This window comes from Rhizobium mongolense USDA 1844 (assembly GCF_000419765.1).
Lineage (GTDB): Bacteria > Pseudomonadota > Alphaproteobacteria > Rhizobiales > Rhizobiaceae > Rhizobium > Rhizobium mongolense.
The window spans coordinates 112767-341041 of sequence record NZ_ATTQ01000006.1; the positions used below are offsets into that span (position 1 = coordinate 112767).

Genomic DNA, 228275 nt, shown 5'->3' on the forward strand with positions numbered 1-228275 from the left:
AGGGAGGCGGCGTATTGAAGGAAACGGCCGCTCAGCCTGCGAACTGTGCGCTGCCGAACTGATCGGCGTCCTTCCAGACTTGCCGTTTTTCCCGGAGAGTGCCACAACACCGGTCCAAAATGACTCATCGGAGGTGTATCGTGGAAAAGGCAGAAATCGGGCTGATCGGTCTTGCCGTCATGGGTTCCAACCTGGCGCTCAACATTGCGGAAAAAGGCAATAAGATTGCAGTCTTCAACCGCACTCCCGAAAAGACGGACGAATTCTACGAAAGCGCCGGTGATCTCAAGAAGCAGATCGTCCCCTGCAAGACCATCGAGGAATTCGTCGAGGCCATCCGCCCGCCGCGTCCGATTATCATCATGATTAAGGCGGGCGAGGCTGTCGACCAGCAGATGGAAGCGCTGCGGTCGCACCTTTCCAAAGGCGACATCATGATCGATGCCGGCAACGCCAATTTCCGTGACACGATTGCCCGTTTCGACCGCCTGAAGGATACTGACCTGACCTTCATCGGCATGGGGGTATCCGGCGGTGAAGAAGGCGCCCGCCACGGCCCGTCGATCATGGTCGGCGGTACCGAAGACTCCTGGAAGCGCGTCGAGAAGGTTCTGACCTCGATTGCCGCCAAGTACAACGGCGATCCCTGCGTCGCCTGGCTCGGCAACGATGGTGCCGGTCACTTCGTCAAGACGATCCACAATGGCATCGAATATGCCGATATGCAGATGATCGCCGAAATCTACGGCATCCTGCGCGACGGCCTCGGCAAGAGCGCTGGCGAGATCAGCAAGATCTTCGGCGAATGGAACAAGGGCCGCCTGAATTCCTACCTCATCGAAATCTCCGAAAAGGTGCTGACGGCGAGCGATCCCGTGTCCGGCGGCCCGATGGTTGACATGATCCTCGATAAGGCCGGCCAGAAAGGCACCGGCAAGTGGTCGGCGATCGAAGCGCAGAACATGGGCATTCCGGCGACCGCTATCGAAGCTGCCGTTGCGGCCCGCAGCATTTCCTCGATGAAGGACCAGCGCGAAGCTGCCGAGAGGATCTTCGGCAAGCCGAAATACGAGTACCCGATCGCCTACGGCCAGGACCTCGACAATGATCTGGAACTGGCATTGTTTGCTGCCAAGATCGGCGCCTATGCGCAGGGCTTTGCCGTGATGGCTGAAGCTTCCCGCGAGTTCAACTGGTCCCTGCCGATGCCGGTGATCGCCAAGATCTGGCGGGCCGGCTGCATCATCCGCTCGCAGTTCCTGGACGAAATCACCAGCGCTTTCACCAAGGCGCCGGATGCGTCAAACCTCATCGTCACGCCGGCCTTCTCGGAAATGGTCAAGGAATCGATCCCGTCGCTTCGCCGCGTCGTTGTGGCAGCGCTTGCCGCCGGCCTGCCGGTTCCGGCGCTCACCTCGGCGCTCACCTATTTCGACGCCTACCGCCAGGGCCGCGGCACCGCGAACCTCATCCAGGCCCAGCGCGACTTCTTCGGCGCCCACGGCTTCGACCGCCTAGACGGCAAGGATTTCCACCATGGCCCATGGGGCAGCGGCGCTTCGACGTTCTGAGGTATCAATCGAACAAGAAAAAAGCCCGGTTTCGAACGGGCTTATTTTATTTCGAACATACCGAAGCCGGATCAGGGAGCCTGCGCACTGGCTTGCCCGCTTCCCATGGTCTCTTCCACATTTGCTTTCCTGCGGCCTCATCAAGTCTTGCGGTGAGGAGCGAGAAAAAACGACATGCCATCACCCTTGAGGGCTGCGCCGTGCGATCTTGCGCCTTAGGTGAGCTTGATCGCCAGAGTGTTGGCACCGTCTCAACACACTCCAAGTCGCCGCGAGCAGCGTTCACCCTTAACCACCGAGGGGGAGAGGGACTGCCCAGCCAGGGTAGCCGCATCGGATAACTTTGGAAAAGCGCGAGCCAGCTTTTCCGCTGCGAACTGCGGCGAAGCAGGATAGTGCAGCCCTCTGCACATGAAACGTGACCGCCTATTTGCGATCGTCCGGCCAGACCGGCTTGCTGATGCTCTGCAGCAGTTCCGGCTCAATGCCATCGATGCGGGCGATGACGGCCTTGGCCAGTTCGCGACCGGCGTGGCGGACGTCTTCATTGGCGGTGATGATCTCCGGCCTGATCCAGTTCAGGATCGGCGCGGACTGCTTGGAAACCATGTCGATATCGTAGCCGACGCGCTTACGTGTCGCCTCGATGCCGGCGTTGACGGCAATGGCGGCACTTCCGGCCGAACAGACGATGCCGTCGGGCGCGTTCGGCATGCGCATCATGGCTTCGACCGCGGTCTTGACCTCCTCCAGTGGCGTATCGGTGTTGACGCGCAGGGGGACCTCCTCGGCGCCATAGTCGTGAAGGCCGGTTTGGAAGCCGATCCTCGTATGGGCATAGTAAGTGAGCTTGCTCGCCGGCTGGAGCAGAGCGATGCGCCTGCGGCCGCGCTCGACGAGCCTCTTTACCGCGTCGTGCGCGAAGGATTCGTTGTCGAAATCGTGATAGGGGTGGACCAGTCCCGCATCGGTCCGGCCATGCGTCGCGAAGGGCATGTTCTGCTCAGCGAGCAGCCGCACGCGCGGATCGTCGGGCTCGATGCGGGAAATAATGACGCCGTCGGCAGAGCCGGTGTCCAGGATGTAGCGCACCGGCAGCATCGGGTCCTTGCTGTGCGAGTGCGGTGTCACGACGATGTGGTACGGCGTGCCGGTTAGCACCTCGGAAATGCCGAAGACCATCTGGCTCGAGAACCCCATGATCTCTTCGTCGATGGAAAGAACGAGCGCGATGACATTGGTCTTGCCGGTCCGGAGGCGTACGCCGGCGCGGTTCGGCTGGTAGCCGAGCTGGCGGGCGACCATGCGCACGCGCTCCTTGGTCTCTGCGCCGATATCCGGTGCGTCCTTGAGTGCGCGCGAAACCGTGGTAATGCCCAGGCCCGTCATGAAGGCAATTGTCTTCAGCGTCGGCCGCTCGCGCTGGATGGCCGCTGCCGCTCCCCCGGAATTTCCCTTGTTTTCCATCCCTTTATGTCACCTTCGCGCGATTTCGGTCCGCTTATAGAATGTTTTTCGCAAAGCTGTAAGCACATCCCCGCTGAACAACGCTCCCCCCTGAGCCATTAAATCTGTAACGATACAGTGGAAATGTCGAGCACTTTTTCTGATGTTCGCAGCATCCCTAGACGCTTGGGTTGTATTGTGGTTTCAAGCTCGGATCTTTTGCACTTGCGAAGGCGATTTCGTCAGACGACATGCGCCAAGATAGAAATTATTATTTAATATCAATTAATTACTTTGCTCATCATCATGCAATCTTGAATGCTCAACTCAACGCCATATGTCGCGAAGTTGTGGAGCCAGGACAGGCACAGGTAGCAATGGCGAGTTTCACATAAAATTTTGACAGCGGACTGTTGCGCCAAAATGTCGATTGCACTAAGTTTTTCCGGCAACGTTTCAGTGAGGGAGGAGAACTCATGAATTTTCGTTCGATGGCGGCTGTCCTTGCCGCTTCCGTCGTGCTGCCGCTTGGCGCGGCCAATGCGACCGATCTCGAAGTCACCCATTGGTGGACATCCGGCGGTGAAGCTGCCGCCGTCAAGGTCCTTGCCGACAGCTTCAATGCGAGTGGCAGCAACAAGTGGGTCGACGGCGCTATTGCCGGTTCCGGCTCCACCGCCAACCCGATCATCATTAGCCGAATTCTCGGCGGCAACCCGATGGGCGCTACGCAGATGAACACCGGCCGCGACGCCGAGGAACTCATCAAGGCAGGCCTCATGACGGATCTGACGCCACTTGCCGAGGAGGAACATTGGAAGGACGTCATCCGTCCGGCCAAGCTGCTCGATGCCTGCGTCTATGAGGGCAAGATTTATTGCGTGCCGATCAACATCCACTCCTGGCAATGGATGTGGCTCAACCGTCACGTCTTCGAAGACAACGGCATGGCCGTTCCAAAAAACTGGGACGAGCTCGCAGCCGACGCGCCGAAGCTGAAGGAGAAGGGCATCACGCCGCTCGCCACCGGTGCCCCGTGGCAGGTCGAAGGCATCCGCAACGTCATGCAGGCCGGCATCGGCGGCAAAGATCTCTACTTGCAGATCAACGACAAGAAGAGCGAAGAGGCCGTTCGCAGCGATCAGAACAAGAAGGTCTGGACCGCATTCGCCCAGGCCCGCGATATGGTCGATCCGGCTTATTCCGGCCGCGACTGGAACGTTGCCACCAACATGGTGATCGAGGGAAAGGCTGCCGCTCAGATCATGGGCGATTGGGCGCAGGGTGAATTCGGCGTCGCGAAGAAGGTTGCCGGCACCGACTACGATTGCCTGCCCGGTCTCGGCTTCAATCCGCAGCTCGATACGGGCGGAGACGCCTTCTATTTCCCGAAGAACAGCAATCCGGAAATCACCAAGGCGCAACTTGAACTCGCCAAGATGCTTCTCTCGAAGGAAGTTCAGGTCAAGTTCAATCTGGTCAAGGGTTCGCTGCCGGTTCGCGGCGACGTCGATCTCGAAGCCGCAAATGCCTGCATGAAGAAGGGCATCGAAATCCTGTCGGACCTCAACAACGTTCTGCCTTCGACCGAGCAGATGCTCGATTCCGATACGCAGGGCCAGTTGCAGGATCTCGCGCTCGAATTCTTCAGCTCCAAGATGTCTGTGGACGATGCAATCGATCGTCAGGCCGACATCATCTCGCAGGCCCAGTAAGGCCACAGACGCTCTCATAACTTGAGACGGTCTTATGGGGCGCGAGCGGACAGCTTTTAGTCTGGTTGCGCCCCCGACCGCCAACAGGAGGTATTGATGGCTCATGCCGGCCGGCCGTTTGGCCTATTGCGCAACCTCAATGCGAAGGTCGCAGCAATCCCTATGATGCTGACCGTCATTGTGATTTTCATCGGTTGCACGCTTTGGACCGTTTTTTACTCGTTCACGTCGTCGCGGCTGCTACCGACGAGCGATTTCGTGGGCTTTGACCAGTACAGCCGCCTTTTCGGCAATTCGCGCTGGAACCAGTCGGTTCTCAATCTTGCCACCTACGGCGTCTGCGTGCTGACATTCGTCTTCATCATCGGCTTCCTGCTGGCTGTTCTCATTGATCAGAAAATCAGGTTCGAAAACACATTCCGCACGATCTTTCTCTACCCGTTCGCCCTGTCGTTCATCGTGACGGGGCTCGTCTGGCAGTGGATTCTCGATCCCGGCCTCGGCGTGCCGAAGGTTTTGAACGATCTTGGCCTTCCGGGGGGCAGCCTCGCGCTGCTCGGCGACAAGAATACCGTCATCTATGCGCTCGTCATCGCCGGCCTCTGGCAGGGGACGGGGCTGGTCATGGTGTTGATGCTTGCCGGTCTTCGCGGCATCGATTCCGAAATCTGGAAGGCGGCGCGCGTCGACGGCATTCCGGCGTGGCGCACATACCTCTTCATCATCATTCCGATGATGCGCGGGGTCTTCGTCACCACGCTGGTGATCGTCGCTTCCGGCATCGTACGCGTCTATGACCTCGTCGTCGCAATGACGCAGGGCGGACCCGGCTTCGCATCGGAAGTGCCCGCCAAATACGTCTATTCGTTCATGTTCGAGCGCGCCAATCTCGGGCAGGGCCTTGCGGCGTCGACCGTGATGCTCGTCACCGTCTTCATCATCCTGGTTCCGTGGGCTCTCGCCGAGTTCCGCCAGAAGCGATCCTGAGGGAGCACGATCATGGCCATAGCCACCACCACCAACAACATCGCCAGCATCGTCGAGCCGGCAGGCGCAAGGCCGCGTCGCATGTTCGCGCCCTCGACCATCATCCTCTACAGCATCCTGACAGTCGCCGCGCTTTATTATCTTTTGCCGCTCTATGTGATGGTCGTGACCTCCCTCAAGGACATGACAGAAATCCGCATGGGGAACATCTTCGCTCCTCCGGTGCAGATCACCTTCGAGCCCTGGGTCAAGGCATGGAGCCAGGCCTGTACAGGCCTTGATTGCTCCGGCATCAGCGTCGGCTTCTGGAAGTCGGTCAAGATCACCATTCCGAGCGTCATTATTTCCGTGGCGATCGCCTCGGTGAATGGCTACGGCCTGTCCTACTGGCGCTTCAAGGGGTCGGAAGTCTTCTTTACGATCCTGCTTTTCGGCGCTTTCATCCCCTATCAGGTGATGCTCTATCCGCTCGTCATCATCATGCGCGAGCTCGGCATCTTCTCGACCATCTGGGCCGTCGTCCTGGTGCACACGATCTTCGGCATGCCGATCAACACGCTGCTCTTCCGAAATTATTTCGCATCTCTGCCTCCCGAACTCTTCAAGGCTGCGCGTGTGGATGGGGCAGGGTTCTGGCAGGTGTTCTTCCGCATCATGCTGCCAATGTCGCTGCCGATCTTCGTCGTGTCGATGATCATCCAGATCACCGGTATCTGGAACGACTTCCTGTTCGGCGTGATCTTTGCCGGCAACCAGAATTTCCCGATGACGGTGCAGCTCAACAACATCGTCAACGCCGTCCAGGGCGTGAAGGAATATAACGTCAACATGGCCGCGACGCTGCTTACCGGCGCGGTGCCGCTTATCGTCTACTTCGTGTCCGGACGTCTCTTCGTCCGCGGTATCGCCGCTGGCGCAGTGAAAGGTTGATCATGAACACAAGCGTTTCCATCAAAGATCTGTCGCTGAATTTCGGCGCGGTCAGCGTCCTCAAGGACCTGAACCTCGACATTAACGACGGCGAATTCCTGGTCCTGCTCGGCTCGTCCGGCTGCGGCAAGTCCACGCTGCTCAACTGCATCGCCGGGTTGCTTGATGCATCCGCGGGACAAATCTTCATCAAGGGCAAGAACGTCACCTGGGAAGAGCCCAAGGACCGCGGCATTGGCATGGTGTTCCAGTCCTATGCGCTCTATCCGCAGATGAGTGTCGAGAAGAACCTGTCCTTCGGACTTCGCGTTGCAAAGGTGCCGCAGCCCGAGATCGACAAACGCGTGGCGCGCGCCTCCGAAATCCTGCAGATCCAACCGCTTTTGAAGCGCAAGCCCGCCGAACTGTCTGGCGGCCAGCGCCAGCGCGTGGCGATCGGCCGCGCGCTCGTGCGCGATGTCGATGTGTTTCTATTCGACGAGCCGCTGTCCAACCTCGATGCCAAGCTGCGTTCTGAACTGCGCGTCGAGATCAAGCGCCTGCACCAGTCGCTGAAAAACACGATGATCTACGTCACCCACGACCAGATCGAGGCGCTGACGCTGGCAGACCGCATCGCGATCATGAAAAGCGGCATCATTCAGCAGCTCGACGATCCGACGACCATCTACAACAGGCCGCGCAATCTTTTTGTCGCAGGCTTCATCGGCTCGCCGTCAATGAACTTCCTGCACGGCGAGTTGACCAAGAACAGCGACAAGACGGTGTTCAGATCAAACGGCGTCAGCTTCTCGCTCGACGGCTATGATGCGGCTCAACCGCTGCAATCGGGCCGCAAGGTGGTGCTCGGCGTGCGCCCGGAGCACATCAAGGTCGACGAAAATCTCGGCCCCGAAGTGCATGATGCCACCGTCGACATCGAGGAGCCGATGGGCGCCGACAACCTCCTCTGGCTGAAGCACGCCGGTCACACGATGTCGGTGCGCATCAACGGGGCGCGCCGCTTCAAGGTGGGAACACCGGTGAAGCTCAGCTTCGACATGTCGCTGGCATCGCTCTTCGATGCTGAGACGGAGGAGAGAATCTAGGAGGGGCGAGGGTGCGGTGGGCGAGGGTGGTAACCGGCCCCTCATTCGCCTGCCTGGCACTTTCTTCCCGCAGACGGGGAGAAGGAGATATGCCGCAGCGCCTTCCCCGATCGCAATACTGCGTTCGGCAAGTTCCCTCTCCCCGCAGGCGGGGAGAGGGCTAGGGTGGGGGCAGTCACGTGCTCCTGGGCGAGCGAGGGCATCCCCTCGTTCCAATGTTCGAGATCAGATAATGACCACGTCCAACACTTCGTCCATCGATCTTTCCGGTTCCTGGCAACTCGCCTCCGCTGAAGGCGAAGTCACCACATCGATCTCGCTTCCGGGCGACGTCCATACAGCGCTGCACGCGGCAGAGCTCATTCCGGATCCCTATTTCGGCCGCAACGAAGAGCAGGTGCAGTGGGTCGCGCATCGGGATTGGGTGCTTGAGCGACGCTTCCAGCTCGATGATGCCGAAGGCGACTGGTATCTCGATATCGATTACCTCGACACCGTTGCCTCGATCTTTATCAACGGCTTCGTCGTGCTCGCGGCCGACAATTGCTTTCGCCGCTACCGGCCGGATGTTTCGAGCATGTTGAAGGCAGGCGAAAACACGATCCGAGTCGTGCTGCATTCGAGTATTGCCGCCGGCGCAGAACGGCAGGGCAGGCAGCCTTTCTACGTACCCTATCACCCGGGAAACTCGCCGATCGCCAACGGCAATATGCTACGCAAGCCGCAATGCCATTTCGGCTGGGACTGGAACATCGCGATCGCGCCGCTCGGGCTTTATGGCACGATCGCACTGAAGAAGCTCGAGACGGCGCGCATCGAGCACGTCACGACGCGCCAGACGCATAGCCTCGACGGCAGCGTCGAACTGCAGGTCACGGCAACGCTCTTCGCGAAGGACCCGGGCATTGTGCCGGTGCATTTCGCGCTCGACGGCGAACGTGTCCGACTCGACGTCGGTGTCAATGCCGGCGAGACGGTGGTCAATCATATCTTCTATGTCGAGAAACCGCGCCTCTGGTGGCCCTCCGGCAGCGGCGAGCAGGCGCTTTATGCGCTGACCGTCGATCTGCCGTCAGATGTGGTGACGAAGCAGATCGGCCTTCGCACCGTCGAACTCATCACTACGCCGGATGCGGCAGGCAGCCGCTTCGCTTTCAAGGTCAACGGCCGCGAGATCTTCTGCCGAGGTGCGAACTGGATTCCGGCGGATGCGCTGTTTTCTCTGTCGTCGGCGGAGAAGACGGAGAACCTGCTGCAGTCGGCAAAAGCTGCGAACATGAACATGATCCGCGTCTGGGGTGGCGGCTTTTACGAGCACGACTGGTTCTATGACCTGTGCGACCGGCTTGGCCTCATGGTCTGGCAGGATTTCATGTTTGCCTGCAACCTCTATCCCTCGACAGAAGACTTCCTCGACAACGTCACGCTCGAAGTCGACTATCAGGTCAAACGCCTCGCCTCACATCCCTCGATCGCGCTCTGGTGCGGCGATAACGAACTCGTCGGTGCGCTTACCTGGTTCGACGAGCCGAAGAGGGACCGCGACCGCTATCTCGTCTCCTATGATCGGCTGAACCGCACGATCGAGCAGGCGATGAAGAAGGCGGCGCCAGGTGCGATCTGGTGGCCGTCGAGCCCGGCCTCCGGCTATCTGGATTTCGGCGACGCCTGGCACGCCGATGGCTCCGGCGACATGCACTACTGGTCGGTCTGGCACGAAAACAAGTCGTTCGACAATTACCGCTCGGTGCGGCCGCGTTTCTGCTCCGAGTTCGGTTTCCAGTCCTATACCTCGCTGCCGGTCATCAAGACTTATGCCGACAAGACGGACATGAACGTCGCGTCGCCGGTGATGGAGTTGCATCAGAAGAATGCCGGCGGCAATGAGCGGATCGCCGGCACGATGTTCCGCTACTTCCGCTTCCCCAAGGACTTTCCGAACTTCGTCTATCTCAGCCAGATCCAGCAGGGGCTGGCAATTAAGACGGCGGTGGAATATTGGCGGTCGCTCAAACCCCATTGCATGGGCACGATCTACTGGCAGCTCAACGACACCTGGCCGGTCGCGTCCTGGTCGAGCCTCGACTACGGCGGGCGCTGGAAGGCGATGCACTATCTCGTCAAGCGATTCTTCCAGCCGGTCGCCGTGGCCGCCATTCCATCGGAGGACGGCAAAACGATCCGATTCTCGCTGGTCAACGACACGCTTTCGGAGGTCAGCGCCGATCTATCGATTTCCATTCTGACGTTGAAGGGCGAGCGTAGGCACCTGAGGGATATCCAAGCCGTCTGCACGCCGGATGCTGCCGTGACGGCAACGGCGATCAATGTCTCGGATATCCCCGAGAGCACGCTGCTTGGCTGGCGCTTCACGGCGTCGAACGGCATGGGCGGTGAGGGGCACTACGTCCACGGCACCTACAAGGCACTCGAATTGGAGCCTGCCGGTCTCCAGGTGACCCGAGAATATGTCGAGGAAGACGGCTCGGTCTGCCTCAATGTCACCGCCAAGGGACTGGCACTGTTCGTGATGATCGAGACCGAGACCGACGGCAAATATTCCGACAATGCCTTCGATCTGGCAGCCGGCGAGACCCGCCGCATTCTTTTTACCCCGGCAAAGCCGCTCCAAGACGGCGAGCTTCCGGACTTCCGTTTCTACGACCTGCATTCCTGCCAGTCGGCAGATTGATTTTGAGAAAGGGCACGAGGCCCAAGGAGAAAATGATGACGAGACTGAGTTTCCAGCTCTATAGCGCCCGCAATTTCCAGCCTTATTCGGCAATCTTCGAAAAGCTCGGCAAGGCCGGTTATTCGGAGGTCGAAGGCTTCGGCGGCATCTATGCCGATCTCGACGACGCTGATTTGAAGGGCCTGCGCGCCGATCTCGACAAGAATGGTCTTACGATGGCAACCGGCCATTTCAGCCCGGATTTCCTCGACGGCGAAGTCAAGAAATCGCTGAATATCGCAAAGACGCTCGGCATGGATTCGATCTACGCGCCGCATCTTGCCGCCGACCAACGTCCGGCTGACGGCGCCGGCTGGCTTGCGTTTGGCAAGCGCCTGCAGGAAATGGCCAAGCCCTATAAGGACGCCGGCTACGAATTCGGCTGGCACAATCACGACTTCGAATTCGTGAAGCTTGCCGACGGCTCGCTGCCGATCGAGCGCGTCTTCGAAGGCGCGCCCGACATTTCGTGGGAAGCGGATATTGCCTGGGTCGTCCGCGGCGGGGCAGACCCGTTCGCCTGGATCGAGAAGCTCGGCTCGCGCATCACAGCCGTACACGTCAAGGACATCGCGCCGGTCGGCGAGAACAAGGACGAGGACGGCTGGGCCGATATCGGTCACGGTACACTTGCCTGGCCGAAGCTGATCGCCGCGCTCAATGGCACCAGGGTGAAGCACTACGTCGTCGAGCACGACAATCCGAGCGACATCGATCGCTTGATCACCCGCTCGATCGCATCCTTCAAGACCTACTGAGGGCAAACCATGACCAAGGAACTTGGCGTCGGCATCATCGGATGCGGCAACATCTCCACCACTTACCTTTCGCTCGCGCCCCTCTTCAAGGGGTTGAAAATTCTGGCCTGCGCGGACATCAATGTGCAGGCGGCCGAACTTCGCGCCGAGGAATACGGCGTCACCGCTCAGACCATCGAGCAGCTTCTTGCCAATGACGAGATCGACGTCGTCGTGAACCTCACCATCCCCGATGCGCATTATCCGGTCTCGAAGGCGGCGCTTGAGGCCGGCAAGCACGTCTTTTCTGAAAAGCCGCTCGTGCTGACGCTGGAACAGGGTGAGGATCTGCGCCGCATCGCCAAGGAGAAGAAGCTCTCAGTCGGCTGCGCGCCAGACACCTTCCTCGGCGGTGCGCACCAGCTTGCGCGCAAATATGTCGACGAGGGCGGCATCGGGCGCATCACCTCCGGGGCCTGCTATGTCATGGGGCCGGGCATGGAGATGTGGCATCCGAACCCGGACTTCTTCTTCCTGCCGGGCGGTGGTCCCATCCTCGACATGGGTCCGTATTACATCGCCAACCTCATCAATTTCATCGGCCCGGTGAAGCGCGTCGGCGCGATCACCTCGATGGCGTCGGAGACACGCACAATCACCAGCCAGCCACGCCACGGTGAGACGATTCCGGTCAGGACGCCGACGACGGTCCAGGCACTGCTGGAATTCGTCAGTGGTGCGACGGTGACGCTGACGGCGAGCTGGGATGTCTGGTCGCATCGCCATGCCAACATGGAGCTCTACGGCACCGATGGCACCCTTTTTGTTCCGGACCCAAACTTCTTCGGCGGCGTCGTCGAGGCCAGCGGCCGCGACAAGGACATCAAGCCGCTTGAAGCCTGGGAGCATCCCTTCGGCAGGTTCAACCAGGAAAGCCCGCAAGGTCCGCGCGCCAACTACCGCACGGCAGGTCTTGCTGACATGGTCGCGGCGCTGATCGACGGCCGCGATGCCCGCTGCTCGCTGGAGCGCACGCTGCATGGCGTCGACGTCATGACCTCGATCCTGAAATCGGGGGAGGAGGGCAGGTTCGTGGAGCTCACGACGACCTGCACGCAGCCCGCCGCGCTTGGCATCGAAGAGGCTCAGGCGCTCTTGAAGTAGGCCTCCAAAGGGCTATTTTCCGCGCGGGCTTTTCCGGCCCGCGCGCACTTTTTCCAAAGGATCAGGACCATGAGCTGGCAACCGGCTTCCGACCGCTATTCGAAGATGAAGTATAACCGCACGGGCCGCTCCGGCCTGAAGCTTCCTGCCGTTTCCCTCGGTCTCTGGCACAATTTCGGCGGCGACACGCCGCATGAACGCAAGATCGACATGTGCCGCACTGCCTTCGATCTCGGCATCACCCATTTCGACCTTGCCAACAATTACGGCCCGCCTCCAGGTTCGGCCGAAACCGCCTTCGGCGAAATCCTTCGTACCGAATTCGCGGGCCTGCGCGATGAACTCATCATCTCGTCGAAGGCCGGCTACGAAATGTGGCCGGGCCCCTATGGCGAGTGGGGCAGCCGCAAATATCTGATCGCTTCCTGCGACCAGAGCCTGAAGCGCATAGGCCTCGACTACGTCGATATCTTCTATTCGCACCGTTTCGATCCGGATACGCCTCTCGAAGAGACCTGCGGCGCGCTCGACTACATCGTCCGCTCCGGCCGCGCGCTCTATGTCGGCATTTCCTCTTATAATTCGCAGCGCACGCGGGAAGCAGCCGCGATCCTCAAGGATCTCGGCACGCCATGCCTCATCCACCAGCCGAGCTATTCCATGCTCAACCGCTGGGTTGAGGACGACAAGCTGCTCGATACGCTGGACGAGGTCGGCATGGGCTCGATTGTCTTTTCACCGCTGGCGCAGGGCATGCTCACGACCAAATATCTCGCCGGCATACCGGAAGACAGCCGTGCGGCTCAGAACCACTTCCTGAAGCGTGATTTCATCCGCCCGTCGATCATCGACAACATCCGCAAACTGAATAGCATTGCCGAACGCCGCGGCCAGACGCTGGCGCAGATGGCGATCGCCTGGGTATTGCGCGGCGGCCGGGTGACGTCGGCGCTGATCGGCGCCAGCCGTTCGTCGCAGATCGTCGATTGCGTCAAGGCTCTCGACGATCTTGAGTTCACGGTGGAAGAGCTGAGGGAGATCGATGTCTACGCCCGCGAGGCCGACGTCAATCTCTGGGCGAAATCTGCAGAGCGAGAGTAGGCGTAAGCAAGGCCCGGCTCTGCCGGGCGTTTCTCATTCAGTCTGATGTACGTGCCGCAGTTTGTGGCTATCCGGAGGAGCAGCCGTCATGATCCGCAACCCCGTTCTGCCGGGTTTCAATCCCGATCCGTCTATCTGCCGTGTCGGCGACGACTATTACATCGCGACCTCGACCTTCGAATGGTATCCGGGTGTGCAGATCCACCATTCGCGCGATCTGGTGAACTGGACACTGGTGCGCCGTCCGCTGGAGCGCAAATCGCAGCTCGACATGCGCGGCAATCCCGATAGCTGCGGCGTATGGGCGCCGTGTCTTTCCTACGCCGATGGGAAGTTCTGGCTGGTCTATACCGACGTCAAGCGCTTCGACGGCAACTTCAAGGACGCACACAACTACATCGTCACCTCGCCGACTATCGAGGGCGAGTGGTCTAACCCGGACTATGTTAACTCCTCGGGTTTTGACCCGTCGCTCTTCCATGACGACGACGGCCGCAAGTGGTTCGTCAACATGCAGTGGAACCACCGCACGGAAAGCTATGGCGGCGCACCCAAGCATCCGGCCTTCGATGGCATCCTGCTGCAGGAATGGGATCCGGTCACGAAGGCGCTGAAAGGTCCGATCAGGAACATCTTCGCCGGCAGCCCGCTCGGCCTTGTCGAAGGCCCGCATCTCTTCAAGCGCAACGGCTACTATTATCTAACGACCGCCGAAGGCGGCACGGGCTACGATCACGCGGTCACCATGGCGCGTTCGCGCAGCATCGACGGTTCCTACGAGATGCATCCGAACCTCCATCTCATCACCTCCAAGGACAATCCGGAAGCCGTTCTACAGCGGGCAGGGCACGGGCAGTATGTCGAGACGCCCGACGGGCAAGTCTATCACACGCATCTCTGCGGGCGGCCGCTGCCGCCAAAGCGCCGCTGCACGCTTGGCCGCGAAACCAGCCTGCAGAAATGCATCTGGAAGACGGACGGCTGGCTCTACCTCGAAAACGGCACGACGGTGCCGGATGTCGAAGTCCCGGGTCTCAAGGGCGCGGTTCGCGCCGAAAAACCGGTTCGCACCGAATATAGCTTCGATGGCGGCAAGTTGCCTGCGGATTTCCAGTGGCTGCGCACGCCGCAGCCGGAGCGCATCTTCGATCTGACCGGACGCCCCGGCCATCTGCGCCTCATCGCCCGCGAAAGCATCGGCTCGTGGTTCGAGCAGGCGCTGGTCGCCCGCCGCCAGGAGCATCACAGTTTCCGCGCCGAGACTGTCGTAGAGTTCGACCCGGACACCTACCAGCAGGTCGCCGGCCTGACGCATTACTACAATCGCCACAAGTTTCACGCCGTAGCCGTGACGCTGCACGAGAAGCTCGGCCGCTGCGTCACCATCCTTTCCTGCAATGGGGATTATCCGAACGGTCGGCTCAGCTTCCCGGCTGGCAGCGGCGTCGCCCTTCCGGCGGAAGGCCGCGTCCAGCTATCGATGGAAATCCGCGACAACGACCTGCAGTTCTTCTGGCAGACGGAAGGAAAGGGCGCCTGGGAGCCGATCGGCCCGGTTCTCGATGCCGGCGTCGTCTCCGACGAGGGTGGCCGCGGCGAGCACGGCTCCTTCACCGGCGCCTTCGCCGGCGTCTTCGCCTTCGACTCATCGGGCCGCGCCAAGACAGCCGATTTCGACTGGTTCAATTACGAAGAGCTGTGAAAATGGCACCCGATACGTCATCGAACCGATCGCCGTCCGGCACATCGAGAGCTATCACCAGGCTCTCGACGTCGTTGCGCGTGAACGCAGGTATCTCACCTTCCTTGTGTGCCCCGCGCTCGAAGACATACGGAAATTCGTTCTCGACATGATCGAGAACAGACATCCGCAATTTGTCGCCGTGAAGGACGGTGAAGTGGTGGGGTGGTGCGATATCCGCCGGCATTTCTTTCCGTCGCATGCGCACCGGGGATCGCTCGGCATGGGGATCATCCCTGCCCACCGCGGACTGGGCCTCGGCTTGCGCCCTCGCTGACGAAGCCCGCTTTCTCGTAAAGGCGGATTGTGCGGGCATTGTCGGCATGGACACTGAGCTCGACCCGTATGATGTCGCATTCCCTTGCCTCCTTCAGCGTCGTCTCCATGAGACGTGAGCAAGGACGCCGTTCATATCGATGGCCGCTATCTCGACGTCGTCAACATGGCTTTGATCTTCAGCCGGACGTGAATGCGGCCGCTTTAAAAGGTGAAACTAAAATATAAGATTTTGCTTATAAGTATTCGTTTATATTACAGATCTTTAATTTAATTTTCAGATTCGGTTCACCTTCGCGGACGTAGTTTCGGTGCGTGTTCAACATGAGGATCCCCCGATGAGAAAAATAATCACAACCCTGCTTTCCGTTTCCTTCCTGATTACGCCGATTGCTTTCGCATCAGAGGCAAGTGCTGCCGAGCACCGCCGTCCGATCGTTGTCGAAAAGAAGGTCGTGGTCCACAAATACCGCTGGACGAAGGGTCATCGCATGACAGCTGCCGAACGCCGCCACATGGCCGAAGTTCGCGACTACCACCGCTACCGCCTGTCGGCGCCGCCGCGCGGCTACCGCTGGGTCAGGGTCGACAACGAGTTCCTGCTGATCGGTGTTACGAGCGGGATTGTCTCGAGCATCATCGCTGCGCGCTGATCGGGCGTTTTTAAAAAGCCACCTTTGGGCTCTAAAGTCGCTCGCAGCAAGACGCTGCGGGCGGCCCTGTTGCGGCAGTTCGCGGGTGTTGTGCGGCTGGTCTATAATCTGGCGCTGGAGAGCGCAGGGACGGGTGGCGGCATTACCGGCGGCAGTCTGGCGCGGCGCAAGCGCGGGTCGAGCCGCCACGCGAAGGCCCGCCGCCGCGTTGCAGCCTTGCAGGCCCGCGCTGCCCGCATCGGGCAGGATTGGCGGCACAAGGCCAGTCTTGATNTCGCCCGTCGCTTCGCAACGGTCGNGCTGGAAGACCTCGCCACGCGCAACATGACGCGCAGCGCCAGGAAAACCGTGGACGCGCCCGCAACCCACGTCTGCCAGAAGGCGGGCCTGAACCGGGCGATCCTCGAACAAGGCTGGTACGGCTTTGAAACCGTGTTGNCCTACAAGCTCGAAGAACGGGGCGGATACCTGTGCAAGGTCGATCCCCGCCACACCTCGCAGAGCTGTTCGGCCTGCGGAGCCGTGGACAGGCAAAGCCGCGAAAGCCAAGCGCCTTTGCGCTGTTGCCAATGCGGCTTGCGCGCCCATGCGTCGGAACACGGCGTCTATGATCGTGGAGGAAGGGCAGCCGCTCTCCGTTGAAGCGATACCTATCGGCGGAGCTTCGCGCCCCCTCGGAAATCCCCCGCTTGCAAGCAGGGGAAGATGTTAAACAGTAAGCTTGAGTCCGACAATGCCGGCGATGATGAGTGCGATGCAGCCAAGGCGGGCGACTGTGACGGGGTCGCCGAGCAGCCAGATGCCGAGCAGCACCGTTCCGACGGTGCCGATTCCGGTCCAGACCGCATAGGCCGTGCCGATCGGCAGCGTCTTGACGGCCAGACCGAGCAGAACGATGCTGATCACCATGGAAATGACGGTCAGGACCGTCGGCATGGGCCGCGTGAAGCCATCGGTGTATTTCAAGCCGATTGCCCAGCCGCATTCAAACAGACCTGCAAGAAACAGCAGACACCAAGCCATCTTACTCTCCTTTTTAAAGAGCGAGGCCGTCCCCGCGACCTTTGCGCCCGCAGGGGAGCGGGCGCCGCAGTCGTCTGCATTGGTGTTCATATGCGCGGTTTGACGGCCGTTGCAAGGTAGGAATTGGCATAGCTGCCATGCCACCGTTTCTTGCGTGCCTTATCCAAGCCGCTCGGCGTGCCACGTCAGGTGATTATCCATGAAGGTGGAGATGAAATAGTAAGAGTGGTCGTAGCGCTCATGCATCCGCAGCGTGAGCTTGATATCCGTGTCCTTGATCGCCTCATCGAAAAGCCACGGCCTCAGGCCATTGTCGAGGAAGCCGTCAGCCTTACCCTGATCGATCAGAAATTCCGGGAAGCGTGCGCCGTCGCTTACCAAGGCGCATGCGTCATACTTGCGCCAGGCCGCACGATCGGAACCGAGATACTTTTCGAATGCCGGCGCCGACCAATCGGCAGTCGACGGCTCGACGATCGGCGCGAAGGCCGAGCAGCTCCTGAAGCGGTCCGGGTTCCTCAATGCGATCGTCAGTGCCCCATGGCCGCCCATTGAATGGCCGAAGATGCCCTGGCGGCTTTTGTCGATACGAAATTGCTTGGCGACGAGGGCCGGCAGCTCCTCGGTGATGTAGGTGTACATCCGATAGTTTTCTGCCCAGGGCTCTTCGGTGGCATCAAGATAGAATCCCGCGCCTTTGCCCATCTGCCAGTTGGTAAGCTCGTCGGGGATATCATTGCCGCGTGGGCTCGTGTCCGGGCAGACGATGATCAGGCCGAGCTCGGCCGCCATGCGCCGGTACTCGCCTTTTTCCATGACGTTGGCGTGCGTGCAGGTGAGCCCGGAAAGATACCAAAGAACCGGGCAGGGCTCGTTGATGGCCTTCGGCGGCGCAAAGACTGCGAAGGTCATCTCGCATTTGCAGGCTTCGGATTCGTGCGAATACACGCCCTGCATGCCTCCGAAGGCGGTTGCCTGGGAAATGATGTTCATTTTTGATCTCCCGTTCCTGCGGCTGCCGCCTTGGCGCGACGGCAAAGCCGGTCGAAGGTTTCGAGGAACCGCGAGCGGTCCTTCGGGCTGAAGGCGGCATTGTAGCCCTTGCTTTCGCCGGTTTCCCGCAGGTGTGCGCCGAGATCGCGCATGGCGCTCGCCATGCCGATATTTGTGTCGTCGAAAACGCGCCCCGTGGGGCCGCAAACCAGTGAACCACCCGCAACGCACCGCACCGCGAGCGGCACGTCCGCAGTCACCACAACGTCGCTGTTGGTTGCGTGTTTTGCAATCCAGTTGTCGGCGGCATCGAAGGCATTGGAGACGATGACGTTACGCACCATAGGATCACGTGAGGGCCGCAGGCCGGAATTGGCGACGAAGGTCACTTCGATGCCGTGGCGTTCGGCAACCTTCAGGATTTCCGGCTTCACGGGGCAGGCGTCTGCATCGACATATATTTGCGGCATCTGTCGTCCGTTTCTAATCGTCGAAATAGCGATAGTCTCGGGCCGCATTGAGAAGCGGATCAGTTCCACGCCTGCGCCGTCCGGCAACGGATCGTAGATGATGACGTAGTTCCGACACGGGAACATCCTGATGCTTGGATATTTCGGAAAGCGCGGTACGCTGAGAAGCGGGTTTCAGCAAAGATTTGATATCGCCTTTCCAATTCGAGAATGAATGCATCTGCGCTCCTCAAGCGCTGGAATGCAGCCGTATCTATCAATCGGCCGGCTGCAATGCCAGATCGATTTTACAATACCGATACGAGATCAATACAGCACCACGCCGCGGATGCTTTGACCGGAATGCATGAGTTCGAATCCCTTGTTGATGTCTTCGAGCGGCATCGTATGGGTGATCATCGGATCGATCTGGATCNTNCCTTCCATGTACCAGTCGACGATCTTCGGCACGTCGGTGCGGCCACGCGCGCCGCCAAAGGCGGTGCCCATCCAGCTGCGGCCGGTGACCAGCTGGAACGGGCGGGTGGAGATTTCCTGGCCGGCACCGGCCACCCCGATGACCACCGACTTGCCCCAGCCGCGNCCCCGCCACACCTCGCAGAGCTGTTCGGCCTGCGGAGCCGTGGACAGGCAAAGCCGCGAAAGCCAAGCGTCTTTCCGCTGTTGCCAATGCGGCTTGCGCGCCCATGCCGACCACAATGCTGCAATCAACATCCTGCGTCGGAACACGGCGTCTATGATCGTGGAGCAAGGGCAGCCGCTCTCCGTTGAAGCGATAACTATCGGCGGAGCTTCGCGCCCCCTCGGAAATCCCCCGCTTGCAAGCAGGGGAAGATGTTAACGTCTATTTTTGAAGATTTTCCGGCCTGGATGTGCGAAAATCGCGAAACGGCACGCAAACAGGGCGGCGGCAAGATGTCGTTTTCTCAATCCAGGATTTGCAAGGGCTGCTGGCAGCAGATGCGCCTCCCGGTGCCTCTGCGCGGACCGGCTTCCATTCCCTTCCGCGCCTTCGGCATCCGCCCGAGCCGGATGAATCCGAACACCTGCACGATTTGCGAACTCATGTTCACACGCGTGATGAAAGCCCGCAAGATCACTGTTGATGTATCCGTGCTATTTGCGGATCTGAGAGGCTATACGACGCTTTCGCAGTCGCTTTCGGCAGATACTGTCTCGTCGCTGCTGGATGATTTCTACGATGAGTGTGCCACAGCCATTTGGGAATACGACGGCCTTCTCAACAAGACCGTCGGGGACGCCATCATGGCAATATTCAACTTTCCGATCCACCACCATGACCACGCCGAACGTGCTGTGCTCGCTGCACGGGAGATTCAGCGCCGCTGCCAGTTGCGTCGTGAACGTCACATGGCTGAGGGTGCCGGGCTGGACGGAAGTGAACTCGGCATTGGTATCGGGATCGACACCGGCGAGGCCAGCTTCGGAGAGTTCGGCCGATCGCATCGCGACCTGACTGCGATTGGAACGGTTGTGAATACTGCCGCTCGAGCGCAGTCAGTTGCTGACGCAGGGCGGATTCTCGTCACCAAGGCCGTTTGCGAGCGGGCGCAGAGCCAAACGGCCGACAGCAAAGGTCGGGCATACCGCCTGAAGGGCTTTGAGAAGCCGATTGAGCTTTACTCGATCTGAGCACCGTTGAATGCCGGGTCGCTTGAATACCGCACACTTAGGGCCGGGCCGCGCTTTCGTTTACTTGGGCGCCGTATCGATTTCACCTCGCTTATGTCATTGACAATTACGGCATCGCGCGGGCCTTCGCGGTTGCCGAGCACATGGTTGAGCAGCGTCGTCTTTCCTGCCCGACGAAGCCGGACAACACGGGGACGGGAAGTCTCCTATCCACGGTCTTTTTCACATTGTGGTTATATCATTACAAGCTGGCATCTGAAAAAGGCGAGCGCAAGCGCTCGTCTTTCTGGTCAGCTTTCGCGCGAAAGGCAATCCTTCATGCTATTGGCGATGCCGCGCATCAGTGTGAAATAGAGATCGGGACCTGCCTCCAGCGTTGCCGCCTCCGGGTCGAGTACGCCGGCTTTCGCATCGGTGCCTTCGAGGACGACATTGACCAGGCGCGGCTCGAACTGCGGCTCGGCGAAGACGCAGGTGGCGCCGAGGTCGGCAACCTTCTTGTGGATCTCCGACACGCGCTCGGCGCCGGGCATGTTTTCCGGGCTCACCGTGATGGAGCCAGCGACGCGCACGGCATAGCGGTGCTCGAAATACTGGTAGGCGTCATGGAAGACAATGAAAGGCTTGTCTTTTACCGGGGCGACGATGCCGGTGATTTCCTTGTCGAGCGCATCGATCTTTTCGTCGAGCGCCTTGGCATTGGCCTGGTAGGTCAGCGCGTTGGCGGGATCGGCGGCCACCAGCGTCGTGGTGATTTCCGCAGCCATGGCCTTGGCATTCATCGGGTCGAGCCACAGATGCGTGTCGAACTCGCCGTGATCGTGATCGCCTTCCGCATGCGCGTCATGATCGTGCCCGGCCTCTTCGTGCTCATGTCCGGTTTCGCCGTCATCGTGCGGTTCGAAGGCGCCGCCTTCGCGAAACTTCAGCTTCACGAGCCCCGGCGCATCCTCCAGCTCGGCAATGCTGGCGCCGGAGCCTAGCGATTCCAGCGGCTTTTCGAGGAATGCTTCGAGGCCGGGACCCACCCAGAAGATCACCTTGGCGCTCTGTAGCGCGCTCGCATCCGACGGCTTGAGATTGTAGGTATGCGGGGAGGCGGCGCCATCGACGATCAGTTCCGGTGTGCCGACGCCCTGCATGATCGCCGAAACCAGCGAATGGATCGGCTTAATGGAAGTAGCGACTGCCGGCGCATCCGCCGCCTTGGATGCCCCGGCCAGCAGGATCGCCGGGATCGCGAGGGAAAGGCCCACAGCCAGTTTCATGTCCACGCTCCGCTTGAATAGCAGTTGTAATGTTATTACATCAATTGCGTAATGCTATAACGTGTGCGATAGCATGACGCAACAGCACTGTCGGAAAAATGATGTTATCTTCCGCAACCCCTGCCTCGAAGCCGCTGGTTTCCCTCCACAATGTGGGTGTCCGGCGGGATGCCCGCTGGCTCGTCCGGGGCGTGGATTTTACGATTTCACGCGGCGAGATCGTGACCCTGATCGGTCCAAACGGCTCCGGAAAATCGACAAGCGCCAAGGCGGCGATCGGCGTTTTGAAGCCCGATGAGGGCAGGGTGGAACGGGCAAGCGGCCTCAAGGTCGGCTACGTGCCGCAGAAGCTTGCGATCGACTGGACGCTGCCGCTCACCGTCCGGCGCCTCATGACGCTGACCGGCCCGCTTCCCGAACGCGAGATGATGGCCGCGCTCGAGGCCGCCGGCATGGCTCATATGCTGAATGCCGAGGTGCAGCACCTTTCCGGCGGCGAGTTCCAACGGGCGCTGATGGCGCGTGCCATTGCTCGCAAGCCCGATCTGCTCGTGCTGGATGAACCGGTGCAGGGCGTCGATTTCTCCGGCGAGATCGCGCTTTACGATCTCATCAAGCAGATCCGTAATTCCACCGGCTGCGGCATCCTCTTGATCTCGCATGATCTCCATGTCGTCATGGCGGAGACCGATACGGTGATCTGCCTCAACGGCCATGTCTGCTGCCGTGGCACCCCGGAGACGGTCAGCCAGAGCCCGGAATATGTGCGCCTCTTCGGCAGCCGCGCGGCAAAGACGCTCGCCGTCTACAGCCACCACCACGACCACACGCATCTGCCGGACGGCCGCGTGCTGCATTCGGATGGTTCGGTGACGGATCATTGCCATCCGGACGACGGTCATCACCACGATCACGACCACTCGGATCATGACCACCATCATCATGCGGGAGAGCGCCATGCTTGACGATTTCTTCGTCCGCGCGATCCTTGCCGGTGTCGGTCTGGCGCTCACCACCGGGCCGCTCGGCTGTTTCATCATCTGGCGGCGCATGGCCTATTTCGGCGATACGATCGCCCATTCCGCGCTGCTCGGCGTCGCGCTGTCGCTGCTCTTTGAATTCAACATGACGCTTGCCGTCTTCGCCGTTGCGACGACGGTTTCGATCCTGCTGCTCTTCCTGCAAAAGCGGCAGGCGCTGTCGGCCGATGCGCTGCTCGGCATCTTGTCGCACGCGACGCTGGCGATTGGGCTCGTCATGGTCGCCTTCATGAGCTGGGTACGCATCGACCTCATCGCCTTCCTTTTCGGCGATATCCTCGCCGTCTCGAAAACCGACATCGCGTTGATCTGGGGGGGCGGGCTCTTTGTCGTTGCTGCGATCGCCTGGCTCTGGCGTCCGCTGCTGGCATCGACCGTCAACCCCGAGCTTGCCGAGGCCGAGGGGCTGCAGCCGGAGCGGGCGCGACTCTTTTTCATGCTTCTGATGGCGGTCGTCATCGCCATCGCCATGAAGATCGTCGGCATCATGCTGATCACGTCGCTGCTGATCATTCCGGCGGCCGCGGCCCGCCGCTTCTCGTCGACACCGGAGGTCATGGCCGTTCTCGCATCGCTGATCGGTGCTGCCGCCGTCGTCGGCGGCCTATTCGGATCGCTCACCTACGACACGCCGTCAGGCCCGTCGATCGTGGTTGCCGCACTCATTCTCTTCATCCTTAGCCTGTTGCCGCGGCTGGGACGCAAGGAACCGCAAGGACAAGGCTCATGAATGCACCGCAACTGACCAAGAACCAGGCGCTGGTCTTCGAAGTGCTGGAAAAGGCCGACGGCCCGCTCAGCGCCTATACGATCCTCGACAAGCTGCGCGATCACGGGTTCCGCGCGCCTCTGCAGGTCTATCGCGCGTTGGAGAAGCTGCTCGAATATGGCGTCGTGCATCGGCTGGAGAGTATCAATTCCTTCGTCGTCTGCGCCCATCCGAACGAGAATTGCCACAGCCACGGCACCGTTGCCTTCGCGATTTGCGAAAGCTGCGGCCATGTCATGGAATTCCACGATCACGAGGTCGATCACCGGCTGATGGACTGGACGCGCGGCAAGAAGTTCAAGGCGGAGAAGACGACGATCGAAATCCGCGGTCTTTGCGAGACCTGCGCCGCTTAGCGCAATTCCGGAGAGGCTAGTCGATACGCTTCAAGTCGCGGGCGAAACGCTGCCAGTTGGCGACATATTTTTCCGCCGAGCGCCTAAGCCCCTCGATCGCCTTTTCATCCAGCGTCCGTATGGCGCGGGCAGGCGAACCGACGATCAGTGAAGCGTCCGGAAATTCCTTGCCTTCCGTCACCAGGGCATTGGCACCGACAAGGCAGTTGTTGCCGATCTTTGCGCCGTTCAAGACGGTTGCGCCCATGCCGATCAGCGAATTGTCGCCGATCGTGCAGCCGTGGACGATCGCGTGATGGCCGATGGTGCAGCCTTCGCCGATCGTCACCGGAAAGCCCGGATCGGTGTGCAGCATCGCGCCTTCCTGGATATTGGTGTTGTTGCCGACGGTGACCGGCTCGTTGTCGCCGCGAAGCACGGCGCCGAACCAGATGCCGACGCCTTCGCCAAGCTCCGTCTGCCCGATGACATGGGCGTCCGGCGCAATCCAGTAGAGCCCGCTCGGCGGCAGTTTCGGCAACAATCCCCCAAGCGCGTAAACGGGCATGGCAATCTCCTCAGGCGACGGTTACGGAAAGCGTCGCGATACCGTCGATGCCGCATTCGACGCGATCGCCTTTTTTTACGGCGCCGACACCGGCCGGCGTGCCGGTCATGATGACATCACCCGGCGCCAGGACGAAGAGCTTGGAGAGCTCAGCGATGATTTCCGGCATCTTCCAGATCATCTGCTTCAGATCGTCGTCCTGAACGCGCTTGCCGTTATGATCGAGCCAGATGCGGCCCGCGTCCGGATGGCCGATGCGGCTTGCGGGCACGATTGCCGAAACCGGTGCCGAATATTCGAACGCTTTCGCAACTTCCCATGGACGGCCGAGCTTCTTTGCCTCGGCCTGCAGATCGCGGCGGGTGAAATCGATACCGACGGCGTAGCCGTAGATGCAGTCAAGCGCGTTGCCGAGGGGAATGTTCCCGCCGCCGGATTTCAGCGCAATCACGCATTCTGCCTCGTAATGCACGTCAGTCGAAAGGGGCGGATAGGGAAACGGCTTACCGGGAGGCAGCAGGTTGTCGGCGTTCTTCTGGAAGAAGAAGGGCGGCTCGCGGCTCGGGTCGTGCCCCATCTCGATCGCGTGATCCGCATAGTTGCGCCCGACGCAATAGACGCGGCGCACCGGAAAGACGTCGCTGCTGCCTTCGATGGCAAGCAGAACCGGCTGCGGAAGCGGGATGACGGTAGCGGAGCTTGTTGCGGACATTGAGATGCTCTTGCTGTTATCGAGTCCGGCGATCTTAAACGGAAAATCGCGAGCGGGGAAAGCACAACGGGACGATTATCCTTCCGTGCCCGAGACGTCGCTGCGAACGATCGCATAATAGGCCGCAAGTTCGGGGATCATCTGCGGCAGCGTCTCGAATACGGGATCGTCCGGCGAAAGCTTGCCGGCATATTTCATTTCCACGAAGGCCTGGTGCGCTGCCAGCGCCGCAGCATCCGCGTGATGCAGCACCGTGAAAACCGGGGTGGGGAGCGTCTTGCCTTTGACCAGGACACGGTCGAGCTCGGCGACTGTATAGGTGCCCGCCACAAGCTTCGCAGTCTGCTCGCCGAGAAGCAGAGCGACGCCATAATTCTTCGAGGCTCCCTCCAGGCGCGAGGCGAGATTGACCGCGTCCCCGAGACAGGAATAGTCGAAACGCCTGTTCGAGCCCATGTTGCCCACAACGCACTCGCCGGTATTGATGCCGACGCCCATTTTCAGCGCATGCAGCGGCGTTCCGTTTATCCTGGCCTCTTTCTCGAGCTGCCTGTTCAGGCTCGCGATCGCTTCCTGCATCGCGAGCGAGGCGGCAACGGCATGCAGCGCATGATCTGCATCGTCGAGCGGTGCGTTCCAGAACGCCATGATGCAGTCGCCCATATATTTGTCGATCGTCCCGGCGTGATCCATCACGACATCGGAAAGCGGCGTCAGCAGGCGGTTGATGAGGCCGGTGAGCTGCTCCGGATCGTCCTTCAGCGTTTCGGCAATCGTCGTGAAGCCCCGCACATCCGAAAACAGGACCGAGAGCGTCCGCCGCTCGCCGCCGAGCTTGAGCTGTGATGGATCCTCGGAAAGCCGTTTGACGAGATCGGGCGATATATATTGCGAGAAGGCGAGGGTGACCTGCTTCTTCTTTCGCCGCTCTTCGGCAAAATCGAATGCCGCCTGGCCGAAGGTGACGGACACATAAGCCACGGCCGGCCCCAGCGGCGAGACGAACAGATTGCCGAAGCGGATGCCGGCATAGCTCAGCGCCGCCGCCACGCCGATGAAGACAACCGTGGCGGCGAATGTCCGCCAGCCCGTGGATTTCCAGACGGTCGCAGCAGCGAGAATGGCGGCAATCAGGATGGCGAAGGCAACCACTGGAAGGCGCGCCAGCTCGATCGAATAGCGGTGCACGATATTGTCGTAGATCGTCGCCTGGATTTCGACGCCGGCGACCAGTCTGCCCGTATGGACCGTGTAAGGCGTCGCAAAGGCATCGGCACCGCCTTTGTCGATTTCCGGCGCATTCTGCAGGCTGAGTCCGACGAACACCACGCGGTCCTTGAAGAAATCCTTCGGCAGAAAGTTCTCTGGGTCCAGCGCCTGATAATAGGAAACCGTCGGATAACTTCGTGATGGTCCGAAGGACTGAATGAGCGCGTTGGCCGGCAGGCGGCCCGGTGCCTTCCCGGCTGCCTGCGCAAGGGTGATGGCAAAGCCGTCCTGATAGGACGGGATGTTGCGGAAGACGCCGTCGCCGCCGAGATCGATCGAGGCGATGCCGGTTCTCGCGCCGGCTTCTGTCAGTTGCGGCATCGGCGTGGCGCGGATCAACTGGTCGGCCTGCGGCGTCTGGATCAGCGTCTCGTCGCCGGCAAGCACAATGTCCGGCCCGATGGCCGCCGTTATTGCCGCATCGTCCTCTCGCGAAGACTGTTCGGCCATGATGATATCGAGGCCGATCGCTTTGGCGCCCGCTGCGCGCAGCCGCCGGATCAGCCGGGCATGCAGGCTGCGCGGCCAGGGCCATTGCTCATTCATCTCCGCCAGCGACGGCTCGTCGATCGCCACGATCACCGGCGCATCGGCAGGCGGCAGCGGGTCGTCGACGGTCGAAAGATAGTCGAAGCTCCGCAGTTCCAGCAGCGACCAGGCGGGCAGACGCGAGAGCAGCGAAATGGTAATCAGCGTCAAAAGCACCAGTACCGCCAGCCGCACCGGCCGGCTGCTGAACGGCCAGCCTGGCATACGCATTTTATGCCTGGCGTCCGCGACCGCGATCATCAGAAGCGGATTTCAAGCGTGCCTTTGAACACGCGGCCCCAGCCGTTGAACCCTGAGGCGACCTCAAAATCCTCATCAAGCAGATTGTAAGCTGCGGCTTCGAGTGCGAACCGTTTATCAAGTGGCTCCCAGACAAGATTTGCATCGAGCGTCCAGTAATCGTCGAGGATCTCATCGGATTGATCACTGTGCCGTTCACCGACATAGTTGGCCGCAAGCGTAGCTTTCACATTGGCTTCGTTCACCCACGTGAGGGCGATTTGTCCGGAATGCTTTGGAAGGAACGGCAATTCTTGGCCATAACCGTCGCTTGACGGGTCGTTATCTTCGGAATCGCTGAGGGCGTATGTCGCGGCCAAGCCAAACCCATATCCCAAAGCAATGTTTGCTGTAAACGAAGCGCGATCCGCGCGCGCTTTGCGGGTGTCGAAGCTCTCCAGCGCAATGATGTTGTCGATTGAGAGTTCGCGAAGTTCCTGATGCTGGACGTCAACAGCCGTAAACAACCAGTCATTCCATTCAGCATCCCACCGAACAGTGAACGTGTCCGCATAGCCTGAAAGATCGATGCCGAATGTGTTAGGCTGCAGGCCAACGATGCCGACCGGGGCAAGGGTTGGCGTGGTGCCATTCGTTCCTTGTCGCAAATAACCGGCTCGCAGCCAATGGCCTTCCGCCGGCGACCACGCGACTCCTATACGGGGCTCGAGACGTTGAATGTCTACCTCGTCGCCTTGGTAAAAGGTACCGAAGAGCCCGTACTCCGCCTTCAAATCGGGCGTTATCTCATGAAGGAGATCGATGTACACCTTGCCATAGCGTGTACCGGTATGTTCCTCGATCTCACCGAGAGGAATCCCAACCAATGAAACGCCCGTGGTCGTTTCTGTGTCGATCCATCCTCCTTCGACACCATAGCGCCAGGTCAGGTCATCCACTCCGTAGGTGTGATTTATCGCGCCAATGTAATTTTCCTGCTTAGTGTGTATCAGGCTTGAGAACAGACCGGGAATTAGTGGCGGAACGAGAATGTTTTGATCCATCGAAGAATCAATCGATGAATAGAAGAAAGCTGAATTCAATACGTTTCGATATCCGAACGTGTGGCTCAAGCCGACTCCGGCAATGGTAAATTTGTTATCAAGCCCATAGTAGAGGCCCGGCACCAGCGGCAGAAATGCTCTGGATGGAATGTCGAGATCGTATTTCGAATCTGAATGATTGACGAAAGCGACGAAACGATCGTCCGGAGTCATCGAGGCCGTCACGTAGCCATTGCCGGCGACCAGCTTGGTGTCGGTGTTTAAATCAAGTGTGCCACTATTGTATTCGCGGGTCGTGTCCGAAGTCTTTTCCCATTGAAAATTTGCGAAAAAGCTGATGGGCCGGGGTTCGTTGGAAAAGCCCTGAATTTCAGCCTCACCCAACGATCCCGCATTTTCTTGCGTCAGCGTTGCTCCGGCGCCAATCGAGCCTTCCAGGAAGGGCATGCGCGCGAGGTTTGCCGACCGCGAACGACCTGAAAGCATATGGGGATCAAACAATAATCCTTGAATAAAGGACGAATAGGATGACGCGTTTGCGGTGTTGGTGACCACGTTCCCGCCATAAAGGAATGAATTGGCGAGCGGGTTCACGCTTCCACGAAATGTCTGGTCGAAATAGCTACTGCCCGAAAACGGATCGAAGACCGCATCCCCGTAATATTGGCCCCAGGCGTCCAAACCTTGGAGGCGGAAAGCTGCATTGAGCGTCGAGCCGCCGTTTTGATTGGCTCCAAGCGAGGCGTAATATCCGCCCCGCGCGCGCGATCGCTTGAGGTATTCACGGGCACTCTTCATCGCGCCATCAGAGTCATAGTCGTCAATTGCGACGGCTGCGCGGAATGCCGCGACAGAAGGATCGTTCTTGTCGAGCCGGTCGGCATTGTCGAGCGACTGGCTGGAGGCTTCGCGGTTGCCATTCTCGTAGTGGCCGGCGGCGAGCATCAGCTGGGCCTGCGAATAGCCCGGGTTGGCAGTTGAAGAGGCGAGCAGGTCATCGACCGCCTTCTCCCTCTCGCCCATCTGCAGATAGTAGCGGCCGCGTGCCAAAATGGCGATGTTGAAGGCCGGGTCGGCGGCGAGCGCCAAATCGATCTCGCGCTTGGCCTCTCTCATGCGCGACTGGTCGAGATAGAGGATCGCGAGATTTGCATGGCCAACAGGATCGTCTGGATCGAGCTCGATGGACTTCTTGAGTGCTGCTTCCGCTTCACGCGTCGCACCCCGGGCATCTTGGAGCAGGCCGAGGTCGTTCCAGGCCGTGGACGAGCCGGGCGCGACCTTGATCGCATTGTTCAGGTCCTCCAGCGCGCCATCGAGATTGCCTTCATAGTCGGCGCGCATGCGCGCGCGGGCCTGCAGCGCATTGGGGTCGGCGGGGTCGATCGAGAGCGATCGATCGATCGCCTCCTTCATCTGGATGCGGTCGTTGATCAGCATCGCGAGCTGCGCGCGTAAGGCGGGCAGGGTGGAATCGTCCGGATATCGCGCTTCCGCCTGCTTCATCGTCGCTATCGCGGCCGGGATATCCTCAAGGAACCCTGCCGTATAGGCCTTTATCGCGGCCGCATAGGGTCCCGTGACGTTTGCCGGCGGCTTTTCGGCATGACTCGGATCGCGCAGCGAACGCGAATAATAGCTGCCATAGGCCGCGATGCTCCTGCGCTGCGGATCGAGCGCCCGTTCGGCCCGCGAGAACAATTTTGCTGCCTCGTCGTATCGCTTCTCGGCGCCGGCAATCAGGGCGTCGATCAGGTCGGCACGGGCGCGCTGGGCGGCAGAAAGCTTGAGCGTGCGCGCATTCGCAAGCGATTCCAGCGCCTTCTGCCGGCCGTCGAGCGACAGTTGCACCTCGGCTAGCGTCAGCCAGTCCTCCGCACTTCTTGCCTCAGGTGCCCTGCCTTCGATGCGGCTGCGTTCGTTGCGCATCTTCTGCACCGGAAGCGGCGAGGCCGGCATGAAGGTGAAGCCGCCGCGCAGCGTCAGGTAGAACAGCATCTGCTCGCGGTCGTCCGGCGTAACGATGACGAGCTTGCGCGGCGCCTGGCCGATGGTGGCGACGGCCGCTTCGCCCTGCTCAACCTCGACACTGCCGTGCTCGTTCTTCAGCTCCACGCGGCCTTCCAGCACGATCAGCGAGGTCTGGTCGCCCTTGACCGTCAACGTCCAGTCGGTGCCGCGGATGGCGGCTGCCGCGGCCGGTGTCTGAACGGTCAGGCCCGAGCCGCCGCGCTGGGCGCGGGCCCACATCGTGCCGGATTGGAGGTTGAGGATCGTATCGCCCGCCGGCGCCATCTGCTTGACCTGCAGCGACGAATTCCTGCCGAGGCGTACCTGCGTGCGGTCCGCGAATAGGACCGCGAGCTGGCCGGTGGCATTGGTACGCAGCACGTCGCCGCCCAGCAGTTCCTGGTGCAGGTCGACATTCTGCCAGTTCGACAAGTCGACGAAGCGGACTTCCTCGCCCACCTTGCGGTCGACGACGGAGCCTGCGGCCGGTGCCGCGCGCTGCACGGGTTCAGCGGCTGCCGGCCGCGCAAGACAGCACGCCGCCACGCTCAACGCCGTAACGGCGGACATGGAACTGATGAATTTACCCCTCATGTCTAAAGCGTTTGTCTATATGAAGTTGAAAAGTCAAGATGCGCTGCATCCGCGCTCTTGCTTTGGCTGTGAAGTGTAATATCACGGAAACACTTTTGAGCTGGAGTTGAGAACGTGACGGATTTTGAAAGTGCGGCTGAGCTTATGAGGAGTGGGCCTTCGACGGAGGATATCGGTGCGGAGTATTTTGACCACATAAAGAAAATCAACGATATCTTTTACGACCAGATTAAGATTTCAGACCAGAAAGCTGCGTATATCTTTACTTTTATGCTCGCATTTTTGGTGAGTTCGAGCGATGTACGCAGCGTATTTACCTTGGAGCGCTATGTGAACGGTTATCAGCAAAGCATGTTTTTCTCCGGATTGCTTGCTGCGGCCTCGGTCTTTTCAATCATATCGGCCATCCTCGTAGTGCTGCCGCGCCACGTGAACAAGTCGACCTCCCTGTTCTGGGGCTCCTGGGGGAAGCACCGCCATCGGTTCTGGGATGCGGCGCAGCGCCGTGACGAGGTCTATCTTTTCAACGAGTACCTGAACAATGCCGATATTCTCTCGGCCATCGCGCGTGGAAAATACCGCTGCGTGACCCTTGCCTTCCGCGGGCTGATGGTGACCGTCATAGCCTATGTGCTCCTGCTCATCGCGGCTTAAGCGATGCAGCTGCGGCGCAAGCTGGCCTTGACCTATAGCCCTCGTCCCGCGTGAGCTAAGGTCACCATGCTCCGGTTCGGAGCAGCGGGACGAGATCGAGCTTATCATGACGCAAGGTGGCGGACCGGACTGCTGTCGAGACCTACAATTCGACACGCATCGCGAAGAATTGCTTAAACGCAGGATGCCGGGGGCGGAGATGGCAGCACTCGGTTCAGTCGTGAGCCGATCGCTGCTTATCAAGCACGCTTTAGGGGCGCTCGACGCCCTTTGCCGCCAAGATGTCATCCACGGCTGTCGACATCAGAAATTCCGACAGCTGCGTGGCAGCTTCTGCGTCCGTTGCATTGGCGCTGATCCCAATGGCGAAGTCAACGTAACTTTGGAGTTCTGCCGGAAACCGCCCGACAAGAATGACCTCGGGAGCGGCTGCAAGAATCGAAGTCACGGGAACGACCCCCAACTCGGCTTCCCCACGGCCTACAGCCGGCGCTGTCTGCCCTCCTGGTACGGCCACCAGCTTGGGCTTCACCTCATCCGCTATTCCCAAGCGTTCCAGCAAACCGGAGAAGTAGCCACCGCTGGTTCCTTCACTGGCGTAGGCGATTGATCTGGCGCTCTTCAGCGCATGTTCGAATGCTCCCACGGATCCAATGTTGAGTGGGCGACTGCCTGCCTTGGCCGCCACCCCCATTGCTATCCGGCCGAACGCTACCTGGCTGCCCGCCTTGACTTTTCCCAAGACCGTCAGATCCTGAAGCAGGTTCGGATTGATGATGACGAGGTCAAAAGCTTCCCCGGCTTCAATCTGCTTCTTTACTGTCGGATTGAGCTCCCACTTGACCGCAACTGTGCTTCCTGTGGCCGTTTCGAACTGGGATATGAGAGCAAGGACGGCGGGTCGGACCGCAATAGCGCCAAAAAGCCGGATTTCCTGATTCATGGCCTAACCTGAAATCGGTCGAAACGACCTTCCTTACAATACGTATCCAGTCTGCATTCCACGGCTGCTTGGTCAATCAATTCAGCGTCCATCCTGTCGGCCTCCGAAACAAACCGACACCCAATGAATCCATACCAGAGTCATGTTGAAAATGCTCTTCTCAAGCACGCTCTAAGAGAGGGCAAAGGCGAGCCCAAGCCACCATATTGGTGGGGCATTTGATCGAACCTTGACCGGGCGACGACCGAGCATTCAGTACCGAACGCAGTTCCAGATGATCTCTCGAACTTATATCCAATATCGATTGGATGAATGCAAAGCCAAATGTGACGATGGAGATCCAACGGAGATCTCTCACTTTGCGACGATTAGCTTTTCTCACCACCCCGGCTTTCCCGCTCCTCGCGTCTCTCGCCTTGGCGCAAACACCACCGCAAGACCGCCTTTTTGTTTTGTCTGATACCGACATAGTGCCCACGGTCTACGAGACGGGACACCTCGGCCCGGTCGATCCTTACCACACGGATACGCTTGGGATTATCGCATCGCCGTCTGGCTCGGCGACTCCTGGCCTGACGCGAGTTTCCATTCAACGGTCCGCCAGGAGCCCTCGACGTCTCCGCTGACGGACGATTTGTCTTTGTGGCGGAGACCTTCGAGAAACGCCCTGAAGGCGCGACCCGTCTTGACCAGCTTCCTCACGGCAACACCGTGCGTTTGCTGCGGGTCGAAGGTGTGCAGGCTACCGAGATCGATAGCGTGAGCATCGGCAAGCAGCCTCAAGCGATCCATCTCAACCCGGCCGGCGATCTCATCGTCGCGATCACGGTCGATGCCGAGAAGGAATTGGCATTCGTACCGGTGAGGGACGGGCAGTTCGGCGAAGTTGCCAGGATCGGTCTCGGTCTGGAGCCATCGACCGGCTTCATTCCACTGAAATCGACTTGGCTGCAGTGGCATCCGAGCGGACGCTACGTTGCTGTGAACCTTGTTGACCGGGGGCAGGTCGCCTTCTACGAGATCGTCCGTGCCGCCAATGGTTCCGTGGCCGCGGTCAGACCGTGGGGAAATCTCGTTCAGACGAACAAATTTCCCTTCGTTGACGTCCAGTGGGGCATCGATACAGCCGGCTTCTATGGTGTTCAGGAAGGCGTTCTGACGACCATTCGCCTGGCCGATGTAGGCGCCGCGGGCGATGACGCACGCCATACGGTGCCGCAAATCGCGCTGGGAGGGTGGGGTGGCGAGACGATCGCTTTTTCTCCGGACGGACGTTTCCTCGCCAGTTCGAATCTTCGCGGCACCGGCAAGCCAGACGGGTCCTCCGACTGGACCGAGGCAGCCTCGATAAGTCTATACGAACGGGACGCAGAGACGGGCCGGCTGACCAAGCGAGGCGAGTGGCCGATTGCTGGTGTACTACCGCAAGGTCTCGCTTTTGACAGGACCGGACGCGTGTTGTTCATTGGCGTGAATCGCTATCGAAACGAGGACACACAACTCGGCGGCGCTGTTGAAATTTGGCGGGTTCAAACCGAAGGCGCCCCGACTCTCGCTGATTCAGGAGAAAGGATCGGCCTCCCGGCAGGCGTTCATACCGTGGTTACAAGATAACTCGCCAATACACGCGGCCTGGTAACAGCCCGGATCGGCTGTTCGCGAGGAGATGTTCTGTTCTTGAGCTTCCTGGTTTGCTGCCGGCCGTTAGTCGACGGTCTGGGCTTCGCTGTGCACGAGGGCGCCGCCTCGCTTAATCCGAATCTGTGCGGTATAAGCCCTCGTCCCATTTTTGCGCGTTCGCTCTGATATCGTAGCCATTCAGTGCTACAAAACCTTCTGCAAGTGCTACGCAGTAGGATCGGCATCTCAAAAAACGGGCGCAAAAGGCAGAAAACGAGATCGAACGAGACATGACGGAACTCACCAGAAGGCCCGCAACACAAGGAAAATCCCACTATTCCAATGGGCTCGTGCTCGCGGTTGCACCCATGATCGACTGGACCGATCGCCATTGCCGGTACTTCCACCGGCAGATCAGCCGGAATGCTTTGCTCTATACCGAAATGGTCGTGGCGGACGCGATCATTCACGGGCCGCGGGAGAGGCTGCTGTCGTTTGATTGCGACGAGCATCCGGTGGCGCTGCAGCTCGGCGGATCGGATCCGGTGAAACTTGCCGAGGCGCTGCGGATCGCCGGGCCCTACGGCTACGACGAGATCAACCTCAATGTCGGCTGTCCTTCGGACCGGGTGCAGTCGGGAACCTTCGGGGCCTGCCTGATGCTGACGCCGGAGGTGGTGGCGGATTGCGTTAAGGCCATGAAGGCAGTCTCCAAAGTACCGGTCACGGTAAAGTGCCGGATCGGCGTGGACGAGCAGGAGCCGGTAGAGGCGCTGCCGGAACTGCTGGCGCGGGTGCTGGACGTAGGCGCCGATGCCGTGTGGATTCATGCGCGCAAGGCCTGGCTCAAGGGGCTGAGCCCGAAGGAGAATCGCGAGATCCCGCCGCTCGACTACGGCATCGTCTACCGCATGAAGGAGCGGTGGCCGGAGGTCTTTATCGGTATCAACGGCGGCATCCAGACGCTGGACGAGGCAGCGGCGCATCTGGAGCATGTCGACGGAGTGATGCTGGGGCGGGCGGCCTATCAGAATGCGGGGATCCTGGCGGATCTCGATCACCGCTTCTACGGCGCGCCGGCGGCGGAGCCGGACTGGGACGGGCTGCGCGACCGCATGATGGCCTATGCCGCGCGGCATATCGAAAGCGGCGGGCGGCTGCAGCATGTGGCGCGGCATATGGTCGGGCTCTTCGCCGGGCTGCCGGGCGCGAGGCGCTACCGGCAGATTCTGTCGAGCGATGCGGCAAAGGCAGGCGCCGGGCCGGAGGTGATCGCAGCGGCCTTTGCGGCGGTGGATTTTTCCGGTGCCAAGGAGGCGCTGAGCGCCTGACGCCCCAAAGCAAAAACGGCGCCCGGGAGGCGCCGTTCTCATTCCTGCCGTGGCAGAAATTAAAATCAGTTGGCCGAGATGTTGACGGCCTTCGGGCCCTTGCCCATGCGGTCCGGCTCGGTGTCGAAGGTGACCTGCTGGCCTTCGCGCAGCGACTGGATGCCGGATGCCTGGAGAGCGGAGATGTGGACGAATACGTCCTTTGCACCGCCGTCAGGAGTGATGAAACCAAAACCCTTGTCCTGGTTGAAGAATTTTACGACGCCTTTGGTGGCCATGTGGGATAGTCCTTTTCCCTTAGTCTGTCTGGTATCCGCGCCCCCGAGAGGAAGCGGACGGCTTTAGCTTTCGTCCCGTTAGACCGGAACGAAGGGTCAGTCGGAGAAGTCACGTACGGGGAAAGAACGTCTACGCAGGCGGGGGTTACCCGCGCCGCCTTCCGCAACGGAAGGCTTTACCACATCTGTCCAGTCACCGGCATGCTAATGCCCGAGTGCTGCAATTGGTGACAGCATTTCGGCAAAAAAGCAAGCGGCAATATTGTGGCATGCGCTGATACGAGCCCGGAAACGCCAAAGATTCAAACACTTGACGAAATGTTACCTTTCACAGTGCTGCCTGTGTCATTTGCGGATTCCGTACCGAAACGGGACCGCGCCACCCGTCCTCTACAGCGATCTCGACCGCGGCCTTGCGCCCTTCGGTTCCTTCCCCGCCGCCATTTGCCCAGCGCCTCATTCCTGTGTTTTTCACGGGGAATCCAACCACGCTACGTTGGCGCCGTGTCGGTGCCGTGCATGCTCTCTTACAGTGTTGAATAGCCTCCCGCGCCATGGACATGGCGCTGCTGGATCCCTGTGACAAGCATAGAGATGGGGGATGGCCGCCGAAGTCGGTTCATCGAAGCGCTCGCGCCCAAGCGAATTCACATGCCGCTCCACAATTTCGTCCCGACTGGAACCGAATATGGCGGGCGCGGGTGCTTCGGGCTTGATGCCGGAGGGCCGAGGGGTTAGGTCACGGGGAGTGGGGACAGGTGAATGCTAAAGGACAGGTGGGCGGTTTGATCGATCCCTATATTTTGCTCGGACTTGACCGCGACGCCGGCGAGCAGGCGATCCGCAGCGCCTGGCGCAAGGCCGCCAAGACCGCGCATCCCGACTCGGGCGGCGATGCGGAGCATTTCGGCCGGCTGCAAACCGCCTACGAACTCTTGAAGGATCCGGTGCGCCGCCGCGTCTACGACGACACCGGCTACGATCCGCAGCTTGCAGACCCCAAGGATCTCGAAGGCGTGCTGATGCTGGAAAAGCTCGTCAACGACGTCATCCTCGACGAGCGCGAGCCCGGCAGCTTCGACGCGGTGGCGGCCATGCGCAGAAAACTCTCCGACGACATCGTCAAGAACCGCTTCCACATCCTGGAGCTGGAGCGCCACCGCAACCGCGTGCGCCAGCACATTGACCGCCTCGGCCGTCGCCCGGAAACCGACGTGCTCGGCTCCATGCTGCGTGCCCGCAGCCAGTCGATCACCGACGCCATCCGCAAGGCGGAAGGCCAGATCGAGGCGATCGAGCATGCCTATCAGATGCTCGAGGGGTATTCCTATGAGGTGGAAATGGTGGCGATGGTGACCGTGACGGAGCGGCGGGGGGAGGCTGCGGAGTAAAGGGCGCTCCACGGCTCTCGGTCATCCCCGGGCGTGACCTGAGGATTCCATGCTAACGTCGAATTCTGGATATCGATCCTCGCAGGCGCATCGCAGGCATGAGGATACGCATCATATTGTGCGCATTATGGGCCGTCGGTCCGACGCGGCGTTCGCATGTCGTGATCGACAACGTGATTTCCGACCAGGTGCTGCACATTGATCAGCGGTTTGACCGGAGGCGGGACAACGGCAGGGGAATATCCATCATCCGCTTTGTGGCCGGTATCGACCGACGCCCGCAGTAAGATAGGAACAAGCCTCGGACGCACAATCGGGAATGCGGTAGCCAATCCGCGCATCAGAGCTTGATCATCGACGTCCTTGAGTTCCGCCTCCACCCATGCGCGATCATCATGACAGGCGGCCCGTTCGCGAGAACGGTAGCATCCTCGTGCCCCAAAAGCATTGACAACGGACATCAGAGCGGTGTGCCGCTCGCACCTTGTCAGTAAATCTCAGATTCGATGGCGAGGTAGCGCAGCCTTGAAGGGCACGAAACTATGCACGATCTGCAGAATGAAGTCATTCAGGCGCGAGTCTTTGGTGGATACTTGGAGCCCCTTGACGTCGCTCAGCGGGGAGGTCGCTGAGGGAGCGAGACATGAATACTGGGGGGTGGCGGCGCATAGCGTTGGCTGCCGATCTGTCGACTCCGACCCTAACCCCGGCCCTGACGGCGAGCTTCTCGACTATGCCAAAGGCGGTCACGAATGCCCCAGGATGTGTCCGACAAGACGAGGTGCTTCCTCGGCGATCGCCAATATGATGCCTGACTTGCGTGTGGAAGCGAAATCCAGTCCGGCGAAGTAGAGGCCCGGCAGGACGCCAACGCCATCCGTGTGAACGGGCTGTCCGGCAGCGTCGAGCGCATCAGAAAGTCTCACATAGCTGAAATCGCCCTTGAAACCTGTGCACCACACTACGCTCGTGATGCCGGACGGCCTTGAACCGCCCGCCGGTAAAAGCGACGTCGGCGCCGAGGATCACACTCGAGTAAATTGATCGAAAAGGGCAGTCCCCATATCGAGAGAGCCCCCATTAACTTATCGGCCTCGGCCTCGAAGGAGATAAGCGCTTGGTATGCGGCTTTTTGTAAGTTTTCGGGCATTGCGACAATCTCGGTTCCGGCACTGGTGGCATTCGGCAGTTGCCGTGATCTATGGCGTCGCCCGACCCTATTGGCAACCATGACAGGGGAACAATTGGACGTTGGCGCGGTGAAGTCATAGTTGCGTGACACAGGTGTGATCAGCAGGCGGGTAGGTGTTGGCGATTAGGAGGTGTTGGGGAGCAGCGGCGCATAGGCGGTTGTCGATCGAAAACGGTTCGAAGGCGGACTCCATATAGATGCCGGCCTCAAGTTCGGCTCGGTTTATACTAGCCTCGCCGCCCTCCCGCTTCGTCGAGTCGCATTGTTGTAATAGCTCGATGCCTGCTGCACTGACCGGTGGCGTGACTGCTCCATGGCCTCCGGGAGGGGGATTCCCCGGTTGGCGGCTTCGGTGAGATATCCGGATCTCAATCCGTGCGCCGAAAACTCCCCAGCCTCCAAACCAGCCATCTCCGCTCGCTGCTTGAGGATCGCATTGACCGACTGCGGATCGATCGCCCGCCGCGACACATTCCCCCATCGCCCGATCGCCCGAAACACGCTGCCGCTGTCGATTTTGGCCGCCGCCATCCAGGCATTGAGCGCCTCCGCCGGCCGGCCAGTCAGATAGACGACGTCGTCCTGTTCGCCGGAGGTGGTCTTGGTGCGACCGAGATGGATGGCGAGAGAGGGGAGGGGGGCGCCATTCTCGACCGGGATCGGCGGCTCGACGGTCAGTTGCTCGCGTCGCAGTCCGGCGATCTCGCTGCGCCGGCGGCCGCCGGAGGCAAAGGCGACCATCAGGATCGCCCGGTCACGCAGATCGCGGAGACTGTCGGTCGCGCAGGTCGCCAGCAGCTTTGCCAGGACATCGCCGGTGACCGCCTTGGCGCTCTTGCGAAGACGTTGTCTTGGCGTGGCTCGGATCGCCAGCCGAATGGCGGATTTGAGGGCAGGGGAGGCGAAGGCGCCGTCAAAACCGCGCCACTTGGTGAGCGTCGACCAGTTCGCCAGCCGCCGGCGGACAGTCGATGGCGCGTGTGGACCGACGGATTTGAGAAACCCTTGGCTCCTGAGGCTTTCGTCGACGTCGGCTGGCATCCCGTGATCCGGATCGGTCTCGCGGCGCTGCGGGTCCCAGAGGTGATGGGCGACGAATTTCAACAGCAGCGCTTCGGGCGCCGGCCATGGCAGCGATTTTTTGGTGGCAGCCATGCCCCAGGCTTCCAGATAGGCGAGATCCGAGGTCAGCGCCCGCAGGGTGTTGTCGCCCATGCCCTGGTTGACGAGATGGCGCAGCGTCTCGACATCCTGGTCGGTGAGCAACTCGGCGAGTTCGTCGCGGCGCTCCATCGGCAGCACCGCGGCGATGGTATCGAGCTCTTCGGCGCGGCGCTCGACGGCGGTCAGTGATTTTTTGGCCTTGGCCACGGGCGCTCCAGAAGGACGGTTTCAGCGGCCGCTCGGACCGTGATTTGCCCCGATTCTTGCTGATTTGCGGCTCCAGATCAACAACCATCGATAAGCTATACTTATCGATGGTTAGATGTGCGGCCTGACATAGTCAGCAGCAGCGGAAGCAAGTGCCGACTTCCTTTCTGGTGAATGGCGTGTTTACAATAGGTTCAATACGTTACGAGCTGCCGGTGACGGTATTCTCGATCACAGCTTAGCCCGCTTTGGTCGTACCATAAGCCCTCAACGAGCATGGACCCGTTTGGCCACTGACAAGCGTGGCACGTTGCGTCGAAGGCTCCGGCGCTGTATTTCGTCGATCTAACGACGAGCTGCTCAAGATTGTAGCAAAGTTAATATCGGTACACTTGGGACAAACTGGGCGTACTGGACGATTGCCCCCGCGTCGCGGCTCTCGCTTCTATTCTTGTCCGGTTGCATATCACCGTAATTGACAGAGACGCATAAATTTCACCAATACCATTTTGAGACAACTGGGAGAGGACATGTACTCACGAGGATCTGAATGGCGCCAATGGGATTTGCATATCCACTCGCCGGCGTCGTTCCACTGGGAAGGGGAGCGCTTTGGTCCTGACGCCGTGCGAAACGCTCAGCTCGTCGACGACATGGTCGACGCCTTGAACGAGGCAGCGCCTGCCGCTTTTTGCCTTATGGATTACTGGACTTTCGATGGCTGGTTTGCCTTAAAGAAACGGCGAAGTGAGCAGGCAGCTACAGAACTCGTGAAGACCGTGTTTCCCGGGATCGAGCTCAGATTGGCCGCGCCAATGGAAAGTCGGCTCAATGCCCATGTTCTGTTTTCCGATGAGATCAGCGATCAGCATCTCAGAGATTTTTTGTCCCGCCTCAAACTTGAACTGATCCATCAGCCTCTGTCCCGCGATGCGTTGATTGACTACGCCCGCTATGTGGGAGCGGATAAACTGGAAAAACACGGCTTCACCAAAGCCGCGGTCACGTCTAATGAGGCGGTGGCTTATCAGGCAGGCTGCAACATTGCCGAGATCACCGTCGAATCCTACAAGGATGCAATCCGTCTCGTCCCCAGCGGGCGTGCCGTTGGCTTCATGCCCTTCTCGACCAACGATGGCCTCGATTCGATCAAATGGTCCGAACATTACGCCTACGCGCTGGGACTGTTCGAATCCTCGCCGATATTCGAGACGAGAAGCCCCGACCTTTGGGCAGCCTTTTGTGGCACCGAAACGGAGCGCAACAGAAAGTGGCTTGCCAGTTTCCAAGCTGCGCTGAGAGGGGTCCCGCGCCTGGCGGTTTCCGGAAGCGATGCTCACTGCTTCCGTGGGGATGGCACCAACGACCGACGCGGTTATGGCGATTTCCCGTCCGGTAAACGCACTTGGATTAAGGCGGATCCGACATGGAAGGGCTTGCTTCAGGCTTTGAAGGAGCCCGCGAAGCGGTCGTTTCTCGGCGAGCGTCCCACCAAGCTCGACCGCATCAATCAGAACAAGACATTCTATATCGACAGGATCCGTGTCAACAAGACCGACGGCAGCACCCTGCAAGATGGATGGCTTCACGGAACGGAGATCCCGGTAAACCCGGATCTCGTTGCGATCATCGGCAACAAGGGAAGCGGAAAAAGCGCTCTGGCTGATATCGTGGCTCTGCTCGGCAATTCCCAGCAAAGCGCCCATTTCTCCTTTCTGAAGCGAGACCGCTTCCGTGGGAAGTCCGGCGAACCAGCTCGCCAATTCAAAGGCGAGCTGTTGTGGCTGGCAGGGGATCCATGTGTGATGGGGCTGGCCGACGATCCTTCAGCTGACCGCGTGGAGTTGGTGCGATACATTCCTCAGGGCCGCTTCGAGGCTCTCTGCAACGATCACGTATCCGGCAAGACCGACGAGTTCGAGAAAGAACTCAGGGCGGTGATCTTCTCGCATGTGCCCACCGATATTCGCCTGGATGCTCTGGATTTCGATCAACTGATCGAAAAGCAGGAGAGCATCTTTCGGGCTCAGGTCAACGAACTCAGAAAATCACTGCGCGCACTCAACCAGCAGATCGTTGATATCGAAGATCAGCTTCATCCGAATTTTCGAAAAAATCTTGATGAAATGATCAAGCTGAAGGCGAAGCAGATCGAAGAGCATACTGCTATCAAGCCGATCGCGGTCGCACCGCCAACAGAGGAACTCAGTACCGAACAACGAGAAGCAAGCGCGCGTCTGGCGGAAATCGCCACCGCGCTTGAGGCGCTCGTGGCGGAGAACCGAACGGCCGGTGAGGATCGACAACTGATCGGCAGAAAGCAGCGCTCGCTCCGCAACATCGACGAGCGCATCAGCTTGTTTGAAAAACAGTTCGCCGCGTTCCTCGGGGAAATCGCCGAAGACATTGCGCTTGTCGGTCTGAAGGCTGAGGATCTGATAAGTTTGAGCGTGAAGCGCCCGGTTCTGAAGGAGCAGCAGACCTCGCTCGCCGGCAGTGACGCAGAGATCACCACGAGGATCGAAGGCGCGGTGACGAAACAGGCTGCACTCGTCCACGAGCAGAAGCGTCTCTCGGAGACGCTGAATGAGCCGCAACAGCGATATCAGGCCTATGTCCTTGCTATGAAGGAGTGGCAGACAGCGCTCGAGGCCATCGAAGGGTCCGACACCGAACCCGAAAGCCTCAAGGGCCTTCAACGCCGCGTCAGTCAGATCAATGCGTTGCCGGATCTCCTCGAAGAGCGAAAAGCATCAAGGCGCGGGATTACCAGCCAGATTTTTGCTGTACTCGGAGAACAGCGTGCCGCGCGTGAGGCGCTGTTTATGCCCTTGCAGCAGGTCATTCAAAGCAACGCATTGATCCGCGAGGAATATCACCTGCAGTTCCAGGCGAAGCTGCTGGGCTCCCCCGAGGCAATCGCTACAAACCTGTTCAGCGAGATTAAGCAGAGCAGGGGGGAGCTTCGGGGGGAAGACGAGAGCCACGCGCCTGTTCGCACCCGGTTCGAGAAGTATCATTTCGACCACCCCGATGATGCGGCCGCTTTCGCCGAGGATGTCGCCAAGCTGCTGGCGGAAAGCGCGGAATCGTCGAATGACATTCCCGGCATTCGTTCGCTGATGCGTAAGGACAAGGATCCGGCTGACGTTTACAGCTATATTTTCGGGCTCCAGTATCTCGAGCCGAAATACACTCTGCTCTTCCAAGACACGCAGATCGAACAACTGTCTCCGGGGCAACGCGGGGCATTGCTTCTGATCTTCTACCTGCTGGTCGACAAAGGAAGGAACCCAATTGTTCTAGACCAGCCCGAAGAGAACCTCGACAATGAGACGGTCGTGAGCCTACTCGTTCCCGTGCTAAATGATGCAAAGAAATCGCGGCAGATCATCATGGTTACCCATAACCCCAATCTCGCGGTCGTATGCGACGCCGAGCAGATCATTCATGCAACTTTCGACCGAAAGAATGGCGCGCGAATCACCTATCATTCGGGATTCGATCGAGGACGGAACCATCAATCGGGCCGTGGTCGACGTTCTGGAGGGAACGAAGATCGCCTTCGACAATCGCAGCCAGAAATATCACTGAGATTCGACCATCCTATCGACCATTGCACCATCGAGCGGCGAGCCGGCAAAGGATATTGCTGTCTCGCCCGTCCAGCGGCGATGATCCGCCGTTTGGATCGCCTGCCGCCCATCAAGGCAGGCGGTGGATAATGACGGACGGTACGACACGCTGCGCGATTTCGCAAAGATGCCAATGGTGCGTTAGATAGCTGACCTGGCCGACCTTCGCCATGTCGCCGAGCAGACGGAAGACCTCCTCCGAACGGGGATTGTCGAAGCTCTCCATGATGTCGTCGGCGATAAAGGGAACAGGCGGGCGGAGGGCGGCGAACTCCTCGTAACCTGCAAGCCTCAATGCGAGATAGAGCTGGAACTGGCTCCCCGTCGACATGTCGTCGGCGAGTTTTGAACCACCCTCCCGCGGGACGCCGATCGGAACCTATCCGGGCCTGTATGACCCCGGCCTTTGCTCCTTTGCCCGCACAAGAGTAGCGACAGCACCGTGGCACAAATCGCCAAGGAGGTCCTCTCGATGACGAAGATCAATTGGAATTCCCGAATTCGACGCGACCGAAGCATTGCATATGGATCTTGCCGCGGCAGCGCTTCATGCCGCCGCGGTTGCAGCGCGCGTTGAGTTGCCCGAAACGGCGTACTTCACCACAAAACGAGGATTGATACGCGACGCTTTGGTTGCCGACGGCGTTTCGGAAACGATCGAGCGCTTGGTCGACGCATTGCTTCCTGTCTGACCTGCGTTCCAGCAGGTCGGCGACGGAACCGTTTCACCGATCACAGAGGTGGCTCGGAAGTTTTGCGCAGCGGGGATAGGCGGCGTTTCCGCCTGACTTCGGCTTAGACGCCGGAAACTGGAGAGCCCATGACTAGGCGACAACGCTGGAACCACCGCCCGGATTCCAGGTAGACGGATAGCGAGGAGGGATAGCTAAGCCAGCAGCAAGTTGATTCGTTCCCATGACAGCTCCCACTGAATTCTGCCCGAGACCAGACTGACAGCTTGCGGCCCCAAACCAGTCATCGCAATCAGGACAGCCACTTGGTTTGCCGAACAAATTTAGTTTTCAGATGGAGGTCGGAATAGCAGGGTCGTCGGTTCTAATCCCTTCAACTGCCCCAGACGACGACTTGCCATTGATCGTGAATTGCCGCTACCCGGATGCCTTCGCCGCCGCGCTTATGAACTCCCTGCCGATAGGATTTTACGTCCCGGTCCAGATTATCATCGGCGACGGGGATAATTGCGCCACGAGCAATAAAATAGAAACTGTTGATGCAATTATGACCAGCGCGTTCTGAGGCATTATCCAACCCGTCAGACGAACTCAGCGTCGCCTGAGCTATCAAAAACGAAGTTCGCTGGATGCGAAATGACCAAACCCCTTTCTTCCATGACCCGCAGAAATCATCCCACGCTAGAGCAGTGCTGCTATGGATCGAGGTTGTGATTGCGCGGGCAGTATTCAATTCCGCGGATCATCCTCCAATATCGCTCGGATCCACTATGCCGCGGTATAATGTGCGTCACGTGTGATGTGCTGATAGAGTTCAAGCTTCAACTTGTATTTGCCACGAGGATCCCGTGAAGGAAAAGCGACCAGAAGGCATCGAGCGCTACGACCGTCCGGCCGGCGGCTGGGATGCGCTAAAAGCCGTAGCAAAGACCCTTGCCCATCAACAAATCATCGCGCAGGGCACACGAACGCTGCTAAAGGCCAACCAACCGGAGGGTTTCGATTGTCCAGGTTGTGCCTGGCCGGATCCCAAACACACCTCGTCGTTCGAATTTTGCGAAAACGGGGCCAAGGCAATCACCGGGGAGTCGACCGCCAAAAGGACGGATGCCTCTTTCTTCGAACAACATAGTGTGGCGGCGCTGTGGGAATGGACAGATCATAAGTTAGAAGACGCTGGAAGGCTAACGCTTCCCTTGCACTATAATCGTGAGACCGATCACTACGAACCGATTGCTTGGGAGACCGCGTTCGAATTGATCGCGAGTGAACTTAATCAGCTGGACAGCCCTCATCAGGCGGAGTTCTACACGTCCGGCAGAGCCTCGAATGAATCTGCCTTTCTCTATCAGCTTTTCGTCCGCGCATTCGGGACAAACAACTTCCCTGATTGCTCTAACATGTGCCATGAGGCTACGAGCGTTGGCCTGCCGATGTCGATCGGTGTCGGCAAAGGTACTGTGACGCTGGAGGATTTCGACCACGCCGACGCGATCTTCAGTTTCGGACATAATCCCGGTACCAATCATCCCCGGATGATGTCGACACTGCATGAAGCGTCGCGTCGAGGTGTGCCAATCATAGTGTTCAACCCGCTCAAGGAACGTGCACTCGAGCGTTTCGCCGCACCTCAAGATCCGCTTGAGATGGCTACAATGTCATCGACGCGTATAGCCTCCGCTTATCATCAGGTCCGGGTCGGAGGTGACTTGGCAGCGTTGAAGGGGATCATGAAGGCGATTTTCGTTCGCGACGCCGAGGCGATTGCGGGCGGAGGCGAGGGGGTCTTGGATCGTGCCTTCATCGCGGAGCACACGGTTGGATTCGACGCACTCCGGGCGGACATAGAGTCGACGAGCTGGGCTGATATCGAATCAGTTAGCGGGCTCACCCCCGAAGCAATCGAAAGCGCAGCCGATGTCTACGTGAAGGCGGAAAACGTAATCGTCTGCTATGGGATGGGGCTGACTCAGCATGCCCACGGAACCGAAAACGTACAGCAGGTTGCCAACCTGCTCATGTTACGCGGCAACATCGGTCGGGAAGGCGCTGGGATCGCCCCGATCCGCGGCCACTCCAATGTTCAGGGTGACCGCACCGTTGGGATTACAGAGATCCCGACTGAGGCGCTGCTGGAGGGAATGGAGAAGGCTTTCGGCTTTAGGCCTAACGGCGAAAAGGGACACAACGCCATTGAGGCTGTTCATGCGATCGCGGAAGGGCGTTCGAAAGCGCTGATCTGCCTCGGTGGGAACCTGGCCGTCGCCATGTCGGACCAACTTGCGACGTTTCAGGCGATGCGTAAGCTTGATCTCGCAGTGCATATTTCTACTAAGCTGAACCGATCGCATTTGCTTACAGCGCGAACGTCGTTGATACTTCCCTGCTTGGGTCGAACGGATCTCGATACGCAAGACTCGGGTCCCCAGGCCGTTACCGTGGAAGATTCGATGTCGATGGTTCACGCGTCGAGGGGCTTTCTAAAGCCGCCGGCGGAGATGTTGAAGTCGGAGCCGGCAATCATTGCCGGCATCGCCAAGGCCACACTTGGTGGGCGGTATTGGATCGACTGGGATGGGCTGATCGCGGATTACAGCCGGATCCGAGATAAAATTGAAGCTGTATTCCCGGAGTTTTTCAATTTTAACAAGCGAGTCCGAGTTCCGGGAGGGTTTCGTCTGGATGTGGCCGCATCATTCCGTCGGTGGAACACCGGCACCGGGAAAGCAAACTTCCTGGTCGCTCGGGGCCTCCTTGAGGATCCCTTATTGACACGGCCAGACGCTCTCCTTCTGACGACGATCCGAAGCCACGATCAATATAACACCACCGTTTACGGAATGGACGACCGGTATCGTGGGGTATTTGGCCGACGGGACGTTCTTTTCATGAATCCGGTCGATTTGGCCGCGCTACAACTCAGTGACGGCGACCTCGTCGATATAAGGTGCCTCGTTGACGCGGAGGAACGAGATCGTAAAGTGCAGCGGCTTACCGCGGTTGCCTACGACATTCCATCGGGTTCTGTCGCCGGATATTATCCCGAGTTGAATGCTTTGGTGCCTTTGAAGCACTTCGACCGCACCTCCGGAACGCCCTCCTACAAAGGAGTTCCGGTCGCCGTCGCCAGGGCGTGCTAAACATCAGGCGGATGACTCCAGCGGTATTGTGCGGTATTGGTGCGAGGGGGCAGTCTCTTGCACATCAGGCCTTTGCGGTCTTCCCGTGAGACGTGTCCAATCGCTGCTTTCGCAAGCAGCTCTCCGTATTGCAGGAGAATTTGATGGCATCACGGCAACCGCCTGAGATGGTCGCGTTCGGGCCCTTTCGCCTGCATCTCAAGCTCCGCCGTTTGTTCCACGACGAGGAAGAGGTGCGCCTTGGCAACCGAGCAATGGAATTGCTCATCGCACTGGCGCGTAAGAAAGGAGAGGTCGTAACAAAACGAGACCTGTTCGACGCGGCATGGCCAGGCATCTTCATTGAGGACGGCAATCTCAAGGTCACAATCGCCTCGCTGCGGCGAACCCTTCGAAAATACTCGGCGACAGGCAACTATATTAGGACATTTTCAAACCGGGGTTATTGGCTTAGCGACGAAGCCGAGAGCGTTGCGTCTGATGAGGGTAACCCACAGAGCATCGCGAGCACACAGATTCCTCACTTAGGTAACGTCATTGGCCGAGCTGACGAAATCGCCGAGCTGTGCAAGACCGTCGGGGTCGGCCGGCTAACCAACATCGTCGGGGCAGGAGGCATAGGCAAAACAACGGTGGCTATTGCTGTCGCCCGGCTTGTCGAAGAAGAGGTTTCTGTGACGTTTGTAGATCTGTCGCGGATTACCGATGAAGAATATGTCATACCTTCACTTGCGGCCGTCCTGGGCATCAATTCAGGTAGTCAAGACCGACTTGATGCCATTTCCTCAACCCTCGCCAAACGTGCAACCCTGCTGGTGTTAGATACCTGCGAGCATGTGAGCAATGCCGTGGCGCATCTATGCGACGTGGTACTCAGAAGAACCGAGAGCGTGAGGATCCTTTGCACAAGTCGACAAGCTCTGCGCGCCAAGCACGAGAAAGTCGTATGGCTAGCGCCCCTGGGGGTGCCACCGGCAGACGTAGCTCCCGCCGCGGAGAAAGTCCTGGCATATCCCGCTCCAAAGCTGCTAGTTGAACGGGCTTCGGAGGCGGGCGATTACAAACTAACGGACGGGGACGCAGGAACAGTCGCAGAGATCTGCCGGAGGCTTGACGGTCTGCCGCTTGCGATCGAACTTATCGCGCCCCGCCTGTTGGTCGAAGCGGCGGCCGATGTTCTCAGAGAACTAGACAACCGATTTGCTGGACTTACAGGCCGCGAGCTTGAGACCCCGCCGCGGCAGCGGACTCTTCTCGCCACGCTGGAGTGGAGTTATGCAATGCTCACCGAAACCGAGGCGGCCGTCCTCCGCGCCGCCTCGATATTCGCGCAACCATTCGAACCCGGTGCACTTCTCCGTGTGATACATCACCACCAGTTTGATCCCGCCCTTGTCTTCGACGCCCTTGCGGGCCTTCGCTCGAAATCGATGTTGAGCATCGAGCACGCATCCGACGAGATGCGCTATCGCCTTCTGGACAGCACACGAGCATTTGCTGCCAGCCTGCTCGAGACTTCAGGGGAAGTTGAACAAGTTTCGGCGGCATACGCTCGCTATGTTCTAGAGGTGTTTGAGAAGTCCATAACCGAGAGGGCACGACTCCCGGCTCAAAAGTGGTACGCGACCTATGCAACCCGCGCAGAAGAATTGCGCAAGGCCATTACCTGGGCTCTCTATCAGAATGGTGACACGTTGCTCGGGCTGAGGCTCGTGGCGATCGGCCTTCCCCTTTGGCATGAACTTTCCATGATCGAAAACGCAAGAAGGAACTGCGAAGAGGCTCTTGCAGCGTATGACCGGATATCTTGCTCAGAGCGCGCGCTCCAGCTGAAGCTCCTCCTGGGGCTGGCCGCGGTCACCAGATTTATCTCGACTGATACCGATAAGGCCATTGCCACCTTCGAGAAAGCTATAAAGCTGTCGCGTGATGTCGGGGACAAAGACGCTGAGTGCCAGGGACTTGTGGCGCTGGCTAGCTATCGACTTTTGCCAGGATACCGAACGGCAGCGCAGGAGACACTTGCGCAGCTGAAGAACGCCGCGATGCAAAGCGGTAACCGCCCGGCTCTGTGGGAGCACGAGACCCTTCTCGCCGAGATGGATGTTATCCAGAGCGACTACCCGGCAGTTATCGCTCGACTTGAACGGCTCCGTGAGCAAATACGGAACGCTTCGGATGGGACCGCATCTCGTTTTGACGCCGACATTCGGATCAGGACCGAAAACACCTTGGGTGCGGCTCAATGGCTTGGTTCTCAGAGGCCGGGAACCGGATTACGTCGGGTCCAGACCGCAGCCCATTGGGCATTGGAGGCACATCATGGTTGGACGCTGATATACTGCTTCACTCGCGGTATTCTCTTCATACTCAGCGAATGCCGCGACTACGCACTCGGCGGGCACTGTCTCGCCAAATTGAGGGAAGCCATCGACAGGTATGACATGCCAACCTGGACTCCAGTTGCCGTCTGTTATGCGGAAGCGTTCGACGCACTTTCCGGGTCAAGAAGAGATCCTGATGCGATCATGCGGGCGTTCGATCAACTCCGCACTGGCCTCCCTCAGCACGGCAGGCATGTCTACTACGCGCTTCTGACGAGAGCGCTTCACGCGATCGGATGCGTGGATGAAGCGGCTCGCATCCTGAATTACGTCTTCGAGATCGGCCCGCAACGCTCAATGCTTCCCGAATTGCTTCGTCTCAAGGCAATCGAAGAACGGTCGAAAGGTCGCGATGACGATGCACATTCAACTCTGTCGCGGGCTCTGGCGATTGCGGAAGACCATGGTTCTTGGGCTTGGCGGCTACGGGCCGCGACGGACCTCGCCTCGCTTCTCCTGGAAAAGTTTCAGGTTAATGATGCGAAAACAGTGCTCGAGCCGGTATATGGCCAATTCCTTGACGGTTTTGTCACGCCCGATCTGCAGCGTGCAAACAAAGTGCTTGATGATCTCAACAGCTCAGATCTCATGAGTACTGTGGGAGTCGCGGCTTCTCGATAACCGTTGATTACGGCTGCTCGAAAATGGCGACCAGCAGGAGCCTCAACGAAGACTTTCCCTTTAGCTTTCCGTTATCCGCCTTTCTTTCTCGGACTCGGCCGCCAGCTGCTGCCAGTCCAGGTCCTCTTGCAATTCCAGATATTGCGTCGCGCCAATGAGATCGGCGTCTCTAAGTTCATCGAGGCGCTGGCGCTGAGCTAGGGTCGCAGCGCGCAATAGCCCGCGACGTCGATCGTCCGACAGGCCGCCGGGGTCCGCTGCGGTCTTGGCATACTGAGCAATGAGTGCTGCTGCTTCGGGTCCTTCTTCTGAGGCCAACCTTGCGACCGCAGCTTCAGCAAGGCCCGCTCTAGCCACATCCGTCTCCTTTCGGACTGCCGTCTGGCGGCCCAGCTGGAGAAGGTGGATCATCGGAGCCAGCGTCCCCCCTTGGATGACAAGCGTCGCAAGCACAACGGCAAACGCCGCGAGTACTACCAAGTTGCGCTCGGGGAAATCTGGTGGGAGAGCGAAGGCAGTCGCAAGAGTGACGAGGCCACGCATCCCGGCCCACCCCACAAGCATAGTCTCGCCATGTCGGAATGGTGCGAGGTAACCCCCTCTTTTGTGTCGGTACGCGACTACCGCATGAAAGAGAAAAGCAATCGCCATTCTGCAAACGATCACGCTGATGACGACAATCGTGGCGAAGCCGACCGCGCGGGCTAGCTCATCAGGAGACATTGTCTGAACGATGCTTTTCGCCTGCAGGCCCATCAGCAAGAACGCTACCACATTCAGTAGAAAAACCACGGTCGTCCATACGGCAAACGAATGGACGCGCATCCGGGGGGAGTCGTTGACAGTCGCCAGTGTGGCAATCGTCATGGCACTGGCCACGGTGGCCAAGACCGCCGACAGATGCAGTCTCTCGGCGATTATCCAGGTTGCGAACGCGTAAACGAACTGGAGAAGCGTCCCGCCTACCGTGTTTTCCGTGAGTGGCCTGAGTCTGGAAAGAAGATAACCGAATGCGATGCCGAAAAGTATCCCACCCGGTGCCGCGATAGCAATCTTGATAACGGTCGCCGACCCTAGCCCGCCACTGGCATGGACGTTCAGAGCCGCGCTGAACAGCAAAAGGGCGGTCGCGTCGTTGAACAGGCTCTCGCCCTTGAGCAGCGTATCCACTCTGCGGTCGACCGGTAGCCCTGACAGAACTGCGGTTGCCGCCGCAGCGTCCGGAGGAGCGACGATCGCGCCTAGAGTAAGAGCGACGACTATAGGCAGGCCAACGGTCAAAGTGCTGACGAGAACGACGACCCCAGTTGTAGCGAGGACGGCGACTACTGCGTAAACAAAGATCGGCAGGAGCATGCGCCGTGCAGCGCCGATAGGAAAGTCATAGGCGGAGTCGACGAGGACAGGCGCGATAAAAAGCGCCAACGCTGTATGGGGATCAATCGGGATGTTAGGTGCTCCGGGAACCATCGCGACCGCTACGCCAGCCGCGGCAAGGATGCCTGGATAGGGCAGGTGGACTCGCCTTGTGATCTGCAACAGAAACACGGCGACTGCCAGAAGCGCCACTAGGGTTTCGAAAAAGCTCATGATGTACCATAACAAAGATCTGTAGGCGTTATAGTCTCGGTAGCCCGAATCATGAGCATCCGGCGGCCAATTTCACCAAAATTAACGGAGCGCGTTATGGACTTCGAGGTGGCAATAATCGGCGCTGGGGCAGCTGGTATTTCCGCGGCCCGTATGCTGACCTCGCTGGGTCGCAAGGTAGTTGTCATTGAAGCAAGCAGCCGCGTCGGCGGCCGAGCTTGGACCAACGAGATCTATGGTCTCCCACTCGACATGGGTTGTGGCTGGTTACATTCTGGTGAACGCAATCCGCTGGTCGATCTGGCAAGGGCTGAAGGCTTCGATGTCGTAGAAGGTCGCACCGCTTGGCAGGATCAATGGCGGGACCTCGGATTCACTCCCGATGATCGAAAAGCTGCCCTTGAGGCTTGGGCGGGAATGTCTAAACAGATGGAAAGAGCCCCACCGGCCTCTGACCGAGCTTCGGATGCCCTTGACCCAGCTGGGAAGTGGAACGCTTACTGTCAGTCTCTAAGCGGGTATCTCAACGGTGCGCCGCTCGATAGCCTCTCAGTCGAGGATTTCCTTGCCTACGACAAGGCCGCGACCCAGTCAAACTGGCGGGTGCGTGAAGGATATGGAACGTTGTTGGTAAGGAGTATGCCGCCTGTTCCTCTCTATTTATCTTGCGCTGCCAGGAAGGTGCGGCAAACCCGAACCGGCGTTAGGATTGAGACCGATCGCGGAACAGTTGATTCCCGGGCGGTAATCGTGACTGTCTCGACAGCCGTGCTTGCCAGAGCCCTTATCGAATTCGATGCGGAAATGGACGACCACCTGCATGCGGCTGGGAACCTGCCGCTTGGCCTGGCGGACAAACTTTTCTTCCACCTTGAAGGCAATCATGGTCTGGAGGCGGAAACTCATCTTCTGGGCAATCCCGCAAACGACAAAACGGGCAGTTACTACATCCGACCGCTTGGTCGCCCGATCGTTGAGGGATTTTTCGGCGGCCCTGGCGCGATCGCGATCGAAGACGCTGGAGTTCTCGAAGCTTTCGCCTTTGCCATCGAGGAGTTGACGGCGCTGCTCGGTGGTAAAATTGAAAAATACCTCAAGCCAATTTCGTCCTCTTCATGGTGCAACGTTGAATGGATCCACGGCTCATACAGCCATGCATTGCCCGGCTGCGCTCGAGACCGCGAGACATTGGCAAAACCAGTGAGCGAGCGACTGTTTTTTGCAGGCGAGGCGACAAGTCGTTTCGACTTCTCTACAGCTCACGGTGCATGGGAGAGTGGCATCAGGGCAGTTCAAGAATTCGCGGCGTGCTATCCTAAAGCAGTCGCTCCCTAGTGGGCAGGACTGACCGCATAGCGAATAAGGTTGGCTTTCAAGATTTCGACATTTTCTTCTAAACCCGAACCCCGATCCGCTCCGAGGCTTCGCTAATTTGCGGCCACGCGGCTAGCGGCGTGCTCAGCGTCGACGGACGCAGCGGCCATCGACCTTTGGAGACCTACGCCTTCTGCGAAGACGAAGCCCGGCTGACGATGCCAAATGCCGTTTTCAAGATCACCAACAGAAATGGCGTCCATGCGCCCGCCGACCATTGCCAATCACTCCTCAACAAGAACGGCTTGGGTCTCTGACTTGGCCTGATCTATAAAATGGAGCCTTCCCGGACAGCTCCGAGTGGGATGCACCCCGTGAGTGTTAGCTTTCATTCGTCCGAGAATATGTCCCCGCGCCATTTGCTGCATAATCCCGGAATCTGAAATGACGGGGCATCCTGAGATCCTTTCTGCGTTGATGTTACCGTGGAGCTGCGTGTTATTCCGTCTCAAAAAGACCGCGATACCGATTGGGCTGCGAGCGAAGGTATTGGTTTGGTACACGAATTTTACCACCCAGCTCCGCTGCAGCGTGCCACGGCCAGTTCGGATCGAATAGGATAGTTCTTGCCAAGGCTACCATGTCGGCGTCACCAGTCCCGACGATCGCTTCGGCTTGATCGTAGCCGGTGATCAAGCCAACCGCGACCACGGGAACGTGGACGACCTTCCGCACCTCTCGAGCCAACGGGACCTGGTAGCTAGGCCCTACTGCGATCTTCTGGGCGGGATGGAGGCCTCCACTGGACACATGTATCGCGCCAGCGCCATGCTTTTCGAGTTCTTGTGCGAAAACAAGCGACTCTTCAAGCGTCAGGCCACCCTGAACCCAATCCGTCGCAGAGATACGCACTGAAACCGGCTTCTCACGGAATGCTGCGCTGACCGTATCGAAAACTTCTAAGGGAAAGCGCATTCGGTTCTCGAGGCTCCCGCCATATTCGTCCGTGCGTTGGTTGGCTAACGGTGACAAAAACTGATGGAGTAGATAACCGTGCGCGGCGTGAAGTTGTACGATGTCGATACCGAGTTTGTCGGCTCGCGCCGCGGCAGTTCCAAATGCATCGCGAACGCGTTTCAGTCGCTCTTTATCCAAAGCGACGGGCGGTTGTTGATCAGCGTTGTAGGAGATCGCCGACGGGCCGTATGTTTGCCAACCGAGTCCGTCAGTTGGAGCAAACTGGCCGCCACCTTTCCAGGGAACTTCGGTCGACGCCTTCCTGCCGGCGTGACTGAGCTGAATCGCGATAGGCATGTCCGACCACCGCCGGATGCTCTCAAGCGTCAAGCTCATAGCCGCGTAATTCTGATCGCTGTAGAGGCCGAGATCTCCATAGGTAATCCGTCCTTCCGGGAGAACTGCAGTTGCCTCGATCGTCAAGAGCGCTGCGCCTGAGAGGGAAAGCTTGCCAAGATGTATCAAGTGCCATTCGTTCATGTTCCCTTCTTCGGCTGAGTACTGACACATCGGCGCAATGACGATCCGATTGGCCAATGTGAGGCCCTTGATTTCAATGGGCGTGAAAAGCTTTGGCTTGGACATTGTTGCTGCTCCCAACACGGCTTCCTGTTGCCGTACGTTTGTCCTTATGCGCTAAGGTACCACGATGTGTGACGGTCTAGGCGGCTGCCAGATTAGGACGGCGAGTGAGCGTCATGGTGAAGATGACGAGACCGGTGAGCGTGAGGCAAAACCCCGCCCAAGCGGAGGAGAGAATGCCAAAGCCGCTCGCAATCGCGAGGCCACCCGACCATGCCCCGATCGCATTGGACAGGTTGAGTGCCGCCAAATTCATCGCGCCTACAAGGGTGGGCGCCTCGGGAGCGAATTTAGTCAGTCTGACCTGGATAGTCGGTATCGCGGTGAACATTGTTGCGCCGACCAGGAAGAAACCGGCGAATAGGACGGGAAGCTTGAACCCGAAAGTGGCCAGTGCTGCGAGCACGACGACTGCTACGCCAAATCCGAGCAGGAGACCACGTGCCGGATACGTGTCGGCGAGACGACCGCCAAGAAAATTGCCTGCAGTCATCCCGAGTCCGAAAACTGTAAGTGCAATCGGGATCCATCCTGCTTCCAGCATGGCGACATCCGTGATTAACGGTCCTACGAAAGTGTAGATCGCAAATATGCTCGCAACGCCGAGAGCGGCGACGAGCATGGTCATCCATACTGCTCCTTTACGCAGAGCGCTAAGCTCCTGTATGACGGAGCTACCGTTCAGAGCGTGGGTTTTCGGCACGAACGCCATTAGCGCCAGGAACGATAGCGAGCCGAGGCCCGACACCGCAAAGTAGGTGTTTCGCCAGCCGATGGTCTGGCCGAGGAACGTCGCGAGTGGGGAGCCGACGATGGTCGCCACGGTCAGTCCCATCATCACCAGAGCAAAGGCCTTGCCCGTATGGCCAGGGCCGTAGACGTAGGTGGCTACAACGGCTCCTGCCCCGAAATATGCACCTTGGGGCATGCCGCTGATGAAACGAGCGAGTACGAACATCTCCAAGTTGACCGCCAGCGCGGACAGGATATTCCCCAATACGAACTGCGCCATGAGCATGAGAAGCAGGGTGCGACGGTTTAATCGTGCAGCCGCTAGCGTGACAAGTGGTGCGCCGATGACCACTCCGAAAGCGTAGGCAGTCACGGCGTTCGTCGCAGTAGGAATGCTTATCCCCAGGCTTTCGGAAAACAGTTGGAGGATACCCATGCTGGCGAATTCGGAGGTGCCAATGCAGAAACTGCCCAAAGCCAGCGACAGCAGTGTCAGGCGGCATCGCGCGCGCTCCACGGGATCGGAGGAATGAACGTTAACCGCGGCGCATTGAGCGTGATAGGCTTTGTCGAGCATCGGTCGCATCCTTAATGGGGTGGGAAAAGTGTTTCTGACCCGTCCCTGTAACTGGATGCGTTATCTTCACGCCGGATATCGATCGAGTGTAATTAAGCGTTGTAAAATGCAGTGAATCTCATGCTCATACGTCAATCACGTCGACGGCTGTCACGGTATAAACGGATCGATCCGCGAGTTCGCCGATCTTGCCCACGTAGTTTTGAAAATGAGGTGTTTCACGATGAGAGGAGTTGGCCTCCGCGTCGATGTACATCTCGTCAAGGATGAAACGGCTCGGCTCCGCGGCGTCTCGCCAAAGATCATAGCGCAAGTTACCTTTCTCTCCCCGCGAAGGCGCAGCCATGCCTCTTAGCAAGTTTTCCAATTCTACTTCTTTCCCGGATTTTGCCGTAAGAACCGCGTAAACTTTGACGTTTGTCATATGGTGTCCTTTGATCCGACCGCCCACCGATCACGGATGGGACGACAACCGACAGACACACTATCCGGTCGGCTTGAGAGGCGTGCGTAAAACACGGTAAAAGAGCGTTAAACGATACCGGCTTCAAGAGTTACGTCGGTAGAAGCCGCTGGGCCAAACCCCGGCCTAACGTCTCCTTCGGCGAGACGACGATGGCAGCGTACGACGCGAGCTGCTGAAGCCGACCGCAGTCGAAGAACTGGAGACGGGGCCTTACAATAACAGGGCCGTCGTTTCTAATCCGTTCAACCGCAAAAAGAATGACATGGGTTCAGGTTTCGGCTCTTATTCAAGACCTTTGGAAACCGTCGGCTGCCAGTGCGGGCAACATCCAAAAGTCACGGATCCGCCTCTTCTCGGTTGTTGCGCTTGGCGCGGAACAGCGGCTGTCTCCTCGATAGGATTGCACTACGCAGCTCACGCAATTGACTGCTCCGACCGCTTTTCATTCCGTTTGCAACGCAATCAGAAGGGTGATCGCTGCGGTCCTCGACGACGAAGGATTCTGGCCGGTCACCAGAAGGCCATCGCGAATGACATAGCTGTTGAAGTCCTCCGCAGCCGAAAACTTCGCTCCTTGGCTCTTGAGCAGATCCTCCAAAAGGAAAGACACCACCTCCCTGAACTGCATCACGGACTCCTCGGAGTTCGTGAAGCCGGTCACCTCGAGTCCCATGGTTATTGGTCGGTCATCCGGGGTCCTGACGTTGGTGAGAATGCCTGGAGCATGAGACACCAGCGCAACCGGCTTGCTCGTCGCCAGCATCGTTTCGATCAAGGACAGCGCGTCGGGATCATTCGTCAGGTCCCAGAGCGCACCGTAGCCGCCTGAGAAAAACACTGCGTCAAACTCCGCTGCGGCGATCAACGACAGTCGACGCGTGGCTTTCAGCGACGCCATGGCGGACGCATCGCTTTCGAATCGCCTCGTATCATCCGTCTGATAGGCGCTTCGCAACTCCTGGGGTCGAGCGACGGAAAACCGCCCTTCGGTGAGGCTAACGTGATATCGACGCCGGCTTCTCGGAACAGGAGGTACGGTGCAGCAAGCTCTTCCAACCAGAAGCCCGTTTTCTTGCCCGTGTCGCCAAGTTGGTCGTGCGATGTCAAAACGATCGCAATCTTCACAGTGCCACCTCCTGCTCGGCTGCGGCACCATTCTATCTTGCTGGACTAGCTTCGCACGGTCACTGCGTGCTGCACATTATTCCGTCTGTGCGCAGTTGAGGTCCTTTGCGGCACACGCCGTGATAACCGGTCGATCAGTAGTGCATCACTGGCGGGACATGCGCCTGAACTCGCCCGGTGTCATCCCGCCGACGCGTTTGAAGGACCGGACGAAATTTGACTCAGACGAGAAGCCGCAATCGAATGCGATCTGGGCGATCGAAAGGCCGGCCGCGAGTCGTACCTTGGCCATTTCCAGCCGACGGTGACCGACGAAGGTGCTGGGCGACTGCCCGGTTGCAATCTTGAACATGCGCGAGAAATGGAAGCGGCTCAGCGAGGCCACAGCCGCCAGATCGTCCAAAGTAATCGGTTCTGCGAGATTAGCATCGATATAGTCGATCACGCGTTGGAGGCGCCTTGAGTCGAGACCTGGTGATGCGATTGCGCTGCGCGCAGGGTCAATCCCAAAACCCGCGTGACTATTCAGGAGCCTCAGAGCTAACGCGTCCGAGAGGGCTTCGATGAGCAAACTCCCGCCCCAGGTCTCGCAAGTTAGTTCCCTGACGAATTCCGTCGCGATGCACTCGATGAGCGGGTCACGAAAGCCGGCATGATAGTCGATAGAAGGCGATGACGCATCGCTGCGGAGCGTTCCGGCGAGATTTGATAAAAATGGTGCAGGCAGATAGATGTGTACCATCTCGTCTATGGTACGAGAGATCGATTTAAAGTCCTCTCGTATCCCGGAGGGGCTTAATCCGATCGTTCCCGGCGCCCCTACGATCCGTTCACGCACACCCTCGGCCTGACGGGTTACCACCGTCGTTCCGCGCATGACGACACAGATCTCGTTTACGTCGATTGTACCAGGTGGCCTCTCGCCCGCGGGATGGAAGCGAAGTTCGGCCTGGACACCCTGCCAGCGCCTACCGGAGGAACTCAGGATCACGCGTCCTCTGGCATAAGAGGCAGGCAGCTTATTCATGCTTCGCACCCTCATCATCCGGTAGCGCATACGATCACATTCGTTTACTTGGCGCAATTGGGAAGCGACTTGGGAGCGACCGAGGCAATGCGTTACCTCACCAACCAGGGACTCAGTAGAATTCTTCGCAGCATTTACCTTGGGGAGGCAAGTAGTAGTCTATCCGCCGTGAGGTCAGTGAGCGTCCGAGCCGACGTGAAAGGCAGGTTGAACGGACATGAGTGATAAAACTGTTATCGGCATCGATATCGGCACCACCGCCATTAAGGCGGTGCTGGTGACCGGGGCGGGCACTCAACTGGGGCACTATGTCGAGTCGTATCCCACCGCGCGTCCCGCTCCAGGGATCGTCGAGCAGGAACCTGATGACTGGATCAGGGTGGCCATTCAGGCTCTTGCCGGCTTCGAGCGCGATTTTGACCTCGGGGGGCTACAGGCTATCGGCATATGCTCCCAGGCAAATACTCACGTCTTCATTGACCGCAACGCAACGCCACTCGCTCCGGCGATTGTCTGGCAGGACCTGCGATGCGCCGACATCGCCGCCGAACTGGATGGGCAAGTGGGCGCTGAGAGTCGGATTGCATGGTGGGGTGCTCCATTGCCTATCGACGCCAGTCATTGTCTCAGCCGTATGGAATGGATGCGACGCAACAGGCCGGACATCTGGGGCCGCTCGCGAGCCGTCATCCTGCCGAAGGACTACTGCATCGCACGATTGACGGGAGAGGTTGCGGCGGACGCGATAGCATCTATTGGTCTGGTTGACGGACAACTTAATTACATTAAGGCGCTTCTTGATCTCGTGCCGGATGCAGTGCAACGCCTGCCTCCACTGCGTGATTTCACACATGTCGTGGGACGCGTCTTGCCGGGGTTGCCCTGTGCGGGTACGCCCGTCATTGTCGGGACTATGGACGCATGGAGTGGCATGTTTGGCGTCGATGTCGGGAAAGTTGGAAGCGCAATGTATCTCAGCGGTACGAGTGACGTGCTGGGGATCGTATCGCCAAAGCGCGTTCCGACGCCGGGAGTTGCAGCATTTCCTACCTATCAGGAAATCACACTGCATGCCGCGCCGATACAATCCGGAGGCGCGTCGCTAGCGTGGCTCAGCCGTCTCCTGGGTAGAAGCATCGACGAACTCTGTGTTCTGGCAGCCGCCATGAGTGGACAGGAACGCATTCCGCTTTTCATCCCCCATCTGGATGGCGAGCGGGCGCCGCTCTGGGACCCATTCGCGCGAGGTATATTCCTTGGACTCGACTCCTCCATGGGTCCCGCCCACTTGGTGCGATCGGTTATGGAAGGCGTTGCATATTCGGCGCAATGGGCGCTGGAGACGCTTGAGCGCTCCGCCGACAGCTCTCCGTCGATCCTGAACTGCGGCGGCGGCGGATTTGCTTCGGACGTTTGGAACCAGATTCGCGCTGACGTGCTCGGTCGCACGCTTCGATGTGTACGAAGCGCGGATGCGGCGGCGACCGGGGCTGCGGCCATGGCCCTTGCAGGAATAGGTGCAGCGGGCTCGATCGCCGATGCCGCCAGCCGCATTGTCCAATTCGAAAGAGAGTTCCGGCCTGATCCGGCTCGCAGAGGTTATCACGAGGTCCGCATGGCGCTTTTTAAGGACTCGTACGCGGCCACCCAGGACATCAGCCGACGCCACGTAACATCCGTCCTCTGACTAGCGACCGACGGAAGATCGGGTGCGCCGTTGCGTCAGGTGGCGGTCCGCTGCCCGCAGCATGCGATGTAGACCAGTCCCCCGCCGGACGCTGCGCAACTGCGTGGCGACCCGTCAACGTTCCCGGCGCGCGTTTCCCATCCCATCGCGCCGAAGCAAAAGAGCAATATCTGAGAATCCTTCCGCAATAGCGGAGCATGCGCCATCGCCGCCCTTGCGATAGCGTCCGAGTGCCGTTGGTATGACGTGCTCGATCGGTTTATGCCCAAACCGCAAAACAGGATTGCTCGCTGTCATGATCACAACCGCTTCACCATCGTCGGCCATCCAGCCGACAAGTCCGTCGTTTCCACGAATGGAGAGTTACTTCCCAACGGTCGGCATTTCGTGCTCGCTGGGGTAGCAGCCGCTACTATTTACCGGTTTTAACCCCCGGCTTTTCTTACATCGTATAGACTACTGATAGTGATAAATGTGCAAAGCCTCGGTCGCCACACAGTTGCGGTCACCAACGGGGGTGCGTGACGTGAACGCTGTTTTCAAATTTGGCCCTTTCAGCCTTAATCCGGTCTCGCGGAAACTCATGCGGGACGGGCGTGAGCTGCCGATCGGCAGCCGTGCTTTTGATATGTTGGTAGCACTCGTTAATAAACAAGGTGAGATCCTTTCGAGACGCGAACTGATGGCTTGCGCTTGGTCCGGCCTGAGTGTTGAGGACTCCAATATACGTGTTCAGATGGCCCACCTTCGCCGTAAGTTGGGTTGCGGCGTCAACGGCGACCGATATATTGCCAGCATCGCGGGCAGGGGCTACAGCTTCGTGATGCCTGTCAAAACGCAACAGGACGTATCCTCTGCGCATTCCCACAGCATCTCCGACGAAGCAGTTTTCGACGATCCCGTCATCATTCAACGCGAGATCAAGATTCCGATCGCGTCTCGCTCGGACAAGTTTTTGGGTCGGGCTTCCAATCTTGAAGAACTGGAGCGTGCCGTCCAAGAGCGCCGGTTAATCACGGTGGTGGGACCAGGTGGGGTTGGTAAAACCACTCTTGTCACAGCCTTGGCGCGTAGCCTCCGGAACTTCGATGAGATCAGGTTCGTGGATCTCAGTGTTGTCACGGATGACGCTCTAGTCGAGGCCGCCGTCGCATCATCGGTCAATTCAAGTGTCCGAAGCAGCGATCCGCTTCGTGACGCGGTTACATGGCTTTCTAAAAGGCGGAGCCTGTTGATCGTCGACAACTGTGAGCATGTCATCAATGGGGTTGCCGATGCGGTTTCGTTCGTCCTGAAACATTCACTTTCTACGCATGTGCTTGCGACGAGCATCGAGGCACTACGGGTCACGGGGGAGGCGGTGTATCTCTTGCGGCCCTTGGGAACCCCCCCCAATACGGGACGGATGACTGCGAACCACGCTCTGGCATGGCCATCGGTTGAGCTTTTCATGAGCCGAGCCGTTGACGGTGGCCACAAAGGTGCCCTCGCTGACGAGGAGGCCGCCATAGTCGCTGCTATCTGCCGGCGGTTGGACGGGAATCCCCTCGCGATAGAATTGGTGGCCAGCCGCGTTGGCATGTATGGATTGGACGGAGTATTGGAGCTGCTGGATAATCAGTTAACGCTCCGTTGGCGCGGCGACAGGGACGCGACACCTCGGCACCAGACTGTTCAATCGCTGCTCGACTGGAGCTACGTTCTTCTGTCGAAGAACACCCAAACGGTCTTGAACAGGCTATCTGTGTTCGCCAGCGAATTCACGATAGGTGCGGCGACGGATGTCGTTGCTGGATCCGGCATAAGTGACGCCGATGTTTCGATGGCGATAAGTGAGTTGGTCGACAAATCCATGGTGTCGTCGGGAGGGGTGGATGAGACAACCGGCGCGTTGAAACTCCGGGAGATCGTCAGAACATACGCGGCCTTCAGGCTGACGCGCGAACCCGGGCGGCACGAAACTCAACGAAGACATGCCCTTTTGTACCTAAGAAGAATGCGCGCCCGCGAGGGCAGATCGGGCAAAAACACCTCGCTGCACGATTTCGACATTGGAAACGTGCGCACTGCGCTTGAGTGGGCGTTCTCTGAAGGCGGAGACGCCGAGATCGGAGTTGAGACATGTTGTCTCCTGCTCGAAACCTTCCAAGATTTGATGCAGTTCGATGAGTGTAGAAGATGGTGCCAACGCGCGTTAGAGTTTTTGCCGCCCAAACATCAAAACACGGAGCTGCACCTCAAGCTTTTGGAGAGTCTCACGATCGCAACGCTCTTTGGGCATGGCGGCGATACGGGGGTTGCGAACTTATTCGATGTCGGACTGCCGCTCAGCCGTCGCCTCAAAAACCATCGCATAGAATCTCACCTGTTGGCGGGATTGGGAATGTATCATCTGAAGCAGGGCGATTTCCGTTCGGGCCTCAACGTTGCAGAAGCTTACGCGAACAAGGTCGATCACCACAGTAGCTCGAATGACAATTTTGTGGCGGGCTGGATGCTGGGAACGATGTACCACATGCTCGGAGAGCAATTGGAGGCTGCGGCCACTTACGATTATAGTCTCGCGCGAGCCACCGGATTTTCTCCGTCGAGATTGGGGTACTTCGAGCAGGCCCACCTTGCGCTAGCGAAGATCGCCCAAGCGCGCGTCACGTGGCTCCGAGGCTCGCCGGAAACAGCGTTGCAGATGGCCGAGAGTGCCATCGAGGAGGCAAGAAGCCAACCAGCCGCTTTATGTTTGAGCCTCCTAATGGGCATAACCGTTTTTCTGGACAGCGGCGAGCTAGATCGAGCGGATATCCTGACCGATGAACTGGCTGAACTAACGGCGACAAATGGCAATCTGTCCGGATACCGTGAAGCTGGCATGGCGGTGCGCGGCCAGCTTCTGGTCCTTCGTGGCGAAGCGGAACAGAGCATAGATTTGTTGCGCGGGAAATTACGATCGGTGAGTTCGATCGGCTTTCAGAGTTTGATATTCGGAACCCTTCGTGCCCTTGCAGAGGGACTTGCCATCGCTGGCGAGCATACCGAAGCGGTTTCGGCCGTCGATACTGCATTGGGTCTGTGCGAACGCGCTGGTGGGACCTACCTTCTGCCGGAGCTTTTACGAACGAAGGCCATGATCCTCCTGTCGTCGCCACACTCGAACTTCAATGTGGTACATCGTCTTTTAAACGATGGTACCGCAATTGCGCGCAGAACGTCGGCGCTAGGGTGGGAGCTTCGATTACACCTCGCCCGCATAAAAGCCGACAGATCGATGGGTCTTAATACGACGGAAGAAGGCTTCAGCAAGCTTGCGGAAATCGTCCGAAGTTTTCAGGACGGTTCCGAAACCGCCGACCTACGAACAGCCAACTCGCTTCTACGACAGCGCCTAGACACGGCGCTCGCAAGCTGAACGTGATTTCCCGCGAAATAACCAGGCTCAACTCGCGGGCGCTCGAAGCAGCCGCTAGCGTATGCGCCAAGGCCATTCGCTGCCGCCGGATCACCTGCCTCAGCTGTGGTGCCGATGGGCCGCCACCTCTACCGGAAGAGCACACAACAAATGCGCCTAACTTCGAGGCTCGTGTCATTTGTTTCGCGACCTTGTGGTCTGAAGGACAGGTCTATGCTGTCGTCCCTGAACAGTTGGACATTCTCGATGGGGTTCGAGCGGCAATTTCGATCGCTTTTTTGCTAGCCGGTGCAATCCGCCTTGATATACCAGACTTGGCATTCAGCGTTGTCGCCGCATTTTGGACCTCCCTTTGCGACCCGTTCGGCGGAGCCCGGTCTCGCTTCCGTGTCATGGCGAAATTTGCGATCCTAGGCGCGATCGCGTTTGCCCTCTCATCCTTCGGTGCTCACTTCGGCACCGTGGCTGCTACCGCAACGCTCTTCACTCTCGTCGCATTGTGCTGTCTAGGTCGATCCTACGCGCCCGCGTTCGGACCCGGACCCGCCCAAGGTAGCTTCATCTCCGCAATTGCAGTTGTGATCGGTGTGTCGACACCGCGTCCATTCGAGGGAGCGCTCCAACTTGGCGGTTGCTTCCTGCTCGGATCGACGGCGACAATCCTCATATCGACCTTGATATGGCCGAACCACACCAATGCCCCGGGCAGATTGTTGCTCGTGACGATCTACAGCCGGTTGCGGACGATGCTGAGCGCGCTGATCGATCTCGACCGATCTCCAGTTGCCGACAGCGCGGCCTGGCTGCAATATGAGACGCTGACCCGTAGGGCCGTGAGGATCGCTATTGAGCGAGGTCGCCAAATCGTTGCGCGACGTCTTTTGGGGAGCAAGCCGCACGGTCACGCGGTTGACGTAGCCTCGAGGTTACTAGGTAATCTGATCGCTCTCGGGCACCTACGCAGGTCAGGCGGGGTGTTCAGCGAAGATAATGTCACATTACTTCGCGATTTAGACGAGCTGTTGCGGGAAGTGATCGATTGCTTGGACTCAGGAGCCATGACCTCGGCTCGAATCAACGAAGACGCAAGGTCTCTCCACCGCGCGGCCGAAGACCAAAACAGGGCTTTCGGCAGGTGCATAGAGGGCGCGGCCATCGCACTGATGTCTCTGGGCGGAACAACAAGCCCGGAACAACGGCAAGATGTTTTATCCACGGGCCTATTAGCGACGATCTTCGAGAGGCCTGCGATGCCGTCTGTTGTGTGGCATCAAGCGTTGCGGGTGGCCACAGCTGTGACCGCTTGCCATCTCGTGGAGGGGTGGCTTGGAGTGACCTTGTCATACTGGGGAACGATTGCGACTTTGGTCGTGATGCAGCCGGCTTTGGGGAACACCTGGGCCCGGGTGTTGGAGCGAGCAACAGGCACTCTCCTCGGCGGGTTGGTCGCCGCGGGGTTGCTCATGAACAGCCCTGGCGACGTTGCGATGGCTCTAACGATCGTTCCGCTCGCGGCCGCGGTCATTGCCTTACGCACGGTGAATTACGCGCTATTCACGATCTTCCTGACGCCGATGTTCATGTTGCTCTCTGACCTCATCAGACCCGCAGACGATCTGATCTTTTTAAGAGCGGTGAACGAGAGTCTTGGTGCTCTCTTCGGTGTGGTTGCGAGCATATTGATATTCCCGACCAACGATCGTGTCGCGATTTCCGATACTCTCCGGACAGCCGTATCCGCAAACCTGTCATTTGCGTCCAGCGTGCGAAGGTCGCGCCACGGGCCGCATTCGGCGGAGATTGCGAAGCACAGGCGGACGCGGGTGTCGGCAGCTCCAGGGCTGAGGTTGCGGCGATGGGACTAAGTCTCGGCAACGGTGCCATAGCCAGCTCAGATGCTCTGAATAGTGTTCTCCTGGCGCTGAGAAATGTATGCGGAGCGTCTACAGTCTTCGAAACTCTCGGAGACCACGATCCTCAGGTCGATACACAGCGAGCCGACTACTACGAAGCCATGTCATCGGTTCTCGAGATGCAGCTCAGGACTTGGACATTGGGGGATCTACCCATGCCGTTCCCAAAGTCCGGCGACGAATTGGACCAGGCCGTTGCTGATCTTGCATTGACGGTGCAAGCCTTCATCAGGGCATACGGCCGTGGTGGGAGGGGCTACGGCGGGCAATAGTGAGAGGAGCGGGTTTCCCTCGGCTTTCTCGCCGTTTGACACCATTTCACTGACTTCAACGGTTTGTCATGAGGAAACACGCGTAAAGTTAACGTGTCGAAACGCGAGAGGAAATGTCAATGATGATTTCTACATCAAGGCGAGCAACGAGTTGCGCTCGGGATGACGATCTTCATAATGTGGGGTGCGTTGCAGTCATCGAGGATGATCCCGACACTCGCATGCTGGTATCGAGCCTGATCGAGAACGTTGGGTTTCCGGTCGTGACTTTCGTCGGAGCCTCCGAGTTTCTCTCATCTCCACTTACCGTCGAACCCAGCTGTATTTTGCTGGACGTAAGGCTGCAGGGGATGAGTGGCCTTGATCTTCAGCAGCGCCTGTCGCATCGAGGCTCGCAGTCCCAGATCGTGTTCATGACCGGCTTCGCAGATGTGAACATGAGCGTGCGCGCGATGAAGGCCGGCGCATTCGACTTTATCCAGAAACCTTTCCGGGAGCAGGAAGTCCTCGACGCCGTTTGCGCCGCTGATCTGGCGTATAGGCAGCGTGCCAGCATCAATCGTTCCAAGGCTGCGATTGACCGGCGTTTTCATTCCTTGACGTCACGAGAGCGCGAGGTCTTGGAAGGCGTTGTCGACGGACTGTTGAACAAGCAGATCGCCGCCCTCCTTGGAATCACCGAAATCACCGTGAAAGTGCATCGTGCAAAATTGATGAAAAAGATGCAGGCGAGGACCTTGGCAGAGTTGGTAAAGGACGTCTCGCTGCACCTTTCCTTCGAACGGTCCCAAACTCTTGCGAACGCGGACGACAGCGCCTTCAAGGACACCCGGGAGCGAACAACCGACGCTCGGAGCCTCTTGATGCCGATCTTTGCCTGAATGCGGCATTGTCGCGATAGAACGCCTCCCAAACCAGCTGATCCGATGTCGTTTCAATCAGGGCCGGTTGCATGAGGTCATCGTTACTGCGCGTCCGCGCGGTTGGGCCAAGCCATGACTATACCCCGGTATAAGGCCTGCAAGCCTCTCGTTGCACTCGAGTATAGTGTATTTAAACCATCGAAAGTTTCTCTGCGGGCGTTCCAGCGGGTAAACTTGCGCTGGTTCTCTTGAGCTTCCTCCCCATCAAAGGATAACGCCATGGACAGAAAAGTAGCGCATCAACACCGAAGCCTTCCGCTTTCAAGGCCGACGGACCTGGGGGAGGACGCAACCCGTGATATCGCGGCAGCGCTCACGGCTCTGTTGGCGGACGTTTTCGCACTCTACCTCAAGACCAAGAACTTTCATTGGCACGTGTCCGGACCGCATTTTCGCGACTATCACTTGATGCTTGATGAGCAAGGAGCCCAGATTTTCGCGATGACGGATGATATCGCCGAGCGTGCTCGAAAGGTTGGCGGGCCGACGCTGAAATCGATAGGTCATATCTCGCGACTTCAAAGGATCCTCGATAACGACGCGGATTTCGTGACGCCAAGAGACATGTTGTCCGAGCTTCGTGACGACAACAAGCTGCTTGTCGGTACCTTACGTCAGCTACATGAGCTGACCTCTTCACATGATGACCATGCGACAACGAGCCTCACCGAGAACTGGATCGACGAGGCGGAAGGCAGGCTGTGGTTCCTGTTCGAGGCAACGCGTCTCGAGCGGTAGCTCCTCGAGAGAGGTGGCTGGATCCGTTGCGATGAACTAGAAAGGCGAGCCGCCCCGGCGGGGGGCGGCTCTCTTGGACCGTATCGCAGGCGGCGGAGGAGGGGAGACCAGCAAGCCTTGGTCCTCGGTCGCCTCGGGAGGAGGTGGTGACGGACATGATGCAACCCCAATATTAGAAAGAACATAATTGAGCCGAGGTATAGGTTTGGTTACCCGGTCGGCTGACCTGCGCAGTGCTCTCCTCTGGCGTTCCGCGAGGACGGAAACGCATTTCTTGGCATCGAACTGACGGCAGCGTCACTTCCGCTTTGGTTTGAATCTTCGCTGGTCGCGGTGGCCAGAACCAGGGTCGAGTCCGTCTTGGCGGTCTCGGAGACAAACGGATGCGAACCGCTATCCACAGATGCCGAGGGCGATGGCGGCAAAGGCGAACGTAGGAAACATTAGCATGCAATTTCTCCATCGTTGAAGTACTCATCGATGATCGCGCATCCTCGCAAAATTCGAAATTCTCCGAGTTCGCACGCTAAGCTTCACGTCTGGAGGGTGCGAGCGTTGAAGCCAGCCAAAAATTGGCCGATCAGGGACGCGACCTGAGGGAGGCATTCCTCGAGCGCGAAGTGTCCAGTCTCGAGAAATTGTAGGTGAGCATTGGGGAGATCGTCCAGGTATGCCTGTGCTCCTGCCGGTGTGAAGAAGGGGTCGTTCTTACCCCAGACGATCAGTGCGGGCGGCACGTTGGCTCTCAGCCATTCCTGCCATTGCGGGTAAAGGGGCAGGTTGCTCTTGTAGTCGAGAAGCAGGTCAAGTTGTGGCTGCTTGCGACCCGGCTGCTCGATGTAGTGCAAATCGAGATCGTAATTGTCCGGCATTATACGTTCCGGCCGCGATGTTCCCGTGAGGTACTGGAAGCGAACTCCCTCTGCTGTGAGCAGCCCTGATAGTTCGGCGGTGACTGCGGGATCCTCTGGTCGAGCCGACATTAGCCTCTTTGCTGCCTCCGACAATCCGGCGTCGTAACAGTTTCCGTTTTGAATGATCAGGCCGGCTATGAGTTCCGGCCTTCTGGTTGCGATCCTCATCCCCACTGGGGCACCAAAGTCGAAAATGTAGAGGATCACCCTGGTTAGGCCAAGGGTATCTATAAAAGCCTCGATGGCACGTGAAAGGTTGTCGAATGAATATTCAAATGTTCCTCCCTCCTTATTGCTGACAGGAGCGGTACTTTGACCGAACCCGGGATAATCGGGAGCGATCATGCGGAAGCTTCCTCCAAGTCGCTCCATAAGTGCTCTGTATTGATGCGACGTTGAAGGAAACCCGTGCAGTAGCAAAATGGGAGGAGAAGTCGATGCCGCATCTTTCGGATGCGTCTCGCGATAGAAGATCTCCGTGTCTTCGACGGCGAGCCGGCGGTAGGTCATTTCGTAATAGCTCGTCATCGCGCCTTCTCCCATCCACTTTACTTTGCCGCCTGAATTATCAGATCCGATACTTCCTCGGCATGCGATAGCATCGCGACATGGCTTGAAGGTATTTCGATCGCCTTGGCGTTGGCCGCCTTAGCCTGATCCTTCTCGAGCTGTGGCGGGATGATCTGGTCTTTGGTTGCCACTACCATGAAAGTCGGTTTCTCGCGCCACGCCGCTTCCGAGACCTTTGCGCTAAGGCATCTGACGTGGAACGGACCCTGCGTCGCAGCTACAACCGCTTTAGATTCAGGGTCGAGATCAGCTGCGAAGTACTTCTTGATGCCTTGGTCGCTGATCCTCAAGAAGCCGTCGTCGTCCTTCACGTATTCCTTGCGGCTTTCCAGCTGGGGATATTTTGACGTAACGTCCTCTAACGACTGCCCTTTATCGGGCGCGTAGGCCGCCACATAGACTAGAGACTTCACCTTCGGATCAGTTCCAGCTTCCGTTATGACAACGCCTGCCCACGAGTGGCCGACGAGAACTACAGGGCCTTCGGCGTTCTTGATCGCGCGCTTGGTAGCGATGACATCGTTTTCAAGCGAGTCCAGAGAATTTTGTACGGCTATTACTTTGAGGCCAGCCTTCTCCAGGCGCGGAATTACCTTTTGCCACGATGTCCCGTCGGCGAAAGCGCCGTGGACAAGTACGACTGTTTTTGCAGCCCCATCCGCGGACCAGGCCGCGGTCGATAACGCCAAACTTGAAAGCAGAAGTGCTGCGGTCGACAAAATCGTCATCATCTGAAGTCTCCTTTTTGCCGATTTTCGGCGTGAAAACTCGATCGATTGTTTGACTTTCCCGTTGCATCCGGGCGGCGTCGATGAGAGGCCGCCTAGTGGGAAAGTGGCAGCATTGGCCGTCGATCGTTATTTTTGCGTGGGATGCTCTCCCACGACATCCAGGCTAGAACACACGAGGTCACGCATCTCGTTAAATCCTGCTAAAGCACGGGAATTCCTAGAGATGGAAGAGCCTAAGGATCCGCATCCTCAGGTCGGGGGCTGTCGTGGAAGCGCGGTCACTGCAGGCTTGGTGAAGCGCGTCCTCCGCCTTTGTGCGCGTAAGCAGCAAAGCTGCGAGGTCCTCAGCGATGGCGGGGCGTTCTCTAAGTATCTCTGCAATCTTGCCTTTGCTTATCTGATATAGCGTCACATCCGTAAGGCATATGGTATCGGCCACTTCCTTACTACCCAGCAAAACGCCTCTTTCTCCAAGAACGTCTCCAGGCGAGAGCCTTGCGAACTCAATCCTTCCGTCATCAACACCGTCTTCGACAATCGCGACGCCACGTGCCAACATCATAAGTGCGCTAGTCGTCGAGTCTTTCCTAGCGATTACCGCTCCTTGCTTCATCACCACGCGCTCGGCGGAAGAGGCCAGTGCGTTCGCTTCGTCGTTCGTGAGATTGGCGAAAATCGGTGCCAAGCTGATGAGGCTCTTAACAAAATCAGGTTTTCCAGCACCCGCCGCCGTTTTTTCCGCGGGAGGATCTGAAGCAAGTGGCAAGCTGGCAGCGAAGGTGTGGCGATAAATCAGGTCGAATATTTCGTTCCTCGCCTTCGCAACAGATAACAAGGTGGGTACACGGAATGAAAGTTCCACTTCGATGCAGTCTCGACTCATACCCGTTATCGAGACCGATGGGCTTGGCGATCTCAATATCTCCCTGCTACCAAGCAGCACCTGATGCATCGTGTCTTCGATGGCTTTGGGTGGCACACTCGCTTGCATCTTAACAGTCAGGCTGGCTCCATGTGAGATGTCTGGCACACTCAGATTTGTTATGCGGCTCTTCGCTAAGATGCTGTTGGGGACAACAACGAGGTCGCCAGTTTTGTTGAGAAACTGTGTGGACCGCCAGTTGGTCTCCACGACCTTGCCCTGAACGTCATCGTCCAGAACGACCCAGTCCCCCACAGAAAGGAGCCTGTTGAGGTTGAGCGCGATGCCCGAGAACACGTCGTTTAAAGTGCTTTGAAGGGCAAGGCCGAGTACGATGGCGAAGACGCCGGATGTCGCAATTATTGTTCCGACCGGCAGGCTGAACACATAGGCTATGATGCATAACGCTGCGCTTACGTAGATAATTGCTACGACGAGATCTTGAAGAAGTCTGCCTTCGCGAGGCTTGTGTTCAAGAATTAGAAAGACGCGCGCGCAATTCGCTAAAACCATTGCACCCGCCAGCCACCATATGGTCTTGAGGCTCCCGTGCACGAAGCGCAACGTTACCGCAGACCCCAGGTCTTCCACAGAGTAGGGCGGTATGCCGTTCCAAAGCAGTAAGGCAGTCAGTGCCAAGAAAAACACGCAGTCGATGATCAATCGACGGGTTCCAGGAGCAGGAGACACTATATGGGCGGCTGCTCTGGCTCCGAACAGTATAGCGAACTGTATCCACAAATCGGTCAGAACGGATGGCATTCGCGTCTCCCGGCCGTTGCTTGGCGGCACGTTCCGCCATCGCGGGCTTTCGACTTAATCGAGCAATACGACAGAAGTGGCCGCAACGCAGGTGAAATGATGTAAACATGCGTGAAACGCGGCGGCTGCGCGCGAGTGGGGATAGCAACATTCTCACGATTTGACGGTGTTCAACACCCCGTTTTTGGCCCGCCCTGTTACTTGGCTAGCTCAACGTCGCTGTAACTGCGGTTTGACTGTCGCAGTCCAGTTGCCGCGCCTGGGCGTCTTCGCCGGACCAACGCTCCATCCAGCGCCAGCGATGTTACGCCCTAGGTCAATCGCGATGCTCGTTTCCCTGGGATTTACGACGATTAACTCGTTCGGGGTTCTGCGGTCAGGCAATATCCAGCAACGAAATGAGCACTGTCCGATCGTAAGAAGGGAGAACGTGCATGCGCCGTTTTGTCTTAGCCTTGCTGCTAGCTATCGTCTCCGCGGCACCTATTGCGCGGACTGCGAATGCCAGTGCGCCGACCGCCCCAGAGATGCACGCTACGGTCGTCACCGTGCACTATCGGTCAGCCAAGATCCAGGGCTTGAACGTCTTCTATCGGGAGGCTGGACCGGCGGACGCTCCCGTCGTGCTCTTGCTTCACGGGTTCCCAACCTCTTCACACATGTTCCGAAATCTCATTCCCCAACTGGCGGATCGATACCACGTTATCGCCCCCGATTTTCCCGGTTTTGGGCATTCCGACGCTCCGGATCACAAGGATTTCAAATACGGCTTTGGGGCGTATGCAGACATCGTCGACGAGCTGGTGTCCGGTATCGGTGTCCAGAGCTACGCGATGTACGTGATGGATTACGGCGCACCTGTCGGTTACAGGCTTGCACTGAAACACCCCGATCGTGTCACCGCGTTGATTATCCAAAATGGAAACGCCTACGATGAGGGTCTGCGAGAACTCTGGGAGCCGATAAAGGCTTATTGGGCGGACGGATCGAGCATACACCGGGACGCGCTATCTGGCCTGGTGACCCTCGAGGCGACCAAGTTCCTATATACCGACGGAGTGTCGGACGTCAGCCGCATAAGTCCTGACAACTGGGTCCAGGACCAAGCGCTCCTGGATCGGCCCGGTAACAAAGATATACAAATGGATCTCTTCTATGACCACCGTACCAACGTGCCGCTCTATCCAGCATTCCAGAAATACTTCCGCGACCATCAGCCGCCGACGCTAATCGTCTGGGGAAAGAACGATAAGGTTTTCCCTGAGGAAGGAGCGCGTGCCTACCTTCGGGATCTGCCACAGGCCGAAATCCACTTGCTCGATTCCGGACACTTCGCGCTCGAAGACAAGTTGGATGAAATGGTTCCGTTAATTCGCGGCTTCCTGGATCGTAAATTGGCCAAACTCTAGACGCCGCTCCACCGAGCCGGCCGTGACACTTTAAGTACGCGGGTGGCGTCCGCCAACGAGCAAGATTCCCGTATGCCAAGTATAAACAAACGGAGAAGCAAATGACAAAGCACGTTCTATTCATCGTCACAAATGCAGCAGTGATCGGTCCGCACAATCGTCCCACCGGTTTCTTCTTCGCGGAGGTTGCTCATCCGTTTGACGTCCTCGACAAGGCGGGCGTCGCCGTCGAGTTCGCGTCACCTGCTGGCGGATGGACTCCGTTTGACGCCTATGACGAGAAAGACGCCGCGCAGAAAGAGTTTCGTGGGAGCAAGGCTTTCCGCCGACTGAACCGCAGTCGTCGGCTGTGCGAAGTGAACGCCGCGGATTATGATGCGATCCTCATTCCCGGAGGCCTGGGGCCGATGGTCGACATCCAACGCAATCGTGAGGTCCAGAGTGCGATCGTGCGCGCCTGGACGACGAGCAAGATCGTCAGCGCGGTCTGCCATGGACCGTGCTCGTTACTTGGCGTTGATCTTGGCGACGGAACACCGTTCGTACGCGGCAAAAAGGTGACGGGCTTCTCGAAAAAGGAGGAATACGACTACGCCCGCGAGGATGTGCCGTTCGAGCTTGAAGATGCCTTGACGGGCGAGGGTGCTATCTATTCGTCTGCGGCGAACTGGGAGCCTCATGTCGTCGTCGATGGTCGCCTCATCACTGGTCAAAATCCGGCTTCCGCTGGACCTCTGGCGCAGGAGTTGCTTGCGGCCCTCAGAAAGCAGGGGTGATCATCGCTCCTATTGCTCGCCTGCCAGCGCATACTGCAGGCGAGCAACCCGTCGTTTGCGTTCAGCGTTTTATTTCCTTGCTATGCTGGCCATCGGATCGTCGACGTTGGTAAGCTCCTTCGCCACTACACTCTACGCGTCGTCCGCCGGGAGTGCCGACCTCAGATATGACAGTGGGATGTCGTTACTCGCGAACTTCGAGACGGTCTCCGTATTTGAGAGCGAGCCACCTGCAATCTTCGCAATCAAGCTCAATGCCATCGAGTGTGACTGTCGCAGCCGCCGTGCTGCGAACAGACTGATCCAACCTGGCGACACGAAGAATGGCGTTGCCAAGCAGCATCTCACATGGAGCCTGATCTACTTCAGGGCCGCCGACGCTGTGCGTCAATATCCCGCACCGGGGCAAGCCATTTGCGCATTCGGATGATATTTCTGTCCTCGACCATGAGCGTGCCTCTACCGGAAACCCGGTCAGTTCACCTCGAACTGACCGAGTCACTGCTAGGAAAACCCGTTTGAGAAATCCTTTGGCAGATAATTTAAGACTCCTGGCGAGGGGAATCTCAAATTAAGTGCAACAGCTCATGCTTTGCTATCGGCTTCTTTGATCCGCGATGTTGCACAAGGAAAATCGTAATATCAGGGTCGTGGGTTCGGGTCCCTTCAAGGCGACGGGAGCGGGCATGGAACGCGGCATCTGCAACCCGGTTCCAGCTGACGCGGAGGCTATCAAGATCGGCGGGCAACGTCGATCGCCCGCTACGATCTGACCGATGGCCAGTCGCCAAATTTTCGAAAGAATGCGCGCGAGAATGCGGCCGCACTGCCAAATCCGACCTGACGCGCGACTGCCTTCACCTTCGCTCCTCTGGCGAGCTTCCGCCGAGCGAGAATCAGACGCCATCCGGTCAGATAAGCCTGCGGCGTGGTGCCGACCACGTCGCGAAACATTGCCATGAAATGGCTTCGTGACATCCCCGCAGCGGTAGCAAGGTCATCACTGTTCCATCTTGAAACGGCGAATTCAAGCTGGTGCAGGAATCGCTGGTCGAGCGGGATCGGCTGTTGCGCAACGCGCCCCATTATATAGCGCCGCTGCCGACGACGGTGCCGATATTCGATATTTTTCCGGCCTCGGCAACGGTATCGTCCGCTTCCTGGGTCTCAGCCATCGGCCGAGCCGCCGCGGCGCTGTCGCCGTCAAAGCCGGGCTCAGCATCTATGATTTCTTGACGCGCAAGCGGACATTGATGCCGCGCCACCAGTTTCGCGGCCGGCGAGCGACGCTCGGCAAGTGGCCTGCGGTTAACCCCGGTATCAAGAGTTCCGCCACGTACTTCGACGCCTGGGTCAGCCATCCGGAGCGATTGGGCATCGAGCTTCTGCAGGACGGTCTTGCAGCAGAGTCCGGGTCAGTGGCGCTGAACTACGCCGAACTGCGGCGGGCGGAAGACGGCCGGTGTCGCCTCGCGGACCGTATAGGCGGCGCATCCTTTGCCCTCGAACCAGCGCTGATCGTCAATGCCACCGGCGGCTGGATCGACATCGTCAATCAAACCCTGCTTTCACCGGAAGCGCGGCCGGCGCCGCTGATCGGAGGCACCAAGGGCTCGCATCTCATCATCGACAATGCGGACCTGCGCGACGCTCTTGCCGGTCACATGATCTACTACGAGAACGAGGACGGGCGGATCTGTATTGCGTTTCCCTATCTGGACAAGGTTCTCGTCGGCTCCACCGATATCCGCGTCGATAATCCGGCAACAGTGCGCTGCGAGGCGGATGAGCTTGAATATATCCTGCAATCGCTCGCCTTCGTGCTGCCGGGCATTGCCATCCGGCGGGAGCAAATCGTTTTCCAGTTTTCCGGCGTACGACCGTTGCCGGCCAGTAGCGACAGTTTTACGGGACGCATCCCGCGCGATCACTTCTGCACTGTGCTGGAGCAGGCCGAGGATGATCCGCCTGTGCTCTGCATGATCGGCGGCAAGTGGACGACATTCCGGTCATTCGGCGAGCTTGCCGCCGACATGACACTGGAGCGGCTCGGCAGAAAACGCCGCATCGAGACGTCGGAGCGACCGATCGGCGGCGGCCGGCAGTATCCATCCGACAAGACCGTGTGGTCGGTGACGCTGGCCCGAAGAACCGGAATTTCCAGCGAACGGGCCGCCGAGCTTTTTGACCGCTATGGTACGGAGGCCGAAAAGATCGCGGTGTTCATTGCGGCGGGGCTGGACATGGTGATGCCGAAGTCCGGATATCTGACCAAGATCAGCGATATCCGGAAACGTGAACTCAGACGGGCGGCGTTCGAGGTCCTGCAGCGCGAAGGCATGGCGGGGGCGACGCTGGAGAAGGTGGCCGTTCAAGCAGGCGCATCGAAAGGTATCGTGCTGCACTACTTCGCTAACAAGCAGGAACTGTTCGAGCATGCGATGCGCGAGGCGAACGCGGCTTTGAGGGATGCTGTGGTGGCGCGCCTTAACCGAGCCACCACCCCGTTCGAGAGACTGGAAGCGATCATTGAAGGCAACTTCGAGGATCGCTTCTTCCAGCCGTCGATTTGCCGCGCCTGGCTCGCGCTCTGCGCCGAGGTGCCGCGGGAGCCGCAGCTGGCGCGTATCCAAAAGGTAATTCATGCGCGGATGCGATCAAACCTGATGTCGGCGCTGGTCCACATCCTGCCGGAGGACGAATGCGAGTCAGTCGTTCTTGGCGTCACCGCGCTGATCGACGGGCTTTGGTTGCGTCTCGCTCTGCAGTCGGCGGGCCCGACGCGGGAAGATGCGCTTCGCCAGATGCGCGACTATCTCTCTCATCGGCTGCCCGCCGCCGGCCAACTATCTGTCGCCAACCGTTGAGCCTGCATGAGGAAGCGGAATGAGGCTCAGGCCGTGCCTGCGTCTCTTCTCTGCAGCGCCGCTAACGTAAAGAATCGAGATCAAGGCAATTCTGCATCGCGCTAAACGCCCGCGGCCGGGCGTCTCGAGTATCAGGGCAAAGCTGCAGCTCGAACGGTGTCGAGTGCCGTCGATATGGTCCTCGGGACTTCATGAGCCTGCTCCGAGTGAAGCCCTCAGAGCCTATCAGCTTTCCTGGGTTCACCCCAAGGCCGTGTGCAAGATGTTGAGCGAATTTGATCTGCTTAACCCCAAACACGTTTGATTGCATCAAAAGCGGCCACAACAGTGGGGTCATCCCTACGAGCTTCCATGCATATGAAGCTTAATGTCGTCGAAATTTTCACCGCATCGGCGATGAAGAGCCCGTGGGCTTGTTGTTCATGGAGAGCGATCGACTCACGGCAGAGGCTCAAGCCAACGCCCGTGCGGACCATGGCGACCATCGACGCTTCCTGATCAACCTGGGAGACGATGTTTTGGCGCAGGCCAAGATCGGTGAACAGGCGTGCCAACAGTCGGTTGTGCACCGAAGCGGGTGGTGTACCGATCCAGGGCAGGGATGCTAGCTGTACCCAATCCGCGCCACGCACGAAGCTGGCAAGCGACGGCGGGGCGACGACGCGATAGGTCAGTTGTGCCAGTTCTCTGACATAAAACAGTTTCGTGGTAGTTTCATCCGAAAGCTCGGCTGCAGGATCGTAGTCCCTTGGATCTCCGAGAAAAAATCCAGCATCCAGCTCATTCCGTCGAAGCCCTTCTGGTACATCTCCACTCATGCCATGGCGCAACGTCGTCTCGATGCCTGGTCCGCTTTCGATCAGCGCCTTCAGAAATGCACCCAAACGTGTGAACTCCGGGTCGATGATGGTGCCGATCCGAAGTTTCCCCCGCACGCGCGTTGCCAGGTGCCCGGCCGTCTGCCCAAAATCCGTAAGTGTCGCCAACACCTGCTCCGCCTTGGCGGCAAGAAGAGCTCCCTCCTGCGTCAGTTCCAGACCCGTGGACGTCCGCCGGAACAAGGTGAGGCCCGTATCGGCGGCAAGGCGCTTCAATTGCAGCGTGACGGCAGGTTGGGTGATATGCAGTTGCTCCGCGGCGCGCGTGACGTTGCCTTCGCGCGCGACAGTAGCGAATGCCCTCAACGTTCTCAGGTCAACTGATTGGAACATATTAACTTCACTTATAATGCCTTGTGCTATTTGTCATTGGATTTCTGCGCCGCTCCTCCGCTATTCATAAAAATTGAGATGAGGAGGAGGCTAAAATGCCAGGGCGAATCGTCGATTCTTATGATTGCGCGGTGTTGTATCGCAGCAGGCGGGCAAGCCTATGACCAGCCGCGCTTCTTACCTCGCCGACGATAGCTTTGATTATATCATCGTCGGCGGAGGCTCCGCAGGCTGCCTGCTTGCCAATCGCCTTAGCCGCGATCCGGCGATGCGCGTGCTGCTGCTGGAAGCTGGCCGCAAGGACGACTATCCCTGGATTCATGTTCCCGTCGGCTATCTCTATTGCATCGGTAATCCCCGCACCGACTGGCTGTTCAAGACCGAGCCGGATGCCGGGCTGAATGGCCGGTCGTTGCGCTATCCACGCGGCAAGACTCTCGGTGGCTGCTCCTCGATCAACGGCATGATCTATATGCGCGGCCAGGCGCGCGACTTCGACGGCTGGGCGACGGCAACCGGCGACGACGCCTGGTCCTGGCAGAACTGCCTGCCTGATTTCAAGGCGCATGAGGATCATTACCGGCTGGACAACGGCGCGGACCCGAAGACTGGCGGCAACAGCCGTTTCTCCGACATGCACGGCCACGGCGGCGAATGGCGGATCGAGAAGCAGCGTCTCAAATGGGACATCCTCGAATCCTTCGCCGAGGCCGCCGTCGAGGCCGGCATTCCGCGCTCGGACGATTTCAACAGCGGCGACAACCAGGGTGTCGGCTATTTCGAGGTCAACCAGCGCTCCGGCTGGCGCTGGAATACATCAAAGGCTTTCTTGCGCCCGGCAAAGAACCGCCCGAACCTGACGGTCTGGACGCAATCCCATGTCGAACGGCTAATCGTTGAAACCGAGGGTTCCGGCCGCAAACGTTGCGTTGGCGTTATGCTTCAGCGGCAGGGGCGGAGTCTGCAGGTCCGGGCGCACAGGGAAGTCATCCTTTCCGCCGGCGCGATCGGTTCTCCGCAAATCCTGCAATTGTCGGGTATCGGGCCGGGCGGCCTCCTGAAGCGTCATGGCGTCGAGGTCGCTCATGCCCTGCCTGGCGTTGGGGAGAATCTTCAGGACCATCTGCAAATCCGCGCGGTATTCAAGATCACCAACGCGAAGACGCTGAACACGCTTGCCAACAGCCTGTTCGGCAAGACGATGATCGGGCTGGAATATGTGCTGAAGCGCAGCGGCCCGATGAGCATGTCGCCCTCTCAGCTCGGTGCCTTCACCCGTTCGGATGACAGCCAGGCCCACGCCAACCTGGAGTATCACGTCCAGCCGCTCAGCCTCGACGCTTTTGGCGAGCCGTTGCACAGCATACCCGCCTTCACCGCGAGCGTTTGCAACCTCAACCCGACGAGTGTCGGAAGCGTGCGCATTCGCTCCGATAAGACGTCGGACGCGCCGGTTATCGCGCCGAACTATCTGAGCACAGAAGAGGATCGCCGTATTGCCGCCGAGAGCCTTCGGCAGGTGCGCAAGATCGTGTCACAGCCAGCGCTGGCGAGATACCAGCCGCAGGAGTGGAACCCCGGCATGCAGTTCCAGAGCGACGAGGAGCTGACACGGCTCGCGGGCGATATCGCCAACACCATCTTTCATCCCGTCGGGACGACGAAGATGGGCCGTGACGACGATCCGATGGCGGTGGTGGACAGCCATCTCAGAGTGCGGGGCATCGAGGGCCTGCGCGTTGTCGACGCGGGTATCATGCCGAAGATCACCAGCGGCAACACCAACGCACCGACGCTGATGATCGCCGAAAAAGCAGCCGGCTGGATCGTCGCCGATGCTCGGACATAAATGATTTCTGGGAGGACAGGTAGCAATGACATCGATCGCGCGTTCCGCGCTTCCGCTTTCAGGCGTCCGGGTGATTGATTTTGGGCAGTATATTGCTGGCCCGGCGGTCGCCATGATTCTTGGCGATCTTGGCGCGACCGTCGTGCATGTCGATCCGCCCAGCGGTCCGCTGTGGGACAATCCCGCCAATGCCATCCTCAATCGCAACAAGCTGATCGTCAACCTCGACCTCAAGACGGAGGAGGGGGTGGAGCAGGCAAAGGCACTGGTCGCCGAGGCCGATATTGTTGTTGAGAATTTCCGCCCCGGCGTGCTCGCCCGGCTCGGGATCGATTTTGCGGCTCTCCGCAAGGCGCGGCCGGAGCTGATCACCCTGTCGATCCCCGGCTTTGCTTCCGACGACGAGCTTCGCCGCGATTGGCGGGCCTTTGAGACGGTGATCGCGGCCTCCTCCGGCGTCTTCACGGATATGGGTCTCAATCGCGTCCTGATGGGCATCAACCCCTCTTTCTCGCCGCTGCCGCTCTCGTCCGCCTACGGCACGATGCTTGCGGCGTCAGCAACGGTGCTGGCGCTTCAGGCGCGCGAGCGCACCGGGCACGGCGATCATATCGAGGTGCCGCTGGCAAGCGCCGTCATGGAGGGCCTGTCCTACAACTCGATCCTGATCGACGACTATCCGGTGCGCTACCAGACCCAGCGCGAGCGGGAGATCGAACGGCGGCGCAGGGAAGGTCTGGCGATGGATATGTCCTATGAAGACCTTCAGGAGTTCCTCGATCCCTTCTATCGCAGCTATATGTGCGCCGATGGGCGGATGTTCTACGTCGTCTGCCCCAGCCACAAAAACCATGCAAAGCGCTGCCTGCAAACGCTCGGTCTATATGACGAACTGGTCGCTGAAGGGCTGCGTGAGGAGGAAGACACCTATCTGCCGGTCTCGCAATGGTCGTCCGACGTTTCCCTTGGCGTCTATCCACTCCCGAAATTCTGGGCCGACAAGATCGCGGCCCGCATGAAGGAAGTTTTCCTCACGAAGACGGCGGCCGAATGGGAACGTATCTTCGGGGATGGCCTGTTTCCGGGCGCACCGCAGCGCTGGCTGAAGGAATGGATCGCCGACGATCACGCCAGGGCTGCCGGCCTGATGATCCAGGTGGACGATCCGGTCCTCGGCCGTATGACCCAGCCGGGGCCGATGGCCTGGCTGCAAGAGAGCGCCGAAGCCATGTTGATGCCGCGCCCACGGCGTTGGGGAACGGCCAAGGATGCCTTGGCGATGCTTGCGGACATGGAGCGCCCTTCCTTACCAGTTCCCGCGACTGACGCCCCCGGTGGCTGGTTGGACGGGGTCAGGGTGCTCGATCTCTGCAATGTGATCGCCGGCCCGCACTCGGTCGCCTATCTCGCCCGCTTCGGTGCGCAGGTGATCAAGATCGATCCTGCCAAGCCGCTCTACGACTGCTGGAACACCGTGATCTTCGGCATGTCGCACATGCGCGGCAAGCAGTCCGTGCTGCTGAATATCGGTTCGCCCGATGGCCGTGTCGTGTTCGAGGAACTGGTGCGCTCTGTGGACGTCGTGGTCTGGAACGCCACCGACCGCCAGGTCAAGACGATGGGACTCGATGCCGAAAGCCTTAAGACGCTCAATCCGAAGGTGATCTTCTGCCAGCTCGATTGCTTCGGCGGCGTGCGCACCGGCCCGCGCACCGACTATCTCGGCTATGACGACCTGGTGCAATCGGCAACCGGCATCATGCTGCGGTTCGGCGGATCGATGGAAACGCCGGAGGAGCATGCCCATGTGGGCACCATCGATGTCATGTGCGGCTTCGGCGCGGCGCTCGGCATTGCCACGGCACTCTACCAGAAATCGAGAACAGGGATCGCGGGCCGTCCGCGCACGTCGCTTTCGGCGCTGACCGGGCTCGCGCAGATACCGTTCTGCTACGACTATGCCGGGCGCGGCCCCTTCGACGAGCCGTCTGGCCGCGAAACCAAGGGGTATGATGCCTTGTCGCGGCTCTACGAAACGTCCTCAGGCGATCATCTGTTGCTATGCGCTTCAGAAACCGACCTGCCGCGCTTCGACAAGGTCGAGGGTATGAGGGGAATACTAGAGATGGCAGGATCGGATCGCGAGGCCCATCTCGCACGGGTTTTCATGACCGCGTCCGCGGAGACCTGGCGGCAACGGCTACACGAAGCGGATATCGGCGTATCGATCTGCGAGAATATCGAAACGATCCGGAGCCGGAGTGCCCGCATTGCCGACGGTACGCCAGGAATTGATCGTGGCAGCTATTCCTTCTCGATCTTCCCCAACCATCCGAGCGGGCACACCGTCACCCAGCTCGATCCCTTTGCCATTCGTACGACGGTCGGCAAGGTCACGGCCGTCGCGCCGGCCGAGAAGTACGGAGCGTCCACACGCACCGTCCTGAAATCCCTAAACCATAGCGAGGCTGAGATCGAAAGGCTGATTGCTTGCGGGACGGTCAGCGAGACATGGAGCGCGGAATATCTGCCGAGCTAGCAAGCAATGGCGGCTTTGGACTCTGAGGAGAATACCGGAGGCGCCGAGGCGCCCGCCTGAGGCAATCAATTGCGCGCGGTTTGACAAATTCGACGCAATCGCCCACCAGCTACGACATCTGTGGCGGGGCCAGCCTTTCTCGAAACCATTGGAAGTGCCCACTTTGGCAGCTTTAAAGCTACCCGCCCGTGTCCCAAAAGGTTCGGCTCCCGGCGAAACGCTTCGCGTCGGCCAAGAGGATAATGTCCATTATTTAGGCAATCGCGGTGGCTAGAGCGACACCGTCTTTCATGCTCGATTATCCTACAGCTTAGCATTAAAGACGTGGAGAATTTTTATGGTTGAACCAGCTCTCTCGCAACTGGAGACCGATGCCCTCCGTAACGACCGGTTTCATCTGATTCAGGCCGCCCCGGTAGCCGGAAGTATCGGTGCTGAAGCCCGCGAGCTCATCACTTCTTCCGAAGATGTCTTCGTCTTTGACCAGAGCGGCAGAAAACTGATCGACGGACCGGCAGGTATGTGGTGCATCAATGTCGGGCATCGCAACCAGGCCCTGGCCGATACATTGCACGACCAAGCGATGTCCCTGACCTACTCGACACCATGGTATACAAGTAACGCGCCCGCGGAGAAGCTTGCGCAGATGCTTGCGGAGCGGGCACCGAGCGATCTCAACCATGTGTTTCTTACAACAGGCGGTTCTTCCGCGGTCGAAACAGCCATACGGCTCGTGCAGTTCTACAACAACGTACGCGGACAGCCGCAGAAGAAATTGCTGGTCTCCCGTCAAGGAAGCTACCATGGCTCGACCTACCTGACCGCATCGCTGAACGGCCGCCCACGGGATCACGACTGGATGGATGGCGCAAGCGAACTCGTAAGAAAGTTGACTTGCCCCAATCCCTTCCACCGACCGGCCAACCTGTCAGTGGAGACCTTTGAAGATTTCCTCGTCGATGAGTTTCGCTCGCTCATTGCGCATGAGGGGGCTGGGCGAATCGCCGCTTTTGTTGCCGAACCGATTCAGGCAAGCGGCGGAGTCTTGATGTCGCCACCGAACTATCTCAAGCGCATGCGCGCGCTCTGCGCAGAAAATGACATCCTCTTTATCGCGGATGAGGTCGTCACCGCCTTCGGACGGCTCGGCCACATTTTCGCATCGGGGCCAAGCTTGTGCGCCACGAGATTGAGCGGGCGGGAGAGATCGAGCGAACCGATGGCGGGATCCGGCTGACTCCACGCGACCGTCTCCGCCGGGTCGGGGTCCGAAACGGGTGCGTCGATCCCGGCTCGGTCGATATAATCGTCGATATGGCGTTTGGCATTGTCGGAGGCTTCATCCCCAAAGCGAACATTTGCTTCGACATCGTCGGCGAACGAGAGGCGGCCGCCATCCGCAACGCCGGACAATCGCCCGAGAAGCACAATACCCTGGGCGCCGAGCGCCTGAAGGCTTATCGTGTGCTCCGACCCGAACACACCACGCGGCGGGATGCGTCCCGCAAGCCGAATGACCTCCTCTCGCCGCACGTCGAGAAGTCCGCTTTCCTCGAGCCAGATCATGACGTCGCGCCCCCGGTAGCGCCGTGGGAGCCGCCCCGACGCGACGGGTCGCAAGGAAGACCGTCCGGCCCGCTTCCGCCAGTTCCTCCGCGATCTGGGCGCCTGATTGACCGCTTCCGACCACCAACACCGCTCCGCCGGGCAGATGGGCAGCGCTGCGATAGCCAGAAGCGTCGATCTGGCAAATGTCAGGCGGCAACGCATCTGATGAGATCGGGCGCACAGGACAATTCAGGTTGCCGCTTGCGACGATCACGTTTCGCGCTCGAAGCGTGCCGTGCGAGGTGGTCAGCCGATAGGCGCCATTCTCCTGCGCGAGTTCGCTCACCGCAGTATCCGCTTCGATCGGCAGCCCATTTCTCCCGGCGAAGTCCTCAAGGAGAGCGACGAACTGGTCGCGCGTGTGGACACCATACGGATCCGGACCCTCGTAGCGGTCGCCGGGCATGACGGTCTGCACGTTGGGCGTATTCATACGAAAGGAATCCCACCGCTGCGTGCGCCAGGTCTGTCCTATGCGACCCCGCTCTAGGACGCTATGGTGCAGGCCCCTTCGTGCCAGCCGATAGCTGACGCCGAGGCCCGCCCAGCCGGCCCGACGACGACAGCATCGAGAACATCGGCACTACCATTCAGTTGCCGCGATGATCTCATGATCGGCATCCCCCAGCCATCCCCGCGCGGCATTAAGCCTTGTTCATGGCAACGAGTCCAGCGTCGCGGATATCCGTCCGACTGGCGGATACAGCCGTTCCCCACCTGGTGGCCACATGTCCGCATTCGGCCGACTCATCATGGAAAGCCGCTCACAGATCAGGCCGCGACGGACAACGTGGGAGCAGAACACCGGTTACACTGAAGGCTGCATAGAAAAGGGTCATTCACCGCGCCGACGCCCGATGGCAGCATCCCGGACCGAAGCCGGGATGGGGAGGAAGTTCAGTGGCCCGGACGCCCGGTCTTGCCCTTCGTCCGGCCCTTGCGCTTCTGATCCGCAGGGTCCTCGTAGGAGCCGGCGCCCGTCTTGCCGCGGACAAGGGGGCGGGGGTCGTCGCTGGATCCTCGGGTCAAGCCCGAAGATGACGGAGAGGATGGCGCGTCGGCGCGTTCGGGCTGGCCTTCTTGCAGCGGTGAGAAGGGCTTCGTGCTCTTCGCGGCATCCGGCTTTACCGGCAGCTTGCCGGTGACCGGTTTTTCGGTGCGGCCGACGGTCATTTCGTCGAGGGTATTTTTGCGGAAGAGGGGCTTCCTCGCGGGTTCGGCGACGTCGCGACCCATTTCATCCAGATCGGGCTTGCGGAAAAGCGGTATTGCGGTATCGGTGCCGGGTCCCATGTCGTCGAGGCTGGGTTTGGCGAAGGAGGAGGTTCCACGCCCGCCCTCTTGGTTCGAGACGGTCCTTTGAGCCTCCTCCCCATGAGGGCTCCTGCTGGCGCCGGTTGCGGCACGGCTTGCTCCACCCCCTTGCTGAGGCGCGGAGGTCGAAGACCGGAGCCTCGAAGGATCCTTGCGTCCGCCCTCCATCGCCCTCGACTCCTCGCGGGCCATCGGGTCGTCCATGACCGCCAGCTCGGCGGCCTTGAGGCGTTTGATTTCGTCGCGGAGGCGGGCGGCTTTTTCGAAATCGAGGTCGGCGGCAGCGTCGCGCATCTGTTTTTCCAGCGCGCTGAGATGAGCAGCCAAGTTGTTGCCGACGAGGTTGCCGCCGTCGGCAAAACCCTTGCCGGAGACGCCGGAGATGTCGGCGCGGACGTGGTCGCGTTCGTAGACCGAATCGAGGATATCGGAGATGCGGGCCTTCACCGATTCCGGGGTGATGCCGTGTTCCTCGTTGTAGGCCACCTGCTTTTCGCGGCGGCGGCTGGTTTCCTCCATGGCGCGCTTCATCGAGCCGGTGACGGTGTCGGCATAGAGGATGACCTTGCCGTCAACGTTGCGCGCGGCGCGGCCGATCGTCTGGATCAGCGAGGTTTCGGAGCGCAGGAAGCCCTCCTTGTCGGCGTCGAGGATGGCGACGAAGCCGCATTCGGGGATATCGAGGCCCTCGCGCAAAAGGTTGATGCCGACCAGCACGTCGAAGGCGCCGAGGCGCAGGTCGCGGATGATCTCGATGCGCTCAAGCGTGTCGATGTCGGAATGCATGTAGCGGACGCGCACGCCCTGCTCATGCAGGTATTCAGTGAGGTCCTCGGCCATGCGCTTGGTGAGCACGGTAACGAGGGTGCGGTAGCCCTTGGCGGCAGTCTCACGGATTTCGCCGAGCACGTCGTCGACCTGGGAGCGGGCGGAGCGGACTTCCACCGGTGGGTCGATGAGGCCGGTCGGGCGGATGACCTGTTCGGCGAAGACGCCGCCGGCCTGCTCCATCTCCCATCCGCCCGGCGTGGCGGAGACAGCGACGGTGTCCGGGCGCATCGCATCCCATTCCTCGAAGCGCAGCGGGCGGTTGTCCATGCAGGACGGCAGGCGGAAGCCGTATTCGGCGAGCGTCGCCTTGCGGCGGAAGTCGCCGCGGTACATGCCGCCGATCTGCGGCACGGTGACGTGGCTCTCGTCGATGAAGAGCAGGGCGTTGTCGGGGATGTATTCGAAGAGCGTGGGCGGCGGCTCGCCGGGGGCGCGGCCGGTCAGGTAACGCGAATAGTTCTCGATGCCGGCGCAGGAGCCGGTGGCCTCCAGCATCTCGATGTCGTAGCGGGTGCGCTGCTCCAGGCGCTGGGCCTCCAGCAGGCGGCCGGCCTTTTCCAACTCGGCGAGGCGGAGCCTCAGCTCCTCCTTGATCGCCTTGATGGCGCCGTTGAGGGTGGGGCGTGGTGTGACATAGTGCGAATTGGCGTAGATCTTGACCGATTTCAGGTCGCCGGTCTTCTGGCCGGTCAGCGGGTCGAACTCGGTGATGGCGTCGATCTCGTCGCCGAACATGCTTATGCGCCAGGCGGCATCTTCGAGGTGCGCCGGGAAGAGCTCGATCGTGTCGCCGCGGACGCGGAACGAGCCGCGCTGGAAATCCATGTCGCGGCGCTTGTATTGCTGGGCGACGAGATCGGCGAGCAGCTGGCGCTGGTCGAGGCGGTCGCCCACCGACATCTGGAAGGTCATGGCGGTGTAGGTCTCGACCGAGCCGATACCGTAGATGCAGGAGACGGAGGCGACGATGATGCAGTCGTCGCGTTCCAGCAGCGAGCGCGTCGCCGAGTGGCGCATGCGGTCGATCTGCTCGTTGATCGAGGATTCCTTCTCGATATAGGTGTCGGAGCGCGGGACGTAGGCTTCCGGCTGGTAGTAGTCGTAGTAGGAGACGAAATATTCGACGGCGTTGTCCGGGAAGAAATTCTTGAACTCGGAATAGAGCTGGGCGGCGAGCGTCTTGTTCGGCGCCAGGATGACGGCGGGGCGCTGCGTCGCCTCGATTACCTTGGCCATGGTGAATGTCTTGCCCGAGCCGGTGACGCCGAGCAACACCTGCGAGCGATCGCCGTTTAGCAGGCCCTCGACGAGGTCCTTGATGGCGGCCGGCTGGTCGCCGGCGGGCTGGTAGTCCGAAGCCATGCGGATAGTGATTCCGCCTTCGGATTTCTCCGGCCGGGCCGGGCGGTGCGGCGTCCAGATCTTGCCGTTCTTGTGCAGCGGATTGCCGGACTCGATGAGCGCCGAAAGCGCCTCGACCGTGGCCGTGACGGCGGTGCCGGCCGAAAGCTGCGAGGCCTCCTCCAGCGTCGTATCCATGCCGGAGACCGGATTGAGGCCGGCGGCGGCGCGAGTCTTCGGATCGGTCGAGCCGCCCATCGAGGTGCCGCGCGCAGATTTCGAGGCGGCGATCTCCACCTTCTTGCGGTGCTTGCCGGCCTTGGAGGCTATCTCGCGCTGCGTCTCGACGCTCGACGCCTCGGCATCGGCCTCGAGTTGCTTCACCCAGTCGGCGACGGAGCCCTCCAATGGAGCGCCTTCAAAGGACGACTGCGGGGCTTCCTCGAAGCCGTTCGGGGCGGGGGATTTCTTCGTCGATTTGGCCATGCGCGGAATATGGAGAGAGTCAGCGCTAAAGGGAAGAGGCAAAGAGTACAAAAGGGAAACGAATGAATTGTTCGGATTTGGTGAATAGTGCCGATCAATTTTTTCCGGGCCATTTTTTTCCGGCCGTTGTCGGCGCGCACGGCTGCGCCACGTCCTTGCGTTGTAACGGGGGCATGTAACGGGCCTCCGGGGCGCCACGAAGGAGAGCAGATATGAGAAAGATCATCACCGGTGCATTTGTCAGTCTCGACGGCGTCATGCAGGCCCCGGGCGGCCCGGACGAAGATCCCGTCGGGGGCTTCAAGTACGGCGGCTGGGTTGCCCCTTATTTCGACGAGGCGATGGGAAAGTCCGTGGGCGAGATGTTCGCCCGGCCGTTCGATCTTCTGCTCGGACGCAAGACCTACGATATTTTCGCCGCGCATTGGCCCTATGTCGCTGCCGACGACCCGATCGGCCCGCTGTTCGACCGCATCACCAAATATGTCGCGACCCGCAATCCAGACTTCAAGCTCAACTGGCAGAACAGCCAGGTGCTCGGCGCCGACGTGGTCGGCGCACTCACGACGCTGAAAAGCGGGGAGGGGCCGGATTTGCTGACTCAGGGCTCGACCGACCTTCTGCAGACCCTGTTCAGAAACGACCTGATCGATGAAATCAATGTTTTCTTCTTTCCGGTCGTGCTCGGGAAGGGCAAGAAATTGTTCGGCGACGGTACCTTTGCGGGCGCCCTGAAACTCGTCGGATCGAAGGTCTCCGGATCCGGTGTCATGATCAACAAATACGTCCGCGACGGCGACGTCGTCACCGGCTCATTCGAATTCGAACAGCCGACCGCGGCGGAGCTTGAGCGGCGCAGGAACCTGAGCTGAGGCGAACGGGCGCGGCCGGCCAGGCCGGTGCTTTGTGGCGGTCAAACTGTCGCAGGCGCGGAACAAGGGCAGGAGTGCTGCCATTGTCCGGCGTTGCCATCCGGCAACCCCGGTTCCGGGCCAACCTCTCTTCGACGGCACCGGGACATTGCCCGCCTCGCCGCCGCTTTCGGACGGAGGAAGCATAATGTCCGCATTGGAAAGCCTGCGGGCGCTCAGCCAGCAGCAGCGCAACACCGTCATTGCCAGCTATCTCGGCTGGACGCTCGATGCCTTCGATTTCTTCATTCTCGTGTTCGTTCTCAAGCATATCGCCGAGGAGTTCCACACCGACGTCCCGGCTGTTTCGGTGGCGATCTTCCTGACGCTTGCGATGCGGGTGGTGGGGGCGCTGATTTTCGGGCTTGCGGCCGACAGGTTCGGGCGGCGCGTGACGCTGATGGCCGACGTGCTGCTCTATTCGCTGTTCGAATTCCTGACCGGATTCTCGACGGGCCTGACCATGTTCCTCGTGCTGCGCGCATTCTACGGCATCGCCATGGGCGGGGAATGGGGCGTCGGCGCCTCGCTGGTGATGGAGACCGTGCCGGAGGAGAGCCGCGGCATCGTCTCCGGCATCCTGCAGGCGGGCTATCCCTCCGGCTATCTCGTCGCCTCGATCGTCTTCTTCCTGCTCTTCCCGGTGATCGGTTGGCGCGGCATGTTCTTCGTCGGCGCGCTGCCGGCGCTTCTCGTGCTCTATATCCGCCGCAATGTCGCCGAAAGCCCGGTCTTCCTGAAGCGGCAGGCGCAGGGACGGCGGCCGTTCCTCACCATCCTCACGAAAAACATTCCGCTGTTCGTCTGGTCGGTACTGCTGATGACGGCATTCAACTTTTTGAGCCACGGCACGCAGGACATCTACCCGACCTTCCTGGAAACGCAGCGCAACTACGACAGCTACACGACGGGCGCGATCGCCATCGTCTACAATATCGGCGCGATCTGCGGCGGGCTGTTCTTCGGCCAGCTATCCCAGCGGATCGGACGGAAGCGGGCGATCGTCATCGCCGCGCTGCTTGCCGTGGCCGTTGCGCCGATCTGGGTCCATGCGCCGGGGCCGGTGCTGCTCGCCGTCGGCGCCTTCGTGATGCAGTTCTTCGTGCAGGGCGCCTGGGGCATCGTGCCGGTGCATCTCAACGAGCTGTCGCCCGACGAGGTGCGCGGCACCTTCCCCGGTTTCGCCTACCAGCTCGGCAACCTGCTTGCCTCCGGCAATGCCACGATGCAGGCGGAGCTCGCGGCGCGCTGGAACGGCGACTATGCGACGGCGCTGCTGATCGTCGCCAGCACGGTGGCGGTAGCCGTGGCACTTCTTTCCGGCTTCGGTTACGAGAAGAAGGACGTGCGTTTCGGCACGGAGGAGGCCGAAACGCCGCAGGGCGTTTTGCACAGCTGAACGGCGAGGACCTGGCGCGATGTGCGCCGGGTTCCTCATCGTCTTGCCACAGGCCCTTCTTAACCGCCCGACGCTAATGTTTTTCGCCCGGGAGGTCAGGTACTGCGTCCCGCCGCGAGGGTTTGATGGCTTCCACCGACAATTTCGCTTTTCTGCTGCCGGTCATGATGCTGACGTTCGGCTGCACGTTCCTGCTCGTCGCCCGGTTCGGATCGCGCGAAGCGCACCACGGCACGGCCGAAAATCTGGTCATTGTCTTCTCCTTCAAGCAGGCATGCCAATCCATATCTCACGGCGATTTGGAATATATCGATCGCAACCTGTTAGTGTATTATGATGTATTGTTGGGTGGCTTGCGATGGGACGGGTTTTTGCGCCACAGGACCGCAGTATTTTAATCGGGCGAACTTGCTCGCCAGGTATCAATCCTATGTAATCAACGCATGCTTTCAGTTGGTTTCAGTTGTATCCGCTTGGACTGTGAGGATTGTGTGCGATGACGTTCGAGTGGCGGAAAATGACGCACAAGGAGGGACATTCCATGCTTTACGCCATCCTGGCCTATCACGAAGAGAAAGTGGTCGAATCCTGGACCAAAGAGGAGGATGCAGCGCTGATGAGCGAACTGCTCCAGGTCAATGATCGCCTCGTCGAGGAGAAGCATTTGGGACCGGCTGCGCGGCTTGGCCCGACGGGGCGCGCCGTGACCTTGCGGGGGACGGGTGCCGGCATGATCACCGACGGCCCCTTTGCTGAAACCAAGGAGCAATTGCTCGGCTTCTACGTCGTGGATTATCCAACGCTTGAGGCAGCCGTCGCCGCAGCGCGCGACCTGCGCCGTGCCAATCCCTCCGCAGTCTATGAAATCCGGCCGATCTCGCTTTATCTCCCTGGTGCGCCACTGGCATCGCGGGACGAAGGTTAGCGCCCGAGCTGTCGGCGGTGGCATTCGCACCGCTATACCGGCGTCTTCGGTGGGGAAGGGCTGCGGCATGTCGCCATGGCCCCTTGAGCCCTGGCCATTTGGAGATACAAGCTGGCGCCAGTTTTCTCCCATCGGATTCGCCCATGTATTTTTCGCTAAGCCCCGCCGCCATCTGGCCTGTCGTCATGCTTTTCGCCTCCAACATCTTCATGACCTTTGCCTGGTATGGGCACCTGAAGCACAAGGGCAGTGCGATCGCCCTTGCCATCGTCGCGAGTTGGGGGATTGCCTTCTTCGAATACTGCCTGGCGGTGCCAGCGAACCGTATCGGCTCGGCGGTCTATACGACGGCGCAGTTGAAGACGATGCAGGAGGTGATCACGCTGATGGTCTTCTCCGGTTTTTCGGTTTTCTGGCTTGGCGAGAACCTGACCTGGAATCACGCCATCGGCTTTGCGCTGATCGCCGTCGGCGCCTCCTTCATCTTCCGCGCATGAACGCTACCTTTCTAATGGATTACAAATAGTCCATGTCGGGAAATTTACCGAATTGCTGACGCATTTGGCTCGGAGGCTGTCACCATTCAGTGATCGGGAGGTGACCGGTCATGAGCCTCTCTTTCCAGACGATGGCGGCGATCCGGTTTGGCTATGGATTCCGACCGGGCGAGGCGCCGCCGCAGAACAAGGACCAGCTGTTTGGTCAGGTGAAGGACGCCGCGCTTCGCGCGCCGTCCTTTCCGGCCGGCGGCATCGATGGACGCCATCAGCAGATTGTCGATCTGCAGGAGCGGCTCCGGGAGCTGCGCCAGAGCGGCAGCGACGATGAGTTGCGCCGAAAAAGGCGCAAAGCGATCCAGAAGCAGGTGCAGCAGGGGTTCCAGCGCGACGCCAACGCGCGGCTGATGCAGGCCGTGCTTTCGCCGAACGGATTCTACGAGCGGCTTGCGACCTTCTGGACCAATCATTTCTCGACGAGAGCGAACAAAAGCCTGCCGATGCGGATGATCGTGCCACTTTACGAGGCGGAGGCGATCCGGCCCAATATCGGCGGATCGTTCCGCGACCTGCTGCGGGTCGCGACGGAGCATCCGGCGATGCTCATCTATCTCGATCAGGCGCAATCGCAGGGGCCGGAATCGGCCCGCGGCATGAAGCAGAAGAAGGGTCTCAACGAGAACCTCGGCCGCGAACTGCTGGAACTGCATACGCTGGGTGCGGGAAGTGGCTACACGCAGGCCGACGTGCGCGCCGCGGCGATGGTGCTGACCGGGCTGACAATCGATCGCAAGGAGATGGATGTGGCTTTCCGTCCCGGCATTTCGGAGCCCGGCAGACATACGGTTCTCGGTGTCAGCTATGGCGGCGCGAAACGGTCGCGGAAAGACTATCTGGCCCTGCTCGACGATCTCGCTGTCCACCCGAAGACGGCGCAGCATATCAGCCGCAAGCTCGCCGCTCACTTCGTCTCCGATCAGCCGCCGCAGGAGATGGTGACGGCGATTCGGATGGACGGCGACCTGACGGCCGTTTATGGCGCAATGCTCGACCATCCCGCAGCGCGGCGCGACGAGGGCGCGAAGGCGCGCCAGCCGTTCGACTATGTAGTGACGGGCTTGAGGGCGCTGAACGCCGGCAGCGGCAACGGTATTGCTGGCGACTTCATGAAGGCCGATCAGGAAGACGACGACGATGTGATGGCCCCGCCGAAGGACATGGCGGGACAGGACAATGCCATGGGCGGCGATACGGGCGCAATGGCGCCCGATCCTGTCAATGAAGTCCGATGCCCACGGAGGTATGCCTATTGCCTTCGCTCATGCCTGTGCTTGTCACCGGCATCCAGCCCGCCCCGGCATTGAGCGCAGGGAGGCTCTCGTTGCGCCGACAAAGGAAGGCGGACTTCAATTTCTGTTCTGGGGCAGCGCCGCATTACTCGAAGTCGTGCGCCCTTTCGGTGGGGAGCGCCGGTTCTCCAAAAGGCGCAACAGCAAGTTCCGTTTTCTCTTGCGCTGGACAAGATCAATATCACTGACGAGCTTTGCGCCGCCCTCGCGCCGCTCCAATGTGATCTTGCGGCTATGGAAGGCTTCCAGCTCAGCTCGATGTGCTACGCTTATGATGGTGACCTTCGGCAATTCATAAATCAGCATCTCCATCATCTTGTCCTGACTCTTCTCATCGAGTGCTGACGTTGCTTCATCCAACACGATGATATCGGGAGTGTGTAGCAGGAGACGCGCAAACGCGAGCCGCTGCTTTTCGCCACCCGACAACGTCTGGTCCCATGGCGCGTCGTCCTCGATCTTGTCGTTCAGATAATCGAGTCCCACCTTCTCGAGGGCCGCCTTGATCTCATCCAGCGTCCAGCTATCGGCGGCGCGGGGATAGGCGACGGCACGGCGAAGCGTCCCGGAAGGGATATAAGGCCGTTGTGGTAACATGAACAGTCGTCTTTCGGCGTGGAAATTGACGCTGCCGTCACCCCACGGCCAAAGACCTGCGATGGCCCGCACCAGCGTGCTCTTGCCTGAACCGGATTCTCCGGCTACGAGCACCCGCTCGCCTGGTTCGATCGCGACCTGGGTTTCCTTGACCACGGCGGTGCCGTCGTCAAGCGACACGGAGAGATCGTTTAGGCTGAGCATCGTATCGCCTTCAGTTTCACCGCGCTTGATGCGTCCCAAGGCGTTGCTCTGTTCCGCGCGCTCGAGCCCGTCGAGCGACATCATCAGCGAAGCGATGCGGCGTGCACAGGCGTTCCAATCGGCGAGACGGGGGTAGTTGTCGACCAACCATCCGAACGCGCTTTGAACGATGGCGAAGGCAGAGGCAGCCTGCATGACCTGTCCAAGGGTCATGCTGCCTTCGAGAAACTTTGGAGCGCAAAGCAAAACCGGCACGACTGGCGCAAACAAGCTCGACCCCTGCGACACAAGCGCTGTGCGCATGTGTTGGCGCGCAAGGAGCGCCCATTGCCTGAGCACCTTGGCGAACGTCTTCTCGACGTCGTTACGCTCCTCCTCTTCACCGCCGAGCAATGCGATACTCTCGCCGTTTTCCCGTACATGCGTCAGCGTGTAGCGAAATTCGGCTTCCGCTTGATTTTTGACCTCGGAGACGTGGACGAAATGGCGGCCGATGACCGCCATCGAGCTCGATGTGATCGCGGCGTAGAGGACCGCGGTAATGACGAGGAAGGCAGGAACAGTGACGGTCGAACCTGCGATTGTCAGACTGAGGGCTCCGCCAATCGTCCAAAGCACCACGATGAAGGTCGAGGCCGACAGAAATGCGGAAATGACACCCGCGATAAAATCGACGGGTGATTCTGTGGCAATCCGCAAATCTTCCGCGACGCGCGCTTCGGGGTTTTTGTGGTCGCCGCCAATGAGATTCAACTGATAGTAACGGCCGTTTGCGAGCCAGCGCGCGATGACTGCGGTAGTGAGCCAGCAACGCCAGCGACGCTGAATCGCCATACGAAGAGAGACTTGTACAACGACAAGGACGATGGTTCCGAGCACCAGTGGCAGGAATACGGCGCTCAGAAAATATACGGTGCGGGCATTGTGTTGCTCTATGGCGTCAAAAATTGCGCGATTCCAGACATTGATTCCATATTGGAAGCCGACATTGATGCCGATAAGGGTCAATAGCCCGATTGAGCACGGCCAAGCGAGCCTGTCGCCGCCGCGGCCCCAGTAACCGCGTGCGCTGATCCAGAAACGCGTTAACAAATACCTCTTGCGCGCCTGCTCGGCCTCCTCAAGCGTCAACTCTGTATCGGGTTCGATTCCATTTGGGGGCGGCGCGATCTCGACAGTCGATGCCTTCTCTTGGCGCGACTTCTCGGCACCGTGCGAGTTGGTGCCGTCGACCGATTTCGGATTGAATTTTGCGTCGGTCATAAGCACGACAACGGCTTAAAATTCAAAAGGTTTCATGATGCAGTGTCGAACATGGCATCGGAGGGCTTGTCGAGAAAATGATGCAGTCGCCGCTCGAACTCACAAGGTTCCGGGACACCAAGCCACATTGCGCGATTTCCAAGTCGGCATGCGTGTATGCTGAAATGACTGGAGTTCTCCCCGGCTTGAGCGTTAACTGTTGTTCTGACGGAGGAGGTAAACCATGGCCATGTATCTCACGCGCTTCAGCTACACGCCCGAGACATGGGCGCGCATGATCGAGTGCCCCGAAGATCGCCGGGAGGCGGCACGTACGTACATTGAATCCGTGGGCGGAAAGCTCCATGGGTTCTGGTACGCCTTTGGCGAACATGATGGTTGGAATCTGTGGGAGGCACCTGATAACGTATCGATGGCGGCTGTCGCGCTTGCTATCGGCGCAGGAGGCGCGCTCAGCTCTATTGAGACCACGGTCCTCCTCAGCGTCGAGGATACGATCGAAGCCTTGGAGAAGGCGAAGTCGATTCGGTATCGTCCACCAGCAGCGTAGGCGGCGGCTCAATGCTTCCCATCCCTGTTGATGACGAGTGCTTCGCGCGTATCTCGTCCCCGGCACAAGCTCTCTTCGAAGTGTGCCGGAGGCAAGCGGCGCAACCCGGGAGTTAACGCTCTTCAATCTCGCCATCAATAGCAAGCTCCGTGCATGCGACCTCGTCAGACTGAGAGTCGAACACCTATGGTCGGGAAGTTCGGCTTCCATTCGTTCGAAGGAACGGCGGCGGCTATCTGTTTCCGAGCCGCCCCAAGACATCGCAGCACCTTTCGACCAGACAGTACGCTCGGATTGTCCATCGATGGGTTGCCTGCATCGGCCTCGACACCAGCGGCTACGGCACGCACTCCATGAGGAGGACTAAGGCCGCGCAGATTTACAGGAAGACGGGCAACCTTCGTGCGGTTCAAAGCGGCGGTTCCGCGTCCAAGCCGCGACGACGCAGAGGACGATATAGGCGAGGTTGCGGATGAGATATTCCCGGCCGAGCGCATGGACATAGGTCTGGCCCTTGAGCCAGGTATCGCCGAGGTCCACGGCATAGGTCAGCGCCAGCATGCCGAAGAACCATATGCGCCGGAGATGAAATAGTCCTCGTAGTCGCCATACTCCTCGATCGAGGTCGGGAAGAGCAGGACGCTAAGGAAATAGAACAGGCAGCAGAAGCTGATGAGGAAGAGGTAAACGCCGAAGGTGATGACGACCAGCGAGCCAAGGCGATACTCCCACCACCAGAAATGGATGATGAAGAGGAACATCGACGCGACCCAGCCGAGATGGACGTGGTAGACGCGGTGTTTCTTAGGCGACTGGACGATGCCGGCGAGACCCGTGAGCAGGCGGGTGAGGCTGAGGCCGATGATCATTGCCATTATGGCGCGGATATAAACGAAGACCTCCGGTGTCGCCGCCGCCTGCATGACGTCACTCCTCGGGGACTGCCTTCGGCGCGCCGTTTTCGTCGAGCGCCACCATGATGAAGGTGCCGGCCGTGACCTTTTCCATCTTGTTGTAGCGCGAACGGTGCGCCCAGGCCTCGACGCAGAGGGTGATCGAGGTGCGGCCGACGCGGTCGATGTCGGTAAAGACCGAAAGTGTGTCGCCGATTTTCACCGGCAACTGGAAGGCCATTTCCTTGACCGCGGCGGTGACCACGCGGCCTCTGGCGCGTTCGGCGGCGCGGATGCCGCTTGCCAGATCCATCTGTGCCATGACCCATCCGCCGAAGATATCACCTGCGGGGTTGGCGTCGCCAGGCATGGCAAGCGTGCGGAGCGTCAATTCGCCTTTCGGCTTCGGGGTCTCGGTCATGGTCCTCCTTCGCGATATTTGCGGTTTCGATTACGCCCGCACGGTAATGCAAAGCGCAAGCGAAATGAACATGCAAACGGCCGGCGTTTGCGCGCTAGGGGCCGCCGGTACTGAATAAATCTCTCTAATATAAAATCCTAAGATAATTCAGTTTGTTGCAACGGGAGCCCGATCGCCGGCATCCGCCCCTTCCGTTACGTTATGTCGCCTCACTCTAATATTAGTTCACCGTCCAGTAATGGATCCCCCTCATCATTCAAGGATCGATTCTGCATGGGAATGCCGGGGGAATTCATGCGTAACATCAAGATATCAACGCGTCTCTATTGTCTCGTCGGCCTGACGCTGGCGATCTTTGTGGCGACGATGGTTTTCTTTCTGAACTATTCTTATTCCGAACTGGAAATGGAAAGAAAATCCGGTCTTGCGCAGATGGACGCGACGGCGGTCAACATCCTGCAGAAATACTACAAGATGGAACAGGCCGGCACGCTGACACGCGATGAGGCGCAAACGGCGGCGAAAGACGTGATCGCTGCCATGCGCTACGGCGGCAGCGGCTACTTCTGGATCAACGACATGCACCCGGTGATGGTTATGCACCCGATCAAGCCGGAGCTGAACGGCACCGACCTTTCGCAGAACAAGGACCCGGCCGGCAAATTCCTTTTCATGGAATTCGTCAATGTCGTGAAGGCTCATGGCGAGGGTTTTGTTGACTACTATTGGCCGAAGCCGGGTGCTGAACAGCCAGTCCTGAAATACTCGCACGTCGCTGGCTTCGAGCCCTGGGGCTGGATCGTCGGCACCGGCGTCTATTCCGACGACCTTGCAGCGCTCTACTGGCAGAATGCGATCTGGACGGCGATCCTTTGCGCGATCGGGGCGGCGATCATCGTTTCCGTTGCCTATGCGATCGTCAAGAGCGTTACCGCACCTGTCGCACGGATCGGCGCGGCGATGCATGAGATCGCAGGCGAAAACGGGGCGGTCGAAGTCTCCGACAGCGATCGGCGTGACGAGATCGGCCACATGGCAAAGGCCCTGCTGGTATTGCGCGACTCGATGCTCGACCGCAGCAAGATGCGCGCCCGTGAAGACGAGCGCCAGCGCGAGATCGACGGCGAACGCCGCGGCAATGAAGAGAGCCTGCGTGCCGCAGCCGAGCGCCAGAACCACGCGATGCAGACGCTGGGCACCGGCCTCGAGAAGCTTGCGGCCGGCGATCTCACGGTCACGATCGGCGATCTCGGCGAGGACTATTCAAAGCTGCGCTCCGACTTCAATGCCGCCGTCGGCGCGCTCAACGACGTCATCCAGGCGATCGCCGAATCGAGCAATGTCGTGAACGACAACGCATCGGGTATCAGCGAGGCTACCAACAATCTGTCGAAGCGCACCGAGCAGCAGGCTGCTGCGCTCGAAGAGACCGCAGCCGCACTCGATGAGATAACCGCAACGGTGCGGACCGCGTCCGAACGGGCGACCGAAGCCCGCGAGATGGTCGCCGAGACCAAGGCGAGTGCTGGAAAATCCGGCGAGATCGTGCGGAATGCCGTAAGCGCAATGAGCCGGATTGAGGACTCCTCCAACCGGATCGGCCAGATCATCGGCGTGATTGACGAGATCGCCTTCCAGACCAACCTTCTGGCGCTGAATGCCGGTGTCGAGGCCGCACGCGCGGGCGAGGCCGGCCGGGGCTTTGCGGTCGTGGCGCAAGAGGTTCGCGAACTCGCGCAACGTTCGGCAAATGCCGCCAAGGAGATCAAGACGCTGATCAGCAACTCGGCGGTTGAAGTCGAATCCGGCGTGGCGCTGGTGCGCTCGACGGGCGATGCTCTGGTCGAGATCGAGACGCTGGTGAACAAGGTCAACGACCACGTGAATACAATTGCCACCGCGGCGCGCGAGCAGGCAACGGGCCTCCACGAGATCAACACCTCGGTAAACCACATGGATCAGATGACCCAGCAGAACGCTGCCATGGTGGAGGAGACGACGGCGGCGAGCCAGACGCTTGCCGAAGAGAGCAGCCAGCTTCGGACGCTTCTCGCCAAGTTCCGCCTCGGTTCGCGCACGTCCCAGCATTACGCACGGCACGCAGCTTGATCAGCGGTGGAGCCGGGCTCGCCCGGCTCCGCTCCAAGGGGTAAGCTTTCATTCATCGTTTCTAGCTAAATTCGAGTCAAATTCTTCAATGCAAGCAGGGCTGCGGGGGCGATGGAGAGTATTGTGTCTACCTCCCTTTTCCGACGCGTCGCGCTGCCGGTCCTGATATCCACCAGCCTTGCGACCTGTTCCATCAGCGATGGTATGATACCGCCGGCAAGCGTCGACCGGGGCACGAAGGTGAGTTCGATCTCGCCTATGCCGGGGCAAGGCGCGATGCGCATGGCGCCCGCCGACGCGCAGCCGTCTTATCCTGTTTCCAACGCACCGGTTTCAAACACGGAAGGCTCGATCGATTATCTCGACACGCCGAACCTTGCAGGCGCTGGGCATTCTGCGCGCGCGGGCAGCCAGCCGATGCCGAAGAAGCTGCCGATGATCGACAGCGATGAGGGGCTGGCGCAAGGGCAGGGGCAGCCGCAGAACTGGGGTGGCACCCAGCAGCTTGCAGTGCCTTCCGGGGGCGTCAACATGGATGCGGAGCTTGGCGCGGAACCCGTCGTCGGGCTGGCGCAGGAACAGCAGATGCAGATCGCCGAAGGAAATTCGGCTGAACCTGTGGTCGACGGGATCGGCACCGACAATCCGACGCAATTGAACCGGACGGCAATGCCGCGGCCCGCCGCGCAGGCCGAGATGAGCCGTGCCCCCGTGTGGAACGATGGCAGTTCGGTGATCGAGCCGTCGCGCGTTCCGGAAGAGGACGAGAGCCAGGAAGTGGCGATGCTCAGGCCGAACGACCCGATGATGAGCCGGCCGATCGCCCCGGACCCGAACGTGATGCCGGCCTCCGAGCTTGCCTGCCGCCGTGAGCTGAAGCGCATGGGCGTGATCTTCACCGATAAGCCGGCGATCAACGACGGCCCGTCCTGCCAGGTGCCTTATCCGGTCTCGCTGCAGGGGCTCTCCGGCAATATCGGCGTGAGGCCTGCGGTGACGCTGAACTGCCAGGTGACACTTGCCTTCGCCAAATGGGTGAAGAACGAACTCGCGCCATCGGCCCGCTTTCGCTACTGGTCTGGTGTCAAGACGATCCAGCCGCTCGGCGGCTATTCCTGCCGACGCATGAACAACAGCCGCCAGAGATACAATCCGATGTCCGAACACGCACGCGGCAACGCGATCGACGTCGGCAAGTTCGTGCTGAAGAACGGCCACCAGATCGACGTGCGCAGGAAGGGCCTCTTCTCCTTCCGCGAGGGCAGGCTACTCAAGGCCGTGCGCTCCGACAGCTGCCGGTATTTCAACACCGTGCTCGGCCCCGGCAGCAACCCGGAGCACTGGAACCATTTTCACTTCGACCTCAGATCCCGCAAAGGCGGCAGGGTTTATTGCAGTTAAGCCTGGTGAGGGACCGGTCGGGCGCGGGCAGCTTGGCGCCAAGAGCCAAGCGGACCGCTCGCATTGGCAATGCCAACTCAAGCGTAACCTCAGATCGGAATCGCGAAGATCGTCGACGCGATCCGATCCCGACAGCTGCTCGATCCTGAGTGCTACTCATTGATCTCCGGCTCGACGAGGCGTGCCAGGTTTCGCAGCGACTCCTGCCATCCGAGGTAACAAGCCTCAGGTGGAATAACGTCGGGCACACCTGCCTGCGTTATCTCCAGCTCTGTCCCGACCGAAACTTTCTTCAAGGTCACAGTGACTTCCATTTCGCCAGGCAGGTTGGGGTCGTCGAATTTGTCCGTGTAGCGCAGGCGTTCGCCTGGGGCGAGCTCGACATATTCGCCACCAAACGCGTGGCTTCTGCCCGTTGTAAAGTTCCGGAAGGACATTTTGAACTTTCCCCCGACTGTCGGTTCAAAGTCATGCACAGTGCAGGTAAAGCCGTTAGGGGGAAGCCACTTGGCGAGCGCATCCGCTTCGAGAAACGCGCGATAGACCTTCTCCGGACTGGTTGCCAGGACGCGATGCAAGCGTATGGTGTTCGGCATGGTCGTGATCCTTTTGAATTGATGGAATTGACGATCCTAAGGACGAACGAGGTTTTGCCAACCCGACACCGGATCGATCTGTTATTGAGGTAAAAAATTACTCAGACCTCACGCTATACGGAATCAGATGGGCGAGGTTAGGTTTGGTCCAGCAGGAAAAGCCCTAGAGCCGCGCCGGGTTTGCAGTTTAGCTGCGGCTGCTTTTTTCAAAAGGAAGGATGACATGACCGTCAAACGCATTGTCGCGAACATCGCGGTTTCCGATATAGAAGCCGCCAAGGCGTTCTATCAGGGCATCCTCGGCATGGATGTCATCATGGATCATGGATGGATCGTAACTTATGCGGCGGATGCGAGCGCGAGGCCGCAGGTCAGCTTTGCGACCGAAGGCGGCTCCGGGACGCCGGTGCCTGACCTCTCTATCGAAGTCGACAATCTCGATGAGGTCTATCAGCGGGTCATCCGCGAAGGTATCGCGGTGGAATATGGTCCGGCGAGCGAGCCTTGGGGGGTGCGGCGTTTTTACGTGCGCGATCCTTTCGGCCGCCTGGTGAATATCCTGAGGCACGTGTAATTTCACTGCATTGCAGGAATCGGATGCTTTTCCAGCGGAAGAAAAGAAAGCCGGCTCAGGAGCCGGCTCAAGCTGGGCCGGCCGGGCAGGGGAACGCGAGGCCGGATTCTTAGGAGTTCGTGACTGGCAATGACTGCTTACTATACGCGAGGCAGCGAAAACCGGACGTAACGAGCGCCCTGGAAACGGTTCCGCAAAGGGATGGGCGGCGGCGCGGAAGCCGTTGCTTGCCTCGACACTTCTTATCTGCGAAGAAGATCACCGCTTGATGACAAATAAAACCTGCGGCTGATTTTCTTTTCCGTAATCCGGCCTGCTTCGAAGGGGGGGAGATAGCGTGCCGGCTGTTTCTGAGCTTGCCCTCTTTGCACTGATGCTGGCGGCTGCGGGCGCGGTTGCGGGCCTGCTTGCCGGTCTCTTCGGCATCGGCGGCGGCGCGATCCTCGTTCCGGTCTTTTATCAGGTGTTCGGATGGCTCGATGTGCCGGAGGCGGTGCGCATGCACCTCTCGGTCGGCACCTCGCTTGCGATTATCGTCCCGACGTCGCTCAGGTCCTATATGGCGCATCGCAGTCACGGGGCGGTCGACCAGAAGCTCCTGAGCGGCTGGATCATCGCCGTGCCGCTCGGCGCAATCATCGCGGCGGTGATTGCCTCTGAAGCGTCGAGCGTGACCTTGCGGTTCATCTTTGCAGCCATCGCACTGCTCGTCGCCTTCCGCATGATGTTCAACCGCGCGAGCTGGCGGCTCGGCAGCGATCTGCCGGGTAATCCATTCAAGTTCCTGGTCGGGACGGGCATCGGAATTCTTTCCGGCCTGATGGGGATTGGCGGCGGCGTGCTCAACAATACCTTCATGACGCTCTATTCGCGGCCGATGCACCAGGCGGTGGCGACGTCCGCGGGCGTTGGCGTGCTGATCTCGCTGCCCGGATTGTTCGGCTATGTCTGGGCCGGTTGGGGTGTATCGGGCCCGCCGCCGTTTTCGACCGGCTTCATCAACTGGATCGCCGTGGCGTTCATCATTCCGCTGACGATGTATATTGCGCCGATCGGCGCGCGGCTTGCCCACCGGATGAGCAAGCGTCAATTGGAGATCGGCTTCGGCATCTTCCTGATCGTAACTGCTGCGCGGTTCCTCATCAGCATCTACGGATAAAGAGGCTTTCGCTGAATAGTCTGTTCAGCGCCGGCAGGATGTCAAAGTGTAACAAAGGGGCTATATAGCGGACGAAAAACGAGGAAATACTCAAGAAATCCGCAATGGCACCCATCATTTCCATCCGAAATCTCAAAAAAAGCTACGCCAACGGGTTCGAGGCGCTGAAAGGCATCGATCTTGATGTCGAGAAGGGAGAGATCCTTGCCCTGCTCGGGCCGAACGGCGCGGGCAAGACGACGATGATTTCGATCGTCTGCGGCATCGTCAATCCGAGCAGCGGCCAAGTGCTGGTCGCCGGTCACGATGTCGTCAAGGATTTCCGCGCGACGCGAACGATGATCGGGCTGGTGCCGCAGGAACTGACGACGGATCAGTTCGAGACCGTCTGGAATACGGTGAGCTTTTCGCGCGGGCTGCACGGCAAGAAGCCGAACCCGGCGCACATCGAGAAGGTGTTGCGCGACCTTTCGCTGTGGAACAAGAAGGACAATATGCTGCGGGAGCTTTCTGGCGGCATGAAGCGGCGCGTGCTGATCGCCAAGGCGCTTAGTCACGAGCCGGAGATCCTCTTCCTCGACGAGCCGACGGCAGGCGTCGACGTGACGCTGCGCAAGGATATGTGGCGCGTCGTGGAAAGGCTGCGCGAGTCCGGCGTTACCATCATCCTGACGACGCATTACATCGAAGAGGCCGAAGAGATCGCCGACCGCGTCGGCGTGATCAACGGCGGCAAACTGCTGCTGGTCGAGGACAAGACCGCGCTGATGACGAAGCTCGGCCGCAAGCAGCTGATCCTCGAGCTTGCCGAACCGCTGGACGAGCTGCCCGACTGTTTCTCCGGAAACGGCCTGTCGCTGGAACCCGACGGAAACCGGCTGATCTACGATTTCGATGCGCATAGCGAGCAGGAGAGCATCGCGGCGCTCCTCACCCGGCTTGCGGCGCAGAACATCCACTTCAAGGATCTTTCGACGCGGCAGAGTTCGCTCGAGGATATCTTCGTGGCGCTCGTGGGAGGCACGAAATGAACTTCGAAGCCATCAAGTCGATCTATTTCTTCGAAATGGCGCGCACGCGCCGCACGCTGCTGCAGAGTGTCTTTTCGCCGGTGATTTCCACCTCGCTCTATTTCATCGTCTTCGGCGCGGCGATCGGCTCGCGCATCCAAGAGGTGGAGGGCGTTTCCTACGGCGCCTTCATCACGCCGGGGCTCATCATGCTGACGCTGCTCGGGCAATGCATCGGCAACGGTTCCTTCGGCATCTATTTTCCGAAATTCACCGGCACGATCTACGAGGTGCTGTCGGCGCCGGTTGCGATGACGGAGATCCTGCTCGGCTATGTGGGAGCTGCGGCCACCAAGGGGCTGCTGATCGGGCTCATTATCCTTCTGACGGCCAATGCCTTCGTGGAGGTCAGGATCGAGCATCCCTTCATGATGATCCTGTTCTTCCTGCTGACGGCGGTCACTTTCAGCCTGTTCGGCTTCATGATCGGCATATGGGCAGGCAACTTCGAGCAATTGAACCTGATCCCGATGCTCGTGGTGCCGCCGCTGACCTTCCTCGGCGGCAGCTTCTATTCGATCAACATGCTGCCGCCCTTCTGGCAGGCCGTCAGCCACTTCAATCCGGTGCTCTATCTGGTGAGTGGTTTCCGTTGGAGCTTCTACGGCATCGCCGACGTCAATCCGCTGCTCAGCCTTGGGATGATCGCCATGTTCCTGGCGATCTGCCTTGCGACACTTGGCTGGATTTTCAAGACGGGATACCGGCTGCGGAACTGAGTGCCTGCGCCGGGCGGATGATATTGACGGCGACGTCGCCTTCGATACGCCACGCTCTAGGTCACGCCTGCCATGCTCACGGGCTACGACCACGACCTCGCCCTGCGAGGGTAAATTTTGTCAGTTCACATCGTTGGCCGGCGGCGAGCAGGACCAGGAGACAGACATTGAACGCTTCGCCATCGCCCGCTGCGGCGGAAGCTTCCGTCGCAGCATCATCGATTTGCGCTTGGCTTTCGACCGATTTACCGAAGCGTGCGCGGCTGATGCCGGTAAACGCCGGCGTGCCGCCGGTCTTGGCGCTGTTCGACATGATCGGCGTCCTTTGCAAGAATGCGCCGGCCGGCAATCAGATCCTGTTGATGGTCGGCAGGAAGGATACGACCTGCCTGCGGTGGGCGGCATCCAGCGTGTCGATGCGGTCTTTCCAGAATTGAGCGGCCTCGGGTGTATCTTTTTCCCAGCAGCGGGTGGATACGATGTTATCGTCGATCACCGCGCGGCGATGGCCGCCCAGGCGTAAATATTCGTCCGCGAGTTGCTTCGAGGGATTATCCATGAACAGCGCCTCCTTTCAATCCTTTCAACCCGGATGCGGGACGCAAGGTTCCATGGGTTGAAGAATATAGAGCCGGGCGTTGACGCTATGTGCTGCTCCTCAAGCGCTCTTTGGTCTCTTCTGGGAGGTATTCAGCGCCACGGCGGCGCGGACGAGCGCCTTCAACGCTTTTTCATCGATCTCGTCGCCCTCATGGAAATCGATGGCACGCCTCGTGTTGCCTTCGAGGCTGGAGTTGAAGAGGCCTGAAGGATCCTCCAACGAGGCGCCCTTGGCGAAGGTCAACTTCACGGCATTCTTATAGGTCTCGCCGGTGCAGATGATGCCGGCATGCTCCCACACGGGAACCCCGAACACGTTCGAGGGCTTTCTCCATTTTACCTCCTCGACCACATCGGGGTCGGTCTCCTTGATGAGGCTTCGGAGCCTGGCGAGCGTCTTGCCCCGCCAATCGCCCAGCGCCGCTACTTTCGCATCGATCAGCTGAGACGGAGAGGCTTCTGGTTCTGCTTCCTTCACGGCGTTCTTCTTCATGGTGGTTGTCGCTTTCATCATGGTGTTCGCTCACAGTCGTTCGCCAGGCAACTGGCTGGCTTGGTTCACCCAGTCGGCGAACTGAGCTTCGTCCAGTTCGTCCTCATGGATGTCGAGATAGCGCACGTCCTTATGCTTGGACTGGCCGAGCGGAAGAGGGCGCAGCGATGCGCCGCGGAAGAACGTCACTTTCACGTATTTCGTGAAGCAATGAAAGCTGAGGAACCAGACATGGTCCTCGACACCATAGAAGGGCGAGTTCCATTTGACCGCCTTGCGCACGCCGGGGACGGTGCGCTCGATGAGCGCGTCGAGGCGGCGTCCGACATCGCTCTTCCAGCCCGGCATGGCCGCGACGTAGGCCTGCACGGGGGCGTCGCCGTAGCCCTTGGCGATCTGAGGGTTGCCGCCTGAGAGGAGGACTGGTTCTGTGGAGGCCGGTTTGGCTGTGGTTTCCTTTGCGGCCTTCGCTGACTTCTTGCGGTCCATTGTTCATGCCTTTCCGCTGACGCTTCGCGCGCTGCGCCACTTCGTGGCGTAAGGCAGCACGAACATGTAGAGACCGGTGAACAGGAGCAAAAACAGCGGCAGCAGTGGCGCGTAGACGACCCAGCTGGGAGGTTCTCCCATTCCCATAGCGACGAAATTGGCGATGACGGTCGCCGTAAAGGCGATAGACACCCAGCGGTGGAACTGCCGAATCCAATTATTCCATTTCAATGGTACCTCCTCTGAGTATCAGTCGAAGCGCAACGCGAAAGACATCAGTCTGCCAGCGCCAAGACCTGCTCCAGGTTTGCAAAGAACTGCTGCCACCCTGCCTTTGCGCCCCCGTAAGCCTGCTTCTGATCCGGCCGGAAGCCCGACTGCTCCATGCGCAGGTGGGTCCCCGTGCTCGTTGGGGTGAGCGTAAAGGTCACCACGCTCTGCAGACTATAGGCCGCATCGTTGTGCGCAAAATTCCAAGTGTAGGACAACGTTCTGTTCGGCTCGACGGCGAGGACCTCGCAGTCCAGCACGCCGCCCCAGTCTCCGCGAAGATTGAAACGGTGGCCCACGTCAGGCTTGAAGTCGTTCTTCATGAGCCACTCCTCGATCAGGTGTGGTTGCGTGAGCGCGCGCCAGATCTTTTCCGGCGGAAAAGGAAGCTCCCGTTCGACAATGACGGAAAGCGATTCGGTCGCGGCTTTGTTCACTGGTCCATCCTTTTGAGCAGATCTTCGAGGTCGTTGAACCGGCTCTGCCAGAAGCCCGCCATCTGGCTTGTCCAGTCGATCAGCGGAGCCAAGGCACTGAGCTGCGCGCTATAATGGGTATGGCGGCCCTCGTGGCGGTCGCGCACCAACCCGGCCTGCTTCAGGACGCCCAGATGCTTTGAGACGACCGGCTGGGAGACCCCGGCCCGGGCCGTCAAGGCCCCGACCGTCTTTTCTCCCTCGCGGCACAGCCGCTCGAAGAGAGCCCGCCGGGTCGGATCGGCGAGCGTTCTGAAGAGCATATCGGGAGCGTTCGACATTTGGGATCTATACCCCGTTGACTATTGATTGACGTATAGTCGCAGAGGTATGAGTGAGTCAAGCCGAAACGCTAGGCGGGATGCCGATCGCCGAATAGGCATCCGCGAATTTACCATACCCCGTTGGCTATGCGTTGTGCATTGTCGTCACCGATGATACATGGCCGCGGCAATGAGGCGAAGCGCGTCCCGTTGCTGCTATTGCGCCGCCTAGTCGCGCATCCTGAGCTCATCCGTCTGCATCTGCAGGGAACCCAGCGTTTGGAGGAAGCTCATGCCGAGCAGGCTCTGGTCGAGCGCGCCGTCTTCGGCGACGCTAGCGGCGACGTCGGTGCGCACGATGGGGCCGATGGCGATGCGGTCGAGCGTCACGGGCGCGGCGCGGGCGCGGCCGTTCGCCGTCATGACGGTCATCGAATAAGTGAGGTTTTCAGGGATGATGCCGATCCGCTCGGCATCCGTATGCGACAAGGCCACCATGCTGGCGCCGGTATCGACGAGCATCGGGATCGTCTGGCCGTTGACGGAGACGTCGGCCTCGAAATGGCCGTTCAGCAGTTTGTGCAGGATGATCTCGCTGCTGCCCTCGCTGGTGGTGACGACGACGGCACGGCCGGGCACGAGGCCGGCAAGCAGACGGTTGCCGACGCCAAACAGGTCCTGGCGGTAGAGATAGACGGTTGCGAGGGCCAGGATGATGACCAGCCAGATCATCAGGTTGCGCATGGTTTCGCCGGCGCTGCGGCGGCTTGCCCAGATGCCGGCAGAGAGCATCAGCACGATCGGCAAGAGATAGACCATGCGCCCGAAATCGTCGATGTTCATGCCGAGCACGCGGTCGCTGTCGTGGTTGTAGACGAGCACCGCAAGGCCGATCGCGAGGATCAGAAGGAAGAGCCCGAGCCGGTTCATGAGCGGTGCTCCGGCATTGGGGCCGCCTCGCGAACCAGCGCCGCCGGTTCGGCAAAGAGGCGCGCGGCAAGGACAGTCATGATGCGCTGCCTTTCCTCATCCGAATAGGACATCCAGTTGCCGATCTCCTGAAGCGTGCGGCCGCAACCTGTGCAAAAGCCGGTTGCGGGATCGATCGAGCATACGTGGATGCAGGGCGTTTGCATGAGCGGAATATCGTGATTTCACAAGGCCGTGGCAAGGGCGCAGAAGGCTGCGATTTCGGAAATCTGCTGGGCGGCGCCGAGCGTGTCCCCCGTATGGCCCGCAAGCTTGCGGCGGATATAAAGCGTGAAGGCGATGACCGCGATGCCGGTTGCAAGCAGGCTGCAGACAAGGGCCAGCAGGCCGAGCGCCGGCCAGACGAGAAGGGCCGAAAAGAGGCAGGCGGACACGACCGCGACATGCATTGCGCTTTCGCCGGGCTGTCCCGAGGAGGCGGCGATGCCGTCCGTCTTTGCGGGCGGCAGACGGTGCCAGTGCCAGACGAGGGCGGCACGGCTGAGGCAGGCGGCCGCGGGGATAGCGAAGGCGGCGGCAAGCGGGGCGACCTCGCGGGCGATGGCGGCAAGCGCTGCGGCGCGAAGTGCTAGCGAGAAGACGAGGGCAATCGCGCCGTAGCTGCCGATGCGGCTGTCCTTCATGATCGCCAGCGCGTGATCGCGGTCGCGTCCGCCGCCGATGCCGTCGGCAGTGTCGGAGAGCCCGTCCTCGTGTAGCGCGCCGCCGATGAGCGTCTGGACGGCGAATGCGACGAATGCCGCCATCAGACGGTCTGCGCGCAGGCCAAGGAGAATGAGAAAGACGAGGGCCGGAAGAAGGCCGATCAGAATCCCGGCGAGCGGGAAGGCGCGTACCGTGCGGCTGAGCTTGCCGTCGTCTGCGGAAAAGACCCATTGCGGCACGGGAAGCCGGCTCAGGAAAGCGACGGCGCGGGCGGTGTCGAGCGCATAGGCCTTGATGTTCATGTCCTCAACTTCATGCATGAAGGTGCGACGCTTTGGGAGTTGTGACGCCTGGCCGCTGCCTTTAATAGAGTCGCGACGAAAGAAGCCGATTTGTCTGCAAAAGACAAGTTGGCCCCGGATCTCCGGACAGAAGCAAATACAAGGAAGCCGCATTCATGAGCGTTTCAGGCCTGCCGTTCGACGATTTCCGTGCGCTGCTGCGCGATCTGCCGGGACCGGATACCCGGGCGCTGGTGGCAGCGCGCGAGCGCGACGCGCAACTGACGAAGCCGCCGGGCGCGCTCGGGCGGCTCGAGGAGATCGCTTTCTGGCTGGCCGCCTGGACGGGCAGGGCGCCGGCCGTCAACCGGCCGCTGGTTGCGATCTTCGCCGGCAATCACGGCGTGGCGAAACAGGGCATCACACCCTTTCCGCCGGCGGTGACGCAGCAGATGGTGGAGAATTTCGCCGCCGGTGGTGCCGCGATCAACCAGATCTGCGTCGCCTACGATCTCGGGCTGAAGGTCTTCGATCTGGCGCTCGACTATCCGACCGGCGACATCACAGAAGAGGCAGCACTTTCCGAGCGCGACTGCGCGGCGACCATGGCCTTCGGCATGGAGGCAATTGCGGGCGGCACGGACCTGCTCTGCATCGGCGAGATGGGGATCGGCAACACGACGATCGCTGCGGCCATCAATTACGCGCTTTACGGCGGCTCGGCGCGCGACTGGGTCGGCCCGGGAACCGGTTCCGAGGGCGAGATGCTGGAGCGCAAGGTGGCAGCCGTCGAGCGCGCTGTCGAGCTGCACCGCGACCATCTGAACGATCCGCTGGAAATCATGCGCCGCCTCGGCGGCCGCGAAATTGCGGCAATGGCTGGCGCCATTCTTGCCGCGCGCGTCGAAAAGATACCGGTGCTGATCGACGGCTATGTGGCGACGGCGGCAGGCGCCATCCTGCAGGCGGCCAATCCGTCGGCGCTCGACCACTGCCTGATCGGTCATGTCTCCGGCGAACCGGGGCATCTCAGGGCGATCGAGATGCTCGGCAAAACGCCGCTTCTGGCGCTCGGCATGCGGCTTGGCGAGGGGACGGGTGCGGCACTTGCCGCCGGCATCGTGAAGGCCGCCGCGGCCTGCCATTCCGGAATGGCGACATTCTCACAGGCGGGCGTTACCAACAAACACTGAGCGCTGCAGCTTTGTGTCAGACGGATGACGGGTGCTTGCGGCGTAAGCCTGGAACCGGTATTCGCATTTTGATCGATGGACGGCGGCTGCGGCCGCCGCCGACTGCAAGACGAGGGCGTGCTTTGACCAAACCTGCCATAGGCAAATTGACGGGTGTGAGCCATTTCTTCGCTGCCGCCGTCTATTCCTGGGCGGGCTTCCAGCGCCTGATCAAGGAATCGGCTTTCCGGCAGGAGCTGCTTTTTGCCGCCGTTTCGCTGATCCTGCTTGCCGCTGTCGGTGCATCTCTGTGGGAAATGATGATTGCCGTCGTGCTGTTTCTGGTGCTCTTTGCCGTCGAGGCGCTGAATACGGCGATCGAGGAGGTGATCGACCGCATCTCGCCGGAAATCTCGATGGTCGGCAAACATGCGAAGGATCTTGGCTCCTTTGCCGTCCTCTGCGCGATTGCGGCGTGCGGGCTTTATCTTCTCGTCACGATCGGCACGCATCTCATTGCGATCGTCTTTGCCTGAGGCGGATGGCGTCAGGCATCAGGATTTTCTCTGATCGCTTTCTCGAAGAACAGGCTGATCGGTGACGGCCTGTAGGCGCCGAAGGGCCCGCGCTCCTTGTATCCGGCCCAACGATACAGGTTTTGTCCATCCGTATTCCTGATACCGACTTCCATTTTGATAAGGCGAATTCCTTTGGACAAGGCCGCTGATTCCACGGCTTGCAACAGGGCTCTTCCAACGCCCCGCTGTCTGAATCTCTGATCCACGATCATCCGCTTGAGTTCAGCCGTGCCATCATGATCGTCGAAGAGCGCGCAGCACCCTGCTGCGGAAAGATCGCCAGTGCGTGCGACAAAGACGGAAATATGTGGTGCGGACAATGTTTCCGGATTGAGCGGCCTGCGATACTCGCCGGGATAGAGCGAGGCCGCAACCGTATCGGACAGCAAGAGAAGCGACGCCACGTCATCTTGCCGCGGACTTTCTTCTCTGACGCTCAACATCGTTTGCACTGATCTGTCCACCTGGTTTCGTGCAGACTGCCGAGATTAAGCGAAGCTCTTGCGCTTGCGAGAAACAGGCTGCGCTTCCTCGACGGCCGGCAGGCTCTGCAGCACGCGCCTGGCAGGCAGGATGGCGATCACTTCGGTGCCTTCGCGCAGCTTTGATTTCAGGACGAACTGGCCGTCATGCTTGGCAAGGATCGCCTGGACGATCGGCAGGCCGAGGCCGGTGCCCTGTTCGGCGCTCTTGATGGCGATCGAGCCTTGGCCGAAGGCGGAGAGCACGACGGGGATTTCGTCCTCGGGAATGCCAGGGCCGTTGTCCTTGATGGAGATGTACTGGCCGCCGCCTGCCGTCCAGCCGACCTTGACATGGATTTCACCGCCTTGCGGCGTGAACTTCACTGCGTTTGACAGCAGGTTCAGCACCACCTGGCGCAACGACTTCTCGTCGGCCCAGACAGACGGCAGCTCCGGTTCGAACTGCTGGGTGATGGAAATGTTCTTGCCCCTGGCACGCAACTGCACCATGCCGATGCAATCTTCCGCGATATCAAGGAGAGAGATCGCTTCTTCGATGAGTTCGTATTTCCCGGCCTCGATGCGCGATAGGTCGAGGATCTCGTTGATGAGGTTCAGCAGATGCTGGCCGGAGCGGTGGATGTCGTTCGTATATTCCTTGTAGGTCGGGTTGTTCAGCGGGCCCATGACCTCGGCCGACATCACCTCGGAGAAGCCGAGGATGGCGTTCAGTGGCGTGCGCAGCTCATGTGACATGGAGGCGAGGAAGCGCGACTTGGCAAGGTTTGCCTCTTCCGCCCGCCGGCGCGCTTCGTCGGACATGGATTTCGCGACTTCGAGCTCGGCGATCAAGTCGTCCTTTTCCGACTGGAAGGAGAGGATCTTGAGGTTCGACTGGAAGAGGCGGTCGCTGATGTAGTTGAAGAAAATGATGGTCGTCGTGAAAACGGCAGCGAGGCTCAGCTCAAGGAGGTCGCGCGAGATGCCGGCCTTTGCGGCGAGTGCTACGACGGAGGGCGCGAAGGCAACGAGCACGGCGGGCGTCAGCATGAAATTCGACATTGCCGTAACGGAAAGCGCGATGAGAAGCGTCGCGCCCTTAAAAAGGATGAAGCCGGAGGGATCGCAGGCGTCGCACTCCTGAAGCGCAAAAACGGCCCAGCAGCTGCCGATCATCAGCTGGCCGAAAAGCAAGACGCGGCGCCATTTGCGCGCCGATTCCACAGTTATCTCCTTTTTGCGGGCGCGGCGCACGAGGAAGATGTTTGCCGCATAGGCCGTCAGCGTCAGTACGGCCCAGAGGAAGATTTGTGTGTTGCCGGTGAAATAGATGCCGAGGGCCGCAATGATGATGACGAAGAGCGGCATGATCGACGCGCCCTGAATGAAGGCGCTCATATACATCCTGAGCGCGTCCCGATCGAAGGCGGCGGCGGAGGAATGGCCGGATTGCAGCCGCTCGCGCGTCTGCCGCACAGCCCTGGAGACAGGCTTGTTGCGGTGACTGCGGGATTTGTCGACGATAATCTTATCGGTCGATGTGCTAACGCCGGTACTCATGTGCACAATGATACTTGATCCGCGGATGGTTCCACCGTAACCCGCAATTCTTAAGAAGTTGTTTGCCATTTTTGCCAACGGTTTGTTTTTCAAGGAGGCGAAAGCGTGGCGCGTGGTTTCAGAACGATACGCGATGGTGTCACCGCTTTCGCAATGCTCGCGCTGATCTGGCTGGTCGCCGCAAAGCTCAACGACAAGCCCGATACCGTGCACGCCGGCGAATTTCATGCGGCAGACGGCGATAGCCTGACGATGCGTGCCGAACGCATGCGGCTGAAGGGCATCGATGCGCCGGAGCTCAACCAGAGCTGCGAGCGGGGCGGAAGGCGATGGGCCTGCGGCCGGGAGGCAAAAGAGGCATTGCAGGGTCTGGTGGCTCGACGCGATACCCGATGCAGCGGCGCTGGACGGGACCAGTACGATCGGCTGCTCGTCGTCTGCCGGAGCGGCGGCATCGATCTTAACGGAGAGATGGTGGTAAGGGGCATGGCCGTCGCCTATGGGAACTACGAGCGGGAAGAGGAGAGGGCGCGGGCGCAAAGGGCAGGTCTCTGGGCGGGGACATTCGAGCGGCCGCGCGACGTGCGCGACCATGAGCGCAGGCAATCGGGATTCGAGGATGCGAGGCGGCTTGGCGGGCAGGTGACGGGATGGCAGTGACGGGCGAAGCGGCGCTTGCCGCGCTGCACAGCGAAATTGCGCACTGTCGCATCTGCCGCGATCGGCCGCTGCGGGCCGACGATCGGCTGCCGCACGAGCCGCGGCCGGTCGTCGTGATGTCGTCCACCGCGCGCATCCTGATTGCGGGCCAGGCGCCAGGCCTCAGGGTGCATGAAAGCGGCATTCCCTTCAACGATGCCTCCGGCGACCGTCTGCGCGACTGGCTGCAGGTGGAGCGCGAGACATTCTACGATGTAGAGCGGTTCGCGATCGTGCCGATGGGCTTCTGTTTTCCGGGCTACGACCCCAAGGGCAGCGACCTGCCGCCGCGACGGGAATGCGCGCCGCTCTGGCGCCAGAGCGTCATCGATCGGATGCCGCAGATCGAGCTTGTGCTCACCGTGGGCCAATATGCCCAGGCATGGCATATGAGCGGATTGCGCAAGCCGACCATGACCGAAACCGTGAAGGCGTGGCGCGAGACGCTGTTTTCAAACCGCAGTCCGGCGGTCTTGCCGCTGCCGCATCCGAGCTGGCGCAACAGCGGCTGGCTGAAGCGCAATCCCTGGTTCGAAGAGGAACTGCTTCCGGTGCTGCGGGACAGAGTAAAATTGCTCATATCCTGAAACAAAATTCTTTTCTGGCGCCGGAATCGCGTTATATAGAGAAAATAATTCGAAAAGGGCTTTCGCATATGGACCGTCTCGACCGCAAGATACTGCGTCTTTTGCAAGAAGATTCGACTTTGGCTGTTGCCGATCTCGCCAAGAAGGTGGGGCTTTCGACAACGCCGTGCTGGCGCCGTATCCAGAAGATGGAAGAGGACGGCGTGATCAAACGCCGCGTCGCCATCCTCGACCCCGAGAAGGTCAACACGAAGGTCACGGTTTTCGTCTCGGTCCGCACGGCGACGCATTCGATTGAGTGGCTGAGGCGTTTTTCCGAAGTCGTCTCGGACTTTCCCGAAGTGGTCGAATTCTACCGCATGAGCGGCGACGTCGATTACCTGCTGCGCGTGGTCGTGCCGGATATCGCCGCCTACGACGCCTTCTACAAGCGGCTGATCGCCAAGATCGAAATCCGCGACGTTTCCTCGGCTTTCGCCATGGAGCAGATCAAGTATTCGACGCAGCTGCCGCTTGATTACATGGTCTTGGATAATGCGAAGTCCAGCGAGGATTGAGGTCTAGCCATTCTGCGGAAAGAGCAAGGATGGCACGTGCCGCCTATTATCGCTGCCAAGGCCGCACCGGCAACGTTGCTGTTTTGCGCTGTCATTGCCCCGTCTCATGCCTTGTGCTCGTCACAGGCATCCAGTGCGCCCAACTCCTTGGGCGCACAAGACACTTAAACGTCCCATCAGCCATTGATAGCGCAGACGCGCCGTGAATGGATCCCTATGACAGGCACAAGAATGAGGGAGTTTGGGGGCAATGATGCTGCAATTAGCGAACGTCGCGTGTGCTGTTGCATTTCCCCATCCTCGCACTCGCCGGGCTCCTACGTCAATCGCCCCATCACCTTCTCATTGGTCAACTCCCGGACGGCGTCCTTGCCGATCCAGCGGGCGATCTTGTCGGGGCTTGCGGCGAGGCGTTCGGCGAGAGCCAGAGCCGGGGCGTGGCAGGCGCGGCTGCGCTTGCCGATGTTGCGCAGCGCCCAGTTGACGGCCTTGCGCACGAAGTTGCGCGGGTCGGCGGAATGCGCCTCGATCAGCGGGAGCCAGGCGAGGAGAGTTTCGTCCGCGTCCTGCTTGCGGTGGACAGCAGCGCCGGCGATCATGGCGAAGGCGGTGCGGCGGACGAATTCGCGATCGTCGGCGGCGAATTGCAAAATCACGTCATCGAGCCTCGCCTCGACGAAAAGGTCCGCGGCGCAATCGACAATTTCCCAGGAGTTGAAATCCTCCACCCAGCGGCAGGCTTGCGCCGGCGTGAGCTTCTTCGGCTCGGCAGTATAGAGCGCCAGCATGCGTGCCTCGCGGATATCGCTTTGCCAGAGCTCCTGTGCGCGGGCGTGGTCCTTCTTCGCAAGGCGGGCGATTTTTTGAAGATCGGGATTGGAGATGCCGAGCGCGGTACCGGTGACGATGCCGAAGCGCGTCATGCCGGCAATGTTCTCCTTAGAGCGCAGCGTCTGCAGATGCGCGATCAGCTCGGCCGCGCTTGCCGAGGGGCCGATCATTTTTCCAGGCGCGCGAGCAGGGAGGACGTATCCCAGCGGTTGCCGCCGATCGCCTGGACGTCGCCGTAGAACTGGTCGACGAGGGCAGTGAGGGGCAGTTTCGCGCCGTTGGCGCGTGCTTCGGTGAGCACGATGCCGAGATCCTTGCGCATCCAGTCGACGGCGAAACCGAAATCGTATTTACCCTGGTTCATGGTCTTGTGGCGGTTTTCCATCTGCCAGGAGCCGGCGGCACCCTTGGAGATGACGTCGATAACCTTTTCGATGTCGAGGCCGGCACGCTTGCCGAAATGGATGCCTTCGGCGAGCCCCTGGACGATGCCGGCGATGCAGATCTGGTTGATCATCTTGGTGAGCTGGCCGGAACCGGCAGGACCCATGAGGCCGACCATGCGGGCATAGGCGTCGATGACCGGCCTTGCCCTTTCGAAGACGGCTTCATCGCCGCCGCACATGACAGTGAGCAGGCCGTTTTCCGCACCCGCCTGGCCGCCGGAAACCGGCGCGTCAATGAAATCGCTACCTTTTGCCTTGGCGGCGTCATAAAGGTCGCGGGCGACTTCGGCGCTGGCGGTGGTGTTGTCGATGAGCACGGCGCCCTTCTTCATGCTTTCCAACACGCCGCCCTTGCCGATGGTGACCGAACGCAGGTCGTCGTCATTGCCGACGCAAGTGAAGACGAAATCGGCATCTGCTGCAGCTTCTGCAGGCGTCGGGGCGGATTTGCCGCCGAACTTGGCGGTCCAGTCCGAGGCCTTGGATGCCGTGCGGTTATAGACCGTGACGTCGTGGCCGCCCTTCACCTTCAAGTGACCTGCCATGGGGAAGCCCATGACGCCGAGACCGATGAACGCGACTTTTGCCATATGCCAGATCCTTCTCCTGAATTCGGGGCATGATTAGCCGAAAGTGCCGCGGCAGGAAAGCCAAAGTGACGCCGGTCCGGTTTGCCGTGCGAAAAATCCTCGGCAGCGTGCTTTGGAATAAAATTTCGCGGAACAGGCACATTCCGGTCAGGAAAATTGCCGGGGGCGGCAAAACTCACAAATAAAATTGTCGATATAATACATAGAGATTATCATTATCAAAGTCATCGCAACGACCGGCAGATTCAAGGATGCTGCCGCGAAGGAAAGGGGATTGCCATGATTTCTCGACGCCAGACGCTCGGACTTTTCGGTGCTGCTGCTGCTGCTGCCGTTCTGCCGGCCATCAAACCCACGCGCGCTGCAGCCACCGAATTCCGGATCGGCTGGCAGAAGAACGGCGTGCTGGCGCTCGCCAAGCGCCGCGGGGCGCTGGAGAGCCGGCTTGCCGATCGTGGCATTTCGGTTAGCTGGTCAGAATTCACCTCCGGCCCGCCGCTGCTCGAAGCGCTCGGTGCCGGCGCGCTCGACTTCGGCGCGACCGGCGACGTGCCGCCCCTCTTTGCGCAGGCTGCAGGCGGCCATCTCTATTATGTCGGCACCTATCATGGCAGCCCGGCGGGTTCGGCGATCCTCGTGCGCAAAGATTCTCCGATCAAGACTCTCGAAGATCTGAAGGGCAAGAAGGTCGCGTTTAAGCGCGGGTCGAGCGCGCATAACGTTACTGTAAAAGTCTTACGCAAGGCGGGGTTGACGATCGATGATGTCCAGCCGCTGGACCTTGCGCCGCCGGATGCGGCCCCTGCATTCAAGAACGGCAGCATCGATGCCTGGTCGATCTGGGATCCTTACCTTGCAATCGCCGAGGCCGATCCGGAGACCCGTATCCTGACGACGGCCGAGGGCATCGTTCCCTCATACAGCTATTTCCTCGCAAACCAGGAATTCACCGATGCCAACGGTCAGGTGATCGTCGACGTGATCGATGAACTCGGCAAGGTCGGTAAGTCGGCGCAGGGCAAGCTCGACGATACGGTCAAGGAGCTCTCCGAAATCACCGGCGTGCCGGCTGAGGTGACCCGCGTCACGCTGTCGCGGCCGGGCGCCGATCTCGGCGCCGTGACGACCATCACCGACGATGCGGTGGCCTACCAGCAGGCGCTTGCCGATGAATTCTACCAGCTCGGCATCGTGCCGAAGCAGTTGACCACCGGCGACATCGTTTGGCGGCCGAAGGCGAGCTGATTTCTGTTTCCGGTTTTCAATGGAGATTTCCGACCCATGAGCGCTTCATCCAAGCCTATCGATTTCCTCTGGTTCATCCCGACCTCCGGCGACGGGGCCTATCTCGGCTCGGGCGAGCTGACCCGCGCGCCGGATATCGGCTACATGACGCAGATCGCGCAGGCCGCCGACCGGCTCGGCTATTCCGGCGTGCTTTTGCCGACGGGCGTCGCCTGCGAGGAGTCCTTCGTGACGGCCGCAGCCCTTTCGGCCAAGACCGAGAAGCTGAGGTTCCTCGTCGCGATCCGTCCGGGCACCGCGTCGCCCGCCTATTATGCGCGGCTGACGACGACGCTCGACCGCATCTCGAACGGCCGCGTGCTGCTCAACATCGTCGTCGGCGGCAGCCCGGGCGAGCTTGCCGGCGACGGCATCCATCTGGAGCATGACGAGCGCTATGCGCATGCCGACGAGTTCTTCACCGTCTGGGAAGAGCTGCTGGAAAAGGGTGTCGCGAGTTTCGACGGCAAATATATCAAGGCAACCAATGCGCAGCTCGGCTTTCCGTCCGTCCAGACCCCGCGCCCCCCGCTCTATTTCGGCGGCTCGTCGGATGCCGGGATCGATTTCTCGGTCGGCCGGGTCGACAAGTATCTAACCTGGGGCGAGCCGCCGGCACAGGTCGGCGAGAAGATCGAGCGCGTGCGCGCCGCCGCGGCCAAGAAAGGCCGTGACGTGAGCTTCGGCATCCGCCTGCATTTCATCGTTCGCGAAACGGATGAGGAAGCATGGGCGGCGGCCGACCGGCTGATCTCCAGGCTCGACGATGCGACGATCGAGGAAGCGCAGCAGCGTTTCGCCAAGGAGTCCGACTCCGTCGGCCAGGCGCGCATGGCGGCCCTTCACGGCGGACGCCGGGACAAGCTGGAGGTCTCGCCGAACCTGTGGGCCGGCGTCGGCCTTGTGCGCGCCGGTGCCGGGACAGCACTGGTCGGCTCGCCGAAGACGGTCGCCGCACGGCTTCGCGAATACCAGGACCTCGGCATCGAGACGGTGATCGGCTCCGGCTATCCGCATCTGGAAGAGGCATACCGCGTCGCCGAACTGCTGTTTCCCGAACTCGGGCTCGAGCGCGAGGAGCAGCACCACGGCCTCAAGAGCGATTTCGGCCGTCACCGGGTCTTCGGCGGCGGCAGCCATGGCGGCAACCTGAAGGTCGTTTCCGGCTCCTGATTTCAAAGCACGCAAGGAGGTAAGCATGTCGGTTTTCGAAACGCCGTTCACGCGAGCGATCGCCGGGCAAGAGAGCCGCAAGGTGCGCTCTCGACTGTCGCTTCCGAGCCGCGAAGCGTTTCTGCCCTATCTGGTACCGCTCGCGATCATCCTCGCCTGGCAGGCGGCGTCGTCGGCAGGGCTTATCTCCTCGCGTGTCATGCCGTCACCGGCGGATGTGGCTGTCGCCTTCTGGTCGACCACGCGATCTGGGCAGTTGCCGCATGACGTTCTCGTCAGTGCGGGCCGGGCTTTCGCGGGGCTCATCGTCGGCGGGTCAATCGGCTTCCTGCTCGGCATTGCGAACGGCGTTTCGAAAATTTCAGAGCAGCTGACGGATACGACATTGCAGATGCTGCGCACCATTCCTCATCTGGCGATGATCCCGCTTGTCATTCTCTGGTTCGGGATCGGCGAGGAATCGAAGCTTTTCCTCACTTCGCTCGGCGTGCTTTTCCCGGTCTATCTCAATACCTATCACGGCGTGCGCAACGTCGACCGCGACCTGATCGAGATGGGCAGGGTCTACGGTATGGGCGGCTGGACGCTGTTTCGCAAGGTGATCTTTCCAGGCGCGCTGCCCTCGATCTTCGTCGGGCTGCGCTATGCGCTCGGTATCATGTGGCTGACGCTGATCGTTTCGGAATCGATCGCCGCGTCTTCGGGCATCGGCCACATGGCGAACAATGCCCGCGAGTTCATGATGACGGATGTCGTGGTGCTGGCGCTGGTGATCTATGCCGTGCTCGGCAAGCTGGCGGATGTCGTGGCGCGGGCGCTGGAGCGGCGGGCGCTGACCTGGAACCCCGTCTATCAGAAATAGGAGAACGCAATGACCGTCATCACGCATGAGCGCTTCCAGGGGGCTGCTGAGCCGGAATACGAGACGGAAGCGGCCGTTGCGCAAGAAGGTGCCGCTTCGATCACGCTGACGGGCCTTGAGAAGAGTTTCAGCGGCAACCGGGTTTTGCGCGGCATCAACCTCCACATTCCGGCGGGCCAGTTCGTCGCGGTGATCGGCAAGAGCGGTTGCGGCAAGAGCACGCTGCTTCGGATCCTCATGGGGCTCGATCAGCCGACGGCCGGTGAGTTGCGCTTCGAAAATACCGCCGGTGCCGAGGGCCAGCCGAACGCGCGCATCGTTTTCCAGGAGCCGCGCTTGCTGCCGTGGCTGAGCGTGGCGGAGAATGTCGCCGTCGGGCTCGGCGACAAGGTGGAGAAGCGGTTGGCACTGGCGGAAGCAGCGGCGGTGCTCTCCGAAGTGCAGCTTGCCGAGAAGGCGTCGGAATGGCCGTCACGGCTTTCCGGTGGCCAGCGGCAGCGCGTCGCGCTGGCCCGGGCGCTGGTGAGCAAGCCCGGTGTGCTGGCGCTTGACGAACCGCTCGGGGCATTGGATGCGCTGACGCGCATCAGCATGCAGGAACTCGTCAATCGCGTCTGGCGCGAACTCGGCTTTACCGCCGTACTGGTGACGCATGACGTCAGCGAGGCGGTGCATCTGGCCGACCGGGTGATCGTGCTCGACGAGGGGCGGATCGCGCTCGATCTGGCGATCCCTTATCCGCATCCGCGCAGGCACGGCAATGCCGAACTCGCCGAACTGGAGGGGAAGCTGCTTTCGGCGATCCTCGGCAAGCAGGCGGTGCGTTAGATTAGCTTTGTCGATTTCGCTCGGAAATCCAGCGATCGAGATGGCCAAGCGCCTCCTGCTGCAGGCGGTAGGTGCGGACGCGGCCGGCCTTTTCGGACAGCACGAGGCCGCTCGATTCCAGCACGCTCAGATGCTTCATGACTGTCGGCAGTGTCATGGAGAGAGGCTTTGCCAGCTCCATGACGGAGGCAGGGCCGCGGCCGAGGCGATCGACCATGCCGCGGCGGCTGCGGTCGGACAAAGCGTGAAACATCCGGTCGAGGGCGGCAGGTTCCATGATCATTCGGAGGGCATTTCGCTGCGGATGCGCTCGGGGAGCTGGTGCCTGTACGGATAGAACTTGAAATAGGGCAGCGCCTCCTTCAGCACCCGCGCAAAGGACGGCCGCTCGAGCAGGCGTTCGTAATAGGCGCGGAGCTTCGGCTGGTCGTCGCCGAAGGGAACGAGCGTTTCGGCATAGAAGAGGGCTGGTGCCGCGGCGCAATCGGCCATCGTGAAGCTGTCGCCGGTGATCCACTGGTTGCTGCCAAGCTGCTGCTCGATCATGCCGTAGGCCGTCGCGTGCGTGCCGCGTGCCTCTTCCACGCCGTGCGGATCCTTGCCGCCGTCCGGCCGCAGCGTATCGGTAACGATCTTCTGCATCGGCGTCTGCACATAGAGATCGAAGAAGCGGTCCCAGAGGCGGACGCGAAGCGCCCGGTCGATATCGTCCGGCAACAGGCGGATAAGGCCGGGGTAATGTCGATCGAGATATTCGATGATGATGCTCGTCTCGGGGATTGTGCTGTCGAGCGCCTCGTCGCGCAGGACCGGCATCTTGCCGACCGGCCAAAAGCGGAAGAGATCGGCGCTCGACGTTTCATCGGCCAGATCGACGGTGCGGTTTTCGAAAGGTGTGCCGTTCTCGTAAAGCGCGATCAACACCTTGTGGCAGAAGGAGGCGAGGGGATGTCCGTAAAGAACGAGCGACATGGATCGAGCCTTCAGTGATCGGAAAGTTTACTGAATGGCTAAGTATCAGGTTGCGGGGCGGGCCGCAAGAGATGGTTTCCTGACTGGGTAAGTATCCGGTACAGTGCGCCGATCCGTTGTTCCCTATGTCGCCCCGGGAGGCTAGATGCTCATAAAGCGAACGCAGTTACCTTGAAGGATCGTGCGCTCAGCCGGCCAACCGCGCGATCACCAGATGTCCCGGACTGGGCTGACCTTCCTGCATGCGGACGTTGATTTCGGTCATCTCCACGAGGTCGAAGCCGGTCGCAGTCAGGCGGTCGCGGATATAGGCTTCGGCGTGCAGGAAGCGCTGGTGCGGGCCGACGGCGTAAAGGCGGCCGTCGGTTGGCGGGAGCGTCTCGGAGGAGAAGATGAAGAGGCCGCCGGGCGTCAGGTTTTCGGCGGTGCCGAAGAAGAGCGCCTCCAGGGCGCCGAGATAGGGCAGCACGTCGGTCGCGGTGATGAGGTCGAAGGGGTCTTCGTCGTTGTCGTCGAGGAAGTCCTCGACCTCGGCGACGAAGAGGGTCTCGTAGATATCCTTCTCATGGGCGATCTCGACCATGTTTTCGGAAATATCGATGCCCGTCATCTCCTCGCAGAGGTCGCGCAGCGTGCCGCCCGTGAGCCCCGTGCCGCAGCCGAGGTCGAGCATGCGCTTGAAAGGGTCGAGCTTCAGTTCCTGAAGGCGCTGGCGGACCAGCATGGGGACGTGGTAGCTGAGCTGCTCGACGAGCACGTCCTCGAAAACTTCGGCATGCTGGTCGAAAAGGGTTTCGACATAGGCATCCGGCGCCCTGACCGGCGTTTCGCCGCGGCCCATCGAGGCGATGCGGACGGCCGCGCCGCCGTGGTCTTCGGGGTCGATCGCCAGCACTTCCTCATAGGCCTTCACGGCCGCGTCGATGTCACCGGCCTTCTCTAGGGCAAGGGCGCGGTTATAGGCTTCCGCAAGCGCTTCCTCGTCGATCTTCTTTGCCATTGCCATCACCACCTTTTGAAGTTCAGGCAAGGCTCTAAGGCGGCTTGCCGCCTTTTGCAATGGCGGCCTTGGAGGCGCAGAATGCGAAATGGAGATCTCAATAAGAAGGAAAGGGAGGAATGCCATGACGACGGACATCAGCAAACCCGGCCTTGACGAGAGCGCCCGGAAGCAGGCGACGCCGCCGCTGCCGCTGACGCCGGTCGAAATCACCAATACGCTCGCGCACTATTATCGCGGCGAACTCGGACGCATGACGAGTTGGCGGGATCGCATCGACCGGACGTCGAACTGGGCGATCACGGTGGTCGCGGCATTGCTCTCCCTCTCGCTGTCGACGCCGACCGCGCATCATGGCGTGCTTCTCTTCGGAATCATGCTGATCTCGCTGCTCTTGCTGATCGAGGCGAGGCGCTACCGGTTCTTTGATATCTATCGGGCCCGCGTCCGGCAGGTCGAAAAAAACTATTTCGCGCAGATCCTGTCGCCGGAGGCGAATTCCGCGCGCGATTGGGGCCCGGTGGTCGCAAGCAGCCTGCGCAAGCCGACGTTCCTGCTGACCTACCCGGATGCCGTCCAGCGTCGGCTGCGGCGCAACTACAGCTGGATGTATCTCATCATGCTGCTTGCCTGGGCGCTGAAAATCACGACGCCGAAACTGCAGACCGAGGGCAGCGCGCTGGCACAGGCACACTCCTGGACCTATGTGATCGACAATGCCGTGCTCGGGCCACTTCCGGGGCTCGTGGTGATTGGCCTCGTGCTGGCCTTCTATCTCGCCATCCTCTACGGCGTGTTACGCCGGGAACCCGACAAAGGCGAGTTCATTCATGGCGAGGCGCATGTCTAGCGGCCTCAATGCAGGATGAACTCGCCCTTGAGGGCGCGCCATTCCGTTGCCGAAATCAGCTTGCGGTGGATGTAGCGCACCGAATGCAGCGGGCCGTCCAGTTTCTCCTGCCAGAACTTCAGAAAGCCGCGCATTTCGGGAAAGTCCGGAGCAAGATCGTATTCCTGCCAGATGTAGGTCTGGAGGATCGCCGGGTGATCCGGCAGGTGGTAGAGGATGTGGGCGGTCGTCAGCCCATATCCCTGGATCTGCTTTTCGAAATCCTTGTTCATCTCAGCCTCGGTTTCGTTCCCATGTCACGTTTGTGAACATTATATGAATGGAAACACGCGTCGGTTAACGCAAGCTTGACAGATGTCGAAAGAAAAGGCTATTTGTTTTTGATTTCAATGGCTTGGCAGCGATCATATGGGAGTGCTGCCAAGCGGTCAGCGCTTCAGATGCCGTGTCAGGCGGCGCTCGATCCAGTTCCAGAAATGCCGAAGCGCTTCCACCATCGAAAGATAGAAGATCGCCGCCCAGAGATAGGTCTGGTAGTCGAAGGTGCGCGAGAAGGCGTAGCGGGTTTCGCCCATCAGATCGAGAACGGTGATGATGGCGACGACGGCAGATCCCTTGATCAGCAGGATGATTTCATTGCCGTAGGGGCGCAGCGCCACGATGAGCGCCTGCGGCAGAACGATCTTGCGGAAGGCGACGGCCTTGTGAATGCCGAGTGCTGACGCGGCCTCGTGCTGGCCGCGCGGCACGCTTTCGATGGCGCCGCGCAGGATTTCGGCCTGATAGGCGGCGGTATTGATCGTCATCGAGAAAAGACCGCAATACCAGGCGTCGCGGAAGAACCACCAGAGGCCGGCGGCTTCGAGCTGGACGCGGAAGCCGCCGAGGCCGTAGTAGATCAGAAAGAGCTGTGCCAAGAGCGGCGTGCCGCGGAAGACGTAGACGTAGCAATAGGCAAGCGTGCTGATGATCCTGTTCTTCGACATACGCGCGAAGGCGAGCGGCAGGGAAAGCGCTGCGCCAAAGATGACGGAGATCGTCACCAGGACGACCGTCGTCATCAGTCCGTGCAGGTAGCGCGGACCGTAGTGCGTGAACTTGTCCACGTCCCAGCCGGCGATCACCATGTACAACAGGCTTGCGGCAAGCAGCGCCCACAGGAGGACGAGGAGCGAGCCGACGACGCGCGTGCCCGTTATCGGCTTGACGATTACCTTCGGCGCCGGCTGCGGCGGGATGAGGGTTTGCGCATAGCTCATCGGCGGGCCTCGGAGCGCTTCGCCCAGCGTTCGATATAGCTGAGACCGATCGACGAGATGATCGCAAGCGCGAGATAGAGGCCGCAGGCGATGATGTAGAAGAAGAAAGCCTGCTTGGTGACGCGGACGGCAACGCCGGTCTGGCGCAGGATGTCGGCAAGGCCGATGATCGAGACGTAGGAGGTGTCCTTGAGCAGGATCATCCACAGGTTCGTGAGGCCGGGCAGGGCGATGCGGATCAACTGCGGCAGCACGATCAGGCCCAGCGTGCGGCCGTGATGGAGGCCGAGCGCATAGCCGGCTTCGTACTGGCCCCTCGGAATGGCGCGGAAGGCCGACAGCAGCACTTCGGCGCAATAGGCGGAAAAGACCACCGAGAGAGCGATCATGCCGGCGACAAAGGCGTTGATCTCCACCCGCTGTTCGTAACCGAAGGAGGTGAGCACCGACTGGATCAGGATCTGCAGGCCGTAATAGATGATGAAGAGTGTCAGGAGCTCGGGCAGGCCGCGGAAGATCGTGGTGTAGATGCCCGACGCAAGGCGCACCGACCTTTCTTCCGATTGCTGGCCAAGCGCGATAAAGAAGCCGATGATGAGGCCGACGGGAAGCGTCAGAAGCGCCACGCTGACGGTGGTCTTCAGGCCGAGCGCGATTTCGTCGCCCCAGCCTGCATTGCCACAGGCGAGGATGGTCGATTGCCCGAACCAGGTGAAAACGCCGGCAGGTCCGCAGAGCGGATCAACGATATATCCTATCCAGGCCCAGAACGAGCCCGGCGCGGAAAACAATCCGCCCATGCCAACTTTCCCCTCACGGCTTATGCCGTTTCGATCTTTCCATGGTTGTCAAACAAAAATGGCGGAAGAGCAAGCCTTCCGCCACCATCTTTGCCGGTCAGTTACAAGTTTTCTTATTCGCCGTAAACGTCGAAGTCGAAGTACTTGTCCTGAATTTCCTTGTACTTGCCGCTGGCGCGGATCGCTGCGATCGCAGTGTTCAGCTTGTCCTTGAGCGGGTCGCCCTGGCGCACGGCGATGCCGGCGCCCTCGCCGTTGATTTCCTTGTCCACGGGAAGCGTCGTCAGGATCTTGCAGCAGGCGCCGGCTTCCGACTTGATCCATTCGGAGAGAACGACGACGTCGTCGATGGCGGCGTCGATACGGCCGCTCGAGATGTCGAGCTTATACTCGTCGGCGGTCGGATAGAGCTTGAGCTCCGTGTCGGCAAGGTGCTTTTCGGCGTAGTTGGCGTGCGTCGTCGAGGTCTGTGCGCCGATCGTCTTGCCTTTCAGGCCGGCGACGTCGGTGATCGTCGAGTCCTTCGGCACGGCGACAGCCGGCGGCGTGTTGTAGTACTTGTTGGTAAAGTCGACGAGCTTCAGACGCTCCGGCGTGATCGACATGGACGAAACGATCATATCGTACTTCTTGGCCTGCAGCGCCGGAATGATGCCGTCCCAGTCGGCGCTGACGAAGGTGCATTCGGCCTTCATTTCAGCGCAGAGCGCCTTGGCGATGTCGATGTCGAAGCCCTTGATCTCGCCGCTCGCGTCAACGAATTCGAAGGGCGGGTAGGTCGAGTCGGTGCCGATCACGTACTTCTCGCCGTCGGCCATTGCCGAACCTGCGAAAAGCGACAGCGCTGCGAGTGAAGCAGCTGCGAGAAGGCGGGTGGAGATACGCATGAGGATCCTCTCTGTTGGTTGGCCGCTGCGTCTTCTTCTTATCCGCCAGCGACCTGAATGCGGCGGGCACGGGGCACCGCCTTGGCGCGATAATCAAACCTTTTTTTTGCAAATTGCAACTGGAATCGCGCGGGAATGGTGCGGCGCAAACTGTGGCAAAGATGAACGGAACCGAACCGCAGCATTCATACCGGGTTAATAACGGGCTTCCTAAAACGAGGGGAACAAATCCGGATTTGGACGATTTGATCCTGAGTCCGCCCACAAACGCCGGGACGCCCTGCGGGTGTTCCAAAAAGGCTCAACAAGAAGACGAGGAACCCCTATGGGCATGAAATCAAGATTGTTTGCCAGCGCCGCTTTCCCGCTGCTTTCGCTGTCGCTGGCTATGTCGCCGGCCCATGCAGCGACCGCAGCCGGTGGAAGTGGGGTGCGGCCCATTCCGCAGGTGATCAGCGGCAGCTACGAGGTCGCGCAAGATGCGGCGCCTTCCGATGAAGAGCTTCTGAAGAAGAAACGCAAGCGGCCTGCAGAGCAGCCTGCCCAGGAGCAGCAGCCCGAGGCAGAACCCCAGAAGGAGGCGCCGCAGGCCGAACAGGAAGCGCCGCGCCGCAAGCAGCGCAAGGCAGCACCCGAAGCCGAGCAGACTCCGGAAGCCGAGCAGGCTCAGCCGAGCGAGGAGCAGCCCCGACGCAAGAAGCGTCAAGCCGCACCGGAACAGGCCGCGCCCGAGCCACAGCAGGAGCAGGTAGCGCCTGAGGCTGCGCCGGAACAGCAGCCCGCGCAGAATCGCGAGCGGCCGCGCCGCAAGCAGCGCGAGCAGCAGCCTGCACAGCAGGAAACAGCGCCCCAGCAGGGTGAAGCCCAGCCGCAGGCCGATGAGCCGCAACAGCAGACGGAAGAGGCGCAGCCCGAGCAGCAGCGTCCGCGCAAGCGGCAGCAGCAGCAAGCCACCGAAGGTGAGCAGCAGCCCGCGGCAAAACCCGGCCGCAAGCCCGTGAAAGAAGCTCAGCCCGAGCAACAGCCGGCCGAAGACAAGGCAGCCGTTCCGCAGGAATCACCGGCGCCCGAGAAGGCTCCTGTGCCCGCCGAATCGCCGGCACCCAAAAAACCGCCGGTTCCCGCAGAGCCGGGCGAGGCGCAGAAGCCTGCCGAAGGTGGCGAACAGCCGTTGCAACAGCAGGGCAAGCAGGTTCCTGTCCAGCCCGCAGCCCCGACTGGCGAACAGCCGACCGGTGATGCGCAGCCGACAGAACAGGCAATTCCTGCTCCTGAGAAGGTGACGCCGGAAGAACTCGATCGCCGCAAGCAGATCGCCGAGGATCCGAGCAAGAGCAACGAGACCGTTGTCCTGCCGGTCGAGAACGGTGCCGCCGTGCTCGACAGCGACAAGGATGCGGACCGGACTTCCGGGCGGGGCGGACGGCGTGAACGTGATCGCCTGCGCGCTGCAGAGCAGCAGGTCATCGCCGCCCCGAAATCCGATGCCGATGCGCAGCTCGCGCCCGAAGGCCAGCGCCGTCCACCGGTCAAGTTTGAGGCGGTGACGAGCGAAGAGGGCCGCAGGCTTGACCGCAGGCCGGAGTTCATGAGCCCGGAAGGTGCGCGCGTCGAGCGTTACGAGGGTGACGACAACCGTACCATCATAGAGTACAACAACCGGATCGTGGTGCGCAGCGATGACGACCGCCGCTTCCTCAGGGACGGCGAACGGCCGCTTTACGAGCAGCTTTCGCGGGACCGTTACCGCGAGACGATCGAGCGCCCGGAAGGTTATCGCATCGTGACCATCCGCAACCGCTATGGTGATATCATCCAGCGCTCGCGCATCGACAGCGGCGGCCGCGAATATGTTCTCTACTATTCGCCGGAACTCTACGATGATCCGGACCGCGGCTACTTCGAGGATCCGGGCGCTGATTTGCCGCCGATGCGGCTGGGGATCCCGGTCCGCGACTACATCATCGACACAAGCAGCAATCCGGATCGCGATTACTACGAATTCCTGAGCGAGCCGCCCGTGGAACCCGTCGAGCGCGTCTATTCGCTGAACGAGGTGAAGTATTCGGCCCGTATCCGCGACAAGGTCCGTCGTATCGACCTCGATACGATCACTTTCGCGACGGGTAGCGCCGAGATCCCGATGAGCCAGGCCCAGAGCCTGCGCAAGGTTGCGGATGCAATGAACGAGGTGCTTCAAAAGGATCAGAGCGAGACCTTCCTGATCGAAGGACATACCGATGCGGTCGGCTCCGACCAGAGCAATCTCGTCCTTTCGGACCAGCGTGCCGAATCGGTCGCCAACGTGCTCACGGATGTCTATGGCATTCCGCCGGAAAACCTTGCGACGCAGGGTTATGGCGAGCGCTATCTGAAGGTCAATGTGGATGGTCCGGAACAGGAAAACCGCCGCGTGACCATCCGCCGCGTCACGGCTCTGGTGCGCCCGGTCGCGTCGAACCAGTAAGGTCATCAGATCGAGGAGAAAATGCCGTCGCTAGCGCGGCGGCTTTTTCTATTTGCAAGCCGGAGAAAGTCCGATCTTGGCGGCGATGAAATCGGCAATCTTTGTCGTGTCGTCGAGATTGAAGACCGGCAGGTCCGTGTCCGTGATGGGATGGTCCGCGGCGATGGCGCAGATATGCGGATCGGTCGGCGCCAGCAGATCGCGTCTGGCCGCTTCCAGGCGGCGGGCTTCGATCTTCGGGATCGGTTCGCGCTTGTAGCCTTCGATCAGTACCAGGTCGCAGGGAGCAAGGCGTGCGAGGATTTCCTCGAAGGCGGGTTCGGGGGCGCCGCGCAACTCATGCATGATGGCGTAACGGGTGCCGGAGACGATCGTCACCTCATGCGCACCAGCCTGCCGGTGGCGGTAGCTGTCGGCGCCGACCTTGTCGATATCGAAATCGTGGTGGGCGTGCTTGATCGTCGAGATACGGTAGCCGCGGCGGGTGAACTCCTCGACGAGACGCACGGCAAGGCCCGTCTTGCCCGAATTCTTCCAGCCGGCGATTCCGAATATGCGTGGTCCGGTCATGACAGCACCTGCAGCCAGCGCTCGGCTTCCACCAAGTCGTCCGGCGTGTTGATGTTGAAGAAAGGGTCGAGCAGGCTGGCGCGCGTCGGATGCAGCGGGAAGGCAACTTCCGCTACGTTATGCCGCGACAGGAAGTCGCGCACGCGCCGCTTTTCGTCCGTTGCGATCCAGCCGGCGAGTTCGTCCCCCAGTGAAACCGGCCAAAGGCCGAAGACGGGATGAGGGCGGCCTTCGGAGGCGGCGATCGCGATCTTTGCCGGGGAATCGATTACGGCGGCGAAATCTGCGACGAGCTCTGCCGGGAAGAAGGGACTGTCGATCGAAACGGTCACGACATGGCTGACGCCCGGAAGCGTGGCCGCATGCGCCATTGCGGCATGGATGCCGGCCATCGGTCCCGCTTTGCCGGGGACGATATCCGGAATGAAGCGTAGGCCGCATTGCGGCTCGCTGTCGGCATTCACCGCAATTGTAGAGACCTGCGGGGCCAGCCGCGCGATGGCATGATCAAGCAGTGAGCGGCCGCCGAGCATGACGGAGGCTTTGTCCTGCCCCATGCGCGTCGAGCGGCCGCCGGCAAGGATGACGCCGGGGATATTGGTATTCTGCAGGGAAAAATCGGCCATGGTGGTTCTCAGACGGGGCTTCTCGGCTCGGATTCCTGCGCCATCGGCGGCACGCGGCGTTTGGCCTCGCGATAGAAAGTATAAAGGCCGGACGCGATGACAACCGCAGCCCCGCAGAGCGTCCAGAAATCCGGCACCTCGGCGAAGAAGAAGACGCCGAGAAGTGCGGAGAAGACCAGGCTTGTATAGCGGAAGGGCGCGACGAAGGAGACTTCGCCGGTGCGCATTGCGAGGATGACGGATTGATAGCCGATCAGCACCAGGACGGAAGCGAGCAGCAGGTGCGAAAGCGAAGTGAGGCTGACGGGCTGCCAGCCGCCGAGCGCCGGCATGAGGAGTGCGCCGAAGAAGGCGACCGACATCGCGGTGACGACGGTCACCATGAGCGAGGGAATTTCGGGATCGATGGAGCGGGTTGCAAGATCGCGCCCCGCCGTCACCAGCACGCTGGCGACGCAGAGAAGAGCTGCGGGTGTGAAGCCTTCGGGACCGGGACGGATGATGATCATGACGCCGAAAAGGCCCACCAGGATCGCCGACCAGCGCCGCCAGCCGACTGGCTCGCGGAAGAAGAGTGCTGCTCCGAAGGTTACGACGAGCGGCAGGGACTGCAGGATGGCCGAGGCATTGGCGATCGGCATCATGCCCAGCGCCGTGATATAGAAGACCGCGGCGAGAACTTCGCAGATGACGCGCAGGATGATGATCGGCTTCAGCACGATGCGCCAGGAGCGCAGCGCCCCTAGATGGCGGGCGATCAGATAGACGAGAATGCTGGTGAAGACGCCACGGATAAAGATGATTTCCCCAGCGTTCATATAGCTGATGACCGACTTGGAGAGAGCGTCGCTAGAGGAAAAGCCGGCCATGGCCAAGCTCATGAAGATTGCGCCCTGGGTATTGCGAGACCGCGGCATGAAAAGAGATTCCCGATTTTCGTGCCGTCCTTTTAAAGGGGATCGCGCATCAAGGGAATCGAATGAAAGTCACATCCAAAATAAATCGATTGCGCGGTGCACAATAAGCAGCGCGATGCCGAGTTTGGTGGGCGCAAGCGCCGGTTTTGCAAGGAAAATCCTTTCGGTTGCCACGGCCTTTGCCGCCGCATTGTCACGAAAGTTCTTCTGTTCGTCGTTCCGCTGGTCGTCCTGATCGCGGGGGGTCGGCGAACAATCGACCGGCATCCAGGACGTGAGCCGGGCGGTGCCCGACGTCGAACTCGTCACGCAGCAGAACGCGGCGATGGTCGAGGAAAACAATGCCTCGATCCACGCCTGCGCCAGCGCCTCGACATGCTTTCGGACAAGATCGAGCGGTTCCCGACGCGTGAGCCGGAGGGAGAGGCGGCTGGGGACGCGGCCGGGCCGCATGATAAGATCGCCACCGGCAGAATTGGAGCCCGCCCTCGACCGTCCGTGGTTTTTGTTTCTTCAGGGTGCAGGAAACGGGTGGATGCAGCCGCACGGTTTTGCGATCTGATTGCCGAACCTGATCTTCAGCAACAAACGGAGTCCGACATGAACAGCCTGAATGGAAAGATCGCAATCGTCAGCGGCGCCAGCGCCGGTATCGGCCGCGCCGCGGCCAAACTCTTTGCCGCCGAGGGCGCGAAACTCGTCGTCACAGCACGGCGTGAGGCGGAATTGGGGATGCTCGTCGAAGAGATCGAGGCAGACGGCGGAGAGGCGGTTGCCGTTGCAGGCGATATACGCGACGAAGGACTGCATCGATCCCTTGTGGAAACGGCCTCAAGGCGTTTCGGGGGCCTCGACATCGCCTTCAACAATGCGGGCGGCACCGGCGCCTATGGGTCGCTTGCCGATATCTCGCTCGGCGACTGGCGCGATACCGTCGACCTCAACCTGACGAGCGGATTTCTTGCCGCCAAGCATCAGGCGCCGGCGATGACGAAGCGCGGCGGCGGGTCGATCATCTTTACCTCGACCTTCGTCGGCCATACGGTGGGCATGCCCGGCATGGGCGCTTATGCGGCGGCGAAGGCGGGGCTGATGGGGCTCGTGCAGGTGCTGGCGGTTGAATTGGGGCCAAAGAATGTGCGCGTGAACGCGCTGCTTCCGGGTGGCGTCGATACGCAGGCAAATCCGATCAACTTTCCGGACGCAACGCCGCAGACGATCGCCTTCGTCAAAGCTTTGCACGCGCTGAAGCGGGTCGCCCAGCCCGAAGAGATCGCCAAGGTGGCGCTTTTCCTGGGCTCGGATATGGCGAGCTTCGTCACCGGGTCCACAATGCTCGCCGACGGCGGCGTTTCGATCACTCGCACGTAACGTCTGCCTGTCCAAAAATTTGAACAAACCGGGGCTGTTGGCGTTTTCCATTCATGTCCAAGTAAAGAGGAGAAGGAAGATGGATTGGAATCGTGTCGAAGGAAACTGGAAGCAGATGAAGGGTAAGATCAAGGAACAGTGGGGCAAGCTCACTGACGACGATCTCGACCAGATTGCCGGCCGCCGCGAGCAGCTTGAAGGCAAGCTTCAGGAGCGCTATGGCATTGCCAAGGATCGCATCCATCGCGAGGTCGACGACTGGTATGAGCGCCAGACCTGGCATTGAGCATTAGCCCGGCTCTCGCCGGGCTTCCTCCAGAAAAGAAGACTCATCATGCCGGAAGATGTTCCAAATTCCACTGAGCCGCAGCGTGGTCCCGCACCGATACCGGACGCGCCCGATCGCGTTCAGGAAAAGCCGCCGTTAAAACCGGCTCATGACCCCTCAGACGACAAGAATCCCAACGATCCGTCGCCTGTCGATCCGGCTCTGTTGCCGATCGGCGATCCCGCCGGCGCTGCTTGAGGCACTCAAATGGAGGCAGTCACCCGCCGGTGACACTCATGTGGCGGGATACCGCCGGGCGATTGTGGGTTCGGTCAATGATGAAGTCGTGGCCTTTCGGCTTGCGGGTGATCGCTTCATCGATCGCGGCGTAGACCAGGCCGTCGTCGTCCGTGGCGCGCAGTGCAGAGCGGAGGTCGGCGGCATCGTTCTGGCCGAGGCACATATAGAGCGTGCCGGTGCAGGTGAGGCGGACCCGGTTGCAGCTTTCGCAGAAATTATGCGTCATCGGTGTTATGAAGCCGAGACGGCCGGCGGTTTCGGCGACTTCGACATAGCGTGCCGGACCGCCGGTCTTGTAGCCGATATCGGTTAGCGTGAACTGACGCTCGAGATCGGCGCGAAGCTTAGAGAGCGGCAGATACTGGTCGGTTCTGTCCTCGTCGATCTCGCCCATCGGCATGGTTTCGATGACGGTGAGATCCATGCCGCGGCCATGGGCGAAACGCAGCATGTCCGGTATCTCGGCCTGGTTGAAATCCTTGAGCGCGACCGCATTGAGCTTGATCTTCAAGCCGGCTTTCTGCGCCGCGTCGATGCCTTCCATGACTTTGGCGAAATCGCCCCAGCGGGTAATCTTGCGGAACTTGTCGGGGTCGAGCGTATCGAGCGAGACGTTGATGCGGCGCACGCCGCAGTCGTAGAGCTCCTCCGCATGGCGGGCAAGCTGGGAGCCGTTGGTCGTCAGCGTCAGCTCCTCGAGGCCGGAGCCGATCCGCTTTCCGAGCTCGCGGACGAGGAACATGATGTTCTTGCGCACCAGCGGCTCGCCGCCGGTCAGCCTGATCTTGCGCACGCCCTTGGCGATGAAGGCGCAACAGAGCCGGTTCAGCTCTTCCAGCGTCAGAAGGTCCTTCTTCGGCAGGAATGTCATGTTTTCCGCCATGCAGTAGGTGCAGCGGAAATCGCAGCGGTCGGTGACGGAGACGCGCAGATAAGTGACCGCCCGTCCAAAGGGGTCGATCATCGGGGCTGCATCTGCCACTAGCGGCGATGCGCTTGCTATCGTTCCAACGTTGCTGTTCACCAATACCTCCGTCGTCATGGTAATGTGGACAGATGTAGCTGCACCGTCAAGGGAAAGGCGGGGGACGCACGGTAAATTGAGCTTGCCTCGAAATGCTCGATTGCCTACTGCTCTGTGACAATTGGAGGGAGCGATGAGCGATATCTGGCCTATTGAACTGCGTGTCTCGAAGGATCGGCAGCGTTTGACCGTGACCTTCAACGACGGCCAGAGCTTTGACCTTTCGGCCGAAATGTTACGCGTGCTTTCGCCCTCGGCAGAAGTACAGGGCCATGGGCCGGGGCAGAAGTTGACGGTTCCCGGCAAGCGCAACGTGGCGATCATCTCGATGACGCCGACCGGCAATTATGCCGTGCGCATCGGCTTCGACGACATGCACGATACGGGCATCTTCACCTGGATCTATCTGCGCGAGCTCGGCGAGCGTGGGCACGAGCTGTTTGCGCAATACGAGAAGGAACTCGGGGAAAAGGGCATGAGCCGCGACCTCGCGGAAAAGCCGCGCTGAGCGATCAACAGCCATAAAGGGGGGAAAATGGCGGGGACCACAGGTAAAAACTGGTTGCGTTCGAAGGGAAGTCCGGCCGACAGCAAGGTCAGCTATCTCGAGCTCTTCTTCGACCTGGTGTTCGTCTTCTCCATTTCCCAGCTTTCCCACGCGCTGGCGGCCCACTACACGCTGCTCGGCGCAGTCGAAGCGGCGCTGATGACCTTCGCCGTCTGGTGGGTCTGGGTCTTTACCGCCTGGGTAACGAACTGGCTCGATCCGGAAAAGATGCCGGTGCGCGGCATGCTCGTTGCTCTGATGCTGCTCGGATTGGTGCTTTCGGCTTCGATTCCCGAAGCTTTCGGCGACAAGGGACTGCTTTTTGCCGCTGCCTACGTGCTGATGCAGGTCGGACGGTCGTTCTTTGCGCTCTATGCGATGAAGGATGCCGGCCGCTCGAACTATCTGAACTTCATCCGCATCAGTACATGGCTTGCGGTTGCCGGCGTTTTCTGGATCGCCGGCGGTTTTCTGGAGCATGAGGGGCGGTTGATTACATGGATTATCGCGCTCCTCATCGATTATGCAGGTCCGGCCTCAGGTTTCTTCGTGCCGGGGCTGGGTAAGTCGACGGCGGCGGACTGGGATGTCTCGGGCGCCCATATGGCGGAGCGTTGCGCGCTGTTTATCATCATCTGCCTCGGCGAAGCGATCCTCGTTTCCGGCCGCACCTTTTCGGAACTGCCGTTTTCCGGTCTAACGACCGTCGTTTTCGTCACGGGCTTTGTTGGAACCGTCGCGATGTGGTGGCTCTATTTCCGGTTCGGGCATCAGCGGGCCGCACACCGGATCGAGCATGACGAGACGCCGGGCCGCCTTGCGCGGCAGGCTTTCACCTATGCGCATATTCCGATTCTGGCCGGCATCATCGTGCATGCGGTGGCCGTCGAGTTCATGTTCTCGCATCCGCACGACAGCGGCGATGTCGGCGTGATGGCTGCGATCCTCGGTGGTTCGGGACTTTTCCTTGTCGGCAATCTCTGGTTCAAGGGCGCGACGAGCGGGCGAGCGCCGCTTTCGCATATCGCGGGTCTTGTGCTGCTCGTCCTTTTGGCGTTCCTGGCACCGGTGCTCGAAGTCTATGTGATGGGCATTCTGGCGACGCTGGTGCTGATCGTCGTTGCCGCATGGGAATACAGATCGCTTGCCGGCCGGCCGGCGGAGCGCACGCTGCACTGACATCAATCCTCGTCGCGCAGATCCTGCTGCAGCACGCCGATGATGCGTTCCATCGCGCTTGCCATGGCCATGCACTGCTCGATCGGCTCGGGGGACAGCACCCGTTCGATCAGGTCGGTCTGGATCACCATGGCGCGCTCGGTGACGCTGCGGCCCTCGGATGTCAGGTAGAGCCGCAGCACGCGCTTGTCCTTGTCGTCGCCGCGGCGCTCAATCAGGCCGCGTTTTTCCATCTGTGGCAGCAGCATGCTCATATTGGAGCGGCCGACGAGGAGCTTGCGGGCAAGCTCCTGCTGCGAGATGCCCTCGAAGCGATAAAGATTGATCAGAATATCGAGATGCGGGGTCTTGATATCGAGCTCTGCCAGCGAGCGGCCCAAGGATTGCTGCATCAACTGGCAGGCGCGGGCGACGGCGATCCAGCTGCGAAAACGCGGATGATCCCAAGGAAGGGATTGATTTTTGTTCATCGTTGTACTTTATTGTTCAGTGTTGAACATTATTGGATTCCCACTATGCCAAACTTTGCACTGAAGGTCACCCGCCTCGGATTTTCGCTGTTGCAGGCGGTTTCACCGCTTCTTGCGGGCAAGACGGCATTCCGGCTGTTCTGCCTGACGCCGTCCGCAAAGCCAAAGGGCGCAAAGGCGAGGGCGGCGCATGCGGCTGGCCGGGCGTTCCTGCAATCGGCGGAGCGAATCGAGCTTCGCCTTGCGGGTGGGAGGCGGGCGCATGCCTACCGGATCAACGGCGGTGCTGCCGGCAGGCGGCAGCGTTTCCTGGTGACGCACGGCTGGGGATCGAGCATGGAATACATGACCGATCTGATCGGTGCGCTTGCGGCGAGCGGCTCGGAGGTGATCGGCGTCGATTTTCCGGGCCACGGACGGGCAGGCGGACGCTTCCTGCATATGGGGCTTGCCGTACAGACGATCGCCGCAGCCGAGGCGCGGTTTGGGCCATTCGACGCGACAGTCGGCCATTCCTTCGGCGGCGCCGCCCTGATGGTTTCGGCGGCGGGCCTGCTGCCCGAAATCGAAGCGCTGTCGGCCGGAAAGATCGTCACGATCGGCTCGCCGAGCGAGATGAAATGGCTGTTTGCCGGCTTCGGCAGGATGGTCGGCCTCCAAAAGGCGGCTCAGGCGGCGCTTGAGGGTGAGGTGCACCGGCTGACCGGCCGGAGACTGGAGGATTTCGATGCGGGGAAGGCGGCTGCAAGAATGGCGCGCCCGATGCTGGTGATCCACGCGCAAGACGACAAGGAAGTCAGCGCTAATCATGCGCGGCGCTACGCCGCCTCGGGCGGGAGCGTGCGGCTTTTCTGGGCCAACGGCTTCGGTCACCGGCGGATCGTCAGCGCCGAGCCGGTGCTTGCGGAGATCCAGCGGTTCCTTGCCGATGATCCCATCAAGAAAGATGCTGAGATCATTCCGCTTTTTGAGCTTCCGGGCAAACGGGCGTCATTGTAGCGTCAATTCGGTCTTTGGAACGTGGCAGGACGATCATGAAAGTTATCAGGACGGTTGAGGAACTCGGCAAAATCTATGAGGGAGGCCTGACGCAGGCATCCCTTGCCAAGGTGACCAAGGCGCTGACGCCGCTCTACCGCCAGATGATCGAAGCTGCGCCCTTCATGGCGCTGGCGACCGTCGGGCCGGAAGGGCTCGACTGCTCGCCGCGCGGCGACATCGGCGGTGTCGTGCGGGTGATCGACGAAAAGACGCTGCATCTGCCCGACTGGCGCGGCAACAACCGCGTTGATTCGCTTTCAAATATCGTGCGCGATCCGCGCCTTGCGCTCATGTTGCTGGTGCCGGGTTCGAACACGACGATGCGCATCAACGGCCGCGGGGTGGTGTCGAACGACGAGGCGCTGCTCGAAAGTTTCGAGATGAATGGTAAGCATCCGCGCACCATCGTGGTGATCACCATCGACGAGGTCTATTTCCAGTGCGCCCGCGCTCTTATACGAGCGCAGCTTTGGAACCCGGAGAACTTTGCCGATCCGGCAAAGCTGCCGACGCCCGGCCTGATGCTCAAGGCGGCGGCGGAAGATTTCGATCACGAAACCTACGACCGGGAGTGGGCGGGCCGTGCGGCAAAGACGATGTGGTAGGCAGCTGTCACCGAATGGTGATGCTACGACTTGTAGATCAGCCAGCTCTTGCTGAAGTCTTTCTGCATACCATCCTGGTAGAGGGTGCAGCAGTTGCGCCCGGCGTTCTTTGCTCCGTAAAGAGCGATGTCGGTCTTGTAGTAAAGCTCGCCCGGATCATCGGCGTTCGATGCCATGCAGACACCCATGGAGACGGTCACGGGGCCATAATTCACGCGGGTGCGGGAATTCTTGAAGGGGGTCGCCTCGAGCGTGCGGCGGATGCGCTCCGCCATGCTCATCACTTCCTCCGGCGTATTGCCGTCGACGATCAGCGCAAACTCCTCACCGCCGGTGCGGGCGACGAAGATATCGCGGCGGACATTGGCGCGGATGACGGAGGCGACGGTCGCGAGGATCTTGTCGCCGACCGGATGGCCGTAGGTGTCGTTGATCTTTTTGAAATTGTCGATATCGGCAAGTACCAGCGCGGTGAGGGGCTTCAGTGCCGGATTGTCGAAGACGGCGGCGAGGCGATCGTCGAAGGCCCGGCGGTTGGAAAGGCGCGTCAGCGAGTCGGTATTGGCTATGCGCTTGTATTCATCGAGTTCCTTGCGGACCCGGTCCATCTCCTGCGAGCGCTGGGCGACGTTCTCGACAGTCCTTTCGCCATGCGCCATTGTATCGCCGGTCGCCTCGGTCAGAATCGTGATGGCGTTTTCGATGAGTTCGACGCTGGCGGCACTCTTGGAATTGATGCGCTTGTAGGTTTCGCCGAGCAGCTTGTTGTAGCTTTCGAGCGAGGTCTGCTCCTGGCGCAGGACGCGCAGGAGCCCTTCAAGCTCGGCGGCGATGCGCGTGTGAGCGTCATCGAAGACACGGGCGGGCGAATGGGTGAAATGCTGCGCGCCGAGCGCGTCGAGTTCTTGCTGCGTCGCCTGGCTGCCAAGCGCAGCAAGATCGCGCGTCAAGGCGGGGTTGGAGCCGATATAGGCCTCATAGAAGAGCTCGTAATTGCGCGGGATTGGCGCGACCCCCATCGAGCGCATGGCATAGGTGATCTGACCTGCCACGTCGGGAATCTGCGCCTTTGGCGCTGCAGCCGCAGTCATTCGGCATACTCCTCAATGAGATTTCGAAGGCAATCTTCTATTGATTAGCTTAAATTCGTTGGGAAAGGATTAAAGGCATATATACTAAAGATTAGATGTGAGTATTCTGGTTCCTCGACAATGAAATACTAGGCAATTGAAATCAGGCGAGAACCTGAGTCTTCATCATTTTTTGGCGCATTTGCCGCGAAAGACACCCCAAATTATGCAGGCATTTCCGACGACTTTAATCGTCTTCGATTTGTTGACAGTTGGTGTCGAAATTGTGCTCTTTTGTAAACGGTGGACGAGGTGCACATTCCTTCTCAATGGACCTGGAGCGGTCCAACAGAAGGCATGAGATTATGGAAACCTCTCGTCATACGTCCCCGGTCATTCTTGCGGCCGCCATTGTCGCCGGCTCGGCATTGTTGCTGCAGGACCGCGGCTTCTTCGACGGCGCGTTCCGCACCGATATCCTCGCCAGCGTAAGCGCCGAGGAATCGCTGGGCGCTGCCGATTTTCAGGCTTTGAATAGTCGAGCCAGCACCCAGCGGATCGATCCGCGCAAGACCGCGGCGGTTCACTGATGGCACTCAGCCGAGATTGAGCTCCTGGAAGAAGTCGTTGCCTTTGTCGTCGATGACGATGAAGGCCGGGAAATCCACGACCTCGATCTTCCAGACAGCCTCCATGCCGAGTTCTGGATATTCCAGGACGTCGACCTTCTTGATGCAATCCTGCGCCAGGCGGGCGGCCGGACCGCCGATCGAGCCGAGATAGAAGCCGCCGTGCGCCTTGCAGGCTTCGCGCACGGCACGGGAACGGTTACCCTTGGCAAGCATCACCATCGAGCCGCCGAATGACTGGAACTGGTCGACATAGCTGTCCATGCGGCCGGCGGTGGTCGGGCCGAAGGAGCCAGAGGCGTAGCCGGCGGGCGTCTTTGCCGGACCGGCATAATAAACCGGGTGGTTCTTCATGTAGTCGGGCATGCCTTCACCCTTTTCGAGGCGTTCGCGGATTTTCGCATGGGCGAGGTCGCGCGCGACGATGATCGTTCCCGTCAGCGATAGGCGGGTCTTGACCGGATGCCTGGTCAATTCGGCAAGGATGTTGGCCATCGACTGGTTGAGATCGATGCGGACCATCGATTCCGACAGCTTCGTCTTGTCGATCTCCGGCATATACTTCGACGGATCGGTTTCCAGCTGTTCGACGAAAATGCCGTCGCGTGTGATCCTGCCCTTGGCCTGACGATCGGCAGAACAGGAGACGCCGAGGCCGATCGGCAGCGATGCGCCGTGGCGGGGCAGGCGGATGACGCGCACGTCGTGACAGAAATATTTGCCGCCGAACTGGGCGCCGACGCCCATTTGCTGCGTCAGCTCGTGGATTTCCCTTTCCATCTCGACATCGCGGAAGGCGTGGCCGCTCTCGCAGCCTTCCCTCGGCAGGTTGTCGAGGTAGCGTGTCGATGCGAGCTTGACGGTCTTGAGGTTCATTTCGGCCGAGGTGCCGCCGATGACGATCGCCAGATGGTAGGGGGGGCAGGCTGCCGTCCCCAGCGTCAGGATCTTTTCCTCGAGGAAGTCGATCATGCGGTCATGCGTCAGAAGCGAGGGCGTGCCCTGATAGAGGAAGGTCTTGTTGGCCGAACCGCCGCCCTTGGCGACGAAGAGGAAATCGTAGGAATCCGTGCCTTCCTCATAAATGTCGATCTGGGCGGGCAGGTTGTTTTTGGTGTTTTTCTCCTCGAACATCTTGAGAGGCGCGAGCTGCGAATAGCGCAGGTTCTTCTTCTCGTAGGCGTCCATCACGCCCTTTGCGAGTGCTGCGTAATCGCCGCCTTCGGTCCACACCCGGCGGCCTTTCTTGCCCATGATGATCGCAGTACCGGTGTCCTGGCACATGGGGAGGATGCCGCTTGCAGCGATATTGGCGTTCTTCAGAAGGTCGTAGGCGACGAAACGGTCGTTTTCGGTTGCTTCCGGATCGTCGAGGATAGCGGCAAGCTGCTTCAGGTGGCCGGGCCGCAGCAGATGGTTGATGTCGGCAAAGGCAGTTTCGGCAAGCAGGCGCATGCCCTCTGGTTCTACCGTCAGGATCTCTTGTCCCCTGAAGCTGTCGACAGAGACGTGGTCGCTGCTGATCTTGCGGTAAGGGGTGGTGTCCTTGCCGAGCGGGAAGAGATCGTCAGCCATCGATGTGACCTTTCTTGAGAATTGGCATCGCACAGTTTGGAACCGATCTAAATCGGCCGAACGGCAAATGCAATCGTCAAGCAGGCATCGTTGCCCCCATCGCACGACGACCACAGCGGCGTGGTTATTCGGCGTTCATGGATGGTGAATTATACCCGCTTTAAACCGGACTTCAGCGAGCACAGATATCAGTAAGCGGGCCAGGCAGAACGCCGAACAGGCCGAGCAAAGAGATGCAACGATACAAAGATCTCAGCATCATCATTTTTGTCGTCAGCGATGGCTCTCGTCATCGTCAGCAGCGCTGCAAACGGCTTCAGCAAAGGCAGTGGTTATCTGAACGGCGCCTTCCACACGGAAATCCTTGCAATGCCTAATCCTGCCGAGGTTTTCTATGCCGGTTCCTTGAAGGGCCGGAGCTTTCGGCAGCACGTCAGTAGAAACCCGCCCGGCACGCGCAGCCGGGCGAATCTTGTCAGAGGAGATTAGAACGCACGCTGCAGGCGAAACAATCGCAGCATGAAGTCGATGTCTTCAGCGGCTTCGTGATCACGGCTGACGTAGGTGGCGGTCAGCTTCGTCGAAAGGTTGTCGACGATCTGGTGATCGAGCGTAATACCGATCACAAGGCGGTTTCACGAATCGCTCATCAACTTTCGCCGGCTTATTTCGGGCCGATCATCTGCTCGGGGCGGACGATCTCGTCGTACTGTTCGGAGGTGACGAGCCCGCTTGCGAGTGCTTCTTCCTTCAACGTCGTGCCGTTCTTGTGCGCCGTCTTGGCGATCTTGGCGGCGTTGTCGTAGCCGATCGTCGGGGCAAGCGCGGTAACGAGCATCAGGGAACGCTCCAGGCCGGCCTTGATATTGTCTTCGCGGGCCTCGATGCCGACGACGCAATTGTCGGTGAAGGAAATAGCCGCATCGCCGAGAAGCTGGACCGACTGCAGGAAATTATAGGCCATCATCGGGTTATAGACGTTGAGCTCGAAATGACCCTGGCTGCCTGCGAAGGTGAGGGCGGCGTGATTGCCAAAGACGTGGGCGCAGACCTGCGTCAGCGCCTCGCACTGCGTCGGGTTGACCTTGCCCGGCATGATCGACGAGCCCGGTTCGTTCTCCGGCAGCGACAGCTCGCCTAGGCCGGCACGCGGGCCGGAGCCGAGCAGGCGGATGTCGTTGGCGATCTTGAAGAGGGCGGCTGCTGCGGCATTGATGGCGCCGTGGCTGAAAACCATGCTGTCATGCGAGGCAAGCGCCTCGAACTTGTTGGGCGCGGTGACAAACGGCATATCGGTAATCTTCGCGATCTCCTCCGCCACCTTTTCCGCAAAGCCGGCCGGCGCGTTCAGCCCGGTGCCGACGGCGGTGCCGCCCTGCGCCAGTTCGCAAAGGCCGGGAAGCGTCATCTCGATGCGCTTGATGGCCGAGCCTGCCTGTGCCGCATAGCCGGAGAATTCCTGCCCGAGCGTCAGCGGCGTCGCGTCTTGGGTATGCGTGCGGCCGATTTTGATGATGTGGTTGAACTCGACGACCTTCATGTCGAGGGCCGCATGCAGGTGCTTCAGGGCCGGTAACAGGTGGTGGGCGATCTGCTCGGCGCAGGCGATGTGCATGGCCGTCGGGTATGTGTCGTTCGAAGACTGGCTCATGTTGACGTGGTCGTTCGGATGCACCGGCTTCTTGGACCCCATGACGCCGCCGAGCATTTCGATCGCCCGATTGGAGATCACCTCGTTGGCGTTCATGTTCGACTGCGTGCCCGAGCCTGTCTGCCAGACGACGAGCGGGAAATGGTCGTTGAGCTTGCCGTCGATGACCTCTTGAGCGGCGTCGACGATCGCATTGCCGATTACCGGATCGAGCTGGCCGAGTTCCATGTTCACCCTGGCGGCTGCCTGTTTGACGACGCCGAGGGCGCGCACGATCGACAGCGGCTGCTTTTCCCAACCGATCTTGAAATTACCGAGCGAGCGCTGCGCCTGGGCGCCCCAATATCGGTCGCCCGCCACGTCGATCGGGCCAAAGGTATCTGTTTCGGTACGGGTCGAGGTCATAGCCATGCCTTCCTGTCGCATGCGCCGAAGCGCGTTCGTTTCAGGTCGGTCTTATAGGTCCGAACGGACCTCAAGAAAACCGGGCCGGAGACGAAATATGAGAGCGTTATTCATGTTTTAGGGTGTTCTTCGTGGTTTTTAGGACACGCCGGAAACTTTATGCCCGGAGGGCGCGTTTGACCACTGTGGCAATCGCGCGAAATTCGGTAAAAAATTAACTAATAATTTCATAATTTTGTGTGAACTGCTTGCCGGCGGCACGCTTTGACGGCGTCACACAAGTTGTGCCGGTGCTTCTGGCGCTCGGAGCCGGTTTCTGCCAATGGACCGTGAAAGCCAGACTATTTGAATTTTGAAATGGGCTTGGCCCATGCCAAGGACAGCGTGATACTGGGACTGGAAAAAAGCATGACATCGTTTTTCAAGGGTGCGGTCTCCGCACTGGCACTTTCCTGCGGATTTGCGGCGATGGCCGCGCCGGCGCATGCTTATACGCTGATGGACATGATCCGCGGCCACCGCGAGCGGACCCCGATCATCAATCCCGCCAATCCAGGCGAGTTCGGCGAAATGCCGGCGATGCCGCTACCGAAGGTCAGCGGTCCGCGCTACTATACCTACAAGCCGGACGCGATGCGCTACGTCAATATCGCCAAGTTTTCCGAGCCGACGGTGACGGGCGCGATCGCGTCTGCGACCTCTGAAGCGGCCATGGCGCCCGTCGTCGTCGAACGCCAGTTCCTCGCCGAAGCGAAGGTTCGCGCCGACGTAAATGTCGCAAAGGCTCTCGAAACCTATTACGGCAGCTCCCAGAACCCCTTTGTCTGGCTGACCGGTGCAGAGGTCAACGATCGTGCCAAGGCGGCGATGAGTTTCCTTTCTGGTGTCGGTTCCGTCGGCCTCGACCCGGCCGACTACGCCGTCGACCCGCCGGCCGTCGACCCGGCCAATCCGGATCCGGCCGCCCGCGACCGCGCTCTTACGCAGTTCGAGCTGCAGCTTTCCTCGAAGGTGCTCGCCTATGTCCAAGATACGGTGCGCGGACGCATCGATCCGAACAAGATTTCGGGCTACCACGATTTCAGACGCAAGCAGGTCAACCTCGGTCCGGTTCTGAAGCTTGCACGCATGAGCCCGGATATCGGCGCCTATCTTACCAGCCGCACGCCGGATGGCCCGCAATTCGCAGCACTCAAAGAGGAGCTTGCCAAGCTCAAGGCCGAGACGGCTGGCGACGAGCCGATCACGATCTCGCTCGATCGGTTGCTGCGCCCGGGCGACAGCTCGCCGGAAGTCGCCAATATCGTCAAGGCCATCGGCAAGCACGGCTCGGAAGCGCTGAAGGCGCAGCATGCGGCAACGCTCGCCGCCTATAGCGGCGGCTTCGTCTACTCGCCCGAGCTGGTTTCGCTGGTCGAGGATTTCCAGAAGGAACACAATCTGAAGCCGGACGGCGTAATCGGCCAAGCGACCGTCCGCATCATGACCGGCGGCGATAGCAACGCTTCGAAGATCGAGAAGCTCACCGTCGCGATGGAGCAGGCGCGCTGGCTGCCGGAAGATCTCGGCTCGCGCTACGTCTTCATCAACCAGCCGGCCTTTATGGTCTACTACCACAACGACAACAAGGAACAGTTGTCGATGCGCGTCGTGGTCGGCCAGAAGTCCAACCAGACCTATTTCTTCCAGGACGAGATCGAGACCGTCGAGTTCAATCCGTTCTGGGGCGTTCCGCAGTCGATCATCATCAACGAGATGCTGCCGAAGCTGCGCGCCGATCCGAATTATCTCGACCGCCTCGGCTATGAAGTGGCGATCAACGGCCATGCGGTTCCGTCTTCCAGCGTCGATTGGTACGGCTCAACCTCGAATGTCTCCGTGCGCCAACCGCCGAGCGGCGACAATGCCTTGGGCGAATTGAAGATACTGTTCCCAAACAGCCATGCGATCTACATGCATGACACGCCGTCGAAGAGCTTCTTCAAGCGCGACATGCGGGCGCTGAGCCATGGCTGCGTGCGTCTTGCCGATCCGCGCGCGATGGCGGCGGCCGTGCTCAACACGAGCGTCGCCGATGTGGCAAGGCAGATCGCCGCCGGCCAGAACAAGGCGGTCTCGGTTCCACAGAAAGTTCCGGTCTACGTGTCCTACTTCACGGCATGGCCGAACAAGGACGGCGTCGTGGAATATTTCGACGATGTCTATGGGCGAGATGCCTATGTCGAGAAGGCATTCGAGGCGACGACGAAGGCGCGGGACGCCCAGATCTGAGTGTTTTCGATCCGGAATGGATGCGGCGGCGGTCTTCGGGATCGCCGCCATTCGGCAAATGTTGGAGTCGCGTGCCAAATGAGTTTGCCGCGCGCTTGATCGCGAATTTCAGCGAGAAGCAGCCACTGCGTTCGACCGCGAAAAATCGCGGATGACGGTTTCAACGAGTTCGGGCGTCAGTTCGTCATAATGCAGGATGATCCGGTCCGGGCGGAGCGTTTCGACCGGCACGTCGGAATAGCCGAAGGGGACGGCGATCGATGGGATGTTGGCGTTTCTGGCGACGGCGATGTCGTTGAGGCTGTCGCCGATCATAATGCTGCGTGCCAGTGTGCCGCCGGCGCGTTCGATCGTGCCAGTCAGGTGCTGCGCATCGGGTTTGCGGACCGGAAAGGTGTCGCCGCCGGTGATGGCGTCGAAATAACTGGTGAGGTGGAGTTTTCGCAGAAGCGTCAGCGCCAGCGATTCCAGCTTGTTGGTGCAGACGGCGAGCTTGTACCCCTTGATTTTTAGGGTATCCATGGCGGCGATCAGGCCGGGATATGGCTGTGTATGGCCGGGCATCTTATCGGTGTAATGGGCGATGAAGCGTTCCAGCAGCGGCGGCAGCTCGGTCTCCGAAAGCGGGTGGCCGCGCAGCGTGCAGGCGCGCTCAATCATCACCTTGGCGCCGTGGCCTACAAGATGGGTCAGATCGGCATAAGTCACGGGCGCAAGATCGAGCGCGGCGATCGTGAGATTCAGGCTCTCGACGAGATCGGCATGGGTATCGAGCAGCGTGCCGTCGAGATCGAATACGACAAGAGCAGGGGTCAAGGAAATCGCCTCTTCATGAAATCCGGTCTTCCCGGAGTAGGTGATGGGCATTGAAAAAGCAACGCCAAGACTATGGCCGTAACGCCGCAGCGCGATGCTTGCGCATTTCGGTTTCCTGTTATTATTTTGGCTTTCGTTTGCCATACGAGCCGTGTAAACAGCACATCCAACGAAACAACCGGAGTAGGCGGCGCATGGACGCCCGCGAAATGAAGATCAAGGCGGCTGAGGCGGCTCTTACCCACGTCGAGAGTGGAATGCGCCTCGGGATCGGAACGGGAAGTACGGCAGAGGAGTTCGTTCGCCTGCTAGCGGAGAAGGTGGCCGGTGGCTTCAGGGTCGAGGGCGTTCCGACGTCGGAGCGCACGGCGCGGCTTTGTGTCGAGCTCGGCGTGCCGCTGAAATCTCTCGACGAACTCCCGGAACTCGACCTGACGGTCGACGGCGCCGACGAAATCGATTCGAGCCTGCGCCTGGTCAAGGGCGGCGGCGGGGCGTTGCTGCGCGAAAAGATCGTCGCGGCGGCTTCGGACCGCGTGATCGTGATTGCCGACGAGAGCAAGCTGGTCGAGACGCTCGGCAGGTTTCCGCTGCCGATCGAAGTCAATCCCTTCGGTCTGGTTTCCACACGCATCGCGATCGAAAGGAAAGCAGCCAGGCTCGGCCTGACCGGCGGCCTGACACTTCGCCAATCCGGTGACGGAGAATTTACCACGGACGGCGGCCACTACATCATCGACGCATCTTTTGGCCGCATTCCTGATGCAGACGCGCTTTCGAACGAGCTGAATTCGATACCCGGCGTCGTTGAGCACGGGCTTTTTCTCAATATGGCGTCACTTGCGATCATCGCGGGTCCAGCGGGTGCGCGCACGCTGCAGGCGAACAGATAATAGGAGCATAGAAACTCATGAAGAAATTTGCAGGTCTTGGCCGTTTTGCCGCCGCGACGGTTATTCTCTCCGGCATCGCTTTCGGCTCAGCTGCGCAGGCGCAGGAAATTTCCGACGAGCAGTTGAAGGCCGCGCGTGCAGCCGTTGCCGCCATCGGTGCAACGGCGCAGTTCGACAATATCCTGCCCGGCCTCGCCGAACGCCTGAAGGCCGGCCTCATTCAGGATTCGCCGAACTACGAAGACGTAATCAGCGCCACCGTCGACGCGCAGGCTCTGGCGCTCGCACCGCGCCGCTCCGATCTCGAGAAGGAAGCCGCAACGAACTATGCGAAGGCATTCACGGTTGAAGAGCTGAAGGCCATCGCCGACTTCTACAACTCGCCGGTCGGCAAGAAGCTTCTGAAGGACGGCCCCATCGCTTCGCGCGAGACGAACAGGGCAGCCGATATCTGGGCGCAGGGCATTGCCCGCGATCTCCAGAAGAATGCCAATACCGAACTCAGCAAGGTCATCAAGGTAGAGCCTGTGCCGGAAACTCCGCCGGCTGGCGACAAGCCGGCAGGTGCGCCTGCTCCGGCTGCAAAGCCCTGACACGGCTGATGTGATCGCAAGAGCCCGGCATCGTCCGGGCTTTTGTTTTTGCAGGCATAGATACTATATCCATCGAACCATTTCTGCCGATCCCTAACGGAGCGCCCGTCCATGTCTTCCTATGATTACGACCTCTTCGTCATCGGCGGCGGTTCGGGGGGCGTGAGAAGCGCGCGCGTTGCCGCGTCGCTCGGCAAGAAGGTCGCGATCGCGGAGGAATACCGCTACGGCGGCACCTGCGTCATCCGCGGCTGCGTGCCCAAGAAGCTGTTCGTCTATGCGTCGCAATATCAGGAGCATTTCGAGGATGCCGCCGGCTTCGGCTGGACGGTCGGGGAAAGCTCTTTCGACTGGAAGAAGCTGATTGCTGCCAAGGACGCCGAAATCGCGCGGCTGGAGGGACTCTATAAGAAGGGGCTTTCCGGCGCGAATGCGCAAATCCTCGAGACGCGCGCCGAGCTTGTCGATGCGCATACGATCCGGCTGGTGAAGACCGGCGAGACCGTGACCGCTAGGACCATCGTCATTGCAACCGGCGGCCGGCCGAACCCGCATGCGGCCCTTCCGGGACACGAGCTTTGCATTTCCTCCAACGAGGCGTTCCATCTCGAAGACCTGCCGAAGGCGATCGTGATTGCGGGCGGCGGCTATATTGCCGTGGAATTTGCCAATATCTTCCATGGACTGGGCGTCGAGACGACGCTGGTCTACCGCGGGGCGGAAATCCTCTCGCGCTTCGACCAGGATCTGCGCCGCGGTCTGCATGAGGCGATGGTTGCCAAGGGTATCCGCATCCTGTGCCGCGACACCCTGGAAATGGTGTCGAAGGGCGAGCAAGGGCTTGCCGTCGAGACCTTGAATAATGGCACGCTGAATGCCGGCGCCGTGTTGCTCGCGCTCGGACGCGATCCGAATACCGAGGGGCTTGGGCTTGAGGCGGCAGGTGTGAAAACGAACGAGCGCGGCGCGATCGTCGTCGACGAATATTCGCGCACGAGCGCCGACAATATCTACGCGCTCGGCGATGTCACCGACAGGGTACAGCTCACGCCGGTCGCGATCCACGAGGCGATGTGCTTCATCGAGACGGAATACAAGAACAATCCGACGAAGCCGGATCACGAGCAGATCGCAACGGCTGTCTTCTCCCAGCCCGAGATCGGCACGGTCGGCCTTTCGGAAGAGGAGGCGGCGAAGCGCTACAGGGAGCTCGAGGTCTACCGGGCGCAGTTCCGGCCGCTCAAGGCGACGCTTTCCGGCCGGTCCGAAAAGATGCTGATGAAGCTGATCGTCGATGCAGGAAGCCGCAAGGTCGTCGGCGCACATATCCTCGGGCACGACGCCGGCGAGATGGCGCAGATTCTCGGGATCACGCTGAAGGCGGGGTGCACCAAGGAGGATTTCGACCGCACCATGGCAGTGCACCCGACGGCGGCGGAAGAGCTCGTGACGATGTATGTGCCGAGCTATCGAATTCGGGGTGGTGAGCGGATTTAAGGTTCGCGTTGGGTGGCGCCGCACCTCAACTGGTGAGGCGCGGCGTGCTGACGATTTTGTGGAAGAGGGTGTCCATAGCCTCGGTAATGCCTTGCGTCAGGGACACCTGGAAAAAGTAGCCGGGGCTCGCACATTCTTGCATTCGGGTGGCGATGCTGCCGTCGAACGGTTTAACCCAGTCCTTCCAGAAGCCGTTGTCCTCCAGGGGCAGATAGGTCGTATAAAGAACGGCTATCTTGATATTCTTATTCTTCAGATATTCGCAGAACTTCGTATCGATAGGCTCGATGCAGCGAGTGCTGTTGACCCGGCCCTTCGGGCTGGTGCAGCCTGTGGGCTTGGCGTGGTCAGCCACACCATCTGAGACGAAGAAGACGATCTTCTGGCGGTCCGCGCTACTCGTGCCTTGGCCGGGAACTTCTTTGATCTCTTTTTCGATTTTGGTCAGCGCATCGTCGAAGCTGGTCTGCTGATCTTGGTTGTAGTTCTGAAAGGGGATGCTCATAAGCTTGATATTCTTAGTCGCTTCGCCGACTGTCGACAGATTCTCGTCCAGTTCTGCGACCTTGAAAAGCTGCGCATCCTGGGCCGTCTTGCCGAAGGTGTAGGCGGCCATGCGGAACTGCCCCTTAACCGTCTGGGTTTGTTCGGCCGTTTCCATAAGTGCCTTCGTCGCCTGCGCAACCACATCGATCCGGATTGGAATGTTGTTGTTCAGTGCGACATTGTAGTAGCTGGTTTTGTCTTCGACACCTTTCTCGGAGACGATATGGCAGGCAAAAGCGCACTTAGCGTCCTTGCCCTTAGCGTTGCCAAATCGGGTGGCATGTTTCATTCGCTCGATATCATCCGGCGTCGCGGCCACTCCCATCGAAGGAGTATTATCGAGCAGCATGTAGAAGTCCATGTAGGACGGTGTCTGGTATTGCGCCGTCGCCGTGCCGCCGATCGTGACGTTTTCGCGGCCCAGAAGCTGCATGAAGGTGGTCGGCATAGCAGCACTGAAGGCCACGCGTGATTCGATGACGCTGCCGGTCTTTGTAACGTTGATCTCAAGGTTGATCGGTAACTTGCTCGTTTCGCCGGCCATCTGGCCCATGAACATCGTTTGCGCGTCTTCAGAGCCTACGGTGATGGTCCCATCACCCTGCATGGTCATGGCTTTTGCCACCGCCGGCGATTTTTCGGAAATGGCACCCACAGCGGCTGCGTCCGCCGCCGCATAGAGCTGGGTCCTGAGGCTGAGCGCGTGGGCAAAATCGACTGCCATGCCCGCCGCTCCGAGGACCGGCACGGCAAGCAATGCTGTCATTATTCCAAAGTTTCCCGAACGATCGCCCACAAGGCGGCGCGCCAGCTTCTTCATACCATTCCCCAGGATCGGGCCGATCATCGGCGAAGACAAAGCGCGCTCTTCATGGCGTGCAGTTCAGGTTCGGGTTTGACACAAATTGCTGAATTACCCCCCAAAATTCATGGTATATGTAACGTAAATCGGAGGGTGGGACTGACGGCGCATCAGAGGCTTTCCCTATAAGCGCGGCGGGCTTCGCGACCCGTTCAGAACGTGTCGAACGGCGCTAGGCAAGCGGATGCTAAAGGTTTATAAGCCGCCGTTATTGTTGACGACAGGCGCCGGGCAGTGATCCCGGCGAGACAAAGGTGACTAAAATGGCAGAGACTTGGACCCCGAACAGTTGGAGGCAAAAGCCGATCCAGCAGGTCCCGGATTATCCGGACCAGGCCGCTTTGGCGGCAACGGAAGCCCAGCTCGCTACCTATCCGCCGCTCGTCTTTGCGGGCGAGGCGCGCCGTCTGAAGAAGCATCTCGCCAATGTCTCCGAAGGCAACGGTTTCCTGCTGCAGGGCGGGGACTGCGCCGAGAGTTTCGCCGAGCATGGCGCCGATACCATCCGCGACTTCTTCCGCGCCTTCCTGCAGATGGCCGTCGTGCTGACGTTCGGCGCACAGCTGCCGGTGGTCAAGGTGGGCCGTATTGCCGGCCAGTTCGCCAAGCCGCGCTCTTCGGGCATCGAATCGCAGAACGGCGTCTCACTGCCGAGCTACCGTGGTGATATCATCAACGGTATCGAATTCACCGAGGAAGCGCGCATTCCGAACCCGGAACGCCAGGCCATGGCTTACCGCCAGTCGGCAGCGACGCTGAACCTTCTGCGCGCCTTCGCGATGGGCGGTTATGCCAATCTCGAGAATGTGCACCAGTGGATGCTCGGCTTCGTCAAGGACAGCCCGCAGGGTGAGCGCTACCGCAAACTTGCCGACCGAATCAGCGAAACCATGGACTTCATGAAGGCGATCGGTATCACGTCCGAGAACCACCCGAGCCTGCGCGAGACGGACTTCTTCACCAGCCACGAGGCGCTCCTGCTCGGCTACGAAGAAGCGCTGACGCGCGTCGATTCTACTTCCGGCGACTGGTACGCGACCTCCGGTCACATGATCTGGATTGGCGACCGCACGCGCCAGGCCGATCACGCGCATGTCGAATACTGCCGCGGCATCAAGAACCCGATCGGCCTGAAGTGCGGTCCGTCTCTGCAGGCTGACGATCTCTTGAGCCTGATCGACATCTTGAACCCGGCAAACGAAGCCGGCCGCCTGACGCTGATCTGCCGTTTCGGTCACGAAAAGGTCGCCGACCACCTGCCGCGTCTCATCCGTGCGGTCGAGCGCGAACGCCGCAGGGTCGTCTGGTCCTGCGATCCGATGCACGGCAATACGATCACGCTCAACAACTACAAGACGCGTCCGTTCGAGCGCATCCTGTCGGAAGTTGAAAGCTTCTTCCAGATCCACCGCGCCGAAGGCACGCATCCGGGCGGCATTCATATCGAGATGACCGGCAAGGACGTGACGGAATGCACAGGCGGTGCCCGCGCTGTTTCCGCCGAGGATCTGCAGGACCGTTATCACACGCATTGCGATCCGCGTCTCAATGCCGACCAGGCGCTCGAGCTTGCCTTCCTGCTCGCCGAGCGCATGAAGGGTGGCCGCGACGAGAAGCGCATGGCCGTCAACGGCTGATCTAGCCGAAAAACTGAAATCGAGAGCCCGGCCCAGCGCCGGGCTTTTTGATTGAACGTGCACCGATCGGTCGTGATATTTCAAGACGCTCGGCATCAAAATTTCTGACGTTCTGCTTCAAGGAATTGGATTTGACGCAGCCCCAGGCAAGCGGCCAATCTCGCAGTCCATCAAGAACGGGGTCCGAATGACGAAGGAATATACGGGCGGCTGCGCCTGCGGGGCGGTGAGGTTTATGAGCAAGAGCGAGCCCGGTCCGGTCGTCGCATGTCATTGCTCGCAGTGCCGACGCCAGACGGGGCTCTACTACGCGTCTTGCGATGTCTCCCTGGATAGCCTGACGATCGAGGGCAAGAGCTCGATCCGCTGGTACCGGTCAAGCGAGACTGCTGAGCGCGGCTTCTGCGCAAACTGCGGCTCGGCGCTTTTTTGGCAGCGGAAGGGATCGCCAGAAGTTTCCGTGATGGCCGGCGCCTTCAACCTGCCGAGCGGGCTTTCCTTCGGCTATCATATCTACTGTGCCGACAAGGGCGATTTCTATGAGATCAACGATGGCGCGCCGCAATACGCCAAAGGTGTTTAAGCCCCTTTGGCGGCCAGCGAAGCGTTCAGGCGCCCGACCTCTTCGCGCAGTGCAGCGAGTTCGGTCACGACGTTCATGTCGATTTTCTGATGCAGCGACAGGACCTCGAGCTCGGCCTTGAGATTTACTTCGTAATCCTTGGCTGCTTCGAAGCGGTCGCGCTCGGTTTGCCGGTTCTGCGACATCATAATGATCGGCGCCTGGATTGCGGCGAGCATGGAGAGGATCAGGTTCAGGAAGACGAAGGGGTAGGGATCGAAGGCGCGCGTCGCGAGGACAATCGTATTGACTACCGCCCAGATCGCAAGGAATGCGAGGAAGGCGATGATGAAGGACCAGGAGCCGCCGACCCTTGCGATACCGTCAGCGATGCGCGCTCCGAAAGTCGCCTCGGCGGCAAAGGCTTCGTTGACGTCGGTCGAGATGACCTTGCGTTCGTGTGTCCTCCTGAGGACGCGTTTTTCGATGTCGCCGAGTTCCTCGGTCGGCCTGTCGAAATGCAGGTGAACGAAATTCGAGATATTATGCATGACTGGCTCCGATATCTGGCACCACGGGCGGAAGATCTTTTTCGTCAGCGAACGGTGCGCTAAAGCTTGCGCCTTTGCCACCATCACCCAATCCCCCAGGGATTGATACCATCAGGGCCAATTCCGTCGAAGCCGGTCATGTTGCGGGTTGCAAAGTGAGGCCCCGTGAGATGGCAATGGAGCCTGAGCGTTGGCTGATCGGTCGGCCGGCTTTGCGACGGTTCGTGGCATTGGTCGCAAAGACATCTGATGCATCCCGAGAGCCAGTCACGACGTCCATGTTCGGTGACGGCATCACCGGTTCCGAAATGGCATTGGTATCGAGACGATCACTTGTCGAAATCCGGTGGGTCGCGGATCGGCTCGCGCGGTGGAATGTCAAGCTCCACACCACCAACGGGCAGCAAGCGTCTGCGAATGTGGGACGCAGTCGCCGACTGCCCTCAATGGCCCTGGTAGCCCTCGGCAAGCAGGTCGTGCCTTGGGAAAAAGCGCTCTAGCGTCCGCGCCTTGCCGAACATGATGTCGTGCTGCAGGTAGCCGTAATCACGCACAAGAGGATCGAGCTTTTTCCGGTCGCGCACCCAGTCCGGCGTCGCCTTGTTGTTGCGCGCCGCCAGTTGGTAACGGTCGATGATGTCGTATTTCTTCTGCACGCGGCCGAGGAAGCCGGTGTAGAAGGGATGTTCGAAACCGGCGAACTTGAGGAGGTTGTAGGAGATCAGCGACGGGCTAATCGTGCCGACGTTCTCCTTCACGCCTTTCTTGTTCGACCAGATGACCAGCGGCGTTTCATGCTCGCGCTTCATCACGTCGAGCGGCGCCCTGCGGGTCGCGACCTGGTCCGCCATGTAGCCGGCGCTCATATAGACGTTGCCGAGCGGCGGCAGGTGATCGCCCCAGAGTACGATAATCGTTTCGCGCCCACGCTTCGAGGCCCAATCCATCAGCATCTTGAGACTGTCGTCAGCTTCCTTCACGCCCTGCGTATAGGTCGCAAGCGTCGCACGGTCGGCCTCCGGAATGTTGCCGCGGATCCCGATCGTATTGCGTGCATAGCGATACGGTTCGTAGGGACCATGTCCCTGCAAGGTGACAGCGAAAAAGAAGAACGGCTTATCGAGGCCGTCGCCCTCGCGCATAATCTCCTTCATCAGGGAATCGTCGGAGGCGAAGATGCCGCGCTTTTCCATCGGCGGCATCGTTTCTTCGGTCCGGAACTCCTCGAAACCGAAATCCTTGTAGACCTGGTTTCGGTTCCAGAACCAGCCGCTGAAGGGGTGCAGGGCGCGGGCGATATAGCCTTCGCCGCGGAAGAAGGTGGCAAGCGAGGGCACGTCGCTGCGGACATATTGCTGGTAAGGAATGCTGCCATAAGGCAGGAAGGCGTTGGAGAAGCCGGTCAGTGCCTCAAATTCGACATTGGCGGTCATGCCGCCGAATTCCGGAGAGAAGACGTAGCCGGACTGCGCGGCGCGGACGTTCGGCATCGGATCGGCGCTGAAGGAGAGGTTTTTCAACCTCATCGGATCCCAAAAGGACTCGCTCATCAGCATGATGATGTCCGGCTTTTCTTCCGGGCCTGTTAGATAGCCGTAGTTGCGCGAGGGGATCGCGTCGAGCGCATCGGCGTTGAGACCGGCGGGCGCTGCGACATCGGCCATCGGGATGTTGAAGAGGAAGGCCAATATGAAGCCGTTGCTGCGGTAGTTCTCCTTCTGGTCCCACATCATCGGTACCACCTGCAGGCGGTCGCGAATGTAGGAATATTGCGAATAGTCCATGAGCGAGGCGAAGGCCGCGATCACCGGCAGCCCAAGGCAGAGGTGGCGCAGGCGCGCCTGGCGGGAGAGTTTCGGGAAATTCTGCCAGGCGTAACGCCATGCGAAAACGATGCCTGCGGTGAAAAGCACGATGCCGACGAGAAGCGCTGCAGCCGTCCACGGCCTGTCTCGCACCATGACCGGCAGCAGCTCCATGATCTGACGGGTAAAGAGTACGTCGGACGGATAGAAGGGGTCGGAGAGAAAGTGCTGCTTCTGATTGGAGACAAAGGCCGGGATCAGGAAAAGCGGGATCAATACAAATGCCGACTGGTAGCGTCGTCCAAATACGGCATCGAGAGTCAACATCACGATCGCCAGCATGGCGACGGTCGTCATGCCGGGCCTGACCGTCGATGTCAGGAACTCGCCGACATCGGTCAACGTGCCGCGCGCAATCCACTCGACGGCGATAACGCTGAGGAGAGCGAAAGAAAACGAAAATACGATGCCGATTGCCGCGCGCGCTGCCGGAGACTGTACATTCGACCCGAAACCGGCGGAAAGCAGTGCTGCTTTTCTGGCCGGTACGGACTTCATTATCAACGCGATCAACGGCATACTCCGACGTCATAAAATCTTCACCGAAGTGTCACATGCCTGTCATGAACGCTAGATGAACTTCTCGGTTTCCCGGCTTTTCCCTATGGTTTGAGTTTTTCGCCCGGCAGACCCCGCGGCTTTTCATGGCGCGGGCAATTGAAGCGGCGCGCGGCCCGCGCTAAATGGATGACATGACACAGGAAAACGCTCCTTTGAATACACTCCAGATTGCCGTTGCCCAGTTGAACCCGACAGTCGGCGATGTCGCCGGAAACCTTGCCAAAGCTCGTGAGGCACGCGCCGATGCGGCCCGCCAAGGCGCGGATCTGCTGCTTCTGACGGAGCTTTTCATTTCCGGTTATCCGCCGGAAGACCTCGTGCTGAAACCGGCCTTTCTGAGGGCCTGCCTGAAGGCGGTCGAGGACCTCGCGGCCGATACCGCAGACGGCGGCCCCGGCGTCATCGTCGGCTTCCCGCGCCAGGGAAAGACGGGGCGGCATAACTCGGTTGCAGTTCTCGACGGCGGCCAGATCCTGGTGCTGCGTGACAAGATCGACCTGCCGAACTACGGCGAGTTCGACGAGAAGCGCGTCTTTTCCGAAGGATCGATGCCTGGGCCGGTGAATTTCCGCGGCGTGCGGATCGGCGTGCCGATTTGCGAAGAGATCTGGAACGATCTCGGCGTCTGCGAGACACTCGCCGAAAGTGGCGCCGAAATCCTGCTCGTGCCGAACGGTTCACCCTATTATCGCGGCAAGGTCGACGTGCGCCATCAGGTGGCGCTTAAGCAGGTGATCGAAACCGGCCTGCCGCTAATCTTCGCCAATCAGCTCGGCGGCCAGGACGAACTCGTCTTCGACGGTGCGAGTTTCGCCTTCAACGGCGACAAATCGCTGGCCTTCCAGATGAGCCAGTTCGAAACCGCGCTGGCGGTGACGACCTGGAAGCGCGGCGAAAACGGCTGGCGCTGTAGCGAGGGCCCGACGTCACGTATTCCCGAGCCCGACGAAGCCGACTATCGCGCCTGCCTGGTCGGTTTCCGTGATTATGTGAATAAGAACGGCTTCAAGAATGTCGTCCTCGGCCTCTCCGGCGGCATCGACTCGGCGATCTGCGCGGCGATCGCCGTCGATGCGCTCGGCGAGGAGCGCGTCCGAACGGTGATGCTGCCGTATCGCTACACGTCAACCGATTCGCTGAAGGATGCTGCCGATTGCGCCAAGGCGCTCGGATGCCGTTACGACATCGTGCCGATCGAGGAGCCGGTGAAGGGCTTCACCTCGGCGCTTTCGCCGCTGTTCGAAGGAACCGATAGCGGCATTACCGAGGAGAACCTGCAGAGCCGGGCGCGCGGCACGATCCTGATGGCGATTTCCAACAAGTTCGGTTCCATGGTGGTCACGACCGGCAACAAGTCGGAAATGTCGGTTGGATATGCGACGCTCTACGGCGACATGAACGGCGGCTTCAATCCGATCAAGGACCTCTACAAGATGCAGGTCTATGCGCTGTCGCGCTGGCGCAATGGTCATGTGCCGCCGGACGCGCTGGGGCCGTCGGGCGAGGTGATCCCGCAGAACATCATAGACAAGGCGCCGTCCGCCGAGCTTCGCCCAGACCAGACGGACCAGGATTCGCTGCCGCCTTATCCAGTGCTCGACGACATCCTCGAATGCCTCGTCGAGAAGGAGATGGCGGTCGAGGAGATCCTCGCGCGTGGGCATGATGTGGCAACCGTCCATCGCGTCGAGCATTTGCTCTATCTTGCCGAATACAAGCGCCGGCAGTCGGCTCCGGGCGTGAAGATCACCAAGAAGAACTTTGGGCGCGATCGCCGCTACCCGATCACCAACCGGTTCCGCGACCGGTAACCCAAAACCCGGGAGGGTGAATGCGCAGTTCGGTCGAGATCTATAATATCCGGACCGGCGAAAGCCGGATTGTCGTCCAGACGGAAAAGCTGATCGAGGCGCCGAATTTTTCGCCTGATGGCGCCTATATGCTGTTGAATGGCGAGGGGTTGGTTTACCGACTGCGGCCGGACGGCTCCGGCGGCCTCCAGCAGGTCGAGACGGATTTTGCGAGAACGTGCAATAACGATCACGGCATTTCGCCGGACGGGACACAAATCGTCATTTCCGACAAGACGGAATTTGGCAAGTCGGCGATCTATATTCTGCCGGCGGCTGGCGGGACGCCGCGGCTGATCACCGACAATCTGCCCTCCTATTGGCACGGCTGGTCACCGAACGGGAAGGAGCTCGCCTATTGCGGCATTCGCGACGACGTCTTCGACATTTATACGATTTCCGTCGATGGTGGCCCCGAAAAGCGGCTGACGCATGGCGAGGGGCGAAACGACGGGCCGGATTATTCGGCCGACGGGAAATGGATCTATTTCAACTCCAGCCGCACCGGTCTCATGCAGATCTGGCGCATCCATCCGGATGGAACCGGCCTGGAGCAAGTGACGCACGACAATTACGGCAACTGGTTTGCGCATCCTTCACCGAAAAACGACAAGGTGCTGATCCTTTCCTACGATCCGGAGGTCTTCGATCATCCGCGCGATCTTGATGTGCGGCTGCGGCTGATGGACATGGACGGTGGCAACCTGACTACGCTGTTCGAGCTCTTCGGCGGGCAGGGCACGATCAATGTTCCCTGCTGGGCACCGGATGGTGATGAATTTGCCTATGTGCGTTATTTCCCGGAGACTTGAACGAGGCGGCGACTCAGGAGATAGAGACTGCCGTCAGGTGCCTGCATCCAGCAGGAGAATCGGGAATCCGGTGAAGGACCGGAACGTGCCCAACGCTGTGAGGCTGACGCTTGCTGCAATAATGGCCACTGGCATCTGCCGGGAAGGCTGCAGAAAGCGGGTGACGCCAAGTCAGAAGACCGGCCTGGCAAGATAGACTGAACCGCGCGGACGGCGGCGAGGTTTTGACGCTTCACGCGCTGCGGCGCGGGTGCTCAAGCATTGTTGGGGATTTGACGATGCAACTTGATCCTTTCGCCCGCGCCCTGGTGCCGGCCGGCGAGTTTTCCGAACAGGACCGGGCCTCGGTCTATAGAGCCATCGAAACGCGCCGCGACGTGCGCGATCAGTTTCTGCCCGATCCTGTGCCTGACGATCTGGTGTCGCGGCTGCTTGGGGCGGCGCATGCCGCGCCGTCGGTCGGTTTCATGCAGCCCTGGAATTTCATCGTGATCCGCGATTCGAAGGTGCGCCAGGCCGCGTGGCAGGCGTTTTCGCGTGCCAACAAGGAAGCGGCCGAGATGTTTGAAGGGGAGCGGCGGGATATGTACAGAAGCCTGAAGCTCGAAGGCATCCGCAAGGCACCGCTTAGCATCTGCGTCACCTGCGATCCGGACAGGGCAGGGCCGGTGGTCATTGGCCGCACCCACAATCCACGTACGGATGTCTATTCGACCGTCTGCGCCGTGCAGAACCTGTGGCTTGCCGCCCGGGCCGAAGGTATCGGGGTTGGTTGGGTCAGTATCTTCCACGATGCGGACATTCGGGAACTGCTCGGAATTCCGGAGCGGATCGAGATCGTCGCCTGGCTTTGCGTCGGTTATGTCGATCAGCTTTACACCGCGCCGGAACTGGCCGTGAAAGGCTGGCGCCAGCGCCTGCCGCTGGAAGAACTGGTCTTCTCCGACCGATGGGGAAGCCAGTAACGCCGCGTCAGTTCTGCTGCGGCTGCGGTCCGGGCGCTGCGGGGTTCTTGAGATCGATCGCGCCCTGATCCCCGGCGAGGAACTGCGGACCGACCTGGCGGACCTTGCTGTTCGCCGGGTCATAGGTGCGGTCCGGCACCTGCGGCTGCGGGGCAGGCGTGGAGGCGGCGTCCGATGGCGGCTTGGTCTTGATATTGGTGATCGAGCCTTTCCTCGGCGGTTCGCTGATCGCCTGATTCTTGCGCATGTTCTCGTAATAGGCGGAAAGATTGCAGAAACAGGAGGACTTTTGGCCGGGCGGGCGGTTCTTGTAGGCAAAGGCATTCTGCATGGCGCTGTAGGGCGCACCGGTCGAGGCCGAGATCATGTTTGCGGCTTCGGTATTCGAGATGTCTTGATAGAAAAGCTCCGTCTCGATACCGGGGCACATTTTCGAACATGTCGCTGCGTCGCGGTTGAAATCGATCGATGTTGCATTCGTGGTGATCGGGAAGAAGCCGCCGTCGCAGGTGCGCACGCACATGGTGCTGACATGCGACATGAGCTCGCCGCGCGGCACGCCATATTGCATGTCGCCCTGTTCGTCCTCTCCAAGCGGAATGAAGGTATCGCTCCGCATCGCCTGTTCTTCGGGACTTGGCGCCGGCCCATAGGCCTGCGGATCCGGCGCATAGTCGAGCTCGTCGTTGCAGCCGTTGTCTTCGAGCGCCGCCATCAGCTCGCGGCGCACGCGATAATCGGCACCGCCCTGATTGCGCAGTTCGTTACGCCGCTCCTGCAGGTATCGAATGTTGTCGACCATGCGCGCCTCGGATTGCTGCAGCTCGCTGCAATAATCCGCATTCTCGCCGCCGATCACGACCATGCTGTCCATCGAGCAGCCGTAGCCGCGCAGATCGTTGCGGACTTTACGAAGCTCGAGATTCTGCTCGGCGATTGCGCTCGCATATTGGCGGACTTCGGGGCCGTTGCCGATGATATGGGGCAGATCGGCGATGCGGCCGCGCAGGTCGTCGCAGATCGCATGCGTCTGCGCGGCAGCAGGCGCGGCCAAGGCAAGCAGGATCGCAAGGGTCAGGTTTCGGCGTTTCACGGCATCATTCCGCAGCAATGTCAGGCCAGAGCGCGGCGTGACGTTCGCCGCATCCCGGCTTTCTAACCTGCTTCCGTTAACAAGCTGGCGACGCAATTGTAACGCATTTTCGCATTTTGCGACAACTTACGCCGGCTGAGAAGCCTCGACGACGGCAAGCGCCGCCATGTTGACCACGCCGCGCGAGGTGACCGAGGTCGACAGGATATGCGCAGGCTGTGCGCTTCCCAGCAGAATCGGGCCGACATGGAGCGCATCCATCATGGTGCGGACGAGGCCGAGCGAGATGTTGGCGGCATCGAGGTTCGGGAAGAGCAACAGGTTGGCCTCGCCGGCAAGCGAGCTATCGGGCATGGCGCGTTTGCGCAGCACTTCGGACAGTGCAGAACCGGCTTGCATTTCACCATCGACCTCCAGATCGGGGGCTTGTTCGCGCACGAGCTGCAGGGCATCGCGCATCTTGCGTGCGCTCTCGGAGTTTCGGGAGCCGAAATTCGAATGGCAGATCAGCGCGGCCTTCGGCGTAATGCCGAAGCGGCGAACCTCCTGGGCCGCGAGAACGGCGATCTCGGCGATTTCCTCATGTGTCGGATTGTAGTTCACGAAGGTATCGGCAAAAAAGACCGGCCCTTTCTGGGTGATCAATAGGCTGAGACCGGCGAAGGTGCAGGCACCTGGCCGCTTGCCGATGATTTGGCCCACGTCTTTCAGGTGGCGGTCGAAGCGGCCTTCCACGCCGCAGATGAGGGCATCCGCCTCGCCGCGCTTCACCGACAAGGCGCCGATAACCGTGTTGTTGGTGCGCACGATCGTGCGGGCGGCTTCCGGATTGATGCCGGCGCGGCCGACGAGGGCGAAGTAGTCGTCGACATAGTCGCGGTAGCGCGGGTCGTCTTCGGGATTCACCACGGCGAAATCGATGTTCGGGCGAATGCGGATGCCGAACCGCTTGAGGCGTGCTTCGATGACCGAGGGGCGCCCGATCAGAATCGGCTCGCCGGTCTTTTCCTCCAGCAGAACCTGAGCCGCGCGCAGGACGCGCTCGTCTTCTCCCTCCGCAAAGATGACGCGTTTCTTCTCAGAAAGCTTGGCGCTGGTAAAGATCGGCTTCATCACGAAGCCAGAACGCCAAACGAAGCGGTTCAACTGATCGAGATAGGCGTCGAAATCGGCAATCGGCCGCGACGCGACGCCCGTCTCGGCGGCGGCCCTGGCGACAGCCGGGGCGATGCGCAGGATGAGACGCGGATCGAAGGGCGAGGGAATGAGGTAGTTCGGACCGAAGACAGGCGTCTCGCCCGAATAGGCGCGGGCCGCGACGTCCGACACTTCCTCGCGGGCAAGCCCTGCGATGGCCTTGACGGCCGCCATCTTCATTTCTTCGTTGATGGCGGTGGCGCCGCAATCGAGCGCGCCGCGGAAGATATAGGGGAAGCAGAGGACGTTGTTCACCTGGTTCGGGAAGTCCGAGCGGCCGGTGCAGATCATTGCGTCCGGGCGGGCGGCACGCGCGAGGTCCGGCATGATCTCAGGAGTCGGATTGGCGAGAGCCATGATGAGCGGCTTGTCCGCCATCTGTGACAGGAGATCGGGTTTCAGGACACCGGCAGCCGAAAGCCCAAGGAAAACATCGGCGCCGCCGATATTGTCGGCGAGCGTACGCATCTTACTTTTCTGTGCATAGACAGCCTTCCATTCGTCCATCAGTTCGCTGCGGCCTTCATAGACAAGGCCTTCGATATCGTGGACCCAGATGTTTTCGCGCTTCGCGCCGAGCGTCACCAGGAGGTTGAGGCAGGCGAGTGCTGCCGCACCCGCGCCGGAGGCGACGATCTTCACATCCTCGATCTTCTTGCCGGCAAGTTCCAGTCCGTTAAGGATCGCGGCGGCGACGATGATGGCCGTGCCGTGCTGGTCGTCATGGAAGACCGGGATCTTCATCTTCCCGCGAAGCTGGCGCTCGACCTCGAAGCATTCCGGCGCCTTGATGTCCTCGAGATTGATGCCGCCGAAGGTCGGCTCGAGCGAGGCGATGGTGGAGACCATCTGGTCGACGGTGGGGGCCTCGATTTCGACGTCGAAGACGTCGATGCCTGCAAACTTCTTGAAAAGAACGGCCTTGCCTTCCATGACGGGCTTGGAGGCGAGCGGGCCGATGTTGCCGAGGCCGAGAACCGCTGTGCCGTTGGAGATGACGGCGACGAGATTGGCACGCGAGGTATAATCGGCCGCCGTCTCCGGATTGTCACGGATCGCAAGGCAAGGCGCTGCGACGCCGGGCGAATAGGCGAGTGCCAGGTCGCGCTGGTTGCCGAGCGGCTTGATCGCCTGGATTTCAAGTTTGCCGGGACGGGGATAACGATGGAAGAAAAGCGCCTGTTCGTCGAGGTTTGCGCCGGTCTCGTTCTTCTCCGTCTTGGATTCTTCCTGATGATCCATTGCCGTCTCCGCTGCCGCACTCACATCTTTTGAAGACTTCTCCATACATCAATCGGCTGGCAGGGACAGTCAGAATTTCGCATCCGGGCGGAAAACTCGTGAGCGCTGCGATGCGCCAATTCGCGCATCTGTCATCTTCCTGAAACACGAGTCTGATTTTGGAAGGCGAGATGAACGATAGGACGCAGGCAAGATGCTTGTGAAAGACAATATGGATACTCGACACTTCCGTACTCTGTTCATTTCCGATGTGCATCTCGGCTCGAAGGCGGCGAAGGCGGACTTCCTCCTTGATTTTCTCCGCTACCACGACGCCGATACGATATTCCTTGTCGGCGACATCGTCGACGGCTGGCGACTGAAACGCAGCTGGTACTGGCCGCAGGTCTGCAACGACGTCGTGCAGAAGCTGCTGCGCAAGGCGCGCAAGGGCACGCGGGTCGTCTATATCCCGGGCAATCACGACGAATTCCTGCGCGACTTCCCCGGCATGCATTTCGGCGGCATCGAAGTCGCCGAGCGCATGATGCATGACGGCGCGGACGGCAAGAAATACCTGATCCTGCATGGAGACGAGTTCGACGTCGTCGTCCGCAATGCGCGCCTGCTCGCCTATCTCGGGGACTGGGCCTATGACACGGCGATCAAGATCAACGTCGTACTGGCCGCAATCCGCCGCCGCATGGGCATGCCTTATTGGTCTTTCTCCGCCTGGGCGAAGCTTCAGGTGAAGCATGCCGTCAATTTCATCGGCGAGTTCCAGCGCGTCGTGGTCGACGAAGCCCGCAAGCATGGCGCCGACGGCGTCATCTGCGGCCATATCCACCATGCCGTGATCGAGGACATGGACGGCGTGCGCTATATCAACACCGGCGACTGGGTGGAGAGCTGTACGGCGATCGCCGAGCATGAGGACGGCACGTTCGAGCTCATCACCTGGAGCACGATAGCCGACGCTCAAGCCATCCCGCTGGCGATCGAGCACCGCGACAGCGAACTCGAGCCGCAGGCCGCCTGATTTTCTGTGTGAATACTGAAGCGATATGGCACGGAGCCTGTGCGATGCAGCGTACTGGCTCGTGGCGTCAATTATCGTGGGCCTAGTTCCAGCCGCATGAGAATTTCATCATAATAAATATCGCCCACCTTTAGAGCTTCGACCTCGACGGCCCATTCTTCAAAGCCTAGGGATTTGTAAAGCCGGATGGCTGGAACGTTTGACGATACGACGCTAAGCCGGAGCGAGCGTAAGATCGTGCCAACTTCGTCGACGGCAGCACTCAGCAGTAAGCGTGAAAGTCCTGTGCCCCGTACCGTTTGGCGGACATACATTCCCCAGATCGATCCAATATGTTGCGTCTTGATGCCTTTGGATTTCGACACACCGACCGTTCCGGCAAGCATTCCGTCATCGGATAGCCCTCCGATCACAAGACCGTTCTCGAGCCTGTCAGCGAAGTGGGCCTCCGATTGGCTCTGCTCTTCTTCCCATGACGCGCCAAATGCCTCTGGATGGTTCGCGAGAGCCTCCAGGCGAATTTCCCTAAAAGACGACGCATCATTCCGGTCGAGACGGCGAATTTTATATGGGCACACCGGTATGTTCCCTTTCTCTTTTGGATGGGCGACCGAACCACGTAACGGTAACGGCCGAATGACGCTTGGCTTAAAATCCACGACACTCTGCGCCGCCCCGCACTTGGTGGAATCTACGGGAAGGTTAGTGGCTTTTAATTACGATGGGTTGTGAGCGAAAGGGATAGCTTTTTCTTAAAACGTTTCAGAAAGGCTATTTCTGGCCATAGTCGCCCTTGGGTTGATGTGCTAGGCAACGTCTAGTTTCCTGCAGGTCCACCGATGATTCCCGCCCAGAATGCCCCGACAGGCGAGGGGGCGCCACCGCGCTTCCGGTTGCTCAGCGCCCTGTCCTACTGCGCTCCGCTGACTGTCAACGGTGTCGTTCTTCCCTTCTTTCCGGTCTGGCTCGCGTTCCACGAATTCACCGATCATGAAATCGGCATCATCCTGGCGGTGCCGATGGTGGTGCGCGTCCTCGTCGCGCCGATCGTCGCCATGTATGCCGACCGAATGAAGGAGCGCGCCGACGTGTTGTTGTGGTCCGGCGGACTGTCGTTGCTGACGGCGGTCGCGCTCTGCTGGACGACAAGTTTCTGGCCGGTCCTGATCGTTTTCAGCATGCAGGGGGCGACCTTTGCGCCCTATCTGCCGGTCGTCGAATCGATCGTCATTTCCGGCGTTCGCCGATGGGGACTCGACTACGGATCGATGCGCGTCTGGGGCTCGATCGCCTTCATCGCATCGACCCTGATCGGCGGCGAGATGATCGGCTATTGGGGTGGCTCGATGGTGCTGCCGGTGATGATTTTCGGTTTCGTCACGACGATGCTGATGGCGATCTACTGTCCGCGCATCGGGCCGACGCGCCGACGCGGTACCCCGGTCGACATACCGGCCGCCACCGGCAGTTCGCTGCGGCAGCCGCATCTGCTGGTGCTGCTTTGGGGCGTGGCAATCCAGCAGTCGAGCCATGCGCTACTTTATGCGTTCGCCTCGATTTACTGGCATCACCTCGGCTTTTCGGGAACGGAGGTCGGCATTTTATGGAGTGCGGGCGTCGCTTCCGAGGTCATGGTGTTCTTCGTCTCGAAGCATTTGAACCGCCGCTTCAACGCCTGGACGCTCATCCGCATCGGCTGCGCGGTCTGCATCTGCCGCTGGATCCTGTTCCCGATGCACTGGGGATTCGTTGGCTTTTTCGTGCTGCAATGTTTCCATTCCTGCAGCTTCGCCTTCGTGCATACCGGCGTGCAGAGGCGGATCGTGGCAACGGTACAGGAGACCCAGGAATCGTCGGCCCAGGGCGCCTATTTCTTCTATAACGGCATGTTCATGGCGCTGATGACGCTCGCCTCCGGCTACATCTATGCCTGGCTCGGCCTCGCAAGCTTCTACGTCATGGCACTCGTCGCCCTGCTGGGGATGTCTCTTGTCTTCGTCGCCTACTACCTTCAGCCCCAAAGGCTGGGCTCGGGCGGCCAGACAAGGGAAGCGGTGTAGCGCAGGCCGCATTCCCGGTCGCGGGCAAGAAGCAGCGGCCCGTCGAGATCGACGAATTCCGCGTCCTGCGCCAAGAGCACGGCGGGCGCCATTGCGAGCGATGTGCCCACCATGCAGCCGAGCATGATCTGGAAGCCGAGGCGCTGCGCCTCCCGTTTCATCACTAGTGCCTCCGTCAGGCCGCCGGTCTTGTCGAGCTTGATGTTGATCGCGTCGTAGCGGTCGCGCAGGCTTGCAAGATCGCCGGTATGATGGACGCTCTCGTCGGCACAGATGAGGACCGGCCGCGCGATGCCGGCGAGCATTTCGTCCCGGCCGGCGGGCAGGGGCTGCTCGACGAGGGCGATGTTCATCTCGGCGGCGATGCGCAAGTGATGTTCCAGCGTTTCCTCGGGCCAGCCCTCGTTTGCATCGAGAATGATGATGCTGTCAGGCGCGCCTTCGCGCACGGCGCGTATGCGGCTCTCATCGTCGCCGGTGCCGACCTTGACCTTGAGCAGCGCCCTTGCAGAATATTCGCGCGCTTGCGCTGTCATGACCTCCGGTTCGCCGAGCGAGATCGTGTAAGCGGTCGTGAGCGGCTTTGCGGACGCAAGCCCAATGCGTTCGGCAACGCTCTTTCCGCCGAGCTTGGCTTCGAGGTCCCATATCGCGCAATCAACGGCATTCCTCGCTGCGCCGGGCGGCATGGCAGAAAGCAGCTCTTCGCCTGAAATGCCTTGTTCGATCAGCGGCCGGGCGGCTTCGATCTGCGCGGCGACGCTTTCCATCGTTTCGCCATAGCGGCGGTAGGGGACGCATTCGCCCCAGCCGCGCCTGCCGTTTTCCGTCAGAATGCAGGTGATGACGTCCGCCGATGTCTTTGCACCACGCGAGATCGTGAAAGTGCCCGCAATGGGAAAGGAATTCATCTGGATTTCGAGCGAGCGTGGCATAATTGCAATCCTGCGAGCATGGAAATTCTATGTGTCTTCGGTATATTAACGCGCCGGGCGTGAGCGATTTGTTCGCGAGTCGGCAATGTCGCCGCAAGCCTTGAAAGACACAAGCATTTTGAAGCCCGACACCCGCAAAGCCGCCTCACTGCACGTGGACGACCAAGCCGATGGTGGAGGACGCCGCGTTCATCTCGAAGGCAATTGGCGCAGCGCGAACATCCACCTCGTCCTCCACGACTTCGAGAAGATTTCCCGTGCTAAAGGTGATCTGACGCTCGACCTGTCGGGCGTTACGGATATCGACACGGCCGGTGTCTGGCTGCTTTGCCGGCTCAAGCTGCAGGAAGAGGCGGCCGGGCGTCAGGTTCGTTTTGAAGGCACCAATCCGCACATCGACGAGATGATCGAGGAGTTCTCCGAAAAACCGGAGGAGGAAGTGACTGAGGCTGCGATGAAAAGCGGCATTGCCGAGCGCATCTTCGCGCCGGTCGGCAAGATGACCATGGACCTCTGGAATGACCTCACGGCCGCGATGTATATCCTGGGCTCGGCGGTGCGCGGCGCGCAGATGAAGTTCGGGCGCGGCAGCGGCGTTTCTCCGGCATCGATCGTCAACCAGATCGACCACATGGGCGTGCGCGCCGTTCCGATCATCCTTTTGATGTCGTTCCTGATCGGCGCCATCATCGCGCAGCAGGGTGCCTTCCAGCTCCGCTATTTCGGGGCCGAAGTCTTCGTCGTCGACCTCGTCGGCATCCTGCAGCTCCGCGAAATCGGCGTGCTCCTGACGGCGATCATGATCGCTGGCCGTTCAGGCAGCGCGATCACGGCCGAAATCGGCTCGATGAAGATGCGTGAGGAAGTCGACGCGCTGAAGGTCATGGGCCTCAATCCGGTGGGCGTGCTGATCTTCCCGCGGCTTGTGGCGCTGACGGTGGCGCTGCCGCTTCTGACGGTGCTGGCGAACTTCGCCTCGCTGCTCGGCGCGGCCGCGGTCGCCTGGGCCTATTCCGGCATCACCTTCGCAACCTTCCTGTCGCGCCTGCACGAGGCGATCACGCTGTCGACGGTGCTCTCCGGCATGATCAAGGCGCCGTTCATGGCGCTCGTCATCGGTATTGTCGCGGCCGTGGAAGGCCTTAAGGTCGGTGGCAGCGCCGAATCGCTCGGCCAACACGTGACGGCTTCCGTGGTGAAGTCGATTTTCGTCGTCATCCTCATGGACGGGCTGTTCGCCATGTTCTATGCGGCCATCAATTTTTAAGGGTTCAGCGTGGACGGGCAGCAGTCAAAGCCGGGTGAGAAGAAGGAGCGGGACATCGTGCTTTCGGCGCGGGACGTGACCGTCGGCTTCGGCCCGAAGGTTGTGCTCGATAAGCTCAACCTGGATATCTACCGCGGCGAGATCCTGGGCTTCGTCGGGGCATCGGGTACCGGCAAATCGGTGCTGATGAGGACGATTTTACGCCTTTTGCCGCGCCGCTCCGGCACGATCGAGATTCTGGGGCAGAATTTCGATAAGCTCGATGAAAACCAGCGCAACGCGCTCGACATGCGGCTCGGGGTGCTTTTCCAGCAGGGCGCGCTGTTTTCCTCGCTGACGGTGAGGGAGAATATCCAGGTGCCGATGCGCGAATATCTGGATCTGCCGAAATCGCTGATGGACGAGTTGGCGCACCTGAAGATCCGGCTTGTGGGTCTTGCTGCCGATGCGGCGGACAAGTATCCCTCCGAGCTTTCCGGTGGCATGATCAAACGCGCTGCTCTTGCGCGGGCCTTGGCACTCGATCCGGAACTGGTTTTCCTGGACGAGCCGACATCGGGCCTCGACCCGATCGGGGCTGCCGAATTCGATGAACTAATCGCCCGGCTGCGCGATACGCTGGGGCTGACCGTCTACATGGTAACCCACGACCTCGACAGCCTGTTTTCCGTCTGCGACCGTATTGCCGTGCTTGGACACAAGCGAGTAATGGTTGAGGGAACGATCGACGATATGCTGGCCTATGATGACCCGTGGGTTCAGGCCTATTTCAAGGGCAAGCGCGCGCGCTCGATCGTGCCGCAAGAAGAAACAGCTGCCGGCCGTGCCGAAAGCACTGGCGACAGCCGCGGGAAGTGACCGGAAACGATGGAAACCAAAGCGAACTACACGATCGTCGGCTTTTTCACTGTTCTGGTGATCGCAGCCGCATTCGGCTTCGTCTACTGGATGGCCGAGTACGGACGCAGCGGTCCCATGGCGGAACTCGTCGTGCGCATTCCGGGCTCGGCAAACGGTCTCAGCGTCGGCTCGCCGGTGCGTTTCAACGGCATCCAGGTGGGTTCGGTGACGTCCCTGTCGATCGATGCCGACGACCCGCAATATTCGCTGGCTTTCACCGAGGTGCGCGTCGATGCGCCGATCTATCCTTCCACCAGGGCTATCCTTGAAATCCAGGGCCTGACGGGTGCGGCCTATATCGAGCTTTCGGGCGGCAAGGTGGGTGAGGAGAACATCCTGCAGAAGTCCATCGAGACCGGCAAGCGCGCGGTCATCGTCGCGGATCAATCGAGCGTGACGAACCTCCTGGCGACGGCCGACAGGATCCTCGAGCGGGCGAACGATGCGGTGGGAGAGGTTCAGGGTTTTGTCCGCGACGCGCGCGGACCGCTGACGAAGACGCTGCAGAATGCCGAGACCTTCTCCGACGCTCTGGCGAAGAATTCCGGCAACATCGATTCCTTCCTACAGAGCGTCGGCCAGCTTTCCGAAACAGTGCGCAACGTTTCCGGCAAAGTCGATTCTACGCTGGAGGCCGTCGAGGCGCTGGTGCGTGCGGTCGATGCGAAGAAGATCGATACAATCCTCAGCAATGCCGAGAAGGTGAGCCGCGATATCGCCAATGCCTCCGGCGACCTGAAGGGTGCGATCCAGAGATTCAACGACACGGCGACGACTTTCAACGATTTTGGCAAGAAGGCGCAGACGACGCTCGATCGCGTCGATACGCTGGTGGCGCAGATCGATCCCGCCAAGGTGAAGGGGTCGGTCGACGATATTGCGCAGGCGACAAAGGATGCGCGCGTCGCGGTCGCCTCCATTCGCGACGTCGCCGATACGGTTTCGGCGCGCCAGAAGGATATCGACCAGACGATCCAGGACGTCTCGCAAATGGCGAATAAGCTGAACTCGGCTTCGACGCGCGTCGATGGCATCCTGATCAAGCTCGACGCGCTGTTCGGCACCGACAATTCGCAGTCGCTCTTTACCGAAGCGCGCGCGACGCTCGATTCCTTCAAGAAGATGGCGGACAACCTCAACGCCCGCATCGGTCCGATCGCGGACAATCTGCAGCGATTCTCAAGCGGCGGGTTGCGCGACGTGCAGTCGCTCGTCGAGGATACCCGCCGGACCATGCAGAATCTCAACAGCGCGATCAGCAACTTCGATCAAAATCCGCAGCGGCTGATTTTTGGTGGCGATACGGTGAAACAATATGACGGCCGGACGCGCCGTTGACATGTATATTTGAGAAGCAGGGGTAGTAAAATATGGCCGTATCGCATGTGTTGGCACGCCGTTCATCGCTGGCAAGGACGGCGTTCCTTTTGCCGCTTATGGCGCTGGCAGTGACCGGTTGCGGCACGGCGGCCAAGAACGATACCTTTGATCTTTCCGCCTCCGTCAGCGTTGATGGCCCGGCTGCGAAGCGCAGCCAGATCCTCGTGCCGGCGCCGACGGCGCTGAAGGCGCTGGACAGCGAACAGATCGTTGTCCGCGTTTCGCCCTCCGAAATCCAGTATCTGTCGCGTTCCCAATGGAGCGACAGGCTGCCCCGCATCGTGCAGTCGAAGCTGGTCGAGGCCTTCGAAAACTCCGGCAAGCTCGGTGGCGTCGGCAAGCCGGGGCAGGGCCTTGCAATCGACTACCAGGTCGTGACCGACATCCGCTCCTTCGAGATCGACAACAGCGCCGGCGGCCAGGCGGTCGTCGAAATCTCCGCGAATATCCTCAACGATCGCAATGGTACGGTCCGCGCCCAGAAGGTTTTTCGCGTAGCCGTTCCCGCCGGTGGCGGATCGAGCGAGGGCTACGTCAAGGCGCTCGACCGCGCATTTGCAGCGGTGACTGGTGACATCGTCGATTGGACGCTGCGATCGATCTGACCGAGCCGGTTTTCGGGCCGCCCAATTGGCCTTCAAGTCGGCGAAGATGCCATGTCGTGGTCAACCCGCTCCATTAAGTCGCTGCTGGCGCGACATATTCTCAACTGCCATGAGGCCGTTGATATTCTCAAAGCCTGGAGAGGAGTTCGCCGGGCTGGTGAAGATTGCGGGAATACCTTGCTGAGCGGATCGATCTCCACCTCGCAAGCATGAATGTGCTCGCCTGGAACCATCATGCTGTTTCACGTGAGCTTAATCGTCATCATCGTCATTATAGGGGTCGCGATAGTGGCGCCGTTCCGCGTTCGTGGCCACTCTGCCAGTCGTCGCGATATACACGGTGCCGGACGTAGCGCTGGCAAATGCCGTCTTCGCAGTAGCTATCGACAATCCGCTCGCGCACGACGCCGCTGTTGGATGATCTGTTCGAGCTCGTGTTCGACGATTGGCTTCCTGCCGGGACCATGCTGGTTGTCATCGCGGCGGCGGCAAATACGACGAGTTGGACGCGCATAGATCCCTCCTCCCATCGCCATCACATTCAGCCATCAGGCCAGGGTGTGGCCAGACGATCAGATATCCGCTTTGCAACAGAACGGTCCGTTCCGTCTGGTAGAAACAAATGAAATGGGCCGCCTTTGGGCGGCCCTTCATGCAGTATCTTCTGCTTTGCTTCCGTTAGCTCAGGCGGCCTGCGGCGTGGGCCAACATCGTGTAGACCTTGCCGGTGTCCGACGTCAGGTAGGATTGCGTGATCGTCCGGTCGCGGTCAGTGCGGGCGACGTCGGCAAGCAATTTCTCGAAATCGGCGATGTAGCGGTCGACGGCGGTGCGGAATTCCGGTTCGCGATCGTATTTGCGCTTGATCTCGTCGAAGGTCTGCTGGCCCTTCAGCGTGTAGAGGCGGCGGGTGAAGACGTCGCGTTCACCGCGCTGATAACGGCGCCACAGATCGACCGAGGCGTCGTGATCGATCGCGCGGGCGATATCGACCGAGAGCGAATTCAACGATTCGACGACGTGGCGCGGATTGCGGGTATCGGCGCTGCGCTGTGCCGGCGCGGGCTGGGCGCTCGGAGCCGGCGTGCGTGCAGTCGGCGCTTCCTCGGCGGCTTCATCGCGCGAGGCGCCGCGCAGCAGGTCGCTGATCCAGCCGCCGGTTTCCTGACGGGCAGGCGTGCCCGGTACAGGCGCGGCGCGCTGCGGCGCAGGGGTCGCCGGCGGAGCGATCGTGCCTCGGAGCGCAAGGCCGTCTTCGACGGCGGGCTGGCGGGCGGGCGCCGGAGCAGGCTGCTGGGCCGCAGGCGCCGGGCGCGGAGCGGGTTGGGCCTGTGCGGCGGCGCGGGCGACCGGCTCGGAAACTTCAAGCTGCTGCGTGGAGCGGCTGACGATCTGCGAAATATCCTGCAGCGCCTTGATCTGCTCGGCAACGGCACGGCGCATGGCGGCCGCACTCTCCTTGGCTTCTTCTGGAAGGTCGAATGCGCCGCGCTTCAATTCGCTGCGCGTCATGTCGAGTTCCTTGCGGATATCGCCGGCCGAACGGCGGATTTCGTCGGTGGCGCCGGAGAAGCGGGCAACCGCTTCCTCGACGGCTTCGCGCAGCGATTCGCGCAGCTGCTGGGCAGCACCGTCCGATGCGCGGCCTGCCTCGCCGAGCATTCGCTCGACATCCGAAAGCGACGCGGTCAGCCCGCCGCGCAGGCGGTTCACTAGGTCGTTCGAGCGACGTTCGGCATTGTCGAAGGTGCCTTCGATCGTTGCGTTCGCTTCTTCGCCAGCCTTGACGATCGAGCTGCGCATCGTCTCGGCGGCTTCCTCGGCGCGCTTTTCCGTCTCCGAAAGCACGCGGCCGATATCGGCGAAGGAGGATTGCACGCCCTGGCGCAGATTGCCGGTGACCTGGTTGGAGCGCTGCTCGGCACGCTCGAAGGCATTCTCGACCATGCTGGAGAGGGCACGCATGGTCTTTTCGATCTCTTCGGAACGTTGAACGAGGCCAACGGAGAGGTTCTGCAGGGCGCCTTCGCGTTCCTCGAGTGTCGAGACGAGATTCGACTGCGCAGCTGCGAGCAGGTTTGAAGCTTGGCTTAGGACCTTTGAGTGCTCGTCGAAGCGGCCGATGATGCCGCCGACCTGCGCTAGCGTTTGGCCCGATATGTCGGAGAGGCGGTCCACCTTGCCTTCGAGAAGACGGGTCGAGGCGGAAACCATCTCCGCCGCCTTCGACGCCGAGTCGGTGAAGCGCGAGGTGGTCTCGCCGAGGCGGCCGTCGACATTGGCAAGATCTTCCGCCGCACTGTTCATCATCATCGCCATCGAGGCGCTGTTTTCGGACAGGCGCTCGATGAGGGCGTTGACGTTGGCAAGCAGGCTCGTTTCAATTGCATTGACCGCCGTGGAAGCGCTCTCGGTGCGGGCCGCGATCGCATTCGCCAGGACTGCGTTTTCGGCGCGCAGGCGGTCCGCACTCTGTTCGGCGGCGGCGGCGATGCGGGCCGCAGCCTCCTTGCCGGCTTCCGTGTAGCGCTCGATCATCGGATGCGCGGTTTCGTCGATCAGGCGCGAGAGCTCGGACGAGCGGCCGGCGAGCATGGAGTTGAGCTCGCGGGTGCGCTCGTCGAGCGTCGAGCGGATCGTCTGGCCGCGGGCTTCGAGCGCCTTTTCGACGTCGGTCAAGGTCGCATCGATTTCGCGTGCGCGCTCTTCCAGACCGGAGCGGATCGCGCTGCTGCGGGCTTCAAGAGCCCTGTCGACGTCCGACATGGTCGTGGCGATGCCTTCGCTGGCGCTTGCGATCGTCGAGCGGATTGCGTCGCCGCGGCTCTCCAGCGAGGATTGGGCCTCGGAGAGAGCCTGCGAAATGGCATTCACCTGGCCGCTGACGAGCGTTTCGGCCTCGGCGACCTTATTGACGATCGCATTGCCCGCTTCGGAGAAGGTCTGGGCGACGGCGGCTGCCTGGCTCGCGAGGCGGTTCTGCGCCTCAGAAACGCGGCCGACGATCTGTTCGGAGCGCTCGTCCATGGCACGCGCGAACTCGCCGCTCTTCTGGTCGAGGCCTTCGGTGAACTGCTGGCCGGTGCGGGCCATCAGTTCGGCCGTGCGTGCGGCTTCAGCATCCATGCCCTGGGCAGCATCGGCGACGGCGCTGCGCAACGTCGAGGCGAGGCCGGCGGCCTTGCCTTCGATCGTCTGATTGACGGCGTTGAGGCCAAGGGTGAGCGCCCGGTCCATGGTGGACAGGCGTTCGTCGATATGCTCGCTGCCGCGATGCATCGCCTGTGCAAGGTTTGCCGTGCGGTCGTCGATGGACGTCGCGAGATTTGCGGCACGATCGTCGATCGTCATCGTGAGATTTGCAGCGCGTTCATCGACAGCGGTAGTCAGAGCCAAGGTCCGCTCGCCGATCGCAGCCGCGAGACTTGCTGTGCGCTCATCGATCGCGCCGGTAAGCGTATCGCTCGTGCTTTCCAGGACAGTCGTAACGCGCAAGGCGGCATCGTCACCGAGTTCGCGCAGTTGCGAAATGCTGTCGTTAAGTGTTTCCGCAAGGCGGCTGCCTGCGGCATCCACCTGCGTTGCGACACCGCCGACGCCGTCGCGGATGCGGTTTTCGAGAGCGGCAAGGCCCGCTTCGACGCGCGAACCGGTTTCAGCAAAACGGCCGGTCATACCGTCGATCGACTGATCGAGGCGCGTGGAGAAAGTTTCGGCCGAGCGCGAGATTTCGCTTGCCGCATCCTGGAAGCGGCCGGCGATCTGGCCGGCGCCTTCACGCAGGCGCTCTTCGAGGGACCTGGCGCTGCCGTCGATCGTCTGGCGGATGGAGGCTTCATGATCTTCCAGCGACATTTCGAGCATGCTGGCGCTTGCGGCGACCGAGGCGCCGATGGTCGTCGCCTGCTCGGACAGCGTATTGCTGAGCCGCGCATGTGCGTCGCTGAGCGAAAGGCTGATCGCGTTCGCACGGTCGTCCAGCGTTGCGCGGATGCGATCATGAGCAGAGGCAAGGCCGCCGTCGATGCGGGCGGCAGCTTCGCTGGTAAGCGATTCCATGCGTGCGGCTGCTTCGCCCGTCAGCGTCTCAAGGCGGTTGTTGCTGCTGGAGAGTGTCGAGGAGAGCGCTGCGACGTGTTCGCCGAGCGACCGTTCGAGCCGTTCCTGGTTGTCGGCATAAGCGCTGCGGATCCCCTCTGCCTTGTCGGTGAAGGCGCCGGCAACCCGGGCCTCAGCACCTGCAACGGTATCGAGGAGTGCGTTGGTGCGGGCTTCAAGTGCGCTGTCGAAGCGGCTCTGGCTATCGTCGAGCGATATGGCGAGCGCCATCGTCTTTTCGTCGAGGGCGTCGGCCAGGCGGTCGTGATTGCTTGTGAGCGCGCTGACGAGTGCGCTGCTGCGTTCCGCCATGACACCGTCGATGCGTTCATGGGCGGAATCCAGGGCCTGGGTGATCGCAGTGGCGCGCTGGGAGATTACGTTGTTGAGTTCGTCGGCGCGGCCGAATGCGGAGGTTATCTGCTCCGTGCCGGACGAGACGGCAGCGGTGAGGTCGGACGTGGTCGACAGCAGGGTCTCGCGGAATTCCGTCGAACGCGCCGCGAGATTGTTGTGGAGTTCGGACGTACCTCTTGCGAGCGCCAGCGAAATTTCACCCGTGGCGTTCTGCAGAGCAGATGCCAATTCGCTGGTGCGGCCCGAAAGATTCGCCTGCAGCTCGGAAGTGCCGGATGTGAGAGCCTCGGAAAGCTCGCTTTTAGCATTCTTCAGCGCGGAGGTCAGCTTGCCGGTGTGGCTCGAAAGGTTCGTGCGCAGATCGGTCGTGCCGGACGCCAGAGTCTCAGAAATTTCATCCTTTGCGCTCTGCAGCGCGAAGGTGAGCTCGCTCGTGCGGCCTGAAAGGCTGCCATGCAGATCGGAGACGCCCGAGGCGAGCGCCTCGGAAATCTCGCCGCTTGCGGACTGCAAGGCAGACGTGATCTCGCTGCTGCGGGCCGAAAGGCTGACATGCAGCTCGGAAACGCCGGTGGCGAGCGCCTCAGAAATCCCGCCGCTCGCAGACTGCAGGGCAGAGGTGATCTCGCTGGTGCGGGCCGAAAGGGCGTTGGAGATTTCGTCGACCTTGCTGCCGAGCGAGCTTTCGAGAACCTCCTGACCCGTACTCAGCGCAGTCGCCAGCGCGAAGGACTGGTCGGTCATCGAGGCGCCAAGGCGCTCGATGCTGGAATTGAGGATGCCGTCGATCGATTCCGAGCCGCCGGCCAGCGTCTCGTTGATGCGCGCGAGGCTTTCCATCAGCTTGGTGTCGAGCGAACCAGCGCGCTTGTCGAAAGCGTTTGCGAATTCCGCCACACGCTCGTCGAACGCGGTCGACATCTGGGCGACGGTTGCCTGCAGGCGCTCATCGAAGAAGCCGGAACGCAGGTCGAGGTCCATGATGGCGTCGTCGGCGCTGGACTGCAGGCTCTGACGGAAGCTTGCGCTCTTATCGTCGAGCGACGCGTTGAGCTTGGCAAGCACGTCGTCGAGCGTGCCGGTGATTTCGCGTTCGCCGCCGGTCAGACTTTCGTTGATTTCGCGGGTGCGGGCAATCAGGATCTCGTTCAGCTGGCGCGCGCGGTCGTTCAGCGCCGCATTCAGCTTCTCGGCGCTGCTGTCCATAGTCGACGCACGCGTTTCGAACTGGCTGAGCAGCTGCTCACCGCGATCATTGAGGTTGGAGGTAAGCGATTCCAGGCGCGTGTCGAATTCGTGCGCCAGTGCAAAACCGGAGGAGGTCAGCGTCTGCAGCAGCGAGTCGGTCTTGGCTGCAAGAAGCGAGCCGAGCGACTGGATTGCGGTTTCCGATTTTTCCGTCAGCGTCGCAGCTCGGGTGTCGATCATCGATGCAAAGGCTTCGCCTGACGTCGCAAGGCGCACGGCGATCTCTTCCGTCGCGAGCGAAAGGTCTTCCTTCAACTGGTCATGGACGCCGACGATCGAGCTGCGGATGCGCTCCGCGTGATTGACGATCGCTTCGCGCTCGGAGCCGAGTTCATGAACCAGGCCGCGCACGCGCAGTTCGTTATCGGCATAGCTGCGCTCAAGCGCGTTGACTTCGGAGTGAACCAGGGTCTCAAGCTCGGAAGCGCGCGCGATCGTGCGCTCGATACCTTCATTCATGGCGGAGACTTCACGGCGAACGGCTTGGCCGACCGTCATGATGCGTTCGGATGCGATCGTTTCCGGTTCCGAGAGACGCAGTGCCACTTCCGCCATGGAGCGGGCGGCGTTGCGCATGTCCTGAGCGCGCGAGATCATGATTGCAAAGGCATAGAACAGAAGCACCGGCACGATGATGCCGATGATGCCGGCAATGACGCCGGGGAGGGCCACGACATCGGTGACGGAACGGATCTGCCAGATCTGCGGCGAGTAGAGCAGGGCCATCAGGCCGACGCCGCCGACGATCCACAGCAGCGAGAAGAGCGTGGCGTTGCGAACGGCCGAACGCGTCGAGCCGCCGTCCAGCGATTTCAGAATGGAGGCCGCCGTCATGCGGTTTGCATCGTTCGCCGCAGCCAGCGCCGGGGCGCGGGCCACCTGCTCCGCCCTGGCGCCGCGGCCGCGGCGGCGCTGGCTCTCATCCTGATCCTGCTGATTGCTGCGGGCAGATGGCGTATCGGACACTTTGGCCTCCGGGGCGTCAGGCGTTTTAGCGCCGCGAGACGGCGCCTTCTGCTGGCTGAAATCGATCTGGAGAGCTTCGTCCAATGCTTTGAACGCCTTGTCCTCGATCGACTCGCTGTACTTGTTGTTCGCCATTCGGTTACGCCTCGTTACATCTCAGCCGGTTCAGCCGCATTTCCCGGACAGTGCCGCGTCCGGATGCCAACCTTTGCCTCTGACCTTCCCATCCGAGCCGACGGACGGATAAGCATGTCATTTCAGAGTAGATAGCCGCTTTTTCAAACGGACGGTATCAAAACATTACCACTATCCACTTGGCCAGCAAAGGCGCGTACCATAAACCTAGTCTACTAGTATCGTAGTGACACATCCGGGCTTCCGAGACAATTAATGAAGCCTTGCTAATCACCATCCATTAATCCGTTGTTAACATAATTTAACGCAGCGGGACGTCGAAAAACCAATAATTTACGGGCGTTAAGTGATTGTTAACCATAGCGATAGAATTCCGCCCTCAATGTGCCAGAATTTAACGCGATCGCCACTCTCCAACCGCAGTGTGAATCCACCTGCGGGGTAAAGACGGGAGAATTGGCACATGGCAGCAGTCAGTATTGCGTTCGAGGCGCCGGATAATTCAAACGGGCCTTGCCCCTCGAAGGGTCGCCCGATCGACCTTGTTCATCTGGCAAAGCAGACGATGGGCGACAAGGCGCTTGAAGTCGAGGTCCTGAAGATATTTGCGCGCCAGGCACGCGCCTGCCTGCAGGAGGTTTCGTCGGGCGATGCAAAGAAGATGCAAGCCGCTGCCCATCGGCTGAAAGGGGCGGCGAGCGCGGTTGGGGCCTTCCAGGTATCCGAAGCCGCAGACATGCTCGAGAACAATTGCGGCGATGCAGCGTGCATGGCCGCGGTCGGAGCCGCCGTCGTCGAAGCCGAAAATTTCATTCTCAAGCTCAGCCGCTAGAGCCGAGCATTTTAAGCCACTCGGCCCGCTGCTCCATTCCGGAACAGCGGGTCTTTTTGTGGCCAGCGGTATGACGCAAATGGAAAAGCCCGTCGCTTTTAAATATGGAATGAAACCGTGAAGGCGGTCGATGTTGACTGCCCATCGGATTTGTTGGAAGAAAAATTTCGATCCTCCCTCTTCACGTAATACCGGAAAGCATCATGCCCAAACTGACTATCGTTGCCTTCGACGGCACGCGCTTCGATCTGGATGTCGATCAAGGCTCCACCGTGATGGAGAATGCCGTGCGCAACTCGGTGCCAGGCATAGAAGCCGAGTGCGGCGGCGCATGCGCCTGTGCGACCTGTCATGTCTATGTCGACGAAGAATGGGCCGAACGCGTCGGCCCGCCGGAAGCGATGGAAGAAGACATGCTCGACTTCGCCTTCGATGTCCGCCCGACTTCGCGGCTTTCCTGCCAGATCAGAATGAAGGCGGCGCTCGACGGACTTATCGTCCAGGTGCCCGAGCGCCAGGCCTGATCTGCGCAAAAAAAGCCTCGCGCGCCGGATGACGTGCGAGGCGAGGCGGGCGCATAACCATCGGGCGAGGGAGGACCGCCCGCGGCTTAGAACGCGCCAGGAGAACCCAGTAACAAAAGATCAGGTCAATCCCACCTGAACTTCCGAATGTGTTCATATTAGCGCGTGCGGGTTGAGTCGCATATCGCTAATTTTCATCATTAACAGGCTTTGGAGGGAGAAAGCTTCGCATGAGTTTCGTTGCTCAGCTAACGATATCGCGTGCTTATTCGGAAAGTTGGATTATCTTTCGCTGCCGGATGAAGTGATTCGCTTGTTGAGCAAGCGCATCATCCTGCTCTGAAAGTTGACAGCCTCGATGCGGTCGAAACGCGCCTGCAACCTATCGTGTTCTTCTATTCCGCGATTCGATTCTTCCGTGACAAGCTCCTGCATGGCTCCACAGCTGCGCTGGGCGGGCAGCGCGAGGATCCGTCGCTCCATGACACGTGCTTGTGTGCGGGCGATTTCCGCGTGCCGCTCCTCATGCCTCTTGATGTCGCTCGAGAGTGCATCCCAGATCGTCGACAGCTGTTTGCTGGCGCCGTTGCGGTTTCGCCAGCGCGGCAAGATGATCTGCGTGTGAACGGTCACCTTTGCGCTGGCGATGCGGCAGCGGCCGTTGCTCTGCACGTAGGTCGCCTCGCCGCCGAAGCGGATTTTCGTGGCGCCGGGGTGGCGCGAGGACGAGCCGCTCGCCGTCGGCCCGCGGCGGCTCAGTTCCTCATCGAGCTCGCCGGCGCTCTTTCCGCGGATGTCGAAATAGGAGTAGCTTTTGGTCGCAACGACTTGAGCCGAGGCGGGAATGCAGAGGGCAACCGTCATGGAAAAAGCAAGGACGAAACGCATATAACGCGATGCGGAAGGCATTCTTGACGCTACCTGTGTTGAAGTTCGGCGGAGCTTGGGGCATAGCCATCACGAGCGCAATATAGGGCGTCGGCTTTTTTATTATCAATGGGATAAACCCCGATGCTACAGCTTCGAAGCAGTTTCTGGCGCGTGGCGCATGGCCGCGAAATAGAACTCGGGCCGCGCGGCGTAATCATGGCGATCATCAATGTGACGCCGGATTCATTTTCGGATGGCGGACGCTACGAAAGCGTGGATGCCGCCGTCGAGCATGCTCTTCAGTCCGTCAGCGAGGGGGCCGCGATCATCGACATCGGCGGGGAGTCGACACGCCCAGGTGCTGCCGAAGTCAGCCGTGCGGAAGAGCAGTCCCGCGTGCTGCCGGTGATCGAGGCTCTGCGCGGCAGGAGCGATGCGCTGATCTCGATCGACACCTACCGAGCGGAGACGGCGCGGCTCGCCGTCGGGGCCGGCGCGCATATCATCAACGACGTGTTCGGATTGCAGAAGGAGGCGGAGATCGCCAAGGTTTCGACCGATACCGGTGCCGGACTCTGCCTCATGCATACGGGCCGCGAACGCGAGAAGCTTCCGGACGTGATTGCGGACCAATATCATTTCTTGGTTCGCTCCCTGGAGATCGCCGCGGAAGCAGGCGTCATGCGCGAGCGGATCGTACTTGATCCGGGATTCGGCTTTGCCAAGGATGCCGACGAGAATCTGGAGCTGATGGCGAGGTTTGCCGAATTGCAGCGTTTCGGATTGCCGCTGCTGGCCGGCACGTCGCGAAAGCGCTTTGTCGGTGCGGTCACAGGACGGGATGCGGCTGAGCGTGACGTTGCGACGGCGGCGAGCAGCGCCCTGCTCAGGCTACAGGGTGCTGCGGTTTTCCGGGTGCACAATGTCGCAATCAACAGGGATGCGCTGGCGGTCGCGGATGCTATGCTGGCGGCGCGCCGGGATTTCGAGCAAAGAGAAGGCTGATGGGCACGAAATATACAATCACGCTGCAGAATTGCGCCTTCTTTGCACGTCACGGGGTTCACGACGAAGAGGAGTTCCTCGGCCAGCGGTTCTTCGTCGATGCCGAGCTCGACGTCGTCGCGGCGGGTGCGCTCGAAAGCGACTCGATCGACGATACCGTGAATTACGGGATTGCCTTCACCGTGATCGAGGAGATCGTCACCGGCAAGCGCCGCAATCTGATCGAAGCGCTGGCGCTCGATATCGCCAAGGGCCTCTGCGAAAAGTTTCATCAGGTCAGGCGCGCCAAGATCACGGTGCGCAAGCCGAATGCGCCAGTGCCCGGCGTCCTCGATTTCGTACAGGTGAGCGTTGAACACTTTGCCGGTTGATCGTTTCAGGCCCGCCACGCTCGGTCTCGGCGGCAATCTCGGCGATCCCGTGAAATCGATGGCTGCCGCCCTGCGGAAGCTCGACGGCCGTGACGATTGCCGGGTCACCGCCGTGTCGCGGCTCTACCGCACGCCGCCCTGGGGCAAGACGGACCAATCCTTCTTCTTCAATGCATGCGCGGCACTCGATACGATGCTCGAACCGGAGGCGTTACTCGACGTCTGTCTCGGCATCGAGCGCGACATGAAACGCGAGCGCATCGAGCGTTGGGGACCGCGCACGCTCGACATCGATCTGCTAACATTCGACGATATCGAACAGGGAGCGCCGAGGCTGGAACTGCCGCATCCGCGCATGACCGAGCGAGGCTTCGTTCTGATGCCGCTTGCGGATTTTGCCGCGGACGTCATCGTCAAGGGCCGCACCGTCGCTGATTGGCTTTCCCGAGCAGATACCCAAGGCATCGAGATCGCCGATGCCGATCGCGAGTGGTGGCACCGCGCGTGAAATGAAAAAGCGGCGGAAAACCCGCCGCTTGGGGGTGTCTGCTATCGTACAGCTCTTACTCGACGGAGCCGACCGTCATTTCATCGATCTGGCGGGTCAGCGTCAGGCCGATTACCGGGACCATGCGATCCTCGACCTTTACCGACACGGTGACATTCATCGTCTTGTCGTCGCGGACGCGGGCGATCATCGCGCCGTTCAGCTTGGCGCGGTTGAGGCCAACGACGACGGTGTCCTGTGTGACGGTGCCCGAGACGACATCGAGACCCTTACCGGCGGCGCCATCAAGGAATTTGCCCTTATAGCCGCCGCGCGACTGGGTGATGAGGGCGGACATCGGCTGTTTGAAGACGCCCACGCGGCAAGAGCCGTCGAGCTTGATGCCGGCGCCGCCGTCGCTTACGGCAGAACCGATGAGGTTGCAGCTAAATTTCGTGCCCTTGTATTTGCCGGCGACGATTTCGCCCGGACCTCTCCAGTTGCCCGCAACAGACTCGAAGAAAGCCTTGTCGCGTGTGGCGGCGGTTGCAGCAGGGACAACATCGGCCGCCGGAGACAATGCCGCGGCGACGAGCCCGCATACGAAGAGAACTTTGCGCGAATACATGGATTTTCCTTGGCAAACACCACCCGTTACTGGCCAGCAGTTTTGCCGAATAATGGTTAATGCTTGGTTTCCAATGCGCCGAAATGCACGGAGACGATGGACTTTCGGAAGGTTCGCCAAATTCAATTCATAGTGCCAGTGCCATGAATTTCCTGCGTTTTGCAATTCCCTCCGTTACGGAAGGCGCCCAGGTGCGAAAATGTTTACTTGCGACCGGTGCGCGGTACTACGGAGGGCGCCAGATCGCCGATGAAGTCGCCGATTCCCGGCCGCTTCAATGCGCGGAACGCAAGCGGACGGCACAGATCCATCGCAGCTATGCCGATACGGGCTGTCATCAACCCGTTGATAATGCCTTCGCCGAACCTGGCCGAGAGCTTGGAGGCAAGGCCGTGGCCCAGGACCTGTTGCACGAGGCTGTCGCCGACGGCGATCGAGCCGGTGACGGCGAGATGCGCCAGAACGTCCCGCATCAGGCGAATCATGCCAAGCGTGCCCGGCCTGCCGCCATAAAGGTCCGCCATGGCGCGGATCAGGCGCGAGGCTTCGAAAAGCACGTAGAGCAGATCGACGATCGCGCGCGGGCTGACAGCGGTGACGATCGAAACGCGCTTCGATGAATTGACGATCAGCGCTCTTGCCCGGCGGTCGAGCGGCGCCAGCAATTCGCGTTCGGCGAGTGCGACGAGATGCGGCGCGTCGATGATGTCGCCTTCGGCGGCTTTCAACGTTGCACGGCCCTTGGCGGTTTCTGGCTTTCCGGCAAGCAGGTTTGAAAGGCTCTTCACCAGGGCGCGTGCCTTTGCGGGCTTCGTCTCCAGTATGGCGGCCTCGGCCTCGGCCTTGATCGTCTGCACCGCCGCGAGGCGCATTATACCCGCCGTTTCGCGGATCACGATGGCGACGACGGCGAGGATGCCGATCGCGAGCGCCGCGAGCGCCGTGTAACCAAGCCAGTCGGCGCGGGAAAAGAGGTCGCGGATCAGACTGTCGGTCCACAGGCCGAAGGCGAGCGAAAGCAGGACGCCGAAAGCAGTTAGTGCGATCTTGGCAAAGGAGGTGCGCCGTTTGCGCGGCACTGCGACCGGCAAGGGGGCGATATCCTTGTCCGAATTGATGAAGGGGTCGTCTTCGTCCGATGTGAGGACGACTTCGCCGCCGAAGCTTGCCGGCTTGCGGGCATCCTGCTTCCTGTCCGTCTCGACGGCGCGCGGATCGTCCTCATAGGCGAAGGCCGCCGGGGTGCGGCGCGGCCGGTCCGAATCTCCAGAAGCGGGTTTGCTCATGCGAGGCGGTCTCCAAACAGAAACTGCATGGCCCGGTCGAGCCGGATATGCGGGACCGAAAGCTTGATGCCGCTGCCGGTTTCCTCGAGTTGCGGCGGCCGGAAGCGCACAATGTTTACATCCGGCAATTGGACATCGCGGCTGGCAGATTCAATGCCGTCGAACAGGCTTTCGGGGTCTTCCGGAAGGTCGCCCGGGAAGACCGCCGTCTTCCTTATGCCGTCGAAGCGTTCGCCGGCGATCGTTTCACCATCGATCGGCGTGCCGACGATCACCGGCAGATCGTGGCCGTCGCGCTTGACGGTCGCCTCCCGCGTGGCGCGCACCGAGGCAAGCGCCATGACGTCGATGCCGGCGCCTGCCATGCCGATCCGGTGGACGGCGCGCTCGACAAGGCGGCGCGTCAACGCATCGAGGCGGTCGTGGCTTTCGTGATGTAGATGATCGGCTTTCGTGGCGGCCACGAGAACGCGGTCGATCCGGCGGCCGAGGAGCGACGAAAGCAGCGAGTTCGTACCGGGACGGAAGCAGGCAAGCACATCCGTCAACGCGCGCTCCAGATCCTGGATCGCCTCCGGGCCGCGGTTCATCGCCTGCAGCGCGTCGACGAGAACGATCTGGCGGTCGAGCCGGGCAAAATGTTCGCGGAAGAAGGGTTTGACGACGACGGATTTGTAGGCCTCGTAGCGGCGCTCCATCATTGCCCAGAGCGAACCTTTGGGCGGTTTGCCTTCGGAAGGCAAAGCGAGCGGCGCGAAGGTGAGCGCGGGAGAACCTTCAAGGTCGCCGGGAAGCAGGAAGCGGCCGGGCGGCAATGTCGACAGCGAGCGCTCGTCGGCCTTGCAGGCTTTCAGGTAATCGGTGAAAGCCGTCGCGAGATCGCGCGCCTGCATCTCATCGGCGGGCGCCTTGACATCGGTGGCTCCGGTCAGTGCCAGCCAGCCGCGAGAAAGTTCCGCGCGGATGCCGCTGCGGGCGAGCGCCAGCGTCTCCTCGCTGAATGTCCGGTAGTCCTTGGCCAGCAGCGGTAGATCAAGCAGCCACTCTCCGGGATAATCGACGATATCGATCGAGAGACGGCCGGGCGAGAACAGACGGTTCCAGCCACTGGCGCTCTGATAATCCAGCGTGATGCGCAGTTCGGATATGGCGCGGGTCGAATCCGGCCAGACACGGTCCTTCACCAGCGCCCGGATATGATCCTCGTACTGGAAGCGCGGCACAGCGTCATCCGGCTGATGTTCCAGTCGCACGGCCGACACCCGGCCGGACTGAACCGGCTCGAAAAGCGGCAGGCGTCCGCCATGCAGCAGATTATGCACGAGGGACGAGATGAAGACCGTCTTACCGGACCGGGAAAGCCCGGTGACGCCGAGGCGGATAGTCGGTTTGACGAGACTCGAGGCGCGGTCTGCGAGGTTGTCGAGCGCGATACGCGCGTCGCCGGTAAGGGATGTCAAGCTTGGCGGCAAGGCGGATTTCCGATTGTCAGTGCTCAAGCATATAGGACGCGGATGCTGTCCGAAAAAGAAGCGGCGCGAAAGACGTCAGTCGTGCACGAAGTCGATAAGCTTCCACCCTGCGGACGCGCCGTCGAAATCAAGGACTGCAAGGCCCGCCGTGGGAAAGCCGTCCGGCAATGCACGGAGCAGGGCATCGTGACCGATGAGCGCTTCAAGCGTCTGCTCGGTTGTCGGGTTGTGACCGACAAGCATGACGGAGCCAACGGTCTGGCTGTCGATGATGTCGAGATAGACCTCGGGGGTGGCGTTGTAGAGTTGGTCGACGTAGCGGATGTCGAGCGACAATCCCATAGCGCGATGCACGGCGTCCGTGGTCTCGCGGCAGCGCCTCGCAGTGGAGCTTATCAAAAGCTCCGGCCGGTAGCCTTTGTCGGCTGCGCGGTCTGCCACGAGTTCCGCGTCGTCATAGCCCTTTTCATTCAAAGGCCGGTCAAAATCCCGTTCGCCGGGCTGCGCCCAGGCGGCTTCTGCATGCCGCAACAGATAGATTCGTGAGGGCGAAGGCAAGGTTGCGGCCATAGAAGATTCCACGAGCGAAGGAGCCTTTTCAGTAGCGTCCGCGGATCACCGCCGTCAACCGCATCGGCATAGCGATGGCGCAAAACAGTAAGCTCAACACGCGTTCTTGAACGGGAAGCAAAAACCAGCATTCGTAATAGCGATGCGAAAATAAACTGTTAGCTTAAAAATATGACAGATTTAAAAATCTGTTTACCTGTCGTATTTGGCTTGAACCCGCGATAGCGCTTGGGATATACACCCCGCCATATGAGATGTTCTTCAGGAGAATCGCGTTGAGTGAGAAGATCGATCTTAGCAGCTACGTTCCCTCGGAAGACGAGGAATTCATGAACGCAAACCAGCGGGCCTACTTCAGAGCCAAACTTGTTGCCTGGAGAAACGATATCCTTAGAGAAGCGCGCGAGACACTTGATCATCTCGCAGAAGAAAGCGCCAACCATCCGGACCTCGCGGACCGAGCCTCTTCCGAAACGGACCGGGCGATCGAACTTCGCGCCCGCGACCGCCAGAGAAAGCTGATTTCCAAGATCGATGCTGCATTGCAGCGGATCGAAGACGGCACCTACGGCTACTGCGAGGAAACCGGCGAGCCGATCGGCATCAAGCGTCTCGACGCTCGTCCGATCGCAACGCTGTCGATTGAGGCGCAGGAGCGCCACGAGCGGCGGGAAAAGGTTTATCGCGACGAGTGAGCTTTCAAAGTTCTTCATAGAAATTTAAGGCACCGCAGTCTGCGGTGCCTTTTTTCTTGCGGGAGCTTTCCTGCAGGCAGGGCGGCTTACTTTTCGCGATTGACGCTCATTTCGCCAAAGATGCGGGCCACTTCCTTTTGAAGGTCGGCATCGGCGCCGGTGATCGGTGCCATTTCCGGATCGCGGCGCTGCGGGTTGCCGGGCTGCGGCGGAACCGGACGGGCAGGGGCGCTCGCAGCGGGAACAATGCGCTGCGCCGCAAGCGTATTGTTCATCTCTTCCTGAAGAATGCGCTCGAAGTCGCTGGGCGCTGCCTTCGAGGGGGTGGCCGCGTCGCCCGTCACGACAGGTATGCCTTCGGCAACGGTCGGAAGGCTCTGTGCTGGCGGCGTCGAGACCTGCGGCTCCATCCGTTGCTGAGGCAGAACGCGCTGGCGCGCCGCGTCGAGGATGTCGGCGGCGCTGGCTGCCTCGATCACCGGGGCGGCAGCGGGCCGCTCCGCAGGCCTCGGAATGATCGGCGGCAAAGCAGCAGGGCTGGCGGGCTCCCGCTCGATTTTTTCCGCCACGGCCGATATTGCCGCGGACGGCGCTGCGGGCGCTTGTTCTGCGGGCGCTGCGGCAGGAGCTGTTGCTACGGGATGCAGACGCGGCTCGACGACAGGCGCGGGGGCCGGAGCCGGAGCATAGGGTTCGTGAGGTTCCGGTTCGCGCTCGAAAGCTGTGACGGGTCTTGCCGGCTCGGGCGTCGAGACGACAGGCTCCGGCCGAGGCGCCGGCGGGGCCGTGGGGGCTATGAAGGCGTGGTCGGATCCCTCATCTTTCTCCTGCAGGATGCGGCTTTCGATAACGATGTCGGTCGGACCACCGATCATGATCAGATGCTCAACGTCGTCACGGCGCACGAGCACCAGCCGACGGCGCGTATCGACGGCTGCGGCATCCAGCACCTGCAATCGCGGCTGACGGTTCTTTCCGCCGCGTACAAAGGGTGAGGGCGCTCGGCTGCGGAGGATCCACAAGATACCGATCAGGAGCACCAGCGCGATGCCGACGCCGCCCGCTGCGAGGAGGAAACGGCTGCCATAGGCGCCCATTACTTCGTCGAACATGATCTTCTACTCCGGTTGCCGCGTTCGCCATAACATGACGGCTTTTCAGCTCCTTAGGCAATAGGCAGCCTGATTGTCCAGTCATGTCCGAACGCCAGGACATGTTTCTGCGGCGCCTGGTTGTCGAAAGTGGCGCCGTTCGTTGTGAATTCAAGCATTCTTGGCTCTTCACAGTGTTTTTGCGGACGCAGCAACTTGCTAAGAAGGAACGAACGCCTGATTCCTGCTTTGTCTTGAGATTATAAGCGAATGTTGGACAGGCTCATGTGAGGAATAGATGACGACACCACGTCAGGCTGACGACTACAACGCCCCGATCGTGGACCGCGGAGGACGCTCGGGAACGGCTGTTCGCATCATTCTTCTCGCGCTTGTGCTTGTCGCAGCCGCAGGCAGCTTTGTGTACTTCAAGGATTCGCTTGAAAACGAAATGGTCCTCGGCGTGCTGGGCGTGCTGGCCATGGTCGGGATCTTCTTCCTCGTTTCCTCGGTCATCGGCTTCATCGAGGTCATGCCCCAGCGGCAATCGGATAGTCTCGCCAGGTCATTTCTCAACAGCCATCCGGACGGTTCGCTGATTACCGATGGGAAGGGCCGGATCATTTATGCCAACGCGGCCTATGGAAAACTGACCGGCGCCCGCAAACCTATCGACGTGCAGACGCTCGAAGCACTGCTTTCGCGCCACCGGGAATCGAACGAGGCGCTTTACCGTCTGTCGAACGGGCTGCGCGAGGGCAAGGAAGGCCAGGAGGAATTCCGTCTGCTGCGCAGCCTTGGCCCGGCAACGAACAATTCGGGCGCTCACTGGTACCGTCTCAAGGCGCGAACCCTGCCAACCGAGGAAGGTACCGGCAAGCCGCTGCATATCTGGCAAATCAGCGACATCACCGCCGAACGCGATGACCAGGAGCGCTTCTTCAAGGAACTGCAGAACGCGATCGATTACCTCGACCATGCGCCGGCAGGTTTCTTCTCGGCAGGGCGCAAGGGCGAAATTTTCTACCTGAACGCAACACTTGCCGAATGGCTGGGGCTCGATCTCACGAAGTTCGTGCCCGGCTCGATGACGATCGGAGATCTCGTGGCGGGCGGGGGGCTGGCACTGATCCAATCGGTGCAGGCCGAGCCCGGTCTCAAGAAAACCGATACGCTCGACCTCGACCTCAAGAAGGCGAACGGACAGAGCCTGCCCGTGCAGATCATACACAGCGTGACGTCCATGCGCGACGGCGCACCGGGCGAGAGCCGGACGATCGTGCTCAGGCGGCAATCGGGCGGCGAGAACGAGCAGTCCGCTTCTGCCGCGGCGATGCGCTTCACGCGCTTCTTCAACAACACGCCGATGGCGATCGCCTCGGTCGACGGCGACGGCCGAATCCTGCGCACGAATGCGCCATTCCTCAAGCTCTTCTCCGGCATCGTTTCGCGCGATGACGTCGAAAATGGCGCAGCGCTCGAAGTCATCCTTCAAGAAAGCGATCGACAGAGGCTGAAGGATGCCCTGGTGGCGGCAAAGGATCGCCAGGGCGATATCCCGCCGATCGACTCGCGCATGCCGAACGATGAAGCGCGTCATTTCCGCTTCTACGTTAACGCTGTCATCGACCAGAGCGACGAGGCGCCGGAAGAGGCCGCGATCGTTTATGCCGTCGAGATGACGGAGCAGAAGGCGCTGGAAGCGCAGATGGCGCAGACGCAAAAGATGAATGCGGTCGGCACGCTTGCCGGCGGAATCGCGCACGACTTCAACAACGTGCTGACGGCGATCCTGTTGTCGTCCGACCATCTGCTGCTGCAAGCGCGGCCCTCCGATGCAAGCTTTGCGGACCTGATGGAAATCAAGCGCAATGCGAACCGCGCCGCGGTTCTCGTCCGCCAGCTGCTTGCCTTCTCGCGCAAGCAGACGATGCGTCCGACGGTATTGAACCTCACGGATGTCGTCGGCGATCTGCGCATGCTGGTCGACCGGCTGTTATCCGGCACCAACGTCAAGCTCGATGTCGAATACGGCCGCGATCTCTGGCCGGTGAAGACCGACCTGTCGCAGTTCGAGCAGGTGCTGATCAATCTTTGCGTCAATGCGCGCGACGCGATGCCCGAGGGCGGCAAGCTGACGCTGCGCACCCGCAACGTGACGGCGGCGGAAGTGGCCGGTTTCAATTATTCCTACATGCCGCATGAGGACATGGTGCTGATCGAGGTGGCCGATACCGGCACCGGCATTGCGCCCGACATCATGGACAAGATATTCGAGCCCTTCTTCACGACCAAGGAGGTGGGCAAGGGCACAGGTCTCGGGCTGGCGATGGTCTACGGCATCGTCAAACAGTCCGGTGGCTATATTCAGCCGGAATCCGAAGTCGGGAAGGGAACGACCTTCCGGGTCTTCCTGCCGCGCCACGCCATCGACCCGGCTGTCGCCGCCGAGGCGGACGCTGTTGCCGCAGCCGAGGCCGGTGCGGCTTCACAAATGCCGGCCGCAGCTCAGCCGGAACAACCGGAAGATCTGACGGGCAACGCCGTCATTCTGCTCGTAGAGGACGAGGAGGCGGTGCGCCGCGGCGGCAAGCGCATGCTGGAAACGCGCGGCTACACCGTGCACGAGGCCGGCTCAGGCGTCGAAGCGCTCGACATCATGGACGAGCTGGACGGCAAGGTGGACATCGTCGTTTCTGACGTCGTCATGCCTGAAATGGACGGGCCGTCGCTGCTGCGCGAATTGCGCAAGCGGTATCCGGACCTGAAATTCATCTTCGTTTCCGGCTATGCGGAAGACGCTTTCGCCCGCAACCTGCCGCCGGACGCGAAGTTTGGGTTCCTGCCGAAGCCCTTCTCGCTGAAGCAGCTCGCCGTTGTCGTCAAGGAAACCCTGGAAGGCGAATAAGGAGGCGGCAAGCGCCTCCCGTCAAAATCTCAATCGTCGAGCGCCACGGCAATTTCTGCCGCCAGGCGGGCATTGTTCTCGACGAGCGCGATATTCGTCTGGAGGCTCCGTCCGTCGGTCAGATCGAAGATCGTGCTGAGAAGATAAGGTGTCACGGTCTTGCCGCTGATTTCGTCGCGCTCGGCGCTGTCGAGTGCCCGCTCGATATAGATCTCCATCTCCTCGCGGGGAATTTCATCTTCTTCCGGAACCGGATTGGCGATCAGCATGCCGCCCTCGATGCCAAGCTGTTCGCGGGTGATCTGGAAATTCGCGATGGCGGCCGGGCTGTTCAACGTCAGCGGGCTGCGCAGGCCCGAGGAACGGGACCAGAAGGCCGGGAACTCGGCACTCTCGTAGGTGACGACAGGAACGCCGCTGGTCTCCAGCACTTCCAGCGTCTTTGGAATATCCAGGATCGCCTTTGCGCCGGCGCAGACGACGATGACGCCGGTGCGGGCAAGCTCTTGCAGGTCGGCCGAGATGTCGAAGCTCTCTTCGGCACCGCGATGCACGCCGCCGATGCCGCCGGTCGCAAAGACCTTGATGCCGGCACGGGCAGCGGCGATCATCGTGGCAGCAACCGTCGTGGCACCGGTGCGGCGCTCGGCGATCGCGAAGGCGAGATCGGCGCGCGAGACCTTCATCACGTCCTTTTCCTTGGCGAGCTTCTCAAGCTCTTCGGGCTCCAAGCCGATATGCAGGACGCCGTGAATGACGGCAATCGTTGCCGGAACGGCACCCTGCTCACGGATTATCGCCTCGACACTGCGAGCCATTTCGATATTGCCGGGGTAGGGCATGCCGTGAGTGATGATCGTCGATTCAAGCGCCACCAGCGGCGCGCCGCGCTGCTTTGCGGCGGCAACCTCCTTGGAATAGGAGACCGGCAGGAGGGGGGAGATCGGTTTCGTCATTGTCTCTTCCGTTTCATCGATGTTGCCGCTTCAATGCAGAATTCTGGCACGCTGAACAAGGGCAAGCGTTTCCGCAAGCAGGTCCGCGGAGAGTTTTTCGTTGACGGCATAGGGCGACTGGACCGTGAGTGCAGCAGCGGCCACGCCGTGCCGCAGGGCTTCCTCGAGCGGCAGATCCTGCATCAAGGCGGAGAGGATGCCGGCTGCGAGCGAATCTCCGGCGCCCGTTACGTCGGCGATGGTCTCGACCGCCGGCGGCTGCAGGCAGAAGGTGCCACCCTCGCCGAAGGCGATCAGTTCGCGCTGCCCGCGTGTGATGACGCCGCTCTTCAGGCCGATATCACCGAGCAGTGACACCCAATCCTCCGGCTTGTCCGGGCATTGGCCGGTCAGGGCTGCGGCCTCCGCCTCGTTGAGGAAGAGATGGTCGATCCCGCTGATGCAGGGCTTCAGCTTGACTACCTTTGCCGGCGATATCGCAATCGCGGCCACGGGTACGGCGAGCGCATTGGCGCGGCTGACGATTGCCGCGATCGTCTCTTCCGGCAGGTTCGCATCGAAAAGGATGAGGTCGTTTGCGGCGAAGGCTTCGCGCACCCAGCGGATCGCCAGCCGGCGCGGGACGAAGTAACGGTAAAGCTCCATGTCCGCGAGTGCGATCACCAGGTTGCCGTCCCGCTCCAGAATGGCCGTGTAGCTCGGTGTCTTGCGATCGAGAAAGACGAACGGCCGATCATTGATGCCGGCTGCGTATGCCGCCTCCGTCACCAGCTCGCCCGCCGGATCGCCGCCGCGCGGCGAGATCATGGTGACGTCCACGCCCAGCCGTGCAAGGTTTCTCGCAGCATTGAAGCCGCCGCCGCCCGGTTCCTCGAACCAAGCGCCCGGGTTGCTGGCGCCTGGCGCCGTCTCGCCGGAAATGCGCCCGCGCCGATCGATATGCGCGCCGCCGAGAACGAGGATTCTTTTCATCGCCCTAATGCTCCCAGCCGATGGAAGAAACGAATCGTAGCAGGGCGCCGGATGCGACAGCCTTGGCGTGACGCCTCCTAAGGCGTTGCTTTGCATTGATAAAACATATATAGAACACGGGCTGTTTTACCTTTTTCTTTCAATTGTTTGGGCACCTATTGCGCGACTGGAACAAATAGGGTACAAACCAGACATTGCTCAAGCGGCTTCAATAACCTAAAGGTGGATCGGATGTCTCAAAATTCATTGCGGCTCGTAGAGGACAAATCGGTGGACAAAAGCAAGGCGCTTGAAGCGGCACTCTCACAGATTGAGCGGTCGTTCGGCAAGGGCTCGATCATGAAACTCGGCTCCAACGAGAATGTTGTCGAGATCGAAACTATTTCGACCGGTTCCCTCAGCCTCGATATCGCGCTCGGCATCGGCGGTTTGCCCAAGGGCCGCATCATCGAGATCTACGGACCGGAAAGCTCCGGCAAGACGACGCTTGCGTTGCAGACGATCGCCGAAGCGCAGAAGAAGGGCGGCATCTGCGCGTTCGTCGATGCAGAACATGCGCTTGATCCGGTCTATGCCCGCAAGCTCGGCGTCGATCTCCAGAACCTCCTGATCTCGCAGCCGGATACCGGCGAGCAGGCGCTCGAAATCACCGATACGCTGGTGCGCTCCGGCGCCGTCGATGTTCTCGTCGTCGACTCCGTTGCAGCGCTGACGCCGCGCGCCGAAATCGAGGGCGAGATGGGCGACAGCCTTCCGGGCCTTCAAGCGCGCCTGATGAGCCAGGCGCTGCGCAAGCTCACGGCGTCGATCTCCAAGTCGAACACCATGGTCATCTTCATCAACCAGATCCGCATGAAGATCGGCGTCATGTTCGGCTCGCCCGAAACGACGACAGGCGGCAACGCGCTGAAGTTCTACGCCTCCGTCCGCCTCGACATCCGTCGTATCGGCGCGGTCAAGGAGCGCGAAGAGGTTGTCGGCAACCAGACCCGCGTCAAGGTCGTCAAGAACAAGATGGCGCCTCCTTTCAAGCAGGTGGAATTCGATATCATGTATGGCGAGGGTGTCTCGAAGACCGGCGAACTGATCGATCTCGGCGTCAAGGCCGGCATTGTCGAGAAGTCCGGTGCCTGGTTCTCCTATAACAGCCAGCGCCTCGGCCAGGGCCGCGAGAATGCCAAACTGTTCATCCGCGACAACCCGGATCTCGGCCGCGAGATCGAGATGGCGCTTCGGCAGAATGCGGGGCTGATTGCTGACCGCTTCCTGCAGAATGGCGGGCCGGACGCCAACGATGGCGATACAGACACAGATATGTAATTTGCAGCTTCAGTTTTGATGTGTCGAAACCGGCCGCATTCCTTGATCAGAATGCGGCCGGTTCTCTTTGTCTGCTGGACAGTGGTTAATGCGGACGATAAAAGCCACTGGATTTGAGTTTGACCTGCCTTGGGCAGCATTGAAGGGCATAGCATGAGCGGCGTGAACGATATCCGGTCGACCTTCCTCGACTATTTCAAGACGAACGGCCACGAGATCGTGTCGTCGAGCCCGCTCGTGCCGCGCAACGACCCGACGCTGATGTTCACCAATGCCGGCATGGTACAGTTCAAGAACGTCTTCACCGGCTTGGAACAACGCCCCTACAAGACGGCATCGACGGCGCAGAAATGCGTCCGCGCCGGCGGCAAGCACAATGACCTCGACAATGTCGGCTATACCGCGCGCCACCATACCTTTTTCGAGATGCTCGGCAATTTCTCCTTCGGCGATTATTTCAAGGAACGGGCGATCGAGCTTGCCTGGAACCTGATCACCAAGGAATTCGGTCTCGACGCCAAGCGCCTGCTGGTGACCGTCTATCACACGGACGACGAAGCCTTTAAGCTCTGGAAGAAGATCGCCGGGCTTTCGGACGACAAGATCATCCGCATTCCGACCAGCGATAATTTCTGGGCGATGGGTGATACCGGCCCGTGCGGTCCCTGTTCGGAAATCTTCTACGATCACGGCGATCAGATCTGGGGCGGCCCGCCCGGCTCTCCGGAGGAAGACGGCGACCGCTTCATCGAGATCTGGAACCTCGTCTTCATGCAATATGAGCAGTTGACGAAAGAAGAGCGCGTCGACCTGCCGCGTCCTTCGATCGATACCGGCATGGGACTGGAGCGCGTGGCGGCCGTGCTGCAGGGCAAGCATGACAATTACGATATCGATCTGTTTCGCGCGCTGATCGAAGCGTCGGAGGAGGCAACGGGCGTCAGGGCCGAGGGTGAGCGCCGGGCGAGCCACCGCGTCATCGCCGACCATCTACGCTCGTCAGCGTTCCTCATTGCCGATGGCGTGCTGCCGTCGAACGAAGGCCGCGGCTACGTGCTGCGCCGCATCATGCGCCGGGCCATGCGCCATGCGCAGCTCCTGGGTGCCAAGGAACCGCTGATCTTCAAGCTGCTGCCGGCGCTCGTCCAGCAGATGGGCCGCGCCTATCCGGAACTCGCACGTGCCGAAGCACTGATCTCCGAGACGCTGAAGCTTGAGGAAACCCGTTTCCGCAAGACGCTGGAGCGCGGCCTGTCGCTGCTTTCCGACGCCACGACGACGCTCGGCAAGGGCGATATGCTCGACGGCGAGACGGCCTTCAAGCTCTATGACACCTACGGCTTCCCGCTCGACCTGACGCAGGACGCGCTGCGCGCCCGCGAAATCGGCGTCGATCTCGCCGGCTTTACCGATGCCATGGAGCGTCAGAAGGCCGAAGCCCGCTCGCATTGGGCCGGCTCGGGCGACAAGGCGACCGAGACCATCTGGTTCGAACTCAAGGAGAAGCATGGCGCGACCGAATTCCTGGGCTACGACACGGAGACCGCCGAAGGCGTCGTCCAGGCGATCGTCAGGGACGGTGCCGCCGTCACATCCGCCTCGGCCGGCGACAAGGTGCAGATCGTCGTTAACCAGACGCCGTTCTATGGCGAATCCGGCGGCCAGATGGGCGACACAGGCATCATCAGCTCGGACCATGCGAAAGTGGAGATCACCGATACGCAGAAGAAGGGCGAAGGCCTGTTCGTGCATTCAGGGACTGTTGTCGAAGGTTCGCTGAAGGCCGACGAGGCCGTCGCGCTGACCGTCGATCATGCCCGCCGGTCGCGGCTGCGCGCCAATCACTCGGCAACGCACTTGCTGCATGAGGCGCTCCGCGAAGTGCTGGGTACGCACGTGGCGCAGAAGGGTTCGCTGGTCGCACCCGAACGCCTGCGTTTCGATGTTTCGCATCCGAAGCCGATGTCCGCCGAAGAGCTCAAGGTCGTCGAGGATATGGCAAACGAGATCGTGCTGCAGAACGCGGCGGTAACGACGCGGCTAATGAGCGTGGACGATGCGATTGCCGAAGGCGCGATGGCGCTGTTCGGCGAGAAATACGGCGATGAAGTGCGCGTCGTCGCTATGGGGCAGGGCGTACGCGGCACGAAGGCCGGCAAGCCTTATTCGATCGAACTCTGCGGCGGCACGCATGTCGCCGCGACCGGTCAGATCGGGCTTGTGCGCATCCTCGGCGAAAGTGCCGTCGGCGCGGGTGTCCGCCGCATCGAGGCGGTCACCGGTGAGAACGCCCGCGAATATCTGGCCGAACAGGACGAGCGCGTGAAAGCGCTTGCTTCGTCGCTGAAGGTTCAGCCTGCCGACGTACTTTCGCGCGTCGAAGCGTTGATGGACGAGCGCCGCAAGCTCGAGCGGGAACTCGCCGATGCCAAGCGCAAGCTTGCCATGGGCGGCGGGCAGGGCGGCTCGACGGACGCGGCGCGTGAGGTTGCCGGCGTAAAATTCCTCGGCAAGGCGGTTACCGGCGTCGATCCGAAGGATCTCAAGGGCCTTGCCGATGATGGCAAATCCAGCATCGGTTCGGGCGTCGTAACGCTGATCGGCGTTTCCGACGACGGCAAGGCGAGCGCAGTCGTTGCCGTAACGTCGGACCTGACGGCGCGCTTCAGCGCCGTCGATCTTGTGCGCGTCGCATCCGCTGCCCTTGGCGGCAAGGGCGGTGGCGGCCGGCCGGACATGGCACAGGCGGGCGGCCCAGACGGCTCCAAGGCCGACGAGGCGATCGAGGCGGTGGCGGCAGCACTTGCAAGCTGACTCATCCGCCGATCAGGTTTGAAAGGCGGGGCTAGTCCTCCGCCTTGTGTGCGTGCCCCTGATCCACGCAATTCCGCAGGATTTGTCAAATCGGTTCATGGTTTTCTGCAGCCGATCGATTTGCACGAGGCTTTGACATGAATGGCGAAACGGCATGGGCACTCTATGAAAGCCGCCTGTGGCGGGTTTCGGCCTATATCCACGATCATCTCGACGAGGATCTGGATATGGAGCGCCTTGCCGAAATTGACTGCATGTCGAGCTATCACTGGCATAAGATTTATCGCGCGATTTACGGCGAGACGCTGGCGGCGACCGTCAAGCGGCTGCGGCTGCATCGTTCGGCGGGCGATATCGTCCGCACGGATCTCACCGTCGGCGAGATTGCGAAGCGATCCGGCTATCCCAATCTCCAATCCTTTAACCGCATCTTCAAGTCGGTCTACGGCATGCCGCCGGCGCGCTACCGCAAAGAGGGAAGCCATAAAGCCTTTGAATCCTCACCTGACGGAAAGACAACGCCCATGTTCGCATACGGAAGATAGAGCCGATCGAATTGATCGGCGTTCCCCATACCGGCTCCTATATGCAGATCGGCAAGGCGTTCGAGACGCTCTTCGGCGCGCTCCATGCCCGCGGCCTGGCAAAACCGGAGATGCGGATGATCGGTGTCTATTTCGACGATCCGGATATCGTGCCGGCGGAAAAGCTGCGCTCCATCGCCTGTGCGACTGGCGGGTCAAGAGCCACCGTTCGAACGGCAGACGATCGATGGCGGCGAATATGCCGTTCTGCGCCATAACGGGCCTTACGCCGATATGCATAAGGCCTATCAATGGCTCTACGCGGAATGGCTTCCGAAATCCGGCAGGCAGATCAAGGATAGCGGGATGTTCGAGGAATATCTCAACAATCCCCGCGACGTTCCGCCGACCGAGTTGCTGACGGATATCTACATGCCGCTCGCATGAAGCCTATTGCATCTTCTTCATGACTTCATCGTCCAGTGCGGTGGCTCGCCTGTAGCCTTCGCGGTTGGTCACGCGGCCAAGATAATCCGCAAAGGCCTGGCGCTTTTCGAACGTGCCGAAGCCCATACCCCAGCCGATATGCGAACCGACGTAGACATCGGCCGCCGTGAAGCGGTCGCCGGCGATATACGGCGAGGCGCTGACAGCTTTTTCGAGGGTGTCCATGACGTCGCCGAAGCTGCCGTAACCAGCCATCCTGCTTTTTTCGGCGGGTGTCACAAAGCCGAGTGCACGGTTCGTGGCAGCGGCCTCAAGTGGGCCGGCGGCGAAGAACATCCATCGGTAATAGCTGCCGCGTTCATCCGGTTTAGGAGCGAGCTCCTTTTGCGGAAAGGTATCGGCAAGATAGGCGCAGATCGCGGCGCATTCCGTGACGACCGTATCGCCATGCCGGATCGCCGGCACCTTGCCCATCGGGTTCACGGTCAGGTATTCCGGTGCCTTCATCGTGCCGCCGAAGGTCATGATTTCCGCGCGGTAGGGAACGCCGGTCTCCTCCAGCATCCAGCGGGCGATGCGGCCGCGCGACATCGGGTTCGTATAGAATACCAGTTCTTCCGCCATGTTCTCCTCCTCTTATTCCTAATTCCGGTTTAGGGTGCGCCTAAGCAAAATCAAGCCTTCCGCTCAAAGCGCCTTGCGGTACTGGATGAAGCCGGAGCGTTCGGCGATCTGGTCGTAGAGGCGCCGCGCCGTCGCATTGGTCTCATGTGTCATCCAGTAGAGGCGTCCGGCGCCATTTTTACGCGCAAGGTCGGCAACGGCCTCGATCAAGGCCGCTCCAGTTCCAAGGCCGCGCTGGTCGGCTTCGACATAGAGGTCCTGTAGATAGCAGGTCCATTGCGGCAGCCAACAGGAGCGGTGGAAGATGGCGTGCACGATGCCGGTCAGGCGACCATCGCCATCGAAGGCGCCCAGCGCGTACATCTCTTCGGCCCGGTCGTGGAAGCGGCCCCAGGTCAGGTCGGTGGTCTCCAGCGGAATAACGACTTCGTAGAAGCGCTGGTAGGCGGCCCACAGAGGCTCCCAGGCGGCGCGGTCAGACGGCTGCAGCGGGCGGATGGTCGTGGTCATTCTGATGCTCCCCATTCTGTCGCTCAAATGAAAACGGCGGGAAGAACCCGCCGTTTCGTTGTTCGATGTCTTCGGGTGCCTCAGGCGCCCATGGCTTTCTGCAGGTTGGAGTCGATCTTGTCGAGGAAGGCAGTGGTTGAGAGCCACGGCTGGTCAGGGCCGATCAGCAGCGCCAGGTCCTTGGTCATGAAACCGGCTTCGACGGTGTCCACGCAGACCTTTTCCAGCGTCGAGGCGAAGCGGGCGAGCTCGGCATTGTCGTCGAGCTTGGCGCGGTGCGCAAGGCCGCGGGTCCAGGCGAAGATCGAGGCGATCGAGTTCGTCGACGTCTCCTGGCCCTTCTGGTGCTGGCGGTAGTGGCGGGTGACCGTGCCGTGTGCGGCTTCGGCTTCGACCGTCTTGCCGTCCGGCGTGAGCAGAACCGAGGTCATCAGGCCGAGCGAACCGAAGCCCTGGGCAACGGTGTCGGACTGGACGTCGCCATCATAGTTCTTGCACGCCCAGACGTAGCCGCCGGACCACTTCAGCGCCGAAGCGACCATGTCGTCGATCAGGCGGTGCTCGTAGGTAATGCCGGCTTCCTTGAACTGATCCTTGAACTCGGTCTCGTAGACTTCCTCGAAGATATCCTTGAATCGGCCGTCATAGGCCTTGAGGATGGTGTTCTTCGTCGAGAGGTAGACCGGCCACTTGCGCATCAGGCCGTACATCATCGAGGCGCGGGCGAATTCGCGGATCGATTCATCGAGGTTGTACATGGCCATGGCAACGCCGGCGCCCGGCGCGTTGAAGACTTCCCTCTCGATGACCTGGCCGTCTTCGCCGACGAACTTGATGGTGAGCTTACCCTTGCCCGGGAACTTGAAGTCGGTTGCGCGGTACTGGTCGCCGAAGGCGTGACGGCCGACGACGATCGGCTTGGTCCAGCCCGGAACGAGGCGCGGAACGTTCTTGCAGATGATCGGTTCGCGGAAGATGACGCCGCCCAGGATGTTGCGGATCGTGCCGTTCGGGCTCTTCCACATTTCCTTGAGGCTGAATTCCTTCACGCGGGCTTCGTCCGGCGTGATCGTCGCGCACTTGATGCCGACGCCGTATTTCTTGATGGCGTTGGCGGCGTCCACCGTGACCTGATCGTTGGTCGCGTCGCGGTTTTCGACCGACAGATCGTAGTAGTCGATGTCGAGGTCGAGATACGGATGGATCAGCTTATCCTTGATGAGCTGCCAAATGATGCGAGTCATTTCATCGCCGTCGAGATCGGCGACGGGATTGGCGACCTTGATCTTCTTCATGTATCTGCCTCGTAAGCTGGATGGGGACGCACGTCCCGGGTGAGTGACGAAAAAATCCCGAGCGCTATAGCATTGCGAGCCGGGAACGCAAAGCCGCAAGCGCCGTTCAAAGCGCATTTTGGCGTGCCTTTGCCAAGTCTGAAGATTCGGCTAGTGTCCGTCGCCATTGCCTTTCGAACCGGATGTTTCATCATGAAGACGATCGCGCTTCTGTTTCTCGCCTTTGCTGGTCTTCCGACAGTCTGCGATGGAGCGGAGATTCCGGCGCCGGTGCGGGAAATCATGGATGCGACCGTCAAGAACTGGTCGGGCAATGACACCGAATGGATCGACATCTTCGGCCCCGGAAAGCTCGACAAACTCTACAGCAAGGATTTTGTCGCGAAGTATCACGAGGCTGAGAAGCACCCGGCGATGGAGGACGGCATCTCGCCCTTCGACTACGACGTGATCGTCAATGCCCAGGACGCATGCCCGCTCCAAGACCTGACGCTGACACCTCAGGCGGCTGCGGACGGCAAAAAGGAGGTCGTCGTCAGCTTCCGCAAAATGGCCTGCAGCGATGGCCCGGAGGCGCAGACGATCTCGACCGTGCGTTTCGAGATGGTCACTGACGGCGGCAAGCCCCTGATCGACGACATCGTGATGGAGAGTGCCGAGACAAAGGAAATGCGCTCGCTGAAGGCGGAAATGGTGACCATCGCCAAGGGCGAGTGAAGGCGACGTCCGATTTGATCGGCGGTACTCCGGACAGGTCTATCCTGCGGCATGGGCCTTGCCGTTTCGGTTATGCAAAGCTATTCCCCGCATGAAAGCAAGGACAGCAATTCATGGCGGGCACGAACAGCGAGCGTAAACTTTTAACCGAAGGACCGGTCATCATTCTGGTCGAGCCGCAGATGGGCGAGAATATCGGCATGGTGGCGCGCGCGATGGCGAATTTCGGCCTTGCCGAACTGCGCCTCGTCAATCCGCGCGACGGTTGGCCGAACGAAAAGGCACAGGCCGCCGCCTCGAAGGCCGATCACGTCGTCGAAGGCACTAAGGTTTTCGAGACGCTGGAGCAGGCGGTCGCCGACCTCAATTTCGTCTATGCGACGACGGCGCGCGAACGCGATGGCTTCAAGCCGGTGCGTTCCCCGGTGGTAGCCGCCGAAACGCTGCGGGCGAAATTTCGCTCGGGCGAGGGCACTGGCATCCTTTTCGGCCGTGAACGCTGGGGCCTGACCAACGAGGAAGTAGCGCTCGCCGACGAGATCGTGACCTTCCCGGTCAATCCCGCCTTTGCCTCGTTGAACATCGCGCAGGCTGTGCTTCTGATGTCCTACGAGTGGATGAAATCCGGCATGGAGGATAAAGGTGCCGTGCCGTTCCAGGCGACGTCGCAGACGCAATCGACGAAGGAGCAGCTCTTCGGCCTTTTTGACCAGTTGGAAGAGGCGCTAGAGGCACGCAATTATTTCCATCCTGCCGGGAAAAAGCCGAAAATGGTGGACAATCTGCGTGCAGTCCTTTCCCGCCGCGCCTTCACGGAACAGGAAATCAGCGTGCTGCGCGGTGTGATATCCTCCCTTGACCGCTTCTCGCGCAAGTATCCGCGCGGAAGCCGGCCGCCTGCAGACGCCAAGGAATAGCCAAAAGATGACATCAGCGGCGAATGAGCTGAAACCGGTCTTGATCTTCGATTCCGGCATCGGGGGGCTGACTGTGCTGCGCGAAGCGCGCGTGCTGATGCCGGAACGCGGCTTCATCTACATCGCCGACGATGCGGGATTTCCTTATGGGGGCTGGGAAGAGCAGGCGCTGAAGGAGCGTATCATCACGCTCTTTGGCAAACTGCTCGGGGAATACGATCCGGAAGTCTGCGTCATCGCCTGCAATACGGCATTCACTCTGGCCGGTGCCGATCTGCGCGCCGCCTTTCCGCAGAAGACCTTCGTCGGTACGGTGCCTGCGATCAAGCCCGCCGCCGAGCGGACGCGCTCCGGCCTCGTCTCCGTGCTTGCCACGCCCGGCACGGTTAAACGCGCCTATACGCGGGATCTGATCCAGTCCTTCGCGCAGCAATGCCACGTACGCCTGGTGGGCTCGGAAAACCTGGCGCGCATGGCGGAGGCCTATATCCGCGGTGATGCCGTCTCGGACGAGGCCATCATGACGGAAATCGACCAATGCTTCGTCGAAAAGGACGGCCGCAAGACGGACATCGTCGTTCTTGCCTGCACGCATTATCCCTTCATGGCGAACCTTTTCCGGAGGCTGGCGCCATGGCCCGTGGATTGGCTTGATCCGGCGGAGGCAATCGCTCGGCGGGCGCGCAGCCTTGTGCCGCAGGTGGCCGATGGCGTTCACCCCGACAATTTCGACTTTGCGGTCTTCACCTCTGGCAATCCGGATTTCGCCACAACGCGCTTGATGCAAGGCTTCGGGCTGACAGTCAGGTGACGCTTCTGGTGCTCAATCGTGATAGGATACTGTGCACGATCGGATCAACGTCAAAGGTGGCGTGCAATGGCGACGGGCGATGACTTGCGGCGCATCGCGCTATCACTTGAGGGTACGGTTGTGGCCCCGCATTTCGACCGAATGGCATTCAAGGTCGCGCGAATCTACGTCACACTCGCCGCCGACGGCCGGACGGCAAACTTCAATTTCACGCCCGACGAACAGCAATTCAACTGCATGATGTTGCCGGATGCCTTCTCGCCGGTGCCGAATGCCTGGGGCAGGCGGGGCTGGACGGCCACCGATCTGTCGCGGCTGGGCGAGGAGGATCTCGAGAATGCATTGCGCATGGCGTGGGCGCATGCGCAGCCTGGGAAGCCGGCCCGGCGATGAACGCCAGACCGCGTAGGCGGAATATCCGCATTCGCTGTGGGTTTTGCAAACGCGTGGGCGAAATGCCTGGAAATCTTTGATATACGGAAGCGCGCCGTTTCAGGACAATGGCGCTTCGCATCATTGAGTCTCATCTGAATAGGTCATTGCATTGCAGGTTGGTATCGATATGGGAATGGCGTCAGGGAACACCCCGGCGACGCTCGATATCGAGGAGCTACTGGCGACCCGTCTTCTCGTCCAGGGCAATTCCGGCTCCGGCAAGTCGCATCTGCTGCGACGGCTGCTTGAACAGTCCGCGCAGTGGGTCCAGCAGGTCATCATCGATCCGGAAGGCGACTTCGTCACGCTCAGCGACCGATTCGGCCATGTTGTCGTCGATGGCGAACGGACCGAGGCTGAGCTTGCGGGCATTGCCAACCGTATCCGCCAGCATCGCGTCTCCTGCGTCCTGACGCTGGAAGGTCTCGACATCGAGCAGCAGATGCGGGCTGCGGCCGCCTTTCTCAACGGTATGTTCGATGCCGATCGCGAATACTGGTACCCAGTGCTCGTCGTCGTCGACGAGGCACAGATGTTTGCCCCGTCGGTCGGTGGCGATGTTTCCGAAGACGCCCGCAAGATGTCGCTGGGCGCCATGACGAATCTGATGTGCCGCGGCCGCAAACGCGGGCTGGCGGGCGTGATCGCCACGCAGCGCCTCGCGAAACTTGCCAAGAACGTTGCGGCGGAAGCCTCGAACTTCCTGATGGGCCGCACCTTCCTCGACATCGACATGGCGCGTGCCGCCGACCTTCTGGGCATGGACCGGCGCCAGGCCGAAATGTTCCGCGATCTGAAGCGTGGTAACTTCGTGGCCCTCGGTCCGGCCCTGTCGCGCCGTCCGCTGCCGATCCAGATCGGCGCCGTGGAAACCTCAGCGCGCTCGTCGAGCCCGAAGCTCATGCCGCTGCCGAATGCGCCGCGGGATGTCGAGGATCTGATCTTCACGCCTGACCCTGAGGAGTTCCAGCGGCCAATCATGCGCCGAACGGCTCCGGCGCCACGGCCGACGACGGACATTCTGGCAGAACTTTCGCGCTCCGCGCCCGCTGCGACGGCAACGCCGGCCGAGCCGCGTGCAAACCATCCGGATCTCTCCACGGAGGAGCGCGAGGAACGGCTTTCGGCCGTGCTTTTGGAAATTCTCGACGATCCGGCTTCGGGTTTCCGGACGGATTCGGTACTCTATCAGGAATTCCTGGTGCGGCTGCGCATGCGCCGCGTGCCCGGACCGCCGATGTCGCTGCCGGAGTTCCGCCGGCACGTGGCAATCTCGCGGTCGGGCGTCGATGCCGCAACGGCCGGCACGGAAGCCTGGACGACGGCGCTGTCGCTTTCAACCGGCGTGACCGACGATCTGCAGGGCGTGTTCTTGATGCTGGCCAAGGCCGCGGTCTGCGGCGAGCCTTGCCCCTCCGACGCCCGGATAGCGCGCGCCTACGGCACGCATTCGGCTCGCCGGGCCAGGCGTCTCCTCGGCTATTTCGAGGAGCAGGGTACGATCGTCGTGCACACTGATTTCGCGGGCAAACGCATTGTGGCTTTCCCAGATATGAACTGCCAGACTGCGCCAGGCGATGCGAATGCGCCTGATGATGCCCGACAAGCGGCCGAGTAATGCGCCAGTCAAGCTTCAATCAGATTGAGGGCCTCGGCACCGCCGATGACGGCATCGGTCTGATGCGTCGGTCGAACGTTGCAAGGTAGCCGCCATATCGGGGCAATCCTAACAGAATGTATCTGTTATCTGTCGCGACGACAGTAAGCGATTTGGTCTGAAAAGCGGCTGTCCAAAGACTGACCGCCTCAGGCCAAAACTCATATCTCGGATGAAATTCTAGTTCGGCTGGCATTTTCACAACATCAGCGGAGAATTCGCACCGTTAGCGTGATTGGCAATCATTCTTATGAGGCCATTTTCTGTCATTGCACATGTGCCAACCAACCTGAGAATTTTCGAGCCACCGATGTGCGGCATTGTGATGTTCGCGATAGCGATCAACGGGCAGCTGAGCACAGCGATAAACGCGATATCCCTCAACGCGCTCCGCTGTTGACATTTTCACGACGAGCCCCTAAAGACCGCGTGAGCACCGGGCAGCAATGTCCGGTGTTTCATTTGACATGTCCCGTGGATTTATCCTGTTCGCGTAATGGGATAGTCCTGTCGGGCTTTCGGAAGAAAGCCAAAGGAGGGCGTGTTTCCTTCGCGCGGTTTGGTAACAAACCGTCCTAACACTCTGAAAGGAAATACGATGAGCAAGCGCGAATCGTCCAAGTACAAGATTGACCGCCGTATGGGCGAAAACATCTGGGGCCGTCCTAAATCCCCGGTGAACCGCCGCGAATACGGCCCGGGCCAGCATGGTCAGCGCCGCAAGGGCAAGCTTTCCGACTTCGGTGTGCAGCTGCGCGCCAAGCAGAAGCTGAAGGGTTACTACGGCGACCTGCGCGAGAAGCAGTTCCGTGCGATCTTCGACGAAGCCAACCGCCGCAAGGGTGACACCTCGGAAAACCTGATCGGTCTTCTGGAGTCCCGTCTGGACGCGATCGTCTATCGCGCCAAGTTCGTTCCGACCGTTTTCGCTGCCCGCCAGTTCGTGAACCACGGCCACGTGACCGTGAACGGCGTCCGCGTCAACATCGGTTCCTACCGTTGCAAGGCCGGCGACGTCATCGAAGTTCGCCAGAAGTCGAAGCAGCTCGTAACCGTTCTGGAATCCATCGGCCTCGCTGAGCGCGACGTTCCGGAATACATCGAAGTTGATCACAACAAGATGGTTGCGACCTTCGCACGCGTTCCTTCGCTGTCCGACGTTCCGTATCCGGTCGTCATGGAGCCGCATCTGGTGGTCGAATTCTATTCGCGTTAATCAACGCGAGGCGTTTTCGCATACGGAAAAGCCGCCTCCTGGGCGGCTTTTTTGTTCTCTGGAGAGAAGCTATGGTGGATTTGCAGGCCGTCCTCGACAGCATCTACAAGGAGCTGACGCCTCGCATCGGCGAGGGCAAGGTCGCGGACTATATCCCTGAGCTTGCAAAGATCGATCCGAACCAGTTCGGCATGGCGGTCGTGACGGTCGACGGCAAGGTCTATCGCGCCGGCGATGCCGACGTGCCGTTTTCCATCCAGAGCATTTCCAAGGTCTTCATGCTGACCTTAGCGCTCGGCAAGGTCGGCGAGGGACTCTGGAAACGCGTCGGACGCGAACCCTCCGGGTCAGCCTTCAATTCCATTGTCCAGCTTGAGCATGAGCACGGAATCCCGCGCAATCCCTTCATCAATGCCGGGGCAATCGCCGTCACCGACGTCGTGATGGCCGGTCATGCGCCGCGCGAGGCGATCGGCGAACTGCTGCGCTTCGTTCGCTATCTGGCGGACGACGAGTCGGTGACGATCGATGAGAAGGTGGCGCGCTCCGAGACCCAGACCGGCTACCGGAATTTCGCGCTCGCCAATTTCATGCGCGCCTACAAGAACATCGATCATCCGGTCGAACATGTGCTTGGCGTCTATTTCCATCAATGCGCGCTGTCTATGAGTTGCGAGCAACTGGCAAGGGCCGGGCTGTTCCTTGCAGCCCGCGGCAGCAATCCCATGACCGGCCATTCGGTCGTCTCGCCGAAGCGCGCGCGGCGCATCAATGCACTGATGCTCACCTGTGGCCATTACGACGGTTCGGGCGATTTCGCCTATCATGTCGGTCTTCCCGGCAAGAGCGGCGTCGGCGGCGGCATCTTCGCCGTTGCTCCGGGGGTCGCCTCGATCGCCGCCTGGTCGCCGGGTTTGAACAAGGTGGGCAATTCGCAGCTTGGGGCCGTGGCGCTGGAGATGCTTGCAGCGCGCACAGGCTGGTCGGTTTTCGGCGATTGATGCTTCGTTGACGCACGGCTTTCTGCTAAGGCAGAGTTATTGGATTGGGTAGGACGATGAATATCGCAGCCAACATTGATGAGGCATTCGGGGAGGCTGCGGAAGAGGGCGTGATCGGCCATGCGCTCTTTGCCGATGCTCCGCCTTCCGTCTCGTTCAACAAGCTGCGCAAGCGCCTGCTCCGGCAGGTTCGCCAAGCCTTCGATGATTTCGGCATGCTGAAGGGCCAGAAGCGCTGGCTGGTCGGCATTTCCGGCGGTAAAGATTCCTACGGTTTGCTGGCGATGCTGCTCGACTTGCAATGGCGCGGACTGCTGCCTGTCGAGCTGATCGCCTGCAATCTCGACCAGGGCCAGCCGAACTTTCCGAAACATATCCTGCCGGATTATCTGACGAAGATCGGCGTGAAGCACCGCATCGAATATCGAGATACCTATTCGATCGTGAAGGAGAAGGTACCGGAGGGGGCGACCTACTGCTCGCTCTGTTCCCGTCTTCGCCGCGGCAACCTTTACCGCATCGCGCGGGAGGAGGGCTGTGATGCCCTGGTGCTCGGCCATCACCGCGAGGATATCCTCGAGACCTTCTTCATGAACTTTTTCCATGGCGGGCGTCTCGCTTCCATGCCGGCGAAGCTGCTCAACGACGAAGGCGACCTCATGGTGCTCAGGCCGCTTGCATATTGCGCGGAGGACGACATGGCGAAGTTTGCGGCGGCCATGCGTTTTCCAATCATCCCCTGCGATCTGTGCGGCTCGCAAGACGGCCTGCAGCGCAATGCGATGAAGGATATGCTTGCGGATATCGAGCGGCGCATGCCGGGGCGCAAGGACACGATGCTGCGGGCGCTCGCGCATGTGAACCCCTCACACCTGCTCGATCCGCAGCTTTTCGATTTTTCCAGCCTGATGGTCACAGAGCCGTCATCGAAGAGCGCATAACTGGGTTAACGCTCAAAAGTAAGGACATGCCATGACTTCGACAGTTGATGTGACGACGCTCTCCGATCTCCTCAGGCGGGCGGCGAAGGCCGAGATATTGCCGCGCTTCCGGCGGCTCGGCAGCGGCGACGTGCGGGTCAAGACCGAGGCAACTGACCTGGTGACGGAAGCCGACGAGCAGGCTGAGCGGATGATGAAGGCGGAGGTGGCAAAACGCTGGCCGGACGCAGTCTTCATCGGCGAGGAGTCGGTTGCTGCCGACCCTGCGCTGCTCGGCAAGCTGCATGGAGCAGATCTTGCGATCGTCGTCGATCCGGTCGACGGCACCTTCAATTTTGCTTCCGGCATTCCCGCCTTCGGCGTCATGGCTTCGGTCGTGTCGAAGGGTGAAACCGTTGCCGGCATCATCTACGATCCGATGGGCGACGACTGGGTGATGGCGGAAAAGGGAGGGGGCGCCTGGCTGCGACGGCCGGAGGGTGAGGCGGAGCGGCTCTCGGTGGCAGCGCCGGTGGCATTGGAACAGATGGTCGGCATGGCTTCGACCGGCTACCTGCCCAAGGAGAAGCGTCCGGAAATTCTCGCAAATCTCGCAAAGGTACGCTTCCTCGTGAACTACCGCTGCGCCGCGCATGAATACCGGACATTCGCGTCGGGACACGTGCATTACCTGATGTACAATAAGCTGATGCCCTGGGATCATCTGGCGGGAACGCTGATCTGCCAGGAGGCGGGCGCCCATGCGGCCCGTTTCGATGGAACGGCCTACCTGCCGCATCACGTCGGCGGCGGCTTGCTGATCGCTCCGGACAGGGCGTCGTGGGAGTTGCTACGGCGGGAGGTTTTCACGGTCTGAGGACTGAGGGCGTAAGCCTCGATCCATGCCCGACATATAGGGGAAATGCATATTTCCTCCCAAGCTGTTTTGATCACGATACCGCCCCGCTTCTAAGCGGGGTTTTTCGTGTCAGGCCGGGCTTAGTTCGTCGAACTTGTCGTCACCTGATCGACCGGGACGCCGGGCGAGTTTTGCGGGAGGGATGCGATTGCGAACATCGCAAAGGCATAAGCGGCAAATACAGAAGCCGCGACGGTGGTCTTGATCATCTCTTGCTCCATCGTTGCCACGGCAGATTAGCCCGAAAGGGCGATGGCCACAAGAAATATGAACGCCAGATGAACAAAACGTCATGGAAAGTCTCCGCATCGTCGCAAGCGGCGTGCCGTCATGTTGCTCGGTACCCGAGCGAATGCGCTGGAACGAGTGGCCCGGTGATTCGTTGAGTCGAATGTTTTGCGTGAGGTATCGCGTCATGGTGAAAGAGGATATCCGGAAATTCCCGCCCGTCAGGATCAAACTCGGCGGGCGCTATCGCGTCGTCAGGACAGTTCACGATGCCTATAGGCTGATGGTCACCGAATGGCCGATCCATGATGGCCCGGCGCTCTACCGCGCCGAGATTACATGTCTGGATGCCTTCAACGATGCGACGCCGGCCGCTGAGGTGCGGAAGAAGTTCCTGGTCGCGGCCACCGAGGCGCACCTGGAATATGTTGTCTGATTCGGCGTGATGAGCTCCACTGATATTGGCGATCTGCTCGGTACGGGCAAAGAGGCGGAGGTCTACGAGCATGGAGCGCTGGTCCTTAAGCTCTACAGGGTCACCGCGTCCAAAGGCGCTGCGTTCAGGGAAGCCGCGGTTCTGGCGCTCATTGAGCCATTTGGCCTGCCCGCGCCAAAGGTTTCAGACGTCAGACAGCACGGAGACCGCTGGGGACTGGTGATGACCCGGGCCTGCGGTCAGCCATTTGCCGACGCGATGATCTCTCAGCCCGCGTTGATTCCAAAATACCTGGATGAAATGGTGCGGCTGCACAGGCAAATCCACCGCCAATCCGGGCACGCCCTTCCGGGGCTTAAGGCGAGACTGGCCTCGAATATTCGGCATGCGCCATCCTTAAATACAGCACATCGTGAAAGGCTTCTGAGGGGGCTCGATACCCTGCCGAACGGGAACGTTCTCTGTCACGGAGATTTTCATCCCTGGAACATCCTCGGCTCCCCTGGTCAGGCGATGGTCGTGGATTGGTTGGACGCATGCGCCGGCAGCCCGGCCGCCGATGTTTGTCGCACCTATGTCCTAATACGTCATGCAGAGCCCGAAATAGCCGCTTGCTATGTCGAAACCTATGCAAGAGCCGGCGGCCTTGCGCTCGGCGATATTTTCGCCTGGTTGCCCTTTGTTGCCGCGGCCCGGCTGGCAGAGGGAGTTTCGAAGGAAGAAGACGAACTGATACGCATGGCTGACGCGGGTTGGTCAGATATCTGATCGCGCGCCAATCGCAAATTCTCCCAATCGACGTTCCCCCTGCCGGCCCAAGGGGCAGGCTGACATGGCACACCATCACAAATGCGCAGCACCCGGGTCGAGTTGCGGGCTGTCGCCGGGGTGGGTGAAGAGTTTGCCCTTTTCGGCAAAGAGCGTGGCGACGATGGTGACCGCGCCGAAGACCGCAAAGCCTGCAAAAAGCGGCTGGACGGTGCCGTTGAAGAGCTGGCCGACGCCTCCTCCGAGCAGCGCGCCGACAGAGGTCGAGACGAAGCCGGTGATGGCGGTCGCCGTGCCTGCAAGATTGCCCATCGGTTCCAGGCTGATTGCCGTGAAGTTCGTGGCGATGACCGCAAACATCATCAGCAGAATGGAGAACAAAGCGTAGTCCAGCGCGAAATTGACGTTGGCATCGAGCGCCATGACGTAACCGAATGCCGAAATCACCGTAAAGAGGATCATTGCGGTGTGCGAGATGCGGCGCATGCCGAAGGTGCGCACGAAGAAGCCGTTGGCGAAGTTGGCAATGGCAATGCCGCCTGCCGTTGCAGCAAAGGCGATCGGCAGCCAATCGCTAAGGCCGTAGACTTCACCGAAAACCTGCTGGACGGAGATCACATAGGCGCTGATCACGCCCGTGAACATCGTGAGCCCGATCATATAGCCGCAGGTGATGCGGTTGGTGAGAACCGTCCTGAAGCCGTCGACGATCGAGCCAACGGAGAGCGGGATGCGCTCATCGACCGGCAGCGACTCCTTCAGGCGTAGCAGTGCCCAGAGGAAGAGGACAGCGCCAACGATGCCGAGCAGGATGAAGATCCAGTGCCAGTCGGCGTAGCTGATGATCAGCTGGCCGACCGAAGGCGCGACGATCGGCACGATCATGAAGACGATCATCACGTAGGACATGACGCGGGCCATTTCGCGGCCGCCGAAGCAGTCGCGGACAACCGCCATCGTGGTGATGCGCACCGCGGCACCGCCAATACCCTGGACGAAGCGCATGACGAGCAGCATCTCGAAGCTGCCGGTCAGTGCCGCGCCGAACATCGCCAGCACGTAGACGGCGAGGCCGCCGAGCAGGATGCGACGGCGGCCGAAGGTGTCGGAGAGGCTGCCGAAGATGATCTGCGAGACACCAAAGCCGAAGAAGAAGACACCGATGATGAGTTGCGCATCGTTGGTGCTCGTCACGCTCAGCGAGCGGCCGATGGCGGGAAGCGCCGGCAGCATGCTGTCGATTGCCATGGCGATGCTGGCGGTCATGATCGCGATGGTTATGACGAATTCCGTAAAGCCCATGCCGATGCGGCTGGAGCCCTGATTTTCAGTGTGCGGTTTATGCTGCGGGATCATTCTTCAAATCCAGTCAATGTAAAATGGTTCGATGGCCCGCTCACAGACGCGGATTGTGAGGCTGAAACAGACGGCCCTTCTCGGCGATCAGGACGAAGACGAGTCCGATGATCGACACGGCGAAATAACCGGAGACCATCGGCAGCGCCGTCCCGTCATAAGCCTGGCCGATAGCCGCGCCGATGATTGCGCCGCCGATCGTACTCATGAAGCCGAGGACGGAGGAGGCGGTGCCCGCCACGTGGCCGAGCGGCTCCATGGCGAGCGAGTTGAAGTTCGAGCCGATCCAGCCGAACTGGAACATCGCAATGCCGAAGAAGCCGATGAATAGGAAGAACGGCATCGGCTGCGGGCCAACGACCTGCACGATCATCCAGAGCGTGTTGACGGCGACGAAACCGAGCAGCGATCCGTGCGACAGCCGCCGCATTCCGAACTTGCCGACGAAGCGCGAGTTGAGAAACGACGCAATGGACATGAAGACCGCGACAGCGGCAAAGGCGAAGGGGAAATAGACGCCGAGATCGTAGATGCCGACATAGATCTGCTGCGCGGAATTGATGAATCCGAACAGCGAGCCGAAGATGAAGGTGGTCGCAAGCGTATAGCAAAGTGCGATGCGATTCGTCAGAACGAGCTGGAAGCCGCTGAGGATCGAGCGCGCGGTGAAGGGGCGCATGTTGCGTGGATCGAGCGTCTCTGGCAGGCGATAGAAGGTCCATGCGGCGATTGCCGCCCCCATGGCGGCGATGAAGACGAAGATCATGTGCCAGCTCGCAAAGAGCATGATGATCTGGCCGCTCCCGGGCGCGACGACGGGCACGATCATGAACACCATCATGATCAGCGACATGACTTCGGCCATCTGCCGGCCGCCGTAGATGTCGCGGACGATCGAAATCGTGATGACGCGCGTTGCGGCGGAGCCGATGCCCTGGATGAAACGCAGGACGAGTAAGCCGGCAAACGAGGGTATGAAAGCAATCCCAATCGCCGAAGCGATGTAAATCGCCAGACCGACGAGAAGCGGCAGGCGACGGCCGAAGCGGTCGGAAATCGGGCCATAGAAGAGTTGAGCGCCACCGAAGCCGAGAAGATAGGACGAGACGACGAATTGCCGGTGGTTTTCGCTTTCGACGCCCAGATTGGCGCCGATCTGCTGCAGAGCCGGCAGCATGATATCGATTGCCAGCGAATTGGTTGCCATCAAAAAGGCGGCGAGCGCGATAAATTCACGCTTGCCCATGGGCGTCTGGCCCGCGGACACGGCTTGAGATGAATCTGTCACAATGAAAATCCCATAAACAGGTCAAGGCGCTGTTGAGCACAGCGCCTTGAACTCGAATTAGAACAGATTTGGAAACCGGACGAACGCCCGGTGACCTGTCAGGCGGCGCGAACCGTCACACCGTTTTCCTGGAAGTGCTGCTGCAACTCGCCGGCCTGGAACATTTCCCGCACGATGTCACAGCCGCCGATAAACTCGCCCTTCACGTAAAGCTGGGGGATCGTCGGCCAATTCGAATAGTCCTTGATGCCCTGGCGGATTTCCGAATCGGCGAGCACGTCAATGCCCTTGTAGTCGACACCGAGGTAATCGAGGATCTGGACGACCTGGCCGGAGAAACCGCACTGCGGAAACTGCGGCGTGCCCTTCATGAAAAGGACGACGTCGTTCGTCTTGATTTCGTTGTCGATGAATTCGTTGATACCGCTCATGGGACCTAATCCTTTCAACAGGCAGGTTAAAGGCCTGCCGTTTCAATCGTGAGCCTTAGATAGCATGTGACGGCTCAAATTCCAGCCGCCAAAATCAAAAAAAGATAAGCATGCTTACGGTGGATGATGGCACGATGCCGGAACGCCCTAGCGGCTGCGCTGCCTGCTGCGGGCAGTGGCGGTGCGGCGTTTGCTGACCTGCTTGCGGGCGGGCTTATTCGCCGTTGAGGCAGTGCGGGTGAAGCGCCCGGTCGAGGAAGAACGTGTCTGACGCTTCTTTCGCTTGGTGGTGGTTCGGACCGCAGTCTTCTTGAGGATTTCCTTGAGCACGGTCTCGACAACGCCGCTCACGAGTTCCTTCACGAAATCAGCCATTCAGCCCTCCAGCACACAAAACGCTTCGTGGCTATTGAATTCCGGATGCTTTCGGTTAGCAAGCGCTCTTCAACAGCACGAGAGCTTTTTCCGCCACATTTCACATGCATGCGCGTTTTGCGAATTGGCGGACCGAGCTCGCCGGAAAGATATTTATGGAGTTGATCAAGAAGAGGGTGGTGCTTCACTTCCCGGGTTTCGAACCGCTGGACGGGAAGGCCCACCGGGCGCGCTACGAGCGAACAGCCAGACAAAGCGGAAAGGTTTGGGCCTTCCAGGCGCAGTTAGGCGAAATAGACGATTGCCACGAGTTTGTGAAATTCGACGTACTCGCCGCTTCCGATTTCTGGCAGACCGCAAGCAGGGTCCATGTTTTCGATCATGACGTGCTGGTACAGCATCTTAGCGCCAAACCGGCGGCAAAGCGCATCGTCGCCGGCTTTGCCGCTTGCGGGCGCATCATCGTGGACGGGGGATTGGCCGGCTATTTCCGCCATGCTTGGCGCTTCGGCCTTTTCTTCATCTTTCCGTTCGTGCTGATGCTGCTCGGCCTCACGCTGATGGCCACGATCGCTTCGGTGCCGATGGGCTTCGGTCTCGGGGTTTGGCATATCGTCTGGAGCGTGCCGGCAGCGGCTGCCTTCTTCGTCTATCTCTTCCTGCCTTTCGCCGAACGCTTTTACACCCTGCATCTCTTCGCGGATTGGGAAATGGCGGTTGCGCTCGGGCGCATGGATCGCCCCGAGGTCGACGCATGGCTCGAGCGCTGTGCGACTGCGGCGCGCCAGGCGCTGCTGGAGGATGCTGACGAATATGTGATCTCGTCGCACAGCATGGGCTCGAGCGTTGCCGCGCATGTCGTCGGTTTGCTGCTTGAGAAGGAGCCGGCACTCTTCGACGGCAAGCAGGTCGTCTTTGCTTCGCTTGGTTCGGCTGTGCTGCAATGCGCGCTGCTGTCACCCGCAAAAGCGCTGCGCGCCCGTGTCGGGCTGATCGCGTGCTGCCGATCCGTCTTCTGGCTCGACGTGCACTGCCTGACGGACGCCATCCATTTCTACAAGGTGCCGGTTGTCGCCGCAGCGGGCCATCAGGACGCGCCGCAGGCAAGAATGCAGTTCATCCGCGTCAAGCAGATGCTGACGCCGGAACACTACAAGAAGATCAAGCTGGATTTCCTGCGGGTGCACCGACAATACGTGCTGGGGCCGGACCTGCGCGCAACCTTCGATTTCACGCTGCTGACGGCCGGACCGTTGCCCGCCGCTCTAGTCGCCAATGGCGGACTGCAAAAAATGCCCGGCTTGTGACCGGGCTAACGGGCATTTTTACGGAACATACGAGTTCCAGACGCCTTCGATTCCGAAGCGGGCCGCATCGGGACAGCAAAACGTCCACGTAACAGTCGGCGTCTCCGCAGACAACAACGGCAACCTTATGCCGTTTGTCCAAGACGTCAGCCAGAAGAACATCGCATCGGCTAGCCCCAAGATCGTGGCCGCTGCGAACCAAAATGTTGTTCCGACGATGGCGAAATACCAAGCGAACAAAGCGGGAGGGGAGTGGCGCTGATGGCGGAAATTATTGAATGGCCCATCTGCACGCTCCGCCCGCAAGTCGTCAGCGCGAACCTCGTTCCCTACACCCGCAGCGGTGGGCGAACGCTAGGCGGCGTTGAGCCTGCAACTCGGACGGATCTCGGGTTCTGGAGCATCGACTACGGCAATGTCGTCATGCGCAACAAGACGCGCGCATCCTGGCAAACGTGGAACGCCATCCGGCAGAAGCTGGGCGGCAACTCGGGACTGATCGCCGTACCGGTTCGTTCCAGCCTATCCGCGCCTTACGTCTCCGGACGTTTCGAGCCAGTGATCGACACGGAGCACAGCGACGACAGCCTATTTGATGACGACACGCCGTATGTGCAGGGCGCCATTTCCGTTGTGACCGACGGCGTGACTGCGGTTGGCGCAACATCGATCCGGCTACGCATCATTAACGCCGACGCAAACCTTGTTGGCGTGCGCTTTTCATATCAGCACGCGCTCTACGAGACCGGACCGGTTACGGAAGTCGACGGAGACATCTGGACCGTGCCGATTTCGCCGACCGTGCGCGAGCTAATCCCTGCCGGCTCGGATCTGGAATTCGACCGTCCGACGTGCCTTTGCCACTTGGTAGAGGATCGCGGGATGGACGTCGACCAGAACGCCGTTTCCAAGCAGGCGGGGCCGTCCGTCAGCTTCGTTGAGGCTGTGGATTACTGGTCGTAACGCGGCACATACGGGCAGCGGCAATACCCAAAAAATGAAGTTAGGGCGACATGGCTATTAAGTCACTGCGCATCCTTTGCGATGCCGTTTTGCCGGAAGAGACCATTCGCATCTGGGATGGCTCCGGCGGCAGGTTCGTCGATGGCGACGGCAACATCTATCGGCCAGCGCAATTCACAGAAGACGCGCTGCAATCGGTCGAAGCCGCCATCAACGGCGAGGCATATACCCTGGCGCTATCGCTCATATCAGTAAGCCAATCAGCAGCCGATAGCATCTGGGATTACGACGAAACGAGCTCGGTTCAGGGCTCGCCCTTCATCGTCAGGATTCTGATTTTGGACGAATTCGAGCAGCCCGACGGCGACCCAATCGTGGTTTTCACTGGCGAGATCGACAACCTCGATGTCGCCGACGAGGCCGGTGCCGATGGCATCAAATCGATTGTCAACATTGAGATTACGAACCGCTTCACATTGCGCACCGTGACAAACGGCTCCGTTCTGTCGGACGTCGACCAGCGTGCACGCTCGGCCGTGCTGAATCCGTCGGCGGCAGATGATCAGTTCTGCAAGCGCGTGCCGCTGATGCGCGACCAGACGATCAAGTGGCCGAATTGGTGACGCGGACAGATGACCTGGCAGCCTTCCTCGCCGACAACAACGCGCGCCCATGGCGACCTGGCCACGTCGATTGCTGCATTGTTTTGGCTGACTGGGCCTCGTGGCTTGGCCACGAGGATCCAGCCGACCACCTGCGCGGCATGTACGACAGCGATGAGGGCTTCCGCGCCATCATAGCGGCCCACCAGGGCGCAGTTCCCGTCGTCCAGTAGCCGTATTCCAGCCGCCTCTCCCTAATCGGGGAGGCGGCTTTTTTGTTATGTGCCTATCGCCCCCTAGGAAATAGGCCCGCGTGCCGTCATCGGCATCGACGGCATGGGTGTGACGTTCGCGGATGCCACCCGGCAGGTCAGCGCGGTCACTCTAGGGCGCGGATCTCGCGCTGGACCGGGAATGTCAGCTTGGGCTTCCTACATACACGTAGTCACAGGTGCTGTCCGTTTGTTCTGCAAGCACCCATACACCTAGCCCGCCACCTCCCGGTGCGGTATCGACGATGTAAGCTGGGCAGACCGGCTGACGGAAGGCAGGCTCATCGCTCCCGACCGTTGTTCGGCGCGGAAAGCTCCTCTTAGAGGTAAGCTTCGCTGTTTGTTCGCCGCCAACGGGCGCACTGGAATCCAGAGGTTCGGACATGGATCTCGCTCCACAAAAAAATAATTCTCATGCTTAAGTTTAGAGCATTGGATATTTTTCGCTCTTTGGAGAGCATGATGGGATTGCCTGAGGTGCATTAGTTGATTAATGGCTAATATATATCTTCAACTTGCGATAGGTGCAAGCCTTTCATTTCGCACTGGATAGTGATTCCGTCCTTAACGCACGGCGGCTACGTCTCCGCTTCATACTCCTGATCAGCGATTTCATCGTCGAGGGCCGGAATGTCCTCGCGAATAATGCTGCTAAGGCTGCCGAGAAGATCAGCCAGTTCAAAATCACGATCTTCCGTAGCCTTTGCGGCCCGCGCCTCGGGACAAATGTGCCGCTTTCACGGTCACACGACGCTGAAGAATCCACCGGCACTCTGATGCGCGGACGAGGCTAGCCCAAAAAGCCCAAGACCAACGCACTAAGAAGCGCTAATGCCACTGCCATCCCTATCAGGATCCACACGCCGCAGCCCCGTTTCGGGGGCTTTCCGGAATATCGATCGGGATCACCCATTATGCGTCCCTCCCAAAAACTTCGCTGGATATGACAGCCGCCGCAGAGTGGGACCCGTCATATGAGGGCAGCCTATTCGCCGATCAAGGATCGCTCACCGTCATGCGGTGGCAATTCACGATAGTTCGTCCCCTGTGGCGGACCGCACGGCCACGTGCGGGGTTAAAGCACGGTTGCAGGAGATCTTGGCCGTACGATCCATTCCGCCGAACATCCGAGGCGGTTGAATGTTTCCCTTGTCCGTCGCCTCCAGCGACGCTTTTTTACCAAAATCCACGATAACTTGCAGATATTATCGGAGATCGGCGCATCCTATCATTATTCCGCGTCGATCAACGGCTGATTACCGCGGCGCAAGGGGCCATGCTCCTTGGCCGGGGTGACGTGGGATAGCCCCGGCAAAAAGGTAAAGCCTCAAAAAACATTTCATGCGGCTCCCGCTTTACTGCACGTGGCCGATGCTGGCACGTTAGATCCACAACAAGCGATTCGGGGGCGTTGATGAAGTTAGTTTTCGCGGCGGCGCTGTTGCTGTCAGCCTCAGCAGCAGCCCAGGCGGAAGACCATCTATTCGACGAACTGCGTTTTGGCGCGTCCGCCTCAATACAGAGCGGCGACGAGCACGAGGACGGCGTCTTCCCGGAGGTGACGCTGTTTTTTGACCCGTTTGGGCACAATGAAGCCATTGGCATCCAGAAGCTGGTGCGCCCCCGCATTCACTTTGGCACGTCGATCGGAACCGGCGGTGAAGCGACCCAAGTCTTCACCGGCCTTTCCTGGACCGCCGATATCAATGACAAGCTTTTTGCCGAAGCCGGTTTTGGCGGCCTTATCCACACCGGCGACCTCGATGACGACGGCGACGGGCCGGCACTCGGCTGCCGTCTGCTGTTTCATGAATATGTTGGCCTGGGGTACCGTTTCGACGCCCACTGGAACGTCACGGCGCAAGTTGCACATTCCTCGAACGCAGATCTTTGTGCCGGTCCGAACGACGGCATGACGCGCGCCGGGCTGCAGCTGGGCTACAAATTCTAGAACGTAATCAAATCCGAAGGCTCGCAGAATCGTCAGCGTCATCGCCACTGGCGGGCGGGCGACCCACTGGTAAGATCGAGATAAATGCGCCCGAACTGCAAATCGCCATCCACAGAGACAAAGTCTTGGTGGCCTTCGCCGGGCCATGTCTCGCGCCATTTGTATTTCGGCTGATATTCTCCCGTCGTCATTGTCTCAAATTTCGTTTTCTTTTTAAGTATTCCCTGATGTAATCATCAGATGGCAAAGTCTCCACCTTCAAAGCCTCTGCTCGCCACCGATAAGCCGCTTCGCTCCCGAGCACGCAAGCCACGCGATCCGGCGCAGCCGAACCTTCCCCTCGATCCCATGCCAGACCGCATAGAGCCGTGCCTGGCGCTGTTGAAACCCAGACCGCCCAAGGGGGCGGAGTGGGCCTTCGAAATCAAATGGGACGGCTATCGCATTGCCATCCATATCGAGCCGAAAGGCGTTCGCATTTGTAACCAGCGGCCATGATTGGACGGATCGCTTTCCGGCCATCGCAAAAGCGGCGAAAAAGCTCGACGTGGCGACTGCGATCCTTGATGGCGAGGCTGTCGTGCTCGACGAGCAAGGCCGGTCCGATTTCGGACTGCTGCAGCAATCGCTCGGCGACCGGGGCGGCAAGCGCATCTCAACCGAAGCGATCTTCATGGCCTTCGACCTTCTCTATTTCGACGGCCATGATCTGAGGCCGTTGGAATTCACCGCGCGACGGCATCTCTTGGAGGGTCTGATCAAGAGCCGGGACGATGTCATCCGGATTTCGGAGGAGATCGAGGCAGACGGAGACCGGTTGTTTTTCGCTGCCTGCGAGCACGGCCTTGAGGGCATCATCGCGAAAGACCGTGAGAGCCCGTATCGCTCTGGCCGGCGTGGCGACTGGCAGAAGATCAAATGCATCCAGAGCGACGGCTTCGCGATCGTCGGTTATGAGCATTCGTTCGTTGCGCGGGCAGGGATTGGTTCATTGCTGCTGGGGGCGAGCCACGGCCGCAAGCTGGTCTATGTCGGATCGGTCGGGACCGGCTTCAATGAACGAACGGCGCATGAACTGCGCGAAGCTCTCGACAAGTTGAAAGTCAAGAAGCCGTCTGTGGAATATTCCGGCCGGCGCAAATATATCGTCTGGGTGAAGCCAACACTGGTGGCAGAGGTCGAATATCGCGCATGGACGCATGACGGCAAGCTGCGGCAGTCGTCGTACAAGGGGCTGCGTGAGGCTGACGAGAATGTGGAGATTTATGAGATTGAGTGAGGCCTTCACGTCGATTCCTCACCACGTTGATCGACGTTGCGAGAAAACAACTACCTGTCGATGCGAGGTAACCCCGACCCGTCGGGCGCGTCCTTAATGGCCCTATGGAGTGCTCGCTTGGAGACGGCTCGTTGGTCGCGCCACCCTTCTGGCATCTCGCGGAGTACCAAATCCTCCGGACCGTTGTAGTGCACCTTTCCAGTCCTCTTCTCCAGGTTAAAGCTAAAGAAAAGCAGGTGATCCGCGCGCTTTTCCACGGGGCGAAACACTGGGCTTCGTCCGGTGATGGTTGCTTTAACCTGCACAGATCGACCGTCAGGCGCGTGGCCGTCGATTCCCGAGCCGTTCGTCTCACATAGCTCGATCCCAAAAAGTTCGGCGGCTATAGCTTCGCCAATATCCCCTATGAACTTGCCGTCTAATGTGAAGCTCAGTCCAGTCTTGGCGTAATGTTCTACGACAGCTTTATGTGCGGCGACCAAGTTATCAATAACTTCTGGCAGTTCAAACTCGTCGCCTGACGGCGCATTTGTGTTCATTCTTAAGAGCTCGCGCAGTTCTTGCTACGCATCGCGGATTGGATCGCCTGCACCTTGCCCTTCGACACAGCGACTTGCCCTTCCTTGTCGCCGCCGAACGTGCTGGACGCTGGCACACCAATTAGGAAAACGCCGACCGCATCGCCAGTGGCGGCCTGGTTCTGGGCTTTAGACAGCGCTGCCAGGTTCTCCTGCTCTTTCACGAGCTCGGTTGCGAGCACGGGACATGGCGAGCCGGTATAGGCCGCCATCGGAATGTCGGCCGGTACAATTGCATCCGGTCGTTTGGCGCACGAGATTGCGGCCAGCAAGATTGCCAGCGAAGCGTAACGAATTTTCATAATGCCCCTTCAGGAAGACTCTTAACTCAAGCCCAGACTATGCATACAGCGCTTTTGCTTGAAAAGGGGTAATGTAGGGTTGAGTTGGCTTATCCACGGCTGCAACTGACGTTAGCGCCAGAAGCAGTCGTTCGCCAAGAGAAAAGGCCGGGCGAAACTCGCACCGACCTTCTCGATCGATCTCAATGACAACGGTCATACAGCCGGTCACAAGAGCTACTGTGCTGATGGTGCTGCCGGAGGAGTGACCGGCGCCGGAGTTGCATTGTTGTCAGCCGGCGGGGACGGCGTCGCCGGTGCTAGAGCAGGCTCCGAATTCGTCGTTGAAGCGGTTGTCGCAGGGTCCGTATCCGGCTCATCGAGCCACTCTACGATTGCGAAAGCCGCAATCGCGAAGACTGCGATCCCGGCGATCCAAGCGGCCCACGAAGGCCGGCGAAGTGGTGTCGTGCGTAGGTCAGGCTCGCTGGTCGGGTTAAGCGGGCGGTTCGGGTCGTTTGGGTTGTTCGGGTCGTATGTCATGCCACTTTCCTCATCTCTGGTGGTAGTGAAATGAAGCGATGGCGTGTTTGTTCCGCTCCGACGCCGGCTCGGTCGATATGTGTGGGCCATCCAGCACGATGTGACGCGTCCGATTCATCGCTGAGTCAGTGAACGAGCTTCGGCGCATCCTCGATTTGCTCAAGGATGTGAATTAGCCCCAAAACGGCCCTTTTATTGAGACCCGCCAGTATAAGACCTGACCTTTCAGCCGTTTGGCCGGTGCGACGATCGAAGATGGTCCAAGTCTGATCCGCTTGCTTTCGCGCTTCGAAGCGCGGTTCTGCTGGCATGCTCTCACTCCAATTTAGGCCGATGGCGGAGAACAGGGACGCCGCGCAAGCAGGATCACACGGGCGACGGCTCCTGTAAAGCTTGCCGGGCGCCGCTATTTTCTCGCCCACCTGCAACTTCAACTGCAACGAGCACTACGACTTGGTTAGGCAGGACCTCGGCATGAGATGGGACTTTGTGAATGGGTATGTGGAAGGGGCTTCTCTAAGAGCGGTGAAAAGCCCAATGATCGAGCGCGGCACGATATCGCTACGCTTCACCAATGCCTTGCTGAATGTTAGAGTAATAGGCATGAAAAACGCTGCGCTTGTGAAAAGCCGTCGACCGAGAAAGATCAAGCCTGATCGCCAAGCGATCAGGGAAGAGACGAGCACGAGTTTGCTCTGGCCACGAACCCTGGTCGCCAAAGACAGGCGGCCACGTAGGAAGCTCTAACTTTGCTGCACACGGGTTTTACCCAACGTCAACTCACGCGGCATTTTCATTGAGGAACTTCCAGGGCCCGTCTCGACCCACGCCGAAAGCCCGGAGACGTCAGGCCGCAATAAGCGGCGGCCTTTTTGCGGCCGATAAGGCGGGGGGCTTCTGTCATTCCCCCTCTCCAGTTCGCGCTTTTGCTTGGCGCATAGCCTCTCGTCGTTCGATTCTCTTGGCCTTTGCGGCTAGCCGCGCCTCGCGGCGTTCTGCCTTTGCCCTCTCGGCGGCAATGTGTTTCTCTTCTTCGTGCCGGTCAGCCTCGGCTATCTCTTCACGAATTTCTTCAGCCAAATCCTCGAACGACTGATCGAAAGTATCGGCATCAAAGACCCAATTCTCGGGAAGTGCTGCCAGGAATGAGTTCTTCGATTGGCTCGACTATCAGTGCCCATCCTTGGCGCTCCGGCGTGCCAATGTGCATTCTCTGCTTAACGACGAATTGGTTGTAACCGTCGGACCCGATGATGCTCAGGATATCGGCGAGAGCCGGAAGGATCCCGCCATAGTCTGAAAGGCAGCATCCAGCGATACGGTTGATCTCGCCAGTTGCGGCGCGTTTGTACACACCGACGTGAGGCTCGTCGGCGGAGGTACTCGTCAGCTCAGCCAGCTCATTATACAGTTGTCCGATGCTCTTTTGCGCGGGCATTTGGCCAATGCCAGTTTCCAGTTCCTCTCTCATTTGCTTTTGGCTTTCCGAGCCTCCGCGCGCGCCGTAATTCTGGCCTGTCGCTGGGCAAGAAAGCCGAGTTCAGTGCCACCACTTCGCCGCGCCGTCTTTGGCGTAGGCGAATAGCTCAGCCGTTCAGTATGGCGCTTGATGAAGCTCTCGATTTCGTCCGCGCTAAATGTCAGGTGCTTCCTGATCGTACCTTGGCCAGCATGAACGAAAGCGAGCTGACCTCGGCGCACAAGGCCGTGGATTGTAGAAGGAGACACGCTTAAGACGCTAGCCGCCTCCGGCAGCGATAGGAGCCGACGCACCGGTATAGTCTCCATGCCGGCCACAAATGCTGTTTGTACGTCCTCCCGGCGCCATCCCATATCGGGATCGGGCTTGTTGAAGTCTAGATTTATCCATTTGTTCCACATTACGAGTTTACAGACCTGCCGGCGGCACGAATGCCGGAGAGCTTCTTTTCGGTCTCCTCGATGTGGTGGTGTGCGGTTAGTTGCCGCTGCGGTTGGTGAAGCCGCAGGTAGAAATTATTGAGAGATAATGTTCTGGTCAAGGTGCAAAAATTGCAGCGATGCGCTCAAGATCAGTTCGTCTAATTTCCTCAGATACCGGTTCGCTTTTATTGGCACGAAACCATTCAGCTGCCTCCCGTACGCGATCGCCGGTCGGGCCGTCGTAAGCACCAAGCCTGCCAATCCATTCTCTCACGGTCTCACGTCCCATGCGGCCCGCGCTGTATCGGGCGTGAACGGTTTTAGCGGAAGCCATCAGATCGGGAATATTATTCAAGGTGGCTCCGCTGACTTCAACCACCCGCGCCAGGAGGCGCGTCGTTCACGAGGTGCTCGCGGTATTGAACCGTCTGCGTATCGTCCGCGTCGATCGACTTGCCAGCGGGCGCCACGAGCCGAACGCCAGGGCCACCGGAGCCCGAGTAATCGCCGTCTAGGAAGGCGATACCGGCGTCAGAAAATGCCCGCTCGATAGCGAGAAGCGTGACTTCGCGTGGCGCCCTGGCCCCTCGCTCGAAATCAACAATCGTTCGAAGAGCCACGCGAGAGACCTCTGCTAGCTGCTCACGGGACCATTCCACGAGTGCCCGCGCGGCGCGGCTTTGAGAGGGAGTAATCATAAAATAACCCTTATTGCACTTTTTATGTTGACATGGTTTGCGCGATGTTGCATTTATTATGCACACTTCGAATACAAACACAACGAGGCGCCACCATGACCATGCACACGCAGATCAATCCCGCCGACAGAACCTTGTTGCCGCGCGGTCTCATCGCAAGACGACGCTCCGTGGCCCTGCCCGTAACGCAGGCAATTACCATGGCCGATCGCTCAGGCAGAAGACCACGGCGCGTTTATCGCGCAGCTTGGAAGTTCAGGATCGGCGCCGACGTCCAGTTTGGAAGTGAAATGAAGGCTAGAGTGCTTTGGCGCAGACGCACAGCTCGAGGCCTCGAGCTATACGACATTGAAGTTATCGGCGATGCCTACGGGCGCCCTCTGCGCACCGTAATGGCCGGCGCCCTGGAACCGCTCAATGGCTGACCACATGACACGCCACGTCCAGAACCGCATCAAGATACGCTGCTGCTACTGCGGGGGACTGATGGTGCTGAGCGACAAGCCGCCGCGCAAGCAGCCACCAAACGCTGAAACTATGGAACACCTGCGCCGCCGCTCGGAAGGCGGCCGCAACAATCGCGACAACATCGCCTTGGCGTGCAAGCGCTGCAACGAGGAGCGCGGTGGAATGGATTGGTTGCTCTATACGACGTACCGTCGTGGAGAACTCTGGGAATTAATTGAGTGCGCGTCGCCCTGCGCGCCTCGGCGCGGACCTTAGAGGCTAGCGCTGACCGTCGGCTAGCCCGCTCTAGGGCGGTCGGCGGTTCTTCTGAGATCGAGTCGGAGCCGGAGAGGCGGCATAATAGACTTATCTAGGAATCGGACAAACCCAATCCTTTCCCCAATATCCGACGACACAATCGCAAACTTCATAGGCGATTTCTTGCGACATCTTTGGCGTCAAAGTCGTCGAGGACTTTAGTCGGTGACCAAAAATAACCGCGCTTGACTGCAGAGTAGCCGAGACATTTCATCGCGTTGTACTGAATGTCTGCCTTGTCTCGATTGTTCCAAGGGAAGTAAGCGAAACTAGTGACCCTCTGAACGCAGCTTGGATCAATCTCGCATGCTTTGACCATCGAGGATTTTAATAAGTCGACCAACGAATCGTACGTTGGATAATCCATCGCCCTTGCCGACGGACCGAGGATAAGAGTGATCAGCAATGCAATTACTGTTATTTTCACGTTTCTACCCATGAGCGAGATAGAAACTTAACTACGATCTGAAATCAATCCAGTCTATCAACCTTGCCACCACAGCAGCACCCGGCCCGTCGGTCTACCAGCCGGCGGGTTTTTTCTTGGTGGCACACGCGAAAGAAAAGACCGTCTCAACCTGGCCAGTCGAGACGGTCAAGACGGATGCGTTATCCGTCGGCCACGGTGTGTGGACGCCGAGGCCACCGAGGCGCTGCTTGCTCGCCTCATCGGGGGGGGGCTGGGGTACGATGAGGCAATGAGAACCTATCAGCAGACGGCACCTTGCGAAATTATACGGAGGTTGTCTCGAGCTAAACTGCCGTAGGTGGCCATGCTCCGGAGGGCAGCTGACGCAAAGCTGCGCATCAGCCTTCTTGTGAAAAGACCTTGCGTTATGATAAGGGCGAATCTTCGCTTAGAAAAATCCAAATAATGCAACAATTTCAAGGAAAAATGCCCGGCTTGTGACCGGGCATTCCCAATTATCGACGCATCATTCCGGGGCCGATGTCTGCAGCGCCAGTGCGTGCAGGATGGCGCCCATGTTTCCTTTGAGGGCCTCATACACCATCTGATGCTGCTGGACGCGGCTCTTGCCACGGAAGGCTTCGGCCACGACTTCAGCGGCGTAATGATCACCGTCGCCGGCAAGGTCGCGGATTGTCACCTTGGCACCGGGTATCCCGGCCCTGATCATGTCTTCGATATCGCCGGGTTTCATGGCCATGATCTTAACTCCTTGCACATCATTCCGCAGCGACAAGTGCCTCTGCGCTATCCATGAACTCAGGGAACCACGATTCATGGGCGTTGCGCAATTGCTGAATGGGGAGCGAGAAGAGATCATCGACAACGAGGTCGCTGCCGGCAAGCGTGCCGAGGCGGCGGAAGGGCACACCGGCGCCTTCCGCATTGGCGCAGACGAAATCGGCGACGTCGGGTTTGACAGCGATGACGTAGCGTGCCTGGTCTTCCCCGAAGAGGAGGGCGTGCGGCGCGCCCTTACCTTCGGCAAGCGTCACCATCAGGCCCTTGCCCGATGCCATCGCCATTTCCGCGAGCGCCAGAGCGAGGCCGCCGGAAGAGATATCGTGGCAGGCGGTCACCTGGCCGTTGCGGATTGCGGAACGGACGAAATCGCCGTTGCGGCGCTCGGCGACGAGATCCACTTCCGGCGCCGGACCATCGATGCTGCCGAGGATATCGCGCAGGTAGATCGAGGAGCCCAGATGGCTGCCGTCGGTGCCGATCAGGATCAGCTGATCGCCTTCGGATGCACCGCCGATGCGCGCCATCGCCTGCCAGTCTGGCAGCAGGCCGACGCCTGCGATCGTCGGGGTTGGCAGGATCGCGATGCCATTCGTCTCGTTGTAGAGCGAGACGTTGCCGGAAACGATTGGGAAATCCAGCGCACGGCAGGCTTCGCCGATGCCTTTTACGGCTTCGACGAACTGGCCCATAATTTCCGGCTTCTCCGGATTGCCGAAATTGAGGTTGTCGGTCGCAGCCAGCGGCTCGGCTCCCGTCGCGGTGATATTGCGCCAGCATTCGGCGACGGCCTGCTTTCCGCCTTCGAACGGATCGGCCTCGACATAACGCGGCGTGACATCGGATGAGAAGGCGAGCGCCTTGGTCGGATGGCCTTCGACGCGGACAACGCCGGCGTCGCCGCCCGGAAGCTGCAGCGAATTGCCCTGAATCAGCGTATCGTATTGTTCGTAGACCCAGCGGCGGCTGGACTGGTTCGGCGAGCCGACGAGCTGCAGCAGCGCCTTACCATAGTCGTCCGGTGCTGCTACGAGCTCAGCGGGGAGAGGAGCGCGCTTACCGGATTCCCGCCAGGGGCGGTCGTATTCCGGCGCCTGGTCGCCGAGGTCCTTGATCGGCAGGTTGGCGACTTCCTCGCCCTGATGCACGACGCGGAAGCGCAGGTCGTCGGTGGTCTTGCCGACGATCGCGAAATCGAGGCCCCACTTGACGAATATCGCCTTGGCAACCGCCTCCTTGTCCGGCTCGAGGACCATGAGCATACGCTCCTGGCTCTCCGAGAGCATCATCTCGTAGGCGGTCATCTGCTCTTCGCGGACCGGAACCTTGTCGAGTTCGAGCAGGATGCCGAGATCGCCCTTGGCGCCCATTTCGACTGCCGAGCAGGTGAGGCCGGCCGCACCCATGTCCTGGATGGCGATGACGGCGCCGGTCTGCATCAGTTCAAGGCAGGCTTCCAGCAGGCACTTCTCGGTGAAGGGGTCGCCAACCTGGACGGTCGGGCGCTTTTCCTCGATCGACTCGTCGAATTCGGCGGAGGCCATCGTCGCGCCGCCGACGCCGTCGCGGCCGGTCTTGGCGCCCAGATAGACGACCGGCAGGCCGACGCCCTTGGCTTCAGACAGGAAAATGGCGTTCGATTTCGCGAGCCCCGCTGCAAAGGCGTTGACGAGGATGTTGCCGTTATAGCGGGCGTCGAACTCGACCTCGCCGCCGACCGTCGGAACGCCGAAGGAATTGCCATATCCGCCGACGCCAGCGACGACGCCAGAGACGAGATGGCGGGTCTTCGGATGATCCGGCTCGCCGAAACGAAGAGCGTTCATCGCTGCGATCGGGCGGGCGCCCATGGTGAAGACGTCGCGCAGGATGCCGCCGACGCCAGTCGCAGCACCCTGATACGGCTCGATATAGGAGGGGTGGTTGTGGCTCTCCATCTTGAAGACCACACAATCGCCGTCGTCGATATCAACAACGCCGGCGTTCTCGCCTGGGCCCTGGATGACACGCGGTCCCTTGGTGGGCAGCGTGCGCAGCCACTTCTTGGAAGATTTGTACGAGCAGTGCTCGTTCCACATGGCCGAAAAGATGCCGAGTTCGGTGAAGGTCGGCTCGCGGCCGATCAGGTCCAGTATCCGCTGATATTCATCCGGCTTCAGGCCGTGGCTGGCGATGAGTTCGGGGGTGATCGGGCGGGTATTGGATATGGTCATGAGCTCTCGGAAGTCCCTGCCGTTGCGCGTTTTGCGGTGTCTTTAACCTATGTAAGGGCGGCACGCGACAGGAAAATGCCCACCGTCAACAAAGAGCGGACGAAGTGCCTTTGAGGCCAGGCGTTGGCCTAGAATTTATACCCGATCTGGACGCCTGCGCGCGTCATGCCGTCGTTCGGACCGTCACAAAGATCTGCGTGCGAGGAATGAGCAACTTGTGCCGTAACGTTCCAGTGGGTGTCGAAACGGTACCCCAGGCCAACATATTCATGAAATAGCAGTCGGCAGCCAAGTGCCGGTCCGTCGCCGTCGTCATCGAGATCGCCAGTGTGGATAAGGCCGCCAAAACCGGCTTCGGCAAAAAGCGTGTCATTGATATCGACGGTCCAGGAAAGGCCGGTGAAGACCTGGCTCGCTTCTCCGCCGGTTCCGATCGAGGTTCCGAGGTGAATGCGGGGGCGCACCAGCTTTTGCTTCCAATCGGTAGCGGAATCGGCGCCGAAGGGATCGAAGAATACCGTAACTTCGGGGAAGGCGCCGTCCTCGCGCTCGCCGCCGCCCTGGGTCGAGG

General features: G+C 60.1%; 209 protein-coding genes, 13 pseudogenes and 1 riboswitch (1 of these 223 only partly in view). Of the genes and pseudogenes, 117 read left to right on the plus strand and 105 right to left on the minus strand.

Annotation, left to right across the window (positions count from 1 at the left end; translation table 11 throughout):
• The first annotated feature begins 119 nt into the window (after positions 1-119).
• On the plus strand, positions 120-1571 hold the full coding sequence (gene gndA, locus A3C3_RS0112950) for an NADP-dependent phosphogluconate dehydrogenase (protein WP_022715036.1): 1452 nt from the start codon (positions 120-122) through the stop codon (positions 1569-1571).
• Positions 1572-1997: 426 nt separating this feature from the next.
• Here the strand turns inward: gndA and A3C3_RS0112955 are convergent, their stop codons facing one another.
• On the minus strand, positions 1998-3038 hold the full coding sequence (locus A3C3_RS0112955; RefSeq protein WP_022715037.1) for a LacI family transcriptional regulator: 1041 nt from the start codon (positions 3036-3038) through the stop codon (positions 1998-2000).
• Positions 3039-3493: 455 nt separating this feature from the next.
• On the opposite strand from A3C3_RS0112955, the gene A3C3_RS0112960 reads away from it, so the two are divergent.
• From A3C3_RS0112960 to A3C3_RS0113000, 9 genes are all read left to right on the plus strand, one after another.
• Positions 3494-4732, plus strand: a complete 1239-nt coding sequence (locus A3C3_RS0112960; protein ID WP_022715038.1) for an ABC transporter substrate-binding protein — start codon at positions 3494-3496, stop codon at positions 4730-4732.
• A 96-nt stretch (positions 4733-4828) separates the two neighbouring features.
• Positions 4829-5719 (plus strand): carbohydrate ABC transporter permease, encoded by an 891-nt coding sequence (locus tag A3C3_RS0112965; protein WP_022715039.1) that lies wholly within the window; start codon positions 4829-4831, stop codon positions 5717-5719.
• A 12-nt stretch (positions 5720-5731) separates the two neighbouring features.
• Positions 5732-6649 (plus strand): carbohydrate ABC transporter permease, encoded by a 918-nt coding sequence (locus A3C3_RS0112970; RefSeq protein WP_022715040.1) that lies wholly within the window; start codon positions 5732-5734, stop codon positions 6647-6649.
• 2 nt (positions 6650-6651) lie between these two features.
• Positions 6652-7737: an ABC transporter ATP-binding protein gene (locus A3C3_RS0112975; RefSeq protein WP_033419655.1), complete on the plus strand. Its 1086-nt coding sequence runs from the start codon at positions 6652-6654 to the stop codon at positions 7735-7737.
• A 232-nt stretch (positions 7738-7969) separates the two neighbouring features.
• Positions 7970-10429 carry a beta-mannosidase gene (locus A3C3_RS0112980; RefSeq protein ID WP_022715042.1) on the plus strand — a complete coding sequence of 820 codons (2460 nt, stop codon included), beginning with the start codon at positions 7970-7972 and terminating at the stop codon, positions 10427-10429.
• Between the two features lie 35 nt (positions 10430-10464).
• Complete coding sequence (locus A3C3_RS0112985; RefSeq protein ID WP_022715043.1) at positions 10465-11226, plus strand: sugar phosphate isomerase/epimerase family protein; 762 nt, start codon at positions 10465-10467, stop codon at positions 11224-11226.
• Positions 11227-11235: 9 nt separating this feature from the next.
• Positions 11236-12369 carry a Gfo/Idh/MocA family protein gene (locus A3C3_RS0112990; RefSeq protein ID WP_022715044.1) on the plus strand — a complete coding sequence of 378 codons (1134 nt, stop codon included), beginning with the start codon at positions 11236-11238 and terminating at the stop codon, positions 12367-12369.
• Between the two features lie 69 nt (positions 12370-12438).
• Positions 12439-13470, plus strand: a complete 1032-nt coding sequence (gene mgrA / locus A3C3_RS0112995; RefSeq protein ID WP_022715045.1) for an L-glyceraldehyde 3-phosphate reductase — start codon at positions 12439-12441, stop codon at positions 13468-13470.
• A gap of 88 nt (positions 13471-13558) precedes the next feature.
• A complete protein-coding gene (locus tag A3C3_RS0113000; protein ID WP_022715046.1) occupies positions 13559-15172 on the plus strand; it encodes a glycoside hydrolase family 43 protein in 1614 nt (537 codons plus the stop codon).
• Here the strand turns inward: A3C3_RS0113000 and A3C3_RS48160 are convergent.
• Positions 15153-15398, minus strand: a complete 246-nt coding sequence (locus A3C3_RS48160; RefSeq protein WP_022715047.1) for a hypothetical protein — start codon at positions 15396-15398, stop codon at positions 15153-15155. The two genes, A3C3_RS0113000 and A3C3_RS48160, sit on opposite strands and share 20 nt — an antisense overlap.
• Between A3C3_RS48160 and A3C3_RS48165 the strand changes: the two genes are divergently transcribed.
• Entirely contained in the window at positions 15321-15488 is a 168-nt protein-coding gene (locus A3C3_RS48165) for a GNAT family N-acetyltransferase (RefSeq protein WP_325058577.1), read from the plus strand. The two genes, A3C3_RS48160 and A3C3_RS48165, sit on opposite strands and share 78 nt — an antisense overlap.
• On the opposite strand, the gene A3C3_RS48565 is transcribed toward A3C3_RS48165, so the two are convergent.
• Complete coding sequence (locus tag A3C3_RS48565; RefSeq protein WP_022715048.1) at positions 15442-15597, minus strand: GNAT family N-acetyltransferase; 156 nt, start codon at positions 15595-15597, stop codon at positions 15442-15444. The genes A3C3_RS48165 and A3C3_RS48565 overlap by 47 nt on opposite strands.
• Before the next feature lie 228 nt (positions 15598-15825).
• On the opposite strand from A3C3_RS48565, the gene A3C3_RS0113015 reads away from it, so the two are divergent.
• Together A3C3_RS0113015 and A3C3_RS38280 are read left to right on the plus strand one after the other, a co-directional pair.
• Entirely contained in the window at positions 15826-16140 is a 315-nt protein-coding gene (locus tag A3C3_RS0113015; RefSeq protein WP_022715049.1) for an RcnB family protein, read from the plus strand.
• 90 nt (positions 16141-16230) lie between these two features.
• The gene (locus tag A3C3_RS38280; RefSeq protein ID WP_425337557.1) at positions 16231-16782 is read left to right on the plus strand and encodes an RNA-guided endonuclease InsQ/TnpB family protein; all 552 of its coding nucleotides are present in this window, start codon (positions 16231-16233) and stop codon (positions 16780-16782) included.
• A gap of 66 nt (positions 16783-16848) precedes the next feature.
• On the opposite strand, the gene sugE is transcribed toward A3C3_RS38280, so the two are convergent.
• From sugE to A3C3_RS0113040, 4 genes and pseudogenes are all read right to left on the minus strand, one after another.
• A complete protein-coding gene (sugE, locus tag A3C3_RS0113025; protein WP_022715050.1) occupies positions 16849-17163 on the minus strand; it encodes a quaternary ammonium compound efflux SMR transporter SugE in 315 nt (104 codons plus the stop codon).
• Positions 17164-17322: 159 nt separating this feature from the next.
• Positions 17323-18156 (minus strand): S-formylglutathione hydrolase, encoded by an 834-nt coding sequence (gene fghA, locus A3C3_RS0113030; RefSeq protein WP_022715051.1) that lies wholly within the window; start codon positions 18154-18156, stop codon positions 17323-17325.
• A complete protein-coding gene (locus A3C3_RS0113035; RefSeq protein WP_028739607.1) occupies positions 18153-18626 on the minus strand; it encodes a YaiI/YqxD family protein in 474 nt (157 codons plus the stop codon). Before A3C3_RS0113035 ends, fghA begins: the two co-directional genes overlap by 4 nt.
• A gap of 306 nt (positions 18627-18932) precedes the next feature.
• A pseudogene (locus tag A3C3_RS0113040) lies at positions 18933-19208 on the minus strand (S-(hydroxymethyl)glutathione dehydrogenase); the annotation flags it as partial.
• Here A3C3_RS0113040 and A3C3_RS48570 point away from each other — a divergent pair.
• Complete coding sequence (locus A3C3_RS48570) at positions 19183-19467, plus strand: zinc ribbon domain-containing protein (protein WP_084796959.1); 285 nt, start codon at positions 19183-19185, stop codon at positions 19465-19467. The pseudogene A3C3_RS0113040 and the gene A3C3_RS48570 overlap by 26 nt on opposite strands.
• A 74-nt stretch (positions 19468-19541) precedes the next feature.
• Positions 19542-20279: an adenylate/guanylate cyclase domain-containing protein gene (locus tag A3C3_RS0113045; protein ID WP_028739608.1), complete on the plus strand. Its 738-nt coding sequence runs from the start codon at positions 19542-19544 to the stop codon at positions 20277-20279.
• An 83-nt stretch (positions 20280-20362) separates the two neighbouring features.
• Here the strand turns inward: A3C3_RS0113045 and A3C3_RS43570 are convergent.
• Both A3C3_RS43570 and A3C3_RS0113050 read right to left on the minus strand, forming a co-directional pair.
• Positions 20363-20493: pseudogene (locus A3C3_RS43570) on the minus strand (GTP-binding protein); the annotation flags it as partial.
• 76 nt (positions 20494-20569) lie between these two features.
• The gene (locus A3C3_RS0113050) at positions 20570-21547 is read right to left on the minus strand and encodes a zinc ABC transporter substrate-binding protein (RefSeq protein ID WP_022715055.1); all 978 of its coding nucleotides are present in this window, start codon (positions 21545-21547) and stop codon (positions 20570-20572) included.
• Positions 21548-21648: 101 nt separating this feature from the next.
• Here A3C3_RS0113050 and znuC point away from each other — a divergent pair, with 101 nt between their 5' ends.
• From znuC to A3C3_RS0113065, 3 genes are read left to right on the plus strand one after another with little or no spacing between them, the layout of a single operon-like run.
• Positions 21649-22512, plus strand: a complete 864-nt coding sequence (znuC, locus tag A3C3_RS0113055) for a zinc ABC transporter ATP-binding protein ZnuC (protein WP_022715056.1) — start codon at positions 21649-21651, stop codon at positions 22510-22512.
• The gene (znuB, locus tag A3C3_RS0113060) at positions 22505-23317 is read left to right on the plus strand and encodes a zinc ABC transporter permease subunit ZnuB (protein WP_022715057.1); all 813 of its coding nucleotides are present in this window, start codon (positions 22505-22507) and stop codon (positions 23315-23317) included. Before znuC ends, znuB begins: the two co-directional genes overlap by 8 nt.
• Positions 23314-23712: a Fur family transcriptional regulator gene (locus A3C3_RS0113065; protein ID WP_022715058.1), complete on the plus strand. Its 399-nt coding sequence runs from the start codon at positions 23314-23316 to the stop codon at positions 23710-23712. Before znuB ends, A3C3_RS0113065 begins: the two co-directional genes overlap by 4 nt.
• A gap of 16 nt (positions 23713-23728) precedes the next feature.
• On the opposite strand, the gene A3C3_RS0113070 is transcribed toward A3C3_RS0113065, so the two are convergent.
• From A3C3_RS0113070 to A3C3_RS0113085, 4 genes are all read right to left on the minus strand, one after another.
• The gene (locus A3C3_RS0113070) at positions 23729-24259 is read right to left on the minus strand and encodes a gamma carbonic anhydrase family protein (RefSeq protein ID WP_022715059.1); all 531 of its coding nucleotides are present in this window, start codon (positions 24257-24259) and stop codon (positions 23729-23731) included.
• Positions 24260-24269: 10 nt separating this feature from the next.
• Positions 24270-24971 carry a fumarylacetoacetate hydrolase family protein gene (locus tag A3C3_RS0113075; protein WP_022715060.1) on the minus strand — a complete coding sequence of 234 codons (702 nt, stop codon included), beginning with the start codon at positions 24969-24971 and terminating at the stop codon, positions 24270-24272.
• A 75-nt stretch (positions 24972-25046) separates the two neighbouring features.
• Positions 25047-26999, minus strand: coding sequence for an adenylate/guanylate cyclase domain-containing protein (locus A3C3_RS0113080; protein ID WP_028739610.1), 1953 nt, complete (start codon positions 26997-26999; stop codon positions 25047-25049).
• Between the two features lie 29 nt (positions 27000-27028).
• Positions 27029-30676: a FecR domain-containing protein gene (locus tag A3C3_RS0113085; protein ID WP_028739611.1), complete on the minus strand. Its 3648-nt coding sequence runs from the start codon at positions 30674-30676 to the stop codon at positions 27029-27031.
• Positions 30677-30790: 114 nt separating this feature from the next.
• Between A3C3_RS0113085 and A3C3_RS0113090 the strand changes: the two genes are divergently transcribed.
• A complete protein-coding gene (locus tag A3C3_RS0113090) occupies positions 30791-31330 on the plus strand; it encodes a Pycsar system effector family protein (RefSeq protein ID WP_028739612.1) in 540 nt (179 codons plus the stop codon).
• Between the two features lie 250 nt (positions 31331-31580).
• On the opposite strand, the gene A3C3_RS0113095 is transcribed toward A3C3_RS0113090, so the two are convergent.
• Positions 31581-32273: a molybdate ABC transporter substrate-binding protein gene (locus A3C3_RS0113095; protein ID WP_022715064.1), complete on the minus strand. Its 693-nt coding sequence runs from the start codon at positions 32271-32273 to the stop codon at positions 31581-31583.
• A gap of 642 nt (positions 32274-32915) precedes the next feature.
• On the opposite strand from A3C3_RS0113095, the gene A3C3_RS0113105 reads away from it, so the two are divergent.
• Positions 32916-33887: a beta-propeller fold lactonase family protein gene (locus tag A3C3_RS0113105; RefSeq protein ID WP_084796949.1), complete on the plus strand. Its 972-nt coding sequence runs from the start codon at positions 32916-32918 to the stop codon at positions 33885-33887.
• A gap of 296 nt (positions 33888-34183) precedes the next feature.
• Positions 34184-35224, plus strand: coding sequence for a tRNA dihydrouridine(20/20a) synthase DusA (dusA, locus tag A3C3_RS0113110; protein ID WP_033419656.1), 1041 nt, complete (start codon positions 34184-34186; stop codon positions 35222-35224).
• Between the two features lie 65 nt (positions 35225-35289).
• On the opposite strand, the gene A3C3_RS0113115 is transcribed toward dusA, so the two are convergent.
• Complete coding sequence (locus A3C3_RS0113115; protein WP_018900054.1) at positions 35290-35502, minus strand: cold-shock protein; 213 nt, start codon at positions 35500-35502, stop codon at positions 35290-35292.
• A gap of 785 nt (positions 35503-36287) precedes the next feature.
• Here A3C3_RS0113115 and A3C3_RS0113125 point away from each other — a divergent pair.
• Together A3C3_RS0113125 and A3C3_RS45210 are read left to right on the plus strand one after the other, a co-directional pair.
• Positions 36288-36893: a J domain-containing protein gene (locus A3C3_RS0113125; protein WP_028739613.1), complete on the plus strand. Its 606-nt coding sequence runs from the start codon at positions 36288-36290 to the stop codon at positions 36891-36893.
• A gap of 98 nt (positions 36894-36991) precedes the next feature.
• A complete protein-coding gene (locus A3C3_RS45210) occupies positions 36992-37180 on the plus strand; it encodes a hypothetical protein (RefSeq protein WP_145611818.1) in 189 nt (62 codons plus the stop codon).
• A 459-nt stretch (positions 37181-37639) separates the two neighbouring features.
• Here the strand turns inward: A3C3_RS45210 and A3C3_RS0113135 are convergent, their stop codons facing one another.
• A complete protein-coding gene (locus A3C3_RS0113135; RefSeq protein WP_183906848.1) occupies positions 37640-37819 on the minus strand; it encodes a hypothetical protein in 180 nt (59 codons plus the stop codon).
• Positions 37820-38307: 488 nt separating this feature from the next.
• Entirely contained in the window at positions 38308-39456 is a 1149-nt protein-coding gene (locus A3C3_RS0113140) for a site-specific integrase (RefSeq protein ID WP_022715072.1), read from the minus strand.
• Between the two features lie 530 nt (positions 39457-39986).
• Between A3C3_RS0113140 and A3C3_RS48170 the strand changes: the two are divergent.
• Positions 39987-43050, plus strand: a pseudogene (locus A3C3_RS48170) (TrlF family AAA-like ATPase).
• Positions 43051-43161: 111 nt separating this feature from the next.
• On the opposite strand, the pseudogene A3C3_RS0113150 reads toward A3C3_RS48170, so the two are convergent.
• Positions 43162-43464, minus strand: a pseudogene (locus A3C3_RS0113150) (ATP-binding protein); the annotation flags it as partial.
• Between the two features lie 151 nt (positions 43465-43615).
• Here A3C3_RS0113150 and A3C3_RS46470 point away from each other — a divergent pair.
• The gene (locus tag A3C3_RS46470) at positions 43616-43783 is read left to right on the plus strand and encodes a hypothetical protein (protein WP_022715074.1); all 168 of its coding nucleotides are present in this window, start codon (positions 43616-43618) and stop codon (positions 43781-43783) included.
• Between the two features lie 373 nt (positions 43784-44156).
• Here A3C3_RS46470 and A3C3_RS45215 read toward each other — a convergent pair whose 3' ends face one another.
• Positions 44157-44516 carry a hypothetical protein gene (locus tag A3C3_RS45215; protein WP_145611821.1) on the minus strand — a complete coding sequence of 120 codons (360 nt, stop codon included), beginning with the start codon at positions 44514-44516 and terminating at the stop codon, positions 44157-44159.
• 115 nt (positions 44517-44631) lie between these two features.
• Between A3C3_RS45215 and A3C3_RS0113165 the strand changes: the two genes are divergently transcribed.
• Together A3C3_RS0113165 and A3C3_RS0113170 are read left to right on the plus strand one after the other, a co-directional pair.
• The gene (locus tag A3C3_RS0113165; protein ID WP_022715076.1) at positions 44632-46923 is read left to right on the plus strand and encodes an FdhF/YdeP family oxidoreductase; all 2292 of its coding nucleotides are present in this window, start codon (positions 44632-44634) and stop codon (positions 46921-46923) included.
• Between the two features lie 143 nt (positions 46924-47066).
• On the plus strand, positions 47067-49928 hold the full coding sequence (locus A3C3_RS0113170; RefSeq protein ID WP_022715077.1) for an ATP-binding protein: 2862 nt from the start codon (positions 47067-47069) through the stop codon (positions 49926-49928).
• A 60-nt stretch (positions 49929-49988) separates the two neighbouring features.
• On the opposite strand, the gene A3C3_RS0113175 is transcribed toward A3C3_RS0113170, so the two are convergent.
• Positions 49989-51518 (minus strand): cation:proton antiporter, encoded by a 1530-nt coding sequence (locus A3C3_RS0113175; RefSeq protein WP_022715078.1) that lies wholly within the window; start codon positions 51516-51518, stop codon positions 49989-49991.
• Between the two features lie 96 nt (positions 51519-51614).
• Between A3C3_RS0113175 and A3C3_RS0113180 the strand changes: the two genes are divergently transcribed.
• Complete coding sequence (locus tag A3C3_RS0113180; protein WP_022715079.1) at positions 51615-52853, plus strand: flavin monoamine oxidase family protein; 1239 nt, start codon at positions 51615-51617, stop codon at positions 52851-52853.
• Between the two features lie 119 nt (positions 52854-52972).
• A complete protein-coding gene (locus A3C3_RS45220) occupies positions 52973-53149 on the plus strand; it encodes a hypothetical protein (RefSeq protein ID WP_156890783.1) in 177 nt (58 codons plus the stop codon).
• Between the two features lie 181 nt (positions 53150-53330).
• Here the strand turns inward: A3C3_RS45220 and A3C3_RS0113190 are convergent, their stop codons facing one another.
• From A3C3_RS0113190 to A3C3_RS0113210, 5 genes and pseudogenes are all read right to left on the minus strand, one after another.
• Positions 53331-54434, minus strand: a complete 1104-nt coding sequence (locus tag A3C3_RS0113190) for an NADH:flavin oxidoreductase/NADH oxidase (RefSeq protein ID WP_022715081.1) — start codon at positions 54432-54434, stop codon at positions 53331-53333.
• 76 nt (positions 54435-54510) lie between these two features.
• Positions 54511-55740 (minus strand): MFS transporter, encoded by a 1230-nt coding sequence (locus A3C3_RS0113195; protein WP_022715082.1) that lies wholly within the window; start codon positions 55738-55740, stop codon positions 54511-54513.
• A gap of 124 nt (positions 55741-55864) precedes the next feature.
• The gene (locus tag A3C3_RS0113200; RefSeq protein ID WP_022715083.1) at positions 55865-56164 is read right to left on the minus strand and encodes a putative quinol monooxygenase; all 300 of its coding nucleotides are present in this window, start codon (positions 56162-56164) and stop codon (positions 55865-55867) included.
• A gap of 484 nt (positions 56165-56648) precedes the next feature.
• Positions 56649-57331 (minus strand): annotated as a pseudogene (locus tag A3C3_RS41450) (type 1 glutamine amidotransferase domain-containing protein).
• Between the two features lie 145 nt (positions 57332-57476).
• Positions 57477-58358 carry a helix-turn-helix domain-containing protein gene (locus tag A3C3_RS0113210; RefSeq protein WP_022715084.1) on the minus strand — a complete coding sequence of 294 codons (882 nt, stop codon included), beginning with the start codon at positions 58356-58358 and terminating at the stop codon, positions 57477-57479.
• 217 nt (positions 58359-58575) lie between these two features.
• Here A3C3_RS0113210 and A3C3_RS0113215 point away from each other — a divergent pair, with 217 nt between their 5' ends.
• Entirely contained in the window at positions 58576-60045 is a 1470-nt protein-coding gene (locus A3C3_RS0113215; protein ID WP_022715085.1) for a xylulokinase, read from the plus strand.
• 114 nt (positions 60046-60159) lie between these two features.
• Here A3C3_RS0113215 and A3C3_RS0113220 read toward each other — a convergent pair whose 3' ends face one another.
• Positions 60160-60372, minus strand: coding sequence for a hypothetical protein (locus A3C3_RS0113220; protein WP_022715086.1), 213 nt, complete (start codon positions 60370-60372; stop codon positions 60160-60162).
• 199 nt (positions 60373-60571) lie between these two features.
• On the opposite strand from A3C3_RS0113220, the gene A3C3_RS38295 reads away from it, so the two are divergent.
• From A3C3_RS38295 to A3C3_RS0113250, 4 genes are all read left to right on the plus strand, one after another.
• Positions 60572-63448 (plus strand): ATP-binding protein, encoded by a 2877-nt coding sequence (locus tag A3C3_RS38295; protein ID WP_167521942.1) that lies wholly within the window; start codon positions 60572-60574, stop codon positions 63446-63448.
• 2 nt (positions 63449-63450) lie between these two features.
• Positions 63451-65313, plus strand: a complete 1863-nt coding sequence (locus A3C3_RS0113230) for an FUSC family protein (protein WP_033419657.1) — start codon at positions 63451-63453, stop codon at positions 65311-65313.
• 439 nt (positions 65314-65752) lie between these two features.
• Positions 65753-66514 carry a response regulator transcription factor gene (locus tag A3C3_RS38300; protein ID WP_022715090.1) on the plus strand — a complete coding sequence of 254 codons (762 nt, stop codon included), beginning with the start codon at positions 65753-65755 and terminating at the stop codon, positions 66512-66514.
• A 261-nt stretch (positions 66515-66775) separates the two neighbouring features.
• On the plus strand, positions 66776-67294 hold the full coding sequence (locus tag A3C3_RS0113250) for a Dps family protein (protein WP_022715092.1): 519 nt from the start codon (positions 66776-66778) through the stop codon (positions 67292-67294).
• A gap of 533 nt (positions 67295-67827) precedes the next feature.
• Here A3C3_RS0113250 and A3C3_RS0113255 read toward each other — a convergent pair.
• From A3C3_RS0113255 to A3C3_RS38305, 3 genes are all read right to left on the minus strand, one after another.
• Positions 67828-68736, minus strand: coding sequence for an alpha/beta fold hydrolase (locus A3C3_RS0113255; protein ID WP_022715093.1), 909 nt, complete (start codon positions 68734-68736; stop codon positions 67828-67830).
• A gap of 20 nt (positions 68737-68756) precedes the next feature.
• Positions 68757-69509, minus strand: coding sequence for an alpha/beta fold hydrolase (locus A3C3_RS0113260; protein WP_022715094.1), 753 nt, complete (start codon positions 69507-69509; stop codon positions 68757-68759).
• Positions 69510-69726: 217 nt separating this feature from the next.
• Positions 69727-71193, minus strand: coding sequence for a mechanosensitive ion channel domain-containing protein (locus A3C3_RS38305; protein ID WP_022715095.1), 1467 nt, complete (start codon positions 71191-71193; stop codon positions 69727-69729).
• Between the two features lie 434 nt (positions 71194-71627).
• Here A3C3_RS38305 and A3C3_RS0113270 point away from each other — a divergent pair, with 434 nt between their 5' ends.
• Both A3C3_RS0113270 and A3C3_RS0113275 read left to right on the plus strand, forming a co-directional pair.
• Positions 71628-72602: an alpha/beta fold hydrolase gene (locus A3C3_RS0113270; RefSeq protein ID WP_022715096.1), complete on the plus strand. Its 975-nt coding sequence runs from the start codon at positions 71628-71630 to the stop codon at positions 72600-72602.
• Positions 72603-72703: 101 nt separating this feature from the next.
• Positions 72704-73378, plus strand: a complete 675-nt coding sequence (locus A3C3_RS0113275) for a type 1 glutamine amidotransferase domain-containing protein (protein WP_022715097.1) — start codon at positions 72704-72706, stop codon at positions 73376-73378.
• Between the two features lie 184 nt (positions 73379-73562).
• Here A3C3_RS0113275 and A3C3_RS46995 read toward each other — a convergent pair.
• Positions 73563-73827: pseudogene (locus A3C3_RS46995) on the minus strand (hypothetical protein).
• A 313-nt stretch (positions 73828-74140) separates the two neighbouring features.
• A complete protein-coding gene (locus A3C3_RS47905) occupies positions 74141-74464 on the minus strand; it encodes a helix-turn-helix transcriptional regulator (RefSeq protein ID WP_267903845.1) in 324 nt (107 codons plus the stop codon).
• Here A3C3_RS47905 and betI point away from each other — a divergent pair.
• Positions 74396-76245 (plus strand): annotated as a pseudogene (gene betI / locus A3C3_RS46070) (choline-binding transcriptional repressor BetI); the annotation flags it as partial. The gene A3C3_RS47905 and the pseudogene betI overlap by 69 nt on opposite strands.
• 284 nt (positions 76246-76529) lie before the next feature.
• Here betI and A3C3_RS0113295 read toward each other — a convergent pair.
• Positions 76530-77456 carry a LysR family transcriptional regulator gene (locus tag A3C3_RS0113295; protein ID WP_022715100.1) on the minus strand — a complete coding sequence of 309 codons (927 nt, stop codon included), beginning with the start codon at positions 77454-77456 and terminating at the stop codon, positions 76530-76532.
• 160 nt (positions 77457-77616) lie between these two features.
• Here A3C3_RS0113295 and A3C3_RS0113300 point away from each other — a divergent pair, with 160 nt between their 5' ends.
• The 3 genes and pseudogenes from A3C3_RS0113300 to A3C3_RS38315 all read left to right on the plus strand — a co-directional run.
• Positions 77617-79305 (plus strand): GMC family oxidoreductase, encoded by a 1689-nt coding sequence (locus tag A3C3_RS0113300; protein ID WP_022715101.1) that lies wholly within the window; start codon positions 77617-77619, stop codon positions 79303-79305.
• 25 nt (positions 79306-79330) lie between these two features.
• Positions 79331-81844, plus strand: coding sequence for a CoA transferase (locus A3C3_RS0113305; protein WP_022715102.1), 2514 nt, complete (start codon positions 79331-79333; stop codon positions 81842-81844).
• A gap of 337 nt (positions 81845-82181) precedes the next feature.
• A pseudogene (locus A3C3_RS38315) lies at positions 82182-83012 on the plus strand (aminotransferase class III-fold pyridoxal phosphate-dependent enzyme); the annotation flags it as partial.
• A gap of 171 nt (positions 83013-83183) precedes the next feature.
• On the opposite strand, the gene A3C3_RS43585 reads toward A3C3_RS38315, so the two are convergent.
• On the minus strand, positions 83184-83972 hold the full coding sequence (locus tag A3C3_RS43585) for an NAD(P)-binding domain-containing protein (RefSeq protein ID WP_325058584.1): 789 nt from the start codon (positions 83970-83972) through the stop codon (positions 83184-83186).
• Between the two features lie 377 nt (positions 83973-84349).
• Positions 84350-87424 (minus strand): excinuclease ABC subunit UvrB, encoded by a 3075-nt coding sequence (uvrB, locus tag A3C3_RS0113320; protein ID WP_022715105.1) that lies wholly within the window; start codon positions 87422-87424, stop codon positions 84350-84352.
• Positions 87425-87636: 212 nt separating this feature from the next.
• Between uvrB and A3C3_RS0113325 the strand changes: the two genes are divergently transcribed.
• The 6 genes and pseudogenes from A3C3_RS0113325 to A3C3_RS38320 all read left to right on the plus strand — a co-directional run.
• Complete coding sequence (locus A3C3_RS0113325; RefSeq protein ID WP_022715106.1) at positions 87637-88296, plus strand: dihydrofolate reductase family protein; 660 nt, start codon at positions 87637-87639, stop codon at positions 88294-88296.
• A 187-nt stretch (positions 88297-88483) separates the two neighbouring features.
• Positions 88484-89734 carry an MFS transporter gene (locus A3C3_RS0113330; protein ID WP_022715107.1) on the plus strand — a complete coding sequence of 417 codons (1251 nt, stop codon included), beginning with the start codon at positions 88484-88486 and terminating at the stop codon, positions 89732-89734.
• Between the two features lie 125 nt (positions 89735-89859).
• Positions 89860-90132, plus strand: coding sequence for a hypothetical protein (locus A3C3_RS0113335; protein WP_022715108.1), 273 nt, complete (start codon positions 89860-89862; stop codon positions 90130-90132).
• A 143-nt stretch (positions 90133-90275) separates the two neighbouring features.
• Positions 90276-90659 carry a YciI family protein gene (locus A3C3_RS0113340; protein WP_028739616.1) on the plus strand — a complete coding sequence of 128 codons (384 nt, stop codon included), beginning with the start codon at positions 90276-90278 and terminating at the stop codon, positions 90657-90659.
• 143 nt (positions 90660-90802) lie between these two features.
• Complete coding sequence (locus A3C3_RS0113345; protein ID WP_022715110.1) at positions 90803-91156, plus strand: DMT family protein; 354 nt, start codon at positions 90803-90805, stop codon at positions 91154-91156.
• A 110-nt stretch (positions 91157-91266) separates the two neighbouring features.
• Positions 91267-92466, plus strand: a pseudogene (locus tag A3C3_RS38320) (DUF1800 domain-containing protein); the annotation flags it as partial.
• A gap of 96 nt (positions 92467-92562) precedes the next feature.
• Here the strand turns inward: A3C3_RS38320 and A3C3_RS0113355 are convergent.
• The gene (locus A3C3_RS0113355) at positions 92563-94569 is read right to left on the minus strand and encodes an ABC transporter ATP-binding protein/permease (protein ID WP_022715112.1); all 2007 of its coding nucleotides are present in this window, start codon (positions 94567-94569) and stop codon (positions 92563-92565) included.
• Between the two features lie 223 nt (positions 94570-94792).
• On the opposite strand from A3C3_RS0113355, the gene A3C3_RS0113360 reads away from it, so the two are divergent.
• Both A3C3_RS0113360 and A3C3_RS48575 read left to right on the plus strand, forming a co-directional pair.
• Positions 94793-95119, plus strand: a complete 327-nt coding sequence (locus A3C3_RS0113360; protein ID WP_022715113.1) for a GYD domain-containing protein — start codon at positions 94793-94795, stop codon at positions 95117-95119.
• Positions 95120-95189: 70 nt separating this feature from the next.
• Positions 95190-95532 (plus strand): annotated as a pseudogene (locus A3C3_RS48575) (site-specific integrase); the annotation flags it as partial.
• Here the strand turns inward: A3C3_RS48575 and A3C3_RS41460 are convergent.
• Both A3C3_RS41460 and A3C3_RS0113370 read right to left on the minus strand, forming a co-directional pair.
• Positions 95531-96042: pseudogene (locus A3C3_RS41460) on the minus strand (hypothetical protein); the annotation flags it as partial. The pseudogenes A3C3_RS48575 and A3C3_RS41460 overlap by 2 nt on opposite strands.
• Positions 96043-96046: 4 nt before the next feature.
• Entirely contained in the window at positions 96047-96433 is a 387-nt protein-coding gene (locus tag A3C3_RS0113370) for an acyl-CoA thioesterase (protein ID WP_022715114.1), read from the minus strand.
• 294 nt (positions 96434-96727) lie between these two features.
• Here A3C3_RS0113370 and A3C3_RS38330 point away from each other — a divergent pair, with 294 nt between their 5' ends.
• Together A3C3_RS38330 and A3C3_RS0113385 are read left to right on the plus strand one after the other, a co-directional pair.
• Positions 96728-98542, plus strand: coding sequence for a methyl-accepting chemotaxis protein (locus A3C3_RS38330; protein WP_033419674.1), 1815 nt, complete (start codon positions 96728-96730; stop codon positions 98540-98542).
• Positions 98543-98746: 204 nt separating this feature from the next.
• The gene (locus tag A3C3_RS0113385; protein ID WP_376774899.1) at positions 98747-99943 is read left to right on the plus strand and encodes an extensin-like domain-containing protein; all 1197 of its coding nucleotides are present in this window, start codon (positions 98747-98749) and stop codon (positions 99941-99943) included.
• Between the two features lie 152 nt (positions 99944-100095).
• On the opposite strand, the gene A3C3_RS0113390 is transcribed toward A3C3_RS0113385, so the two are convergent.
• The gene (locus tag A3C3_RS0113390; protein ID WP_022715118.1) at positions 100096-100539 is read right to left on the minus strand and encodes an SRPBCC family protein; all 444 of its coding nucleotides are present in this window, start codon (positions 100537-100539) and stop codon (positions 100096-100098) included.
• A 223-nt stretch (positions 100540-100762) separates the two neighbouring features.
• Between A3C3_RS0113390 and A3C3_RS0113395 the strand changes: the two genes are divergently transcribed.
• The 4 genes from A3C3_RS0113395 to A3C3_RS0113410 all read left to right on the plus strand — a co-directional run bounded on the left by A3C3_RS0113395 (position 100763) and on the right by A3C3_RS0113410 (position 104061).
• On the plus strand, positions 100763-101113 hold the full coding sequence (locus A3C3_RS0113395; protein ID WP_022715119.1) for a VOC family protein: 351 nt from the start codon (positions 100763-100765) through the stop codon (positions 101111-101113).
• 337 nt (positions 101114-101450) lie between these two features.
• The gene (locus tag A3C3_RS0113400; RefSeq protein WP_022715120.1) at positions 101451-102272 is read left to right on the plus strand and encodes a sulfite exporter TauE/SafE family protein; all 822 of its coding nucleotides are present in this window, start codon (positions 101451-101453) and stop codon (positions 102270-102272) included.
• A gap of 104 nt (positions 102273-102376) precedes the next feature.
• On the plus strand, positions 102377-103303 hold the full coding sequence (locus tag A3C3_RS0113405; protein WP_022715121.1) for an ABC transporter ATP-binding protein: 927 nt from the start codon (positions 102377-102379) through the stop codon (positions 103301-103303).
• Entirely contained in the window at positions 103300-104061 is a 762-nt protein-coding gene (locus A3C3_RS0113410) for an ABC transporter permease (RefSeq protein WP_022715122.1), read from the plus strand. Before A3C3_RS0113405 ends, A3C3_RS0113410 begins: the two co-directional genes overlap by 4 nt.
• Positions 104062-104137: 76 nt before the next feature.
• Here the strand turns inward: A3C3_RS0113410 and A3C3_RS41465 are convergent, their stop codons facing one another.
• The 10 genes from A3C3_RS41465 to A3C3_RS0113460 form a co-directional block, all read right to left on the minus strand.
• Positions 104138-104374 carry a hypothetical protein gene (locus A3C3_RS41465; RefSeq protein WP_145611823.1) on the minus strand — a complete coding sequence of 79 codons (237 nt, stop codon included), beginning with the start codon at positions 104372-104374 and terminating at the stop codon, positions 104138-104140.
• A 36-nt stretch (positions 104375-104410) separates the two neighbouring features.
• A complete protein-coding gene (locus tag A3C3_RS0113420; RefSeq protein WP_022715123.1) occupies positions 104411-104620 on the minus strand; it encodes a hypothetical protein in 210 nt (69 codons plus the stop codon).
• Between the two features lie 99 nt (positions 104621-104719).
• Positions 104720-105175 (minus strand): DUF1801 domain-containing protein, encoded by a 456-nt coding sequence (locus A3C3_RS0113425; RefSeq protein WP_022715124.1) that lies wholly within the window; start codon positions 105173-105175, stop codon positions 104720-104722.
• A gap of 9 nt (positions 105176-105184) precedes the next feature.
• On the minus strand, positions 105185-105643 hold the full coding sequence (locus A3C3_RS0113430) for a DUF1801 domain-containing protein (protein WP_022715125.1): 459 nt from the start codon (positions 105641-105643) through the stop codon (positions 105185-105187).
• A 3-nt stretch (positions 105644-105646) separates the two neighbouring features.
• A complete protein-coding gene (locus tag A3C3_RS0113435; protein WP_022715126.1) occupies positions 105647-105874 on the minus strand; it encodes a hypothetical protein in 228 nt (75 codons plus the stop codon).
• Between the two features lie 44 nt (positions 105875-105918).
• The gene (locus tag A3C3_RS0113440; protein ID WP_022715127.1) at positions 105919-106350 is read right to left on the minus strand and encodes an SRPBCC family protein; all 432 of its coding nucleotides are present in this window, start codon (positions 106348-106350) and stop codon (positions 105919-105921) included.
• A complete protein-coding gene (locus tag A3C3_RS0113445; protein ID WP_022715128.1) occupies positions 106347-106670 on the minus strand; it encodes an ArsR/SmtB family transcription factor in 324 nt (107 codons plus the stop codon). The genes A3C3_RS0113440 and A3C3_RS0113445 overlap by 4 nt, the downstream gene beginning before the upstream one ends.
• Before the next feature lie 210 nt (positions 106671-106880).
• Complete coding sequence (locus tag A3C3_RS0113450) at positions 106881-107582, minus strand: TIGR02281 family clan AA aspartic protease (RefSeq protein ID WP_022715129.1); 702 nt, start codon at positions 107580-107582, stop codon at positions 106881-106883.
• Positions 107579-107788, minus strand: coding sequence for a DUF1289 domain-containing protein (locus A3C3_RS0113455; RefSeq protein ID WP_022715130.1), 210 nt, complete (start codon positions 107786-107788; stop codon positions 107579-107581). Before A3C3_RS0113455 ends, A3C3_RS0113450 begins: the two co-directional genes overlap by 4 nt.
• An 18-nt stretch (positions 107789-107806) precedes the next feature.
• Positions 107807-108589 carry an adenosylcobinamide-GDP ribazoletransferase gene (locus A3C3_RS0113460; protein WP_022715131.1) on the minus strand — a complete coding sequence of 261 codons (783 nt, stop codon included), beginning with the start codon at positions 108587-108589 and terminating at the stop codon, positions 107807-107809.
• A 155-nt stretch (positions 108590-108744) separates the two neighbouring features.
• Between A3C3_RS0113460 and cobT the strand changes: the two genes are divergently transcribed.
• Together cobT and A3C3_RS0113470 are read left to right on the plus strand one after the other, a co-directional pair.
• Entirely contained in the window at positions 108745-109761 is a 1017-nt protein-coding gene (gene cobT, locus A3C3_RS0113465; protein WP_022715132.1) for a nicotinate-nucleotide--dimethylbenzimidazole phosphoribosyltransferase, read from the plus strand.
• A 122-nt stretch (positions 109762-109883) separates the two neighbouring features.
• Entirely contained in the window at positions 109884-110276 is a 393-nt protein-coding gene (locus A3C3_RS0113470; RefSeq protein ID WP_022715133.1) for a diacylglycerol kinase, read from the plus strand.
• A gap of 11 nt (positions 110277-110287) precedes the next feature.
• Here A3C3_RS0113470 and A3C3_RS0113475 read toward each other — a convergent pair whose 3' ends face one another.
• Together A3C3_RS0113475 and A3C3_RS0113480 are read right to left on the minus strand one after the other, a co-directional pair.
• Positions 110288-110761, minus strand: coding sequence for a GNAT family N-acetyltransferase (locus tag A3C3_RS0113475; protein ID WP_022715134.1), 474 nt, complete (start codon positions 110759-110761; stop codon positions 110288-110290).
• Between the two features lie 45 nt (positions 110762-110806).
• On the minus strand, positions 110807-112342 hold the full coding sequence (locus tag A3C3_RS0113480; protein WP_028739619.1) for an MFS domain-containing histidine kinase: 1536 nt from the start codon (positions 112340-112342) through the stop codon (positions 110807-110809).
• A gap of 105 nt (positions 112343-112447) precedes the next feature.
• On the opposite strand from A3C3_RS0113480, the gene A3C3_RS0113485 reads away from it, so the two are divergent.
• The 3 genes from A3C3_RS0113485 to A3C3_RS0113495 all read left to right on the plus strand — a co-directional run bounded on the left by A3C3_RS0113485 (position 112448) and on the right by A3C3_RS0113495 (position 114185).
• Positions 112448-113002, plus strand: coding sequence for a thermonuclease family protein (locus A3C3_RS0113485; protein WP_022715136.1), 555 nt, complete (start codon positions 112448-112450; stop codon positions 113000-113002).
• Complete coding sequence (locus tag A3C3_RS0113490; protein ID WP_028739620.1) at positions 112999-113628, plus strand: uracil-DNA glycosylase family protein; 630 nt, start codon at positions 112999-113001, stop codon at positions 113626-113628. The genes A3C3_RS0113485 and A3C3_RS0113490 overlap by 4 nt, the downstream gene beginning before the upstream one ends.
• Positions 113629-113696: 68 nt before the next feature.
• A complete protein-coding gene (locus tag A3C3_RS0113495; protein WP_022715138.1) occupies positions 113697-114185 on the plus strand; it encodes an Lrp/AsnC family transcriptional regulator in 489 nt (162 codons plus the stop codon).
• A 317-nt stretch (positions 114186-114502) separates the two neighbouring features.
• Here the strand turns inward: A3C3_RS0113495 and A3C3_RS0113500 are convergent, their stop codons facing one another.
• The gene (locus A3C3_RS0113500; RefSeq protein ID WP_022715139.1) at positions 114503-115186 is read right to left on the minus strand and encodes a DNA alkylation repair protein; all 684 of its coding nucleotides are present in this window, start codon (positions 115184-115186) and stop codon (positions 114503-114505) included.
• Positions 115183-116052 (minus strand): NAD(P)-dependent oxidoreductase, encoded by an 870-nt coding sequence (locus tag A3C3_RS0113505; RefSeq protein ID WP_022715140.1) that lies wholly within the window; start codon positions 116050-116052, stop codon positions 115183-115185. Before A3C3_RS0113505 ends, A3C3_RS0113500 begins: the two co-directional genes overlap by 4 nt.
• A 279-nt stretch (positions 116053-116331) precedes the next feature.
• Here A3C3_RS0113505 and A3C3_RS0113510 point away from each other — a divergent pair, with 279 nt between their 5' ends.
• Genes A3C3_RS0113510 through A3C3_RS0113525 form a run of 4 tightly spaced genes read left to right on the plus strand, consistent with a single transcriptional unit; the run spans position 116332 to position 120199 of the window.
• Entirely contained in the window at positions 116332-117297 is a 966-nt protein-coding gene (locus A3C3_RS0113510) for an aliphatic sulfonate ABC transporter substrate-binding protein (RefSeq protein ID WP_022715141.1), read from the plus strand.
• Between the two features lie 36 nt (positions 117298-117333).
• Entirely contained in the window at positions 117334-118509 is a 1176-nt protein-coding gene (gene ssuD, locus A3C3_RS0113515) for an FMNH2-dependent alkanesulfonate monooxygenase (RefSeq protein ID WP_022715142.1), read from the plus strand.
• Positions 118510-118534: 25 nt separating this feature from the next.
• Positions 118535-119371, plus strand: a complete 837-nt coding sequence (locus A3C3_RS0113520) for an ABC transporter permease subunit (protein ID WP_022715143.1) — start codon at positions 118535-118537, stop codon at positions 119369-119371.
• Positions 119372-119380: 9 nt separating this feature from the next.
• The gene (locus A3C3_RS0113525; RefSeq protein WP_022715144.1) at positions 119381-120199 is read left to right on the plus strand and encodes an ATP-binding cassette domain-containing protein; all 819 of its coding nucleotides are present in this window, start codon (positions 119381-119383) and stop codon (positions 120197-120199) included.
• Position 120200: 1 nt separating this feature from the next.
• Here the strand turns inward: A3C3_RS0113525 and A3C3_RS38340 are convergent, their stop codons facing one another.
• From A3C3_RS38340 to A3C3_RS0113540, 3 genes are all read right to left on the minus strand, one after another.
• Positions 120201-120482: an ArsR/SmtB family transcription factor gene (locus tag A3C3_RS38340; RefSeq protein WP_022715145.1), complete on the minus strand. Its 282-nt coding sequence runs from the start codon at positions 120480-120482 to the stop codon at positions 120201-120203.
• Positions 120479-121171 (minus strand): glutathione S-transferase family protein, encoded by a 693-nt coding sequence (locus tag A3C3_RS0113535; protein ID WP_022715146.1) that lies wholly within the window; start codon positions 121169-121171, stop codon positions 120479-120481. The genes A3C3_RS38340 and A3C3_RS0113535 overlap by 4 nt, the downstream gene beginning before the upstream one ends.
• Positions 121172-121358: 187 nt before the next feature.
• Positions 121359-122171, minus strand: a complete 813-nt coding sequence (locus A3C3_RS0113540; protein WP_028739621.1) for a class I SAM-dependent methyltransferase — start codon at positions 122169-122171, stop codon at positions 121359-121361.
• 124 nt (positions 122172-122295) lie between these two features.
• Between A3C3_RS0113540 and A3C3_RS0113545 the strand changes: the two genes are divergently transcribed.
• Entirely contained in the window at positions 122296-123021 is a 726-nt protein-coding gene (locus A3C3_RS0113545) for a DUF2270 domain-containing protein (RefSeq protein ID WP_022715148.1), read from the plus strand.
• A gap of 5 nt (positions 123022-123026) precedes the next feature.
• Here A3C3_RS0113545 and A3C3_RS0113550 read toward each other — a convergent pair whose 3' ends face one another.
• From A3C3_RS0113550 to A3C3_RS0113565, 4 genes are all read right to left on the minus strand, one after another.
• Positions 123027-123293, minus strand: a complete 267-nt coding sequence (locus A3C3_RS0113550; protein ID WP_022715149.1) for an usg protein — start codon at positions 123291-123293, stop codon at positions 123027-123029.
• A 156-nt stretch (positions 123294-123449) separates the two neighbouring features.
• Complete coding sequence (locus A3C3_RS0113555; RefSeq protein ID WP_022715150.1) at positions 123450-124280, minus strand: ABC transporter permease; 831 nt, start codon at positions 124278-124280, stop codon at positions 123450-123452.
• Positions 124277-125080, minus strand: a complete 804-nt coding sequence (locus A3C3_RS0113560) for an ABC transporter permease (protein ID WP_022715151.1) — start codon at positions 125078-125080, stop codon at positions 124277-124279. The genes A3C3_RS0113555 and A3C3_RS0113560 overlap by 4 nt, the downstream gene beginning before the upstream one ends.
• Positions 125081-125193: 113 nt before the next feature.
• Entirely contained in the window at positions 125194-125967 is a 774-nt protein-coding gene (locus A3C3_RS0113565; protein ID WP_022715152.1) for an ABC transporter substrate-binding protein, read from the minus strand.
• A 325-nt stretch (positions 125968-126292) separates the two neighbouring features.
• Between A3C3_RS0113565 and A3C3_RS0113570 the strand changes: the two genes are divergently transcribed.
• Complete coding sequence (locus tag A3C3_RS0113570; protein WP_022715153.1) at positions 126293-128434, plus strand: OmpA family protein; 2142 nt, start codon at positions 126293-126295, stop codon at positions 128432-128434.
• A gap of 48 nt (positions 128435-128482) precedes the next feature.
• Here A3C3_RS0113570 and mobB read toward each other — a convergent pair whose 3' ends face one another.
• The 4 genes from mobB to A3C3_RS46075 all read right to left on the minus strand — a co-directional run bounded on the left by mobB (position 128483) and on the right by A3C3_RS46075 (position 131000).
• Positions 128483-129004: a molybdopterin-guanine dinucleotide biosynthesis protein B gene (mobB, locus tag A3C3_RS0113575; RefSeq protein WP_022715154.1), complete on the minus strand. Its 522-nt coding sequence runs from the start codon at positions 129002-129004 to the stop codon at positions 128483-128485.
• A complete protein-coding gene (gene mobA / locus A3C3_RS0113580) occupies positions 129001-129630 on the minus strand; it encodes a molybdenum cofactor guanylyltransferase MobA (protein WP_022715155.1) in 630 nt (209 codons plus the stop codon). The genes mobB and mobA overlap by 4 nt, the downstream gene beginning before the upstream one ends.
• 8 nt (positions 129631-129638) lie before the next feature.
• Positions 129639-130547, minus strand: coding sequence for a DMT family transporter (locus tag A3C3_RS0113585; RefSeq protein WP_022715156.1), 909 nt, complete (start codon positions 130545-130547; stop codon positions 129639-129641).
• Positions 130548-130616: 69 nt separating this feature from the next.
• Entirely contained in the window at positions 130617-131000 is a 384-nt protein-coding gene (locus A3C3_RS46075; protein ID WP_022715157.1) for a hypothetical protein, read from the minus strand.
• Positions 131001-131147: 147 nt separating this feature from the next.
• Here A3C3_RS46075 and A3C3_RS0113595 point away from each other — a divergent pair, with 147 nt between their 5' ends.
• From A3C3_RS0113595 to A3C3_RS0113605, 3 genes are all read left to right on the plus strand, one after another.
• Positions 131148-131918 (plus strand): SDR family oxidoreductase, encoded by a 771-nt coding sequence (locus tag A3C3_RS0113595; protein ID WP_028739623.1) that lies wholly within the window; start codon positions 131148-131150, stop codon positions 131916-131918.
• 79 nt (positions 131919-131997) lie between these two features.
• Positions 131998-132204, plus strand: a complete 207-nt coding sequence (locus A3C3_RS0113600; protein ID WP_022715159.1) for a CsbD family protein — start codon at positions 131998-132000, stop codon at positions 132202-132204.
• 48 nt (positions 132205-132252) lie between these two features.
• On the plus strand, positions 132253-132444 hold the full coding sequence (locus A3C3_RS0113605; RefSeq protein WP_022715160.1) for a hypothetical protein: 192 nt from the start codon (positions 132253-132255) through the stop codon (positions 132442-132444).
• A 19-nt stretch (positions 132445-132463) separates the two neighbouring features.
• Here the strand turns inward: A3C3_RS0113605 and moaA are convergent, their stop codons facing one another.
• The gene (gene moaA, locus A3C3_RS0113610; RefSeq protein ID WP_022715161.1) at positions 132464-133528 is read right to left on the minus strand and encodes a GTP 3',8-cyclase MoaA; all 1065 of its coding nucleotides are present in this window, start codon (positions 133526-133528) and stop codon (positions 132464-132466) included.
• Positions 133529-133643: 115 nt separating this feature from the next.
• On the opposite strand from moaA, the gene A3C3_RS0113615 reads away from it, so the two are divergent.
• Both A3C3_RS0113615 and A3C3_RS0113620 read left to right on the plus strand, forming a co-directional pair.
• The gene (locus A3C3_RS0113615; protein ID WP_022715162.1) at positions 133644-134018 is read left to right on the plus strand and encodes a gamma-butyrobetaine hydroxylase family protein; all 375 of its coding nucleotides are present in this window, start codon (positions 133644-133646) and stop codon (positions 134016-134018) included.
• Between the two features lie 27 nt (positions 134019-134045).
• Entirely contained in the window at positions 134046-135236 is a 1191-nt protein-coding gene (locus A3C3_RS0113620; RefSeq protein ID WP_022715163.1) for a low temperature requirement protein A, read from the plus strand.
• A gap of 2 nt (positions 135237-135238) precedes the next feature.
• Here the strand turns inward: A3C3_RS0113620 and A3C3_RS0113625 are convergent, their stop codons facing one another.
• On the minus strand, positions 135239-135706 hold the full coding sequence (locus tag A3C3_RS0113625) for a MarR family winged helix-turn-helix transcriptional regulator (RefSeq protein ID WP_022715164.1): 468 nt from the start codon (positions 135704-135706) through the stop codon (positions 135239-135241).
• A 45-nt stretch (positions 135707-135751) separates the two neighbouring features.
• Here A3C3_RS0113625 and A3C3_RS0113630 point away from each other — a divergent pair, with 45 nt between their 5' ends.
• Positions 135752-136705: an alpha/beta hydrolase gene (locus A3C3_RS0113630; RefSeq protein WP_022715165.1), complete on the plus strand. Its 954-nt coding sequence runs from the start codon at positions 135752-135754 to the stop codon at positions 136703-136705.
• 35 nt (positions 136706-136740) lie between these two features.
• Positions 136741-137352, plus strand: coding sequence for a pyridoxamine 5'-phosphate oxidase family protein (locus tag A3C3_RS0113635; RefSeq protein ID WP_022715166.1), 612 nt, complete (start codon positions 136741-136743; stop codon positions 137350-137352).
• 23 nt (positions 137353-137375) lie between these two features.
• Here the strand turns inward: A3C3_RS0113635 and A3C3_RS0113640 are convergent, their stop codons facing one another.
• A complete protein-coding gene (locus tag A3C3_RS0113640; protein ID WP_022715167.1) occupies positions 137376-138443 on the minus strand; it encodes a GGDEF domain-containing protein in 1068 nt (355 codons plus the stop codon).
• A 344-nt stretch (positions 138444-138787) separates the two neighbouring features.
• Between A3C3_RS0113640 and A3C3_RS0113645 the strand changes: the two genes are divergently transcribed.
• Entirely contained in the window at positions 138788-139012 is a 225-nt protein-coding gene (locus A3C3_RS0113645) for a hypothetical protein (protein ID WP_022715168.1), read from the plus strand.
• Between the two features lie 6 nt (positions 139013-139018).
• On the opposite strand, the gene A3C3_RS0113650 is transcribed toward A3C3_RS0113645, so the two are convergent.
• The 3 genes from A3C3_RS0113650 to fumC all read right to left on the minus strand — a co-directional run bounded on the left by A3C3_RS0113650 (position 139019) and on the right by fumC (position 142682).
• Positions 139019-140626, minus strand: a complete 1608-nt coding sequence (locus A3C3_RS0113650) for a fumarate hydratase (protein ID WP_022715169.1) — start codon at positions 140624-140626, stop codon at positions 139019-139021.
• A 485-nt stretch (positions 140627-141111) separates the two neighbouring features.
• On the minus strand, positions 141112-141252 hold the full coding sequence (locus A3C3_RS45235; RefSeq protein ID WP_022715171.1) for a hypothetical protein: 141 nt from the start codon (positions 141250-141252) through the stop codon (positions 141112-141114).
• A gap of 38 nt (positions 141253-141290) precedes the next feature.
• A complete protein-coding gene (fumC, locus tag A3C3_RS0113665) occupies positions 141291-142682 on the minus strand; it encodes a class II fumarate hydratase (protein ID WP_022715172.1) in 1392 nt (463 codons plus the stop codon).
• A 408-nt stretch (positions 142683-143090) separates the two neighbouring features.
• Here fumC and A3C3_RS0113670 point away from each other — a divergent pair, with 408 nt between their 5' ends.
• Positions 143091-144953, plus strand: coding sequence for a L,D-transpeptidase family protein (locus A3C3_RS0113670; protein WP_028739626.1), 1863 nt, complete (start codon positions 143091-143093; stop codon positions 144951-144953).
• 108 nt (positions 144954-145061) lie between these two features.
• Here the strand turns inward: A3C3_RS0113670 and A3C3_RS0113675 are convergent, their stop codons facing one another.
• The gene (locus tag A3C3_RS0113675; protein ID WP_051154466.1) at positions 145062-145820 is read right to left on the minus strand and encodes an HAD family hydrolase; all 759 of its coding nucleotides are present in this window, start codon (positions 145818-145820) and stop codon (positions 145062-145064) included.
• A 143-nt stretch (positions 145821-145963) separates the two neighbouring features.
• On the opposite strand from A3C3_RS0113675, the gene rpiA reads away from it, so the two are divergent.
• The 3 genes from rpiA to gor all read left to right on the plus strand — a co-directional run bounded on the left by rpiA (position 145964) and on the right by gor (position 148752).
• Positions 145964-146662 carry a ribose-5-phosphate isomerase RpiA gene (gene rpiA, locus A3C3_RS0113680; RefSeq protein WP_022715175.1) on the plus strand — a complete coding sequence of 233 codons (699 nt, stop codon included), beginning with the start codon at positions 145964-145966 and terminating at the stop codon, positions 146660-146662.
• Between the two features lie 17 nt (positions 146663-146679).
• Positions 146680-147255, plus strand: a complete 576-nt coding sequence (locus A3C3_RS0113685; RefSeq protein WP_022715176.1) for a DUF2059 domain-containing protein — start codon at positions 146680-146682, stop codon at positions 147253-147255.
• A 111-nt stretch (positions 147256-147366) separates the two neighbouring features.
• The gene (gor, locus tag A3C3_RS0113690; RefSeq protein WP_022715177.1) at positions 147367-148752 is read left to right on the plus strand and encodes a glutathione-disulfide reductase; all 1386 of its coding nucleotides are present in this window, start codon (positions 147367-147369) and stop codon (positions 148750-148752) included.
• A 25-nt stretch (positions 148753-148777) separates the two neighbouring features.
• On the opposite strand, the gene A3C3_RS0113695 is transcribed toward gor, so the two are convergent.
• The gene (locus A3C3_RS0113695) at positions 148778-150118 is read right to left on the minus strand and encodes a TadE/TadG family type IV pilus assembly protein (RefSeq protein WP_028739628.1); all 1341 of its coding nucleotides are present in this window, start codon (positions 150116-150118) and stop codon (positions 148778-148780) included.
• 305 nt (positions 150119-150423) lie between these two features.
• Between A3C3_RS0113695 and A3C3_RS0113700 the strand changes: the two genes are divergently transcribed.
• Positions 150424-151797 (plus strand): class II 3-deoxy-7-phosphoheptulonate synthase, encoded by a 1374-nt coding sequence (locus A3C3_RS0113700; protein ID WP_022715179.1) that lies wholly within the window; start codon positions 150424-150426, stop codon positions 151795-151797.
• 187 nt (positions 151798-151984) lie between these two features.
• Positions 151985-152380, plus strand: coding sequence for a GFA family protein (locus A3C3_RS0113705; protein WP_022715180.1), 396 nt, complete (start codon positions 151985-151987; stop codon positions 152378-152380).
• Here the strand turns inward: A3C3_RS0113705 and A3C3_RS0113710 are convergent.
• Both A3C3_RS0113710 and A3C3_RS0113715 read right to left on the minus strand, forming a co-directional pair.
• Positions 152377-152910 carry a DUF1003 domain-containing protein gene (locus A3C3_RS0113710; protein WP_022715181.1) on the minus strand — a complete coding sequence of 178 codons (534 nt, stop codon included), beginning with the start codon at positions 152908-152910 and terminating at the stop codon, positions 152377-152379. The genes A3C3_RS0113705 and A3C3_RS0113710 overlap by 4 nt on opposite strands.
• A gap of 443 nt (positions 152911-153353) precedes the next feature.
• Positions 153354-155288: an LTA synthase family protein gene (locus tag A3C3_RS0113715; protein WP_033419676.1), complete on the minus strand. Its 1935-nt coding sequence runs from the start codon at positions 155286-155288 to the stop codon at positions 153354-153356.
• Positions 155289-155467: 179 nt separating this feature from the next.
• Between A3C3_RS0113715 and A3C3_RS0113720 the strand changes: the two genes are divergently transcribed.
• The 3 genes from A3C3_RS0113720 to bluB all read left to right on the plus strand — a co-directional run bounded on the left by A3C3_RS0113720 (position 155468) and on the right by bluB (position 158963).
• Positions 155468-157147, plus strand: coding sequence for an NAD+ synthase (locus tag A3C3_RS0113720; protein ID WP_028739630.1), 1680 nt, complete (start codon positions 155468-155470; stop codon positions 157145-157147).
• A 20-nt stretch (positions 157148-157167) separates the two neighbouring features.
• Positions 157168-157998, plus strand: coding sequence for a TolB family protein (locus A3C3_RS0113725; RefSeq protein WP_022715184.1), 831 nt, complete (start codon positions 157168-157170; stop codon positions 157996-157998).
• An 18-nt stretch (positions 157999-158016) separates the two neighbouring features.
• Positions 158017-158200, plus strand: a riboswitch (cobalamin riboswitch).
• A gap of 76 nt (positions 158201-158276) precedes the next feature.
• Entirely contained in the window at positions 158277-158963 is a 687-nt protein-coding gene (gene bluB, locus A3C3_RS0113730) for a 5,6-dimethylbenzimidazole synthase (RefSeq protein ID WP_028739631.1), read from the plus strand.
• 7 nt (positions 158964-158970) lie between these two features.
• On the opposite strand, the gene A3C3_RS0113735 is transcribed toward bluB, so the two are convergent.
• Positions 158971-160056, minus strand: a complete 1086-nt coding sequence (locus A3C3_RS0113735; protein WP_028739632.1) for a DUF2865 domain-containing protein — start codon at positions 160054-160056, stop codon at positions 158971-158973.
• A gap of 126 nt (positions 160057-160182) precedes the next feature.
• Positions 160183-162495, minus strand: a complete 2313-nt coding sequence (locus A3C3_RS0113740; RefSeq protein ID WP_022715186.1) for an NADP-dependent malic enzyme — start codon at positions 162493-162495, stop codon at positions 160183-160185.
• A 211-nt stretch (positions 162496-162706) separates the two neighbouring features.
• Here A3C3_RS0113740 and A3C3_RS0113745 point away from each other — a divergent pair, with 211 nt between their 5' ends.
• Complete coding sequence (locus A3C3_RS0113745) at positions 162707-163513, plus strand: UDP-2,3-diacylglucosamine diphosphatase (protein ID WP_028739633.1); 807 nt, start codon at positions 162707-162709, stop codon at positions 163511-163513.
• 71 nt (positions 163514-163584) lie between these two features.
• Here A3C3_RS0113745 and A3C3_RS0113750 read toward each other — a convergent pair whose 3' ends face one another.
• Positions 163585-164172 (minus strand): GNAT family N-acetyltransferase, encoded by a 588-nt coding sequence (locus A3C3_RS0113750; RefSeq protein WP_084796955.1) that lies wholly within the window; start codon positions 164170-164172, stop codon positions 163585-163587.
• A gap of 180 nt (positions 164173-164352) precedes the next feature.
• On the opposite strand from A3C3_RS0113750, the gene A3C3_RS0113755 reads away from it, so the two are divergent.
• Positions 164353-165573, plus strand: a complete 1221-nt coding sequence (locus A3C3_RS0113755) for an MFS transporter (protein WP_022715189.1) — start codon at positions 164353-164355, stop codon at positions 165571-165573.
• On the opposite strand, the gene dgcA is transcribed toward A3C3_RS0113755, so the two are convergent.
• Positions 165525-166508 (minus strand): N-acetyl-D-Glu racemase DgcA, encoded by a 984-nt coding sequence (gene dgcA, locus A3C3_RS0113760; protein ID WP_022715190.1) that lies wholly within the window; start codon positions 166506-166508, stop codon positions 165525-165527. The two genes, A3C3_RS0113755 and dgcA, sit on opposite strands and share 49 nt — an antisense overlap.
• A gap of 100 nt (positions 166509-166608) precedes the next feature.
• Here dgcA and A3C3_RS0113765 point away from each other — a divergent pair, with 100 nt between their 5' ends.
• From A3C3_RS0113765 to A3C3_RS0113780, 4 genes are read left to right on the plus strand one after another with little or no spacing between them, the layout of a single operon-like run.
• On the plus strand, positions 166609-167775 hold the full coding sequence (locus A3C3_RS0113765) for an ABC transporter permease (protein WP_028739634.1): 1167 nt from the start codon (positions 166609-166611) through the stop codon (positions 167773-167775).
• A gap of 9 nt (positions 167776-167784) precedes the next feature.
• Entirely contained in the window at positions 167785-168633 is an 849-nt protein-coding gene (locus A3C3_RS0113770) for an ABC transporter ATP-binding protein (RefSeq protein ID WP_022715192.1), read from the plus strand.
• 9 nt (positions 168634-168642) lie between these two features.
• A complete protein-coding gene (locus tag A3C3_RS0113775) occupies positions 168643-170013 on the plus strand; it encodes an MlaD family protein (RefSeq protein WP_022715193.1) in 1371 nt (456 codons plus the stop codon).
• Positions 170014-170045: 32 nt separating this feature from the next.
• A complete protein-coding gene (locus A3C3_RS0113780; RefSeq protein WP_022715194.1) occupies positions 170046-170660 on the plus strand; it encodes an ABC-type transport auxiliary lipoprotein family protein in 615 nt (204 codons plus the stop codon).
• A gap of 271 nt (positions 170661-170931) precedes the next feature.
• Here A3C3_RS0113780 and A3C3_RS41470 read toward each other — a convergent pair whose 3' ends face one another.
• Complete coding sequence (locus A3C3_RS41470; RefSeq protein WP_022715195.1) at positions 170932-171174, minus strand: hypothetical protein; 243 nt, start codon at positions 171172-171174, stop codon at positions 170932-170934.
• Positions 171175-171338: 164 nt separating this feature from the next.
• Positions 171339-177464: an apolipoprotein A-IV repeat region-like domain-containing protein gene (locus A3C3_RS0113790; RefSeq protein ID WP_022715196.1), complete on the minus strand. Its 6126-nt coding sequence runs from the start codon at positions 177462-177464 to the stop codon at positions 171339-171341.
• Positions 177465-177927: 463 nt separating this feature from the next.
• On the opposite strand from A3C3_RS0113790, the gene A3C3_RS0113795 reads away from it, so the two are divergent.
• Entirely contained in the window at positions 177928-178296 is a 369-nt protein-coding gene (locus A3C3_RS0113795) for an Hpt domain-containing protein (RefSeq protein ID WP_022715197.1), read from the plus strand.
• A 203-nt stretch (positions 178297-178499) separates the two neighbouring features.
• Entirely contained in the window at positions 178500-178820 is a 321-nt protein-coding gene (locus A3C3_RS0113800) for a 2Fe-2S iron-sulfur cluster-binding protein (protein WP_022715198.1), read from the plus strand.
• A 282-nt stretch (positions 178821-179102) separates the two neighbouring features.
• Here the strand turns inward: A3C3_RS0113800 and A3C3_RS0113805 are convergent, their stop codons facing one another.
• On the minus strand, positions 179103-179729 hold the full coding sequence (locus A3C3_RS0113805) for a DUF922 domain-containing Zn-dependent protease (protein ID WP_022715199.1): 627 nt from the start codon (positions 179727-179729) through the stop codon (positions 179103-179105).
• A gap of 102 nt (positions 179730-179831) precedes the next feature.
• Here A3C3_RS0113805 and folP point away from each other — a divergent pair, with 102 nt between their 5' ends.
• Genes folP through folK form a run of 3 tightly spaced genes read left to right on the plus strand, consistent with a single transcriptional unit; the run spans position 179832 to position 181574 of the window.
• On the plus strand, positions 179832-180695 hold the full coding sequence (gene folP / locus A3C3_RS0113810) for a dihydropteroate synthase (RefSeq protein WP_022715200.1): 864 nt from the start codon (positions 179832-179834) through the stop codon (positions 180693-180695).
• A complete protein-coding gene (folB, locus tag A3C3_RS0113815; protein ID WP_022715201.1) occupies positions 180695-181066 on the plus strand; it encodes a dihydroneopterin aldolase in 372 nt (123 codons plus the stop codon). Before folP ends, folB begins: the two co-directional genes overlap by 1 nt.
• Positions 181047-181574 (plus strand): 2-amino-4-hydroxy-6-hydroxymethyldihydropteridine diphosphokinase, encoded by a 528-nt coding sequence (folK, locus tag A3C3_RS0113820; protein WP_028739635.1) that lies wholly within the window; start codon positions 181047-181049, stop codon positions 181572-181574. Before folB ends, folK begins: the two co-directional genes overlap by 20 nt.
• 55 nt (positions 181575-181629) lie before the next feature.
• Here the strand turns inward: folK and A3C3_RS0113825 are convergent, their stop codons facing one another.
• The 4 genes from A3C3_RS0113825 to A3C3_RS0113840 all read right to left on the minus strand — a co-directional run bounded on the left by A3C3_RS0113825 (position 181630) and on the right by A3C3_RS0113840 (position 185509).
• The gene (locus A3C3_RS0113825) at positions 181630-182181 is read right to left on the minus strand and encodes a hypothetical protein (RefSeq protein ID WP_022715203.1); all 552 of its coding nucleotides are present in this window, start codon (positions 182179-182181) and stop codon (positions 181630-181632) included.
• Between the two features lie 203 nt (positions 182182-182384).
• On the minus strand, positions 182385-183467 hold the full coding sequence (locus A3C3_RS0113830) for a YcjF family protein (RefSeq protein ID WP_022715204.1): 1083 nt from the start codon (positions 183465-183467) through the stop codon (positions 182385-182387).
• Positions 183464-184939: a YcjX family GTP-binding protein gene (locus A3C3_RS0113835; protein ID WP_022715205.1), complete on the minus strand. Its 1476-nt coding sequence runs from the start codon at positions 184937-184939 to the stop codon at positions 183464-183466. Before A3C3_RS0113835 ends, A3C3_RS0113830 begins: the two co-directional genes overlap by 4 nt.
• 75 nt (positions 184940-185014) lie before the next feature.
• The gene (locus A3C3_RS0113840; RefSeq protein ID WP_022715206.1) at positions 185015-185509 is read right to left on the minus strand and encodes a SixA phosphatase family protein; all 495 of its coding nucleotides are present in this window, start codon (positions 185507-185509) and stop codon (positions 185015-185017) included.
• A 275-nt stretch (positions 185510-185784) separates the two neighbouring features.
• Between A3C3_RS0113840 and dksA the strand changes: the two genes are divergently transcribed.
• Positions 185785-186204, plus strand: coding sequence for an RNA polymerase-binding protein DksA (dksA, locus tag A3C3_RS0113845; RefSeq protein ID WP_028739636.1), 420 nt, complete (start codon positions 185785-185787; stop codon positions 186202-186204).
• 86 nt (positions 186205-186290) lie between these two features.
• Here the strand turns inward: dksA and A3C3_RS0113850 are convergent, their stop codons facing one another.
• Positions 186291-187316 (minus strand): flagellar biosynthetic protein FliO, encoded by a 1026-nt coding sequence (locus tag A3C3_RS0113850; protein WP_022715208.1) that lies wholly within the window; start codon positions 187314-187316, stop codon positions 186291-186293.
• Between the two features lie 277 nt (positions 187317-187593).
• Between A3C3_RS0113850 and cckA the strand changes: the two genes are divergently transcribed.
• The gene (gene cckA / locus A3C3_RS0113860; RefSeq protein ID WP_022715210.1) at positions 187594-190203 is read left to right on the plus strand and encodes a cell cycle histidine kinase CckA; all 2610 of its coding nucleotides are present in this window, start codon (positions 187594-187596) and stop codon (positions 190201-190203) included.
• Positions 190204-190232: 29 nt separating this feature from the next.
• Here the strand turns inward: cckA and A3C3_RS0113865 are convergent, their stop codons facing one another.
• Both A3C3_RS0113865 and A3C3_RS0113870 read right to left on the minus strand, forming a co-directional pair.
• Entirely contained in the window at positions 190233-191159 is a 927-nt protein-coding gene (locus A3C3_RS0113865) for a pseudouridine-5'-phosphate glycosidase (RefSeq protein ID WP_022715211.1), read from the minus strand.
• Positions 191160-191189: 30 nt separating this feature from the next.
• Complete coding sequence (locus tag A3C3_RS0113870; RefSeq protein ID WP_022715212.1) at positions 191190-192131, minus strand: carbohydrate kinase family protein; 942 nt, start codon at positions 192129-192131, stop codon at positions 191190-191192.
• Between the two features lie 231 nt (positions 192132-192362).
• Here A3C3_RS0113870 and recA point away from each other — a divergent pair, with 231 nt between their 5' ends.
• From recA to A3C3_RS47005, 4 genes and pseudogenes are all read left to right on the plus strand, one after another.
• Positions 192363-193451 (plus strand): recombinase RecA, encoded by a 1089-nt coding sequence (recA, locus tag A3C3_RS0113875; protein WP_028739637.1) that lies wholly within the window; start codon positions 192363-192365, stop codon positions 193449-193451.
• A 153-nt stretch (positions 193452-193604) separates the two neighbouring features.
• Positions 193605-196265: an alanine--tRNA ligase gene (gene alaS / locus A3C3_RS0113880; protein ID WP_022715214.1), complete on the plus strand. Its 2661-nt coding sequence runs from the start codon at positions 193605-193607 to the stop codon at positions 196263-196265.
• A 137-nt stretch (positions 196266-196402) separates the two neighbouring features.
• Positions 196403-196810 carry a helix-turn-helix transcriptional regulator gene (locus tag A3C3_RS47000; RefSeq protein WP_233450631.1) on the plus strand — a complete coding sequence of 136 codons (408 nt, stop codon included), beginning with the start codon at positions 196403-196405 and terminating at the stop codon, positions 196808-196810.
• 41 nt (positions 196811-196851) lie between these two features.
• Positions 196852-197236 (plus strand): annotated as a pseudogene (locus A3C3_RS47005) (AraC family transcriptional regulator).
• A gap of 3 nt (positions 197237-197239) precedes the next feature.
• On the opposite strand, the gene A3C3_RS0113890 reads toward A3C3_RS47005, so the two are convergent.
• The 3 genes from A3C3_RS0113890 to A3C3_RS0113900 all read right to left on the minus strand — a co-directional run bounded on the left by A3C3_RS0113890 (position 197240) and on the right by A3C3_RS0113900 (position 199665).
• Entirely contained in the window at positions 197240-197860 is a 621-nt protein-coding gene (locus tag A3C3_RS0113890; protein WP_022715215.1) for a glutathione S-transferase family protein, read from the minus strand.
• A 63-nt stretch (positions 197861-197923) separates the two neighbouring features.
• Complete coding sequence (locus tag A3C3_RS0113895) at positions 197924-198370, minus strand: GNAT family N-acetyltransferase (RefSeq protein WP_022715216.1); 447 nt, start codon at positions 198368-198370, stop codon at positions 197924-197926.
• Between the two features lie 80 nt (positions 198371-198450).
• A complete protein-coding gene (locus A3C3_RS0113900; protein ID WP_028739638.1) occupies positions 198451-199665 on the minus strand; it encodes an NADP-dependent isocitrate dehydrogenase in 1215 nt (404 codons plus the stop codon).
• A gap of 192 nt (positions 199666-199857) precedes the next feature.
• Between A3C3_RS0113900 and A3C3_RS0113905 the strand changes: the two genes are divergently transcribed.
• The 9 genes from A3C3_RS0113905 (at position 199858) to A3C3_RS0113955 (ending at position 208216) form a co-directional block, all read left to right on the plus strand.
• A complete protein-coding gene (locus A3C3_RS0113905; RefSeq protein WP_028739639.1) occupies positions 199858-200382 on the plus strand; it encodes a hypothetical protein in 525 nt (174 codons plus the stop codon).
• A 113-nt stretch (positions 200383-200495) separates the two neighbouring features.
• Positions 200496-201299 (plus strand): RNA methyltransferase, encoded by an 804-nt coding sequence (locus A3C3_RS0113910; RefSeq protein WP_022715219.1) that lies wholly within the window; start codon positions 200496-200498, stop codon positions 201297-201299.
• A 7-nt stretch (positions 201300-201306) separates the two neighbouring features.
• On the plus strand, positions 201307-202110 hold the full coding sequence (gene murI, locus A3C3_RS0113915) for a glutamate racemase (RefSeq protein ID WP_022715220.1): 804 nt from the start codon (positions 201307-201309) through the stop codon (positions 202108-202110).
• Positions 202111-202176: 66 nt separating this feature from the next.
• A complete protein-coding gene (locus tag A3C3_RS0113920) occupies positions 202177-202503 on the plus strand; it encodes an MmcQ/YjbR family DNA-binding protein (protein ID WP_022715221.1) in 327 nt (108 codons plus the stop codon).
• A 151-nt stretch (positions 202504-202654) separates the two neighbouring features.
• The gene (locus A3C3_RS0113925; protein ID WP_022715222.1) at positions 202655-204163 is read left to right on the plus strand and encodes an ATP-binding protein; all 1509 of its coding nucleotides are present in this window, start codon (positions 202655-202657) and stop codon (positions 204161-204163) included.
• 637 nt (positions 204164-204800) lie between these two features.
• Entirely contained in the window at positions 204801-205418 is a 618-nt protein-coding gene (rpsD, locus tag A3C3_RS0113940) for a 30S ribosomal protein S4 (protein WP_022715225.1), read from the plus strand.
• Positions 205419-205489: 71 nt separating this feature from the next.
• On the plus strand, positions 205490-206419 hold the full coding sequence (locus tag A3C3_RS0113945) for a glutaminase (protein ID WP_022715226.1): 930 nt from the start codon (positions 205490-205492) through the stop codon (positions 206417-206419).
• A 56-nt stretch (positions 206420-206475) separates the two neighbouring features.
• On the plus strand, positions 206476-207360 hold the full coding sequence (gene ttcA, locus A3C3_RS0113950; protein ID WP_022715227.1) for a tRNA 2-thiocytidine(32) synthetase TtcA: 885 nt from the start codon (positions 206476-206478) through the stop codon (positions 207358-207360).
• A 31-nt stretch (positions 207361-207391) separates the two neighbouring features.
• Entirely contained in the window at positions 207392-208216 is an 825-nt protein-coding gene (locus A3C3_RS0113955) for an inositol monophosphatase family protein (RefSeq protein WP_022715228.1), read from the plus strand.
• Between the two features lie 122 nt (positions 208217-208338).
• Here A3C3_RS0113955 and A3C3_RS47910 read toward each other — a convergent pair whose 3' ends face one another.
• Positions 208339-208467 carry a hypothetical protein gene (locus A3C3_RS47910; RefSeq protein ID WP_022715229.1) on the minus strand — a complete coding sequence of 43 codons (129 nt, stop codon included), beginning with the start codon at positions 208465-208467 and terminating at the stop codon, positions 208339-208341.
• A gap of 206 nt (positions 208468-208673) precedes the next feature.
• On the opposite strand from A3C3_RS47910, the gene A3C3_RS0113965 reads away from it, so the two are divergent.
• Together A3C3_RS0113965 and A3C3_RS0113970 are read left to right on the plus strand one after the other, a co-directional pair.
• Positions 208674-208922 carry a DUF982 domain-containing protein gene (locus A3C3_RS0113965; protein ID WP_022715230.1) on the plus strand — a complete coding sequence of 83 codons (249 nt, stop codon included), beginning with the start codon at positions 208674-208676 and terminating at the stop codon, positions 208920-208922.
• Positions 208923-208931: 9 nt separating this feature from the next.
• Positions 208932-209690: an aminoglycoside phosphotransferase family protein gene (locus A3C3_RS0113970; protein WP_022715231.1), complete on the plus strand. Its 759-nt coding sequence runs from the start codon at positions 208932-208934 to the stop codon at positions 209688-209690.
• Between the two features lie 75 nt (positions 209691-209765).
• On the opposite strand, the gene A3C3_RS0113975 is transcribed toward A3C3_RS0113970, so the two are convergent.
• From A3C3_RS0113975 to A3C3_RS0113990, 4 genes are all read right to left on the minus strand, one after another.
• Positions 209766-211046 carry a multidrug effflux MFS transporter gene (locus A3C3_RS0113975; RefSeq protein ID WP_022715232.1) on the minus strand — a complete coding sequence of 427 codons (1281 nt, stop codon included), beginning with the start codon at positions 211044-211046 and terminating at the stop codon, positions 209766-209768.
• A gap of 40 nt (positions 211047-211086) precedes the next feature.
• On the minus strand, positions 211087-212292 hold the full coding sequence (locus A3C3_RS0113980) for a multidrug effflux MFS transporter (protein ID WP_022715233.1): 1206 nt from the start codon (positions 212290-212292) through the stop codon (positions 211087-211089).
• Positions 212293-212432: 140 nt separating this feature from the next.
• Entirely contained in the window at positions 212433-212765 is a 333-nt protein-coding gene (gene grxD / locus A3C3_RS0113985) for a Grx4 family monothiol glutaredoxin (protein WP_022715234.1), read from the minus strand.
• 147 nt (positions 212766-212912) lie between these two features.
• Entirely contained in the window at positions 212913-213140 is a 228-nt protein-coding gene (locus A3C3_RS0113990) for a hypothetical protein (RefSeq protein ID WP_022715235.1), read from the minus strand.
• A gap of 155 nt (positions 213141-213295) precedes the next feature.
• Here A3C3_RS0113990 and A3C3_RS0113995 point away from each other — a divergent pair, with 155 nt between their 5' ends.
• From A3C3_RS0113995 to ligD, 6 genes and pseudogenes are all read left to right on the plus strand, one after another.
• Positions 213296-214447 carry a hypothetical protein gene (locus A3C3_RS0113995; protein ID WP_028739641.1) on the plus strand — a complete coding sequence of 384 codons (1152 nt, stop codon included), beginning with the start codon at positions 213296-213298 and terminating at the stop codon, positions 214445-214447.
• A gap of 261 nt (positions 214448-214708) precedes the next feature.
• The gene (locus A3C3_RS0114005; protein ID WP_022715238.1) at positions 214709-215410 is read left to right on the plus strand and encodes a hypothetical protein; all 702 of its coding nucleotides are present in this window, start codon (positions 214709-214711) and stop codon (positions 215408-215410) included.
• Between the two features lie 50 nt (positions 215411-215460).
• Positions 215461-216033 (plus strand): hypothetical protein, encoded by a 573-nt coding sequence (locus tag A3C3_RS0114010; protein WP_022715239.1) that lies wholly within the window; start codon positions 215461-215463, stop codon positions 216031-216033.
• Complete coding sequence (locus tag A3C3_RS38355; protein WP_145611828.1) at positions 216030-216245, plus strand: DUF6950 family protein; 216 nt, start codon at positions 216030-216032, stop codon at positions 216243-216245. The genes A3C3_RS0114010 and A3C3_RS38355 overlap by 4 nt, the downstream gene beginning before the upstream one ends.
• Before the next feature lie 1453 nt (positions 216246-217698).
• Complete coding sequence (locus A3C3_RS0114025) at positions 217699-218235, plus strand: acyloxyacyl hydrolase (protein ID WP_022715241.1); 537 nt, start codon at positions 217699-217701, stop codon at positions 218233-218235.
• 240 nt (positions 218236-218475) lie between these two features.
• A pseudogene (gene ligD / locus A3C3_RS41480) lies at positions 218476-219514 on the plus strand (non-homologous end-joining DNA ligase).
• A gap of 50 nt (positions 219515-219564) precedes the next feature.
• Here the strand turns inward: ligD and A3C3_RS38365 are convergent.
• The 7 genes from A3C3_RS38365 to A3C3_RS0114080 form a co-directional block, all read right to left on the minus strand.
• Entirely contained in the window at positions 219565-220053 is a 489-nt protein-coding gene (locus A3C3_RS38365) for a DUF6998 domain-containing protein (RefSeq protein WP_022715242.1), read from the minus strand.
• Between the two features lie 2 nt (positions 220054-220055).
• Entirely contained in the window at positions 220056-220394 is a 339-nt protein-coding gene (locus tag A3C3_RS0114040) for a hypothetical protein (RefSeq protein WP_022715243.1), read from the minus strand.
• Between the two features lie 216 nt (positions 220395-220610).
• A complete protein-coding gene (locus A3C3_RS43610) occupies positions 220611-220916 on the minus strand; it encodes a hypothetical protein (protein WP_022715244.1) in 306 nt (101 codons plus the stop codon).
• 1111 nt (positions 220917-222027) lie between these two features.
• Positions 222028-222387, minus strand: a complete 360-nt coding sequence (locus A3C3_RS0114065) for a hypothetical protein (protein ID WP_022715248.1) — start codon at positions 222385-222387, stop codon at positions 222028-222030.
• Positions 222384-222797 carry a helix-turn-helix transcriptional regulator gene (locus tag A3C3_RS38370; RefSeq protein ID WP_022715249.1) on the minus strand — a complete coding sequence of 138 codons (414 nt, stop codon included), beginning with the start codon at positions 222795-222797 and terminating at the stop codon, positions 222384-222386. The genes A3C3_RS0114065 and A3C3_RS38370 overlap by 4 nt, the downstream gene beginning before the upstream one ends.
• 136 nt (positions 222798-222933) lie before the next feature.
• On the minus strand, positions 222934-223173 hold the full coding sequence (locus A3C3_RS43615; protein WP_084796960.1) for a hypothetical protein: 240 nt from the start codon (positions 223171-223173) through the stop codon (positions 222934-222936).
• A 16-nt stretch (positions 223174-223189) separates the two neighbouring features.
• Positions 223190-223516, minus strand: a complete 327-nt coding sequence (locus A3C3_RS0114080; RefSeq protein WP_022715251.1) for a helix-turn-helix transcriptional regulator — start codon at positions 223514-223516, stop codon at positions 223190-223192.
• Positions 223517-223933: 417 nt separating this feature from the next.
• On the opposite strand from A3C3_RS0114080, the gene A3C3_RS0114090 reads away from it, so the two are divergent.
• Positions 223934-224239 carry an HNH endonuclease gene (locus A3C3_RS0114090; RefSeq protein WP_022715253.1) on the plus strand — a complete coding sequence of 102 codons (306 nt, stop codon included), beginning with the start codon at positions 223934-223936 and terminating at the stop codon, positions 224237-224239.
• 977 nt (positions 224240-225216) lie between these two features.
• Here the strand turns inward: A3C3_RS0114090 and A3C3_RS0114100 are convergent.
• The 3 genes from A3C3_RS0114100 to A3C3_RS0114110 form a co-directional block, all read right to left on the minus strand.
• The gene (locus A3C3_RS0114100) at positions 225217-225450 is read right to left on the minus strand and encodes a BolA/IbaG family iron-sulfur metabolism protein (RefSeq protein ID WP_022715255.1); all 234 of its coding nucleotides are present in this window, start codon (positions 225448-225450) and stop codon (positions 225217-225219) included.
• A gap of 19 nt (positions 225451-225469) precedes the next feature.
• Complete coding sequence (gene purL / locus A3C3_RS0114105; RefSeq protein ID WP_022715256.1) at positions 225470-227704, minus strand: phosphoribosylformylglycinamidine synthase subunit PurL; 2235 nt, start codon at positions 227702-227704, stop codon at positions 225470-225472.
• A 128-nt stretch (positions 227705-227832) separates the two neighbouring features.
• Positions 227833-228275 carry the 3' portion of an acyloxyacyl hydrolase gene (locus A3C3_RS0114110; protein ID WP_022715257.1) on the minus strand. 139 nt of this gene lie beyond the right edge of the window, so only the last 443 of its 582 coding nucleotides appear in the window; its start codon lies beyond the right edge, outside the window; it ends in the stop codon at positions 227833-227835.

Excerpts from the sequence above, each read along its gene's own strand:
- gndA (WP_022715036.1), top strand. The coding sequence starts at position 120 with ATGACTCATCGGAGGTGTATCGTGGAAAAGGCAGAAATCGGGCTGATC.
- A3C3_RS0112955 (WP_022715037.1), bottom strand. The coding sequence starts at position 3,038 with ATGGAAAACAAGGGAAATTCCGGGGGAGCGGCAGCGGCCATCCAGCGC.
- A3C3_RS0112960 (WP_022715038.1), top strand. The coding sequence starts at position 3,494 with ATGAATTTTCGTTCGATGGCGGCTGTCCTTGCCGCTTCCGTCGTGCTG.
- A3C3_RS0112965 (WP_022715039.1), top strand. The coding sequence starts at position 4,829 with ATGGCTCATGCCGGCCGGCCGTTTGGCCTATTGCGCAACCTCAATGCG.
- A3C3_RS0112970 (WP_022715040.1), top strand. The coding sequence starts at position 5,732 with ATGGCCATAGCCACCACCACCAACAACATCGCCAGCATCGTCGAGCCG.
- A3C3_RS0112975 (WP_033419655.1), top strand. The coding sequence starts at position 6,652 with ATGAACACAAGCGTTTCCATCAAAGATCTGTCGCTGAATTTCGGCGCG.
- A3C3_RS0112980 (WP_022715042.1), top strand. The coding sequence starts at position 7,970 with ATGACCACGTCCAACACTTCGTCCATCGATCTTTCCGGTTCCTGGCAA.
- A3C3_RS0112985 (WP_022715043.1), top strand. The coding sequence starts at position 10,465 with ATGACGAGACTGAGTTTCCAGCTCTATAGCGCCCGCAATTTCCAGCCT.
- A3C3_RS0112990 (WP_022715044.1), top strand. The coding sequence starts at position 11,236 with ATGACCAAGGAACTTGGCGTCGGCATCATCGGATGCGGCAACATCTCC.
- mgrA (WP_022715045.1), top strand. The coding sequence starts at position 12,439 with ATGAGCTGGCAACCGGCTTCCGACCGCTATTCGAAGATGAAGTATAAC.
- A3C3_RS0113000 (WP_022715046.1), top strand. The coding sequence starts at position 13,559 with ATGATCCGCAACCCCGTTCTGCCGGGTTTCAATCCCGATCCGTCTATC.
- A3C3_RS48165 (WP_325058577.1), top strand. The coding sequence starts at position 15,321 with ATGATCGAGAACAGACATCCGCAATTTGTCGCCGTGAAGGACGGTGAA.
- A3C3_RS48160 (WP_022715047.1), bottom strand. The coding sequence starts at position 15,398 with ATGCCGGCGGATATCGCACCACCCCACCACTTCACCGTCCTTCACGGC.
- A3C3_RS48565 (WP_022715048.1), bottom strand. The coding sequence starts at position 15,597 with ATGGAGACGACGCTGAAGGAGGCAAGGGAATGCGACATCATACGGGTC.
- A3C3_RS0113015 (WP_022715049.1), top strand. The coding sequence starts at position 15,826 with ATGAGAAAAATAATCACAACCCTGCTTTCCGTTTCCTTCCTGATTACG.
- sugE (WP_022715050.1), bottom strand. The coding sequence starts at position 17,163 with ATGGCTTGGTGTCTGCTGTTTCTTGCAGGTCTGTTTGAATGCGGCTGG.
- fghA (WP_022715051.1), bottom strand. The coding sequence starts at position 18,156 with ATGAACATCATTTCCCAGGCAACCGCCTTCGGAGGCATGCAGGGCGTG.
- A3C3_RS0113035 (WP_028739607.1), bottom strand. The coding sequence starts at position 18,626 with ATGCCGCAAATATATGTCGATGCAGACGCCTGCCCCGTGAAGCCGGAA.
- A3C3_RS0113045 (WP_028739608.1), top strand. The coding sequence starts at position 19,542 with ATGTCGTTTTCTCAATCCAGGATTTGCAAGGGCTGCTGGCAGCAGATG.
- A3C3_RS0113050 (WP_022715055.1), bottom strand. The coding sequence starts at position 21,547 with ATGAAACTGGCTGTGGGCCTTTCCCTCGCGATCCCGGCGATCCTGCTG.
- znuC (WP_022715056.1), top strand. The coding sequence starts at position 21,649 with ATGTTATCTTCCGCAACCCCTGCCTCGAAGCCGCTGGTTTCCCTCCAC.
- znuB (WP_022715057.1), top strand. The coding sequence starts at position 22,505 with ATGCTTGACGATTTCTTCGTCCGCGCGATCCTTGCCGGTGTCGGTCTG.
- A3C3_RS0113065 (WP_022715058.1), top strand. The coding sequence starts at position 23,314 with ATGAATGCACCGCAACTGACCAAGAACCAGGCGCTGGTCTTCGAAGTG.
- A3C3_RS0113070 (WP_022715059.1), bottom strand. The coding sequence starts at position 24,259 with ATGCCCGTTTACGCGCTTGGGGGATTGTTGCCGAAACTGCCGCCGAGC.
- A3C3_RS0113075 (WP_022715060.1), bottom strand. The coding sequence starts at position 24,971 with ATGTCCGCAACAAGCTCCGCTACCGTCATCCCGCTTCCGCAGCCGGTT.
- A3C3_RS0113080 (WP_028739610.1), bottom strand. The coding sequence starts at position 26,999 with ATGCGTATGCCAGGCTGGCCGTTCAGCAGCCGGCCGGTGCGGCTGGCG.
- A3C3_RS0113085 (WP_028739611.1), bottom strand. The coding sequence starts at position 30,676 with ATGAGGGGTAAATTCATCAGTTCCATGTCCGCCGTTACGGCGTTGAGC.
- A3C3_RS0113095 (WP_022715064.1), bottom strand. The coding sequence starts at position 32,273 with ATGAATCAGGAAATCCGGCTTTTTGGCGCTATTGCGGTCCGACCCGCC.
- dusA (WP_033419656.1), top strand. The coding sequence starts at position 34,184 with ATGACGGAACTCACCAGAAGGCCCGCAACACAAGGAAAATCCCACTAT.
- A3C3_RS0113115 (WP_018900054.1), bottom strand. The coding sequence starts at position 35,502 with ATGGCCACCAAAGGCGTCGTAAAATTCTTCAACCAGGACAAGGGTTTT.
- A3C3_RS45210 (WP_145611818.1), top strand. The coding sequence starts at position 36,992 with ATGAGGATACGCATCATATTGTGCGCATTATGGGCCGTCGGTCCGACG.
- A3C3_RS46470 (WP_022715074.1), top strand. The coding sequence starts at position 43,616 with ATGGATCTTGCCGCGGCAGCGCTTCATGCCGCCGCGGTTGCAGCGCGC.
- A3C3_RS0113170 (WP_022715077.1), top strand. The coding sequence starts at position 47,067 with ATGGCATCACGGCAACCGCCTGAGATGGTCGCGTTCGGGCCCTTTCGC.
- A3C3_RS0113175 (WP_022715078.1), bottom strand. The coding sequence starts at position 51,518 with ATGAGCTTTTTCGAAACCCTAGTGGCGCTTCTGGCAGTCGCCGTGTTT.
- A3C3_RS0113180 (WP_022715079.1), top strand. The coding sequence starts at position 51,615 with ATGGACTTCGAGGTGGCAATAATCGGCGCTGGGGCAGCTGGTATTTCC.
- A3C3_RS0113190 (WP_022715081.1), bottom strand. The coding sequence starts at position 54,434 with ATGTCCAAGCCAAAGCTTTTCACGCCCATTGAAATCAAGGGCCTCACA.
- A3C3_RS0113195 (WP_022715082.1), bottom strand. The coding sequence starts at position 55,740 with ATGCTCGACAAAGCCTATCACGCTCAATGCGCCGCGGTTAACGTTCAT.
- A3C3_RS0113200 (WP_022715083.1), bottom strand. The coding sequence starts at position 56,164 with ATGACAAACGTCAAAGTTTACGCGGTTCTTACGGCAAAATCCGGGAAA.
- A3C3_RS0113210 (WP_022715084.1), bottom strand. The coding sequence starts at position 58,358 with ATGAATAAGCTGCCTGCCTCTTATGCCAGAGGACGCGTGATCCTGAGT.
- A3C3_RS0113215 (WP_022715085.1), top strand. The coding sequence starts at position 58,576 with ATGAGTGATAAAACTGTTATCGGCATCGATATCGGCACCACCGCCATT.
- A3C3_RS0113220 (WP_022715086.1), bottom strand. The coding sequence starts at position 60,372 with ATGGCCGACGATGGTGAAGCGGTTGTGATCATGACAGCGAGCAATCCT.
- A3C3_RS38300 (WP_022715090.1), top strand. The coding sequence starts at position 65,753 with ATGATGATTTCTACATCAAGGCGAGCAACGAGTTGCGCTCGGGATGAC.
- A3C3_RS0113250 (WP_022715092.1), top strand. The coding sequence starts at position 66,776 with ATGGACAGAAAAGTAGCGCATCAACACCGAAGCCTTCCGCTTTCAAGG.
- A3C3_RS0113255 (WP_022715093.1), bottom strand. The coding sequence starts at position 68,736 with ATGACGAGCTATTACGAAATGACCTACCGCCGGCTCGCCGTCGAAGAC.
- A3C3_RS0113260 (WP_022715094.1), bottom strand. The coding sequence starts at position 69,509 with ATGATGACGATTTTGTCGACCGCAGCACTTCTGCTTTCAAGTTTGGCG.
- A3C3_RS38305 (WP_022715095.1), bottom strand. The coding sequence starts at position 71,193 with ATGCCATCCGTTCTGACCGATTTGTGGATACAGTTCGCTATACTGTTC.
- A3C3_RS0113270 (WP_022715096.1), top strand. The coding sequence starts at position 71,628 with ATGCGCCGTTTTGTCTTAGCCTTGCTGCTAGCTATCGTCTCCGCGGCA.
- A3C3_RS0113275 (WP_022715097.1), top strand. The coding sequence starts at position 72,704 with ATGACAAAGCACGTTCTATTCATCGTCACAAATGCAGCAGTGATCGGT.
- A3C3_RS47905 (WP_267903845.1), bottom strand. The coding sequence starts at position 74,464 with ATGGGGCGCGTTGCGCAACAGCCGATCCCGCTCGACCAGCGATTCCTG.
- A3C3_RS0113295 (WP_022715100.1), bottom strand. The coding sequence starts at position 77,456 with ATGTTCCAATCAGTTGACCTGAGAACGTTGAGGGCATTCGCTACTGTC.
- A3C3_RS0113300 (WP_022715101.1), top strand. The coding sequence starts at position 77,617 with ATGACCAGCCGCGCTTCTTACCTCGCCGACGATAGCTTTGATTATATC.
- A3C3_RS0113305 (WP_022715102.1), top strand. The coding sequence starts at position 79,331 with ATGACATCGATCGCGCGTTCCGCGCTTCCGCTTTCAGGCGTCCGGGTG.
- uvrB (WP_022715105.1), bottom strand. The coding sequence starts at position 87,424 with ATGGCCAAATCGACGAAGAAATCCCCCGCCCCGAACGGCTTCGAGGAA.
- A3C3_RS0113325 (WP_022715106.1), top strand. The coding sequence starts at position 87,637 with ATGAGAAAGATCATCACCGGTGCATTTGTCAGTCTCGACGGCGTCATG.
- A3C3_RS0113330 (WP_022715107.1), top strand. The coding sequence starts at position 88,484 with ATGTCCGCATTGGAAAGCCTGCGGGCGCTCAGCCAGCAGCAGCGCAAC.
- A3C3_RS0113335 (WP_022715108.1), top strand. The coding sequence starts at position 89,860 with ATGGCTTCCACCGACAATTTCGCTTTTCTGCTGCCGGTCATGATGCTG.
- A3C3_RS0113340 (WP_028739616.1), top strand. The coding sequence starts at position 90,276 with ATGCTTTACGCCATCCTGGCCTATCACGAAGAGAAAGTGGTCGAATCC.
- A3C3_RS0113345 (WP_022715110.1), top strand. The coding sequence starts at position 90,803 with ATGTATTTTTCGCTAAGCCCCGCCGCCATCTGGCCTGTCGTCATGCTT.
- A3C3_RS0113355 (WP_022715112.1), bottom strand. The coding sequence starts at position 94,569 with ATGACCGACGCAAAATTCAATCCGAAATCGGTCGACGGCACCAACTCG.
- A3C3_RS0113360 (WP_022715113.1), top strand. The coding sequence starts at position 94,793 with ATGGCCATGTATCTCACGCGCTTCAGCTACACGCCCGAGACATGGGCG.
- A3C3_RS0113370 (WP_022715114.1), bottom strand. The coding sequence starts at position 96,433 with ATGACCGAGACCCCGAAGCCGAAAGGCGAATTGACGCTCCGCACGCTT.
- A3C3_RS38330 (WP_033419674.1), top strand. The coding sequence starts at position 96,728 with ATGCGTAACATCAAGATATCAACGCGTCTCTATTGTCTCGTCGGCCTG.
- A3C3_RS0113385 (WP_376774899.1), top strand. The coding sequence starts at position 98,747 with ATGATACCGCCGGCAAGCGTCGACCGGGGCACGAAGGTGAGTTCGATC.
- A3C3_RS0113390 (WP_022715118.1), bottom strand. The coding sequence starts at position 100,539 with ATGCCGAACACCATACGCTTGCATCGCGTCCTGGCAACCAGTCCGGAG.
- A3C3_RS0113395 (WP_022715119.1), top strand. The coding sequence starts at position 100,763 with ATGACCGTCAAACGCATTGTCGCGAACATCGCGGTTTCCGATATAGAA.
- A3C3_RS0113405 (WP_022715121.1), top strand. The coding sequence starts at position 102,377 with ATGGCACCCATCATTTCCATCCGAAATCTCAAAAAAAGCTACGCCAAC.
- A3C3_RS0113410 (WP_022715122.1), top strand. The coding sequence starts at position 103,300 with ATGAACTTCGAAGCCATCAAGTCGATCTATTTCTTCGAAATGGCGCGC.
- A3C3_RS41465 (WP_145611823.1), bottom strand. The coding sequence starts at position 104,374 with ATGTCGAACAGCGCCAAGACCGGCGGCACGCCGGCGTTTACCGGCATC.
- A3C3_RS0113420 (WP_022715123.1), bottom strand. The coding sequence starts at position 104,620 with ATGGATAATCCCTCGAAGCAACTCGCGGACGAATATTTACGCCTGGGC.
- A3C3_RS0113425 (WP_022715124.1), bottom strand. The coding sequence starts at position 105,175 with ATGATGAAAGCGACAACCACCATGAAGAAGAACGCCGTGAAGGAAGCA.
- A3C3_RS0113430 (WP_022715125.1), bottom strand. The coding sequence starts at position 105,643 with ATGGACCGCAAGAAGTCAGCGAAGGCCGCAAAGGAAACCACAGCCAAA.
- A3C3_RS0113445 (WP_022715128.1), bottom strand. The coding sequence starts at position 106,670 with ATGTCGAACGCTCCCGATATGCTCTTCAGAACGCTCGCCGATCCGACC.
- A3C3_RS0113450 (WP_022715129.1), bottom strand. The coding sequence starts at position 107,582 with ATGAACCGGCTCGGGCTCTTCCTTCTGATCCTCGCGATCGGCCTTGCG.
- A3C3_RS0113455 (WP_022715130.1), bottom strand. The coding sequence starts at position 107,788 with ATGCAAACGCCCTGCATCCACGTATGCTCGATCGATCCCGCAACCGGC.
- A3C3_RS0113460 (WP_022715131.1), bottom strand. The coding sequence starts at position 108,589 with ATGAACATCAAGGCCTATGCGCTCGACACCGCCCGCGCCGTCGCTTTC.
- cobT (WP_022715132.1), top strand. The coding sequence starts at position 108,745 with ATGAGCGTTTCAGGCCTGCCGTTCGACGATTTCCGTGCGCTGCTGCGC.
- A3C3_RS0113475 (WP_022715134.1), bottom strand. The coding sequence starts at position 110,761 with ATGTTGAGCGTCAGAGAAGAAAGTCCGCGGCAAGATGACGTGGCGTCG.
- A3C3_RS0113480 (WP_028739619.1), bottom strand. The coding sequence starts at position 112,342 with ATGAGTACCGGCGTTAGCACATCGACCGATAAGATTATCGTCGACAAA.
- A3C3_RS0113495 (WP_022715138.1), top strand. The coding sequence starts at position 113,697 with ATGGACCGTCTCGACCGCAAGATACTGCGTCTTTTGCAAGAAGATTCG.
- A3C3_RS0113500 (WP_022715139.1), bottom strand. The coding sequence starts at position 115,186 with ATGATCGGCCCCTCGGCAAGCGCGGCCGAGCTGATCGCGCATCTGCAG.
- A3C3_RS0113505 (WP_022715140.1), bottom strand. The coding sequence starts at position 116,052 with ATGGCAAAAGTCGCGTTCATCGGTCTCGGCGTCATGGGCTTCCCCATG.
- A3C3_RS0113510 (WP_022715141.1), top strand. The coding sequence starts at position 116,332 with ATGATTTCTCGACGCCAGACGCTCGGACTTTTCGGTGCTGCTGCTGCT.
- ssuD (WP_022715142.1), top strand. The coding sequence starts at position 117,334 with ATGAGCGCTTCATCCAAGCCTATCGATTTCCTCTGGTTCATCCCGACC.
- A3C3_RS0113520 (WP_022715143.1), top strand. The coding sequence starts at position 118,535 with ATGTCGGTTTTCGAAACGCCGTTCACGCGAGCGATCGCCGGGCAAGAG.
- A3C3_RS0113525 (WP_022715144.1), top strand. The coding sequence starts at position 119,381 with ATGACCGTCATCACGCATGAGCGCTTCCAGGGGGCTGCTGAGCCGGAA.
- A3C3_RS38340 (WP_022715145.1), bottom strand. The coding sequence starts at position 120,482 with ATGATCATGGAACCTGCCGCCCTCGACCGGATGTTTCACGCTTTGTCC.
- A3C3_RS0113535 (WP_022715146.1), bottom strand. The coding sequence starts at position 121,171 with ATGTCGCTCGTTCTTTACGGACATCCCCTCGCCTCCTTCTGCCACAAG.
- A3C3_RS0113540 (WP_028739621.1), bottom strand. The coding sequence starts at position 122,171 with ATGGCAAAGAAGATCGACGAGGAAGCGCTTGCGGAAGCCTATAACCGC.
- A3C3_RS0113545 (WP_022715148.1), top strand. The coding sequence starts at position 122,296 with ATGACGACGGACATCAGCAAACCCGGCCTTGACGAGAGCGCCCGGAAG.
- A3C3_RS0113550 (WP_022715149.1), bottom strand. The coding sequence starts at position 123,293 with ATGAACAAGGATTTCGAAAAGCAGATCCAGGGATATGGGCTGACGACC.
- A3C3_RS0113555 (WP_022715150.1), bottom strand. The coding sequence starts at position 124,280 with ATGAGCTATGCGCAAACCCTCATCCCGCCGCAGCCGGCGCCGAAGGTA.
- A3C3_RS0113560 (WP_022715151.1), bottom strand. The coding sequence starts at position 125,080 with ATGGGCGGATTGTTTTCCGCGCCGGGCTCGTTCTGGGCCTGGATAGGA.
- A3C3_RS0113565 (WP_022715152.1), bottom strand. The coding sequence starts at position 125,967 with ATGCGTATCTCCACCCGCCTTCTCGCAGCTGCTTCACTCGCAGCGCTG.
- A3C3_RS0113570 (WP_022715153.1), top strand. The coding sequence starts at position 126,293 with ATGGGCATGAAATCAAGATTGTTTGCCAGCGCCGCTTTCCCGCTGCTT.
- mobB (WP_022715154.1), bottom strand. The coding sequence starts at position 129,004 with ATGACCGGACCACGCATATTCGGAATCGCCGGCTGGAAGAATTCGGGC.
- mobA (WP_022715155.1), bottom strand. The coding sequence starts at position 129,630 with ATGGCCGATTTTTCCCTGCAGAATACCAATATCCCCGGCGTCATCCTT.
- A3C3_RS0113585 (WP_022715156.1), bottom strand. The coding sequence starts at position 130,547 with ATGCCGCGGTCTCGCAATACCCAGGGCGCAATCTTCATGAGCTTGGCC.
- A3C3_RS46075 (WP_022715157.1), bottom strand. The coding sequence starts at position 131,000 with ATGCGGCCCGGCCGCGTCCCCAGCCGCCTCTCCCTCCGGCTCACGCGT.
- A3C3_RS0113595 (WP_028739623.1), top strand. The coding sequence starts at position 131,148 with ATGAACAGCCTGAATGGAAAGATCGCAATCGTCAGCGGCGCCAGCGCC.
- A3C3_RS0113600 (WP_022715159.1), top strand. The coding sequence starts at position 131,998 with ATGGATTGGAATCGTGTCGAAGGAAACTGGAAGCAGATGAAGGGTAAG.
- A3C3_RS0113605 (WP_022715160.1), top strand. The coding sequence starts at position 132,253 with ATGCCGGAAGATGTTCCAAATTCCACTGAGCCGCAGCGTGGTCCCGCA.
- moaA (WP_022715161.1), bottom strand. The coding sequence starts at position 133,528 with ATGACGACGGAGGTATTGGTGAACAGCAACGTTGGAACGATAGCAAGC.
- A3C3_RS0113615 (WP_022715162.1), top strand. The coding sequence starts at position 133,644 with ATGAGCGATATCTGGCCTATTGAACTGCGTGTCTCGAAGGATCGGCAG.
- A3C3_RS0113620 (WP_022715163.1), top strand. The coding sequence starts at position 134,046 with ATGGCGGGGACCACAGGTAAAAACTGGTTGCGTTCGAAGGGAAGTCCG.
- A3C3_RS0113625 (WP_022715164.1), bottom strand. The coding sequence starts at position 135,706 with ATGAACAAAAATCAATCCCTTCCTTGGGATCATCCGCGTTTTCGCAGC.
- A3C3_RS0113630 (WP_022715165.1), top strand. The coding sequence starts at position 135,752 with ATGCCAAACTTTGCACTGAAGGTCACCCGCCTCGGATTTTCGCTGTTG.
- A3C3_RS0113635 (WP_022715166.1), top strand. The coding sequence starts at position 136,741 with ATGAAAGTTATCAGGACGGTTGAGGAACTCGGCAAAATCTATGAGGGA.
- A3C3_RS0113640 (WP_022715167.1), bottom strand. The coding sequence starts at position 138,443 with ATGACTGCGGCTGCAGCGCCAAAGGCGCAGATTCCCGACGTGGCAGGT.
- A3C3_RS0113645 (WP_022715168.1), top strand. The coding sequence starts at position 138,788 with ATGGAAACCTCTCGTCATACGTCCCCGGTCATTCTTGCGGCCGCCATT.
- A3C3_RS0113650 (WP_022715169.1), bottom strand. The coding sequence starts at position 140,626 with ATGGCTGACGATCTCTTCCCGCTCGGCAAGGACACCACCCCTTACCGC.
- fumC (WP_022715172.1), bottom strand. The coding sequence starts at position 142,682 with ATGACCTCGACCCGTACCGAAACAGATACCTTTGGCCCGATCGACGTG.
- A3C3_RS0113670 (WP_028739626.1), top strand. The coding sequence starts at position 143,091 with ATGACATCGTTTTTCAAGGGTGCGGTCTCCGCACTGGCACTTTCCTGC.
- A3C3_RS0113675 (WP_051154466.1), bottom strand. The coding sequence starts at position 145,820 with ATGCCCATCACCTACTCCGGGAAGACCGGATTTCATGAAGAGGCGATT.
- rpiA (WP_022715175.1), top strand. The coding sequence starts at position 145,964 with ATGGACGCCCGCGAAATGAAGATCAAGGCGGCTGAGGCGGCTCTTACC.
- A3C3_RS0113685 (WP_022715176.1), top strand. The coding sequence starts at position 146,680 with ATGAAGAAATTTGCAGGTCTTGGCCGTTTTGCCGCCGCGACGGTTATT.
- gor (WP_022715177.1), top strand. The coding sequence starts at position 147,367 with ATGTCTTCCTATGATTACGACCTCTTCGTCATCGGCGGCGGTTCGGGG.
- A3C3_RS0113695 (WP_028739628.1), bottom strand. The coding sequence starts at position 150,118 with ATGAAGAAGCTGGCGCGCCGCCTTGTGGGCGATCGTTCGGGAAACTTT.
- A3C3_RS0113700 (WP_022715179.1), top strand. The coding sequence starts at position 150,424 with ATGGCAGAGACTTGGACCCCGAACAGTTGGAGGCAAAAGCCGATCCAG.
- A3C3_RS0113705 (WP_022715180.1), top strand. The coding sequence starts at position 151,985 with ATGACGAAGGAATATACGGGCGGCTGCGCCTGCGGGGCGGTGAGGTTT.
- A3C3_RS0113710 (WP_022715181.1), bottom strand. The coding sequence starts at position 152,910 with ATGCATAATATCTCGAATTTCGTTCACCTGCATTTCGACAGGCCGACC.
- A3C3_RS0113720 (WP_028739630.1), top strand. The coding sequence starts at position 155,468 with ATGACACAGGAAAACGCTCCTTTGAATACACTCCAGATTGCCGTTGCC.
- A3C3_RS0113725 (WP_022715184.1), top strand. The coding sequence starts at position 157,168 with ATGCGCAGTTCGGTCGAGATCTATAATATCCGGACCGGCGAAAGCCGG.
- bluB (WP_028739631.1), top strand. The coding sequence starts at position 158,277 with ATGCAACTTGATCCTTTCGCCCGCGCCCTGGTGCCGGCCGGCGAGTTT.
- A3C3_RS0113740 (WP_022715186.1), bottom strand. The coding sequence starts at position 162,495 with ATGGATCATCAGGAAGAATCCAAGACGGAGAAGAACGAGACCGGCGCA.
- A3C3_RS0113745 (WP_028739633.1), top strand. The coding sequence starts at position 162,707 with ATGGATACTCGACACTTCCGTACTCTGTTCATTTCCGATGTGCATCTC.
- A3C3_RS0113755 (WP_022715189.1), top strand. The coding sequence starts at position 164,353 with ATGATTCCCGCCCAGAATGCCCCGACAGGCGAGGGGGCGCCACCGCGC.
- dgcA (WP_022715190.1), bottom strand. The coding sequence starts at position 166,508 with ATGCCACGCTCGCTCGAAATCCAGATGAATTCCTTTCCCATTGCGGGC.
- A3C3_RS0113775 (WP_022715193.1), top strand. The coding sequence starts at position 168,643 with ATGGAAACCAAAGCGAACTACACGATCGTCGGCTTTTTCACTGTTCTG.
- A3C3_RS0113780 (WP_022715194.1), top strand. The coding sequence starts at position 170,046 with ATGGCCGTATCGCATGTGTTGGCACGCCGTTCATCGCTGGCAAGGACG.
- A3C3_RS41470 (WP_022715195.1), bottom strand. The coding sequence starts at position 171,174 with ATGCGCGTCCAACTCGTCGTATTTGCCGCCGCCGCGATGACAACCAGC.
- A3C3_RS0113790 (WP_022715196.1), bottom strand. The coding sequence starts at position 177,464 with ATGGCGAACAACAAGTACAGCGAGTCGATCGAGGACAAGGCGTTCAAA.
- A3C3_RS0113795 (WP_022715197.1), top strand. The coding sequence starts at position 177,928 with ATGGCAGCAGTCAGTATTGCGTTCGAGGCGCCGGATAATTCAAACGGG.
- A3C3_RS0113800 (WP_022715198.1), top strand. The coding sequence starts at position 178,500 with ATGCCCAAACTGACTATCGTTGCCTTCGACGGCACGCGCTTCGATCTG.
- A3C3_RS0113805 (WP_022715199.1), bottom strand. The coding sequence starts at position 179,729 with ATGCCTTCCGCATCGCGTTATATGCGTTTCGTCCTTGCTTTTTCCATG.
- folP (WP_022715200.1), top strand. The coding sequence starts at position 179,832 with ATGCTACAGCTTCGAAGCAGTTTCTGGCGCGTGGCGCATGGCCGCGAA.
- folB (WP_022715201.1), top strand. The coding sequence starts at position 180,695 with ATGGGCACGAAATATACAATCACGCTGCAGAATTGCGCCTTCTTTGCA.
- A3C3_RS0113825 (WP_022715203.1), bottom strand. The coding sequence starts at position 182,181 with ATGTATTCGCGCAAAGTTCTCTTCGTATGCGGGCTCGTCGCCGCGGCA.
- A3C3_RS0113830 (WP_022715204.1), bottom strand. The coding sequence starts at position 183,467 with ATGAGCAAACCCGCTTCTGGAGATTCGGACCGGCCGCGCCGCACCCCG.
- A3C3_RS0113840 (WP_022715206.1), bottom strand. The coding sequence starts at position 185,509 with ATGGCCGCAACCTTGCCTTCGCCCTCACGAATCTATCTGTTGCGGCAT.
- A3C3_RS0113850 (WP_022715208.1), bottom strand. The coding sequence starts at position 187,316 with ATGTTCGACGAAGTAATGGGCGCCTATGGCAGCCGTTTCCTCCTCGCA.
- cckA (WP_022715210.1), top strand. The coding sequence starts at position 187,594 with ATGACGACACCACGTCAGGCTGACGACTACAACGCCCCGATCGTGGAC.
- A3C3_RS0113865 (WP_022715211.1), bottom strand. The coding sequence starts at position 191,159 with ATGACGAAACCGATCTCCCCCCTCCTGCCGGTCTCCTATTCCAAGGAG.
- A3C3_RS0113870 (WP_022715212.1), bottom strand. The coding sequence starts at position 192,131 with ATGAAAAGAATCCTCGTTCTCGGCGGCGCGCATATCGATCGGCGCGGG.
- recA (WP_028739637.1), top strand. The coding sequence starts at position 192,363 with ATGTCTCAAAATTCATTGCGGCTCGTAGAGGACAAATCGGTGGACAAA.
- alaS (WP_022715214.1), top strand. The coding sequence starts at position 193,605 with ATGAGCGGCGTGAACGATATCCGGTCGACCTTCCTCGACTATTTCAAG.
- A3C3_RS47000 (WP_233450631.1), top strand. The coding sequence starts at position 196,403 with ATGAATGGCGAAACGGCATGGGCACTCTATGAAAGCCGCCTGTGGCGG.
- A3C3_RS0113890 (WP_022715215.1), bottom strand. The coding sequence starts at position 197,860 with ATGGCGGAAGAACTGGTATTCTATACGAACCCGATGTCGCGCGGCCGC.
- A3C3_RS0113895 (WP_022715216.1), bottom strand. The coding sequence starts at position 198,370 with ATGACCACGACCATCCGCCCGCTGCAGCCGTCTGACCGCGCCGCCTGG.
- A3C3_RS0113900 (WP_028739638.1), bottom strand. The coding sequence starts at position 199,665 with ATGAAGAAGATCAAGGTCGCCAATCCCGTCGCCGATCTCGACGGCGAT.
- A3C3_RS0113905 (WP_028739639.1), top strand. The coding sequence starts at position 199,858 with ATGAAGACGATCGCGCTTCTGTTTCTCGCCTTTGCTGGTCTTCCGACA.
- A3C3_RS0113910 (WP_022715219.1), top strand. The coding sequence starts at position 200,496 with ATGGCGGGCACGAACAGCGAGCGTAAACTTTTAACCGAAGGACCGGTC.
- murI (WP_022715220.1), top strand. The coding sequence starts at position 201,307 with ATGACATCAGCGGCGAATGAGCTGAAACCGGTCTTGATCTTCGATTCC.
- A3C3_RS0113920 (WP_022715221.1), top strand. The coding sequence starts at position 202,177 with ATGGCGACGGGCGATGACTTGCGGCGCATCGCGCTATCACTTGAGGGT.
- rpsD (WP_022715225.1), top strand. The coding sequence starts at position 204,801 with ATGAGCAAGCGCGAATCGTCCAAGTACAAGATTGACCGCCGTATGGGC.
- A3C3_RS0113945 (WP_022715226.1), top strand. The coding sequence starts at position 205,490 with ATGGTGGATTTGCAGGCCGTCCTCGACAGCATCTACAAGGAGCTGACG.
- ttcA (WP_022715227.1), top strand. The coding sequence starts at position 206,476 with ATGAATATCGCAGCCAACATTGATGAGGCATTCGGGGAGGCTGCGGAA.
- A3C3_RS0113955 (WP_022715228.1), top strand. The coding sequence starts at position 207,392 with ATGACTTCGACAGTTGATGTGACGACGCTCTCCGATCTCCTCAGGCGG.
- A3C3_RS47910 (WP_022715229.1), bottom strand. The coding sequence starts at position 208,467 with ATGATCAAGACCACCGTCGCGGCTTCTGTATTTGCCGCTTATGCCTTT.
- A3C3_RS0113965 (WP_022715230.1), top strand. The coding sequence starts at position 208,674 with ATGGTGAAAGAGGATATCCGGAAATTCCCGCCCGTCAGGATCAAACTC.
- A3C3_RS0113970 (WP_022715231.1), top strand. The coding sequence starts at position 208,932 with ATGAGCTCCACTGATATTGGCGATCTGCTCGGTACGGGCAAAGAGGCG.
- A3C3_RS0113975 (WP_022715232.1), bottom strand. The coding sequence starts at position 211,046 with ATGATCCCGCAGCATAAACCGCACACTGAAAATCAGGGCTCCAGCCGC.
- A3C3_RS0113980 (WP_022715233.1), bottom strand. The coding sequence starts at position 212,292 with ATGGGCAAGCGTGAATTTATCGCGCTCGCCGCCTTTTTGATGGCAACC.
- grxD (WP_022715234.1), bottom strand. The coding sequence starts at position 212,765 with ATGAGCGGTATCAACGAATTCATCGACAACGAAATCAAGACGAACGAC.
- A3C3_RS0113990 (WP_022715235.1), bottom strand. The coding sequence starts at position 213,140 with ATGGCTGATTTCGTGAAGGAACTCGTGAGCGGCGTTGTCGAGACCGTG.
- A3C3_RS0113995 (WP_028739641.1), top strand. The coding sequence starts at position 213,296 with ATGGAGTTGATCAAGAAGAGGGTGGTGCTTCACTTCCCGGGTTTCGAA.
- A3C3_RS0114005 (WP_022715238.1), top strand. The coding sequence starts at position 214,709 with ATGGCGGAAATTATTGAATGGCCCATCTGCACGCTCCGCCCGCAAGTC.
- A3C3_RS0114010 (WP_022715239.1), top strand. The coding sequence starts at position 215,461 with ATGGCTATTAAGTCACTGCGCATCCTTTGCGATGCCGTTTTGCCGGAA.
- A3C3_RS0114025 (WP_022715241.1), top strand. The coding sequence starts at position 217,699 with ATGAAGTTAGTTTTCGCGGCGGCGCTGTTGCTGTCAGCCTCAGCAGCA.
- A3C3_RS38365 (WP_022715242.1), bottom strand. The coding sequence starts at position 220,053 with ATGAACACAAATGCGCCGTCAGGCGACGAGTTTGAACTGCCAGAAGTT.
- A3C3_RS0114040 (WP_022715243.1), bottom strand. The coding sequence starts at position 220,394 with ATGAAAATTCGTTACGCTTCGCTGGCAATCTTGCTGGCCGCAATCTCG.
- A3C3_RS43610 (WP_022715244.1), bottom strand. The coding sequence starts at position 220,916 with ATGACATACGACCCGAACAACCCAAACGACCCGAACCGCCCGCTTAAC.
- A3C3_RS0114065 (WP_022715248.1), bottom strand. The coding sequence starts at position 222,387 with ATGAGAGAGGAACTGGAAACTGGCATTGGCCAAATGCCCGCGCAAAAG.
- A3C3_RS38370 (WP_022715249.1), bottom strand. The coding sequence starts at position 222,797 with ATGTGGAACAAATGGATAAATCTAGACTTCAACAAGCCCGATCCCGAT.
- A3C3_RS0114080 (WP_022715251.1), bottom strand. The coding sequence starts at position 223,516 with ATGATTACTCCCTCTCAAAGCCGCGCCGCGCGGGCACTCGTGGAATGG.
- A3C3_RS0114090 (WP_022715253.1), top strand. The coding sequence starts at position 223,934 with ATGGCTGACCACATGACACGCCACGTCCAGAACCGCATCAAGATACGC.
- A3C3_RS0114100 (WP_022715255.1), bottom strand. The coding sequence starts at position 225,450 with ATGGCCATGAAACCCGGCGATATCGAAGACATGATCAGGGCCGGGATA.
- purL (WP_022715256.1), bottom strand. The coding sequence starts at position 227,704 with ATGACCATATCCAATACCCGCCCGATCACCCCCGAACTCATCGCCAGC.